Raw genomic sequence first — 227,809 nt, forward strand, 5'->3', positions numbered from 1 at the left:
TTTGCCCCTATAGCTCCGCTCGTACCAACTTCGCGGCTTCGACGAGGTTACGCAGTGACGCCTCGACCTCGACGGAACCGCGGGTCTTCAAACCGCAGTCCGGGTTGACCCACAACCGCTCGACAGGAACAGCTTTGAGTGCCTCACGCAGGGATTCGGCAATCTCGTCGACGCTCGGCACCCGCGGCGAGTGGATGTCGTAGACACCCGGGCCGACGCCGAGGTCGAACCCGACCGAACTGAGATCGTCGAGGACCTCCATGTGTGAGCGCGCCGCCTCGATGGACGTGACGTCCGCGTCGAGGCCGGCGATGGCGCCGATCACCGCTCCGAACTCGGAGTAGCACAGGTGCGTGTGGATCGCGGTGGAATCCGCGACGCCCGAGGTAGCCAACCGGAAGGCGCCGACCGACCAGTCCAGGTAGGCGCGCTGATCCTCGGCACGCAGTGGGAGTAGTTCTCGTAGAGCCGGTTCGTCAACCTGGATGATTCCGATTCCGGCGGCCTGCAGGTCGACGGTCTCGTCTCGAATGGCCAGTGCGACTTGATTTGCCGAGTCGGCGAGGGGTTGGTCGTCGCGGACGAACGACCAGGCCAGAATGGTGACGGGTCCGGTGAGCATGCCCTTGACCGGCTTGTCGGTCAGGGACTGCGCGTACGTGATCCAGTCGACGGTCATCTGTTTCGGGCGGGAGACGTCGCCGTACAGAATCGGCGGACGCACGCAGCGGGTGCCGTACGACTGGACCCAACCGTTGGCGGTGGCGAAGAATCCGTCCAACTGCTCCGCGAAGTACTGGACCATGTCGTTGCGTTCCGGCTCACCGTGAACAAGAACGTCCAGGTCCAGCTTTTCCTGGAGCGCAACAACTTCGGCAACTTCGGCGCGCATACGGTTGACGTACTCGGCTTCGTCGATCTCGCCCTTGCGCAGTGCTGCGCGAGCGATGCGGATCTTCGAGGTTTGCGGGTACGAACCGATAGTCGTCGTGGGCAGCGGCGGCAGAGAAAGCAGTTCGTCCTGGGCAGCGCGACGTTCGGCGGCGGGCGCGCGACCGGTCGCCGAGTTCAGCACGGCGGCCAGGCGTCCCCGAACACTCGCATCATTGAGTCTGCGATCGTCCTTGCGGGTCGACGCGGCCGCTCGTGCCAGAGCGAACTCGTCCTCCACCGACTCTCGGCCCTGTGTGAGAGCGGTTGCGAGAGTTACTACTTCCTTGACCTTCTCGGTGCCGAACGCGAGCCACGAGCGCAGGGCCTTGTCGACATCGGCCTCTGCGTCGAGAGTGTACGGAACATGCAGCAGGGAGCACGATGTGGAGACGGCAAGAGTATCCACGCTGCCCAACAGAGCACCCAACGTGCTCAGTGCCGAATCCAGATCCGACCGCCAGATGTTTCGTCCGTCGACCACTCCGGCGACGATTAGTTTGCGGGCGAGTTCAGGTACGGAGCCGATCGAATCCTGACCGGCCACCAGGTCGACGGCAAATCCTTCGACGCCGGTGGACGCAAGCGCGGGCAACGCGTCACGCAGCGAACCGAAGTACGACGCCAACAGGATCGACGGCCGCTCGGACAGCGCTGAAAGCTGTTCGTACGCAGCGCGTGCCGCTTCGATTTCCTCATCGGTGCGATCGCCCACGAGGGCCGGTTCGTCGAGCTGAACCCAGCTCGCACCGGCCTTCGCGAACCGACCGAGTAGATCCGCGTAGAGGGGGAGTAGTTCGTCGAGTCGCGAGAGCAGCGGCTCGTCAGTGCCGACAGCCTTCGAGAGCAGCAGGAAGGTGACCGGTCCGATGACGACCGGGCGGGCTGCAATGCCGTCGGAAAGTGCTTCTGCCAGTTCGGACAAGACCTTGGACGGGTCGAGTGCGAACGTGGTGGACGGCGAGATCTCCGGCACCAGGTAGTGGTAGTTGGTGTCGAACCACTTCGTCATTTCGAGCGGCGCGATGGTGTCCGTCCCACGGGCAGCGGCAAAGTAGCGGTCCAACGGATCGGCGACCGACGCGACGCGGTCGGGCAGCGCGCCGAGAAGAACTGCGGTGTCGAGCATCTGGTCGTAGAAGGAGAAGGTATTGACCGGGACGGAGTCGAGGCCCAGGTCACGGAGGTCGGCCAAGCCCTGCCGACGGAGGTCACGGGCGACAGCCTGCAGGGCGTCGGCGTCGATGCGCCCTGCCCAGTAGCTTTCGGTTGCCCGCTTGAGTTCTCGATGAGGACCGATGCGCGGTGAGCCCAGCACGGTCGAAGTGAATGTTGTTGTCACGGAGTTTCTCCAGATTGCCAATGCACTGATGGCCACTGCCGGCAGACGGGTACACCTCACGAGACCCCGAGTTTCAGCGGGCAGCACTGCCCGCACCGCACACGAGGTCCGATGGAGATCTACACGCCCATTCCACGAGGCGGTGGACCGTCGGGCACGGCGTGCCCGACACAGTCGGCAGGTCTTCGGACTCGCGGGCACTCGATCGAGTTGGATCGAACCTACTGGCCGTCGCTTCCCAGGCGGATGCCCAGTGCACATGAACGGCGGTCGTTCCTGCTTACCGCTGCGGGACAGTCCCGGATTTTCACCGGGTTCCCTCTCACCCCGACAGCTTGCGCTGACGGAGCTTCGACGCCGGGACCGGTCTTCGGGGCTCCTCATGACCGTGCCGGGCGAACCAGCTGCATCGACCAGCATAAGGCCAACCCTCCCTGAGCAGTCAAGGAGAGTCGGCGAAGGGCGCTATGCGCGTGACATGTAGGAATTCGAGTCCGGTGGTACACGCGGAAGATTTTCGGAGGAACGTAGATTCTCCGCCATTTCGACAAGCAGATCCTGTGAAGACGGTGAGAGGTCGACGACACGGGAGGTGAGGTTCCGCAGGCGCACGTTGTGCAGCTGTTCGAGGAGGGAGAGGTCTGCCTCGCCACCTGAGATCGCGGGCGGAGTGTGATCGGACGGGGCGTAGAAGTAGTCCGGATGGACGTTGAAGAAGTGGGCGAGGGCGGCAACCACTTCGGGTGACGGATTGGTTCGGACGCCGGTGCGCAGTTGCGACAGGTACGGCGTGGAGATACGGCAGCCGAACTCGGTCATGCCGCGAACGACCATCGCGTTGGTGACGTGAAAGTCGGCAGTCTCGAACAGCGAGTTCAAGCGATCGTTGAACTGGTTCGACATGAGACGTCCCTTCCCCCGCTACGCACAGGCTCCGTCGATTCAATTAACTGCATCATAGCCAGGTATCGAACGATTAGCTGTTTCGGATTCTCGCGAAGCGGTCGTTTGCAGGGAAAATCCCTAGGGTAGAAGGTCCCTACTTTGAGTGATCTGGACAAATCGCCATCACGAATCGAACGGCGAACTATTTGCCGGGGAAGGCTATTCCAGACGCGCGGATCAGAGCCAGCCGTTCGACTCGGCGATTCTGACGGCTTCCGCGCGCGTCGACGCACCCGTCTTACCCATCGCGGATGACAGATGATTTCGAACTGTCCCGGCAGACAGGAAGAGCGCCCCTGCGATGGCTGCCACGGGTGCGCCGTCGTGAGCGGCGCGCAGTACTTGGGTCTCACGCTCCGTCAGGGGCGACTCGCCGCTGACGAGGCTGTCGGCCGCAAGGGTGGGATCGACGACGCGCAGTCCGGCGTGGACACGCCTGACCGCGTCGGCAAGCTGCCTGGCGGGGGTGTCCTTGACGACGAACCCGCCGGCCCCGGCGTGCAGGGCTTTACGAAGAAATCCGGGACGGCCGAACGTGGTGACGATCAGAACCCGGGTGTCGGGTGCTGCCTCGCGAAGGGCCGCCGTCGCGGCGATTCCGTCCATGCCGGGCATCTCGACGTCCAGAAGCGCGACGTCCGGGCGGTGTTCGAGAACGGCGGACACCACCTCGTCGCCGCGACCGACCTCGGCCACCACGGACAGGTCGGATTCCAGATCGAGCAGCGCGGCCAAAGCTCCTCGCACGAGCGCCTGATCGTCCGCCAAGAGCAGCCGTATGGTTGCTCGATCGCCCTGGCTGTTCACTCTGTCTCCTGTTCGACTACCTGAAGTGCAAACCCCTGCGGCTGGGGATGAGTGATGATCACTCGTGCGCCCGACGCTCCGGCGCGCTCGCGCAATCCGATCAGACCGTTTCCGGAAGACGTCGACTCGGCCCCTCGTCCGTCGTCGACGACCGACGCACTATTCTCGTCGACCGTGATCCGGCAGTGGGTCGCACCGCTGTGTCGAACGACGTTGGTGACGCCCTCACGGATCGTCCATGCAAAGAGTTCCCGAAGACGCGTGGGAACCATGTCGGTGCTGCTCGGCACGTCGTCTTCGATACCTGCCGCACGCAAAGCCTCTCGCGCTCGGGCTATCTCGACGGGTAGCGAAATCCCACGAAATCCTTCGACGGCCGAGCGCACGTCTGCCAACGCGTCACGAGAAAGTCTTTCGAGGTCGTCGAGTTCGTTGCGCGCACGTTCGATATCGACATCGAGTAGGCGATTGGCCAGTTCGGCTTTGATCGTGATGACGGTCAGCGAGTGCCCGAGGATGTCGTGCAGATCGCGCGCCATCCTCGTTCGCTCCTCCATGATTGCCCGCTGCTCCTGCTCTTCGCGTTCATGGAGTATGGCGAAGTTGCGGCTGATCAGGGACATGATTCCCCAGGTCGCGAACGCGGCCGCGCAGACTCCGAGTGAGAGTCCGGAGTAGTTCCCCCATCCGGACGAGAGGCTGACTATCTCCACGGAGGCCGCGAACACCAAGGCGAGAATGCCGCCGGCGACGGTCGGCAACAGTGTCACCGCTGTCACCGCGAGGTACGGTGCTGCTGCCAAACCTGTCGGCCCGACGCTCACGATCATCACAGCGGCCAACGCGGTCAAGGCGGACAGAGCCAGTGCAGCTTCGCGAATCGTCGGCCGAGTCATCGTCATTCGACGCCGCTGCTGCGTTGTGGCGAAGGTGTGGAGGTAGAGGGCACTGAAGGCGATCGTCGCGAGAATCCCTGTCCAGCCGCGCAGTTCGTCGCGTAGATTCCATCCCTCGATCAGCGGCCCGCCGAGAAATACCATCCAGACCGCCGCGAAGAGAACGCCGAAACGACTCCGCCGCGGGAGCGCGACGGAATCTTCTCGGTCAGTCGTTTGCGACAACTACACACGCTCCGTATCTCGTTGGAACCGCCAGATCGCTCCGCCGGCGAAGATGGCGAACCACACCAGGATATTGACGATCCAGGTCCAGTGAATGCTATTGCCCGTCAACGGTGCGTGGGCGAGGGCGTTGATGCCGAACATCGGGGTGAACTGTGCGATGGTCGCCCATACGGAACCGTCGGTGAGTGGTACGAAGAGTCCGCCGCCGAATGCGAGCAGAGCCAGTCCCGGTCCGAGCAACTGCATGACGTTCTCACTGGGGAGTAGGTACCCCATGAACAGGCCGAAGGCCGCGAAGATCGACGATCCCAGCCAGGCGATCAATGCCGTTGTGAACCAGAGTGATCCGTCCATCTGCGCTGAGGTGAACGCGCCGACGACGTAGACCACGAGAATCGAGACGAGACCGAGCAGCATCGCCATGATCAGTTTGACGGCGATGTAGGCGACCGGGGTCAGGGGAGTCAGCCGAAGTTGTCGGCTCCACCCGGACGCTCGTTCGATCGAGACCATCGCGCCGCCGCTGGTGGTGGCCAGCATCGCGCCGTACAGGGCCATGCTGATCATGATGTACGCGGCGACATTGCCGTGCCCGATCCCGTGGTCGTCGTCGCCTTGACCGAGACCGAAGACGAGGAAGAAGACAACCGGCATGACGAGCGTGAAGATCATCGTGCGCCGGTTGCGAGTCAGGCGACGAAATTCCAGTCGCAGTAGCGTCGTGTTGAATCCGCCGAGAGGTACGACGGTTCGCTCGGCTCCGTAGGTATTCGCTTCGGTTGCAGTGGTCATCACTTCTGTCCTTCGGAGTTGTTCGACGTGAGTGCGATGAATGCGTCTTCGAGGCCACGCGAGACGATTTCGAGATCGCGAGCCTGGGTATTGGTCAACAGGAACCGTGCAACGGCATCGGTGTCACCCGAGTGCACGAGCAGTGACTCACCGCGCACCTCGACGGCGTCGGAGTTCGGTATGGCTCGCAGGAGTTCGTCGGTGATGCCTGGAACAGTCGCGCGCAGGGTGCGTCCGGACGCCATCGCCTTGACCTCGGCGGTGGTCCCGTCTGCGACCACGGTGCCTTGCCTGACCAGGATGATGCGGTCGGCGTAGACATCGGCCTCTTCGAGGTAGTGCGTCGCAAAAAGCACAGTGCGACCGTGATCTGCGTCGGCGCGGATGGCGGACCAAAAGTCCCGACGCCCTTCGACGTCCATGCCGGTGGTGGGCTCGTCGAGAATGAGCAATTGCGGGTTCGACAGCAACGCCATCGCAAATCGCAACCGCTGTTGTTGTCCGCCTGAGCATTTGCTGACCAGGCGATCGGAGATGTCGAGGATTCCGGCTCTCCCCAGCACTTCGTCGACCGGACGGGATTGGGAGTACAGGCTGGCGGTCAGCTGCACAGTCTCGGCAACCGTCAGCTCTTTCAGTAGTCCGCCGGTCTGCATGACTGCCGAGACGAGTCCGCGGGCAATCGCCGATCGAGGTGACATTCCGAAGACGCTCACCTCGCCTGACGTCGGCCGGGACAGGCCGAGGATCATGTCGATGGTTGTCGTCTTGCCTGCGCCGTTCGGGCCGAGGAACGCGACGATCTCGCCGGGGCGGATGCTCAGGTCGATACCTTTGACGGCGTCGACGGTTCCGAAACTCTTGCGAAGTCCGGTCAACCGGACGGCGTCGTGTGCCGATCCTTCAGTGCGTGTATGCAGTGCCTGTGGTGAATGCCGTGCCTGTGTTGAGGTCATACATAGAATCTGCTCGCTTCGAGGTCGTGATCCCTCGTCCGTCCGTCATTCTTCTGCCATGACATTTGTCATCGGGTCGGCCGGTATCTGTTTCGGTGCAACCTGACCGAGGCGCGCGAGGACCAACCCCGCGATGATTGCTGCGCCACCTACAGCTTGGAGTGCGGTGACGGATTCCCCGACCAGGATCCACGCGGCGACGACCGCGCACAGCACTTCGGTCAGCGCTACCAGAGACCCGATTGTCGGCCCCAGCAGCGTGATCGCGGCGATGCCGGTGAGATAGGCAATGACAGTGCTGACCAGGACCAGGACCACCACCGGCAGCCACACGTTCACCGAATGGTCTGCCACGACTGCGTTCGAGGCCGAGAACTGGAGGGGGAGGACGCCTACGAGTCCGAGCGCGCCGATGACCACTGCACTGACCGTGAGCCCCGATGCCGCGAGCACAACTGGATGGAGATCACCGTCCGCACGTTCGGAAATGACGAAATAGACTGCAAGGCATGCCGCGGCGGCCAGTCCCCAGGCGACTCCGACGGCACTGATCTCCGCCGATCCGAAGACGTCGATCACCACGGCGGCGCCGATCAAGGCCACCGCCGCACCGAGAAGCGTCTGCACGCTCGGACGCGCGCCCTTGGTTATCCACACCCACCCGATGACGATGATCGGTGCAAGGTACTCGAGAAGCAATGCGACGCCGACCGAAAGATGTTGCACGGCATTGAAGAAGCACAGTTGAACGCCCGAGATCGCGAACACCCCGTACAGCAGTAACGTTCGCGTGTGGGTGCTCACCTGTCGTAGGCGAGGCCATTGGGTGGCTACGGCGATCACCATCATCACCAGTGCGCCGCCGGCAACGCGCGCGAACACTGCGCCGCCGGGGGACCACCCTGATTCGATGAGAGATTTCGCGAACGGGCCCGATACGCCGAACGTTGCCGCGGACAGCAGAGCGAAGATCAAGCCGTTGCGAGAGTTCACGTCGTCACCCGTCAGGAGTAAAAGCGATTACGATGCTGACATTAGGTTGATAGAGCTCAGGAGTCAAAGTGCATTTTGCTGGTGACACGGAATCGGCGCTCGTCTTCGCCGCGTCGTTGGTCAACACGGCCCGCGGCGGGGCTGAACTGCTTCCGGATCAAGAGGAGCTGACACGGTTTCTCGACGCGGATCATTGGACCGGCAGGCGGGACGGCACACCGGAGGAATTGACGGCGGTTCGTGCGCTGCGTCCACGACTGCGAAAGTTCTGGGAAGCCGCGGGAGTGGACGACGCCGTCGAGGTGGTGAACACACTGCTACTCGAATCGGGCGCGAGGCCGCGGCTCACCAGGCACGACGACCTCGGCTGGCATCTGCACGTCACCGCTGACGATTCGCCACTGGTGGACCGGATGGCCGCAGAAGCGGCGATGGGTGTGCTCGATCTGATCCGAACCGACGAATTCTCGAGGTTGCGATGGTGCGAGGCCCCGGACTGCGAAGCGGTCTTCGTGGATTTGTCGCGCAATCGTTCGAAGCGATACTGCGACACCGGGAACTGTGGGAACAGGGCGCACGTCGCCGCCTATCGTGCCCGTAAATCCGGGGCGTGACCAAGCGGCGTTCGGAGGGATAGAACCAGGCTGAGTGAATACCTTGTCGGGAGCCAGGATCGGTCTAGCGTTGTGAATTCGGAACAGATTTCGCGAAGCCAGGAGGATGGTCGGTGGCCGATCGTAGGCGTCCACTCAAGACGGTGACCGGTGTCAGCGGGGCGGTGAGTATCTACGACGCCGCGATCGATCCGACGACTTCGACGGTCGCGTCCGCGATCGACGTCGCAAAGACGGCCGAGGCGAACAAGATCGACGGACTGTTTGCCGCCGACCTGCTGAGTTTCGGTGCGCAGGGCGCGATCGGTGCGCAGGAGCCGTTGATCTTCCTTGCCGCGCTGAGTGCGGTCACCACCCATGTGGGGCTCATCGCCACCGTCACGACGACGTTTCATCACCCATTCAACCTGGCACGGTTGTTCGGCACCCTGGACCACGTCAGCAATGGTCGAGCCGCATGGAATGCCGTCACTTCCTCACTCGGAGAAGAGAACTACAGCGACCTGGACCTGCCGAGTCCGGAGGAGCGGTACGCCCGAGCGGCCGAATCGCTCGAGGTGGTCAACGCGCTCTTCGACAGCTGGAAGCCCGGCGCCTTGATCCGGGGAGAGGGCTCTGCGGTGCTAGATCCGTCGAGGGTGGTCCCCATCGAGCACCGAGGCAAGTACTTCACCGTGCAGGGGCCGTTGAACATTCCATCCCTGCCGCAGCGTCGTCCGGTCCAATTCCAGGCAGGCCAATCTGCCGGAGGTATCGAACTGGGTGCTCGCTTCGCCGAGGTCGTATTCACTTCTCTCGCAACCTTCGAGGACGCGGTCACCTACACGAAGACGATCCGCGCCAGGGCGGCAGAGTTGGGGCGTGGGGACGAACTGCCACTGATTTTCAGCTCGTTCCACGCAACGTACGGCGCTACCGAAGCCGAAGTCGAACGATTGGTCAGAGAAGCCGAGGAATCGACGGACTTCGACGCCGGACGCACCAGGCTTGCCGACATGTTCGGCGGTGACGTGGATTTCTCGGAATTGCCGCTGGATCGGCCGATCCCGGAGTCGTTGTTGCCGGACCCGTCGTCGGTGAATCGACGACGGGGCCGGGTCGAGATCTTCGGCAAGCTCGCATCACAAGGAAAGACTCTGCGTGAGTTGATCATCGCGTCCAAGGACACCGGCCACTGGGCAGCGGCGGGCACCCCGGAACAGCTCGCGGACGCGATCGAGGAACGATACGACGCGGGCGTACTCGACGTCATCACGCTCGGTGACCTTGCCGATCCGCGTACACGCGATTTCGTCACGAACGGGCTGCTGCCGGAGCTGCGCAAGCGCGGAATCGTGGGATCCGACTACGTCGGCGATACCTTTCGCGAGAACCTCGAGTTGCCACCGCTGCCACCGGTTTCCGGTGTCTAGTTGTTGGAAGCGAGTGAGCGCATGAAGAACATGAGGTTGGCCGGTCTTTCCGCGAGGCGACGCATGAAGTAGCCGTACCACTGGCTGCCGTAGGGAACGTAGACCCGCAGGTGATTGCCTTCGGCTACCAATCTGCGTTGTTCGCCGTCGCGGATGCCGAAGAGCATCTGGAACTCGAAATCCTCGGCTGTCCGCTCGGTCAGTGTGGCGAGTCCGAGGGCGGCGTCGATCATGGTGGGATCGTGGGAGGCCACCATCGGGTATCCGTCACCCTCCATCAAGACCTTCAGGCAACGCACGTACGACGCGTCGACTTCGGCGGCCTTTTGGAACGCGACGCCGGCCGGTTCCTTGTATGCACCCTTGCACAGCCGAATTCGTGAACCTGATCCGGAGAAGTGCCGGCAGTCGGCCTCGGTGCGGTGTAGGTACGCCTGCAGGACCGTGCCGAGCGTCGGGAAGTCGCGGCGCAACTCTTCGACGATGGACAGTGTCGAGTCGGTGGTGGTGTGATCCTCCGCATCGACGGTGACCCACGCGCCCACTTCGTCTGCCGCTGTGACGATTCGGTGAGCGTTCGCCAGGGCGATCTTCTCGCCGTCACCGGGAAGCGACTGCCCCAACGCGGAGAGCTTGAGCGAAACCTCCAGGGAGTGTTGCGTCCCGGCAATCTCGGAAAGCGTTGCGTACGAGCGGAGAAGGGAGAGATAGGCATCGACGGTAGCTGTTGCCTGAGCCGGATCGGTGGTGTCCTCGCCGAGGTAGTCGACCGTCACGAACCGGCCACTGGTGAGGATGTCGCGCACCGCTGACATCGCTGCGGGTTCCGCGTCCCCGGCGACGAACCTGTCTACAAGCTTGCGGGTCAAGGTCATCCCGGAGACTGTCTTCTCCAGTCGCGACGAGCGTGCCGCCGCGAGGAGCACCGGGCGCAGTGGGTTGCTCAGCGAGACGGCACTCATCAACGGTTCTCGCTCTCGGCTGGATCGACGTCTTGGTGGGGGTAACGATGATCGGTGGGAGGAACGAAGGTTTCCTTGACGGTGCGTGTCGACGCCCAACGGAGCAGATTCTGCGGCGAACCGGCCTTGTCGTTGGTACCCGAAGCCCGCGCACCTCCGAAGGGTTGTTGTCCGACAACCGCTCCCGTCGGCTTGTCGTTGACGTAGAAGTTTCCGGCGGCGAACCGCAGGCCATGATGAGCTTGATCGACGGCCGCACGGTCGGTGGCGATCACGGCGCCGGTCAGGGCGTAAGCGGATCCGCTGTCGACGCGCGCGAGGATGTCGGCGTAGGCATTGGGTGCGGAGTCGTCGTAGACGTGAAGCGAAAGGATGGGACCGAAGTACTCGGTGCTGAAGGCTTCGTCGCTCGGGTCGTCACCGAGTAGGACCGTCGGTGAGATGAAGAATCCTTCACGGTCGTCGTAGTCGCCGCCTGCTGCGATGGTGAGGCTGCTGGTCGACTTGGCGCGGACGATCGCGGCGGCGTTTCGGTCGAACGAACGTTGGTCGATGACGGCGCCGCCGAAGTTCGTCAGGTCGGTGACGTCTCCGTACTTCAGCGACGACACAGTGTCGATGAACCTGTCGCCCATCTTGGCCCACACCGACTTCGGGATGAACGCCCGTGATGCGGCCGAACATTTCTGGCCCTGGTAGTCGAAGGCCCCGCGAATCAATGCCGTCGTGAGTACGTCCGGGTCAGCGGAACTGTGTGCGAGTACAAAATCCTTGCCGCCGGTTTCGCCGACGAGACGCGGATACGTCCGGTAGTTCGAGATGTTGGCTCCGACCTCACGCCACAAACGCTGGAACGTTGCGGTGGATCCGGTGAAGTGGATACCCGCCAGTCGGGGGTCGGCAAGCGCGACCTCGGACACCAAGGGGCCGTCGCCGAGAACAAGATTGATCACCCCGGGCGGGAGGCCGGCAGCTTCGAGTAGTTGCATCGTCAGGTACGCCGCGACGGCCTGCGTTGGTGACGGCTTCCAGATCACGGTGTTGCCCATCAGGGCCGGTGCTGTGGGGAGATTTCCGGCGATGGCGGTGAAATTGAAGGGAGTGATCGCGTAGACGAAACCTTCGAGTGGACGATATTCGACGCGATTCCACACTCCCGGAGCGGAAACGGGTTGGTCGGCGAGTATCTGACGTGCGAACGCGACGTTGAAACGCCAGAAGTCGATCAGTTCGCAGGGCGCGTCGATCTCGGCCTGGTATGCGGTCTTCGACTGGCCGAGCATTGTTGCGGCGGCGATGGTTTCGCGCCACGGGCCGGAAAGTAGATCGGCGGCGCGGAGGAAGACCGCAGCGCGGTCGTCGAACGAGAGGTCGCGCCAGGCCGGGGCGGCGAGTGTAGCGGCGTCGATGGCATCACGAACATCCGAGTGCGTTGCGCCCGCAAACGATCCGATGACCGAGCTGTGACGGTGTGGTTGAACTACGTTCTGTCGCTTACCTGCCGCAGTTCGGTGGATGCCGCCGATGACCTGCCTGATGTCGGTCGGCGATTCGGCCAGTTCGGTCAGTTTCGTACGGAGGCGCGATCGTTCCGGGCTTCCCGGCGCGTAATTGTTCACCGGTTCGTTGGCTGGGTGGGGGACATTGGTAACGGCGTCCATGACGATCCTTCGGCAGACTCAGGAGTGGGCAGTTGTTGTGTCGTGAACCAGTCAAGTCGAAAGACGTCGGCGAGTAATCCGCTGAGCGGCCAAACATCGGTGTCCGTGTTTGTCCGATCGGCTGAACCGTTTTCGCAGGAAAATGCACTATTCTCGAAGTTGAGGCGTTGCGACGGTCCGGAGAGTGGGTGGTACGTGTCTATCCGTGGGGTCAGGCTCGACGCGGTCCTTCGGGCGCTGGGCGGAGCTTTTGTCGAGCTCGTCCTCGCGCCGTCAGGTGATGACGTCTTCGTCGACTCCGTGGTGTTCGCAGAGGTCGGGGACCTCACGCGCCCCAGAACCGCGGCCGTCGAATCCTCTGAGCTCTGGCTCGCTGTCGGTATCGGCGCAGCCGAATTGGCGGCCTGGCTGAACCGCCTCGATCAGAAGGGATCAGCGCCTCGGGCCGTCATGTCGAAGGAGGCCTCGGACACGTCGGTGCGTGCGGCGGCACAGCGCGCCGGGATCGCCTTGATAGCGGTCCATCCGGATGCTCGTTGGGATCGATTGTTCACGACCATCCGGGGCGTGCTCGATCATTCGGTGTCCCGACAGGATTCGGACGACATCGTATTCGGGAGTGACACAGACTTGTTCGAGCTGGCGCAGAACGTCGCCGCAATCACGCGGGGGATGGTCAGCATCGAGGACGAGCATTCCCACGTCTTGGCCTATTCGGCATCGGGAGATGCTGCGGACGAGCTACGTCGGCAATCAATCCTCGGCCGCGAAGGACCTCGCGAATACCTCAGAAAGCTACAGGAGTGGGGCGTCTTCGAGAGCCTGCGGCGAAGCGACGACGTAGTGGAGGTGCCCGCTCACGACGACCTTGCGATCAGGCGACGGTTGGTGGTTCCGATTCGGAGAATATCCGACAATGTCAAGGGGGAGAGCGGTTTCAGCTCTGATCTTCTCGGCACGATCTGGGTGCAGGAAGGCCCGGTTCCCATTGCCGGCGATGCCGACAGCGTGCTCCGCGGTGCCGCGGCCGTTGCTGCTCGGCTGATTTCGCGCATCCGAGACGCGCCGAGTAACGAGGCGATACAGATTCAGCGGTTGCTCGGGGTTCGCGGCGGCGGTGTCGACGTTCCTTCGCTCGCGGCCTCGTTGACCATCCCGATGTCCGGACCGGCGATGGTGGTCGGAGTGGCGAGTATCGGAAACGGTGGGCTGCCGTCTTCGGGCGAACTCGTGTCGTCTTTGCGACTGCACGCCAGCGCCTTTCAGCGTGAATCGCTGGTGAGTGCCGTCGGCACCCGGATCTATGTGCTGTTTCCGCGAACCCAATCCGTGAAATCCACAGTCTTGTGGACCCGCGAAGTTGTCGCGCGTTTGGACAAGGTGTCGCCTTCGGGGCTACGGGCCGCGGTCTCGTCGCCGGTTTCGACGCTTGCGGAGGTGGCCCAGGCTCGGGCCGAAGTGGATCGGGTCTTGGACGGAACGTCGGGGGATGTTCGTGTGACCACCCTCGCGGACTCGCGCACACCGGTGCTGCTGGGCGAAATCATGGACACCATTGCGGCCGACGAGCAACTGCACGATCCGAGAGTCGACGCCCTGGACGTCTACGACAGACGCAACGGGTCGAACATGCGCGAAAGCATCTCCGTTTACCTCGCACATTCGGGCGATGTCCGACGTGCATCCGAGCAGCTTCGGATTCACCCGAACACCCTCAGGTATCGGATCAAGAGGGTCGAGGAGATCACGGATACCGACCTCTCCGAGCCGTCGGCCAGGCTGTTGATGGAGATTCAGTTGGCGGCGTCTGCTCGGGCAGTGAGTTCGCCGAACCTGTCGGACCCCAGCAGTACTCTTCGCGAATGATCGACTCAGCGAAGGTGCCAGGCGCAGCGCGCGCGTATTTCGACGGCGGCGACGTCCGCGGCGTTTTCACCGAAGACGCAGTGGTTCGTGACGACGGCCGGACGTATGTCGGGATCGAAGAAATCGTGGCGTGGAAGTCGGCCGTGTCGACGGCGTTCACCTTCACCCAGAAGATCGAGTCGGTCAACACCCCAGGCTCGGCCGTTGTCGTGTCGGTGAAGGTCGAGGGTGATTTTCCCGGAAGCCCCGTCCAGTTACATCACCATTTCACTCTCGACGGTGATCGGATTTCCGCTCTCACGGTGTGCCCCTGATGCCCACCGCTGACGAACTGCTCGGGAAATCCGTCGTCGCCGATCTGGCAGGCTGTCTAGAGCGAGCCTCCGGTCACACACGCCTCGCCCTCGTTCGGGGTAGTACATCCGAATTCGACGGTATGAGTCTCGGCGAACGTACGCGCGTTGTGCGGGACGCGATGACTGCCGAACTGCCTCAGGATCTTCCGGCCTTCGCCGAGATCATCCGCCGTGCGCTTTCAGAAGAGACCTTCACCGGTTGGATGATCTGGCCGGTGACCGAAGCCGTCGCCGTCACGGCGACACGAAGTGGCTCCGAGTCGGATTTCGACGAGGGAATGGCTCTGCTTGCCGAGTTGACGTCGCGTCTGACGGCCGAATTCGCAATTCGCTCATTTCTCGAAACGAACCTTGACCGTTCGCTGGCGATCGCACTCACCTGGACCGGCCATGAAGACGAACACGTCCGGCGCTTGGCGACCGAAGGCACTCGTACTCGTTTGCCCTGGGGAAGACGAGTGAAAGAATTGACGGCGCGTCCCGAGTCGACAATCGTCATTCTCGACGAGCTGTATCGGGATGATTCGGAATATGTACGACGTTCGGTCGCAAACCATCTCAACGATCTCAGTCGTGCTGACGCTGCGCTCGCAGTATCGACTGCGAAGCGTTGGCTGCAGACACCGGATTCCAACACACTGAAAATCGTCAAACATGCATTGCGGACGTTGATCAAGGCCGGCGATCCAGATGCTCTGTCCCTCTTGGGGTTCTCGCCGCCCACCGACGTCGTGCTCGAGGGGTTCGTCATCGACCGCGAAACAGTTCATGCGGGTGGAGAACTCACCTTCGACTTCGCCGTCACGAACAACGGCAGCGAGTCCGTCACCGTCGTGATCGATTACATCGTCCACCACGTGAAGGCCAACGGGACCACGACGCCCAAGGTCTTCAAACTGACAACACGAACGCTGGAACCCGGGGTGCCGGCCCGTATCGCGAAGAGGCATTCCTTCAAACCGATCAGCACCCGGAAGTACTACGCCGGCGAACATGCCGTCGAGGTGCAGATCAACGGCGTACGCCAGGTGCGAGGTGTATTCCGTTTGGACGTGTGAGGAGATCCGGCCTAGACGCGGAGACCGGCAAATATCGGGATCGGGGCTATGCGGACCGTCGTCCAGATCAACACGAGTGTCAAGATCACAGCCGGTGACCAGCGCAACTGATGCCAGAGCATGACGGGTCTTCCACGGGTGCGGGCGGTCGTCCACGAGACGTACGTGAACGCCAGTGCAAGCAGCATCACGAGGCCAAAGGCATTGAAACGCATCGCTGCACCGAAATCGCCGTGGATGAGGCTGTACACCATCCGAGTGCTACCGCAACCGGGACAATTGACGTTGAACAGCGCTTTGGTCGGACAAACGGGAATGACCCCACCAGGTGTGGTGGGGTCACTCCAGGAGATGAAGGCGCACAGCGCAATTGCCGTGAACGCAACTGCCGCTGGCGCCTTCAGTGCGGCGAGTCGTGATATGTCATCGTTCTCGGTGTCACCACAATTCGGTGTCATTGCAGTTCGGTGTTTGGCCGTCGATCAGTGTCGCCGGTCGGCGTCGGCGGTCACAGGGAACTCGATCCGGCAAGGACGACGACAAAAAGGAAGTACAGAACAGCGACGGCAACACCTGCGCCGACTGACCACAAGGCGAACTTCTTGGCATCGTCAGCTGATTTTCGCGCAGCGTCGAACTGACCTTGCGCCCACAAAGTGTTGACCTGGCTTGATTTGACGATCGATACGATGCCGAGCGGGAGGCAGCAGAACACTGTCACGAGAATCGCCCAGACCAGATTGTTGTCCGGCGGAGGGCCGACCGGTTGTTGCTGGCCGTAGTACGGGTTCTGCGTCATTGGTCACCTAGCGTTCGGAGAAACAGGGCGTTCGGAGAAACACCCTCTGACGTGCGAAGAGCACGGGCAGGTGACAACATAATCCGTTTCCGAGTGAGTCAGTATCGACTGTTCGTATGACAGAGAATCCGGTTGATTTCTGATTCGGAAGGCGATCCCGAAGACGTCAGCGCATGACCTGTACCTGCTCGGCGATGTCAGCGGCCAGGGCCATCGCAGTCAGAGCGAGGCCGTTGTTGAGGTCGTATCGCAGATGCCCGACATGGCCGTCCTGGACAGCGCGGACTCGTTTCCACGTGGGCGACTCGGCCTCCACAGCGTCGGGGTTCTGTAGCAAGACGAAGTCGGCCTGGTCGAAGATCGCAAGCTCCTCGAGGCTGTAGAAAGTCGAATCCTTCCGATCAGGTGCGGCATGGGCAGCGTCGGTCAAGACGTTCAAGCCGAGGTCCTGCGCAACCGAGACGGCGAACGTGTTGTTCTGCAGCCAGATCTGACCGCTGTCTGCGCCGGCGATCGCAATCGACTTGCCTTCGAGGAGACCACCGATCTTGGCCCGCGCTTGCGCAAGTTCGGCGTTGTATCGGGCGATGACGCGTTCGGCGACTTCGCGGCGATCGAGAGCCGTGAGCTGCGCGGTCATGGCCTGCTTCCACGACGAGCCCGTCGTGCCCTCGTCGACGACGAGCACCGGTGCGATGTCAGTGCCGAGCAGGCCCTTGTCCTGGTAGTAATCCCACCAGCCTTTCCCGACGACCAAAAGATCGGGGTCGTGGCTCAGTATCGATTCGGCATTCGGTTCGTTGTTCGTCCCACCGAGGCGAGCCGCGCCGGCGGGTACCTGGCGCATGAGTTGAGACTTCGGATCCCAATTGGTCGCGACGATCGGGTACTCGGCAAGTAGTGCAAAATCGAGGGCGCCTCGAGCTTCGAGTACCACGACGCGCTTGGGGTCCCGCGGGAGGCGGTAGGCCTGGTCCGCGACGACGATGTCGACCCACTCGTCGGAGGCTTCGGTGCCGCTGGATTCGCCCGAACATGCAGAGAGTGCGCCTAGTGTACCGAGCGCCGCCGCACCGGCCAGGAATCCGCGTCGTGTCAAGGAATCGATCAGACGGGTGAACTCGCCGTCCACATCTCTTGTCGACTGCAAGGGGGTATCGGTCGCAAAAGGGGACACCGTCGGGTGGAAGGTTTCGGTCGATTCGATCACAGGCATGAGAAGGCGCAGCTCCATCTGATGTTCCGGGCATTGGCAGGTGCCTGACCAACGTATTCGAATTCCGTAGCCGCAGCCTTGCTCGAAAGCGCCAATCGCTCAGCGGATTTGGCCATTCGTCACGGGCTCGTGCCACGGGACTCTCCCCTCGGATTCGGCTCGTTGTGGAGGGGCGCGCCCATCTGATCCGAACTCGAGGTATCGTGGCCGACATGCAGCGCGTCTATTTCTGGTTTAGCAGGCCGGCCCCGGGTGGGCCTGCCGGCGTAACCACGCGCTGACAACCTCCACCCAAGAGCCGGACTACAGACCGGCTCGCTGGAGTTTCTCTTCATCTCTGGGGTCGGCTTGAGAACAGGAAACCGAAAACCCCATGACTGTCACCATCGACACCACCGCAGCTTCGGACAGCCTCGACGATCAGCGCACTGTGAGTATCAGTCCGCTCGTGTCACCGGCGACTGTTCGTGCTCAGCACGCTCCGGACGAGGTCGCGGCCGCCACTGTGCGCACCGGTCGGGCCGACACCATCAACATCCTCAACGGTGACGACGATCGTTTGATCGTCGTAGTCGGTCCGTGCTCTGTGCACGATCCGGAAGCGGCGATGGACTACGCCCGCCGGTTGGCCGCCAAGGCCGAAGAACTGCGGGACGATCTGCACATCGTCATGCGCGTCTACTTCGAAAAGCCGCGCACCACACTCGGGTGGAAGGGCCTGCTCAACGACCCCCACCTCGACGGCACGTTCGACATCAACACCGGGCTCGGTATCGGCCGCAAGTTGCTTCTCGACGTGTCGAGCCTGGGCCTGCCTGTCGGCTGCGAGTTCCTTGATCCGATCATGCCTCAGTACATTGCCGACCTGGTCAGCTACGGTGCGATCGGCGCCCGGACCGCCGCCAGTCAGGTTCACCGTCAGCTGTGCAGCGCGCTGTCCATGCCCGTCGGTATCAAGAACTCCACCGAAGGTGATGTGCAGGTAGCCGTCGACGGCACCCGCGCCGCGGCAGCGAGCCACGTGTTCCCCGGAACGGACCTCGACGGCCAGGCTGCCTTGATCCGTACCGCGGGCAACCCCGACTGCCATGTCATTCTTCGTGGCGGTAGCGACGGACCGAACTACGATGCCGAGACAGTCGCGGACACCCTTGCCCGCCTGCGTAAGTCGAACCTGCCCGAGCGCGTGGTCATCGACGCGAGCCACGGTAACAGCAGCAAGGACCATGAGCGTCAGGTCATCGTGCTCGACGACATTGCCCGACGTCTGACCGAGGGCGAGCAGGGAATCGCCGGCGTCATGTTGGAGAGTTTCATCGAGGCCGGCCGTCAGGACCTGACCTTGGGCAAGGCGGACGAGCTCACCTACGGCCAGTCGATCACCGACGCGTGCATCGACTGGTCCACCACCGCAGCGCAGTTGGATCGTCTGGCGCAGGCCGTTGCGGCTCGGAGGGGCTGACGCCCCCGTGCGCCTTTTTGGTAGCGCCAACTACCAAAAAGGCGCACAGGGCCGCTAGGCCAACACTTCTCGCGTGGCCTCGACCAGGCGTTCCAGCCAGGCATCCGTGCCGACGGCCTGACGCAGTGGCTCGTTGGGCAGTTCGATGCTGACCGGCAGTCCGGCAGGCAAAGTCGACCAGATGTCGGCCAGGGCTATGCCGCCGGTGCCGGGCACCAGACGCTCCTCGCGGGCCTGACGGATCAGCTCTGCGTCCCCAGTGGGAGCGGGGGTCGAACCGTCGCACATCTGGGCGTAGTGCAACCACTCGCGCGGGATGGACGCAAGATCCTCGAGCGTTGTCGCCGAGCGGTCGGTGTGCAATGCGTCGACGAGGACACTGCGAGCCGGACCGTCTGCCGCCGAGACGATCTCGATGGCCGCACGCGCATCGGGCACCGCAGTCCACGGCATGAATTCGAGCGAGGCGACGATGCCGTAGTTCGCGCACAGTTCAGCGAGGCGGGCATAGGAGTCCGTGAGCCGAGCGCGGTCGCGGTCGTCGCCGCCCACCAGAACGGCTTTGGCTCCGAGCTGTGCTCCGGCTTCGAGCAGCGGAACGTAGTCGGTGGGGTCGAAGTCGGCTGCAAGACGGATGATTTCGAGGTCGAATACCTCGACCGGTGAATCGCCCAGTCGACGCACCAGTTCGTCCAACGACTGCTTGTCCTCGTGCAGAGGGTAGGCCGTCGTACCTGGTGCCGCGGGCATCAGACGGATACCGATGGTGTCGAAGCCGTGCTTTTCAGCCAAGGCGACGTGCTGCATCGGTGCGGTGTCGAGCACTGTGAGGGCTGCCAGTCCGAGTGAGAGTGTCATGCGTGCGCTCCAACTGTCTTGGCTCCGGCCAGTTCCCGGCCGGCCAGGTAACCGAATGTCATGGCCGGTCCGAGGTTGATGCCCCCGGACGGGTAGTGCCCGCCCATCACGCTCGCCTGATCGACGCCGACGGCGAGCAACCCCTCGATGGGGCGGTCGTTGTCATCGAGAACCTGCGACGACGAGTCCGTGACCAGTCCGGCGAAGGTGCCGAAACTCCCTGGCACGACTTTCACCGCGTAGTACGGATTCTTCTGCAAGGGCGCGAGCGACGGGTTCGGCCACGGATTGGAAGCATCTCCGGAACCTCGGTTGAACGGTGTTGTACCGCGACCGAACTCGGGGTCTTCACCGGCCACGGCCCCGATATTGAAAGCTGCGACGGTTTTCTCCAACTGCACGGGGTCGACGCCGATCTTCTCGGCCAAGTCCCGAAGAGTGCGCCCACGCGTGAGGTACCCCGAGCGCAGGTACGGCTGGATCGGGATCGGCAAGGGCTTCGCCATGCCCAGCGGGAGGTATCGCACATACTGTTGATCGGCAATCAACCACGAGCACACCTCTTCGCCCTCGGGAACCTGCTCGACCATCGCGAGTGTGTAGTCGTGATAGCCGAGTGCTTCGTTGACAAACCGCTTGCCGTTCGCGAGAACTCCGATGACACCGGGCTTTCCGCGATCGAGGATGTGCGGGAACACACCTTCCTTGCCGTTGCGGTAGCGAACGATGGAGACGGGGCAGTACGCGACGGGGGAGGCGAGGGTGCGGTCGAGTCGGCCGCCCACGGATTCGCCGAGGGTGATGCCGTCGCCGGTGGTTGTCTTCGGAGTGAGTGACCAGTGCTCGTTTCCGGTGGGGGTACGGGGGAACAGTTCACGTCGGCGGTCGATGTCCTGGGCGAAGCCGCCGGTGGCTAGTACGACGCCGCGCGTGGCAGTTACCGAGTACGCGCCATCCGGACCTTCGAGGCGGACGCCGACAACGCGGCCGTCGTCATCGGTCTGCAACGCGGTCGCGGACGTCTTCACCCGAAACTCGACGCCCAGATCGAGTGCCGAGCGCAGCATCATGCCGACAAGCGCGGTGCCGTTGACGAGTTGCTGGCCACGACGCTTGGTGGCGAGATCGAACATGTGCTTAGTCACCCGAACACCACAGTGCACAAAGGCTTTTGGTGAGCGGGTCGAGTGCAGGAAAGCCTGCAGGTCGGGCCCGGCCATGATGCCCATACCGAGGAACGACGTTTCGTACAGCTGCCGACGCAGTAGCGCCGCGACATCTGGTCCGAGCTTTCGCAGACTCACCGGTTTCGGTCCGACGGAACGGTGACCCGTGCCGGCGCCCGGTGTGTCACCGTGAATATCGGCGATCTTGGCTCCGGGCACGAACTTCAGAGCAGTCGTGCGTTCGAAGAACTCGACCATCTTCGGGGCGCCGTCGAGGAGTGCATCGACCTTGGCGGCGTCGAAGTTGTCGCCGAGTCGGTTTTCCAGATACGTCCGCGGCGCCGAACGATCCTCGACAACCCCGTCGGCGATGGCAAACATGTTGCGTGGGGTCCACATCCACCCGCCCGACCAGGCCGTTGCGCCGCCGCAGGTGTCGGCCTTCTCGACAACGAGTACCGACGCGCCGCCATGTGCTGCGGCAATTGCTGTGGAAAGCCCGCCTGCGCCGGAGCCCACGACAACCACGTCGTAGGTGAGGGGGGTACTGCTACTCATTTCTGCTCCTTGGCAGTTGTTGCGAGGGTCGGTGTCGATGTCAGCTCGACAACCTTGCCCGTTCGTGACGATTCGTAGATTGCGGCGATGATGGCAAGTGACGCGCGCGCGTCTCGACCGGTGACGGCGGGTTCGCGCCCGGTCAGGACGGCGTCGGCGAAGTCTTGCACCTGCAGGGTGTGGAAGTCGGTCAGTGCCGCATTGACCGCTCCCACATCGAGATTGGCGTCGATGTCGGCGGAGTACGGCGACCGGAACTCGACTTCGCCCGGCACGGTCCAGATTTCGTTGACACCCTCGTGCCCTTCAGGAAATTCGAGGACGCTGGCAATGGCGCCGGTGCGCCCGATCACCGTGACGCGGTTGCCCAGGTTGTGATTGGCACCCGTTGTCGCGGTGACGGTGGCGGTGCCACCCGAGGCAAAGGAAATCACAGCTGACGCGCTGTCTTCGGTCTCGATGTGCTCACCGTGGGTGTGGGTGCGGATGAAGCCGCTGACCGAGACGGCCTCGCCCATGAACCAGGCCAGCATGTCGATCTGGTGCACGGCCTGTGTCATGAGCACGCCACCGCCGTCGGTGTCCCAGCGTCCACGCCAGGCGTCGGCCGAGTAGTAACTAGACGGGCGGTGCAGGATCACCGACGCCTCACCGAGCATGGGTAGTCCGATCCGCCCGTCGTCGATGGCGTCGCGGATCCGACGTGCTGCCGGCCAGAATCGGCGTTGGAAGAGCACCCCGAACGTGATACCGGCGCGGTCGGCGGCCTCGATCATGCGGTCGGCGGCAGCAACATCGACTGCGATGGGCTTCTCGCACAAAACATGTACACCCGCTTCGGCAGCGGCCACGACTACCTCTTCATGTACCGGGTGCGGCGTGCAAACGGTGCAGGCGTCGAGTCCGAGGGCGAGAAGTTGCTCCACTGAACTCACGGCTGCGGGAATGCTGTGCGCTGCCGCGAACTCCTGGGCGCGTCCGAGATCGGGATCGCAGCAGCCGATCACCTCGACACCGGGGACTTGTTGCAGCGCGCGGGCATGGTTGCCGGCGATCTTGCCGCAGCCGACGATTCCGACTTTCAACGTCATCAGAAATGTTCCTCTGCTTCGACGTCCCGCGCCGCAGATTCGCCGCGGTCGAGACTGTTCAGTGCTTCGATGTCCTCGCCGGATAGGGTGACGTCGAGTGCTGCCAGGTTCTCGGCCTGACGCGTCGGGTTCGCTGATCGCGCGACCGGAACCACACCCTGCGCGACGTGCCATGCGAGCACCACTTGAGCTGGTGTGCAACCGATTCGACCGGCGATCTCCCCGACCACGGCGTTGTCGAGCACGTCACCCCGGCCGAGCGGACTCCACGACTGAGTGAAGATGCCAAGTTCGTCGTTTGCGCGGCGAACCGGGATCCGAGCGAGCGACGGGTCCATCTGAATCTGGTTGACTGCCGGTGCCTCGCCGGTTTCGGCGACGACGCGGCGCAGGTGGAGCTCCAGGAAGTTCGACACACCCACGTACCGAACCAGTCCGGCGTCGCGGCAGGCCAGCATCGACTCGAACGACGCGACATAGCGATCGATTCGCGGGAGTGGCCAGTGGATCAGGAACAGATCCAGCTGGTCGAGTCCCAGTAGTTCCAGACTCTGCTCGAGGGCGCCCCGAATGTCGCCGGAAACCTGGTCGTTGCCACGAAGTTTGGTGGTGACGAATAGTTCTTCTCGCGGCACACCTGATTCCGCCAGCGCCACACCGACGGCGCCCTCGTTGCCGTAGATCGCGGCGGTGTCGATGAGGCGGTACCCGGCCTCGATGCCGGAGAGAACCGAGTTCGTGGCGTCGGCACCGACCAGGGGCCAGGTTCCGAGTCCAATGGGCGGCAATGCAGTTGCCACGGGTGTGGCTGCCTGTGTGGTCATGCGTGAACCTCCTGACGTGCCGCAGCGGCGGCGGTGATCGCGACGGCAACGTCGGCTGCGGTCACGAGTGCGGCATGGATGGACCCGCCGTCACCGCTCGCGTCGCCGACGGTATGTACTCCGAGTCGTGGTGCCAGTGAACGGAGTTCGGCAAGAAGTTCCGAACGCGGCTCGACGCCTTGCGAGATCAGCAGTTCGCCGGGAGCATCGACCTCGCTCAGCACACCGGCCGTCGAAATCGTGACGCGGTCAGCGGCGACTGTGGTGACGATCGAGCTGAGGTAGGTCGTGAGGTTCTCACTTGCGGCCAGGCGCGGCAGCAGCACGATCTTTCCGCGGCGTCCGACGTCGTGCGCGATGGTTTCCTGCGGGCCGATCATCACGACCTGGGTGCCCTTCTGAAGGAGATCGTCGGCGACGGCCGCAGCCTCACGGTCGGCGCCGAAGATGGTGACAGCGGCAGGAGCTGGATCGCCGGAGACGAGGAATTCGCGGACGTCGCGAACGGTACGGGTAGCTGCTCCGGGGAGATCGACCACGGGGCCGACGCCGCCGGCGGCAAGAACTATGGCGTCGAAATCGACACCGGAGAGCAAAGCAGCATCTGCCCGGGTCGAGGTGTGGCAGTGGACCCCGAGTTCAGCCAGTTCCGCGGCGTACCAGTCCACGATCCGTCCATATTCGGGATACTCGTGCAGCTTCGATGCCAGAGCGAAGTCGCCACCGAGGCTGGGTCGCTCATCGTACAGGTCGACGCGGTGACCGGCAAGTGCGAGGTCGCGTGCAGCGGCCATTCCCGACGGCCCGGCACCGATGACGGCGACCCGCACGGTGGCATCAGCCGGCTTGGTAGGCTGATCCAATTCGCGGCCGACCCACGGGTTGACGGAGCAGGGAATGGGGCCGGCGGCCAGGCTGTCGATGCAGTAGTTGCAGGCAATGCAAGGGCGGTACCGGCCACCGTCGATGGCGCGATTCGGGAAGTCCGGATCTGCGTGCAGCGTACGAGCCATGCTGACGAAGTTCGCCTGCCCGGATTCGATGATCCGCGCAGCGATCTCCGGCGACGTGATGCGTCCGGCCACTCCCACCGGGATGTCGAAGTCGCGCTGGTACTGCTCGGAGTACGGCGCGAGGAGACCGCGCGACCATTCACCGGGCTGGATGATCCACTGTCCCGCTTCGTAGTTGCCGGCCGAGACGTCGAGGAAATCGAGTCGGTCGGTGTCGATGGCGCCGATGCGAGCGCGAGTCATCTCGGCGTCGAGTCCGCCGTCGATGCCTTCGAAGGCTGAGAATCGGAGTCCCAGAGTGATTCCCGGTGCGTGCTCGTGGACGGAGGCGATGACCTTGTTGACGAACAAGGTGGGGTCGGCCCACTCGTCGTCGCGGTGATTGTAAGCAGGGGAGAGGAACTGGTGGATCAGATACCCGTGGCCACCGTGCAGGGAGATGACGTCGACGCCGGCCTGCTGGCAGCGTGCCGCGGCTTCACCGAAACATTCGATGATGTGCTCGATGTCGTCGCCGTCGAGTTGTTCTGGCATCTCGCCGCCGACAACCAAACACGGAATCGGTGTCGGGGCAACAGGAACAAACCCGCTGACAGAACCTTGCGCCGTACGTCCACCGTGGTTGAGTTCGACTCCGACGAGGGCGCCGTGAGCGTGGATCGCGTCGGCCATCTTCTTGATGCCGGGAATCCGTTCGTCGACGTCGACGCCCATCTGCCGGATGCGACCCTTGCCGTCGGCGCGCACGTAGCTTGCTTCGGTGAAGATCAGTGCAGCACCACCTTCGGCGCGGCGAGCGAGGTACGCGATGTACTCGTCCGTCATAGTGCCGTCGACTTCGCAGTAGTTGCGTTCCATCGGGGCGGACACGAACCGGTTCCGGAGGCGGACGCTGCCCATGTCGAGAGGTTCGGCGAACGGCGCAGTCACATTCATCAGTGCTCCTGGTACTTCGCGAGAAAGTAGGTGTTCGGTTGTGCTCATGCGCATGCCGTCTCGGAGAGCAGCTCGCTCAGATGGCTGCGCATGCGATCCGTATCGGCTTCGACACCAGTCAGGAGTGTGAAGGTGTCAGAGGCTTGAGCCACCAGCATCTGCCCACCGTCGAGAACTGCGCATCCGAGAGTAGCTGCAGCGTCGAGCAATTCGGTGCGCATCGGTCGATAAACGATGTCAGCGACCCACAATCCGGAATGCAACGCCGCAGGGTCGAAGGGAGTTCCGGGGTGACCCACCATGCCGATCGGAGATGCGTTGACGACGCCGTCGCACGTCGTCAGGTTGACGGCGATCTCATCGATCGCCAAAGCCGTTGTGCGCGTGCCAGGGAAGGCCGAGGCGACGCGAGAACACACATCGGCAGCGCGAGCGGGATCAATATCTGCGATGCGAAGATCCGTGGTGCCGGCGGCGGCGAGTGCGTATGCCACAGCGGAACCCGCCCCTCCTGCCCCGGCAAGCACCACTCGGTCCAAGGCGGCGTCGGGCAAACCGCGCTGCAGTGCTGTGAGGAATCCGCTGTGGTCGGTGTTGTGGCCGATCAAACGGCCGTTGTCGACCACAACCGTGTTGACGGCACCGAGCAACCGCGCGTTGTCGGACAGCTCGTCGAGCGCGTCCACGACAACCTGCTTGCACGGGTGGGTGATGTTCAGTCCGGTGAAATCGCCCGCGACGGCGCCACGCACCACCTCACCGGTTTTCTCGACCGAGATGTTCAGGTTCTCGAGATCTACCAGTTCGTAGCTGTAATCGTCGAGTCCCAGTGCTGCTGCTTCGTGTGCGTGCAACGCGGGCGAGAGTGAGGTGGCGATACCCGACCCGACAAGGCCGATACGGTGACGTGTGTATTCGGTGGTCATGACATTCTCCTGCATAAGTGGGGACGGCCCCTCGCGGCAATTCAGCGCGAGGGGCCGGTCCGGTCAAGCGTTGTTGCTGGTGAGCTCTGAGTCCTGCTTGATCGGCAGGCTCGGCTTCGGTTGGCCCAGTTCTGCTGTGGGCGTGCGGTACGTTTCCGGTCCGGTCATTGCCGCGATGGCGGAGACGACGGCGAAGCCCAGGCACATCCAGGCAACCGGTGTCCAGTTGCTCTTGTCTCCGGCTGAAATCGCCTGAGCGATAGCCGGTGTGAAGCCGGCAACAAGGAGTCCGAGCATGAGGCTGACGGCCATTCCGGTGTATCGGACCTTCGCGGGGAACTGCTCCGGGAAGTACGCCGGGTACGTGCCGTTGGGCATGGCGTAGAAGATGCCGATCATGACGATTCCCGAAGCGAAGACCATGGGGACGCTTTGGGTTCCGATCGAATGGAAGAAGACGAAGATCATCAGGCCGGCTCCGATCGCGCCGACGACGAAGATGGGCTTGCGTCCGTAGCGATCCGAGAGGATGCCGAACAGCGGCTGAGTCAGTACGGCAACAAAATTGGCGGTCGCGATTGCCCACAGCATCGTGGAGCGCTCGAAGCCGGATTCGACGGCGTACGCCAGGGCGAAGACGTTGACGATGGTGTTGATCATCGCGAAGGTCGAGCTCATGCTGATACGGATCACGGTGCGCCAGTGCGAGCGGAACATCTCGACGACGGGAATTCCGGCCGTCTCGTCCTGTTCCTTGAGTTCCTCGAATACCTCCGGCTCATCCAGGGCGCGACGTAGCCACAGCGCGACGACGGTCACGATGATGCTGAGCCAGAAGGGAACTCGCCAACCCCACGAGTAGAGGTCTTCGTCGGGCAGGCTCGCCACTGGGATGAATACCAGGCTGGAGACGACGATGCCGAACATGATCCCGCTCATGGTGAACGAGGTGAAGAACGAACGACGGTGATCAGGTGCGTGTTCGAGCGTCAGTGCCGAAGAGCCGGGTGATTCACCGCCCGCAGAGAGCCCTTGAAGAAGGCGAAGCAAGACGAGAATGATCGGCGCGGCGATGCCGATCTGGTCGTAGGTCGGCAGGCAACCGACGATGACCGTCGCAACACCCATGAGGAGCAGGCAGGCGAGAAGCGCGTTCTTGCGTCCGTACCGATCGCCGAGGTGTCCCCAAAGCACCGCGCCGAGCGGGCGGGCGACGTAGGCGACACCTAAGGTGCTGATCGAGAGCAGGGTTGCCGTTGATCCGCCGCCGGGGAAGAAGATCTTGGGGAACACCAGCGCGGCCGCGGAGCCGTAGATGAAGAAGTCGTAGTACTCGAGGGTGCTGCCGAGGAAGCCCGAAACGGCGGCGCGGCGCGCGTTCGCATTCGGATGTTCCTCGGTCGCGTTCGTGGATCCGGTGGAGGTGGTCGGAGGTGCCATGTGAAGTCCTTTCGTCCCGATGGGCCGGCCGTGGCGGCACGTTTGGAGATGCACCACGCATCGGTGACGTCCCTCACCTTTCGGCGGCTGAGACGACAGTGCCACGAAGGACTATGGCGCGTCCAACACTAAATGAGTCTCAGATAATGACGTTTTTGGTCTCAATCTCCGGCGTCGGCAGAATTTCCTCGGATGTCTCCAATGCGACGGCGAGCGCATCGGTCATGTGCCGCGGTGACCAGGCAATTCCGTGATTCATGAACGTCGGCTCGCCGGTGAGTGGGACGAACACACTGCCAGGTGGGGTGATAGCAGCCATACCGGACGTCATCAGCGCTACACCGACGCCGGCGGCAACGAGCATCAGGATCATGTACGGATCGGTGATCTCCTGAACCACGCGAGGCCTGAAGTCTGCGTTCATGCAGGCGCGCATCGCGGTTTCCTGGAGGGCCGAGCCGGCCGAGAGCGGGGTGGTCACGAATCCGTCGTCGGCCAATTCGCGGAGGTCGATCGCGTCTCTCTCTGCGAGGGGATGGTCGATCGGAAGCACAGCGCCGAATGCCTCCCGTCGGATGAGTCGGGTAGACAGTGATGCGGATTCCACGGGTAGTCCGACGAAGGCGAGATCGAGGGCGCCGCTCTCGAGTTGGATGACCGCGTCGCGCGTCATGATCCGGCCGAGGAGTGTCAGTTCGACTTCCGGATAACGCTGACGCAACGCGCGTGTCAGTGGCGGAAGTGCTTGATAGTTGAGCACTCCGGTGAACCCGATTGTGACTCGTCCGTAGACGCCTCCCGACGACGCGCGCGTAGCGTGTCGTGCCGTCTCCATGTTCTCGATGACGCGATAGGCGTGGGGGAGAAAGGCATGTCCGCCGGATGTGAGTGCGACGCTGCGAGTGCTTCGTTCGAACAACTTGACGCCGATGTCCTTTTCGAGCTTTCGGATCATCTGGCTGAGCGGCGACTGGGCCATCTGGAGCCGTGATGCGGCCCGCCCGAAGTGAAGTTCTTCCGCAACCGCGACAAACGCGTGCAACCAGCGGGTTTCCATCGGCAAGGCCTCCAGGTATTTGACGTTGACAACAAACGCCATATATTCAGAATTTCTACACAGTGTGACGGCAATTATGCCTGTTTGCAACATAAATTGAGTGCATAGCGCACAGAAACTCAGGAGTGAATGCGATGCGGGGTTACCCAGAGGGTGTCACAGCGCTCGTTACCGGCGGTGCGAGCGGAATCGGCGCCGCCAGTGCAAAGCTGTTGACGGAGAGGGGAGTTCGGGTGGTAACGGCAGATCTTGCCGACGGCGCGGACGAACAACTCGACGTGAGTGATCCGACAGCAGTCGATGCGCTTCGAACCAGGCTCGGCAGAGTCGACATCTTGATCAACAGTGCGGGAATCGTCGGACCATCAGCGCCACTCGTCGACGTCGACCTCGCGGCTTGGCAGCGTACGTTCCGCATCAACGTCGAAGGGACATTCCTGATGTGCCGGGCGTTCGTGCCGGGGATGGTTGCGTCGGGGTGGGGGAGGGTCGTCAACCTCGCAAGTATTGCGGCCAAGGACGGAAACCCGAATCAGAGTGCATATTCCGGGTCCAAAGCGGCCGTCGTCGCGCTGACGAAATCACTCGGCAAAGAGGTCGCCACCACCGGTGTGCTGGTCAACGCGATAGCTCCGGCGGCCGTGGAAAGTCCTATGAATGCCGGCACCGATCCGGCCATCCTCGCCCGTTCGCAGTCTTTGACGCCGATGGCACGGATGGGGAAGGCGGACGAAATCGCCGAACTGATCTCCTGGCTGTCGTCGTCGGCGGTGAGTTACTCGACCGGCGCCGTGTACGACGCCAGCGGCGGCCGCGCAACATACTGAATTACTTTCTGGGAGAAATCGATCAGAAATCGAGCAGTGACTGCCACAGTTCGCGAGATGCGTCCTGGTACTCGAGCATGTGCGAGATCAGTTCGCGCAGTGGCTGTGTCGGTTCGAGTTCTTCCGGAAGGAGCGGATTGCGCACGATGACCGCGATCACCGCGCTGCCCAGAGCAAGTGATTCGCGGGCCGCCTCCTCGCGACTGATTGTCGCCAGGCGTGTTTGCGCCTGTGTGAGTGCTTCACGGGCCTCCGCGATGTCGGCCAACAGCGCTTCGGAGTTCCAGAGTGTGCGGATTGTCGAATCATCCTCGGGGGCAAGGTGAGCGATTTCCATGACGGCCGATTCGGAGGCGGCGCCGAGTCGGTGGAGAGTGCGGCGGGCGCTGCCCGTGCCGCCGAGGAGATTGTTCGGTCGGACTGCGAGTGTGGGCTTCCACTCCTCGAAACCCGCCAGTCGCAGCGCTTGATCGTGCCGGCGGGCGGCAGTGCGGTCGCTTCGTTTGAGCCCCGAGTGCTCGACGGCGATCCAGGTGCCGTCCCAGGGGCGTATGCGATCGGTACGAGTTCGCCACCCCTCCACTTCGCTGTAGGTGGGGATACCGTCCGGGTTGAGGACGTACGTTCCACGAGCGGTACGACGCAGTTTGTTCTCTCGGCACAGGCGGCCCGCTGCCACGCGAATGCTCGATGCGCTGACGCCGACGATCTCGCCGGCCCGGGTCAGCACAGCGGTGCTGAACTCGGTGTCCGGGCTCGCTGTTGCGAGGTCCAGCACAACTCGGGTTGCGGACATTCCTCGATCAGTTTGTAACAACTTTTGAACAACTCCTGACAAATTCTGTTACAAGTGGCATGGTGGGTACCGGGAAACCTTATCCGCGAGCAGTGAGGAAATATCGTGACCGACTCCGATCGACCAGGTGGCGATGTCTATGTGGAGCGTGACGGTGGCGTCACCGTCATCGTGATGAATCGCCCTGATCGCAAGAATGCGGTGGACGGGCCGATGGCGGCGCAGTTGCGTGATGCCTTCCTGGAGTTCGAATCGGACGAGAGTCAGAAGGTGGCGATTCTGTGGGGCGCGGGCGGCACATTTTGTGCCGGTGCGGATTTGACCGCAGTCTCCGACCCCGCCCGCGTGCATGAGTTGCATCCGGAAGGCGGCGGCACCGGCCCGATGGGGCCGAGTCGGTTGGTGTTGTCCAAGCCATTGATCGCCGCCATCAGCGGATACGCGGTTGCAGGAGGGCTCGAGCTTTCATTGCTCGCGGACCTGAGGATCTGCGAGGAGGATTCCGTGTTCGGAGTCTTCTGCCGGCGCTGGGGAGTTCCTCTCATCGATGGTGGGACCGTGCGACTGCCGCGAATCGTCGGGCAGGGGCGAGCGCTCGACATGATCTTGACCGGTCGCCCGGTCGACGCTTCGGAGGCGTTGGCCTTCGGACTGGCCAATCGTGTTGTTCCAGTGGGGCAGTCACTCCAGGTAGCCAAGGAGCTTGCGCACCAGTTGTCCGCTTTCCCACAACTCTGCATGCTCGCGGATCGCGCATCGGCCTACCGATCTTTTGATCTACCACTTGCCGAAGCACTGCGCGCCGAGGGTGTCGCAGGAAATCCCATTGTCATCGCCGAAGGTGTGCGCGGCGCTGCTGCGTTCGCCGCGGGCGCCGGCCGGCACGGCCGATTCGAGAACAACCCGAATTCGAACGAGGAAACTGAACCATGATGCCCATGACCCGAGATCTGATCGCCCGTGGTGCGCGACAGCACGGACCGCGAACAGCCGTCGTCTTCGGCGATCGATCGATGACGTTCACGGAAGTGGACGAACTCAGCAGCCGATTGGCGCATACATTCATCGCGCTCGGTATCGGGCGTGGCGCACGGGTTGCGTTGCTGGTCAACAACTCTCTTGCCAGCGTGCCTGTCGATTTTGCGTGTGTCAAAGCCGGCATCAACAGGGTTCCGCTCAACTCGCGACTCTCGCTCGACGAGCACGCACGAATGCTCGAGGACACCGACACTTCGCACGTCGTTTTCGGTACTGACCTTGCCGGCCGAGCTGCTGAACTGTCCGCCAGGTTCCCGGATCGGACGTTCGTCGGGCTGGAAACAGGTGCGGAGGGGCAGCTTTCGCTGTTGGATCGAGCACAGGGCATGTCTTCGGCCACTCCGGACGTCGAGGTAGATCCCGACGACGTGATCCTGACGCTGTTCACTTCCGGGACCACGGGAACGCTGAAGGCCGCGCAGCACACTCAGCGCAGCTACGCCGGAATCTGCCGCAATGTTCTGCTCAATCTGCTTCCGGCGACTCAGGACGACACGATGTTGCACGCAGCATCACTGATTCACGCCAGCGGTGTCTTCGTGCTTCCATTCTGGCTCCGTGGCGGTAAGACCGTCATCCTCCCCGGTTTCGACCCGTCGACCTTCTTGGACTCGATAACCGAGCATCGGGCTACGGCAATCAATCTGGTGCCGACGATGATTCAGATGCTCCTCGAACGCCCTGATTTTGCGAGCGCAGACATCTCGAGTCTGAAATCCGTGATCTACGGTGCGTCGCCGATGCCGCTGGCCACCATCGAACGGGCGATGCAGGCGTGGGGGCAACACCGTTTTCTCCAGTACTACGGGCAGACCGAGGCACCGCTGTGTATTGCAGTCTTACGGCCCGAAGATCACACGGAAGATCGCCTGCTGTCCTGTGGTCAGCCGGCCATCGACGTCGAGATCAGGCTGCTCGACGGCGAGGGAAACGAAGTGCCCCAGGGAGAACCGGGTGAAATCGTGATCCGCTCGCCATCGGCGATCGCCGGATACTTCAATGCACCGGAACTGAATGCGGACACCTTCACCGAAGACGGCTGGGTTCACACCCGTGACATCGGTCAGTTCGACGCCGAAGGATTCTTGTTCTTGAAGGACCGAGCTTCGGACATGATCATCAGCGGCGGATACAACGTCTACCCCCGTGAAGTCGAGGATGCACTCCTGACGCATCCGTCTGTCCGTGAGGTCGCCGTGGTGGGTACCGCCGACGCCAAGTGGGTGGAGGCGGTCACGGCTGTGGTGGTGCTCGAGGACGGGACCGTCGAAAACGACGTACTGCAAGCATCATTGGTCGCGCACGTCGGCGAGCGACTGGCGTCGTACAAGAAGCCGCGTCGGGTTGTTTTCGCAGAATCCATACCGAAGACGGCCGTCGGCAAGCTCAATCGGAAGGCGCTGCGAGACGAACTCCGCGACGCTATCTAACTCCGCGAGTGCGGAATTGAACGCTGATTCTCGGCCCGAGGGCCCGCGCACTCTTCGGGACACAGTGTTCCCACGTGCGTTGGCAGGATCCGCCCATGACGAGTAGATCTCCGTGTCCGAGATTGAAGCGGATGGATTCGCCGCCCCCACGAGGGCGCAATAGGAGCGGGCGAGCCGCACCGAGAGACAGGATGGCCACCATCGTGTCCTCGGTGCGACTTCGTCCCGTATCGTCCCCGTGCCAGGCAACGCTGTCGGAACCGTCGCGATAGAAACAGAGACCCGACGTGGCGAATGGTTCGCCGAGTTCGTCGAAGTAGTGACTGCTCAGCGCGTCTTTGGCTTCGGTGAGAAGTGCGTCCGGCAGTGGTTGATTCTCTGCGTAGAAACACACCAGACGAGGGACGTCGACAACGCGGTCGTACATCTGACGCCGTTCGGAACGCCACGGCACCGTAGCTTCCAGATTGTCGAACACGGCCTCCGATCCGGTCAGCCAGGCCGGGCGATGGTCGACCCATGCGCCGGCGGTGAGAATACGTCGCTGCACCGTGCCGTCGAGATCGGCCAAAGAAACGCCCAGGTCACCGTTGTCGAACAGAGACGGTTGCATCGTGGCGGTCATAGACTCCACCGTACACCGAAATCGAACATATGTTCCCATGAAATTTGATTGCAGTGCTGGACGGCTGTTCATCCTTGCTGGGTGATGTCCGGCGGCGTGAACCTTTGAATACTGTTCTCACGCTATTTCGCCGAAGAAGGGGATGTCATGACTGCTCCGCACCAATCTCATGCGAACCACCCTGTCCGACAAGGCTTTGCCATCGGGACCACGGTGGCGGCAGCATGCCTGCTCTTCGTCGCGGGAATCGTCGCGTTGCTGCAGGGCATCGCGGCTCTCGCGGACAACGATCTGCTGATCGTCGGAGTCAATTACACCTTCGAATTCGATGTCACGACATGGGGTTGGATCCACATCGTGCTCGGAATCATCGGCATCGCGGTGTCGCTGGGATTGTTCGTCGGCATGGCGTGGGCCCGCGGGATGGCATTCGTCATCGCGGCACTTTCGATCGTGGCGAATTTCCTGTGGATGCCGTACTACCCGCTGTGGTCGATCGTGATCATCGCCCTCGACGTCGCTGTGATCTGGGCCGTCACGACCTGGCGACCTGACGAGGTGTGATCCTCTGACCGAAGTGAGTGGTTCACCTGCGGTAGGTGAACCACTCACTTCGCTGTGTCCGGGCCTCCACGGTTGGCCTCATCCCTACGCGGCGTCAGCGCCGTTTCGGTGACTCGCGATCCTGGTTCTCGCGCGGACGCATGTCCTTCGTCGATCGGTGTGGGAAGCCATGGATCATCGAGCAAGAGATCCAGCAGATCACTACCGTTGCGATTCCGAGTCCGATCGACGCGAATGGTTCCTGCGTAGCCAGCCAGACGCTCAGTCCGATTGCCGTCCCGACGATCAGAATCAGGATGGTGTCGAGTCGTGTCGTTTGCATCGAAATCATCGCCTGGCACAGATAGTTTCTGGCGGCCCGCTGGTTTTGGCGGCCCGCCGCCCGGCGAGTGACAGCCGGGGGCAGACCTTGCGCGGCTGACCCCTCGCTCTGGAAATCGCCGCCGCAAGTGATCAATACCCGCGAAATTCGTCTGCGAAACTCCACACAGGAAGAACAGGACCTTATGCCTCAAGGCCCGACATGCCGGGCCTTGACTATGACGTAGCGTCATAGTTAATGCTGTTCGTATGCGAATCAGCGACGTGGCCAGTGCGGCAGGCACCACTCCGCGGACCGTTCGGCACTATCACCGACTGGGGTTGCTGGCCGAGCCGAGACGACTGTCCAACGGTTACAGAACTTACGAACTTCCCGATCTGGTCAGGCTGATGCGCATTCGTTGGCTCACCGCCGCCGGCGTTCCACTCGGATCCATTGCCGCGATGATCGAACCGACGCCGATCGATGCACGAGAACCGGACGACTTCGCCGAAGATCTTTCCTCCTTGATCGCGGAGATAGACCGGAAGCAGCGCGTCCTCGCAGACCAGCGAGTGCGCCTCCAGGAAATGCTCACGGCGCGAGGTGCTGGGAGGGTGGTCTCGCCGCTTCCGGTGGAGTTGCTGTCTGCGTTCGACGAGTTGATCGCGTCGTCCCCGACGGATTCGGTTCGGCGTCTGTTCGAGCGTGAACGCGACATGTGGGAATTGGTGGCGATCTCGGGAGCAGCGCCACACGAACTGTTCTCCACGGCTGCGCGATTGCTGTCCGACGAGGGCGACCGGAAGAGAATTGTCGATCTGTACCGTCGTTTCGCCGCTCTGGCTGGGCGCGAGGTAGCCGAGGTTGTAGACGAGATCGCGTACTTGTCGGACGAACTGGAGGAATCACTGGACGGGGTGCTCGGCGATGTGTACGCAGACGGAGACTCCGCAGGCGTGGGATTCTCGGTTGGGATCGCGGATCTGGTGCCTGATCCAGCGCAACGTGAAGTGGTCGCGCGCGTCGCAACACGTCTCATGTCAGGCGGTACGGCGTGATCCGATGACTGTGGTTGCTCTCGACGGGTCGGAGAGACGGAGGTTCCAGTGATACAGCGACTTTCGGCTACGCGAGGGGGACAATGTCGATACCGGTGGCATTTGTTGCGGCGAGTGTGATCGAGGCCGTGGCGATTCACTTCCTGGTGCCGTGGCAGTGGCTTCGCGTCGTGCTGCTCGTTGCAACGGTGTTGTCGCTGATTGCGATTGGCGGTTGGCTTGCCGGACGCGTCGTGCACCCACATCTCGTGTCCGCTCGAACGGTGGTGTTTCGTTCCGGCACGGGCGTTCGTATCGAGGTGGACCGATCACGGATTTCGCGGGTGAGCATGGTCCGAAGATTCGGTGAGACCGCAAACGCGATTGTCGACGACTGCCTGGTTCTACCGGGGCCCGACGGCACTGTCGTGGACGTCGGCTTCGACCGACCCGTCTCGGTCACGCTCCCGAAACGGCTGTCGAAGGGATCTAGCTCCACTCTGATCGATGGGTTGCGGTTGCATGTCGATCAACCCGGTGAATTCTGTGCAGCGTTGTCGCGGGACTGAACTCGCAAAGATCGTCTGGAGTCGGTCAGAGCGGAGACCTCGATGGAAGACCTTCAGGGAAACGGCTCGACAACCAGCCACTCCACCGTTCCACCGACATTCCATAGTGCATCGGGGTTGTCGAGCGAGGCCGCGTACGTTGCCGCAGCTTGGTCGCCGGCGATCTCACCGCTCTCGCCCGACGGCGGGTTGGGCTCGAGGAATTCGGAGGGGTGCGGCCCTGGCCATGCAGGCACGTCGAACGGGGAAATGCTGGTGTCGATGAGGCCAGGTCGATGCACGGTCACCCGGTCGGGAACTTGCTTGGTTTCCGCCGCCACGGCGATCCCTGGTCCCTCGGCAGCTTCGCCGTCGCCGCTACCGCAGCCTGCCACTGCAAGAACAAGTCCCGTGATTGCCACACCCACTACCGCATGACGTATCCGCACCGTTTTCTCCTAGCCGGGGCTGACCCCGTTCGAACTCCACTATTGCATCTCGCCAACTCCGCGGGATGCGTCTTTCGATAAATGTGAGAAACGCACTGAATGTGCTCGACAGGAGAATTGGATTGTATTGTGAGCCATGCCGACCCTGCTTCGACGTGCATTCAAGATCGGCGCGGTAGCGCTGGCAACGATTGTGGTGGCGGCCTACCTGTATCTGGCCTTCACTTATCGCAGCGCTGATGTCTTTGCGCCGCCAGGGCGCATCGAGTCTCTCGGCCGGACCTACCTGATCAGCAATTTCCCGCCGCGCACTCGTGAAGATCTCGAACAGCGATTCGCGCAGGGCCATCGTGAGCAGTACACCTTGGAACAAGTGAGTTCCGTATTTCCGTGGCGCGCTGTCTACCAGTGGCAGAACGACCAGATCCGCGGCCAGGCGACGTCGAGCGCGTACCTGAAATGGGGCGAGACGTACATCAGCTATTCGCTTTCGGGTGGCCCATGATTCTGCGTAGACCGAGTCGAACTCACATCGCTTCGTCTGCTGTCGCTCGTCGTGCTACTGCTGCACCGGACTGAGCCTGCCACCGTTCTTCGATGCGGCCGTACCGCCACACGAGTAGAGCAATCAGCCAGGTGGCGACGAAGAGTCCGACGATGATGAAGCCCATCGCGCCGAGATCCAAGTTCCCGATGGCGCCGATAAACCCGTCGTGAATGTCGAGTTTGTCGGTGAAAATCGAGATGATTTCCTGGGTCCCGATCAGCAGTGCCACTGCCACCGAGAGTCCGGTGATCACCATGTTGTAGTAGATCTTTCGGACCGGCTGAGCAAATGCCCAACCGTAGGCGAAGTTCATGAACGATCCGTCGATCGAGTCGAAAAGCGACATCCCGGCGCAGAAGAGGATCGGCAGAACGAGGATCGAATACCACGGGAGCCCTGTCGCCGCCGCGCCGCCGGCGATCACCAACAGCCCGACTTCGGTGACGGTGTCGAATCCCAATCCGAACAGTAGGCCGACCGGGTACATGTGCCAGGGCTTGCGAACCATCTTCATCACCGGGCCCAGAATCTTGTTCAAGGCGCCGCGGCTGTCGAGTTCCTTCTCGAGTTGTTCCTCGTCGAAGGTTCCGGCCTTGTACTTCGTGTACACCCGATGAATCCCGATGAGAGAGACAAGGTTCAAGATTCCGATCAAAATCAGGAACGTGCCGGAAATGGTGGTGCCGAACAAGCCGGTCCACTTCTCCAGATCGGAGTTGTCGTCGGAAAGGCTGGTGGCCAGTTGCCGCACACCCAAAGCCAAGAGGGCGACGAGTACGAAGACGATGGTCGAGTGTCCGAGCGAAAACCAGAACCCGACGGACATCGGTTTCTTGCCGTCCGCTACCAACTTCCGAGTGGTGTTGTCGATAGCGGCGATGTGATCGGCGTCGAAAGCATGGCGCATGCCGAGCGTGTACGCCGTTACGCCGAGTCCGACGCCGAAGACACTGCCTTCGATCGTGTAGTGGCCGGGGACAACCAGGCCGAGAAGAACTGCCCACCCGACGACGTTGAGCGCTACGACGGTGACGGTCATCCCGATGATGCTTCGACGCTGGCCTCGATCCAGACTGTGCCAAGCACCGGCGATTCGAGTGCCTGTCGTGGTCATTGTCGTGGACATCGAACCTCACCGATCCTTCAGTCGCGGCCGGCGGCCACGCTACTGAAATCGTATAAGTGTTCAACTGTTCAGATAAGCGCCTGGAGGTTACAAATTGCCCATTCGGGAGTAAAGATATTTTGCTCGTCGATGGGAAATGCTCAGGCGAACACGGTATTGACCAGCGCGACGTAGATCGTCGTTCCGACGACGATGCTCAGGACGGCATTCTTTCGCCAGAGGTGCGCGGCGATCGTGGCGCACACTGCAATCAGTTCGGGTAGGCCATGAGAAGGGGCGGTGATCGACACCCCTTTGAGTGAATACATGACGAGAATCAACATGACGCCTGCCGGCATGTAGATGCCGAGGTAGCCGACCAGGGCGGAGGAGCGCAGCGGCATGAGCGCGGCGAAGGGGATTGCGCGCAGCGCGAAGGTGACCACGGCCATGACTGCGACCGCCGCAAAGATGTACGAGGTGTCAGGCATCGATCTTCGCCTTTCGTGAGTCGTAGACAAAGCGCCCGATCAGGAAGAGCACGAAGGCGCCCATCGCAATTGGCAGCATGTGGTCCGGCGCTGCGAGCCGGGCGACCAGAGCGCAGGTGACCGCGGCGACCGGCACCGCGAATCCGTTTTGTGCGCGAATCGCTTCGATCGAGAGGACGACGAACAACGCCGTCAGGGCGAAGTCGAGGCCGACGATCGAGTCCGGAATCCACTGTCCTGCCGTCGCGCCCAGGATCGCGCCACCGATCCAGTAGCCGTGCAGGTACAGCTGGGAGTAGACGATGACGCGTCCGGTGAGTGCCTTGGGATCGGCAGTTACCGACATCGCATAGGCCTCGTCGGTCAGCGCGAACATGCTGTAGAAGCGGGCGAAGGGGTTGCGAATCTTTTCCAGCGGAAAACTCAAGGCGTAGAACACATGTCGAAAGTTGACCAGCAGTGCGGTCAGAGCGACGTACGGCAGCGGTGTCATGGCCGCGACCATTCCGACCGCGAGAAACTCCAGCGATCCTGCGTAGATCAGCGAGGTGAAAGCGACTGCCCACCAAGGGCTGAGCCCTTGTTGGACCACAAGAACGCCAAGTGCGATCCCGAGTGGGAGCAGGCCGAATCCAACCGGTAGCGACAGCTGGAAGGCGTGCCGCCACGCCGGGGTTCGCGGTGGGAGTTCGACGGCCGGTGCGGCCGTCGACGATGCTGGTTCGATCACGACGCAAATCTATAACAAAGATCGAGGTGATCGATTGCTCAGAATGCCCACATATTGAACAGTGCGCAATAATAGTGCGATGGATGCCATGGATGACGCAATTTTGTTTCACCTACGCCAGGACTCGAGTTTGACCAACACCGAGTTGGCGGATCTGGTGGGTCTGACACCCTCACCTTGCCTGCGTCGGGTGAAGAAGCTCGAAGCCGACGGAATCATTACCGGGTACCGGGCGATCGTCAGTCAGGAAGCGCTCGGTCGAGGATTTCAGGTGATCGTCACCGCCGAGATCGGAGTCAACGACCAGGCCACCATCGAGGACTTCGAATCCCAGGTCGCCGCCTTCGACGAAGTGATCGAATGTCGGCGGTTGTTCGGAATTCCCGACTACTTCATTCGGGTCGCGGTGAAAGATCTCGCGACGTACGAGAACTTCATGGTCACCAAGCTCAGCGGGCTTCCGGCTGTCTCGCGGGTGACATCGCTGATCACCATGAAGACCATCAAGAGTGTCGACTGATGCCCGGGCTCGGCTGAACCTTCACTAGGTGTCGGTGGTCGGCGTTAACGTCGGAACATGGGATACGAATTTCAAGTCACAGTAGATTCGGCACATCCGCACGAACAGGCGAAGTGGTGGGCCGCAGCACTCGGGTGGGCAGCGGAGCCCAGCGACGAAGACTTCATCAGGGGCCTCGTCGCCGCTGGTCACGCCAAGGAATCCGACACCACGACATTCGAGGGAGTCCTCGTCTGGCGCGAAGGTGCGGCCATCAGCGATCCGGAGCATCCCGAACGTCCCCGCGTTCTGTTCCAACTGGTTCCGGAATCGAAGACGGTGAAGAACCGGCTCCATTTCGACATACGAGTGGGCGACAAGCGCGAGGATGTCGCAGCGCACCTCGAGACGGTGGGGGCGACGATCCTGCACCGGGGAGCGCAGGGGCCGAGCGTGTGGATCACGATGACCGATCCCGAAGGAAACGAGTTCTGCGTCAGCTAGCGGTACGAACTCGGAGTGTCGCCGGTCCATCGTTTGAAGGCCCGACGGAAGGCGCTGGGCTCGGAGAACCCCAATCGCGCCGAGAGTACTTCGACGGATTCTCCGCGCCGCAAACCAGCGATGGCTACGTCGCGGAGCACTTCCTCTCGCAGTTGATTCAGTGATGTTCCGTCACGCCGCAGCAGTCGACGCAGATGGGGAACGCTGATCGAGAGCATCTCCGCGATCTCCTCGGCCGTGGAGGTTCGCCCCTTCACCCCGAGTTCCAGGACCCGTCGTACCTGCGCCGACGCAGTGCTGTCGTAATCACGTTCGGACATGAGCTGAATCGGAGATTCTCGGAGGTACTCCTCCAACGTCTCCTCGGTTTGGATGATCGGTGCACGCATGGCCGAGTTGTCGAACTCCAGTGCCGCGCGCTTCGCGCCGAAGGTGACCGGCGCTCCGAAGATGTAGTCGTAGTCCTGCGCCAACCGTGCATCCGGTGCCGAGTACGGAAACTCGACCGCCCGAAGTCGGACGCGCTTTCCGATCAACCATGCGGAAAATCGGTGCAGCAAGATCAGGACGAAATCGGTTGTGACACGTTCTGCGACATCAGGTTCGGCGACGCCTTCGCGAGCTCGGACAGCGAAACTCACCCGAGTGCTTTCCTCGCCCTTCTCGATCGACAGTGGGGCCAGAGCCGGTAGCGCACGGATCACGTCGGACATTCGAGCGAAGGCCGATCCGAGATCAGGGCAATGGATCAACGTCAGGCAGATCAATCGGAAAGTGCCACGGGGGACCGGGGCGGATCCGAGGCCGAACAATTCGTCGTCGGTGATCTGCCAGGTGGATTGGATGAACGTGGTGACCTGAGTCGGGGTCAGCCGGGCGCGCGGGTCGGACAGTGTCTCGAGGTCGATCCCGGCAGCGCGCAGTGCACCCGACAAGTCGACGTCGTTGTCCGGCGAGAACGCGAGATAGCGGTGGACGAATGCGGTCGGGATGGTCCGCGCTGTCATGGGTGCGCTGCTCCTTGGAGCAGGTGGAGACGGCGTGCAGCTTCGGACAGAATGTGGTCCTGCTTGCAGAAGGCGAAGCGCACCAGGTGCTTCCAATCGTCGCGGTTGTCCGCGAACACGTCGACCGGAACGGCCGCGACGCCGATCCGCTCGGGCAGTGCGCGGCAGAAATCTCCCGCATCGGTTTCGCCCAACGGTCTGATGTCGGCAAGGAGGAAGTACGTGCCGCCACCGGAATGCACCGTGAAACCGGCCTCGGTCAGAGCTTTACCGAGCACGTCGCGTTTGCCTTGCAAGCTCTGTCGAAGTTCGACGACCCACGGCTGTTCGTTGGTGAGCGCGTAGGCAACGGCCGGTTGGAACGGTGCACCGGCAACAAATGACATGAACTGCTTGGCGGCACGGACTCCGTCGATGAGTTCGCGCGGGCCGATCGCCCAGCCGGTTTTCCAGCCGGTGACATTGAAAGTCTTTGCGGCACTGGACACCGTGACGGTGCGCTCACGCATGCGCGGGAGCGACGCCATCGGTGTGTGGGTGAGGCCGTCGAAGACCAAGTGCTCGTAGACCTCGTCGCTCAACACGATCAGGTCGCGTTCGCACGCGAGTTCGGCGATCGCTCGAAGTTCGTGATCGGTGAATACGGTGCCGGTGGGGTTGTGAGGACTGTTGACGATCAGCATCTTCGTCTTGGCGGTGATCGCGCCGCGCAATGCATCGAGATCGACCGCAAATCCGTCTCCCGCGGTTACCAACGGAACTGTGCGACGTACAGCGCCTGCCAACGCGACGGATGCAGCGTAGGAGTCGTAGTACGGCTCGATCAGCACTACTTCTTCGCCGGGTTCGACCAGTCCGAGAATCGCAGCACTGATCGCCTCGGTGGCGCCGACGGTGACCAGAACTTCGGAGTCGGGATCACTGTCGAGTCCGTAGCGGATGCGCCGATCCTCCGCGATGGCCTGACGCAAGACGGGCATGCCCGGACCGGGCGGGTATTGATTGACGCCCTCGGCGATGGCTCGGCGCGCTACCTCGAGCATGGCCGCAGGACCGTCGGTATCCGGAAAGCCCTGACCGAGGTTGACCGCGTCGTGAAGTGTGGCCAACGCTGTCATCTCGGCGAAGATCGTGGATGCGAACGGCTGCAGACGCGAGACGGTGCGGTTGCGGGGCGTCGAAGGCATCTTTGCAGCTTAGTCGGCTGACACCGCATCCTCACATCCGCTCGGACGCGGTGCTTGTCACGTTTGAATCGCCGCCATCGTCCAACTCTGTAGAGAGCATCGAATCCGGTGCCCCAGAACATACGGAGGCTTGCCATGACTCGCATTCCCGCAGTGACACCGTCAGAAGCCAGTCCGTTGATCAAAGTGGCATACAAATTCGCCGCCAGGCAGTACGACGAAGTCCCCGAGCCCTTTGCCGTCCTGGCCAACCATCGGAAATTGTTCGTAGCGGCTGCCCGCCACGAAATGGCTGTGCAGAAGGCGTCGAAGGTGCTGCCGTCGAACATTCGTGAACTGGCCGTCTATCGCGTCGCCTGGACTGTCGGCTGCTCGTGGTGTGTCGACTTCGGGACGATGCTCTCGCGCTTGGACGGTTTGGACATCGACAAGTTGAAAGAGATCGCGAACTACCGGGATTCATCGAAGTACAGCGAAGACGAGCGGGCCGCGATCGCCTACGCCGACGCCATGACCGGTGACCCCCATGGGGAGAACGGGGTGACGGACGAACAGGTCGCGGATCTCGAGCGCAGGTTCGGGCGAGCGGGCGTCGTGGAACTGACCTATCAGATCGGGCTCGAAAACATGCGCGCCCGGATGTATTCGGCGTTGGGGATTACCGAGCAGGGGTTCAGCACCGACTCCTGCCGTGTGCCCTGGGCAGAAGAATGATGCGCTGATTCGTCTACGGCAACTATCGACAATACTCCGCAGATACGTGATCATGATTGACTAGTTCACGCATCTGCGGAGCATTTCGGCTTGTTAGGTCCGCACTTGCGACCTACGATCACCTGGTGCCCAACATTCGAATCCGCGAAGCTGCCGGCCTGCTCGGTGTCAGTGACGACACCGTCCGGCGGTGGGTCGACGGTGGGCTTCTCACCGCGACGACGGACGACTCCGGCCGCAAGGTCATCGACGGTGCCGAGTTGGCGGGCTTCGCCCGGTCCAACGCCGGACCCGCACCGGCCGATCCGCTCACGGGTGCGAGTTCGGCCCGCAACCGGTTCGCCGGCCTCGTCACCAAGGTCGTCACCGACAAGGTGATGGCTCAGGTCGAAATGCAGTGTGGGCCCTTCACTGTCGTCTCGTTGATGAGTACCGACGCGGTTCGGGAGCTCGGACTCGAGGTCGGGAGTATCGGAGTCGCAATCGTGAAGGCCACCACGGTCATCGTGGAAACGCCGTAGTTTTTGAACATACTGGAGGAAATTCGTGAAGCGTGTAGTCGGACTTGTTGCAGCAGGTGCCTTTTCGCTTGCCCTGGTGACCGGTTGTAGTTCCTCCGACAATTCTTCGTCGGAGACGTCGTCGGCCGCTCCGACCACAACCACTTCCAGTGATAGTGCCACGGGAAGCATCACCGTCTTCGCAGCGGCGTCACTCAAGAACAGCTTCACCGAACTCGGCAAGGAATTCGAGTCCGAGAACCCCGGTTCATCGGTCACATTCAGCTTTGCCGGGTCCTCGGACCTCGTCGCTCAGATCACCCAGGGCGCACCGGCTGACGTGTTCGCCTCGGCTGACGCCGCCAACATGACCAAGGCCACCGACGCCGGCGTCGTCGCGGGGTCGCCCTCGGACTTCGCGAGCAACACCTTGACGATTGTTGTGCCGCCGGGCAATCCGAAGGGCATCGCGTCGTTCGCCGATCTGGCAAAGGAGGGGACGCAACTGGTGATCTGCGCTCCGCAGGTCCCTTGTGGCGCGGCTACGAAGAAGGTCGAGACGGCCACAGGCGAGACCCTCTCGCCCGTCAGCGAAGAATCGTCGGTGACCGACGTTCTCAACAAGGTGACGTCCGGGCAGGCCGATGCCGGCATCGTTTACGTCACCGACGCGAAGTCCGCTGGTGACAAGGTTCAGACCGTCGCGTTCCCGGAAGCCACCACGGTGGTCAACCTGTACCAGATTGCGGTGCTGAAGGATTCGAAGAATTCGGAAACGGCAACGAAGTTCGTCGATCTCGTGAAGGGCCCCAAGGGCTTGGCAGTTCTGGGTGACGCGGGATTCGCTGCTCCGTGACACGCCTACGACCGTCAGCCCGAGCCCCGCTCGGGTTGCCGGTATGGATTTACCTTCCCGCGCTGATCGGCGGGGCGTTTGTCATCGCGCCCTTGGCGGCGATGCTGGCCACCGTGCAGTGGTCGCAGTTCTGGGAACTCGTGACTTCCGAATCGTCGGTTGCCGCGTTGAAACTGAGTTTGAAGACAGCGGCAATGAGCACGCTGCTGTGCATCCTGTTCGGGGTACCGATGGCCGCGGTGTTGGCGCGCAGTCATTTTCGGGGACTGTCCGTTCTTCGATCCTTGATTCTGCTCCCGCTGGTTCTGCCGCCAGTGGTGGGCGGTATCGCGTTGCTGTACACGTTCGGGCGCAAAGGGTTGATCGGTGAGCAGTTGGAAGTGCTCGGCATCCAGATAGCATTCTCGACAACCGCGGTGGTCCTGGCGCAGACGTTTGTCGCGCTACCGTTCCTCGTCGTCAGCCTCGAAGGTGCGCTACGCACTGCGAGCACACGATACGAGGCTGTAGCCTCGACGCTCGGAGCCCGCCCGACCACCGTGCTTCGCCGGGTGACTTTGCCGCTGGTGCTTCCCGGTCTGGTGTCAGGGGCAGTGCTGGCTTTCGCTCGCGCACTGGGGGAGTTCGGTGCAACGCTGACGTTCGCGGGAAGTCTGCAAGGGGTCACGCGTACCCTGCCGTTGGAAATCTATCTCCAGCGTGAGACCGATCCGGATGCAGCGGTAGCGCTTTCGCTGGTGTTGGTCGTAGTCGCGGTGGTCATCGTGGTTGCGGTGCGTGGACGCGGATCGGCGGGTTCGTTGTGAGTGGCCTCCACGTCGACATCGAGATTCCGGAGCGCGATGTCGTTGCGACGTTCGACGTCGCGGCCGGTGAGGTGACCGCTGTCCTCGGACCGAACGGCGCAGGCAAGTCGACGGTACTGGCGGCGGTTGCCGGACTACATCACCCGCGGCGTGGGTTGATCGAACTGAATTCTCGCGTTCTCACCGATACCGGTAGGGGAGTCGCGTTGGCGCCGCATCGGCGCGGCACTGCTCTACTCGCGCAAGAGGCACTTCTCTTTCCCCACCTCAGTGCGGCCGCGAACGTGGCGTTCGCGCCGCGCAGTGCAGGGCGGTCGCGTCGCGATTCCGCCGATTCCGCGCGCCACTGGCTCGACGCAGTCGACGCCGCCGAATTGGCTGACCGCAAGCCGTCACAGCTCTCCGGCGGTCAAGCGCAACGAGTCGCAGTGGCGAGGGCATTGGCTGCTGAACCCGAACTACTCCTGCTCGACGAACCGATGTCTGCGCTCGACGTCGCCTCCGCCCCGGCATTGCGGTCGTTGCTGCGTAGAGTGCTCCGAACAGGAGATCGCACGGCCGTGCTCGTCACGCACGACGCTCTGGATGCGCTGGCCCTTGCCGACACCGTTGTCGTGCTGGACGGCGGCCGGGTCGTCGAACGTGGTGACGTACGAACAGTTCTGACTCGCCCGCGTAGTGCATTTGCAGCACGCATCGCAGGGATCAACTTGCGCAGCGGCACGATGGCCGGAGACGGAATGCTCAGAAGTCCGGTCGGGGTGGATATCGCGGGCCAGACGGAGACCGACCTACCGGCCGGCAGTGCCGCCGTGGCAGTCTTCGAGCCGCGAGCAGTGTCGGTCTACCTGGATCCGCCTCACGGGAGCCCACGAAACGCGTTTGCGGTCACGATCGCGGAGATCGAAAATCGAGGCGATGTCGTCCGAGTCCGAGCCGAGGACGAAGCCGGCCAGCCGGGCTTGTCTGCCGACATCACGGCGAGCGCAGCGGCCGAGCTCGATCTGGTTCCGGGATCGGCCGCTACGTTTGTGGTCAAGGCCACCGAGACGCTGATCTATGCGCAGGGCGCAGGCTCGTAGACGTCCTCTACGACCGAATCCGCATAGAGGGCTGCAATTTCGGACGCGTACTTCTCGGCTATCGGCTTGCGCCTGAGCTTCATCGTCGGTGTCAGCTCGTCGCCGCCTGGCTCCCAGAACGTGGTGAGTACGTGAAACCGCTTGATCTGCTCGGCCCTCGACAGACGCGAGTTTCCCTCGGCGACAGCAGTTGCAACGATGTCGACGGTCCGAGCGTCCTTGGCGAGTACCGCGGCCTCGGCCGCAAGTCCCAGTGAGCGTGCCGCTCCGACCGCGGCGTCGGCGCTGAGAGTGATCAACGCTGTGTTGAACTTTCGGCCGTCTCCGATTGCCACGACCTCACCGATCAACGACGACGACGTCTTCACTGCGGTCTCGATGGCAGCGGGGGACATGTTCTTTCCTGACGCATTGATGATCAGCTCCTTCTTGCGATCGATCACCGTGAGGTATCCGTCTGCGTCGGCCGTGACGATGTCTCCGGTCGAAAGCCAACCGTCTGCACTGATCGCTTCGGCCGTTTTTGCCGGTTCGCCGCGGTACCCCTTCATGACCAACGGTCCTCGAACCAGTAGCTCACCGTCCGCCTCGATGCGCATTTCCATGCCTGGAAGCAACTTTCCGACCGTTCCCAGCTTGGTCGGCTCGGCCGGTGCGGTGCTCGCAATGCATGTCAGCTCGGACATTCCCCAGATCTCCGAGATCGGAACTCCCAGGGCTGCAAAGAATGCCAAGGTGTCCGGCGGAATCGGTGCAGCGCCAGAGATGGCCCACTTCAGTTCGGCAAAACCGAGTTTCGCACGCAGAGCGGAGAGGACCATTGCATCGGCTCGGGCGTAGTCCGCTTCCAGTTCGGCGGGGACTGTTTCACCGGCTCGCAAGTGTGCGAGCCGAGTGCGACCGACGTCGAGTGCCCACTGCAATGCCGCTCGCCGCGCGTCGTCCGGTTCGTTGGCGACGGCCGATTCGACTGCAACCTTCAGCTTTTCCCACACGCGGGGGACACTGCCCCAGATCGTGGGGCGACAGTCCGGAAGCGCAGCCGCTACCTGGCTCGGATCCGGCACGACAGTGATCTGGGTGCCGAACACCATTTGCATGTACAGGCAGGTGAGCCGATCGGCTATGTGCGCCGACGGCATGTACGAGGTGATGCGGTCACCGAACTCGACGGGGAGTACAGCACTGACGGCGGTGGTTTCGAACAACAGACAGGCATGAGTCGTCTCGACGCCCTTGGGGTTGCCGGTCGTGCCGGAGGTGTAGATCAACGTGGCGACGTCGTTCGGTTTCACCGCACGCCAGGTGCTCTCGAAATCGAAATCGGCGGCAGCAGTAGCAGAGGACTTCATCTGCTCCAGCGTCAGGGTGCCGGACTGCTGGGCAGACGGTTGCGCGTCGACGACCACGATCGTGTCGAGTGTGGCACCGGATCGGCGAACGGTATCCACGTACTGGGCCTCGCAGACGAGCACTCGCGCACCGGAATTGGCGAGGATGTACTGGATGGCTTCGGGTGCCGACGTGTTGTAGATGGAGAAGGATGTCGCGCCGAGGTGTTGGGCGCCGACGTCGATCGGGTAGAACTCGATGCGGTTACTCATCATCAATGCAACCGTATCGCCATGTCCCACGCCGATTCCGGCCAATCCCGCGGCAACATCGCGAACCTGTTCGCCGTACGCGCGCCACGTCAGTGTTCGCGCATCGCCGATGTCTCGCAGGGCCACCGCGTCGGGCGCTACCGCCGACACTCGCTGGAAGGCTGCACACAACGTAGTCATGATGTTCTCCTGGATGCCTTTGTCAGGGCTGACGCATTCGTCGGGGCCGCAGCGGTGGTTCTGTCTTCGAGTTCGCGGATCAGGTCGTGTGCCTGTTTGTCTTTTGCCAGGTAACCGTCGGCAAGGACATTGATGAATCCGCGTCCCCACGCCCAGGGTTCCCAGGCAGCGGGGGCAAGGGTCCGGGCGGCGCGGCGCGCGATCGCGTCGGCGATCACGGTGGCGGCACGGTCCGGGGAGATTCGATGACGGAGGGGACCGGGTAGTCGAGCGTCGAGTTTGCGCCCGATCTCGTCGTCGTCGAGTGTGGCGCGTGCAAGTTGTGTATCCACCATCCCGAAGTACGCGATGCCGGCAGTAGCGCCGTAGCCGGCAACCTCGAGACGCAGCGCCCGGCCGAGCGCTTCGACCCCAGCCTTGCTGATCATGTACGAAGCGCCGCCCAAACCGGGGGCGAACGACGCCGCCGATGACACGACGACGATGTGCCCACTGTTGCGGATCACCTCGTCGATGGTCGGATGCACGGTGTTGAAGACGCCGGTGAGATTGACGTCGAGCACACGATCGAAGGCGTCGGGATCGATCTGGCGCAATGTTGCCGGGGGAGGGGTGATTCCGGCGTTGGCCACTACGACGTCGATTCTGCCCAGCTGCTCGATGATCGTTTGCACGGCTGCGGTCATGCCGTCCCGATCTCGGACATCGGCCGTCACCGTCACGACTCGCTGTGACTCGAATGAGCGCTCGGCCGTTGCCAATGAACTCTCGTTGACGTCGACCAGTGCCACGGTGGCCCCACGCCGGTGGAGAGTGCGCGCCAGCGCTGCACCGATACCGTCGCCTCCACCGGTGATCAGTACGACCTTCCCGGCGACGTCGTAGTCGAGTCGGCGTCCGGGCAGTGGAATGCCCAGATCGCGGACTGTTCCCGCAATTGCGGACAAGCGTCCCGTCATTGCTTCAGTGCCTTCCGTGTAGTGCGCGGATGAGAACCTTGACCAGCCAGTCGATTCGGGCGGTCCTTCGAAACGTCGTCAGTGGTAGGGGCGAACGGAATCGTTGCCGAGTCGTCGAACGAGCGTAGGTGAACTCCTTCAGACCATCTGGGCCGTGAACGCGTCCGAAACCGGATGCTCCGACCCCACCCAGTGGCAGGTTGGGAACCGCGGCATACATCACGTAAGAGTTCACCGACGCTCCTCCGGATCGGAGCCGATCGGCAACAGCCGCTCCGTCCTTGCCGAACACGCTTGCTCCCAATGCGTATGGCGACGCATTGACCAACTCCACCGCCTCGTCCATCGAGGCGACCTTGGTGATCGTCATCGTCGGGCCGAAAGTTTCCTCCGTGACGGCGAGGCTGTCTTCGGGGACGTCGACCATGATGGTCGGTTGCACGTACTGGCCGGAGATCGAGCCGAGCCCTCCGAGAACGACACGTCCACCCCGCGACATCGCGTCGTCGATGTGGCGCCGGATGACGGAGACTTGCGAGGGCATGGTGATCGGACCGATCTTGTCTTCGGCACCCGGACCCGCATGAACTCGGGCAGCCAAAGTGATTGTCTTGTCGATAAACTCGCCGTAGACATGTTCGTGCACGTATACACGCTCGACGCCCAGACAGGTTTGACCGGAGTTGGACAATGCTCCCCACACCGCAGCATCCGCGGCGGCACCGACATTTCCGTCGGCATCAAGGATGAGCGCGTCCTTACCACCACATTCCATCAACACCGGTGTGAGGGTCTCGGCGCACGCTGCCATGACTTTCTTGCCCGTCGCGGTCGATCCGGTGAACCCGATCTTGTCGACACCGGCCAGGCACAGTGCCGCGCCGACCGAACCATCGCCCGTGACGACCTGCAGCACAGGATGTTCAGGGACGACCTCGGCGAAGGCGCGGCCCAACCATTGCCCGACTGCCGGTGCGAACTCACTCGGCTTGTAGACCACGGCGTTGCCTGCAGCCAGCGAGAACGAGAGCGAACCGAGTGGGGTGAAGACCGGATAGTTCCACGGACCGATCACACCGATCACCCCGAGAGGTCGATACTCCACCGAGGCGGCCTGATTGACCGTCAACAAACTGGAGCGGACGCTGCGCCTGCCCAATACCTTTCGGGCATTCTTCGACGCCCACGCGAGATGTTCTAGTGCCATGGCGATTTCGAGCATCGCGTCAGGGTGCGGCTTGCCCATGTCCCGGTGCACGACGTCGGCGAGTTCGGATGCGCGACGAGCGATGATTCCTCGCCACCGATCCAGTCGACGAGCGCGTTGCTCGAATGTCAGTTCTGCCCACCATTCGGAAGCAGTACGGGCGTCGCGCACTGCCTGTGTCACTGTGTCGTCGGACGCCTGTGTGGTCGTGTCGATCTCGGTCGCCGTCATCGTGGAGTTCCTTGAAGTGTGTGGTGGACGGCGCCGTCGGCCCAGCCGCGGGTGACGCGTTGGAGGATCGGTCGGGACAGAGTCAGAATGGGGGCGAACCACGGCTGCGCTTGCACAGCGAACGTCCAGGTGAGGCGGCTGCCAGTCGAAGTCGGTTCCAACACCAGATCTTCAGCGAAGCGTTTGAACCCCGGAAGTGACGCCGACTCCACGTAGAACGACATCCGGCGCCCCTCGTCCCAGCGGAAGAATCGCTCGTTCAGTGCAGCAAAAGCGCCGGCTCGCACGGTTCGCGTAGTCCCGACGCCGAATGGTCTGTCCGAGGTCCAGTCGGCTCCGGTGATCCCGTGCGCCCACGACGTGAGCGCTCCGTCCGAGGTCAACGTCTGCCACAAGCTTTCACATGTCGCTTCGGATTCGATCCGGTGAGTGATCACCAGCGGAGCGGAGCGGATGAAGGCTGCGTCGGCCGCAGAAAGAGAGAATTTTCCCTTCACAGGTCCACCACCAAAGACCCACCGGTGGAACGTGATCGACAGGTCAACATCGAACCAGTACGTTCGGATTCGGTGAGGAGGGTGTCTCGATGCTCGACGGTCCCGGAGAGCACCCGGACCTTGCATGTACCGCAGAAGCCCTGTTGGCATGAATACGCTACTCCGGGAAGTACGCGTCGTATTGCAGCCAATGCACTTTCGGACTCGCCCACATCGACGGTGAGACCGGTGCGCGCCAGATGCACCGTGAACTCCTTGCCGTCGACTACCGGGAGTGGGGAGAACCTCTCGCTGTGCACCGATCCGGTCGGGTTGGCGGCGAAAGTTGCCGCACGCACCGTGTTCATCAGCGGAACCGGTCCGCACGTGTACACCGCGGCACCTGGATCCGCAGCAGCGACGAGTGTTCCGATATCCGTCGGACCCAGCTCGTCGTCGGGTCGGATGGTTACCCGGCCGCTGGAATACTCCTCGATCTCGTTCAGGAATGGCATAGCTGCCCGAGTTCGTCCGAGATAGTCCAATCGCCACGGGACTCCGCGGCGGTGACAGCGTTGCACCATGGGAAGTATCGGAGTGATCCCGATTCCGCCCGCAACAAAGAGGTACGACGGAGCAGTGACAAAAGGAAATGCATTCCGCGGCCCTCGTACGTCGACAACCATTCCGGGTTTCAGTGACTCGTGTATCTCGCGGGAGCCACCCCCGCCCTCGTCGATCCGCCGGACGGCGATCCGATACGAGGTCAAGTCGTCGGGGTCTCCGCACAACGAATACTGTCGTTGCCTTCCCGAGGGGAGAATGACGTCTAGGTGAGCGCCGGGAATCCACGACGGCAGGGTGATTCCTTCCCTCGGGGTCAAGGTGACACTCAGGACGTCTGCGCACTCGAACCGGACGGACTTCACGTCCAGCGTCATGTCGAATCCGCTGTAGCGGACCGGGTTGGGACGCGAAAGTATCTGCGCTGCAGGACTTGACGCAAAGATTCGACGGTATGCGCTCGTCGCCTGTGCGGCAATCCTCAACGACCGGGTCGGTGTGAAGTCTTGTGCGTCGTGAGGACGGTCGGCAGTCGTCTTGTTCATCCTTCACTCTTTTCGGAAGAACGATTGGCGGCAGGTGAGCGAGCGAGGTAGCGCATGGCTACGTCCATGTCCCCGATCTGGGACGGATGGAAGCTCGGCCGCAGATACGGAGGAATCTCGGTGATCAGGAATTTCATGTTCGGGACCAGGCCGCGGCGAGTGGCGCTGATCAGTTGCAGAGGCCACAGGCGGCCCTTCGCCTTCGACGGGTCCTGCCGGAAGAGGTAGTTCATCGAGGCGATGAACAACACGAACAACGTGAAGCTGGCGAGCAGCGCCGTGCGAACGCGGCGGGCGTAGCTACCGTCCACGTACATGTAGGCGTCGAAGGCCACGTTGCGGTGCTCGACTTCCTCGGCGCCGTGCCACTTGACCATGTCGAGCATCGTCGGGTGCATGCCGGCATCTTCGAGGGCGGGATCGGTGAGCAGCCATTCCCCGACCACCGCCGTGTAGTGCTCCATCGCGGCAAACAAGCCGAGACGTTCACAGAGCCAGGCGTGCTTGGCTTTTCCGGTCAATCCTTTGTCGCCCAATATCTTGTCCACGAGCCAGTCCATCCGGCGTGACATCGGTTTCATGTCCATGCCGAGGTCCGCAAGATGCTCGCGTGCACCTTTGTGCGACGACGCGTGTGTTGCTTCCTGGCCGACGAATCCCACCACCTCTTCGTGCAGGCGGGGGTCCTCGATGAGCGGGAGCGCTTCGGCGAGCGTTGCGGACATGGCCCGCTCTCCCTCGGGCAACACGAGATGCATGAAGTTGATGACGTGGGTGACCATCGGTTCGTTCGGCACGTAATGCAGTGGTACGCCGTCCCAGTCGAATTCGACGTCACGGGCGGCGATCGCATGTGCTTCGTCGGTGTAGCGGCGCGCGCCGGACGGTGCGACGACGGGTGTGCCTCGGAAGGCGTTGATGCCGAGCATTATCGGCTCCTCACGGTTTCTCGGGCAGTGGTGAGTGATTCGGACGAGACGGGTTGTACTTGCGCGTAGTGAGCGAGGTCGGCTCGTTTGGTCCTGGTGCGGAAGGATCGGTTGAATCCGGGATAGAAGGTGTAATTGCGGCCGCCGTCGACGAGGTAGTAACTACTGCACCCGCCGGCGTTCCATACGCTGGTGGCGAGTCGGCGGTCGGTCGCGCGCACGAACTCTCTCTGCACGTCTGCCCGGACGTCGATACTGCCGATGCCGCCCTCGTCCATTTGAAGAATGCAGCTCACGATGTACTCGACCTGCGCTTCGATCGTGACGACCTGCGAGGTGTAGACCACGGAATTGGGGCCGAGGATCATGAAGAAGTTCGGAAACCCGCTGATGGTGGTGCCGAGGAAGGCCTCGGCACTGCCGTTCCACGTCTGCGCGAGGCTGCGGCCGTCCTTGCCCCGGATGATGTCGAACGACGGGTTGTCTCCCATACGAAAGCCGGTTCCCATGACTATGGTGTCGACTTCCCGGAAGGCGCCGTCCGCGGTGAGGACTCCGCGCTCCTGCACCTCGACGATTCCGTCCGTCACCACCTCCACATTGGGTGACGCCAGCGCGGGATAGTAGGTGTTCGAGAACGTCGGACGCTTGCATCCGAATGCGTAGTGGGGGAGCAGCTTTGCGCGAAGCTCCGGGTCCCGCACCTGCCGGCGAAGGTGTGCTCGGCCGAGTGCGGCCAGCCCTTTGAGCAGTGACGGCTTGTACACGAATCCGGGTACCAGGGCTTCTTGGAGCAGGTCAAGTCCCTTGCGTGCCAGTCGTTGGGTGAGCGGCACCCGCTCGAAGAGAGCGCTCGGCCAGCCGGTCATCGGCTGATCCGGGTGCGGCAGGATCCACGTCGGTGTCCGCTGGAACACGGTCAACGTGTCCGCGAGCGGTTGCAGTCTGGGGATGATCTGCACCGCAGAGGCGCCGGTGCCGACCACGGCTATCCGCTCACCGCGAAGGTCGTGGTCGTGGTTCCAGTCCGCGGTGTGGAACATCTGACCACGAAACGATTCGAGCCCGGGAAGGTCGGGTGTGGCGGGGGCACTGAACGGGCCGGTGGCCGCGACCAGGAACTGTGCCTCCCACATGGTTTCCGCAGTGTGTACCCGCCAGATCTGGGCTTGCTCGTCCCACGAAGCTTCTGTCACGTCCTGGTTGCAGTGGAAATGACCGGCCAGTCCGAAGCGATGGACGCAATCCCGGAGATAGTCGTAGATCTCGGGCTGTAGCGGATACAGCCGCGTCCAGTTCGGATTTGGCGCAAACGAGAACGAGTACAGAATCGACGGGATGTCGCACTGTGCACCGGGGTAGGTATTGACCTGCCAGGTTCCCCCGGGCTCCGCGGCACGTTCCAGAACGACGAAGTCGTCGATCCCGGACTGCTTCAAGCGGACAGCCGTTCCGATGCCGCCGAAACCGGCTCCGATGACGACGACTCGTGTTCGGCGAGTTCGAGTTTCCTCGTCACCGGCCGATGGCCCCGAGGTTGGGTCGATGTCGACCATGTGTGACGCCTCCTGATTGGTGCGTGAACAACTGAACGAAGAGTAAGTCTGACATCAAGTGATGTCAACAGCGGTTGATGTCAGAATTCAACTGATTGACATCGGGCGATGTCAGTTCGCTTGCGGAGGTCGCCGCGATAACCTGAGGTCGAGAGCGCTGCCGGTCAGTGAGAACATGGGGACATGACGGATACCGAGGCTCGGCGCACCGGCCCGCGCAGGTGGCGTGGGCAGGAACCGGAAGATCGCCGCGCCGCGCGCCGGACACAGCTGATCGAAGCCGGGTTGCAGATCATGGGTACCGAGGGAGCGGCCGCCGCGACCATGCGTGCGACCTGCCGCGAGGCCGCGCTGACCGAACGGTACTTCTACGAGAGCTTCGCCAACCGTGACGAACTGCTGGTCGCCGTGCTCGACGAGGTCGTTCTCGGTGCGCGTGACACTATTCTGGACGCTCTCGAGGCGGCGCCTTCCGAACCGTCGGCCCTGATCCGCCACGTGGTGAAGGCCTTCACCAACTACGTATTCAAAGATCCTCGACGTGGACGCATCATGTTCGTCGAATCCCAGGCGGAACCTGCGCTGTGGGATCGAGGGCGAGAATTGATGGCGGAGTTCACGAATCCGATTTCCGCGTCGCTCGAGCTGATGTACGGCGGCGAGGCAACCGACTCCGCGAACTCCGAACTCAATTCGGTGGGGCTGTTCGGTGCCCTCGCGTTCATCTATCAGGCGCACACCCCGTCCTCCAAGATCTCTCGAAAGCGTTTGGTGGAGCACATTTCGCTCATGGTCGAGGCGCAGGCGACGGTCAACAGCACGCCCGCGAGAAAAGAATGACGTCCGCGTCGGCCACAGGCGGAAGGCGTCTCGGTCCCGAAGACCGGCGTGAGCAGATCATTGTCAGCGCGGCAAAGGTTTTCGAGGAGAAGTCTTTTGCCGACGTCTCGATGACCGAGTTGGCCAAGGCGGCTGGGGTCGGACGTCCGCTGCTCAATCATTACTTCGGCTCCAAGCGGGAGTTGTATCTCGACGTCGTGCGGCGGTTCGTCTTCATTCCCGAAGTGGCGGTGGACCGCATTCCGCGATCGGCGAGCCAGGAGAAGCGGATCGGCGCCGTGATCGATCGGTGGCTCGACGTCGCCTGGCGTCATCGCGACATGTGGATCTCGACAGTCATGTCCGACGACCTCCGCCGTGATCCCGAGATGGATCGGATCCTGCAGGATGCTGACGACGTTGCTGCGCGACGCATGATGGATGCGCTCGAGATTCGACCGAGTGAAGGCAGCGAGGCTGCTGTTCATTCGATGATCGTGGCGTACGGAGGCTTGGCGAAGGCTGCCAGTAAGCAGTGGTTGGTGACGGGAGCGCTCGACCGCGAACAGGTGCACCTTCTGCTGGTACGCAGTTTGCTCGCCATCGTGCGTGACGTTCTGCCGGCGTGCGAGGCGGATTCCTGATTGCTCAGAGTGATCTCGCCACGAGGTCCTTCATGACTTCGTTCGATCCGGCGTAGATTCGCTGAATACGAGCGTCGGCATACATCTGAGCGATGGGATATTCGAGTATGTAGCCGTACCCGCCGTGTAGTTGCACGCAGCGGTCGATCACGGCGCACTGCTGATCGGTGAGCCAGTACTTGGCCATCGCGGCGGTAGTCGCATCGAGCTGCCCGGCAAGGTATTTGACGATGCAGTCGTCGATGAACGTTCGTGAGATACGAGCGATGGACGCGCACTCGGCAAGTTCGAAGCGCGTGTTCTGCAGATCGAAGAGCGTTTGCCCGAACATGTTTCGGGATTTGGTGTACTCGACGGTGAGGGCGACTGCACGCTCCATTGCCGCAGTGGCTGCAACTCCGCAGATCAATCGTTCGGGCAGTAGCTGCTGCATCAGCTGGGCAAACCCTGTGCCTTCGCGGTCCCCGAGCAGGTTTGTTGCAGGCACCCGCAAGCGGTCGAAGAACAGCTCGGTGGTGTCCTGGCCCTTCTGTCCGACCTTCTCGAGTATTCGCCCGCGCTCGAAACCCGGTGTGTTGTCATCGACCTCGGCCACGATGAGCGACACTCCACGCGCTCCGAGGCTGGGATCGGTCTTGGCGGCAATGATCACCAGATCACAATTGCGACCGTTGGAGATGAAGGTCTTTGCGCCGCTGATCAGATAGTCGTCACCGTCGCGGACGGCTCGGGTGGTGATGTTCTGCAAGTCGGATCCGGTGCCGGGCTCGGTCATGGCGATTGCGCCCACCCACTCGCCACTCACCAGTTTCGGTAGCCAGCGCAGTTTGTGCTCGTGATCGGCGTAGGCATTGAGGTAGTGCGGCACGATTCCCGAGTGCACGCCGAGTTGGAGTGAATGATCACCCGCCATGACCTGCTCGTGGAACAGCACGGCGTCGTGCGCGAAAGTTCCTCCTCCGCCGCCGTACTCGGTGGGGATCGACATGCCGGCGAGCCCGAGCGCCCCGAGTTCTCGATATGCGGATTTGTCGGGAAAACCTTGGGACGCGAAGCGTTTCTGATGCGGTGTGACGTGTTTGGCGAAGAAGTTCCTTGCCAGGTCGGCCACGGCCTCCAATTCGTCGTCCATCCACGGGGACCGTCGTTCTGCGGTCCGGGTTGCGGTAGATCCTTGCGTCATCGTGATTCTCCCGATCGATGAAGTGCGACCCGCGAGCGGATCCGACTCCACCTATCATCCACACTGTTGACATAGTGTCAATAAAGGGGTGGTCGAATCGACCTCCGGACCCGCCTCGAATTCCACGTCGGCCGCCCGCAAGAATGGGACGACACAGACACGAACAGGCCGGCGCGAAGGATGGGCAGTGGACCCCGAAGAAACATCAGCGGGTCACGAGTCCAACCTCCCGGCTCCGCGGCCGGCGCGCAGCGTCCTGTTCGGATTGCCGCCGGTGGGAAACAGGTACCCCGGAGCGGTTCGCGTCGCCCTCGCCCTGGCGATTCCGGCGGCCATCGCCACACTGCTCGGATTCGGGTCTGCTTCGCTCCTGGTCGGCCTCGGTGCATTTGCATCGATCTACGGTGAGGGTCGTCCGTACCGGAGCAGGTGGAAGGCAGTCGGTATCGCTGCGACGGCGCTGACGATCCTGTCCTTCGTCGGGGCATCGGTGGGTGAGCCCGTCCACCGAGCCATCGCTGAGGGAGCGCCGACGGTGCTGCTGGTCTTTGTCGTGCTGATCATGGCCGTCGTGGTGTCGACCTGCGCCTTCACCGTCGACGCGCTTCGATTGGGTCCACCGGGCGCGTTCTTTCTGTTGCTCACCACCGAGATCAGTTCCGTGATCGCCACTCCCGGTCAGCCGCCGGTCGAGGTCGCGATGTGGACGGCAATCGGTGGGATCAGCGCGGTGGTCGTCTCGATGACGGGAATCCTGTGGGCACCGAGAGCTGTCGAACGCAGCGCTGTACAGGCAGCCGTCTCGGCCGTTGCGGAGTACACGGACGCTCAGGCGAGGTACGCCCCACCCGAACTCACGCGAGACAAACGCCACGCTGCAGCACTTCGGCTGCACGACGCGTGGCAGTGCCTTTACCGCGGCGCAATCGTCGGGAAAGACCACCCGTTGACCCGTGAACTCGAACGAGCGCAGATCTCGATGGCCAGAGCGATCTCCGACGACCACGATCCGGAGCTCATGGCGGACCCCGCGTTCGACGTCGACGAGGTCGGGGCCCACCCGCCTCTGCCCGACCCGACGATCCGATATCGGTTCCTCCGCGCCTGCAATCCGTCCAGCCGAGCGTCGGTGACGGCACTTCGGCTGTCCATTGCCTGTATGGCGGCGGGAACCCTCACCGTCCTGCTCGGCATCGATCGCCCGGACTGGGCGGTGATCGCCGCGGCGATGGTCCTTCATCAAGGACCGGATCGAATACTGGGCACCTATCGCGGAATCCACCGCATCGGCGGAACCGTCCTCGGGTTGATTCTGTTGGGTGCCATCTACTCCTGGAGTCCGACCGGTCTGTGGTTGGTGGCGGTACTTGCAGTCCTGATGGCGGGGATCGAGCTGTTCCTGGTGCGGAATTACGGGATAGCCGTCATCTTCATCACCGCCCTCGCGATTCTCCTCGGCGCGGCCGGTGGTGCGCACGGGACCGTCCGACATCTGATCCTCAGCCGCATGCTCGAGACGGCAATCGGCGTCGTCGTGGCGTTGGTGGTCCTGTGGACGGTGGGGCGCGGTGCGCATCGACGCACTCTGATCTGGGTCGACGAACGGGCGGGTAGCGTCCTGTTCAAGCTGCTGACCGAAATTCGCGCGAGGCACTATGCACCACAGGCGAATTGGTCGGAGCTTTCGGAGCTTCGACGGGACCTGGACTTCGAACTGCGAGGTAGCGCGATGGCCGGGATCGACGCCGCCCACAACGAACCCGAGTGGGCGTCGCAGCAGTGGAGGACGCACACCGAATTGCACCATCTGGGATCGGATGTACTGCACCGACTGTGGTTCGGCACGCAGGTGTCCAGATCACACCTCGAGGAATGGGAGTCTCGCTACTTGCGTTCGGGTTCGGTGTGATCGAGCATCGGCACAGCGCTGAACTTGGCTGGATTCGCAATGTCGTAGGCCGCGCACACGACTCCGTCGCGGACAGTGAAGCCGGCAACGCGAGCGGCGAACTGCGGGTACTGGTCGTCCCCTGGTGAGCCGGCGAATACACCGCCGAGCTGTCCGTTGACGAGAACCGGTGACATCGAGAACACCGCTGCCGGTCCGTACTTGCGGGCCAATCCCAGATAGAACCGCGCGACACGATCGCTGCCGCGCACAATGTTGACAGCCGTGCGGGTAGTTCCGCCTGCGTCACCGATCAGGACGGCATCGGGATCGAGTGCACCTATCACGGCGTTCAGATCTCCACTCGCGATAGCCGTCACCAATCGCTCGACGGCAGCAGCATGCTCCTCGCTACTGACCGGGACCGGCGCCGACGCTGCGGCTTTACGGGCCCGCGAGGCCAACTGACGGGCAGTGGCTACTTCGATGTCGAGGATGCGCGCAACCTCGGCGAAGGGCACGTCGAAGCCGTCATGCAGGACGAAGGCAACGCGTTGAGCGGGAGTAAGGGTGTCCAGGACGACGAGGGCAGCAAAACGATTCTGTTCCTGCGTCACGACGTACTCCAGCGGATCGGGTGTCGCTGAGGGTGTGCCCGAGGTGGCGTCGACGGGCGTGACGATCGGCTCCGGAAGCCACTGTCCGACATAGCTTTCTCTTCTGACCGCGGCCGATTTGAGATGATCGAGGCAGATCCGACCGACAACAGTGGTGAGCCATCCGCGCAGCTCGCGGATCTCGAGGTCGCTTCCTTGTCTCGATTGTGCGACTTGCAAGCGTATCCATGCCTCCTGCACCGCATCCTGAGCGTCGCTGAAACTTCCGGTGAGACGGTAGGCCACCGACGTCAGGTGGCCACGGTGTTGCTCGAAGTCCTGCGCAGTCGTCGGCGAAAGCATGCCCTCATGATACGGACCTCACACATTAAATCCGGCATGAATGTAACCGTTGACCCAGGTAGTGGGTGCCGACGTATGGTTTCGGCACTGCCCACGGCTCGATCCTGTCTGCACATTCATTGGAGTCTCACGTGTTTCGGTCTTTCCCGCTCATGTCGCTCAACTGTTGTCGTTGAACTGACGTTCCAACACCTGCCTGTGCCGAGCGCCGCACACGGCGCTCCGGACAGGTGTAGCCGAGAACTGAACCAATCATCTTCTACAGGAAGCAACTTCATGATTCGCCCTCGTTTCGCGCGCTCGGTAGCCGCGGTCGTCGCTCTTGTCACTCTGTCCAGTTTTGCCGTTGCCTGCTCGGGCTCCTCCGACGAAGTGGTCAAGACCGCCGACGGCAAGACCGTCCTGCGGTACGAGGGCAGCACCGGACAGGTCATCTACCCCGAACTGGCCGCTGACCTCGGCTACTTCAACGACGTGGAGCTCAACTGGATCGGCGATACGACCAGCGGCCCTCAGAGCATTCAGAACGCAGCGACCGGTCAAACCGAGTTCGGCGGAGCGTTCAACGGGGCGGTGGTGAAGTTGGCTTCCGCGGGTTCACCGATCACCTCGGTCATCGGGTACTACGGCTCCGACAAGGAGAGCTTCAACGGGTACTACGTTCTCGACGACAGTCCGATCAAATCGGCGAAGGACCTGATCGGCAAGAAGGTCGGGATGAACACCCTCGGTGCGCACCACGAGTTCGTCGTGCGTGAATGGCTTGCGCGGGAGGGGCTTACACCGGACGAGATCAAGCAGGTGGAACTGATCGTGGTTCCGCCGGTCAACACGGAACAAGCTTTGCGGCAGGGACAGATCGACGTCGCCACCCTCGGCTCGGTCTTCCGTGACTCCGCGCTCGAACGTGGTGGCCTTCGCGAGCTGTTCACGGACGAATCGTTGTTCGGCTCGTTCACCTACGGCACGTTGGTGTTCCGTGACGACTACATCGCGCAGAACAAGGAGGCGGTCGCCGATTTCGTGCAGGGAACAGCGAGGGCCATCCGCTGGACGCAGACACACCCACGAGAAGAAGTGGTCGCGAAGCTGACGTCGATCATCAACAGCCGCGGACGCAACGAGGACACCAAGCTCATCAGCTACTGGAAGAGCCCAGGAGTCGCCGGCCCCGGCGGAACGATCACCGATACCGAGATCAGCACGTGGATCGACTGGCTCACCCGTAACGGCGAACTCGAAGAAGGAAAGTTGAAGCCGTCGGACATCTACACCAACGAATTCAACCCGTACGCCAACGGAACGTATTCACCCGACAGCGGCGCTGACGGACAGGCACTGGAGGCAGCAAAATGAGCACAGAACCGAAACTACGGCTCGAGCACGTCACCAAACAGTTCGACATTCGTGGGACCGACGAAGTTTTCACCGCGGTCGAGGACATCAACATCGACGTGGCGCCGGGGGAGTTCCTGGTCCTCGTCGGGCCGAGTGGTTGCGGCAAGTCGACTCTGCTGGACCTCCTCGGAGGACTCAGTTCGCCCACTTCCGGTCGAATCCTTCTGGACGGCAAGCAGATCACGGGCCCAGGCTTGGATCGGGGAATCGTCTTCCAGCAATACGCGCTACTTCCATGGCGAACTGCACGTCACAACATCGAGTTCGGACTCGAAGCGAAGGGCGTGAAGAAGAGCGAGCGACGCGAGCTCGCCGAGCATTACCTCGAACTGGTCGGTCTGCAAGGTTTCGCGGATCGCTATCCGCACGAGTTGTCCGGTGGAATGAAGCAGCGAGTCGCGATCGCCCGCAGCCTGGCATTCGACCCCGAAGTGTTGCTGATGGACGAACCATTTGCTGCGCTGGACGCACAGACGCGAGAGTCGCTGCAGGACGAGCTTCTGCGCATCTGGAAGGCCACCGGCAAGACCATCTTGTTCATCACCCACGGAATCGACGAGGCCATCTACCTCGGGCAACGTGTTGCAGTACTGACTTCGCGGCCGGGGCGCGTCAAGACGATCGTCGACATCGACATCGACCGGTCCGGCGACGACGTGCGATCAGGTGAGGAGTTCCGAGTGTTCCGGCACCGGATCTGGACGCTGCTGCACGGTGAAGTCGAGCGCGCTCGGGCCGGCGAACTCGATCCTGCCAAGGAGGTTGCACATGTCTAGCGCATTGGCGACGCCGGAGGTGGTCGCCACCCCGAAACCGTTGGCCGACATAACACCTGACATTGCGCAGCGGAGCCAGGCCGGCGGCAAGGCGGCGCGCTACATTCGTTCCACCGCCTGGCGGATTGCCAAGCCGTCGATTGCGATCGCGATCTTCCTCGGGATCTGGGAAGCGGCACCTCGGCTCGGGCTGGTGGACAAGGTCTTCCTCCCGCCCTTCACCGAAGTTGTGTCCGCATTCTTCACTCTCGCCGAGAACGGACAATTGCAAGAGCATGTTTCGGCCAGTCTGACGCGTGCGCTGACCGGATTCTTCGTGGCCATCGCGATCGCGATTCCGTTGGGAATCGCGATCGCCTGGTACCGCCCGGTCTCCGACTTCCTCAACCCGATTCTCGAATTGTTCCGCAACACAGCAGCCTTGGCTCTGCTTCCCGTCTTCGTGCTGATTCTCGGAATCGGTGAGGAATCGAAGATCGCCCTGGTGATCTACGCCTGCACCTTCCCGATTCTGCTCAACACGATCTCCGGTGTGCGAACAGTGGACCCCCTGCTGATCAAGTCCGCTGCCTCGCTGGGGTTCTCCTCGATTCGGCTGTTCCAGAAGGTGGTTCTGCCCGCCGCTGTTCCCACGATCTTCACGGGTATCCGCATGGCAGCCGCGTCGTCGATTCTCGTGCTGATCGCCGCCGAAATGGTCGGGGCCAAAGCCGGTCTCGGGTATCTGATCACCGCTTCACAACTCAACTTCCAGATCCCGAACATGTACGCGGGCATCGTCGCGATCTCGTTGTTGGGTCTGACAATCAACGCGATTCTGGTCCTGATCGAACGTCGGCTCTCGCGCTGGCGCGTCACCACCTGACCACACATTCACGGAAAGATTCTGCGAACTCATGTCCGAACGACAATTTCATCTGAACGCCTTCCTGATGGGCGTCGGCCATCATGAGGCGGCGTGGCGCCACCCACGCACAAATGCGGCCAACCTCCTGGACGTCAAGCACTTCCAGGAATTGGGGAGAATCGCCGAGCGTGGAAAGCTGGACTCGGTGTTCTTCGCCGACGGTCTAGCAGTCGGCCCGCGGGTCAAGTACAACACCCAGGCGATCTTCGAACCCGTCACCTTGCTGTCGGCGATCGCGGCGGCCACCGACAAGGTGGGGCTGATTGCAACCGCGTCGACCAGTTACAGCGATCCATACACTCTCGCAAGGAAGTTCGCTTCCCTCGATCACATCAGTGGCGGACGAGGCGGGTGGAACATCGTGACGTCGGCCGGCGCCGACGAGGCCGCGAACTTCGGCCTCGATGCGGTACCGACGCACAGCGGTCGTTACGAGCGCGCCGAGGAGTTTCTCGACGTGACGCTCGGACTCTGGGACAGCTGGGAAGAGGGGGCAGTTGTCCTGGACGAAGAGACCGGAATCTTCGCCGATCCTGATCGTGTCCATCGCATCGACCATGACGGTCAACGATTCACGGTGGCTGGCCCGCTCAATTCGCCGAGGTCTCCACAGGGACGTCCGCTGCTTGTACAGGCCGGTTCCTCCGAGAGCGGTAAGGATTTCGCGGCGAGGTATGCCGAAGCCGTGTTCACCGCTCAACGAACACTCGAGCAGGGGCAGGATTTCTACACCGACCTCAAAGCGCGGCTGATCAAGTACGGGCGTAGTCCCGACGAGATCAAGGTGCTGCCAGGCATCGTTCCCTTCATCGCGGATACGGAAGACGAAGCCAAGGCACTGGAGCAGTCGTTCACGGATCTCATCTCACCTGAGTACTCACTGCGCCAACTCTCGAACATGGTGGGCGTCGACCTCACCGAGCATTCGCTGGATGCCCCGCTGCCACCGTTGCCGGACATCGATCGCATCCAAGGAAACAAGAGTCGATACCAGCTCGTCAAAGACCTTGCAGAGAGCGAAAACCTCACCGTCCGTGAACTGATCGGCAAACTCGGCGGTGGCCGTGGGCATCGGACATTTGCCGGGACACCGGAGCAGGTCGCGGACGAGTTGACCGAATGGTTCGACAAGGGCGCCGCGGACGGCTTCAACATCATGCCGCCCTATCTGCCTGGAGGGCTCGAGGTGTTCGTCGACCGGGTCGTGCCGATTCTGCAGGCGCGTGGGATCTTCCGGACCGAATACACGGAATCCACCCTGCGGGGTCACTACGGCCTCGATCGTCCGGCGAATCGGTTTTCGCGGGCCGCTGACGCGGCAGAAGTGAGCGCGTGACGGAAACACTGCCCAAGGAACAGCCGGCGATTGCCGGTCTCAAGCCACTCGTCACAACGGTTTTCGTACCGGCGGCCATCTTCGGGATCGGTCAGGGAGCGGCTGCCCCCATCATGGCCGTCACCGCGCGCGACCTGGGTGCATCGGTTGCCGTCGCCGGCCTGATCGTTGCACTCGGTGGTTTGGGCGCCGTACTCGGTGACCTCCCCGCCGGCAGGATCGTGTCGCGTTTCGGTGAGCGCAGGTCCATCATCGGCGGGAGTTCCTTGGGTGCAACAGGAGTGGTGATTTGTCTCCTTGCGCAGACTCCGTGGATGCTCGGTATCGGCGCACTGTTGACCGGATTGGCGAATGCGGTGTGGGGCCTTGCGCGGCAGAGCTACCTCGCCGAGACCGTGCCACTCGGTCTTCGGGCCCGAGCAATGTCGTCGTTCGCCGCGATGTGGCGGTTGGGTTTCTTCCTGGGACCGCTCATCGGGGCCGGCGTGATTCTCCTGGTGGGAGCGCGCGGAGGATTCCTCGTCCAGTTGGTGGGCGTCGTGCTCGCCGGGGCGCTGATGGCCCGCGTTCCCGACCCGCCACGAAAGGTGCAGGCAGGCAACAGCGATCACGGACACGTCACGCTCCCGGAGATCCTTCGCCGTCATCGTGCCGCTCTGTCGACGCTCGGGACAGGCTCCCTTCTGATGGGCGCCGCCCGCGCTTCGCGTGAGGCCGTTCTTCCATTGTGGGCATTGCACCTCGGATTGGATGCAGCCCAGGTGAGTGTGATCTTCGGTATCGGTGCGGCCGTGGACCTGCTGTGCTCGTACCCGGCCGGACACATCATGGACCGATACGGCCGCAGGCTGGTCGCGGTGCCTTCGCTGACGGTGATCGGTGTGTCGTACCTACTGTTGCCGTTCTCGACGGGTGCAGTGGGATTGACCGTGGTCGCTGTCGTGATGGGGATCGGCAACGGACTGGGCAACGGCGTGATCATGACCCTCGGTGCCGATATCGCCCCGCCCGAAGAACGCGCCGAGTTCCTCGCTGCATGGCGATTGACTCACGACACCGGCATGTTCGGTGGGCCGCTCGCGATCGGTCTACTCGCCGCGGTGCTCCCACTCGGGTGGGCATTCGCCGCCCTGGGCGCGACGTCGTTCGCCGGCGCGGCGATGATGTTCCGCTTCATTCCGGTCTACTCTCCGCGGGTGTCACCCCGGTCGCGCGTCGGGAAACTGTAGGTAGGCTCGCTACATGCGATTCGGACTGTTCGTACCTCAAGGCTGGCGTCTGGACCTGGTCGGCATCGACCCCGCGAAGCAGTGGGAGGTGATGCGAGACTTCACGCTGCGCGCGGAGGCAGGGCCGTGGGAGTCGGTGTGGGTCTACGACCACTTCCACACCGTTCCCCAGCCGACGGAAGAAGCGACTCACGAGGCGTGGACGTTGATGGCCGCACTCGGTGCATCGACGTCGCGTATCCGACTCGGCCAGATGTGTACCGCCATGAGCTACCGAAACCCGGCGTACCTCGCCAAGGTCGCCGCGACCACCGATCTCATCACGGGTGGACGCGTCGAGATGGGCATCGGCGGCGGTTGGTACGAGCAGGAGTGGCGTGCGTACGGCTACGGTTTCCCCTCTGCCGGTGAGCGTCTGGGCCGCCTCGACGAAGGAATCCAGATCATGCAGCAGGCGTGGTCGACCGGCAGCTCGACGCTCGACGGCAAGTACTACCAGGTCGACGGAGCGCTGTGCCGTCCACTTCCGTTGCAAGAGGGCGGAATTCCCATCTGGGTTGCCGGTGGCGGCGAGAAGGTCACACTCAAGATCGCGGCCAAGTACGCGCAGTACACGAACTTCGACGGCACCCCGGCCGGCTTCGCGCACAAGTCCGAAATCCTGAAGAAGCACTGCGACACCGTCGGTAGCGATTTCGACGCCATCGTCCGTTCGGCCAACTACAACGTGGCCATCGGCGCGACGGAATCCGAGGTGGCTCAGCGGTTGGAGACACTGAAGGCCCGACTGACGCCGTTGGTCGGCGAAGCTGCCGCCGATGCGTCGCTCGATGCGTTCCGCGGAATGCCTGCCGTGGGTACGCCCGAGCAGATCATCGAGAACCTGTCGGCGCTCGCGGCGCAGGGACTCGAGTACGGAATCTTCTACTTCCCCGAGGCCGCGTACGACACGTCGGGAATCGAGATGTTCGAGAAGGAAGTGCTGCCCGCGCTCGCGTAACCGTTTGGGCTAGCGCAGCGAGTCAGGAAGATCGGCCGGGTTGATCAGAACCCGGCGATCGGGGTGGGTGCGAACTTCTTCGGAATCGGGAATCCGGCTCTGCAGGAAGTTCCACTCGCTCGCACTGACAGCAGCGATCGCGCGTGCCAGCACTGCCGAGTCCTTGGTCCCCCACTCGATCGGCATGGGACTGACCATCTGCCACGTGTCAGCCTTGCTGCGGGTGGAACGATCCGAACGCAGTGCGACCGACGGAATGCGGTCGCCGACTCGCCACTTCGGATTGAGTCGAACGTTGCGGCTGACGAGCGCGTACTGCGGTGCTCCGGCCGCCGGCTTCGCGATGTCGATCAATGCCGTCAAGGTCGCCGCTCGAGGATGAACCTCGGTGACGATCGCGGGAACCAGTGGGTTGTCCGCATACAGAGATTCGACGCTTCCCACCTTGCGAGGTGCCCACACGGCGACCCACAGGGAACTGGCCGCACCGATGGCGAGGACTGCGCCGATGATGATGGACCACACCTCGCCCATGCTGATCAACCAGGCCCCGACCGCGGCGAGGACGATCGCGAAGATCACCGCAGAAATCTGCAGGCGGCGTACATCGGCCAGTGTGTCGTTGACCGACTTGGCGTGAGCCTTGTCGACGGTGAACTGGAAGTCAGCCACGAAAAATTCCTTCGGGTGGTGCCGGACGATCTAGGACCGGCCCCCGATCGCCCGGGGACCGTCCACCAGCGTAGCTAGTTTCGCGCGCGCTCCCACATCTGCAGGTAAGCCTCGGCGCCACGGCTCATGTCCTCGATGATCGTGTCGCCGTCGGCGCCCGCAGCAATACGCATGTCCGCGATCCAGTCGGGAATCATCCCGTACTGGGCAACGCCGTCGGTGTTCACGTCGAAAACCCGGGTGCCGGCGCGCTGCTGGTCCATGACCGTGCCGTCGAAGGCGGTGTACGGATATTGCAGCGGATTTTCTGCGGCGTCGCCGCGCGGTGCGGCCTGCGGCCCGAAGCCGTTGGTGTCGGCGCCGTAGCCGAAACCGAAGTAGTAGTTCTCGCTTCGCATCGCCCGTGCGTCCCGCCACTGGTCGATGAACCCACGCTCTTCGGGCTTTTCGTCCGATGCGTCGAGTTGTCCGGCGTACAGGGCGACAAATCCGCCGAGTGCGTAGATCCGCTTGTACAGGCTCGGGTCGCTCCAGCTGTGACTGGAAACGACGCCGGAGTAATTCGCAGCTTCGAGAATATCGAGAGCCGCTTCGGCGGTCTTGACGCTCATGTGATCGATGTCCACGATCATCCCTCGGTCCATCAAACCTCGGATCGTGTACGCGCCGAGGTCGGTCAGGCCGTGCGAATTGCATTGCGGACCAGAGGGGTACACCGGAAGCGTCACTCCGGGTGGGAGTACCGCGAGAAGATTCTGTGCGCCGTCGACCTTGGTGGGCAGCACATTGTCCTCGGCAACGCCGGTGCATGGTTCCGACTGCCAGAACTCCCCGGTGCCCAGGTAGTTGCCGATGTTGACGGCCACTCCGGTGACGCCGCCGTCGAAACGGGCACCGCCGAGGGCGTTGTCGAACTTGTGCGTGACGATCATCTGCCGGACACCGAGGTCGTACAACTCGTCCAGGCCGCGGTCGATGTCGTCCTCGGTGCACTGCGGAATACCGTTGCGCACAGAGCAACCGAAGGGTTCGGACACCTCCACCCCGAGGGTGACGGCCAGCTTTCCGTCGGCGGCCACCTGCCTGGCCTGTTCCGGCGAGCTCACGATGCGGAACCAACCCCGGCCGGGACCGCCGTACTGGGCGTCGATGTAGTCCTGGAGTTCGCGTGTCTGCTGCGCCTGGATCCGGACGGTCTCCATCTCGTCACAGGGATTTCGCTTGCTCGGATACAGCTCGCACAGGACACGATTGGCGACAAAGAGATTGGTGAAGATTCGCAGCCCGCCGCGCCAGGCCCGCTCGACCCACTTGTAGTACGTCTGCTCGTGCGTCAGTGAATCGTGCGCCGGCCAGTCGGCGAAACTCGGCCAGCCGGTGGTGTCGTGAGTTTCGAAGGGATTGCCGTACGACAGAACGTTTTCGAGGAGCGCCGGTATCCCGTCAGGTTGATGGTCCGGGCAGTCGACGAGCGCTGCGGTGACGCCCTGAGGATCGAAAGGTCGGCCGCAGTGCAGGTTTCCGCCCATGAACTCGGAAGCATTCATGTGCACGTGTGTGTCGATGAATCCGGTGACTTCACCGTTCGGTCCGATTTCTCCCGGAACGCCGTTTGCGCCCACCTCCGCTTCGGGGAAATCGGCGCAGCCGTCGCGCGGGATCAGCGTGAACGCAGATTCGGGAACGTCACCGGGATCGGACATCGTGAGCATCAAGTCGCGCGAGATCAGTTGACGGCCGTTCGAGGTCGCGGTCAGAACGAACGATTCACCGGTGGACATCACGGTCCAGTCGGTGGAGGGAGTTGCTTCGGAAGTGGCGAGTACCGAGTTCGCGCCGTCGTGCGAGAGCATCGACCCGTCCGGGCCGTACAGCATGAAACGACCCAACTGGGCCGCATGTAGCCGGAACGGTTCGGCGTCTGCGGCTTTCGTTACGTCGGTGAGGTACGCCGATCCGTCACGACGGACGAAATCACCAGACTCGGTGCGCAGCGCGAAGCAACCGTTCGCAAGTGCGTACACCGAGTTCTGCGCAGTAGGAGCAGGACTCGGTGCCGCGGCGCTGACGCCGGTCGTGGCGACGACGACGGCGGCAGTCAGCAGCGAGATGGTTCCGGCGAGCCGACCCCGTAGACGTGGAACTGAGCGCATGGTGCTGGTGACCCCCGGCCGATGGACACGACTGTGACAGGGGACACTCTACAGATAACTGGACGTATGTCCATTTGATTCTGCAACGTGTTGCAGAAATGCTCAGCCGATGGCAGGTCCGAGCAGGTCATCGGCGTCGGTGATCCGATAGGCGTAGCCCTGTTCGGCGAGGAATCGCTGACGATGTGCCGCGTACTCCGCATCGAGAGTGTCGCGCGAGACCACCGAATAGAAGTGAGCCTGACCGCCGTCGTGCTTGGGTCGCAGTAGGCGTCCGAGTCGCTGCGCTTCTTCCTGTCTCGACCCGAAGGTTCCCGAAACCTGCACGGCGACAGACGCCTCCGGAAGGTCGATCGAGAAGTTCGCGACCTTACTCACCACCAGCGTCTGGATCTCACCGTTACGGAACTGATCGAAGAGGATCTCGCGTTCCTTGTTCTTGGTGGATCCCTTGATCACCGGGGCGTTCAGGGCTTCGCCGAGTTCGTCGAGCTGATCGAGATACGCACCGATCACCAAAGTCGGAGAATCGGGGTGCTTGGCCAGGATCGACTTCACGACAGCAATTTTGGTGTGCGCCGTCGAGCACAGTTTGTAGCGCTCCTCCGGTTCGGCGACGGCATAGGACATGCGCTCGGCGTCCGTCATCGTCACTCGCACCTCGACGCAGTCGGCCGGCGCGATCCAGCCCTGCGCTTCGATGTCCTTCCACGGAGCGTCGTAGCGCTTGGGGCCGATGAGCGAAAAGACGTCGCCTTCGCGGCCGTCCTCACGAACCAGCGTTGCGGTCAGGCCGAGACGGCGGCGCGACTGCAGATCTGCCGTCATCCGGAAGACAGGCGCGGGCAGCAAGTGGACCTCGTCGTAGATCACCAGTCCCCAGTCGCGGGAGTCGAAAAGTTCGAGGTGCTTGTACTCGCCCTTCGTGCGACGTGTGATCACCTGGTAGGTCGCGATCGTGACCGGCCGAATCTCCTTGCGCTCGCCGGAGTATTCGCCGATTTCTTCCTCGGTCAACGATGTACGCGCGATCAACTCACGCTTCCACTGACGACCGGCAACGGTATTGGTGACGAGGATGAGGGTGGTGGCCTTGGCCTTTGCCATCGCTGCGGCGCCCACCATCGTCTTGCCGGCGCCACACGGCAGCACGACGACGCCCGAGCCGCCGGCCCAGAACGAATCCGCTGCCATCTGCTGGTAGTCGCGCAGTTCCCAGTGGCCCTCTTCGAAAGCGAGATCGATCGGGTGCGCTTCGCCGTCCACGTAGCCGGCGAGGTCCTCGGCCGGCCAGCCCACCTTGAGCAGCATCTGCTTGAGGCGGCCGCGTTCGCTCGGGTGGACGATCACGGTGTCGTCGTCGACCTTCTCACCGAGCATCGGCGAGATCTTCTTGTGTCGCATCACCTCGGTGAGGACTGCGCGGTCGAGGCTGACCAGGATGAGGCCGTGCACCGGGCTCTTGACCAGCTGTAAGCGTCCGTACCTGGCCATCGTGTCGACGATGTCGACCAGCAGCGGTTGTGGAACCGCGAATCGTGAGTACGACACGAGCGCGTCGACAACCTGCTCGGCGTCGTGTCCGGCGGCGCGGGCATTCCACAAGGCCAGGGGAGTGATGCGATACGTGTGGACGTGTTCGGGGGCCCGTTCGAGTTCCGCGAAGGGGGCGATTGCCTGCCTGGCATCGCCGGCGCGCTCGTGGTCGACCTCCAACAGCAGCGTCTTGTCGGATTGGACGATCAACGGTCCGTCGGTCACGGAATCCTCCTAGTGAAGCAAACGCGGCAGCCACAGAGCGTTGCGCCGCGTTGTCGGCTGACGCCAACCCTGCCATTGTCCTGGTATCGGGGCGCAGACGCCAACAGGCGACGCTCGCACAGCCCGAAGTAGAGGTGCCCGAGTGCGAGCACCCCTACGTCAACAGGGCAGGATCGACCGCTATTCCGGGAGGCCCGCGGGTAGTACGAGGATCTTCACGTGTTCGTCGGGTGCGCGCAGAGCTGCGAAAGCGTCCGAGACTCCATCCAGACCGACCCTGCCGGTGATGATCGCTTCGGCGTCGATCTCGCCGTCGGCGAGCCTCTGCAGGGTGATGTCGTAGGCATTCTCGTAAGGACCGTGACCGAAGTTGATCGAGATCCTCCGGAACTGCCCGACGACGGGAATGATCGTCTCGTCGCCGAACGGCGCAGCCAGAACCTGAATCCGCGAGTTGAACGGCAGAGTGTGCATCAGTTCTCCGATGACTCCCGCCCGCCCGCTGCATTCGTAGGCGATCAGAACTCCGTTCGCGGCCTGGCCGACAAGCTGGTTGCCTTCGGCGATCATTCGATTCCACAGTTCGATCGGATCCTGCTCGGCCGGATCGACGACGATGTCCGCGCCCATCTTCGCGGCGAGCTCGCGTCGTTTGGGGGAGGGCTCCGACGCGATGACGATCTGCGCTCCGCGCGCTTTCGCGGCGACGATGGCGCCCAGTCCGATCGTTCCGCAACCGATGACGAGCGCCGAATCGGCCGAGGTGAGGCCGGACTGTTGGAGATGCATCTCGCCGACGTGGAGAGGTTCGGCAAGTGTGGCGTGCTCGAGTGACAGGTGGTCGGGAACTTTGCGGACCCAGAACGCGTCGACGACTATGTGATCGCCGAACGCGCCGTGGTACTCGTTCGAGTAGCCGATGATCGTCGGGATCCCGGTAGCGGTGTCGGTGGCCAAGCCGATGCCGGCCACCCGATCGCCGATCGCGAAATCGTCTACTGCAGAACCGGTCTCGGAGACGATACCCGCGTATTCGTGCCCCAGTACCACTGGCGCGTCCGGATCGAAGGTGGCGAGCGGGTAGCCCCCGTCGTGCGCGACCTGAACGAAGCGGCACGGGTCCTTCGACATGCTCAGGTCGCTGCCGCAGATCCCGCAGGCGACGACGTCGATGCGGATCTGATGGGGTGCCAACGGCGGCGGGTCGGCGATCTCGGTGACCGCGAATTCTCCCTGCTGGAAACGGACGGCCCTCATGCGCGCACGGCTCCCGTCTCGGCCGGCCGGCCGTAGTAGTCGGTATGGGCTTTGGTGATCGCTCCGACCAGCCCGCCGATCAGGTATTCGCGATTGTCCTCGGCGAACTGCATGCTCGCCTGACGCCCGACATTTCGCTTCCGGAAGTGCGGGACCACCTCGGAGGCGAACAATTCGTAGCTGCGTTTGGTGTCCTCCCAGCTCGCCATGTCGACGTGAAGGATCAAGAACGTGCCGAACCCTCCCGTCTTCTCGATCAGACGCTCGATCTGTGCGATCGCATCTTCGGGGGTACCGATGATCGCCTGACCGAACTCGCCGAGCGTGTCGTTTCGCCACTGATCGATGATTCCGGCAGGTGTATCTGCCCAGGCCGGGTTCTGGCCGGTCTGTCGATTCACGTAAGAAGCCATCGATCCGATCCGCCGGCTCACGGCGCGCTCGGCCTCCGCTCGGGTCTCGGCGATGAACATCGGAGTGACCACACGCCACGTCGCTCGGTCGGCGTGGTGGCCGTGCTCGGCCGAGACCTTCTCGTACACATCCCAGTTGCGATCCAGTGCGTCGAAGCCGCTGGGTGAACTCGCCGCGAGTGAGAGCAGGGAGAGCCCGTTCTTGCCGGCGAGCACCGAACCGTTGGGGGAAATCGTCGACGCTGTCACGGTCTCGATGCCGTCCGCACGGTAGGTGGGCAGTTGCGCACGTGCGTCACGCAACGTGAACCAGTCGGTTTCCATGTTGACGACCTCGCCGCGAAGCAACGCGAGAATGGCCTCGAGCGCTTCGCCCTGGCGACGACGCTGGTCCGACGGGTTAATGCCCATCATGTGCGCATCGAGGGGGATCTTGCCCGGGCCGGTGCCGAAGATGAGTCGTCCGCGCGTCTGCAGATCGAGCTGAGTGATGCGGTCGGCCGTGATCAACGGGTGGTGATAGGGCAGAGACGTCACGCCTGTGCCGAACTGGATGCGCTCGGTTCGCTCTGCGGCGGCCGCGATGAACATGTCCGGGGCAGGCACGATCTCGGCGCCGGTCGAATGATGCTCACCCATCCACGCTTCTTCGAATCCGAGGTGGTCCAGGTGTGTCATGAGGTCGATATCGCGTCTGAGTTGCAGGGCGGGATCGGCGTCGAGCGGATGGTACGGGGCGAGGAAGGCTCCGAAGCGGATGGACGATGCGGACCACACGATGACAACTCCTGTCGACAGGGGAGTGATTTGGATCACTCGCTCTGATCGAGATGTCTAACATGGATCAACTGATCCAATAAGTTGAGCCTCCCGCACAGTGGGAGATTTGTAATCACCTGTAGTTCAACGTTATCTGGTGCAATGACGTCGGATATCGTTGTTGCAAGTCGATCGCCTGAACCAAGTACTTTCCGAAGGAGTATTGAAGAGGTATGCAACTGGCCGTCACAATCACCCCCGACTCCTCGACCGTCGAACTGAACAGTGTCGACGACTTCACCAGTCTCTCGGTCGTCGTTGGCGGCGACGATCGATCCGAGACTCTGAGTCGGGTACTGGAACCGTGGGGGGAACTCGAGGGGGATCACGTCTGGCTCGACATCGGCCACTTGGAGCAAGCCGTCGCTGCCCGGATCGGAAACACCGAGTGGAGACAGAAGTTCTCCGCGATGGTGGTCTACGCACGCGCCCACGGCTGGGTGGATCGCGACAACAGGGTGCGAGCACACCGTGAATCACTCTGACTCCGCGTTCGCCACGGTTGAGACATTTGTCGAGCCCGTGCGAAGCTCGTTCGTATGACCGACTCCCGGCAGAACCGTCAAGGCGACGCGACGCGTCTGCGTTTGCTCAAAACTGCTGAACGGCTTTTCGCGACAGAGGGATTGGATGCAGTTTCGCTGCGCTCGGTCAACGCCGCGGCCGGTCTCGGGCCGTCATCGGTCCACTACCATTTCGGAACCAAGGACGATCTGGTCGCAGCGGTGCTGTTGGACATGGGAACGTCGGTGCGAGATCAGATCAGCGCGAACGTCGACGCCCTCTCCGCCGACAAGACGCCGCCGACGGTCGAGGCGCTGGTACGGGCCGTCACTGCGCCCTACAAGGCATTGCTCCTTCGCCATCGCACGCGGGGAATGCGATGGATCAGAATCGTCACGCAGATCTCGCAGCCGCAGATGTCACGACCGGGCCATCCAGCCCTCGAGGCGACCGAGCTGCACCTGCGTGAACATCTTCTCGACCAGGTCCGTCGTACTTTTCCTGCTACCGATCCCGAACGGCTCGAGACTCGCTGGGCGATTGCCTTGATGGGCTTCCTCCAGGCGTTGAGCCGGGCGGACGATTGGAGCGGAAGTGGCAAGCCGCTCGCGCCGGAGCGGCTTGCCGACTTCTACGAGGACCAGGTCGTCTTTCTGGTGGGTGGTGTGCGGCAGTTATTGGGGTGAGCGCCTAATCGATGCGTCTCCTATTTCTGCGCGACCACTGACTTCCGCATTTCCATTACATGAGTAATAGCTTCGGAAATTCCGGACCGGTAACCGATATTCTTTTCGGAATCACCCGGAGTGGAATCAAGCTCCGATTCGAGTCTCGTTTGAATGCGGTCCAGGGTATGGATTGTTCTTTTCACGATGGTTGATTCTCTTTCTGCGGTAAATCCGATAGAAGTATTCCGGATTGCCGAGCGTGTTCGTCGAGGACGCAGAGTGAAGCGAGGGTCATGCCCGCTGCGTACCCGCGCGAGCGTGCGTCAGTTCCTCGATTACGTGACTTGAACAGGTTGAACGTTTCGTGCAGGTGCACGAGGGTGTCGGTGGAGGCAGGCATTGGTCAGCTTCGCAATCAGCTCGTCTTCTCTGGACTTTGCTGTCAGCTCCGCTTCCGCTTACGGATGAACTCGGAAGACTCCGCAGTTTTCGCCCGCTTCTCCGCGCGGCGTTCCTTGATCGACTGGGCGGGTTTCTTCATGTTCTTACCCGGCGCCTTGTCAGCCATTGTCGCTCCTCATTTTTCGAAGTGGCAATCACAAACTGACCTCGACCATACTTCATTTACAGAAAAAAGCCAGTTGCTTCTTTTTTGCTACTTTTTTCCGGAGTCGACGGGGCTGACGGAAGTAATTCGGTGCAACGTGAAACGGCGAACCGCGCCGCTCGCGGGGTCGAAGGCGTCCAGCTGTCCGCCGCCCACGCTGACGGGGTCGACGATGCGATGCGTCGCGACCCCCTGGGCGTCGACGTAGCCGATGTTGACGCTCGAATTGTCTCGGGCCGCCGTGGCCAGCAAGGCGATGGTGGCGGCGTTGTTCTCCCGTGAACCGTCCGTTCGCACTCCGCCGCGGCCGGGGGCGGAAGCACGGTCTCCGGCCCGCATCGTGCGGACCAACGACGCCAGCTGATCCGCCGACGGGCTCGCCGGCATCCTCGACGCCGGTCGGCTGCGACGGTTGGGTACACGTGCCCCATGTGGGCGGAGATCGACCAACGTGCCCGAAGAGTCCTCACCTGCCGGCGCGAATCCGGCGGCTCGCAGCTCGGTCAGGACTTCGCGGAGAGGGGCCTGCGAAATCGCGACGGTGGGAGCCAAGGCGCGCAGTGCCAACGGCTCGGCCACTGCGGATGCGAGGACCTCCGCCAGCAGTGACGCGTCCTCACATCGAATGAACGACGCCGCCACTCCGGCACGCAGTCGTCCGTGTCGACGGGCGACATCGTCGATCAAATACGAAAGTGATTGGGGGACAGGAGTCTTCGATTTCGAAGCGAACATCGCATGCAGTTCGGTGGCCGTCAGACCGGCGTCGAGCGCACGACGCACGCTGTCCTCGCTGATGCGGTACATGGACGCCGATCCGGCCGACTCGATGTCTGCGACCAGGCTCACCTGCTCGAGCAGGTCCGGTACCAGCGGGCCGGGCGCAACCAGAGTCAGATCTGCCTGGACCAGGATGTAGTCGATGGGCTCGGGTAGGGCGGACTGCATTTCGGCTTCGGCGTCCCCGCCGTGCAGCAAAGCTCGTCCAGGTGACGACAACGCGCCGCGGGCCACCAGCCCGAGCGCGGCGGCCTCGTCCAGAGTCCGCTCGATCGCGAACGTCCGTAGGCGCCCGCTCCATCGCGGGCGTCGCCACGCCAGCAGCCGACTTACCTCGACGGCCGATGCAGTCTGGCCGCTGTCGAGTTCGGAGAGCAGCCCCAGAATGGCCTGACGATCTCGCGGAGCCGCCGGAGCGCGGCCCTCCTCGGACAACGCCGCGATCGGCTTGTCGGTGGAATCGCGCAGCCCGATCATCCACGGAACTCGCGGTACGTCGACCCAGGCGGACGCCAGGACCTCCCACCGTCGCGCTGTGGATGCGTTCAGCCAGCCGTCGACCGCAAGCGTGGGCGTCCAGTATTCGTCCGCGTTGTCCGAGACCGGCGCCGGATCTGGTGTTCCACTGGCGATGAGTCCGGCTGCCGAGAGCAACTCGACAAGTAGGCTCACGCGCGCTTCGTCGAGATCGGCCGTCTTGGCCACGCGTCGTAGTTCTCGAACACCGAGCCCACCGGCTCGCAGTGCGGGGGCCGGCGCTGCGCCCAGAACAGCGATCACGTTCTCGCATTGGCGTACCAACTCGAGCGCCTCGCCGGCTGCTGCGGCGTTCACGTCCGCCGGCTTGAGTTTGTCGCCCCCGATGACGGGTGCGGTCAGCGTCGTCGGATCGAAAACCGGCTCGCCGCGGATGACCTGACGAACCGTCGCCGGAAGCTCGACAGTCTGCTCGTCGAGCCACCGCAGCAGGCCGGCCGCCAGCAGTCGTTGAACCGGGCGCTCAGGCGGCGTTCCGGGGGCAGCGTCGCGGGTGCGACCGATCGGGCTGGAGTTGGCGAGTGTCTCGAGGAGATCCCGCTCGCGGGTGTCCAGAGCGTTGAGCGCAGCCGAGATCTCGGTCTCGGTAATCGCCTCGGCAGGTTCGAGGGCGCGCCCCACACGCCACGGAATCATCCCGATGACTGCCGGGACGACGCTGATGGGATCGACACCCCAGATGAGGGCGGACGCGCGCATCTTCGACAGAGACTTGTCGACGGCCTTCTTGGTGACCTTGCCCTTGCCGGTCAGCGCTCGTTCGGCGATCGCACTGTTGAGCTCCGCCCGCGTCATCGGAGTTTCCTCGGCGCCAGCCAGTGCCAACAATTCGAGAAGACCGAAATCGAGGGTGTCGAGTTCGTCCGCGGCTCGGCTGACCGACGCGCGTTGCTGTGCCCGACCGCTGAGAACCACCATCGTGCTCGGCGGCGGTACGGCCAGATCGGGGCGCAGACGCAACAACTCCGTCAACTCGGCGTCACTGCGCGCCGAGAGCCAATCGGTCAGACTTTCGGCTGCGGAACTGCCCGCCGGGGTGCCACGTGTTTCGGTCATCAGGTATCAGATTAGAGACCTGGTCTGTACGGCGTAACGGCGTCCTGTCAAAATGACTTCGTGGCCAACAATTCGAAGCAACACTATGTAGATCCAGGATGGCCGGAAACTGCAGACGGAGATCACGCAGTGACCGAATTGTCATCGACCCGCGCAGGTGGACTTTCACCCTTCGGCGAGGACACCACCTTTCCGGTTCCGGTGGAGTCACTTCCTTACGTACACCCGCACACCGTCATCAACCGATAACAACTCGACACGAAGAAGGCCCGCACCGAATCGGTGCGGGCCTTCTTGATGTTCGAGCGTCCGAGCGGACAGTCTTGCCGGTGTTACTTGAGGAACGACTTCGCGGTGTCGGCGACTGCGAGGATCTGCGGGTCGACCGGGATGCCGTTGGCCTCGGCGAATGCGATTGCCTGATCGATGGCGTCGGCGACCGGGTGTGCAACGGTCTGTGCGACCTGCTGCGCCGGAGCCGGAGCTGCCTGAGGAGCCGTCGTGGCCGGAGCGGAACGCTCGGTGGCGCCGCTGCTCAGCCCGAGGCTGGAGGAGCAGGACGGCCATGCGCCCCAACCCTGGTTTGCGAGAACACGCTCGGCAACAACGATCTGCTGCTCGCGAGTGGCCTGGTTTGCGGTGGCTGCGTACTGTCCGCCGCCGTGTGCGTTCCACGTGCTGGGGGAGAACTGCAGTCCGCCCTGGTAACCGTTGCCTGTGTTGATGGCCCAGTTTCCGCCGGCCTCACACTGGGCGAGACGATCCCAGTCGGAGTCGGGGGCAGCGTTTGCGGTTCCGGTGGCTGCAATTCCTGCTACGCCCATGATGGCGCCGGTGACGGCGACCTTGGCGACAGTGCGGCCGGTGGTGGTGGGCTTGCGATGGCGTCCGCTCATGATGGTCGAAATCCTCTCCACACGCGCCTGCGAGGTCAGCTGTCGGGTTCGGGCTGAGAGGTCGCCCGGCCTCGCCTTTCCTGGCTGGAAAGGGTCTGGCTTCACCCCAAGATTCGGTCTTGCGATCGAACCGGTGTCCACTGGAGAACTTTTCTGTTCTCACAGAGGACTTTGGGTCCCCCGTCCTCGTCCCTGGAATGCTCTGTCGGAAGTCCGGTACCCGCGGGACAAGGCTTGGCGCGGCGGGCCGGAGGTGGCCGAGTTTCCCGGCCGAAAACGACGGTAACGGCTCGAGTCGCTCGTGTCACCATTTGATAACGCGGCGTGGCGAAAGACGTACAACGCGTCACACAAAGCGCAGGAGACTCTTCCCAGGTAGGTGGGGGTGCCCGAGTGAATGTCCGGTTGTGTCCGTTCCGTTATCCATCCGTAATGTGAGCAAGGTCACACGTTATGCGGAAATAGAATTTCGGGCGATTGAGAGGTGCGTCGATCCGGACCCAAGGTTGTGGCCCGTGTCTCAACATCGACTTTGGAACTTAGGTTAGGTTTGCCTGACTTGCCTCGCTTGGGCAGGTTTCGCAGAGTCTTCCAAAGAAGTAGGGCACCCCTCATGAAACTGCAATACCGTCGGCGTGCGGTCACCGCGTCACTCGCCGTTGCCGCTGCTGCTGTCGGCCTGGCCGTCACTGCTCCCGCTGCACACGCCTCACCCGAGGATCCGACACACGGTGTTGTCGGAAGCTATTCCGCAACCCAGCCCGGCGACATCGTCGTCGACGCGGCAACCCACCGCGGATACATCACGCAGTACGGCGGACCGACCAGCTCGTTGTCCGTCGTCGACACGAACACCGGCAAGTCCGTCGGCGCCATCGACGGCGTCGTCGGTTACCCGTCGGCACTTGCCGTCGACTCAGGCCTCGGACGCGCATACGTGTCCTCCTCCTACGGCGGCGCGATCTCGATTGTCGACACGAAGACCGGGAAGGTCGAAAAGACGGTCACGCTGAGCGAGAAGAACCCCGACGGCTCGCGTCCGCAGATCAACGATGTCGTCGTCGATCCCACAACACACCGCGCGTACTTCTCGGACTACAAGTCCGGCAACATCCGAGTCGTCGACCCCAACGCCGCCGACGCCGTGTCGAGCATTCTGGTCCACAAGTCGGCAACGCCGACCAAGCTCGCCTTCGACAGTGTCCGCGGCTTCCTCTACATCGCGGACACCAACTTCTTCGACGAGAATTACGGCCGCACGCTGTGGCAGGCGGACGTACGCAAGGGCGGAGCACTCAAGTCGATCGTGCGTGCCGACAACCTCTACCCGGTCGACGTCGATGTCGACACGAACACCGGCAACATCTACATGACCGACACCCGGGCAACCAACCTGTGGGCGATCACCCCGGCCGGCGCGATTCTGTCGAAGACCACGCTGTCTCCGACCGCGATTCCCAACGGCGTGGTCGTCGACGCTGCGGCAGGCATTGCATATGTCGCGGACGTCATGAACGGACACCTGTGGTCGGTCGATCTGACGACCCGCGCCACCACCGCTCTGACCGATACCAAGGTTCCGGCACTGGAGAAGGTCAAAAACCTCGCGCTCGACACCTCGACCGGCGCCATCGCGTCGACGACCAACGGGGGCAAGGTGACAGTCGTTGCTGCGTACCCGCTACCCGCCACCGTCGAATTGCCTGCCGCTCAGGTAGGTAAGGCGTATTCGCAGAAGCTCACTGCCGCCGATGCGCGCGCAACGTTTGCACTCACCAGTGGCACTCTGCCCGGCGGACTGTCCCTCGCACAGGACGGCACCATCTCGGGTACCCCCACCGCTGTCGGCAGCGTCACCGTCGAGATCACTGCGAAGAGCGTGCTTTCGCGTGCTTCGAGCGTGACCATCGTGGTCTCCGAGGGGCCGGTCGGCCCCGTCGATCCGGGCAACCCGGGAACGGGAACCGGTTCGCTCGGTAACCTCCCCGGACTCGGTAGCCTCGGCCGCTGATACGACCTGATACCAGAGAACCCGACCACAGCAACTGCTGTGGTCGGGTTCTTCGGTCCGCGGGCCCGCTATGCGTAATCGACGCGGTCCACGACTATGCGTAATTCACCCGGTCCACGTCGACGATCTCCTTGCCGAGCGGCATCAGCGAGATCGGAATCATCTTCAGGTTCGCGACCGCGAGCGGAATTCCGATGATCGTGATCGCCATCGCGACGGCGGTGACGATGTGTCCGATCGCCAACCAGATACCGGCGATGATCACCCAGATGACATTGCCGATCATCGAACCGACACCAGCGGTCGGCTTGTCGACGACGGTCTTACCGAACGGCCACAGTGCGTAGATGCCGATGCGGAATGCCGCGATTCCGAAGGGAATCGTGATGATGAGGATGCAGCAGATGATGCCTGCGGCGAAGTAACCCAACGCCAGCCAGAAGCCGCCGAAGACCAGCCAGATCACGTTCAGGAGGATTCTCATGGTCAGTGACCTTTCGGTTCGAGGCGGGAGTGATCAGCGCACGCGTCGACCGGATCTGAGCGTGTAGACGATGGCCAGAAGGAAGCCGATCGGGCACGCGAGTGCTACCAGGTACAACGCCAGGCCGGGTGGGGTGTCGCTGAAGATATGGACTGCGAAGATGGCCACGATCGCCAGGAATCCGACGATGAACAGTGCCATCGCCGTACGGAACAGACCGTTTCCGGTGCCGGAAGTGCGCGGGTTCGGTTGAGGGTCCACACCTACGAGGATAGTGCCTGTAAACCTGGGTGCCGACCCGGGTTCGTCACAGGTAGACTGTTAACAGACTGCGCGCCCCGCTGAAGCAAGTGTGGGGCGCGTTCTTTTGCATTCTTCCACCGGAAGCGATGCGAGCAAGGCCATGAGGCTCTTCCGAGAGCCTCCCGAGCACATTGGGGCAGACGCCCCAGTCGAGTGATGAGCAGGTGAACGCGGTGCCGACCGGCAAGGTGAAGTGGTACGACGTCGAAAAGGGTTTCGGCTTTCTGTCGCAGGAAGAGGGCGAGGACGTCTACGTCCGTGCTTCCGCTCTCCCCGAGGGCGTCGAAGGCTTGAAGGCCGGCCAGCGCGTCGAGTTCGGAATGGCTGCGGGCCGCCGCGGTCCGCAGGCACTGAGCCTGAAGGTACTCGAGCCGGCGCCGTCGTTGCGCGGCGCGACGGCGACGCGTCGTGAGCCCGTCGAGCGTAAGCACACCCCTGATCAGTTGCACGGCATGGTCGAGGACATGATCACGTTGCTCGAGGCGAAGGTCCAGCCGGATCTGCGCAACGGCAAGTACCCGGACCGCAAGACCGCTCAGCGGATCTCCGAGGTCGTCCGGGCCGTCGCTCGCGAGCTCGACACCTGATCGCTCGATACGAGCTGCCGTACACGGCTTCGAAACAAAATGCCCTGCACACCAATCGGTGTGCAGGGCATTTTCGACGTTCCGGGGATCAAGCGGTCTTGATCGACCAGATCAGCAGTCCCTGTTCGCTTCCCTCACCGACGGCGAGGTGGATTTCGACGCCGACCAGTTGCTTGACGGGATCGCTCGAAGACTCGACCGTCACTGCCAGGGCCTCGCCGGGCTCGAAGACTCGGGGCTCACCGGTCTGGTTGCCGTCGGCATCCTCGTAGACGGCGAGCAGTGCCCACTGCGCATCCGAGACGTCCGTCGACAACGACAGCTGCAGCGGGTAGCCCGCTGGAACGTCGAGTGCGTAGATGTCGCCCACCTGGGCGCACTGGGACAGGTCGATGGTGCAGAAACCGGCAGGGTTCGTTTCGATCGTCTTGCCGTGTGCGTATGCAGTGATGACCGGTAGCTTTTCGGGGTCGTCGTTGATGTTCTTGATGATCACGAAAAGAACGGAGACGTAAGCAACCAGTGCCACCACCATCAGGACACTGATCGCTGCCACGATCTTCTTTGTTCTCGAGCGCATCATCACTGCGGAGTACTTCCTTGTCCTCGGTTGGATTTACCGGTGTAAATCACTTCGGTCACTTCTTGTTCGGCCAGATCGGGTCGCTTCCCGCCGAGGCCGGGCAGGAGGCTGCTTCCTCGGTAGCTCAGGAAGGTCTGCAGAAGCCCGATCGTCAGGAACACCGATACAACAGTGAACCCGATCCAGTATTCGGTCGGAAGCAGAACCCCCAATGCGCCGCCGAGTACCCAGCTCAGCTGCAGAACCGTCTCGGATCTACCGAATCCGGACGCGATCGATTCCTCGGGCAGGTCGTGCTGGAGTGACGCGTCGAGTGAGACCTTGGCGAGCGCGCTGGCGGCCGATGCGATGAGCGTGGCAAGCGCGGCCGTCATGAGGTTGTCCGTCAGCGCTGCGATCACCGCGATGATCCACACCGACGCAGTACACCGGAGCACGATCAAGGCAGGCCGGCCGAGCTTGAGGCGCGCACCCGTGGCATTTCCGGCGAAGTTACCCAGACCGGCTGCTGCGCCGACCAGGCCGAGCATCATGGCCTGCTGGAGCGGCTCGTGATCGGTGCGTGATTTGGCGACGAACGCGATGTAGAGCGTCAGGAAGCCGGTGAGCACGCGAATGGTGCCGTTGCCCCAGAGTCCGATGATCACGGCGCGTCCGAGAGGCTGACGGACCTTGGCAGGTTTGGCGTCCGGCTGCGGTGGGGCGCTGCCGGCGTGATGCGCTTCGTCCGGGTGGTAGGTGATGGTCGCGGGAACCTCACCCTCGGTGACCTCGACCCACGACGGGATTCGCATGCTCAGATATGCGCCGAACACGGTGACGGCGACCGCGAACCACAAGGCGCCGGTGGAACCGAAAGCGAGCGCGAGCGCACCTGCGACCGCGCCGGCCCCGATCGTTCCACCGATCAGCCCGAAGACCGTCAGACGCGAATTCACGCGCACCAGGTCTATTTCCGGTGGTAGGACGCGTGGTGTCACTGCGCTCTTGAGCACCGAGAACGATTTACTGAGCACCATCATGCCGAGCGCGGCCGGATAGAGGATCCAACTGTCGAAGTTGAAGACCAGGATCACCGCGAGGAGCGTCCGGATTCCGAACGACGACGCGAGTGCGATGCGGCGTCCGCGCTGCAACCGGTCGAGCATGGGGCCGATGAGCGGTGCGATGACCGCGAACGGTGCGATCGTGATCAGGAGATAGAGCGCGACCTTGGTCTTGTCCTCGCCCGTCGCCGCCGAGAAGAACAGGGTGTTGGCCAGAGCGACGGAGATCGCCGCGTCGGTCGCGTTGTTCGTCATCACCGCGTAGGTGAGAGCGGTCAGACCGGACTTGTCCGCGCCGTCGGCCTTCGCCGCGCGCTGGAAGGTCGCGATGCCCTTGTTCGTCAGTTCGCGGCTGCGCATCGCTGCGACGCGAGTGACGGTGAGCTTGCGAGGCATCGGTGGAGCCTTGGGAGCGTCCGCCCCCGGCGTCTTCGAACCGGCCGCGGATTCGGAGTCTCCCCGCGATTCGGGAATCGGATGCAGCGGTGGCAAAGGCGTGCGACGGGCAGCGGGACGGGCCGAAGGTGGGTAATTGTCCGGGCGGGCCGCGGGTGGGTAATTGTCGTAACCGGGGTGCACCTGTTGCCCCTCCGGCTCGTCGTGGATTCGCCGAGTTTCGGGGTCGTAGGGTTCGCGCGGTCCGGTCACCACTCAATTCTGTCCTAGTGTCGGCGCGGCTACCACGCACACCCCTGCGAGTCCTGTGTCATGTCGGACTCAGTTAACAAAACGGACTTCGAACATCTGCGGCCAATACTTGCCGGTGAGCAGGAATCGATCGGTACCGGGAATCTGCGCGATGCCGTTGAGAACGTCGACGGTGCTGGTCGATCCATCCGTGACGAGTTCTTCGCGTAGCGCCGATGCGTCGTACACGTTCGTCACGCTGCCGTCCGACGGGTCGATTCGGACGACGGTGTCCGTGGTCCAGACATTGGCGTAGACGGAGCCGTCTTCGGCGCATTCCAATTCGTTCAGCTTGCCGACGGACTCCGAAGATCTGGTGACGTCGACGGTCGAGATCGGCGCAAAGGTTTCGGGATCGCGAAAGGTCAACGTGGCCGAACCGTCGCTCGAGACAATCCGATCCCCGAGCGAACAGATTCCCCATCCCTCGGTGTCGAGTGGGAACCGCCCCCGTTCGGTCAAGGTGTCCTTGTCACGGGCGATGGCAACGCCGTCTTTCCAGGTGAGTTGCCACAGTGTGTCTCCGGCGACCGTGATGCCCTCACCGAACAACGGCGGGTCGAGATCGGCACGCGCAACTTCCGGTCCCGAAGCGGGGGACTGCTCGTCGGAGATCTCGCTCGAGCGCACCCAGGACTGCCCGACGCGTCCGGTGCTTTCGTACAACCGGTTTCCGTCGATCTCGAGGCCCTGCGTGAACGCGTCGGGATCGTGCGCGGACACTCGAACGATCTCGACGGAGCCGGTTTCGGACGTGAGGTTGTCGGGAGCGCCGGGGGAATCGGAGCACCCCGCCAAGGCCGAGGCGATCACCGCGACCACTGCAAAAGTGCGCACGGAATTGGCGTGTGACCTACTCATCTGCCCAGCATGGCAGCCCAGTGCGTTGCGGACTTGCGGTGGTGCGGCAAACTGGAGGAGTGAGTGTTGCTACTTCTCCAGAGCGTGCAGTGCCGCGCCCAGTACTGGCCGATGCGGTCGAGCTTGCCCGAAAGGCAGTCGTCGACCTGCATGAAGGCGGTGTGGGGGCATACCTCGGCGTGACGTCGGAGGACGAATTCGCCGCCACCCATCGATTTGCAGCAGACATTCCGGGATACCGCGGTTGGCAGTGGGCGGTTGTCGTCGCTGCCGGACCGGAGGACACCCACGCCACGATCAGTGAGTTGGCGCTGTTGCCGGGTCCCGACGCGTTGGTTGCGCCGGAATGGCTCCCATGGGATCAGCGGATTCGTCCCGGCGATCTGTCCGTCGGTGACCTACTCGCCCCGCCGGCCGAGGATCCTCGCCTCGTTCCCGGCTACGTCGCCACCGGTGACCCGGAAGTCGACGAGGTAGCTCTCGAAATCGGGCTCGGCCGCAAACAGGTCATGAGCCTCGAGGGCCGACTCGATGCGGCGCAGCGTTGGTTCGACGGTGACTTCGGCCCGGAGTCGGAGATGGCGAAGGCCGCGCCGTCGACGTGTGGACTGTGTGGATTCTTCCTTCCACTCGCCGGTTCGCTGCACGCAGCGTTCGGTGTGTGCGGAAACGAACTCTCCGCAGACGGCCGTGTGGTCAGCGTGTCCTACGGTTGTGGCGCGCACTCGGACACCAGCCTGCCGCTCGGTGCGGGCTCGCCGCAGTTCGACGCATTCGACGACGGGGCCGTCGAGCTGATTGCGGTGCCCGCTCGCCCGTCGAGCGCTGTTGCAGTTGAGGATTCGGTATCCACCGAGTAGAAGATCCGTTCGGTACGGACGCACTCCGCGAGGCGACGCTGCGCGCGTGGTCGGAATCTCCGACGCGATTGCGTGAAGACGCGGCTGCGGAATCCGACCTCGCAAAGGCCGGGTACCGCGACCGTCTGCTCACCGAACTGGCGCAGAACGCTGCCGATGCAGCTGCACGCGAGGGCGTCGAGGGCTCTTTGTGGGTGGATGTGGACGGTCGGACGCTGACGGTGGCGAACACGGGCCGTCCACTGGACGAATCCGGTGTACATGCGCTGACCGCGCTGCGCGCGTCGAACAAGGTCGACGCCGACGAAGGTGTGACGGGACGGTTCGGCGTCGGATTCTCGGCAGTTCTCTCGGTCAGTGACGAGGTGGAACTGCGCTCGTCGACGGGATCGATTCGATTCTCTGCCTCGCACACTCTGCGCGAGATCGAGTCTCGCGAACTCCCGGTACCGGAAACCAGTGTCCCCGTACTTCGTTTGGTGTGGCCGTCTGGCGAATTGCCGAGCGATGGTGCTGATTCGGAAGTGGTGCTGACGCTTCGGCCGGACGTCGATGCCGCGGCGCTGCTTTCGCAGATGACACGTGAGGCAGTCGACCTGCTGCTCGAACTCCCGGCTCTCGGGTCAATTCGTCTGGGTGAGAAAACTTTTCGGCGATCGGAACGGGTGCTGGATTCCGGCCTCGTCGAGATCGCGATCGGTGATCGCACGTGGTGGCAGTACACCGCGCCGAACGCGCGATGGTTGGTGCCGGTCCGCGACGGGGTCGTCGAGCCGGTCGCAGACGACGTCCTGCGGGCGCCGACGCGATCCGACGAGGAGCTGTCGATCCCCGCGATCATCATTGCCGACATTGCAATGCAACCCGATCGGCGACGCATCATGCCCGCTGCACCGATCGCTCCGCTTGCCGAGGGGTACGCGAAGTTCCTTGCTGCACTACCTCCTCGGCAGCGAACGGCACTCGTCCCGATCCCTGCCTTTGCCCGCAGCGAAACCGATTCGCTTCTGCGCGAAGCGCTTCTGAAGGAGCTGCAGGAAAACGAGTGGCTTCCGGTGGTCGGTGAACCCGACCGCGCGCCGCAGCGAGCATCCGTGGTGCCCGGGCTCGGTGATGACCTTGCCGAGTTGCTCACCGACATCATCGGCGGCCTGGTTGTCCCCGAGCTCTCCGGCCCCAAGCACGAGCGAGCACTCGCGGCAGTGTCGACGCACCGCATCGGGCTCGCGCGCATCGCGGAACTGCTCAGCGGTTCGGAACGTGAACCGAAGTGGTGGAATCGACTCTATTCGGCTCTCGAGCCCTTGGTGATCGACACTCTTGCGGTGGAAGAGCTTGGAACACTGCCGGTTCCGCTCTCCGACGGACGGACGGTGACCGGGCCGCGGACCGTCGTCGTCGGCGTCGAACTGGGCGAAGACGCGCCGTCGGTGCAGTGGACGAGGTTGGTTCATCCCGTCGCGGTTCACCCGTTGCTGTCTCGATTGGGAGCGCAGACCGCGAGTGCCACCGACCTGCTGTCCGATCCGGCGCTGCGCGCATTGATCGAAGATGCTGCGGACCAAGATGATTCGGTAGCGACGGAGTTGGCGCAGGTTGTACTCGGATTGGCGGCCCACGTGGCGCCAGGAGCGCTGCCGTCGTGGATCGGTGAAGTGCTGCTTCCTGATTCGGAGGGCGAATTGCGGTCCGCCGACCAACTTCTGCTTCCGGGAGCTCCCCTTGCAAGCGTCCTGGTCGAGGATTCTCCCTTCGGCATCGTCGACGCTGATTTTGTTCAGCAGGTGGGGGAGCAGGCGCTACGGGTAGTCGGTGTCGGGTGGGGTTTCACGGTGGTCCGTGAGGAATTGCCTTCCGGCCCCGATCACGATCTCGACGCCGAAGACGCATGGTGGGACACCCTCGACGAGGACCCCGAATACATCGAAGCCGTGCGCGATCTCGACCTCGTGGACGAAGACCGCTGGCCGCAGGCGTTGTCGCTGCTGGTCGAGTCGCCGGCGACGCGGGCGCTGCTCACCGACCGTCGTGGATACACGGCGTGGTGGTTGCGTTCGAATGCCGAACTCGGCGGTGAGGTGCTGGGCTTGCTGCGCGCTCCGGGCGATCGCACCTTCGAGGGATTGCTCGATGCTGCCGAACACCCCGACGCCGGATTCTTCTCCGGATTGCTGGCATCGGATACCGTCGACGATCCGGAACTGGCTCAGCTGCTGCTCGATCGGCTTGCCGACCCACTACGGATGCCGGCCTCCGCCGTCGTCGCGCGGACGCACCGGCTACTGGGGGAGGCAGCGCAGCGACGGGTTCTCGACCTGGAGGAACTGCACTTGCCGCCGTTCGTGCGAGGCCTTTCCGGCGATCTGGTCGATCCCGGCGACGCCCTTGTTCTCGACCGACCGTGGCTGGGAGCGGCACTGCCTGCACAACGAGTCGTGCTCGGCAGCTTCGAGACGGCCGACGCACTGGCAGATCTGCTCGACGTCGCGACGGCGTCTGCATCCGTTCACGGACGAGTGAGCAGCACCGGCGTCGTGACGACGTGGGCGAACGAACCGCAGGCAGTTCTCGGCTTCGCAGCCCTCGGCCGTGAGGTTCCCGGCGGCGAGGTAGTGATCCATCACGAACTGTCGGTGGAACTGACGGGGGCGGTCGAGACGACGGTGATCGTGCCGTGGTGGGTGGACTCGGACGGCGTTCATCACGTGATGCGTACGTGGACTCTGCCGCAAGGAATGTGAGGGCAGATGTCTTTTGATCAGTGGGTACTCGACAGCGCAGTGAGTCAGCGGACGGCGTGGCTCGTGGACGTCGTCGACGTCATCACCGACAGCGGCGGAACCCTCGCGTCGTGGCTGATCGCGACGCTGCTCACTATCGTGCTTCTGGTTCGGGGACTGCGTACCGAAGCTCTGCTGATCGCCGGATCGATGTTGACCGGTCTGCTCGTGATGAGCGGATTGAAGCGCATCTTCACGCGAACCCGTCCACCCCTGCCGGAGCGGTTGATCGAAATCGATTCGTATTCGTTCCCGTCGGGCCACGCGATGATGAGCGCGATCCTGGCGACTTCGGTTGCCGCCGTGATCCTTCGTCTTGCCTTGCCGAGGCTCGCGAAGACGGCAATGCTCGCGAGCCTCGGCCTGTACACGATCGCCGTCGGATTCTCCCGCGTCTACCTGGCTGCCCATTGGATGACCGATGTACTGGCAGGTTGGGCGTTCGGGATGATGTGGGCCGGGGTGTGGATCTGGGGAACCGCGCAGATCAGAAAGCGCCGGGCGCTGGTTACTTCGTGAGCTCGGCGAGTAGTTGGCTCGTGGCCCACGGCAAGCTCAGTGCCGAGCTTGCGGTCAAGGCCGCACCGACCTGCGGAGCCTGATCGTCGTTGACGTAGACGACGCGATTGTCCTTGACCACGTCGAGTTGCTGGAAGCCAGGGTTGTTTCGGACCGCCTGTGCGGCATCGGGATTGCCGATGACAACGAGACGGTCCACGTCGAGAAGATCCAGTCGTTCGGTGGAGATCGGCGCGTAGAACTCACCGTTCATCAAGGCCTCGACCGCGGGAGCAGGTTTGAATCCGAGACTGCCGAGAACCCGTCCGCGGGCGTCCTCGGAGGAGAAGGCGTAGAACTCCGGGGTCGCGTCGACGCTGATGATCACCGCGGTCTGGTCTGCAAATTCCGGGTGAGCGCTTCTGGCGTCGGCGAACTGCTTGTCGATATCGGCGACCAACTTCTCGCCGTCGGCTTCGCGACCCACTGCCTTCGCTGCGGTCTTCGTCGTGATCTGCCACGGAGTTGCGTAGTCGCCGTAGGCCGGATCCTTCGCGACGGTCGGGGCGATCGCGGAAAGTGTGCTGTACAGGTCTTTGTCGATGCTCGAGTAGAGCGCGAGGATCAGGTCGGGCTCGAGCGCAGCGATCTTTTCGACGCTGATCGTGGTTTCGGGATTGCTGCCGACGACGGTCGGTTCGGTTCCGCCCCAAGGGCCGGTGACCCATGGCCACGTGCGGTTGACGTCCGGTTCGCCCGGGTACTGGTTGACCATTCCGACGGGCTTGATGCCCAGAGCCAACAGAGCCTGCTCGTCGTTGTAACCGACGGTGACGATCCGTTGTGGTTCGGAATCGATCGTGGTGCTGCCGAAAGCGTGATCGATCGTGACGGGGAAGGCGCCACCACCGGAACTCGACGGACTACTTGCTGCGTCGTCGTTCGAACTGCAGGAGACGAGTGCTGTGCCGACCAGGGCGACCACAGCAACGGATGTCAGTCTCGTCCAACGTCCTCGGCTTTTCCAACGATTTCGGTGGGAGATCTTCACGGCTACGTGGTTCCTTTCAGCATTGACAAGCTAAGACCGACACTGGAGTGCAGGGTAGGCTTACCATACTGAAAGGGTGAATCGACCTGCTCAGTCGACCAGACCGGCGCCCTGCTGTGCGCCCTTGTCACCGCGCACAGCTGCGCGTCGTTGAATGGAGAACAGAGCGAAGCCGAGGAAGCCGACTCCGATACCCGCGTAACAGATCGGGAGTGCATCCGACCAACGATCGCCGCTCACCGCGACCACGATCGTGGCGATCACCCACAACGCGGTGCCGATGATCAGTGCCGGCGCGGGTGCGGACAATTTGCCGATCAGGCCTGTTGTGTTGCGAGTCTCCGTCACAAAATTAACGCTACCCGTACCCCGGTGGCCTACTCTCCCTAGTGCGACCGGCTTCATGTGCGCCGGCACACGGCGACCTACAGCGATGGGGAAAGAACAAACATGGCGGCACCCGGCAAGATCCTCGACACCTATTTCAAGATCAGCGAACGAGGGTCGACGATCTCGACCGAGATTCGCGGCGGTGTCGTCACCTTCGTGGCGATGGCCTACATCGTGGTCCTCAACCCCCTGATCCTCGGCAGTTTCTCGGCTGACGACGCTGCAGCGAAGACCGACGTTCTCGGCAACATCCTTCCGGTCAACCAGGTGGCTGCGGTCACCGCTCTGGTTGCCGGCCTGATGAGCATCGTCTTCGGTGTCGTTGCCAACTATCCGTTTGCCATCGCCGCGGGTCTCGGCATCAACAGCCTGCTCGCCGTCACAATCGCACCTCAGGTCACCTGGCCCGAGGCGATGGGCCTGGTGGTCATCGACGGTGTGATCATCGTTCTGTTGGCACTCACCGGCTTCCGAACTGCGGTGTTCAATGCGATTCCCTCGGCATTGAAGTCCGCGATCGCGGCCGGTATCGGCATGTTCATCGCCTTCATCGGACTGGTCGACGCCGGATTCGTCCGCCGTATCCCCGATGCCGCCGGTACGACGGTTCCCGTCGGACTCGGAATCAACGGCTCCATCGCTTCGTGGCCGACCGTGGTGTTCATCTTCGGTGTGCTGCTCATGGGTGTTCTGGTAGTGCGCAAGGTTCGTGGTGGACTGCTGATCGGCATAGTCGTCACGACGATCCTCGCCGCGATCATCGAGGCAGTTGCCGACGTCGGACCCTCGCTCGGAACCAACCCCAAGGGCTGGAACCTCAGCATCCCCGCGATCCCGGAGATGCTCGGTGGTATGCCTGATCTGAGCCTGGTCGGCGACGTCAGCATCTTCGGCGCATTCACCCGCATCGGTGTTCTGGCCGCCAGCCTGCTTGTCTTCACCCTCGTGCTCGCGAATTTCTTCGACGCCATGGGCACGATGACGGGTCTCGGTAAGGAAGCCGGCCTGACCGACAAGGACGGAAACCTCCCCAACGTCGGTCGCGCGCTTGTCGTCGAAGGCGCGGGCGCGATCGTCGGCGGTGGCGCTTCGGCGTCGTCGAACACCGTGTTCGTGGAATCCGCGTCGGGTATTGCCGAAGGCGCCCGCACGGGCCTGGCAAACGTCGTGACCGGACTGCTCTTCCTCGTCGCGATGTTCCTGACGCCGCTCTACTCCGTCGTGCCGATCGAGGCAGCTGCGCCTGCCCTCGTCGTCGTCGGTGCGCTGATGATCGGGCAGGTCCGAGACATCGATTTCACCAAGTTCTCGGTTGCTCTCCCGGCGTTCCTGACCATGATCGTCATGCCGTTCACCTACTCGATCGCCAACGGCATCGGCGTCGGCTTCATTTCATGGGTGGTCCTGCACGCTGCCAGCGGTGGTATCAAGAAGATCCACCCGTTGCTCTGGATCGTGGCGGCACTTTTTGTGGCCTACTTCACTGTCGGACCCATTACCGACGCCCTTACGTGAAATCAGGGTTGACCGGTATTCGATTACGTGAGCTACCGGCCAGCTCTTGACGTATTGTCTGACGCGTGACCACCGAAACTCGTGCGCTGGCCAGCGATCTTTCCCTGGCTGTAGTGCGTCTCACCAGGCATCTGCGCGGCCGCAGAGTCGACGCTCAGGTATCGCTGACGCAACTGTCCGCCTTGGCGAGCCTGGATCAGTACGGCCCGATGACTCCTGGCGTACTCGCAGCACGTGAGAAAGTGCAGCCGCCGTCGATGACGCGCGTTGTTGCTTCTCTCGCCGAGCTCGGTCTGGTCGAGCGCTCGCCGCATCCCACGGACGGTCGTCAGATCATCGTGAATCTGTCCGACGCCGGGCAGGCGTTGCTCGCGGACGAAACCCATGCGCGTGAGGCGTGGATGAACGAGCAGCTGGCCGGGCTGGGTGGCGAAGAACTCGCGACGCTGCGCGGTGCCGTCGAGATCATCACCGAGATGGTCAACAAGACGGAGTAGCTCCGTGAGTTAGAGGTCGCGTAGCTCCGCTACCTAGAGGTCGTTGCCCAAACGAATTACTCGAGGGGCAAGATAGTGGGGTGCCCCGAGACCCCGATTCCGGCATGTTTGCCGCGCTCCACAACCGCAACTACCGCCTTTGGGCTTCCGGACAGATCGTTTCTCTGGTCGGCACGTGGATGCAACGCATCGCCCAGGACTGGCTGGTACTGACGCTCTCGGACGGCAATGCGCTGGCGGTGGGCATCGTCATGGCCTTGCAGTTCGGCCCGACGCTGTTCTTGTCGGTGTGGGGTGGGGTGCTTGCCGATCGGTACGACAAGCGTCGGATCCTGATCTTCACGCAGTGGGCGAGTGCGGTATGCGCGCTGGTGTTGGGTCTGCTGGACGTCGGTGGGCTCGTCGCGTTGTGGCATGTCTTCCTGATTGCCTTTGCCCTCGGCTGTGTCTCGGCGCTCGACGCACCCGTGCGTCAATCGTTCACCATCGAAATGGTGGGCAAGGAACACCTGTCCAACGCCATCGCGCTCAACTCCATGACGTTCAACACGGCCCGCATCGTCGGTCCGGCCATCTCGGGTGTGCTGATCAACCTGATCGGAACAGGGTGGGTGTTCCTGCTCAACGTCGCGACATTCGGTGGGGTGCTCATCGCGCTCTACCTGATGAACAAGAAGGAGTTGATCCCGTCGGAACCGGCCCCGCGCACCAAGGGGCAGGTGCGCGACGGGTTCCGATATGTATGGGGCCGCAAGGACCTTCGCGTGATAATGGTGTCGGTCTTCATGGTCTCGACCTTCGGCCTGAACTTCGCGATCAGCCTGGCGGTGATGGCGCGCAACACGTTCGGCCTCGAGGCCGACGGTTACGGATTGCTGTCCACGACGCTCGCCGTGGGCACCCTTGCCGGCGCTGCGTACGCCGCAAGACGGAAGGAAGCGCCGCGGTTGCGGACGTTCCTCGGTGCCGCCGTGGCTTTCGGTGTGTTCGAGGTCGCGGTGGGATTGATGCCCACCTACGCGTTGGTGGCGCTGATGTTGATCCCCACGGGCGCACTGACGTTGACGTTCACGACGTCCGCGATGAACATCCTGCAGATGTCGGTGCCTTCCGAGATGCGCGGGCGGGTGATGGGTATCTACATGCTCAGTTTCCTCGGTGGCACACCGCTGGGAAGCCCGTTGCTGGGTTGGCTCGCCGACTCCGTGGACCCACGTGCGCCCTTGATCGTGGGCGGAGTGATCTCGCTCGTCTCGGGAACTGTGGCCGGGGTGTACCTGCTACGCAGCGAAGGGCTGAAACTTCGTCTTGCGCGACCGGAAGACGGTGGCAGGCTGCCGGTTTTCGTCCTGCGTCCGGTGATCGTATGCGACGCGACCGAACAGGCAGTCGAGGCTAGCCGCGCGCCGTGACCTTCTCACGCTTGGGAAACACCGTGTAGCTCAGGGCGATTGCTCCCCAGATTGCGAGTACCACTGTCAGCTTGCTGATCCATCCGTCGAGGGCTCCAGTGCGGGTGGGGTCGTCGACGAGGAAGATGGCCGCGCCGAGAAGTCCGCACGCGACGGCCCAGGCGATCGCGGCTTTGCCGAACTCGCGCCATTCGCGCAGTGCTCGCGCACTCCCGTACTTGGGTGGTGCGACGGGAGCCGGGCCGCCGGCGAATCGGTAGGCGAACCTGGCGTCGGCCCAGGAGATGAGGCTGTGTCCGAACGCGACGGAGAATCCGATGTAGGCCGCGGCAAGCCCATGGGTGAAGTTCGCCTCGCCACCGCCACGAAGATCGAGGGCTGTGGCGACGAGCAGTACGACATCCACCAGGGGCGCGCAGATGAGCAGTGCGGCGCCCAGCGTTTTGCGGCGCAGTAGATAGCGGGCCGCGAGACCTGCGGCGATGAACACCCAGAACATGATTTCGCACGCGATGATCAAGTGGACGATCATGACATCAGCTCATTTCTAGTACGACTGTGTTAGTGATTGAAAACTAGCACAGCTGTGTTAGTTTTGTGAAGTGGTGAAACGTAGCAGTCCGGATGAGCGGCGTGAAGAGATCGCCGAGGCCGTGTGGCGTGTGATCCGTCGAGACGGTGTGGCGAGCGCCAGCGTCCGGGCGGTCGCGGACGAGGCGAAGATGTCGACGGGGTCGCTACGGCACTTCTTCGCGACGCAGTCCGAACTCTTGCTGTTCGCGATGACGCTCGTGACCGTCCGGGTGGAGGAAAGGATTGCCGGCATCGACTTCGATCCCGACATCCGCCGCGCGATTCGTCAGTTCACCGATCAGTTCGTTCCCCTCGACCAAGATCGGCGTGAAGAAATGCAGGTTTGGGAGGCCTTTGCTGCTGCCGCCCAGACCGATTCGGCGTTGACGGCGGTGCGTGACGAGACAGACCGGACCTTGTTCGAGCACTTTCGTTCGTTCGTGGAAGCGGCGCATCGAGCGGGTTTTCTACGGCCGGGTGCCTCGGTCGACATCGAGGCGATGAGATTGCATGCGCTCGCCGACGGGCTCGCGTCGCACGGCGTCGACAATCCCGAGCGAACCAATCCAGAGGTGATCAGCCAGGTGCTCGACGCGCATTTTGTCACGCTGTTGCGTTAGGTCGGGAGTAGTGGTGGGGGCTCGCGGTGCGTACGGCACGATAGACCCGTGGTTCACGTCATCGACATCTCAGATCCCGCCGACCCCCGGCTGGATGACTTTCGCGATCTCAACTCTTCGGATCGGCGCCCCGACCTCCCGGAGGGCAAGGGACTGGTCATCGCCGAGGGAGTGTTCGTCACTCAGCGACTGCTGACTTCGCGGTTCGAGCCGATCAGTCTCCTCGGCGTCGAACGACGGCTCCTGGAGCTCGCTGACGATCTCGACGGTGTGGACGTGCCGTTCTACCGTACGAGCGCCGAAGTGATGGCCGAGGTCGTCGGATTTCACCTCAACCGCGGCGTCCTCGCTGCAGCAGCACGCCCGGCACCGCTCGCGGTCTCGGACGTGTTGAAGGACGCGAAGACCGTCGTGGTCCTCGAAGGCGTCAACGATCACGAGAATCTCGGCTCGATGTTCCGCAACGCGGCGGGGCTCGGTGTCGATGCAGTTCTGTTCGGGAAGGGTTGTGCCGACCCGCTGTACCGGCGGTCGGTCCGTGTGTCGATGGGGCACGTGCTGCGAGTGCCCTTCGCGCATGTGGCAAAGTGGCCACACGACTTGGATGAGCTGCGTGGCAACGGTTTTCAGCTCATTTCCTTGACTCCGAATCCGGAAGCGGTCACTTTGGCCGAAGCGATGACCGGGGAGAAGGTAGCGCTACTGCTGGGCGCCGAGGGGCCAGGTTTGACCGAACATGCGATGCGGGCCACCGATATTCGTGCCAAGATACCCATGGCGCCCGGCACCGACTCGCTCAACGTCGCGACCGCAGCGGCGATGGCCTTCTACGAACGTGTCAGGACCGGCCGGTGACTCAGGACCGCACGCCCTGGTTCACCGGAATCGCGGTGTCGGTGTTCGCAGCCATGCTCTCGACCAGTGCCGTCGCGGCGTTCTGTGTCGCGCTGGGCAACGTGAACGTGCTCCTGGCGGTTGTCGTCAATGTCATTGCGGTAGGCGGACTTGCGCCGACCGTCTGGCGCTGGCGAGCCGTCCCCGTCTGGCGATGGGTGGTCTACGGCGCGGTAGCCGGCGTACCGCTCGGGTGGATCGCAGCGATAGCCGCGTGAACCTGTGAGGCTGCTCGGCGCTACTTGAAGCCGAAGTACCGAGCGAGGCGGCCGCGCGGCTTGGCCACCGGTGCGTCGTGGATCGGCGGCATGTTTTCGGGCATGGGTACCTCTGTCGGCGCCTGCTCGGGCATCGGCGCGGGGGCTGGGGGTGCAGGTTTGGGTGCCTCGCCGGGTCGGTGAATCTTGAAGCCCCACAGGAGAATCTGCGTTGTGTCGAGTTCGTGTTCTCGCGGCGCGCCGGTGTATCGAAATCCCAGCCACTCGAGGTTGGCGGACTCCGCGAACTGTTGCGGGTGGAACGGAAGTGACTGCGGATCAGGCAGGATCCCGGGCGGGTAACGCAGGGGATGGTTGCCGGCCCAGAATTCCAGTTCCCAGGTCTGTGGGATCCCCAGATTTTCGACGATGTCGATCGGGATGGCACTGAACGAGCGTCGTAGCTCGCCGTCCTCCCACAGTGCAAACGAACCCTGCGCGGTTTCGGGGACGGAGCTGATCAACAGCGTCGAGCCACCCTCTGCCGAAAGGTTCCAGGAATCAGGCAGTTTCGAGGGGACGAAGGTGCTGAGTTCGGAGCTGCAGACGACACTCACTCGACCGTACGCGCCGACGAAGACGTAGCCGGGGCTCACCGTCGCGGCCATCGACAGCGGCTGAGGCCCGAGCGACTCGAACTCCTTGTCCGGGTACAGCGACATGGCGATTTTCAGGGCCTCGGTCTGATCCGGCTGTGGGTACCTGCTCAATTCGGTGCGAGCGTCTGCGCCGCCCAGAAACCAGATCGTCGATACCCGTGCAGCCACCGGCAGCCCTCTCTCCTCAGCCTCGCTCGAAAGAAGAATACTTTCCTTCGGGTCAGCGACCGCTGCTGCGGACCCCGAGGAGTACGTCGTCCCACGAGGGAAGAGCAGGCCGTCCGCGCTTGTCCTTGGTCTGCGTCTGCTGCGGAGCGGTTTTCGGGGTCACATCCGGTGCGGGTTCGGGAACCTCTTCGGTGACGTCGGTTTCCGGCTCGACAGCAATCGGTTCGGGCGCCACGATCCGTTCCGCCACCACCGTCCGCTCGGGGACTACTGTGCGCTCGGAAACTGCTGTCCGCTCGGAAACTGCTGCGGGCTCGGGCTCGATCTCCGCCACCGGTTCGACGTCGAATCGGGACAGTTCGAGCTGTTCCGGTTCGTTCGAGACCACCGGTACCAGGCCGCGGAGCGGGCGACCGAAGTCGGGATCGATCAAGTCGAATGCCGCGTCGTCGAGTGCGACGATCGTTCCGCCGTGCGCGTCGGGCTGGTAGCGCCAGTGCGCGGCGTTGGTGGTGCGGCCGGCCTGCCACTGCAACTGCGCGACCCACTGATTGTCCTCGTCGCGCCAGGCATCCCAGGTGGCCTCGTCGATACTGTGGCCGCGGGCGCGGAATGCGTGGGTCACGATTTCGGAGAGGGTGGGAACTGTCGGACCGTTGTCGCGCACCGGGTGTCCGCCCTGCGCCATTTCCGCGGCGCGGGAGCGCTCGAGCAGAACGGGGTACGCAAAGCGCTCGACCTTGCTGATGGGGATCTTCGCTTCTTCGGCGACCTGCTCTACGGAAGCACCGGAACGAATGCGCGCCTGAATTTCGCGGGGACGGAGTTGGCTTTCCATTTCGATCTCAATCTGGCCGAGTCGAGCCACGTCTCCGCGGGAAGCTGCACGAAGTTTGTCATCGGCGGGAAGCCGGAATTTCTGGCCGGTTTCAGCATCTGCGCACACCACATGCGATCCATCGGGTTCAAGTCCGATCACTCGAAGCTCTCGCACATTGACCTCCTTATCGCGCCGGCTCGCGACTTTGCGCCGCGCTCAACTGTAATTCATTCGTGACCATGGACTCGGCAGGACACGCAGGGCGAGATGACCTCGGATCCGCCCACCGGTGTGGTAGCTCACAAGGCCTGGCGCAAACGACGCTCGGCCCCCGACGTCATGCCGGGGGCCGAGCGGTGAAGCAAATGTGAAAATCAGCCGAGCTGAGAAACGACCCAGTCGATGCTCTTGGTGAGAGCGGTGACGTCATCGGGGTCGATGGCCGGGAACATGCCGACGCGCAGCTGGTTGCGGCCGAGCTTGCGGTACGGCTCGGTATCGACGATTCCGTTGGCGCGCAGGATCTTTGCCACCTCGGCAGCGTCGACGTCGTCGTTGAAGTCGATGGTGCCGACAACCTGCGAGCGGTGTGCCGGATCAGCGACGAACGGCGTTGCGAACTCACTGGCCTCGGCCCAGTTGTACAGGCGCGAGGACGAATCCGCGGTGCGAGCGGTAGTCCAGTCGAGGCCGCCGTTGCTGTTCATCCACTCGATCTGGTTGGCGAAGAGCAAGAGGGTGGCCAGGGCCGGGGTGTTGTACGTCTGATCCTTGGAGCTGTTGTCCACGGCGATGGGCAGCGAGAGGAAGTCAGGCGTCCAGCGTCCCGAATCCTTGATCTCCGCGACGCGTTCGAGGGCGGCCGGGCTCATCAGCGCGATCCACAGTCCGCCGTCTGCAGCGAAGCACTTCTGCGGAGCGAAGTAGTAGACGTCGGAATCGGCGACATTGACCGGAAGTCCGCCGGCGCCCGAGGTGGCGTCGATGGCGATCAGTGCGTTCTCCGAACCCGCGGGACGCGAGACGGGGATCGACACACCGGTGGAGGTCTCGTTGTGCGCCCAGCCGATGAGATCGACGGACGGGTCGGAGACCGGCACCGGTGCGCTGCCCGGATCGGCGGAAACGACGATCGGGTCACCGATGAACGGGTTGGCCTTGGCGACCGAAGCGAACTTGGAGCTGAATTCGCCGTTGGTCAGGTGCAGCGACTTCTCGCGGATGAGGCCGAATGCGGCCGCATCCCAGAACGCAGTGGTTCCGCCGTTGCCGAGGACGACCTCGTAGCCCTCGGGCAGTGAGAACAGATCGGCGAGGCCGGAACGAATGCTGGCCACAACGTTCTTGACCGGCTTCTGGCGATGGCTGGTGCCGAACACCGAAGCGCCCACCTCGACCAGGGACTGCAGCTGCTCGGGGCGAACCTTGGAAGGACCGCAGCCGAAGCGTCCGTCGGCGGGCTTGAGGTCGGCGGGGATGATCGGTGTGGAGGTCATCGCTTCTTTCTGTTCCTTCACTTGTGTTCTGTACTACCGTGATTGGCGAATTCGAGCGGGGTACTACGCGTGGCTGATCTGGTCCCAGCCCTCGACCGACTCCGGAGTACGGGGCGCCGGGCCGGTGTAGATGGCGGCCGGGCGTACCAGCTTACCGAGACGCTTCTGCTCGAGGATGTGTGCACACCAGCCGGCGGTGCGGCCACAGGTGAACATGGCAGGCATCATGTGCGCGGGAACCTCGGCGAAGTCGAGGATGACGGCGGCCCAGAACTCGACGTTGGTCTCGATCGCGCGATCGGGACGACGCTCACGCAGTTCTGCCAGTGCAGCCTGCTCGAGAGCTGCGGCAGCCTCGTAGCGGGGAGCGTTGAGGCGCTTGGCCGTGGCGCGGAGCACGCGTGCACGGGGATCTTCGGCGCGGTAGACGCGGTGTCCGAAGCCCATGAGCTTTTCCTTGCGGTCGAGGATTCCCTTGACCAGTGCGCGGGCGTCGCCGGTCTTCTCGGTCTCTTCGATCATCGGAAGAACGCGGGCCGGTGCGCCGCCGTGCAGCGGGCCGGACATCGCGCCGATGGCGCCGGAAAGCGAAGCCGCGACGTCGGCGCCCGTGGAGGCGATGACGCGGGCCGTGAAGGTGGAGGCGTTCATGCCGTGCTCGGCTGCCGAGACCCAGTACGCGTCGATTGCCTCGACGTGTGCCGGATCGGGCTCACCCTTCCAGCGAACCATGAAGCGTTCGGTGACGGTCTTGGCCTCGTCGATGCGGCTCTGCGGGACTGCCGGCTGGTAGATGCCGCGAGCGGACTGCGCGACGTACGACAGCGCCATGACGGATGCGCGGGCGAGCTGGTCGCGGGCGGTCTCGTCATCGATGTCGAGGAGCGGCTGGTAGCCCCAGATGGGAGCCAGCATCGCCAGTCCGGCCTGAACGTCGACACGGACGTCGCCGGTGTGAATGGGGAGGGGGAACGGCTCGGCCGGCGGGAGGCCGGGGCCGAAGCGGCCGTCGACGAGAAGGGCCCATACGTTGCCGAAGGTGACCCTCTGGCCGACCAGGTCTTCGATGTCGACTCCGCGGTAGCGCAGTGCGCCGCCGTCCTTGTCAGGTTCTGCGATATCGCTGGTGAAGGCGACGACGCCTTCGAGTCCGCTCACAAAATCGTCCGGTATTGCTGCGCTCGCTGCCATTCTCGTGGACTCTCCTCGTTCGAGTGCGCCAGGTCTACAGTCGCACTGCCTCAGCTTCAGTGACTGCGCCTCGGTGCTCGCAGGGATGAGCACGCACCGTGTTTTGTACTGCGCAATCGTCTCGTCCCGATTCGGCGCTGTCGCTGGTGCGGCTCGCGGTCCGGGTCGGGTCTAGCCACGGCAAACTTTAGCGCGTGCCGCGTAGCCGTTGGCCAGTGAGTACCCGGGAGTAGCGTTCTCGGCTGTGTCGAATGAACGTCAGGACCCGCAGGCGGTGGACAACGAACTCGCGGCCATGCGTGTGGGCTATCCGCAAGCAGGCAGCGAATCGGAGTCCGTCGAGGACCGCATGAGTGCGGAATTGGATACTTCGGTTGTCGAAACCGGTTGGCTGCCCCTCATGCGTCAATGGCTCGTGGACGCCGTCGAAGCTGACGCGCCGGAGCCCAACGCCATGACTCTGTCGACGGTGGACGACGGTGGCCGTCCGGCGTCGCGCACCGTGCTCTGCAAAGGGCTCAGCGAGGACGGCGTCCTCTTCTTCACCAACTACGGATCCGACAAGGCTCGTCACCTCGACGCCCACCCGTACGCGTCGGCGAACTTCACGTGGCTGACCCTTGCCAGGCAGGTGATCGTCCGCGGCACCACCGAGCGGGTGAGTGCTCAACTGACGCAGGAGTATTGGCGAACCAGGCCTCGAGGTTCACAGCTCGGCGCGTGGGCGTCGTCGCAGTCTCGTCCGATCGACTCGCGTGCCGATCTCGACGAGCAACTGCGTGAGGTCGCTGCTCGATTCGGCGTGGACGGTGAGATTCCGGTGCCACCGAACTGGGGCGGGATTCTGATTCGGCCCGAGTCTGTCGAGTTCTGGCAAGGACGCGCGAACCGCATGCACAATCGAGTTCGCACGAGCCTGGTCGACGGACAGTGGTCCGCCGTCCGTCTCCAGCCGTGAGCCGGCTACTCGCGGACACGACTCCGCTCGAGAATCGCGACTATCGACGGCTGTGGACGGCCGGCATCGTCACCGTCATCGGCGCTCAGCTCAGCGTGGTCGCCGTACCGCAACAGGTGTACGAGATCACCCGAAGCTCGGCCTACGTCGGTCTGACGGGAATCTTCGGTTTGGTCCCGCTGGTCGTTTTCGGTCTGTGGGGCGGCGCACTGGCCGACGTCATGGATCGACGACGGCTGTTGATGATCACCTCGATCGGACTCGGCGTCACGTCGGTGCTGTTCTGGATCCAGGCTGCCCTGAACGTGAACAACGTGTGGTTGGTGCTCGGATTGTTCTCGGTTCAACAGGCGTTCTTCGCGGTGAACCAGCCGACGCGAGCGGCGATCATCCCTCGGTTGATTCCGGGCAGGCAGTTACCGGCCGCGAACTCGCTGAACATGACTGTCGTGCAGTTCGGTGCGATAGCCGGCCCGCTACTGGCGGGTGTCCTCATACCGTCGGCCGGTCTGCAACTGCTGTACCTGCTCGACTCGATCTTTCTTCTCGCCACACTGTGGGCGGTATGGAAGCTCCCGGCGATTCCGCCGACCGGAACGTCTCGGCGAGCCGGATTGAGCGAGGTCCTCGGCGGTTTCACGTATCTCGCGACGCAGAAGGTTCTGCTCGCGTCGTTCGTGGTGGACATCATCGCGATGGTGTTCGGGATGTCGCGAGCACTGTTCCCGGAGATCGCTCACGAATCCTTCGGTGACCCCGCCAGCGGCGGTTTTGCGCTGGGACTGCTGTTCGCGGCGATGTCGGTGGGAGCCGTTCTGGGCGGAGTCTTCTCGGGTTGGTTGCCACGGGTTCAGTACCAGGGGCGAGCCGTTCTGGTCTGCATCGCGCTGTGGGGGCTGTCCATGGTCGGCTTCGGCGTTGCCGTGTACTTCGCGAGTCCCGGTTCCAGTGTGATTCTGCTCTGGGTGGCGGTCGCATTCCTGGCATTCGGCGGAGCCGTCGACATGGTCTCGGCGGCTTTCCGCAGCACGATGCTCCAGCAAGTGGCAACCGACGACATGCGCGGACGACTGCAGGGCGTGTTCATCGTGGTCGTGGCAGGTGGTCCGCGTATCGGTGACGTGCTGCACGGCGGTGCAGCCTTCCTGTTCGGGACCGGTGTCGCGGCAGCGGGCGGCGGCTTCCTGGTGATTGTCGGTGTTGTCCTTTCTGCCCTCGCATTTCCGGCATTCGTTCGCTACAAGGTGGGACGCGCCGTCTGACGTCCTGGTTAACCGGTCGCTCGTGGTGGAAACTGGTACGTATGACTGCGCCGCACAGCACGGGTAGGGGAGGGTTCGAGATCCGTGGTGGAGGCTATCGAGCCGAGATCGCCGCGGCCGGTGCCGGGTTGCGGCTACTCGATCACGAAGGACCGAACGGTCAGCGCGCGCTGACCGAGACCTGGGCACTCGGATCGAAGCCACCGCTGTCGGCCGGATTGGTTCTCGCGCCGTGGCCCAACCGAATTCGCGACGGGCACTTCATGTTCGACGGGATCGAGCATCAACTCGAGATCACCGAACCTGCGCTGGGGAACGCGAGCCACGGGTTCGTCCGGCGTCGCAATTGGAGCCTCGTGGACCACACGTACGAGCGCGTCGAACTGTCGGTCGACGTGGGACTTCACAAGGGTTGGCCCTATCCGTTGCAGCTGACGGTCGCCTACGAGGTCGGTGCCGACGGACTGACCGTCACGCACACGGCCACGAACAAGGGTGCGACCTCGTCGCCGTTCGGGCTCGGAATGCACACCTTCATTCGCGCCGGCGACTTTCCGCTCGACGAATGTGCTCTGCATCTGGCAGCAGGCACACGGTTGCCGATCGATCCGGCGAGGATGCTGCCGAACGCGTATTCGCAGGCAGTCGCCGGTACGGACTACGACTTCCGGACACCGAGACTGCTTGCCGGGGTGCAGTTGGACACTCCGTACAGCGCATTGGACGTCGTCGACGGCAGTGGTCGCACGCAACACGAGCTGCTGGCTCCGGATGGAACCGGCACTGCCCTGTGGACCAACCGCGAGTTCCCGTGGATTCAGGCCTTCATCGCAGATCCCGCCAACGACAAGGGGTATCCCGATCGCGGCCGCGCATTGGCTTTGGAGCCGATGACCTGCCCGCCTGACGCCTTCAACTCGGGCATCGATCTCCTGGTGCTTCATCCGGGTCAGACGTGGACGGGTAGCTGGGGCATCAAGGCGCTGTGATCCGGCTCTCATAACGTGGGATCGTGTAACACCAAGTAGGCATCAGCCGATAACAATCGGTTTTCGGTACCCCGTGTCAGTGGTCCGGAAGGTCCGACGTTGCTCCCATTTGCGAATTGCAGCCGAGATTTGCAGATCAGCGTGGGTAAATGCGCGATTCCGTAGACTGGAGTACCGGTCACGCGAGTGGGAAAGCCCAGACTGGAACATGTTTCAGTTTCGGTGGGTATGTCGGGTTCGTGAGTACCCGAAAAATAGCCGTGGAGCGACCCTCCTTCGGCACGATCTCTCCCGTGCGACTAGTTTCTAGTTGATCGCATGTAGTTACTCGTTGGTTCGAGCTTGAGAGGGATCCTTCGTGCCCGCTGACAATGACACAAAGCCCACGCTTACTTACCCCGGTGGTGAGTACACGATGTCCATTGCCAGGGCAACAGAGGGCAATGACGGCATCGAGCTGGGAAAGCTGCTGGCCACAACGGGGTACACCACCCTTGACCCCGGTTTTGTGAACACTGCATCCACCAGTTCTGCAATCACCTACATCGACGGTGAGAAGGGAATCCTGCGTTACCGCGGATATCCCATCGAGCAGTTGGCAGGTAAGTCGACGTTCATCGAGGTCAGCTACCTGCTGATCTACGGCGAACTGCCGACCGACGCCCAGCTCGAGTCCTTCACGGACCGCATCCGTCGACACACCCTGCTTCACGAGGACCTCAAGCGGTTCTTCGACGGATTCCCGCGCAACGCTCACCCGATGCCGGTTCTCTCGTCCGCAGTGAACGCATTGTCGGCGTACTACCAGGATTCGCTCGATCCCGAGGATCCGGAGCAGGTGGAACTGTCCACCATCCGTCTTCTCGCGAAGCTGCCGACCATCGCTGCGTACGCGTACAAGAAGTCCGTCGGACAGCCGTTCCTGTACCCGGACAACTCGTTGAACCTGGTCGAGAACTTCATGCGTATGACGTTCGGCTTCCCCGCCGAGCCGTACCAGGGTGATCCCGAGGTCGCCAAGGCACTCGACATGCTGCTGATCCTGCACGCCGACCACGAGCAGAACTGCTCCACGTCGACCGTGCGTATGGTCGGCTCGTCGGACGCCAACCTGTTCACCTCCGTCTCGGCCGGCATCAACGCGCTGTGGGGCCCGCTGCACGGCGGCGCCAACCAGGCAGTGCTCGAGATGCTCGACGAGATCAAGGCCAGCGGCAGCACCGCAGCCGAGTTCGTCCGCAAGGTCAAGAACAAGGAAGACGGCGTGAAGCTCATGGGCTTCGGGCACCGCGTCTACCGCAACTACGATCCGCGCGCTGCGCTGGTCCGCGAAACCGCGCACACCATCCTCGCCAAGCTCGGCGGCGACGATGAACTGCTCAACATCGCAATGCAACTCGAAGAGGCCGCCCTCACGGACGACTACTTCATCGAGCGCAAGCTCTACCCGAACGTCGACTTCTACACCGGCCTCATCTACCGCGCGATGGGCTTCCCGCCGCGCATGTTCACGGTGCTGTTCGCCATGGGCCGTCTGCCCGGCTGGATTGCGCACTGGCGTGAAATGCACGAGGATCCGGCTACGAAGATCGGCCGCCCGCGCCAGATCTACACCGGCTACACCGAGCGTGACTACAGAGACATCACGTCCCGCTGACGCGTGACCTAGCGATATCACCACCCGCTAGTCTTCTGTACCCAACATTTCGCCTCAACGAGGAGGACCCATGAGTAGCAAGCCCGTAATCGAGTTCCAGGAAGGCCCCGCGCCGACCGATCTGGTCATCAAGGATCTGGTTGTCGGAGAAGGCGCCGAAGCCGTTCCCGGTGGCACCGTCGACGTTCACTACGTCGGTGTCGAGTTCGAGTCCGGCGAAGAGTTCGACTCTTCCTGGAGCCGTGGCGAGTCCATTCAGTTCCCGCTTCGTGGCCTGATCAAGGGCTGGCAGGACGGCATCCCGGGCATGAAGGTCGGCGGACGCCGTCAGCTCACCATTCCGCCGGAGCTGGCATACGGCCCCGCCGGTGCAGGGCACCAGCTTTCCGGCAAGACCTTGGTCTTCGTGATCGATCTGCTGGACGCCAAGTAATCCACTGTGCGCCTTTATTAACCCCCCGCGGCTAATAAAGGCGCACAGCACAAGCAGCCCCGCACCGTCAGGTGTGGGGCTTTCTTGTGTGGTCAGCTCGCGGTCTTTCGTCGGTAGAGCCAGTTCGACCACACGAATCCCACGGCGGCGATGCCCAGGCACCACGCGAGGGCGATGGCCGCGCTGTTCCCGATCGGCGTGCCCATCAGGAGTCCGCGCACAGTCTCGATGATCGGAGTCACCGGTTGGTGCCGGGCAAACCCCTGCAGCCAGGACGGCATGGTCTCAGCCGGTACGAAAGCAGTGCTGACGTAGGGCAGGAACATGATGGCGAAGGTGAATCCGCTTGCAGCCTCCGGGTTCTGGGCCAAGAGTCCCAAAGCTGTCGAGAGGTACGACATGGCAAAGACGAAGGCGACGATCGCAGCGGCGACGCCGAGCCAGCGCAACGGATCGCTGGTCGGGCGAAATCCCATGATCAGCGCAACCACGACCACGATCGCCGTAGTCAGGACGTTGCGGACGACGCTGGCCAGTACATGACCGGTCAGGACCGACGACGGAGAGATCGCCAAGGTCCGGAAACGGTCGATGATCCCGTCCTTCATGTCGCTCGAGACGCTGACCGCGGTGGTCGAGGCGCCGAAACCGGCGCACAGAAGGATGATTCCGGGCACTACGTAGTCGATGTACTCGCTACCGGTGTTGATGGCGCCGCCGAAGACGTAGACGAACAGCAGCATGAGCATGACCGGAAGGGCTATCGCGGTGATCATCGAATCCGGACTGCGCAGAACGTGTTTGAGATTCCGGCGGAGCATCACCGCGGAATCGATTGCAATGGTGGAGGTCATCGAACGCTCGCAATCTCGGGCTGGCCTGATCCGGTGAGCGCGAAGAACACGTCGTCCAGATCCGGAGTGTGAACGGAGAACTTCTCGACGGTGATCGACGGATCGTCGATCGAGTCGAGGATCGCTTTGATCGACGGAACTGCCCCGTCGGAAGGGATGTGCAGGGTCAAGGTCTCGGCATTCGAATGCGCCTGCGGCAGTGATGCCGCGGCGAGTTCGAGTTGGGCCAGGTTCTCGAATTGCAGTGCGACGTGGCCGCCGGGAACAAGGCGTTTGAGTTCGTCCGGTGTTCCCTCGGCGACGATGCGGCCGCCGCTCAGCACGCCGACCGTATCGGCCAATTCGTCTGCCTCGTCGAGGTATTGGGTGGTGAGGAAGATGGTGACGCCTGACGCTGTGAGTCCTCGAACGATCGACCACATGTCGTGGCGGCTTCGCGGGTCCAGGCCGGTGGTGGGTTCGTCGAGAAAGACGACGTCCGGTCGGGCGACGAGGCTCATTGCGATGTCGAGTCGTCTGAGCATGCCGCCCGAGTAGTTGCCGGCGCGTTTGTCGCCGAAGTCCGTCAAAACGAACTGGTCGAGCAATTCCTCGGCACGGAGACGGGAGTTCTTCCGGCCCAGGTGATTCAGTTCGCCCAGTAGGGTGAGGTTCTCGAATCCGGTCAGCAAGGTGTCGACGGCTGCGTACTGCCCGGTCACGCTGATGCGCCGCCGAATGTTCTGTGGATCTCCGGGCAGTGAATGCCCCGCGACCATGACCTCGCCTCCGTCGAAGGGGATGAGGGTGGTGAGAATTCTTACGGCCGTGGTCTTTCCGGCGCCGTTTGCGCCGAGGAGGGCGTACACCGATCCGGCCGGGACCGCCAGGTCGAGTCCAGCCAGTACCTGTTGATCGCCGTAGTGCTTACGGAGTCCGCGGACCGAGATTGCGGGGATCGTTCCTGACATCGAGACCTCCAACAAAAGAACTGTGTATGTCATAAACTCGTGTTTATAGCGTACACAGTTCTAGGATGATGGCAAGAGTGAAGAGTGGGAGCTTATGGATCGCGGAGCGCTACCGAGAGCAGTTGAACTGGCCTGGGGACTGGACCAGCCGGGAACGCGGGGTCCGAAGAAGGGGCTCAGTCTCGAGCAAATTCTCGACACCGCGATCGAATTGGCCGACGCAGAAGGCGTCACCGCTCTGTCGATGGGCCGCGTGGCCAAAGCGCTCGGGTTCACGACCATGTCGCTCTACCGCTACGTGGCAAGCAAAGACGAACTGATCGAACTGATTTCGGATCGGGTGATCGGGCCGCCGCCGGTGATTCCCGACGGCGTGACCTGGCGCGTCAAGCTCGAGGCGTGGGCGAATCAGGAGTATGCCACGATGCTGAGTCGACCGTGGTGGCTCAAGCTGCCCATCACGGCTCCACCGACCGGGCCCAACAACATGGCGTGGCTCGACGCGGGTCTGAGCGCCCTCGACGGGGTCGCCCTGAGCGCCGCGTCGAAGTTCCAGGTGGTGACCAACGTGTCGTTGTTCGTCATCGGCCGCGCTCGATTCTCGGCTGACCTGGCGTCTCGTTCAGCGCAGTCGGCAGACGACGACGTCGCATACGGCGCTCTCATTGCTCGTGTCATCAATCGGGAGGGATTCCCCTACCTGAGTGCCGCAATCGAGGAAGGCGGCTTCGAGGACGGCAGCCCGGAGGGTGAGGCCGGCGGCGACGATGCCTTCGATTTCAGTTTCTCGCTCGGCTTACTTCTCGACGGAATCGAGAAGCTGGTGCAGCGGTCAGGACACCAGCGCGGTGGCGCTGACGTCGTCGATGATCAGATCGGTGATCAGCCCGCCCCGTAGTGCTCCCTCCAGGGCCGGCAGTTTTGCTGTTCCGGCGACGATGCACACGCGCCTGGCGACCTTCTCGAAAAGGTCCAGTCGCGGGCCGCTCGCGCGCTCGTTGAGTTCGATTCCGCGGTAGCTCCCGTCCGACCGGAAGAAGACGGTTGCGATATCGCCGACCACTCCGTCGCGTCGAAGTGCTTCTGCTTCATCGGGTTCGAGGTATCCGGCGGTGTAGACGTGACTCGGTACGTTGCCGCCCGGTACGCCGATGCTGAAGACTGCCAGGTCCATTCGCTTCTGCATGTCCAAGACGCGTTTGATGCTTCGTTCGCGCCACAGTTGCTCCCGGGTTTCCGGGTAGTCGAAGAAGGCAGGCACCGGAAATCCTTGTGGCAGAGCACCGTAGGCGTCGGCGATGGTTCTGATGATGTCGCTGGCGTAAGAGATCCCGGTGGTGCGAGTATTCGCGGCGCCGTTGAGTTGCACGACGTACGAGTTGTACGTGCGTTTGGGGGCAAGGTGCTTGCTGACTTCACTGAGTGTGGTTCCCCAGGCGATCCCCATCACCATGTCGCTGTCGAAGAACGACGCCAGCAGGCGTCCGGCAAAGGTTGCGACCTTTTCGAGTCGCTCGAGATCTCCCACCAGTTCCGGCACGGTCACCACGTGGGCGCGCACTCCGTACCGTTCCGAGAACTCGCGTTCGATGCGAGGAGCCTGGCCGTGCGGGGTGCTGATCTTGATCTCGACGAGACCCGAGGTGCGCGCGTAGGTGATCAATCGGGAGACGGTGGATCGGGACACCCCCATGTCGCGGCCGATGGCAGCCATGGTCTGGTCCTGGAAGTAGTAGAGGCGTGCGGCCTGAACTGCGTCGGCGATGCGCGGGTCCGCCGGATCGGAGGTAGCGGAGTCCGAAGTGGGAGTTTCCATGGGTTCGTCCTATCTGCACGTACGTGCAAGAGCATTGAACCGAATCTTATCCGAGTAGGCCCAGGCCGAGGCGCTCGATCACGCAAAGTCCCAGAAGTGTGTCTGTTACCCGCGTTACGGTGCGCAAATGGGGCATTTGCACATATGTGCATGAGCTATGCGTGAATGTGCAAACGGCCTTACGCTACGGGTGTAGCAATCCAAACTATGACATGCATCACAACGAAGTGAGGGTGGGGATGGAGAAAGCCAAGCGATTAGGGCTTCCAGGCGAGTTGGCAGCCGAGTTCGCCGGAACGATGATCTTGATCTTGTTCGGCGTCGGAGTTGTGGCGCAGGTTGTGTCCGGCGGGAGTGGTGGGGGTCTCGGCGGACACGACAGTATCGCGTGGGCCTGGGGACTCGGCGTCATGTTCGGCATCTATGTCGCAGGCCGGGTGACGGGTGCTCATCTGAACCCCGCAGTGACCTTCGCCTTTGCGATCTTCCGGGGATTCTCCTGGCGCAAGGTCCTGCCCTACACGCTGGCGCAGACCGCTGGAGCCTTTGTCGCGGCCCTGATCGTCCGGTGGAATTACAACGACATGCTCAATGCCATCGATCCCGGACACACAACGGCGACTCAGACGATCTTCTCGACGATGCCCGGAAACGGAACGCTCCCGGTCAGTCTGGGATCAGCGCTGATAGATCAGATCATCGGCACGGCGATCCTGTTGTTCCTCATCGTTGCGGTGACCGATACTCGGGGAACTCCGCCGCTCGCGAATCTTGCGCCCTTCGTCGTCGGTTTGATCGTGGTGGCAATCGGATTCGCATGGGCGACCAACGCGGGTTACGCCATCAATCCGGCCCGTGACTTCGGTCCGCGGCTGGCGTCGTATCTCACCGGTTACGGCAGCGCCTGGCGAGATCAGTACGGGAGCCTGTATTTCTGGGTGCCCATCGTGGGGCCGCTGATCGGCGCTCCGATCGGGGTGTTCCTCTACGACAAGCTGATTGGTCGATTCCTGCCTGACGAGTCGGTGGAGAAGGCAGCCGAGGAGCCGGCCACGATACCGGCCTGATGGCGAATCATCATCTCTGACAGTAAATCTTTCGCACTTTCTTCGACACCAAAGGGGTAGCACGATGGCGCAGTTCGTAGCCGCGATAGACCAGGGAACCACCTCCACGCGATGCATGATCTTCGATCACAGTGGGCACGTAGTCGCTGTCGAACAGCACGAGCACACACAGATCTTTCCGCAGGCAGGCTGGGTCGAACACGATCCGATCGAAATTTGGGACAACGTCCGCAACGTCACCGCGGGCGCCTTGGCCAACGCAGATCTGACCGCGGCCGACATCGCATCCGTCGGCATCACCAATCAGCGTGAGACGGCAGTGGTCTGGGAACGAGCAACCGGAAAGCCCGTTTACAACGCCATCGTCTGGCAGGACACACGCACCGATCGAATCTGTACTGCACTCGCCGGCGAAGACGGCCCCAGGAAGTACACCGAAGTCACCGGATTGCCGTTGGCCACGTACTTTTCGGGCCCAAAGGTCAAGTGGATTCTCGACAACGTCGAGGGCGCGCGTGAGAAGGCCGAAGCAGGCGAGTTGTGCTTCGGCACGATGGACACCTGGGTGCTGTGGAACATGACCGGCGGCGTCGACGGCGGAGTGCACGCTACCGACCCCACCAACGCGTCGCGCACTCTGTTGATGGATCTCGACACTCTCGCTTGGGATTCGGCGATCTGCGCCGACATGGGCATCCCCGAATCGATGCTCCCCGAGATTCGCAGCTCGTCCGAAACTTTCGGATTCGTGCGCGAACGCGGAACGTTGTCCGGCGTGCCGATCGCCGGAATCCTCGGCGATCAGCAAGCAGCGACTTTCGGTCAGGCCTGCCTCTCGCCCGGAGAAGCGAAGAACACCTACGGAACCGGCAACTTCGTGCTCCTCAACACCGGCACCGAAAAGGTGATGAGCAAGAACGGCTTGTTGACGACGGTCTGTTACAAGATCGGTGAGCAGCCAACGGTTTACGCACTGGAAGGATCGATCGCCGTGACCGGTTCGCTGGTCCAGTGGCTTCGGGACAACCTCGGCATGATCGACAACGCGGCCGACATCGAGGTGAACGCGCGCTCTGTGGACGACAACGGTGGCGCGTACTTCGTGCCCGCGTTCTCGGGCCTGTTTGCACCGCATTGGCGCGCGGATGCACGCGGTGCGATCGTCGGTCTGACAAGGTTCGTGAACAAGGGGCACCTTGCCCGGGCGGTGCTCGAAGCGACTGCGTACCAGAGTCGTGAGGTGATCGAGGCGATGAACCTCGACTCGGGTGTCGACTTGAAGGTTCTCAAGGTCGACGGCGGAATGGTCGCGAACGAACTCCTCATGCAATTCCAGGCCGATTTGCTCGACGTCGAGGTGATCCGCCCTGTCGTTGCGGAGACCACGGCATTGGGCGCTGCGTACGCCGCTGGTCTCGCGGTCGGGTACTGGGAGAGCGAGGACGACATTCGCAGCAACTGGGCGAAGGACAAGAGCTGGACGCCGTCGATGGATTCGGCCGAGCGTGAGCGCCTGTATGCAGGCTGGCAGAAAGCCGTCACTCGGACACTCGACTGGGTCGACGCAGACTGATCGCGGCGCCCCCATTTCTACCTATTTTCAAGTGAAGGAACAGTTTTCATGAGCACAGCACAAGCATTGAGTCCGTCCTCGCGGGCGGAGTCGCTGAAGAAGTTGGAAGAAACCGAACTCGACGTCCTCGTTATCGGCGGTGGCGTGGTCGGAGCGGGTAGCGCGCTCGACGCCGCAACTCGCGGTCTGAAGGTGGGCTTGGTGGAGGCTCGCGACTTCGCGTCCGGAACCTCGAGCAGGTCGAGCAAGCTGTTCCACGGCGGACTGCGTTACCTCGAGCAGTTCAATTTTGCGCTCGTGTTCGAGGCACTGCGTGAGCGGTCGCTGGTTCTGAATTCGCTGTGCCCGCATCTCGCGAAGCCGGTGCCGTTCATCTACCCACTCGAGAAGTTGATCGACCGGCCGTACGTCGGTCTGGGCATCGGCGTCTACGACGTGATGGGCGCAGGCCGCGGGGTTCCCTCACACCACAAGCATGTGGGCAAGAAGAAGACTCTCGAATCGTTCCCGTCCGGAAAGCGCTCTGCTATCCGGGGTTCGGTCAAGTTCTACGAGGGTCAGGTAGATGACGCCCGCCACACGATGATGCTGGCGCGCACGGCGGCCGAGTACGGCGCGCTGTGCGTCAACAGCACCCGCGTAATCGGCTTTCTCCGTGAGGAGGACCGCGTAGTCGGGGTGAAGGCCGTGGATCTGGAAACAGGTCGCGCGTTCGAGATCCGTGCTCGTCAGGTCATCAACGCCGCCGGTGTGTGGACTGACGAGATTCAGGAAATGGTAGGTGGTCGAGGACAATTCCAGGTTCGCGCTTCGAAAGGTGTGCATTTGGTCGTCCCGCGAAACCGCATCAACTCTGCGACCGGAATCATCACGCGGACCGAGAAGAGTCTGCTGTTCGTGATTCCGTGGGGAAGCCACTGGATCATCGGTACGACGGACACCGACTGGAACCTCGACCTCGCCCATCCGGCAGCGAGCCGAAGCGATATCGACTACATCCTCGGACATGTCAACAAGCTCCTTCAGGACGAGTTGACGCACGAGGACGTCGTCGGTGTGTACGCGGGGTTGCGTCCGTTGCTGTTCGGCGAATCGGATTCGACCAGCACTCTCTCGCGTGAGCATGCGGTGTCGAGTCCGGTCCGAGGTTTGACGGTGGTCGCCGGTGGCAAGTACACCACTTACCGCGTGATGGCCAAGGACGCTGTCGATTCCGCGGTGCACGGATTGGAACAGAAGGTGCCGAAGTCCTGCACCGAGCGTATCCAACTTGTGGGTGCCGACGGCTACTTTGCCGCGCACAACAATCGGCATCTCACCGCTGAGCGCACGGGACTGCACGTTTCGACCATCGAGCACCTACTGGGTCGGTACGGCACTCTGGCTGACGAGTTGTTCGAACTCGTCGAGGCGCGACCGGAACTGGGGCAGCCGTTGGACTCCGCCCCCGAGTACCTCAAGGCGGAGATCCACTACGCTGCGAGCCATGAGGGTGCACAGCATCTCGACGACATCCTTACCCGTCGTACCCGCATCTCCATCGAGGTTACCGATCGCGGCGACGCGGCAGCAGCGGAAGTAGCCGAACTGGTTGCGCCGGTGCTGGGTTGGACTCCCGAGCACATTGCCGAGGAGATCGAACACTACCGGTTGCGTGTCGCAGCCGAGCGGGAATCTCAGGAGCAGCCCGATGACCTGACCGCTGATGCGGCGCGCCTCGGTGCACCGGACGTTCGCACCGGAGTCGCTGTCGGACAGGTTTGAGTCCGAGACACCACCAATGATCGGCCGGGACCCTGTGTCCCGGCCGATCGACCGAACTGCCTCGGTGTCAATCGAACTCGTCTGCCGAACATTCGGGGAGGTCGATCGTCACCACCGCGCCCCCGTTCGGATGGTTCGCGAAGTCGATACGAGCGCCGATGACCGCCGCTTGTCCCACTACGATCGTCAAGCCGAGGCCCAGGCCCGAGTTCGGGCCGCGTTCGACGGAGTTGGTCTGAAATCTCTTCGGCCCCTGGCGAAGCCACTCTTCAGTGAACCCGACGCCCCGATCCCGGACCGTGATGCGGGAGTGGTCGACGTGGACATTGATCGGCGACTTTCCGTGATTGCGAGCATTCAAGATCAGGTTGGCGATGATCCGCTCCAGTCTGCGCGCGTCGGTGTACGACACGGGGGTGCCGTGAACACTCACTTCACACTCGACTCCTGTGGTGGAAATCGCGTGACGCACCACCGGTGCCAGTTCCACCGATTGGATGTCAGCCTGCTCGGAGGTGGTGTCGAGGCGTGCCACTTCGATGACGTCCTCGGCGAGCCTCCTGAGTTTATGGACGCCGTCGCGCACCAATTCGGTTGGCCTACCGGGTGGCAGGAGCTCTGCGGCGCCGACCAGTCCGGAGATGGGTGTTCTGAGATCGTGCGCGATATTGGCTGTCACGCGCTTCTCGGCGTCCAATTGTCCCCGTAGAGCATCGGACATCGCGTCGACCGCATCCGCCAGCTCGGTGATCTCGTCGTCGAAAAGCGACCAGGTGACCGAGCGGACGCGGATGTCCGCTCCGGTAGACACTTTGCGAGCCGCACGGGCGGCCGAGCGCAATCGATACGACATCGCGAGTCCAAGCAGAACACCCAGGACGGCACCCGCTGCGATCACTGCGATGGTGGCGTTGCGAAGTGTCCGATCGACGCTGGCGATCGATTCCCGCTGCGCGGTGTACGGGACGCGAATCGCCACCACCTGAGTGTTGACGTCGGCAGCAGCCCAGACAAATGGCTGGTCCCCGCTGTCGACAAGGTAGGTGGCACGTTTGCCGCCCGCCACGGCCTGACGCAACTCTTCCGGAACGTCGAGACCATCTGTGGTGGCGCGGAACAGTGCACGCATGCTGCCCGTTTCGTCCTGCAGCACCAGTTGGAGATTGCGATCAGCTGCCGCCCGCGCTGCATCCTCTTGGTTGTGTGAAAAGGTTTGATGCATCACGGTACTGAGCGTGATCGAGGCGACGGCAATCACGAACGTGATGGCCGCCGCGATCTTCCACTGAAACGACAACCGCCTCCCGGTGGACGGGAGCTTGGCGGCGAGATCCCGCGATCTCACCGATGGTTGTCCATCGTGTAGCCGAACCCCCGGACGGTCCGGATCTGTTCGGAGCCGATCTTCGTGCGCAATCGCTGAACGTGAACGTCGACGATGCGCGTATCGCCGCCCCAGTCGTAATCCCAGACGTCCGAGAGCAGTTCGGAGCGAGACCAGACTTTGCGCGGCACACTCACCATGACCAGGAGCAGCTTCATTTCGGTGGGTGTGAGAGCCACTTCGGCGCCCGAACGCGTGACGGTCACCAACTCGCGATCGATCTCCAGATCGCCGAGAGTCACGATGTCTTTCTCCGTACCGGAATGGGATTCGACCCGCCGGAGCACACTTCGGATACGGGCCACCAGGACACCGCTGTCGAAGGGCTTGGTGACGTAGTCGTCGGCACCGGCTTCCAATCCGAGAACAATGTCGACCGGGTCGTCGCGCGCGGACAGCATGATGACCGGCACCGACAGTTCCTCACGAATGCGTCGGCACAGGCTGATTCCGTTCAGGTCGGGAAGCATCACGTCGAGGACGGCGATATCCGGCTTGGCGTCGACCGCCATATCCATTCCGGTCAACCCACCCGATGCGGTGATCACCCGAAACCCGTTGCGTTCGAGATTCAATTGCGTTGCTTCGCGGATGACAGCGTCGTCTTCGACCAGCAAAATCAACGGATCGGTCATCGGCCTTCGCTTTCATGGGAACGGAACACTCTCAAACCCTTCACCGGTCCACTTGTATGCAGTCGACGATTGACAGAACTCCGGAATGCCGGGGTCTTTGCACAGGTCGACCATGACCGACAATCCTCCGGTTGAGCCGACGACGTAGCGTCCTGGGTCTTGCACTCCGAAGACTTTGTGAGCGCCCGATTCGTCGATCTGGTAGACGAATCCGGCGACCATGAAGCTGACCGGTGGGGCGGGTCGTCCCCAGATGCCGACAGACTCGCAGGTGAAGACATTGACGACGGCATCTTGCCAAACGGCGCCTGTCACGGGGGAGTACCGGATTTCGTAGGGGAAGTTCGCATCACCGCACAGTCGGAGACTGTCCTTGACCGCATCGGACACTTCCGGGTCTGCTCTGAGGAGGGCAACAGGATCGATGCTCAAGCCCTGTGAGAGATCCGAGGGGTCGAGTGATGCTGCGATATTCGGAGTGGGTTCTGATTCAGGCTCGGTGGAACAGGAGGCGAGAGCAAACGCGACCGGCAGGCAAACACCGGCGAGCATTGCGCGGCGACGGCGATCAATCACGGATGAACTCCATTCCATCCCAGTGGAACTCGGTCCGAAGCGGTGGACGGGGGCAACATTCGAACTCCGGTGGCCGCGGATCCGTTTCCAGGACAGACAAACTCGCGGCGCGTTGACCGCTGACGATGAACTTTCCGCGCTCTTCGACGGAGAACAGGCGCTCACCCAGTTCGGGATCGTCTTCACTCGAACCGGCCTTGCCGCTGCGGTAGACGTAGCCGGCAAGGTTGACCGAAATCGACACTCCGGTCCCGGGTTGGTGGGCCGGTTGGCACGGATACACATTCATGACGACGAGTTCGGTCTCCGGCACGATACGCGGTGCGCCTGGATCGAGAAGGATGGACCCGACCGAGATCGGATACCAGTCAGGGCACGACCGAAGTTCTGTCTTCACTCCCTCGGACACCCCAGGATCGTCGAGGAGCGCCCGGCCCAACCTCGAGTTTTCGGCAACCCGTCTGGCCAGGTCTGCAGGTTGTGTGACGGGCAACCCGGTGGAAGCGACATCGCCTTCGATCACAACGCCCTGGGTGGACGCGCAGCCGGTGATCACGGACGCTCCGAGGGTTGCTGCCGCGAGCGCTGTACCGAACAGGCTGCGAGTACGGTCTGATCGACCGCCGCAGATGTCACTCCGATACAACACGTTCCCCTCCCCGGCCGCTGCGAACCCTCTCATCGGCATGTGCGTTTTCATACGATCACAGGTGATCTCGATATCGGAGTTTTGCCACCCACCGTTACGTAATCGTATGAATGTCAGGACCGTCGAGAGTTGGTACGCGACCGACGGAATTCTGTTACGAAACCGATGGAATCAGGCTCCTAGAGTGAGTCACGTCGGTGTTCACCGCTTGGGCGGAACGACCTGATCCGCGTATCGAGGAGTGTGAGAGCAAATGCCTGAACTATTGCTGACCAACAAGACTCGGCGTCTGCGAGTGCTGCTCGCCGTACTGACGATCGGGGTGGTGTGCGCGATGACAGGGTGTTCGAGTGATGACAACAGCGCTCCAGGAGACGAACCGACGACTACATCGGTGGTTGCGGCGTCTACGACCCCACCGCCGCTGACCGCAGCGACCACCTCGGAGACAGTCGAAGGCTCGAACTCGGTGGGCGGCGGTACGGACGCATCCACCCCCGGAGTCCCGGCGGGCGGAGCAGCGCCGGCCTGGACCCCGGTCTCGACCAGCGCGGTTGCCCCTGCGGCCCCTGGTCCGGCTACCGAGTCGACCAAGTGCACCGATCAGATCAACTATGTGGGTGACCCTCGTTCGAATGCGGAGATCAACAGCATCGGAGAGCAGATGGGTTCATGCCCGGCGCCGCTCCCGCCCGATGCCGTCGAGCCCTCCGAGAAGTGCACCGACCAGATCAACTACGGCGCTGACCCTCGTTCCAACGCCGAGATCAACATCATCGGGGAACAAACCGGGATCTGCCCCGAGCCGATACGCCCCTAGCGACTTCAAAACCTGAGCAGTAGTCGGGAATTCGACCAAGAGCCGAAGCAGGGGGAGATCGGAATGACAAGCAGGGCAGGTGGACGTTCGATCGACAGTGTTGCCGACGATGCGTCCCGAGGGGATCGGGACGCGATTGCAGAACTCCTTCAACGCATCGTGCCTCTGGTGACGCGGCGCTGCCGTGCCGAACTGCGACCGCTCGACGCTGATCGTATTGCCGTCGGTATCTGCCGATCCGTCCTGTCCGACATTCGGCGACGTAGACGTGCCGGAGAAGCGTTCCTCGCGCATCTGTACGACGCGATCAGTCGCGAAATCGATTCGCTACCCGCCTCCAGTCGACTCACTCTGCCCTTCGGTGATCTGTCGGCCGCAGAACGCAACGTCTTGGTAGCTCGCATCGTTGTCGGCTTCGACGTGCGCGAGACGGCGCTGTCACTGCGAACGACAACGAGCGCCGTCGAACTCGCCCAACACCGCGCGCTGGCCAAGATCAGACGCGACAGCCTGAGCGGCGCCTGAATCAACGCTCGAAAGTCAACAGCTGCAACCCTTCGCAACTCCCGGCAACCTCACGCAACTCTTTCCCTTCGCCCGTGACCTGCACGACACTGCATGGCGACGAGTGATCGAGAACGAGGAGTGTGACTGTGGTTCAACGGACGGCGCAGAAGCCGACAACCCCAGGATCGAAAAAGACCGGCGCCAAGCCTCATTCGGGGCTGGACCGGGATGCATTGCTGAAGGCGTACGAGAAGATGTCGCGCATCCGTGCGTTCGAGGATCGACTGCACGAAGAGAATGCAACCGGTGACATCCCCGGCTTCATTCACCTCTACTCGGGCCAGGAAGCCATCGCGGTGGGAGTGTGCGAGAACCTGAGCGACGCCGATTACATCGGATCCACTCACCGCGGTCACGGGCACTGCATCGCCAAGGGCTGCGATCTGAACGGCATGATGGCCGAGATCTTCGGCAAGGACGACGGCCTGTGTCGCGGTAAGGGCGGCTCGATGCACATCGCCGACCTGTCCGTGGGAATGCTCGGCGCCAACGCGATTGTCGGCGGAGCCCCGTCGTTGGCGATCGGCGCTGCACTGAGTGGTAAGACGCTTCGAAACGGTGTCATCGCAGCGTCGTTCACGGGTGACGGTGGATCCAACCAGGGAACCGTCTTCGAGGCGATGAACATGGCTGTGGTGCTGGATCTTCCGATCGTCTTCGTGATCGAGAACAACGGATTCGGTGAGGCCACCGGAACCGACTACGCAGTTGGTGCACCCGACATCGCCGCGCGCGCCGCATCCTTCGGCATGCCTGCCGTCAAGGTGGACGGCACCGACTTCTTCGCGGTCTACGACGCGATGGCGGAAGCATCGGAGCGCGCCAGGACCGGCGGTGGCCCCACCACGATCGAGGCGGCGGCATTCCGTTGGCACGGCCACTTCGAGGGTGACGCGCAGCTGTACCGCACGGCGGAACAGGTTGCGCAACTACGGGAAACCAAGGATCCGCTCAAGAATTTCCGTAGCAGCGTGGATGTGAAGAAGGTCAGCACCGCTGATCTGGACGCGGTGGACGAGCAGTCGCGAGTGCTGGTGGACGAGGCGGTAGCGAAGGCGCGTGCCGCGGCGTATCCACCCGTCGAGAATCTGCTGACCGATGTCTACGTGTCGTACTGAGGAGCCCGAGATGACAAGCGTGGAAGCCGAGAACGTGTCGAAGAAGACCTACCGCGAGGCCGTCAAAGAGGCCATCGCCCAAGAAATGCAACGCGACCCGAGCGTCGTTCTCATCGGTGAGGACGTACGGGGTGGGCATGCCGGTACCAATCCCGATCTGGAGACGAAGAAGATCGAGGCATTTGGCGGTGTCCTGGGTGTCACCAAGGGATTGTGGACGGAGTTCGGATCGGAGCGTGTAATCGATACCCCGATCACCGAATCCGCGATCATCGGAATGGCTGCCGGAGCCGCACTGACCGGACTGAGGCCGGTCGCCGAGCTGATGTTCATGGACTTCTTCGGAGTCTCCTACGACGCGCTCTACAACCAGGCTGCCAAGTTCCGCTACATGTTCGGTGGCAAGGCCAGAACCCCGCTGGTGGTGCGAGGCATGATCGGCGCAGGGTTCTCCGCCGCTGCGCAGCACTCTCAGTCTCCGTACAACGTGTTCGCGGCGGTGCCTGGTCTGAAGGTAGTCGCTCCGTCCAATGCCTACGACGCCAAAGGCCTTCTCATCCAAGCCATCCGGGACGACGATCCCGTCGTCTTCTGTGAGCACAAGGTTCTCTACGACCTCAAGGACGAAGTGCCGGACGAGCCGTACGCGATTCCGTTCGGCGTCGCCAACTACACCAGGCAGGGCGACGACGTCACGATCATCGCGTTGTCCGCAATGGTGAACCGCGCCAACGACGTAGCAGACAAGCTGGCCGCCGAGGGTATTTCGGTCGAGGTTGTCGATCCTCGTACCGTCTCACCATTGGACGAGGACGGCATCCTCGAATCCGTCGCATCGACTGGAAGGGTCGTGATCGTCGACGAATCCGCCGCCCGCTGCGGTTTCGGGCACGACGTAGCCGCGCTGATCGCCACCAAGGGATTCAACTACCTGAAAGCGCCGATCGAACTGATCACGCCGCCGCACACGCCGGTTCCGTTCTCCCCGACCCTCGAAACTGCCTGGCTGCCTGACGCGGCGCGCATCGAAGAGTCGGTTCGCAAGCTGGTGAGAGCCTGATCATGGCTGACATCAAAGCTATCGACATCCCCAAATGGGGGCTCTCCATGGAGGAGGGGTTGGTCAACGCGTGGCTCATCGAGGAAGGTGACTCGTTCACCAAGGGCCAGTTGATCTGTGAGATCGAGACCAGCAAGATCACCAACGAGCTGGAGGCGCCGTTCGACGGTGTTCTCCGCAAGATCGTCGGCACACCGGGGCAGACTCTGCCCGTCGGCGCCGTGATCGGTGTATCCGCCGATGCGTCCGCGACGGATGCGGAGATCGAGCAGTTCCTCGCCGCCCGCGGCGCAACCGCGCCGGCGGAAGAGCCGGCACCGTCACCAGCTGCTGCGCCGGCGGCTCCCGTGACACCTGCGGCTACACCGGCTGCGAAGGTGGTTGTTGCACCGAAACCTGTACCAACCGGTTCGACCGTCGTACCGAGCGTTCTGCAAGGCACGACGCAGGACGATGTGTTTGCGAGTCCTCGCGCACTCCGACGTGCGGAATCGCTCGGAATCGATCTCGCCGCCGTAGTGGGTACCGGTCCCCTCGGGCGGATCAGTGTCCGCGACATCGACGACGCGATTCGTGACGCCGGTGGCACTGTTGCGCCGGTAGTGCCGGCCGCGAGATCCGGCCTCCCGCTGCGATCGACCGCCGACGACAGTGCCGTGCCTGCCACCCCGGTCGCACGCAGAACTGCCCGATCACTGGGCGTCAACCTGCATGACTGTCGTCCGACGGGTTCGCGGGGGCGCGTCTGCGTCGCCGATGTGCACGACGCCGCTCGTTCCGCGCAGCTCCTGCCCGAGGCGGCGGCTGAGACCGAATCTGTTGCGGCCGAACCCGAGTGCGACACAATTCCTTTCACCCCCATGCGATCGGCAATCGCCGGTAGGTTGCAGGCGTCCAAGCAGCAGGCACCCCATTTCCGGCTCACCGCAGACCTCGAGCTCGATGCGCTTCTCGCTCTGCGCAAGGAGATCAATTCGACCGTCCCGGCGGTCAAGCTGTCGGTCAACGACTTCATCGTGAAGGCTTGCGCCGCTGCACTGATGAAGGTGCCGGACGTGAACGTCCAGTTCGATGCCGCGAACGAATCGGTTCTTCGATTCGCGTCGGCGGATGTCTCGGTGGCAGTTGCACTTCCGACCGGGCTGATCACGCCCATCGTGCGTAGCGCGAATACCAAGTCGTTGGCGGACATCTCGGGTGAGGTGCTCTCGTTGGCCACCAAGGCGAAGACCGGCAAACTTCGTCCCGAAGAATTCCAGGGCGGAACCTTCACGGTGTCCAACCTCGGCATGTTCGGGATCAAGGCATTCGACGCGATCATCAATCCGCCCCAGGGAGCGATCCTTGCCGTAGGTGCGGGGGAGAAGCGCGCGGTGGTGGTCGGTGACAGTGTTTCTGCCCGGACCGTGATGACCGTGACCCTCTCGTGCGATCACCGGGTTATCGACGGAGCCCTGGGTGCGACCTTCCTTCGGGAGCTCCAGCGCTTTGTCGCTTCTCCCGCGCTGATGTTGGTGTAAGGGGCTGTGGTGGAAAACAATACGTCGCATAAGTACGACGTTCTTGTCATCGGTGGCGGCCCCGGTGGTTACGTGGCGGCGATCCGGGCTGCCCAGTTGGGGTTGAACGTCGCGCTGGTAGAACGTGATCGCCTCGGAGGTATCTGCCTCAACTGGGGTTGTATCCCCACCAAGGCGATGCTGCACGGCGCGGACGTCGCGCATACCTTGAGTGAACTCGACACATACGGATTCAGTTCGGCGTCTGTCCAGTTCGACATCTCGAAGTTGGTGTCGTTCAGCCGAGGGGTTTCGGAGAGGTTGTCCGGCGGTGTTGCCTATCTGATGAAGAAGAACAGCGTCGACGTCATCTCAGGCGCCGCGAAGTTGGTGGACAAAGGCGTCGTATCCGTGGGAGGACAGACGTATCGAGCCGACCACGTGGTCATTGCAACCGGTGCCCGGCCGCGTTCGATTCCCGGCGTTGCCCCCGACGGTGATCGGGTGTGGACCTACTTCGACGCGCTCGTCCCGAAGGAACTGCCGAAGTCGCTGCTCGTGATCGGGTCCGGCGCGATCGGAGTCGAATTCGCCAGCCTGTACCGCGATCTCGGAACCGAGGTGACCATCGTCGAGATGGCACCACACATCATGCCGGTCGAGGACGAAGAGATCTCGGCCTTCGTTCGCAAGCAGTTCGAGAAGCGTGGCATCACGATTCACACCGGAGCCTCGGTGTCGGCGGTGACCGTCGGCGACGACGCCGTCCAGGTGAATGTGCAGACGAGCGACGGTGTCGAGTCGTTGACCGTGGACCGGGTGTTGGTGGCGGCCGGAATCACCGGCAACGTCGAGGATCTGGGGTTGGAGGCTCTGGGCGTCGAGATCGAGCGCGGTGCGATCGTCACCGACCAGTGGTGCCGTACCAGCGCTTTCGGGATCTATGCGATCGGTGACGTCGCGGGCGCTCCATGTCTGGCGCACAAGGCAAGTCACGAAGCTGTCCTGTGCGTCGAAAAGTTGGCAGGCGTGCCCGACGTTCATCCGCTCGATCGCGACTACGTTCCGGGATGCACGTATGCCCGCCCACAGGTGGCGAGCCTGGGTCTGACGGAGAAGCAGTGCGCCGGTACTGGTCGCGCGCTGCGGGTCGGACACTTCGACCTGCAGGCGAACGGCAAGGCACTGGCGATCGGCGAGGCCGAAGGCTTCGTCAAGACGATCTTCGACGCCGATACCGGGGAACTTCTCGGCGCGCACATGGTCGGTCCGGATGTGACCGAGCAGATTCAGGGTTTCGGTATCGCTCGATCCCTCGAAGCCACCGGCGAGGATCTCGCCGAGGTCGTGTTTGCTCATCCGACGCTCTCGGAGGCAATGCACGAGTCTGTGCTCTCGGCGCTGGGGAGACCCCTCAACGCGTGAGTACCGTTCGCGTGCGTGAACGCCGTCCTTTCGTTCACGCACGCGAACAACTCTGCAACCGGGTGCAACGCTCGCTTTCGTTGACCCCGTCACATAGGACTGGAGTGTGATCGGCGAAACGAATCGACTCGAACCGGCCCTGGCCAGTGGTGAAGACCCGGCGCAGTACGCACGTGTTCTCGAATCCGTGTACGAAGCAACGATGTCGGGACGCAAGCCGCCTGCGCGTCCGCGCTCCGTCATCGCGAATTCGTGGTCGCGTTTGCGTGCGCTCGGACTCGATCCGGACCGGTGCTCGATCACCGAGACGGGCCGCGAATCCGAGATCGAAGAAGGCAGACGCGCAGCCGGCATGGCGGAGATCTTCGACGAGGCGGTGCACGGTCTGGCACCACTCGTCGGCCCGGACGACGCGAATCTGATCGTGGTGGCGGACCGCTACGGACGTATCCTCTGGCGACACGGGTCCAGTCGAATGTTGGATCGGGCCGAACGGCTCGGGATGATCGAGGGTGCGTCGTGGACCGAGGAAGCTGTTGGTACCAACGGGATCGGCACTTCCTTGGCATCAGGTTCGGCAGTGCAGGTGTTCTCGGCCGAGCACTACTCGCGCTCGCAGCATCCGTGGACCTGCTCCGGGGCGACGGTTCGAGATCCGCGTAGTCGCCGGGCCATCGCCGTCGTGAACGTCGCCGGCGCAGCAGACACGGTCCACCCGTCGACTCTCGCTCTGGTGGACAGTGTGGCCAGGCTGGCGGAATCCGCACTGCGGGAGAAGCATCGAATCGGATTGGATCAGCTCCGGATGATCTCGGCATCGACGCTGGCTCGTGCGAGTCAGCCGACAGTGGTCTTGGACCGCAGTGGCTGGGTCGCGGCGGTGGACTCGATGGCGCCGATCTACAGAATCGCACTGCCGAAAGTGATGAGCAGCGGCGAGCATTGGCTCCCGTCGCTCGGACTATGTATGTGCGAGCCGCTTCCGGGTGGTTGGCTCGTCCGCCCTCAGATGGATCCGGCGTCCGGAACGGTTTGTGCAGAAGTCGAATTGGATGTGCAAGATCCGAATGCGATGGAATTGCGGTACTCCTCGGCAATGGGGAGCTGGAGTATCGACCTCAGCCCGCGCCATTCGCAGATCCTCGTGGCTCTGACACAGGCGCCCGAGGGCCTCACGGCCTCGCAGCTCGCCTCACAGTTGTTCGGCGATCCGCGCAAGACGGTGACCGTCCGGGCCGAGATGTCGAGGTTGCGTAAGCGATTGGCCGGAATCCTGTTGGCTCAGCCCTATCGCTTCGACCCGGCGGTGAGGGTAAAAACCGCCCCTGCTGTGCGCCTTTATTAACCGCGGGGGGTTAATAAAGGCGCACAGCAGAGCGGCGCGAACGCCGCACCTGCGCGTACTCGTAGCCGTTCTGCCAGGACACGGTGGCCACCAGCACCCAGATGATCCACGTGGCGCTCATGTGCGTGCCGACGATGCCCATGACGATGGGGATGGCGGTGCACGGGAGCGCCCAGCCGAGCAGCCACCGTCGGTCCGATCGCGCGAACAGCCCTGCCACCAGGCTGATTCCGAAATAGACTGCGATGCTTCCGCACAACAACCACCGCAGGTTCGCGGGCGTGTGCTCCGCGCCGTGTTCGGTTGCCGCTCCGAGCCCTGCGACCAGAACCGCGATAGCGCCGGTGGTGAAACAGTGCAGCGCCATGTCGATGCGAGCGGGAAACTTCTCGGCCTGCAGGTGCGGAACACCGGCGTGGCCGTAGAGAAGCGAGAGAGCCCACATGCCCGAGAGCAGGACAAACGATCCGACTGCGAGGCTGACCACCGTCGAGTCCCAGGTGAGCTTCGAGGCCGCAGAAATCACGAGGATCACACCCTCGCCCAGCACGATGATGACGTACAGGCCCAAGCGCTCGGCAAGGTGAGCCCGATCGGAGTGCAGGGCTTCGAGTTCGGGCATCCGGTCGTCCTTGAACCCCCGAACCTTGATGATGCGGTCGAGCTTTTCCTGCGCGTCTTCCATGATCGCGCTGCCGGAGACGACGAACATGATCAGCAGGTCGATGGTCACACCGGCGGTCCAGAGCCAGAACCGAGTTTCGCCCTCGAACCAGAACGAGACGATCCACGGGATCACACCGAGAGACATCTGGGCGATCGGCCAGTCCACGACTATCTGGCCGTTGTGCCACACCCGACTCGCCAGCAGACGTACGGCCACGTAGGCGACAGCGAAGGCCAGCGCATGGTTGTCGTGGATGCCGGCCACGGCCGCCATCATGACGGCCAGTCCGAACATGGCGATCAGCATGCTCGGGATCCGGACACGGTCACCGGCAACGTTGCCGTACATCGTGAACGTCGCCCACGCGGTCCAGAACGCGAGATAGAGCAACGCGTAGAGCGCGACATCCGACCACGACGGCGAACCGTGGAGCAGGTGAGCCAGCTGACCGATACCGGCAACCACGACGAGGTCGAAGAACAATTCGATCCATGACGCGTGTCGCTCGAGCACCGCCTTCTGCTTCGAGTCTGGTTCATTTCCGAGTTCCGACATACAGCTCAGTATCGGCTATCGGCATCAACAGTGCTGGTAGGCGGCGAAGTTGTCCGTTCTCTCGAAGTAATGCATATGCTGTCCGATGAGTGATCTGGATCATAGTTCGGGTGAGGTGGTAGACGTGCACGGTAGCGGTGACGTCGCTCTGTCCGCTGCGGACTACGACCGTGTCTTCGCTGTCTTCGACTACTGCTCGGCCGCGAGAACGCTCGATCAGCTCAAGGATCTCCTCATGGTCGCGCTCCATGATCACTACCGCTGTCCCAACACCACCTTCCTTGCCGGCCCGACCTTCACGACGGCTTTCGCCGACCCGGATCCGGTGACGACCGGGCGGATCACGCCGATCCTCGACGAGTACCAAGCGCACTGGTACCTCGACGACGTTTTTGCGACGGCGCAATCGCGGGCAACGCTGTTGGCATCTCCCGCCATCACGCACACTCAGTTGGCCGACGTCCCTTCACAGTCGGCGACGTACCTGCGAGATTTCCTCTATCGTAAACGCCTTCACAGCGCGTCGGTGATGCATCTCCAGTTGGCCCACGGCGGTCACGGTCTGGTGGGGATTTTCGATTCAGAAGGCAAGGATCTGTCGGGGCGCGACATCGTGGGCTTGGGCATTCTGGGCAAGCAATTGTCGCTGTTGTGTCAGACGCTGCCCGGGCAACGCGAGCCGGGATGGCGAGAGAAGCTGACGCCCCGGCAGATCGATCTCGCGGAGTTGTTGGCGGACGGCCATACCAACGACGAGATCGCGGTGATCCTGTCGCTGAGTCCGGACACGGTGAAGAAGTATGTAAGCCGCATCCTTGCTCTTCTGCGCGTTCGCAACCGTGCCGAGTTCGTGAAGTTGGTCTACGCGCAGAAACTTGCCGATCAACGCGCTTGAGATTGTCCACTTTCGTGCACTGTGACCGCGGTCACGGCACGGATAGCGTTTTCGGTGCACGGCCAGGAGTTGGCCCACAGCACTAGGAGAACTCATGAGTAGGCTTCGTTTCGGGTATTTCATGGCACCGTTCCACGTCCCCGGACGCAATCCCACCGCCGCACTGCAGCGTGATCTCGAACTGGTCGAGTACCTCGACCGGTTGGGCTACGACGAGGCGTGGTTCGGTGAGCATCACTCTGCCGGAAGCGAGATCATCGCGTCGCCGGAAATCATGATCGCTGCAGCCTCGCAGCGCGCACCTCGGATTCGTTTCGGCACGGGTGTCACGTCGTTGTCGTATCACAACCCGCTGTGGGCAGCGGATCGAATCATGCAGTTGGATCACCTGACTCAGGGGCGCACCATCTTCGGAGTCGGGCCCGGTTCGTTGCCCACCGACTCGGCGATGATCGGTCTGAACCCGACGGACACCCGAGAGTTGTTGCAGGAGAACCTCGACATCGTCGTGCGCCTTCTTCGTGGCGAGACGGTTTCCGCGAAGACACGAACCCACGAGCTGTACGACGCCAAGCTGCAGCTCGCTCCGTACTCGGAGAACGGCATCGAAATCACCGTGGCCGCAGTGGCCTCCCCGACAGGACCTCGCCTGGCCGGTACGCACGGTCTCGGTCTGCTCTCCATCGGAGCAACCTTGTCCGCCGACGGTTTCGACGCCTTGGCGCACCACTGGAATGTGATGGAGGAACGCGCTGAGGTCAACGGGACGACGGTGGATCGTCGGCAGTGGTCTCTTGCCGGACCTTTCCACATCGCCGAAACCGAGGCGGAAGCACGCAAGCAGGTCGAGTACGGCATCGAGGAGTGGTTCGACTATTTCCAGCACGTCGCGGCCTTCCCTCAGATGGCGGTCTCCGGTGCGCGTCTGAGCGAGATGATCGACTTCATCAACGAGGCCGGGATCGGTGTCATCGGCACACCGGAGCAGGCCAGACGTCAGGTACAACGGCTGTGGGACCAGTCCGGTGGTTTCGGCTGCATGCTGCAGATGGGTCACGATTGGGCGAACCCGCAGGACACCCGACGTTCGGCAGAGTTGTTCGCGCAGGAGGTCTTTCCGCACTTCCAAGGGCAGGCGCAGGCGACGCTCGACGCGGCAGCTCACGCGCGCGCTGTCAGGGAAGGGCATGCAAAGGCGCAACTCGACGCCGTCGACCACATGACGAAGAAGTACGCACAAGAGTTGGCAGACAAGGGCTGACATCGTGAATGTCCCACAGGGCAACCGGGCGTTGCGTTTTCGAGAAGCCATGGCGCACGTGTGCTCACCGGTCGCCGTCGTCACGGCAATGGACGGCGACCGGCCGCACGGCACGACGGTCAGCGCATTCATGTCGTTGTCGATGGACCCGCCGATGACCGCGGTGGCTCTGGATCGACAGTCGGAAGTTCTCGGCCTCATCGAAGGAACGCGGAGGTTCGCGATCAATGTCCTCGGGACCGCGCAAAGCTCACTGGCGGTTGCCTTTGCGAGGAAGGGCCGTGCGAAGTTCGACGGTGTCGAGTGGGCGGAGCATCTCGGTGTTCCGAGACTGCCGGACGTATCCATCTGGATCGCGTGCACCGTTGATGCCGTCGTGGACGGTGGTGATCACAAGATCGTGACAGGATCGGTGGACGAGGTCGAGCACCGCGAGTCGAATCCACTGACCTACCACCGGCGTGTATTCGGTACGCACGCACCGACGTCAGTGCTCTAGGAAGGAGAGCCATGTATGTACTGGTGGACGACGGCCGCGTCAGCATCCACGATGTGGACAACCTGAAGGCCTTTCACGTCGAGGTGAGTGCCGACATCTCCGAAGCCGACCTGGACGAACTCTTGCGCCTTCAGGATTACGGATACGTCAGCGGTGGTAGTGCATTCATCTCGGTAGCCCGCGTTCGCGAGAGCACCACGGACGTCGAAGGTGTTGCCGCGATGGTCGACTACGCCCAGAGCAAAGGCTGGGTGGACGAGGACGGCGAAGCACTGCAGGCTCACGTCGTTCGCCAAAAGTAGCGGAACGGCTCAGACCATGTCGTTCTTCTGCAGCCACCGCAGTGTCGGCCAACCGCAGAACACCGGGAGCCAGCAGGTCAGCACTCGGTAGAGCAGGACCGACGGGACCGCGATACTTGCCGGCAGTCCGAATGCGGACAGACCACCGATGAGGGCGGCCTCGACGGCTCCGACGCCACCCGGTGTCGGAGCCGCCGAGGCGAGCGTCCCACCGATCATCGTCACGATGGTGACGGTGATGAACGTCGTTCCGCCGCCGAATGCTTCGACGCTCGCCCACAGAGCCAGGGCGGCACCGAGAGTTGTTGCGGCGCTGCCGCCCACGATGATGAGGAAGCGCGTGGGATTTCGCGCGAGTTGGCTCAGTTCACCCAACACCTCGGTGATCTGAGGACGCAGGTCGTCGCGCAGCCACCCACGGAGTTTCGGGATGAACATGAATGCACCGAGAACTCCGAGCGCGACGCCGCCTGCCAGATACAGAACAGTGGATCCCGGGATGAAGTGCGAGAGGTTCGTATCACGTCCGGCGACGATCGAGAAGAAGATCAGCAAGCCGACGTGGGTGACCACCTGGACCGTCTGTTGCAGCGCGACTGCGGCCGTTGCACGGACGGTACCGAGCCCGCCCTTCTGCAGGAACCGCACGCTCAGCGCTAGCCCGCCGACTCCGGCCGGAGTTGTCGTCGCCGCAAAGGTGTTGGCCACCTGCATGATCAAGAGGTTGCGGTAACTGACCATCGACGACGCACAGGCCCACAGGGCCGCAGCCGCGCCGACGTACGTCAGTGCGGAGACGCCGAGGCCGAGCAGTGCCCACCACCAGTTGGCCGTCTTCAGTTCGGTGATGAACGCGGGGACCTGGCTGATGAAGGGGTAGGCGACGTAGACCAGACCGATGAGCAGAACGAGCTGGATCAGCTGGTTGCGACTGAATCGGGTGACCTGTGCGGGAGCGACCTTTTCGATCCCGTTCTTGGCACCGACCTCGTCTCGGATCTCGGTCATCAGTTTCGCGGAATCCGTGACCGTCCGCCGAATTCGGTTGGGCAATGCAGCGGTGGTCAATCGGCCGGAGGCGGCGAGAATCGTGTCTGCGCCTTGCGCTCGAATCGCGGCGTCCACCGCTGCATCGACCCCGAACAATGATGCGGTGGCGAAGAGAAGTTGTGCGTTGTCGGACTGCATCTGAACTTCGGTGGCGCCGAATTCGGAGTACGCGTACCCGCCGAAGAGGATGGTTCCGCCTTCGACACGAATTTCGGAAGCGCGCAGGTCGCCGTGCGCCATCTGGTGCACGTGAGCGGTATGCAGTGTTTGCCACAGCGCGTCGATCAGTTTGGTGGATTCTTCCTCGCCCGCCTGGTTCTCGACGGCGACGGCAAGGGGGATGCCACGAGGACTCGGGCGCGCGTACATCTCCCACCCGCGATCGAGTACCGAGATTGCGACGGCCTTGGAACTGGCCAGACCGATGTCGGCGAAAGCGATACCCATGAGCGCTCGGTGTTCGACGGCGCGACGAAGTGATCCGTAGGGCGGCGGAGTTTCACGGTTCCGGAACGAGATCCAACGGAACGTCTGTCGAATTGCTCCGCTGCTTCGCTGGTTCTGTCCGTACAACTCGACGACGAGTTCGTCGAAAGGTTCGTCGTCCGGTGCTTGATCGATGGCTGCGGACATGACAAGAGGCCCGATTCCCGAGGGACTCACGACGCGGAACGCGGTGACGCGGTAACCGCGCCGCGCGAGTACGCGTACTGCCGAGTCCAACGGCACTTCGAGGGCAGGGGTGCCGACGGCGAGAACGATCACCGCGCCGATCAGGTAACCGACGGCGAGACCCAGCATCGATCGTGCGGGAACGATCGAGCTGACGATCAGATGGATGGGAGCGAAGAGCAGAAGCAGCGTCCACCAGGCTCGTCGCCACTTCTTCGGAAGCCACGGGCCCGAGACGGTGAGCACCGCCGCGAGCATCGCGATCCATCGCGGATCGTCGAGGAATTGAGACAGGAAGGTGGCGTCGAGTCGGTCCGGCACGTCGAGGTGCCATTTCGGTGCCGCCAGGCCTGTTCCGGTGAAGGACAGCGCGACACCGGCGCACAGGCCGGCGGCGGCGTATCCGGCCAGCAACTTCCACCGGCGCCCGACGATCAGGCCGATCAGGATGGCGAACGGTAGCGCCAGAATTGCGATGCCGTAGAGCAGGTACACAGTGTCGGACAGGCTCGGCGAGAGAACACCGACGATGTTGGACACCGACGTTTCGAGGGCGTCCCACTGACTTCGAGTGATCAGAGATCCCGCGATCACGCCGCCGAGCAGCACAGCAGCGATCGCAACCCGCATGATGTCGCTCGTACGGCGGTGCAGTGGTGGCAGGAGGCTTCCCGTTACCGGGATCTCCCGTCCGTCTACTCGCATCTCGCCAGAACTCTCTTCTCTCGGGGTTACCGACCGTCTCAGTTACCTCGATCAAGGTACCGCGTGAGGGTTCGGCGACTGGGAAGCCGGACCTGTCGTTACCTCCTCGATGCCAAGCAACATTCTCTTCGGACCCGCGGGAGCGGGCTTCGGCGCGTAAAATTCACTTTCCGGACGTTCGTTCATTTCGACGACAGGGAGTGCGTATTCATGAGCCCCGACGCCAGCGGTGTGGACGGTCGGGTTCCTGACCTGCCGACCCCGTCGACCAGAATTTCCGTCACCGAGGATTACGCGGCCGAGATCGACGAGCTGTCGAGTCTCAAGCACAAGCTCGGCGTGCTGGAGCCTTCGGAGTTCGCGGATGCCTGGAAGCAGGGCTATCCGTACGAGAAGAAGATGTCGCGCCGCGAGTACGAGCGGAAGAAGCGGCGTCTGCAGATCGAGTTGCTCAAGCTGCAGTTGTGGGTCAAGGAAACCGGTCAGAAGGTGCTCATCATCTTCGAAGGTCGCGATGCTGCCGGTAAGGGCGGGTCGATCAAGAGATTCACCGAGCATCTCAATCCCCGTGGAGCCCGCGTGGTCGCGCTCGAGAAGCCCACCGACATCGAGCGGACGCAGTGGTATTTCCAACGCTATGTCGCACACCTACCCAGCGGCGGCGAGATAGTGATGATGGACCGGTCCTGGTACAATCGCGCCGGCGTCGAACGAGTGATGGGTTACTGCACGCCGACGCAGTATCTCGAGTTCATGAGAGAGACCCCGGACTTCGAGCGGATGCTCGTCAACTCCGGGATTCATCTGCACAAGCTGTGGTTCTCGGTCAGCCGCGAAGAGCAGTTGGCGCGGTTCGCGGCCCGCCGAACGGACCCGGTGCGTCAGTGGAAGCTCTCACCGACCGATCTGGCTTCGCTCGACAAGTGGGACGACTACACCCAGGCCAAGGAAGCCATGTTCTTCTACACCGATACCGGGGATGCGCCCTGGACGGTGATCAAGAGCAACGACAAGAAGCGCGCTCGCCTCGAGGCGATGCGTCACGTGCTCGCCAGCTTCGACTATCCCAACAAGGATCACCGGGCTGTCGGTACTCCGGATCCCTTGATCGTCGGGCCGGCGTCGGCCGTATTCGAAGAGGGCGAGCACGTGAACGTGGAGTTGCCTCAGCTCTAGCGCAGGTGATCGCTCAGATCGAACTGGCCTCTGCCCACAGATTGATGCCGCTGTCCTTGGCGTGCTGATCTATGGAGGCCAGTTCGGCTGCGCTGAATTCGAGATTGTCGAGCGCGCCGACGTTGGCTTCGAGTTGGGCGACACTGGACGCACCGATCAGTACCGAGGTGACCCGCGAATCGCGGAGTGCCCAGCTCAGTGCCAGCTGAGCCAGCGACTGGCCGCGGTCTGCCGCGATGTCGTTGAGCGCGCGGATGTGGGTGAGAGCGTCGTCGGTCAACCACGACGGATCCAGTGACTTACCTTGAGCTGCACGGGAATCCTCGGGGACGCCGTTCAGATAGCGATCGGTGAGCATGCCTTGAGCGAGTGGTGAGAACGCGATGACGCCGACGCCGAGATCGTCGACAGCCGACAGCAGGTCCTGCTCTATCCAGCGGTTCAGCATCGAATAGCTCGGCTGGTGGATCAAGAGCGGAACCCCCGCAGCGGCGAGCAGTGCGGCGATTTCACGGGTGCGCTCCGGCGAGTACGAACTGATACCCGCGTACAGGGCCTTGCCCTGCTGGACAGCGCTGATCAGGGCGCCTGCGGTCTCGTCGATCGGAGTTTCGGCGTCAGGGCGATGGCTGTAGAAGATGTCGACATAGTCGACGCCGAGTCGTCCGAGCGACTGATCGAGGGAAGACAGCAAATACTTGCGGGAACCACCGAATCCGTAGGGGCCGGGCCACATGTCCCAGCCGGCTTTGGACGAGATGACCAATTCCTCGCGGTACGAAGAGAAATCCTCACGCAGGATCCTGCCGAAGTTCGTCTCGGCGCTTCCGTACGGGGGACCGTAGTTGTTCGCAAGATCGAAGTGGGTGATTCCGAGATCGAATGCCCGCCGCAGAACTGCGCGCTGGTTCTCGATCGGTACGTCGTCGCCGAAGTTGTGCCAGAGGCCCAGCGAGATGGCCGGGAGTTTGAGACCGCTCCGACCGGTTCGGCGGTACGGCATGGCTTCGTAGCGGTCCTGCGTGGCGACGTACTGATCGGACATGGTGCCTGCCTTCACATCGTTGTGTCTGCGGTTGAGCGTTCACTCCCGACCATTATCGCCGACGGCGCTCAGGTGTGCCGGCCGCTGGAGGTGTGTCAGTCAAAATGCTTGCGGTTTAAAGCAATTCGATCGATCTTTTGGACCGATGTTCAGGTTCGAGTCACAGTGCGGGGCGGCGGTGACGTCGACCACGTCTGGGCTCGCATCTAAGGGAACGGTAAGGAATCGCGGTTACCATGGTCACAGTCGATCGGCGATACCGATCGCCGATTCGCTTCGAACATGTTGCCCAGCAGCCGGATCCGGGGTCCGGCGAGGAGATCTATGTCGACGCAGTCCGTAGTGCACGCACAATCATCCGCTGACGAGAGCGTCGTGGGGGATTCGTCTCCGCCGGGTGGTGGAAGCCGGCGATATCTCGAGCAACTGATCAGATACGACGTGCCGGCGTCGCTGGTCGTATTCCTGGTGGCGCTTCCCCTGTCATTGGGAATTGCGATCGCCTCCGGGGCGCCGATCATGGCAGGTCTGATCGCCGCAATCGTCGGCGGAGTGGTGGCCGGAGCTGTGGGAGGTTCACCGCTGCAAGTCAGTGGTCCCGCAGCCGGCCTGACCGTGGTGGTCGCCGAACTGATCGGCAAGTTCGGGTGGAAAGTCACCTGCCTGATCACCGTCGGCGCCGGAATTCTGCAGATCGTGTTCGGGCTCAGCCGAATTGCCCGTGCGGCGCTGGCTATTGCTCCAGTGGTGGTGCATGCGATGCTCGCCGGTATCGGCATCACCATTGCGCTACAACAGGTTCACGTGTTGTTGGGTGGAAGCTCGGCCAGCTCGGCGCTGGACAATCTACGGCAGTTGCCCGCACAGATCGGTGCCTTGCATGTCGAGGACCTGATGATCGGACTCGTCGTCATCGCCACCCTTCTCGGGTGGCGCTATCTCCCTGCCGGTGTCCGCAAGGTTCCGGCGGCGTTGGTGGGCATCGTATTGGCAACTCTCGCTTCGCTGGCGCTGCCGATCGACGTCGAGCGTATTGCTCTCGACGGATCTTTGCTGGACTCGATCGGACTCCCCGCTCTGCCCGACGGCCAGTGGCTCGGCGTCGCAACCGGCATCCTGACCATCGCCCTGATCGCCAGTGTGGAGAGTCTGCTCTCGGCCGTGGCCGTGGACAAGATGCACTCGGGCCCGCGGTCGAACTTCGATCGCGAGATGCTCGGCCAGGGCACCGCGAACATGGTGTCCGGGGCCATCGGCGGCCTTCCGGTCACCGGGGTGATCGTGCGCAGTGCGACCAATGTCGAGGCCGGGGCGAAGTCCCGCGCGTCGTCGATCATGCACGGCCTGTGGATTCTGCTGTTCTCGGCTGCGCTCGCCGGGTTGGTCCAGCAGATTCCGAAGTCTGCACTGGCCGGACTGTTGATTGTCATCGGTATTCAACTGGTCAAGCTGGCGCACATTCGGTTGGCGCGACGGACCGGTGATCTGTGGGTGTACGGCATCACGGTGGTCGGCGTCGTGTTCTTGAATCTGCTCGAGGGCGTCCTGATCGGGTTGGCGCTGGCCATCGCCCTCCTGGTGTGGCGTGTCATCCGCGCAACTGTCACCGCAGAAGAGTTGGGCGACAACGATTCCGGGAAGTGGCGCGTCCTGGTCGAAGGCTCGTGCACCTTCCTGGTGCTGCCCAAGCTGACGTCGGTGCTCGCCGGACTCCCACCGCGGTCGGACGTCACCGTCGAGCTGTCTGTCGACTTCCTCGACCATGCCGTCTTCGACGTCATCGAAGAGTGGGCGAGGCAGTACGAGTTGGCAGGTGGTTCGGTGATCATCGACGAAGTCGGCTCGGTGAGTATGGAGAGCGCGACCACCGGTCCGCCGAAGCGCGGCGCCGCAGTCACCGACCTGCGCGGCTTGCTCGCGCCGTGGGGCAGTTGGCAACCACAGGCTTCGGGGAGGAATCTGAGCAGCCCGCCGGCCTTGCGGCCCATTCTCGACGGGGTGTCCAACTATCATCGCCATCGCGCCGAAGCGATACGGCCGCACATGGATCAGTTGCGCGACGGGCAGAACCCCGACTCTCTTTTCCTTACCTGCGCAGATTCGCGAGTGGTGCCGAACATCATCACGAGCAGTGGCCCCGGTGACCTGTTCACCGTGCGCAATGTCGGAAACCTGGTTCCTGCCGGCGGCCGCGATACGTCGGTGGAAGCGGCACTGGCCTTCGGGATCGACGAGTTGGGTGTCAGCTCGGTGGTCGTGTGCGGACATTCGGGCTGCGGCGCGATGCAAGCACTCCTGACGAACGGTTCGTCGGAATCGGGAGTCGTCGGGGAATGGCTGCGGCATGCGGAGACGAGCTTGCAGGCCTATACGAGTGGCCATCCGGTCGCGCGTGCTGCGGCCGAGGCAGGTTTCTCGGAGGTCGATCAGCTCGGAATGGTCAATGTCGCAGTCCAATTGCAGACTCTCGAACGCCATCCTCTCGTCGGTCAGGCCCGTGTGGATGGTCGCCTGCGTATCGCCGGACTGTTCTTCGACATCGGCTCGGCTCGGGTCATCGAAGTGACAGCGTCAGGGATCGGCCAGTTGATCGAGACCTGAAGGGGCTATTCGGGTCCGGGCTGATCCCTGAGTTCGACCAGCAGGCGAGCCCCGCCGAGTGGACTGTCGTGAAATGTCGTCCGTCCGCCGTGCAGGGCCGCCTGCTGCGCCACCAGCGCCAGGCCCAAACCGGAGCCTGTCTTGCCTGCCGTCGATCCGCGAGTGAAGCGCTCGAACACGCTCGAGCGTTCCTCGGCCGGTATTCCGCAACCGTTGTCGTCGATCGTGATCGTGACGGTGTCCGGTGAATCTGCCGGGCGAGCGAGGGTGATGCGCACCGCGCTCGCGCCGCCGTGGCGGACTGCATTGGTGATCGCGTTGTCGAGGATCAACCGGATTCCGCCGGGAAGGGCCCGGATGCAATAGGGGAGTGGGGAATCCACCGTGACGACGCCGACGTCGAGCCCAGGATGATGTCGGCGTGCGTCGTCGGCAGCGATGTCGCAGACCTCGGTCAAATCGGTGTCCTTGAAATCCTCGGCCGTCGAGAGTTCACCCTTCGCCAGGCGCTCGAGGTCTCTCAGAGTTGACTCGACGCGGCCCTGCGCGCGGGCCAGATCTGTGAGGATCTCGCGTCTTTGTTCGTGATCGAGGTCGTGAATGGACAACACTTCGATGTCGGTTCGCATTGCTGTCAACGGAGTTCGGAGTTCGTGAGCCGAGGCGGACGCAAAATCTCGGGCGGCGGCAAGGGCGGAGTTGGTTGCGGCTTGCGCTCGAGCGACGTCGCTGAGCATCGATTCTGCTGCTGCGGCAAGCTCGTCCGCTTCACGGATTCCGGAAACCTCGGTGGCGAGATCGGGATCGCGCCTGGCGATCCGGCGGGTCAACTCCACGAGGGGGCGCACCGCCGGGCCACCGAACAACCATCCCAACGCAGCTGCGGCCGCTACGGCCCCGACGCCGAAGAACGCAACCTGTCGCTGTTGGTCGACTGTGATGTCTCGCGCTTCGGCATAGGGAACCGCCAGCGAGACAAGGGCATTGATCCCGTCGGCCTCGGCGGTATATGCCCGGTACTTCGTACCGTCCACGTCGACGGTCGCCGAGCCGACCGGTAGTTCGGGCAGTCGCGTCGGGGTACTGGATTTGACGGTTCCGTCGGTGTCGGAGCGGATGGTCACGGAAAAGGCGCCGCCGTCTCCGAACGCGCCGAGAAAAGGTCCCGCTGTAGCCGCATTGGCCACGATGACCGTCGATGCCGTCTCCAATCGACGGTCCAACTGCGCCAAATTGTTTCGTGCGATAGCCAGTGCAACGACCACACCGAGTGCGATGACGATGAACGTCGCCCCCAGTGCCGCGGCCGCGGCAACGCGAGTTCGTAGTGAGAAGCGGCGACGCTTCACGGGTTCTCCCGAAGCACGAACCCGACGCCGCGAACGGTATGCAGCAGACGAGGTGAACCGCCGGATTCGAACTTTCGACGCAGATAGCCGATGAAGACGTCCACGACGTTCGTGTCGGCGACGAAGTCGTAGCCCCACACCAGTTCGAGGAGACGTTCGCGAGTGAGCACGATGCCGGAATTGTGTGCGAGCACTTCGAGTAGCTCGAATTCGCGTTTGGTGAGCGGTACTTCCTTGCCGTCGACACGAACCCGGCGACCGGAGAGATCGATGTCGAGGTTTCCGACCCGCAGGGTATTCGTACCCTCGGAGTGATCGCCGGCCGGAGTGTTGCTGCGACGGAGCATTGCGCGGATCCGGGCAACCAGTTCGGCAAGAACAAACGGTTTGACCATGTAGTCGTCTGCACCGGATTCGAGCCCGGCGATGCGATCGTCGACCGAGTTGCGCGCACTGAGCACGCAGATCGGGATTTCGTTGCCGGCGGCACGAAGCGCCGTCACCACACCGGTGCCGTCGAGCACCGGCATGTTGATGTCGAGGACTACCGCGTCCGGTCGCTTGTCGGAGATCACTCGGAGCGCGTCGGCGCCGTCCACCGCCGTCAGTACGGTGAATCCCGAGAGCCGCAATCCGCGTTCGAGTGAGGTCAGGACGTCTGCGTCGTCGTCGACTACGAGGATTTTCGGTATCTCGGTCACAGCCCCATTGTGCCTTGCCTGGTACGTCGGGTTTCGCCGATCAGACCGGCAAGTCGGTACCGTCCGGACGCAGACCGGCCATGAACACCGCGACCAACCGCGGGACCAGGTTCGGCATGGCCTCGTCGGACAACTCGATTTGCGGGCGCGTCAGTTTGGCCAGAGCCATGACGAATTCGAGCGGTTGCAGATCGGCGCGAACCAGTCCGGCGCTCTGAGCGGCGCCGATCGTCGCGGTCATCTTCGTTTTCGTCACCTCACGCACCGCCAGAACTTCGGGCGCCAGCTCGGTGAAACTGCGTTCCACCAGTGCAGGAATGAGCGCACCCAGGCGCAGTTCCACGAGGCGGTCCACCAGCGTGTGCCACGCGTTTATCGGATCGGTGGACATTGCCGTGAGTGCGATGTCGGCAGCCTCGCGGACATCGGTCAGTGTTGCGACGGCGACGGCGGTCACGAGGTCCTCGCGCGTCGGAAAGTTTCGATACAGCGTGGCGATGCCCACTTTCGCGAGTTCTGCGACTGCATCGAGCGGCGCGTCGTGCCCGCGTTCGGTGAACACCGCTCGTGCGGCGTCGACTATTGCGTTTCTGCGTTCACGTGCATCGGCTCGCACATCCACCTCCGGTATTGACAGTTCATCATAACCGGAGGAATATCTTCCACAAATAGTGGAGGAAAAACTTCCACTTAGGGAGGGTAGTTATGAACGCCGAAGTCGAAGCACGGGACCGCAAGAAGTTGGTGGCTGTGGTGTTGGGCTTGTCCGCCGTGATCGGGCTGATGCTGCTTGCCTTCGTGCTGCCCTCGGTCAACAGTGGCCCGCACGAACTGAAGTTGGGCATCACCGGTCCAGCTGCGGCAACCGAACAGATCAGCACCTCGCTCGAGGCGAGTAAGCAAGGCGCCTTCGATACTCGAGAATTCGCCGACGCCGACGCCCTGCGTGACGCGATTCGGAATCGCGACGTGGTCGGCGGAATCGCCGTTGATGCCAACGGTCCTCACGTGTTGATCGCGACTGCAGGCGGAACCCCGATCGCCCAGACCCTGACCGGGGTGGCCAACGGCCTCTCGGAGGCCTCGGGGGCAAAGGTTCCCGTCGAAGACGTTGTGCCGTTGACGGCGGACGACCCGACTTGTGCTGGGCTCACGGCATTGGCCTTGCCTCTGGTGTTCGGTGGAATCATGCCTGCTGTTGTTCTCGTGCAGCTGTTTCCGCGCAGCATTGTCAAGCGAGTGTTGGGCGCTGCCGGCGTCGCGGTGGTCGCGGGTTTTGCACTGACTGCCATTCTGCAGTTCGGCACCAACAGTCTTGACGGAAACTACCTGCTCACCGCGCTCACACTCGCCGTTGGTATTTCGGCCATCTCGCTTCCCATTTTGGGGCTCGAATCCCTGCTCGGGATGAAGGGGTTCGCTTTGGGCGCCGTCACGATGATGTTCATCGGAAACCCACTCTCGGGGATGGCGACAACTGCCGCGTGGTTGCCCGCGGGTTGGGGCGCTTTGGGGCAGCTGCTCCCACCCGGCGCCGCAGGAGCATCCGTCCGTTCGATGGCGTTCTTCGACGGCCATGGCGCCACCACGCCACTTCTGGTGCTGGTGTGCTGGATTGCCGTCGGGATCGCGCTGTGCGTGGCTGCCGGTCGGAAGAAGGCGTCGACCCCCGTGGTCGAACCCGAGGCTGCGCTGGTCTAGTCGGTGCGGCTTGCGTACGGGGTCAGGTCGGGAATCGGCCAGACCCCGTCAACGCGTTCCATGGCCAGTTCGGCGACCACGGTGTCCTCGTCCATCGGTAGAGGTCGGAGGATTCGGGGCTTTCCCGCCTCCCATTCGACGTCGATGCCTGCGGAGGTCAGGGCGTCCTGATCGATGACGGCGACGACCAGTGGCAATGTGAGGTCGCCGAACACCAGATCGAGCACCGAAGCGAGTGCGTCCGGGTTCGTTGCGCGAATGAATCCTGCCTCGTCGTAACTGATTCCGCGCGTCGAGACCTCGTACTCACCGAAACGCTTGCATGCTTCCCAGTCGTCGGCGATAGCGACGTGGACGAGTCGTTGTCCGGTCATGCAGTGCTCCTGTAGTATTCGAATTAATGAAACGTCAACGTAGCATTAATTTACCGGCACGGTAACAGGGGACTTGATGGAGCAACCGCGCAGACGTGGGAGAACCAGTGACGCCGAGCGCGCCGAACGACGCAACGAGATTCTCGACGTCGCTGTCGACTCGTTTCGAGATGTCGGGTTCGCCCGAACTACCATCGAGGGCATTGCCACGGTGGCCGGCGTCGCCAAGCGCACCGTGTACAGCTACTTCGGCGACAAGTCTGCGGTCTTTGCAGCTGCGGTTGCGCGTCAGCACGCGTACGTCGACGATGCCGGCGAGGGCCAGTCCGACCTGCTCGCCGCTGCAGTGGACATCGTCATCGCCCTGCACAGCGACAACTCGATTGCGCTGCACCGCATGATGATCGGCGAGGCCGTGCAGTTCCCTGAATTGGCCGCAGCGTTCTACGAATCCGGCCCGGCCAAGTCGATTGCCTTTCTGGAGAAGATTTTGATCGATCAGCACGGCCAGAAGGCTGCGCTGTGCGCGGATCAGTTGTACACCTTGCTGCTCGGGGAGGAGCACCGGCGGCGACTGCTCGGGCTCACCTCCGAACCGACAGCCGAAAGAGCGGCGCAACTGGCGGCCCGCGCGGTGGGATGCGTTCTGAGATCTGATCGGTAGGCTCGACTGGGTGAGTAACTCTGTGATCTGGTTTCGACGCGATCTGAGGGTCGGTGATCTTCCGACTCTGACTGCAGCGGCGGATGCCGGCGGACAGACGTTGGGTTTGTTCGTCCTCGACGAGAAGTTGCTCGGACCGGCAGGCTCACCCCGCCAGAATCAACTGTTCGCCAACTTGTCGGCACTCGACAACCAGCTCGACGGACGATTGATGGTTGTTCGAGGTGATCCGGCAGACGTGGTGCCCCGCGTGGCGGAATCCGTTGGCGCCGAAGAAGTTCACATCAGTGGCGACTACGGGCCCTACGGCCGACGGCGCGACGCGGCCGTGGCCGAGAAGGTGGAGTTGATCGCCACCGGGTCACCATATGCCGTGGCGCCCGGACGCGTCACCAAGGCGGACGGTGATCCGTACAAGGTGTTCACGCCGTACTTCCGTCAGTGGATGGAACATGGTTGGCGGGGCCCCGCGTCGACCGATGCGGGGACGGTCCGTTGGTTCGATCCGAGCGAGAAGGACGGTGGCCCGCGCCGGGTGAGTATCCCCGCGCAGTCCGGCACCGTCAGCGATGTCGTCGGTGAGGCCGGTGCGCTCGAACAGTGGAAAGAATACTGCGAGAACGATCTTGACCGGTACGACGACGAACGAAATCGACCCGACCTCGACACCACGAGTCGGATGTCGATCCCGCTCAAGTACGGCACGATTCATCCGAGAACCATGTTGGCAGATCTCTCCAAGCGACTCGGAGACGGCGCTCAGGCGTACCGTCGCCAGCTTGCTTGGCGAGACTTCTACGCAGACATCCTGTTTCAGCGCCCCGACAGCGCGCGGAAGAACTACGACGACAAGTTCGACCGTTTACGTCACGACGGGGGAGTCGACGCAGACGCCGCCTTCACGGCCTGGTGTGAAGGCAAGACCGGCTTCCCGATCGTGGATGCCGGTATGCGGCAACTCGCCGCCGAGAACTGGATGCACAATCGGGTCCGAATGATCGTCGCGTCATTCCTGGTGAAGGACCTGCACATTCCGTGGTGGCGCGGCGCACGGTACTTCATGTCGCAACTGGTGGACGGTGACTTGGCCTCCAATCAGCACGGGTGGCAGTGGACTGCCGGGTCGGGTACGGATGCTTCGCCCTTCTTCCGCGTCTTCAACCCGATCACGCAAGGGGAGAAGTTCGATCCCGACGGCACATACGTCCGTCGGTGGGTCCCCGAACTTCGCGATGTTCCCGGGAAGGCCGTCCACTCGTTGAAGGCGATGCGCCCAGTCGACTACCCGGACCCGATAGTCGATCACGCGCACGAGCGTGAGGAGGCCTTGCGCCGGTACGGCGAGATCAAAGGCTGAGTGCTCAGTGATCTGCGGGCGCTACGCGGACGCGGTTTCCGTCCAGATCTGAAATGACAAACGTCAGACCGAAGACATCTTCGTTGGGTTCTTCGACGACCTCGACTCCCTTGGCCACCCACTCGTCGTGGATCGCCCGAATTTCGTTGCTCCCGCCGTCGACCAAGATGCCGACTTCGAAATTGCGCGGTGTCGCGGGATCGAGGTCGCGGGACTTACCGCTCCACAGTGCAAGGACCACACCGCCGCCGAGGTCGAAGGTCATGTACCGAGGGCTGAGGACCTCAGGCTTCGCGTCGAACAATTCGCCGTAGAACGCTGCTGCGGAGGCGGCATCGCTGACGTAGATCAGAAACTGGTTGGGTAGTCGCACTGTGGTTTTCCCTCTCCCGTTGATGTTCGGGCCACCGGCAGCGGGGCGTGTGCCTGGTCGTGCGGGGCTGCGTTCAACAATCCCCGCGCGCCGGACGAATGTCCAAGAACAAGTGCGTCTGAGAGGCAGATGGATTACTTATGACGACTGCTGCAGTCACACCGCACTGAGGTGGTACCCGACGCTCAGGTTCGGGTAGTAGCCGTCGATGTAGCTCGAGATGATGTAGTGATCAGGGTCGGTGGTGCGAGTTCCGTCGGTGTCGAACTGCGGATAGTCGTTGGCCATGAAGACTGCTTGTCCGCCGTCGGGAGTGGAATAGACGACGTCGACCGTCAGGCCGCGCGGGTCCTGGTTGTATGCCGTGACGATCTCGGTCTCGTGAGGCGCGAGCGACTGGCGTGGGCTCTGCATCCACTGTCCGTAGGGGTTGTCGGCGCCTTCGAGATGAATTGTCTGTTCGGTGTCGTTGCTGATCGTCATCGTGATGCTGTTGCCGGTTGTGGGAAGGGTTCCGGCACTGGCGATTCCGCTCAATCCCAACGTGAGGGCGCCGGCGGCCAGAGCTGTGATTGCGGCAACTACGTAGCGTGGGTTCGTCATCGTCGGTGTCCTTTGTCCGGGTGAGCGTTCGGTTGGCTCTCTCGAAGACAACTATGTCGGAGCAGATCGATGTCGTATGTCCACTCCCCGGACCCTGTGCAGGCGGAACGGTGTGTCCACCGATCGGGGGACACCTACTCCGACACCGAGACGGCTTCGACCTTTCGCTCGCCGGTGACCAGCAGTCCGATCAGTGCGGCCGCCGCGAGCACCATGACGAGTGCTCCGTAACCACGCGTCGTATCCACCAATCCGACCTTGCCGACCAGGTAGCCGGCCAGCAAGGCGGGAAGACTGTTGGCCAGATATGCGATGACGTAGACGGTGGACAACAAACCCGCGCGTTCGTGGTTCTCGGCCAGCGGCATGACGGTGAGGATAGTTCCTTGGAATCCTGCTCCGAAGCCGATACCTGCAACAGCCGTACCGACCAGAATCAATACGGCAGAGGATGTTTCAGCACCGATGAGTGTGACGGCCACCCCGAGCACCAAGGCGGTGGTTCCGATCAGCATCACGGTCCGGCCGCCGAGTTTGCGGAAGGTGAGCACTGCTGCCGCTCCGAATCCTGTCAGTGTTGCGACCATGATGGCACCGATGAGGGAGCTGTGAACGTCAAGTGCTTTGCGCGCCAATGCAGGTCCGAGTGAGAGGTAGAAACCTCCCAGTGCCCAGACCGCGATCAGGCACGGTGCGGTCAGGGCAATCATCGTGCGCGCCTGACGAGGAACGGCCAGTGTGGGGCGCAGGGACTGCCAGGCTCCCGGGCGTCCGCCCGAAGTCTCGGGAGCGGCCCATACTCCGAAGATCTCGAGAATGACAAGCACGAGAAGGACCAGGTAGACAGTGCTGGTGGGACGGGGCAGGTGCTCGCTGATGAGGCTCGAACCCACTGCTCCGACTGCAAGCCCCATCGTCGGAGCGACGCTGTTGATGATCGATCCTCGGCCCGGAGTGCGTTCGAGGTCGATCAATGCCGAACCCAGAGCACTGATTGCAGCGCCGGTGGCAACACCCTGTACGACCCGGGCGATGAGCAGGATGGTCAAACCGTCGGCCGAGGCGAACAGCGCGAGCGAGACTGCCTCGAGCGCGAGTGCTCCGAGCAGGACCGGGCGCCTGCCGATGTGATCGGACAGGGATCCGGCGGTCAGGAGCGTGGCGAGCAATGCGAGAGCGTAGATGCCGAACACAAGCGTCGACGCGAGCGAGGAGAATCCCCACAACTGTTGATAATGCTCGTACAACGGTGTCGGGGTCGCGGATGCGCCCAGGAACGTGGCGATGATGACGGCGATGAGTGTGAAAGCGACGCCTCGCCCAAGGCGTGGGCGTGAAGTGCTCTCGGTCTGTGGTGAAACGGTCGTTGTCATTGTCGTAGCGCTTCCCGTGCGGGTGGTGAAGACTTCAAACGCAAATACTTTGCGTTTGGGACGCTACGCCTGGCCGTAGCCTAATGCAACATCTTTGCGTTAGTATTGGATTTATGAGTCCGTCCGCAGGTCCGCGCCCCGGTGGCCGTAGTGCGCGCATCCAACAGGCCGTGCATGCGTCGGCGCGCAAGTTGTTGGAACAGCGTGATCGAGCCGAGATCACGGTGCCGATGATCGCGACCGATGCGGGAGTGACCCCGTCGACCATCTATCGGCGGTGGGGTGACATCAACGAAGTCTTTGCCGACGTCTCGATCGAGAGATTGCGCCCGGACGCCGACCCGCGTGAAACGGGCTCGCTCCGAGGGGATCTGACGATTTGGGCGCAGGAGTACCTCGAGGAGATGTCTGCGCCTGTCGGTCGTGCTTCGTTGCGTGACGTGTTGATGAGCGACGATCAGACGCATGCACCGGACGGTACGAAGAAGTTCAAGTGTGCCTTCTTCTGTCGGACGCAGATCGACGTGATCCTCGCGCGTTGGCCGGAAGCTGCCGGCGTGGATGGTGATTCGGTGGTCGACCATGTAGTGGCGCCGATCATCTACCGAATTCTGTTCGACCTCGAACCGGTCGTGCCGCAGCGAGTTGCGGAATTGGTGGATCAGACGCTTGCCCTCGCGGCGCGAGTCGTTGCCGAAGGCTGATCGCTACGTAGTCGGGCGTGGACGTGCATGTCGTGCCAGCCGTCGGCGTGCCTGGCGGAGCTTCGTCGAACACCTTCTTCGCTGAACCCTGCTTTGGTGGCGACTCGGCACGATCGTGGGTTGTGGATCGAGTGCTCGAGTTCCAGTCGATGAAACCCCGCTTCGCGGAATGCCCACTCGGACAGTGCGGTTACAGCCTGGGTGCACAGTCCGCGGCCGCGCGCCGCTGGGGTCACCCAATACGCGAGCTCGGCAGTGCCGTCCCACAAATTCACCCCCTTTGCTGCGATTCGACCGAGGAGTTCATTTGTCTCGGGAGCGGCGATCGCCCAATGGCATTCGGATTCGCTTGCCCACCCGTCTCTCCACTGGGTGAGCCAACCCCGTGCTTCGTCGATCGAGTCGGCGCGGCGGATGTGCCAACGCTGAATCGACGGATCGCGAAAGGCTTCCATGACGGCCGGTGCGTCGTCGCGGGTCCAGGGTCGGAGAATCGCGAAAGTCCCGACGTGGATCGAGGGTTGGTCCATTCCCCGGAGATATCCAGCGGCGATAGCGGGCGTGGTCAACTTGGGCACGTGAAGCATCATCGCCTACCCGCCTGATGGCGGGCAATGGCGTGAGCTTTCCGGTCATTATCCCTGCCACTCTGCGTTCAGTCGGCGCGCAGATTCCAGAGTTGCGATGGCCTCTTCGGTGTCAACTCGTGCGAGTACCAATGCACTTACCGTGCAGGAGAGAAGGATTCGAGTGCGATCTGAGAGCGTGGCGTCTGTCTCGGTTGGAAACGCGGCGTGTAATCCACTGTTGATCGCGTCGGCGAGTTCTCGGCGGTACGCGCGGATCACTGCGGCCGCCGCATCGTCGTGCGCGCCGAGTCCGGCAGCCGTATTGAGAAGTAGGCAACCGCGCCGAGGCGAGTCGGCGGTCATGGTGCCGATTGCTTGCGCAAGCGAGGAAAGGTAGTCGTCGACTGCGTCTGCCCCGGGATTTGTCGTGAGGCTGCGCAGACGTGGCCGGATGACATGGTCGAGGTACATCTGCACGGCGGCGTCGAACAATCCGCGCTTGTTGGTGAACGAGTTGTAGAGACTTGACCGACTCAGCCCCGTCGCGGATTCGAGGTCGCCGAGTGAGGCACCTTCGTATCCGCGTGCCCAGAAAACGTCCAAAGCGGCAGCGACCACGGCTGTTGTGTCGAATTCTTGTGATCTGCCCATCAAAGCCTCGCTCTTTCTGTATCGTTCGGTCCAGTATATATTGGACCGAACGATACAGAATTCACTCGAAGCAACAGGAGTTCACCGATGAACGTCGCCGGCTACATCTTTGCGGGACTGGCCGCAGCAGTGCACGTGTACATTTTTGTCCTCGAATCGATTCTCTGGACGGCCCCGAAGACCCGCGCCACGTTCGGCGTGAAGTCCGAGGAAGAGGCGATCGCCACGCAGCCGCTCGCCTTCAACCAGGGCTTTTACAATCTTTTCTTGGCGATCGTGTCGGCGGTCGGCATCGTGATTGCGGCGACCGGCTCCGCGTCGGTCGGAATTGCCCTCGTACTGGCAGGCACAGGATCGATGGTTGCCGCGGGATTGGTGCTGATTCTCTCGTCTCCCGACAAAGCCCGCGCAGCCGTCGTACAGATGCTTTTCCCAGCTATTGCCGTTGTTCTGCTGGTAATCCACCTGCTTTGAGTGGTCTCTATCCGCCGCCGAGCACCAGTGATTCGATCAACGCAAAAGCCCCGTTGAGTGCTCCGCAATCGAAGGCTTCGGCCAGGGCGTAACCGATGACAAGTTCGTCGGTGCTCGGCGTGCTCGACCAGACTGCGTCGGTCTGTCTGGGATCGGATTCCTCGTTCTTGGAGAAGTGCCCGATCCGCAATCCGTCGCGGGTGAATGCACTGTTCGCGTAGTTGACTGGGGCGAAGTTCAAACTCACGCCGTCGACGAGTGCCGAGACAGAGTACGAGCGACGGGACAGAAACCCTTTGCCGACAGTGAGTTCGACTTCGTCGCCACCGACAGTGAAGAACAAGTCGGCGGCGGCGCGCGTTCCGATGGGTGTGCCTTCACGGCGCGGGGCATCGACTCGACGCGTCAACAGAGCGTGTGAGTTGCCGTTTCGGACGTCGACGACCCCCGTGTCGACATCGAACGAGATCTCGACTTTTCCGTGAATCGGGTCCATTACGGCGTATTTGACCGTCACTGTGCCTACCCCCTGTAAGTGTGAACTCGGGTCAATAATACGTGGTGGGAGCGTTGCCCAGTATGCCCGAATCCAAAAAAATAGTGCCGAATGACGCGCGTTTGCGGCCAAATGCTTCTACGCTGGGTCTTGGGTTTGTTGCGCATCCCACAACGGTTTTTCCCACACCAGACGAGGAGCGCCTATGAGGTTGTCGACTACTTGTTCTGTTGCTACGAAGGCTTGATCAAGCCGGAATTGCCTCTGCCGGATGGTGCTCGAGACCCATCCGGCAGAGGCAATTCTGCATCAGTTCGGGCCTTCAGCCGCCGGCGAATTTTTCCGAGGTGCCGAGATCGATCGGCAACGCGATGCCGGTGATCCCGCGCCCGGCCGGCCCCACCAGATAGAACACCGCATCCGCAATCACTTCGGGGTCGACCCACGGGTGGGGCAGCAGATTCAGCTTCGACATGATCGGAGCGGTATCGGCGAGGACAGGATTCTCCAAGTCTGGACGGAACGCACGAACCATCGGTTCGTTGTCGATCATCGTCGTTCGCACATTGCCCGGGTGTACGGAGTTGACTCGGATGTCTGCCCAGCCGAGTTCGTTGGCCAGAGACTTCGCCAACCCCCGAACGGCGTGCTTGGACGCGGAGTAATGTGCAATCCCCGGCACGCCTCGAAGCCCGGCCATCGAGCTGATCAACACAATGGATCCACCTCGATTGCCGTTCATGATGTGCGGAATCGACACCTTGGTCGTCAACCAGACGCCGGTGACGTTGATGTCCATCAGCTCGCGGAACTCTTCGGCGCTCAGGTCCCAGGACAATTTCGCCGACGCCGCGATTCCCGCGTTGGCGATCACGATGTCCAGTCGGCCGAGTTTCTCGACTCCGGCGTCGACCGCTGATTTCAGGGCATCGAGGTCGCGAGTGTCCGCGACGGATGCGACGATACGCCGGCCCTGAGCTTCGACCAGGGCGACGGTCTGGGCGAGGTCGGCTTCGGTGGCCATGTCGTACCCCGCCGTTGCGACCGGCGCGCAGAGATCCACCGCGATGATGTCCGCGCCCTCGGACGCGAGCTTGACGGCATGCGCGCGCCCTTGACCACGCGCCGCTCCGGTGATGAATGCGACCTGACCGTCCAAATTGCCCATCGAACTTCCCCTGTCCGTGTGAATCGCCGAAACTGGAACGTGTTCATACTGCTACGTCCGGAGGCAGAGGGACAGGGGAATTCGCTGAATCCTTATCCGCGAAGGAGTTTGGACAACTCGTCCAATACGCTCGCGTCCTCGATGGTCGACGGGACCGTGTACTCCTCGTTGTCGGCGATCTGCCGCATGGTCTTGCGGAGGATCTTGCCGGAACGAGTCTTCGGTAGTGCGGCGACGACGGTGACGTCCCGGAACGTGGCGACGGCACCGATCTGGTCTCGCACCCGCGCGACCAGTTCTTGTCGGAGTGTTTCGGGATCGATGTCGACGCCGGACTTGAGCACGACATAACCGCTCGGCCGTTGCCCCTTGAGTTCGTCGTGAATGCCGATGACCGCACATTCGGCGACAGCCGGGTGGCCGGCGACGACGGCCTCCATGCTTCCGGTCGAAAGGCGATGTCCGGCAACATTGATCACGTCGTCACTTCGTCCGAGCACGAAGACGTAGTTGTCCTCGTCGATGTACCCGGAGTCGCCGGTGAGGTAATAGCCTTCGAAAGTCGACAGGTAGGACTTCACGTACCGGTCCTCGTCACGCCACAGTCCGGCGAGTGTTCCGGGAGGAAGCGGCAGGCCGATCACGATGTTGCCCTCGGTGCCCGGACCCACGAGTTCGCCCTTGCCGTCGACGATTTCGACGCGGTATCCGGGGCAGGCGACGGTGGGTGAGCCTGCTTTGATCTCCATCGGTTCGAGGCCGCGCAGGTTCGCGCAGATGGCCCAACCGGTTTCGGTCTGCCACCAGTGATCGACCACCGGGCGATCGAGAATCCGAGTAGCCCACTCGTAGGTGTCGGGATCCAAGCGCTCGCCGGCCGCGAACAGTGTGTCGAGCGACGAGATGTCGTACTTGGCAAGCTCTTTTGCGTCCGGGTCGGCCTTGCGGACCGCGCGGATCGCTGTCGGAGCGGTGAAGAGTGCCGACACGTTGTATTCGGAAATGATGCGCCAGAACGCACCGGCGTCGGGGGTGCCGACGGGCTTGCCTTCGTACATGACCGTCGTGGCTCCGGCGAGCAACGGTCCGTAGACGATGTAGGAGTGGCCGACCACCCAGCCGACGTCGGAGGCGGTCCACCACACCTGTCCTGGGCTGATGTCGTACAGATTCTTCATGGTCCACGTCAGCGCAACGGCATGGCCACCGTTGTCCCGGACGACGCCCTTGGGCTTACCGGTCGTTCCCGAGGTGTAGAGAATGTAGAGCGGATCCGTCGCGGCGACCGACACCGGGTCGGCCGGGGTGGCGTCGGCGATCAGCTCGTCCCAGTCGAACCAGGCTGCGGCACTTGACTTGTAGTCGGAAGCTGCACCGGGAATCTGCTCGCGATTCTTCACGATCACGGTGTGCGCGGGAGTGGCGGACAGTTGCAGAGCCTTCTCGACCATCGGCAGGTACTCGATTGTTCGTCCGGGTTCGAGGCCGCCGGACGCCGTCACGAGCACCACTGGACCGGCGTCGTCGATACGGGTTGCGAGCTCCTTGGCCGCAAAGCCGCCGAACACCACCGAATGCACCGCGCCGATTCGCGAACACGCGAGCATCGCGATCGCAGCCTCGGGGATCATCGGCATGTAGATGATCACGCGGTCGCCCGCCACCACACCCTGATCTTTCAAGACGCCGGCGAAGAGTGAGACCTGCTCGAGCAATTCGGCGTAGGTGTACGTGGCCTTGGTGGGGACCATCGCGGAGTCGAAGATCAACGCGGTCTGATCGCCGCGGCCGTCGCGGACGTGCCGATCGAGGGCATTGAAGCTGGTGTTGAGCGAAGCATCCGGGAACCAGCGATAGATCGGCGCGGCAGAGTCGTCGAGAGCCTTGGTGGGCGCGACATCCCAGTCGACGGCCCGCGCAGCGTCGAGCCAGAACTTCTCCGGCTGATCCATGCTCTCGCGATATGCGTCGGCATACGTGGTGTGGGACGCCTGCTCGGAAGAGCTCATCGACGTGTGTCCTCTCGTGAACTTCGCTTACCGGTGACCTGAAACACCTTAGGTCACCGTCAGTGCGGTGCGCCTCAGTAGCGGTGGGGGTACCGTCCCTTTGCGCCGGGCGGGCCTGTCCCGTCGGCCAGTGGCGCGCAGGGGTGGGATAGGGCAGGGACTGAAAGGGGGGATCGATGTGACAGGTGCAGCGCAACGCGCAGGCTTCTGGGGAGTCCTCGCTCTGCGTGACTTCCGACTTCTGTGGACCGGCGACGCAGTCAGCGGTATCGGAAACGGTGTCACGACCGTCGTACTGCCGCTGATCGCGCTTCGCGAACTGGACGCGAGTAGCTTCCAGATCGGTGTGCTGGCATCAGCAGTGTGGTTGCCGTGGTTGATCGTCGGACTACCAGCCGGTGCCTGGATCGACCGGCTGCCTCGGCGCCCGATCATGATGATCGCGAACGCTGCGTGCGCGCTGTTCTTCGCGAGCCTCGCGATCGCCGGCTTCCTGGAGGCGATGACATACGGCCACCTGCTCCTGGTCGCGCTGCTCACCGGTACAGCCACCGTCTTCTTCCAGGCGGCCTATCACTCGTATCTCCCCACGGTGCTCGCCGAAGCGGATCTTGTCGAAGGGAACTCGAAGATTCAGGGCGCCGAGGCCGCAACTCGGGTGATCGGCCCAAGCGTCGGTGGGCTGGTGGTTGCAACTGTCGGGCTCGCGGCCGGTCTGGTTGTCGACGCGTTCACGTTCGCCTTCTGCTTCGTATGCATCTGGCTGATTCGTGTGCAGGAGACCGTCCATCGCGGACAGAATCAGCGAGAACCGTTGCGACGGCAGATTGCGCTCGGACTGCGATTCGTCGCCGGTGATCCGTATCTGCGGTCGATCGTCGTCTACGGCACTCTGCTCAATTTCGGTCTCACCGGGTACTCCACGATCCAGATCGTGTTCCTGGAAAAGACGGTTGGCGTGGGGGAGTTCGGACTCGGGCTTCTCCTGGCGATTGCCGGGGTGGGCGGAATTGTCGGATCGATGATCGCGCGCCCGCTCGGCCGCAGATTCGGCACTGCCCGAAGCGTTCTCATCTGTCAGTTGGTGACGGGACCGTTCATCCTGTTAGCACCTCTGACGACGTACGGTGCCGGCCTGTTCTGGTTCTGCATCGGCGGCATGGTGATGGTTGCGGGCGTCGTGTCGTGCAACGTGGTGCTCGGCAGTTTCCGTCAAAGTTACTGTCCGCCGGACCGCCTCGGACGAGTGGTGGCAACGAGTATGTTCCTGCTGCACAGCAGCATTCCGCTCGGTGCTCTGACGGCAGGCTACCTCGGCGACGCAGTGGGACCGCGCGGGACGATGTGGATCATGGCCTGCCTGATCGCGCCGTGCGGATTGGTCTTGCTCTTCAGCCCCCTCCGCGGAATCCGCGATCTACCGAGTCGGCCGGCGATCTCAGTGCGGTAGAGAATCGCTGCGGTAGGGGATTACTGCGGTAGAGCCGCGGCGGCCTCTTCGCTTCGAATCGCGATGCGAAGTGTCGCGAGCATGAACAGTGACACTGCGAAACCGAAAAGCGCGCCGAACTGGTCCTGCGTGAACAGATAAACCTGCGTCACCAGGAGGCTCACGATGAGGGATGCACGCAGGAGCCTTAATGCTCGCAGGTACGGACCTCGGAAGAGGAACCACACTCCCAGAACCACAAGAACTCCGGTTGTGACGGTGGAGATCTGGACCACCAGGTCGGAGACGTCGTCGGCCTCGACGACGTTCTCGGAAACCAACGCGTAGATCACCTGGACAATCGCCAGAAGAGCCTGCAGTACGAACAGGGTCAGAACCAGTCGGCGGACGACCCGGTGCCGGAGCAGTTCCTCAGCACGGTGGAAGAACGCGTTGCGGCCACGAGTGATCTTCGATTCGATACCGCCGGTCGGCGGAGTCTGTGAATGCAGGCCGGCCTTGATCGAATCGACGAGGTCGGTGAGGCTGCGGTCTTCGACGCCGTCGAGTACGCGGAGGGCGTGGTTGTACTGGATCTCGTCGAGCTGACCGAGAGCGAGGTCCGAGAGCGCTCGCGCCCCGATGGCGAGCCGATGACGATCATTCATTCCGCGCCGAATCACCACCTCGCGCGCGGCAAGATAGAAGAGAACGAAGACGACGTACATGATCGCGATGGCAGGCTGGTAGAAGTAATCGACGTCGGCGGTGACGAATTTTCCGACCTCGTCAATGAAGAGACCGAACCCGATTCCGCCGACGAGCGTGGCCAGGTCACGCGTGCGAGAACCTTCGGTGATGGCGGTCGCCACGATGGCGACGGCCATCAGCAATCCGCCCCAGAGAACGTGTGCGATGTGGAGGGCGCCGCCCCCGATCTGGGGATAGCCCGTTGCCGCCAGATAAGCGCGGGTGATCAGCACGGTGGCGATGCCCGCGAACAGGAACAATTCGAAACGAGCGAGTGCCGCGCGGTCGTAACTGTGCGGCAGCGTCAGCGCATTCCGGTCCTTCGTCGTCATTGCGGAACTCCCAGGTTTCGATAGCGCGCGATACGGGAGGACTGGCGATCGGTGTCCGACTCTTCGGCGAGCACGAAGAGTTCGTGCGCTATCGCAGCCCCTACCCTCTTGGAGAATTCCACGGGTTCATCGGCCGCGTCAGGCGTTTCGGGAATGATCGCGTCGACCACGCCGTCTCGAAGCAGATCCAACGAACGAATGCCCTGCGCTGCCGCCATCTCCGGTGCGTGACTGATGTCGCGATGGACGATCGCGCTTGCGCCTTCCGGTGGCAGGGGAGCGAGCCACCCGTTCTGTGCCGCGAGTACCCGATCGGCGGGCAGCAGCGCGAGAGCCCCACCGCCTGTTCCCTGGCCGAGCAACACCGACACTGTCGGGGTCTTCAGCGTCACGAGGTCGGCGATGCAACGGGCGATCTCAGGGGCCAGTCCACGTTCTTCAGCTTCTTTGGACAGCGACGCGCCCAATGTGTCGATCACTAGGACAAGCGGGAGTTGTAGTTCTTCGGCAAGTTTCATGCCCCGTCGCGCTTCCCTGAGCGCGGCCGGTCCCATCGTGGTGAGCGCGGATTGGCCACTGCGGTCCTGGCCGAGCAGGATGCACGGAAAGCCCCGGAAGCGGGCGAGCGAGAGCAAGATCGTCTTGTCGGTTTCACCCTGCCCGGTGCCGCTGAGCGGTACCTGTTCAGTTGCGGCATGGCGGAGCAACTGCCGGATGCCGGGTCGATCGGCCCGGCGCGAGAGCATCACCGACTGCCAGGCGGGAACATCGGGAATCTCGGGTGAGGGAATCGGGTCCGTGGCCGCCGGGGACGGGGGATCGGTGAGCACGCACAACGCTCGGTTGACCAGCAGACGGAGGCGGTCGACGGGGACGACGCCGTCGATAACGCCGTTGCGATACAAGTTTTCGGACGTCTGGATACCGTCGGGAAACTTTTCGCCGTACAGGGATTCGTAGACACGGGGTCCGAGGAATCCCACCAGAGCACCGGGTTCCGCGACGGTGATGTGGCCGAGGGATCCCCACGAGGCAAAGACCCCGCCGGTGGTGGGATTGCGCAGGTAAACCAGGTAGGGCAGGTGTGCCGCTTTGTGAACAGCCACTGCCGCAGCGATCTTCACCATCTGAACGAACGCCACGGTGCCCTCCTGCATCCGCGTTCCGCCGGAGGTTGGCGAGGCCAGCAGCGGGAGTTGTTCTGCCGTAGCACGTTCGACGGCGGTCACGATCCGCTCGGCCGCAGCGACTCCGATGGAACCGGCGAGAAAGCTGAATTCACAGGCAATTACCGCGACCCGACGTCCCCGAACGGTACCGACACCGGTGACGACGGACTCGTCAACTCCGCTCTTCTCGCGGGCCTTCGCCAGGTCTTCCGCGTATTTCGCGCCAGGTCCGACGTCGACGGGCGGGGAGTCCCAGGAGACGAAGCTCTCGGGATCGAGTACCGCAGTGAGTAGTTCTTCGGCCGAGATTCGCACAACGTCCTCCAAGTAAGCAGCACCCCGTCCAGGATGAACCTACCTGGGCGGGGTGCTGCCGTGATCGTGTGGCGTCAGTTGTGCGCCGGATAAATCAGCGTCCGAACGCCTCTTTCCACGAAACGACCTTGCCGATGCGAAGGATGGAGCGCTGGTAGATCTTTGCCGCGATCATCGACAGCGCAGCAGTCACGACCAGCATCAGCAGAATCGTTCCCACGATCTGGAACGGAGAAGCAACACCGGCGGAAATGCGCAGGGGCATGAGGATTGCCGAGAACGGCGGAATCCAACTCAACACGTTGCTCAGGGTTCCTTCTGGATTGCTCACCGAAACGAAAGCCACGCTGACCATTGCCATGACGAGCAGCGCGAGAGGCATCGCGGTGGCGTTGACGTCCTCCTGTCGCGAGACCATGGACCCGGCCGCGGCGTACAGCACGGCGAAGAAGAGGAAGCCCAGAATGAACCACCCCAGTGTGCCGAACAGAACGCCGATTGCGGTGCCCGTCACGGTCAGGACGCCCGTCGCCAGTCCGGTGGCGACGCCCGCGACAGCGTAAGCGGCCATCTGCATCAAGCCGACAGCACCGATTCCGAGAACCTTGCCCCACAACAACTGCAGTGGACGGAGAGTGGAGAGCAGCAACTCGACGACACGGCTGGACTTCTCCTCGACGACGCCCATCGCCACGTACGTTCCGAACAGCAGGATCTGCATGTACAGGAGCACCACAGCAGCGATCGACATCGCTATACGTTGGCCCTGTTCGGGATCCGGGGGATCGATGGCATCGATGGTGACCACTGCGGTGGACGTGGCTTCGGCGAGCTGAGCCGGGTCGATCCCCGCAGCGGAAAGCGCATTCGATTGTGCCTGCTGTGCAACGGAACTCTCGATGACGGCCCGCAGATTCGTGGCTACTTCCTTCTTGGTCACGACAGTGACGCCGCCGCCCGATCCAGCGATCACGGCCACGTCGAGGTCGCCGTCCTTGACTTGATCACGCGCGGTGCCGTCGTCGGAAACCTCCGTTACCGTCACCGGATTTCCGAGGGTGTCGCCGATGGACACCATCGTGGCACTGAGTGATTGGTTGCCGACCAAGCCGATCTTCGACTTGTCCTCGTCGCCGCCGGAGAAGAGCGAGAAGGCGATGATGCCACCGATGATCGCGACCAGAATGATGACGTTGCTGATCACAAAACTCTTCTTCGAGATCTGCGTCATGAATTCGCGTCGGGCGACCAACCCGATGGCTCGACCTCCGCTCAACTGGTTGCTCATGCGGCTACTACCTCTCGGAACAGATCGGTCAGTGACGGACGTCGTAGCGTGAACTCGTGCACCGGTCCGGTTTTCAATGCTGCGTGCAGGATCTGCTGATCGTCGGCCGTGCCGTCGACGCTCAGGAGCGTTCGGCCGTCGAGGTGGCTCAGTGTGGTGACACCGATCAGATGGTGTGCCCAACCGACCGGCGCGTCAGGGGCGAAGACTTCGATTCGGCCGTCACCCTTGCCTCGTAGCTCGTCGACGGTTCCGATCTCTCGCATGCTGCCGCGGCTGATGATGCCCACGCGATCGCACAAGCGCTCCACCAGATCCAGCTGATGGCTGGAGAAGATTACGGGAACACCGGTGCGAGCCTTCTCGACCAACACGTCACTCATGACATCGACCGCTACGGGGTCAAGGCCCGAAAACGGTTCGTCCAGAACAAGTACCGATGGGTCGTGAACCAGCGCCGCCGCGAGCTGCACACGTTGCTGATTACCGAGGGACAGGGAATCGACGGTGTCCTTGACGCGTTCGGCGATGCCCAGACGTTCGGTCCACCGCTCAGTGGCCGCGTGCGCGTCGGCCTTCGAGAGTCCGTGTAGCTCGGCCAGATAGGAAAGTTGCGCTCCCACCTTCATCTTGGGGTAGAGGCCGCGTTCCTCCGGCATGTATCCGATAGTGCGACGCACGTCGAGGTCGACGGGTTTGCCGCCGAGGCGAACTTCTCCCGAATCTGCTCCGAGCACACCCAGCGCAATGCGCATCGTGGTCGTCTTGCCGGCGCCGTTGCTGCCGACGAATCCGAAGATCTCGCCTGGACGCACTTCGAAACTCAGGTTGTCGAGTGCGACGACGTCGCCGTAGCGTTTCGAGATGCCGTCGATCGTGAGGGTGGCTGACATGGGTCCTTCCCATCGGTCGAGTGGTGCGCTTCGGTAATACGGGTCAGAGATCGAACTCTTCCGAATCAATCGGATCCGGGTCTGGATTGGTCCACGAGAGAATCATCGCGGGCGTGCACGCGCCGATCAGCATTGCAGTCAGTGCCAATAAACCTCCCGTGTAAGGCAGCCTCTCTACATTCCACTGCACCGACGAGGTGAAAATGAGGAAAATGGCGACAATGAAGACCAACGTTTGGGTCACGCTGAGCCCGACGGAGCGAGCGTCGTTGCGTTGCTGGATCTCCCATTCGTCCAACGCCTGCCGCGGAGCATCCCCTTGCCGGCCCGACACGATTTGAAGTGAGGACCACGTCGGCAGGAACAGCAGGGTGAGGACCGGCCATGCCACGGCGAAGAGCGGATTGAACAGGCATGCTGTGCTGACGGCAACCATCGTGGTGAACAGGACCGCCAGGGCGACGACGAGTACGCGCCGACGTCGACGGGTTCGCCAATTCGGGAGCCAATGTCGGAACGTCTCCTCGTTCTGCAGGAACCGCCGAGTGCGGTGGGCCTGGTAGCGGTCGATCAGATTTGATTCAGGCACTTGGCTTTTCACTCCCCTCGGTAGTGCGGTCAGATCGGTAGACCTCCGTCGACGGTGCATTCCGGTAGACCTCCGTCGACAGCGGCCCGAACTCCGTCCGGGAGAACACCGCCTCCACCGGGAGGTCGAACACCCAGCAGATTCGGAATGCAAGATCCAGGCTGGGGTAGTGGTCACCGCGTTCGAGTGCCCCCACCGTCTGCGGATTCACGTCGACGAGTTGCGCAAGCTGTGCCCGGCTCATCTTCCGCTCGGCGCGAAGCACTCCGATGCGATTGAAGATGGGGAGCGCGTCTCCCCGCCGGACTGGGCTCATGCATCAAAGTGTTGTAAAAACCCAACAGTTTGTCAACACGAACCGCGATTGTTCGGCTTCTGGGGCGTGCCGGCGGATAAGGTTCGGGCAACGGAAGGGGCTTGGCATAGTGGTCGAACAGTTGGTGCTCGAAAAGTCCGGCCTGGTCGTGCAGGTGCGCGAGGATGGTAGCTACTGCGTGGGACCGCAAGGGCGCGACGCGGTCTGGCGCGATCCGATGGAGAAGGGTGCAGTCATCGGTATCGGGCAGCACACTCCGGGGGATGTGGAAGGCGAATCGTGGTGGGTCGTGTACGGCCAGTCGGACATCGGGGCGGACGTCACCGTTCGACTCGAGGACGGGTCGCACGTGCCGGTTTCGCGCCTCGGTGAGATCTTCGCCAGTGAATGGTTGAGTACCCCGCAGCAGGCGTTGCTGTACCGGTCCGATCGCCCGGTGGAGTCGCAGCCCACTAAACTGTCTGTGCTGTTCGCCAGGCCGAAGTTCATGCCCAAGGCGGCGTTTCCGGAGAATGATCGCTTGTAGTTGCAGCGAGCTGCCGTCGGGAGGCTGGCAGCCATCTTCTCGAAACATTACGGTACGTACTGTACTGTTTTGGAATGATAGCTTGGCCGAACGACCTCGCAGTAGTGCAAGTGCGCGTAGCGCGACCCACCGACAGGCTCGACGACGTGATTACGTTCTATCGCGACTGTCTGGGATTGCCAGAGCTCTACCGGTTCTCCGGTCATGCCGGGTACGACGGAATCATGCTGGGTCTGCCGGATTCGAACTATCACCTCGAATTCACGACCCACGAAGACGGAAGCCCGTGCCCGGCGCCGACGCAGGACAACCTGTTGGTGCTCTACTTCGCCGGCGAGTCGGCGATGTACGAGGTAGTTCAGAGGTTGGGGGAAGCAGGGCACGAACCCGTTGGCGCCGAGAATCCGTACTGGGAGGAGAATGCGGGGATGACTTTCGAAGATCCCGACGGCTGGCGTCTGGTGCTCATGCCGCGGCCGGTGCTGTAGATGGTGCGCGCCCGCGACGAGCGGATCGACGACGCCGTTCTGGCGGCAACCCTGGAGTTGTTGGGGGAGAACGGATATGCGGAGCTGTCGATCGGTTCGGTGGCGACGAGAGCGGGCGTGCATCGACCCGCCATCTACCGGAGATGGCCGTCGAAGCGGCATCTGGTGGTCGACGTTGTCGTGGCGCACATCGGCACTGATCCAACGCCGGACACCGGCGATCTCAGGGCAGACCTGGTCGCCGGCATCACGACATTGGTTGTGGGGCTGAGCGAAACGGTAGTCGGTCGGATCCTGCCCGCGTTGGTCGCGGATCTGGCGGCGGACCCGGAATTGGCGCGGGATTTCCAGTCGGCATTCTTTCAGCCTCGACGCGATTCCACTGCGGCAGTGCTGGAATCGGCGCGCCTACGCGGCGACATACGGAGCGACTTCGACCTGGACTTCGTCCTGGACGCGCTGGCGTCGCCGATCTATTACCGAGCGTTGTTCCGTCACTTACCGCTGGACGCGCTCCTGGCCGAGCAGTCCGTCGATTCTGTGCTGCTGACGTTGACTCCCCACGAAAATTCTTGAAGCCGTTTCGATTCAGTTCAATTCGACTGGATCGGGTCCGACACGGCTGTCGGTGTTCAGCGCTGCGATTGCAGCTGACTCGTCGGCATCGAGTGCGAAGTCGAAGATTGCGGCGTTGTCGCGCATGCGGGCAGGCGTGACCGACTTCGACAGAACGGTGTGGCCCTGTTCGAGATGCCAACGCAGAATGATCTGTGCCGGGCTCTTGCCGTGTGCTGCAGCAATTTTCCCGATGGCCGGGTCGTCCAGGATGGTTCCCTGTCCCAATGGGCTCCAAGCCTCGATTTCGATGCCGCGACTTCGCGCGTACTCCCGTGACGCGTGCTGTTGCAGTCTGGGGTGCAATTCGATCTGGTTGACGGCCGGGGTGATCGAGCTGTGCTCGGCCAGCAGTTCGAGATGCTCGGGCAGGAAGTTGGACACACCGATCGCCCGGGTGCGGCCGGAGGCGAGAATTTGCTCGAATGCCGCCCAGGTCTCGACGAACAGGCCCTTTGCCGGCGCGGGCCAGTGAATCAGATAGAGGTCGACGTAGTCGAGTCCGAGCTTGTCGAGGCTGGTGTCGAAAGCGGCGAGTGTTCGGTCGTGGCCCTGATCGTCATTCCACAGCTTGGTGGTGACGAACAGCTCTGACCTAGGGATATCCGAACCTGCGATGGCGCGGCCGACCCCGGCTTCATTTCCGTAGATCGCGGCCGTGTCGATGTGGCGGTAGCCGATCTCGAGAGCTGCGGCAGTGACCTCTTCGGTCTGTGCGTCCGGTACCTGGAAAACGCCGTACCCGAGTTGCGGGATGGTGATCGGCTCGCCGGTGGTTCCGTGAGTCAGTGTGCGGTCGGGGATCGACAACATTGAAGAGTGCCTTTCGGGACTGGGATGTGGCAGCTCGACGGGGGACCATGTCATCCGCGGGCCACCTATGCCGCGCATGCAACTATTGCGTGCGCCTGATAAATAGTTGCACACGCGGGTTGTCTGCGCAAGCAGAGTCGATCGGCTACTCCTCGAAGAGCTGTCCGTTCTCCATTCGCCACCGGCGCGTGCTTCGGGTGGACTGCAGCATGCGTCGATCGTGAGTGACCAGAAGGAGGGTTCCCTCGAACGACTCCATTGCCTGCTCGAGCTGTTCGATCGCCGGAAGGTCGAGATGGTTCGTCGGCTCGTCCAGTACCAGTAGGTTCACGCCGCGAGCCTGGAGCAAAGCAAGTGCAGCCCTTGTTCTCTCGCCGGGGGACAGGGAAGCGGCAGATCTGAGTACGTGGTGTCCGCGCAGGCCGAACTTGGCGAGGAGAGTGCGGACATCGGCATCGGGCCAGTCCGGAACCTGCGCACCGAAGGCCTCCACGACTGGTTGATCACCTTCGAACAATCCACGCGCCTGATCGATCTCACCGATCGCGACACCGGAACCCAGCGACGCGATGCCCTCGTCCGGGACGAGTTTGCCGAGCAGGACGTTCAGGAGGGTGGTCTTGCCTGCCCCGTTCGCGCCCGTGACGAGAATCCGATCGCCCCAGTCGATCTGCGTCGTGACCGGACCGAACGTGAACTGACCGCGAGTTACCTTGGCGCCGTTCGTGGTTGCGACAACGGAACCGGACCGCGGCGCCGCCGCGATCTCCATGCGAAGTTCCCACTCCTTGCGCGGTTCCTCGACGACTTCGAGTCGCTCGATGCGGCGTTGAGTCTGGCGGGCCTTCGCGGCTTGCTTCTCCGTCGACTCGGTCCGCAAGCCGCGTCCGATCTTGTCGTTGTCCTTGGCTTTACGACGCGCGTTGCGGACGCCGTGTTCCATCCAGTTGCGCTGCATCTGTGCGCGATCTTCGAGATCGGAGCGGGTGCCTGCGTATTCCTCGAACGCCTCGCGTGCGTGCTGGCGGGCGATCTCGCGTTCGGCGAGGTACGACTCGTAGCCGCCGTCGTACACGGCGATGTCCTGTTGTGCCAGATCGAGTTCCACGATTCCGGTGACGGTGCGCGAGAGGAACTCGCGATCGTGGCTCACGACAACCAGTGCTGCGCGCGTCTCGGCGACAAATCGCTCCAACTGCTCGAGACCGCGTAGGTCGAGATCGTTGGTGGGCTCGTCCAACAAGAGAATGTCGTAGCGCGAAAGCAACAGTGACGCGAGGCCGGCGCGCGCGGCCTGACCGCCGGACAATGCCGTCATATGTGCATCGAGTGGAACTCCGAGACCGAGTTCTTCGACCACCTTCTCGGCGCGCTCGAGCAGGTCGGCGCCGCCGAGAGCGAGCCAGCGTTCCAGTGCCGGGGAGTACAGATCCTCTTCGGCTTCGGCCAGGGTTTCGGCTGCGGCGTTCATGACTTCCTCGGCGTGGGCGACGCCGGTGCGGCGGCCGAGGAACTCGAGGACGGTCTCACCCTCGATGCGATCGGGTTCCTGCGCGAGGTAACCGACCGCAGCATCCGGCGGGCTGAGGATGATCGAACCTTCGACGTCGGCAGTTCCGATTCCGGCCAGTGCGGTGAGAAGCGTCGACTTGCCGGCGCCGTTCGCGCCGACGAGGCCGATGACGTCGCCGGGGGCAACGGTGAGGTCGAGGTCGGAGAACAGGGTGCGTTCTCCCCGGGAAGCAGAGAGGCCGCTGATGCGCAGTGTTGCAGTCACCTGAGAAGTATCCCCGGTGCTGTGCGCCTTTATTAACCGCGGGCGGTTAATAAAGGCGCACAGCAGTCAGCCACGGACCAGGTGATACCAGCACGGATGTGCCGCACGGACCGGAAGTGGCGATTCACTCACGTCCGCGGCCATGCTCGAGGCCATCGACCAACCGTCGAATGCACGCATGACGTCCTCCTCCGAGACGCCGTGTGGCATCGGCCAACGGTGCCCCGGTCCGAATGCGAACATCACCATGGACGCTCCCGGTGCGGTGATCGCATTTACGGATCTCCCGTAGTCCCGCCGTTGATGATCGGTGAGCCCGTGAAAACAGCCGATGTCGAGCACCAGCAGGTGCCCGCCGTCGACAGCGATGTGCAGGTCTGCCGCGTCCTCGTGGAGGAACCGGACGTCGACGTGTGCTTCACGCGCGTGTATGCGCGCTTTGTCCAGCGGTTCCTGTTCGGCGTCGACGCCGGTGACGTGCCACCCGCGTTGCGCCAGCTCGATGGAATGGCGTCCGGTGCCGCAACCGATATCGAGTGCACGGCCACCTTCCGGGACGGGAATCGCATCCAGAAGGCCGGACAGTTGAGCGTCGAACCCGTGCCCGGTGTGCTCCCACGGAGTGACGCCGACCTTGTAGGCGAGACGATATGAAAGATTCATCGCTCTCTCTTTTCTCGAGGCGATTCCAATACTTGTCTTCCAAGGTAGACCGGCATTTCGGGCGGTACAAGGGCACTGCCCGGAGGTTCGGCGGGGAATGCCTCCCGGCCCTCGCGCGTTGGATCCATATATGACCGAGACCAACGATGTGACCTCTGTACCGACCATTGTTCTGAACGACGGTAAGACGATCCCCGCACTCGGATTCGGTGTGTTCCAGGTTCCGGACGACGAGACGCAGGAGGCCGTCTCCACAGCCCTGAAGACCGGCTACCGCAGTATCGACACCGCCAAGATCTACGGCAACGAGGTGGGCGTCGGCCGCGCGATCGCCGAATCCGGCATCGCCCGCGAAGACCTTTACATCACGACAAAACTGTGGAACGACGATCAGGGCTACGACTCGACGCTTGCGGCATTCGACGCCAGCCTCGACAAGTTGGGTCTCGAGTACCTCGACCTGTACCTGATCCACTGGCCGGTTCCGTCCAAGGACCTGTACGTCGAGACGTTCAAGGCATTCCAGAAGCTCAAGGCCGACGGACGGGTTCGATCCATCGGCGTCTCCAACTTCACCATCGAGAACCTCGAGCGCGTCATCGGCGAAACCGGTGAGGTGCCGGTCCTCAATCAGATCGAGCTTCACCCCAAGTTCAACCAGGCAGAACTGCGCGCCTTTCACACCGGCAAGGGAATCGCGACGGAAGCGTGGAGCCCGCTCGGACAGGGAACCGTTCTCGGCGACCCCGTCATCACCGCTATCGCCGACGCTCATGGCGTCACCGCGGCTCAGGTGATCATTCGCTGGCACCTGCAGATCGGAAACGTGGTGATTCCGAAGTCGGTGACCCCCGAACGTATCGCCGCCAACTTCGATGTCTTCGGATTCGAACTGACACCGGAACAGATCAACGCGATCGGTGCTCTCGACGACCCGGCCGGCCGCATCGGCCCCGACCCGGTCACGCTCGGCAGCTAGTACTTCCGGCAGACCCACAAACGGCACTCCCGCAATTGCGGGAGTGCCGTTTTGTCGTGCGAGGTCAGTTCAGGTGCGTGCGATGTTCTGCGGTGAATGCGATGTGCTCGTCCGCGCGTCCGGTGCGGAGCTTCTCGACCCACTCGGGATCGGCGAGCAGCGCGCGCCCGATGGCAACCATGTCGAATTCACCCCTCTCGTACTGAGCTTCGAGACGCTCCAGCCCGGTGACGGCAGATGCAGCGTCGCCGGTGAATGCCGTCGTGAACACGGAATCGAGTCCGACCGAACCGACGGTGATGGTCGGCAACCCGGTCAGCTTCTTCGTCCAACCGGCGAGGCCGAGTGTGCCGTCTTCACCGTCGAGTTCAGTGAATGCCGGTTCCCAATGACGCCTCGTGGACGGATGCAGAACGTCGACGCCGGCGTCGACCAGGGGAGTGAGGATGCGGCCGAGTTCTGCCGGGCTCTGGGCGATACGAGCGTCGTAATGGCCGGACTTCCACTGCGAGAATCGGTAGACGATCGCGAACTCGTCCCCGACGGCCTCTCGGATTGCGGCGACGACCTCGGCCGGGAAACGGGTGCGGGCCTCGAGTGATCCGCCGTATCCGTCGGTTCGGACATTGGTTCCCGCCCAGAGAAATTCGTCGAGCAGGTAGCCATGTGCTCCGTGCAACTCGAGACCGTCGAAGCCGGTGTTCTTCGCGTTGAGTGCGGCGTCGACCCACGACTGCTTCAAGTCGTCGAGGTCAGAGGTGGTGAATTCTCGTCCCAGGCGGGTGCCGTCCAGTGCCAGGCCGGAGGGGCTGACGGTTTCGACCTCGGGGTTCAGGCGCGAGTTCTCGCCGCGTTCGACTCCGAGGTGCCACAGCTGAGGAATGATCGATCCGCCTTCGGCGTGGACGGCGTCGACAACCGACTTCCAGCCACCCAGGCTCGAATCGCCGTAGATGCGCGGTACGCGGGTGTGCGGGCCGGCTGCCGGGTCCGGGATGTACGTGCCTTCGGTGATGATCAAGCCGACACCACCTGCTGCGCGACGACGGTAGTACTCGGCTACGTCGGCGCCGGGGATTCCGTCCGGCGAGAAGGCGCGCGTCATCGGGGCCATGGCGAAACGGTTACGCAACGAGAGTGATTTGACCTCGAAAGGCTCGAAGAGGCCGCGCAACGCGGAGGCCTCGGGTGCTGTCGATGTGTCGGGAAGAGTCACGGGTTTGTTCAACGCGGCGGACCCTCGACCTATTCCGCCGCCTGACTTTATCTCACCGAAATCTGCAAAAGGTTGCGTACGTTCGGTTTTCGATAGATGCTCACGTCGACCACACTTAGTTTGTGCATTAACTATTAACATGCGATATGGTCGTGCGGAAAGTTCTTGAGGCGGTATCGAGCACGAAAGAGGACGCGCGAGCATGACGACAACGGTGCCGGACGAGCGGACCGGAGAGTTGGAGCCGATTCCGGAGCGGCCGTACCCGAAGCGCCGTGATCCCAAGGGGTCGTGGATGTTCGACATGATCAAGACCACCGATCACAAGAAGATCGGGATCATGTACATGATCACGGCTTTCGTGTTCTTCCTGATCGGCGGCCTGATGGCCCTGTTCATGCGTGCGGAACTGGCTGTCCCCGGGATGCAGTTCCTCTCGAACGAGCAGTTCAACCAGTTGTTCACCATGCACGGCACGATCATGTTGCTGCTGTACGCGACGCCCGTCGTTTTCGGCTTCGCGAACTACATACTTCCGCTGCAGATCGGTGCCCCGGACGTGGCGTTCCCGCGTCTGAACGCATTCGGGTTCTGGCTCTTCACTTTTGGTGGTCTCATCGTTCTCGGCGGATTCCTTACGCCGGGCGGCGCTGCCGACTTCGGTTGGACCGCGTATACCCCGTTGTCGGGTGCGGTGCACAGTCCCGGCGTCGGCGCCGACCTGTGGGTCTTCGGTCTGACGGTCGGTGGCCTCGGCACCATTCTCGGTGCGGTCAACATGATCACCACCGTGATCTGCCTGCGCGCACCAGGTATGACGATGTTTCGGATGTCCATCTTCACGTGGAACATCTTCATCACCAGCATTCTGATCTTGATGGCGTTCCCGTTGCTGACCGCTGCGTTCATGGGTCTGTTCGTCGACCGTCACCTCGGTGGACACATCTTCGACCCTGCGTCGGGTGGAGTTCTGTTGTGGCAGCACCTGTTCTGGTTCTTCGGTCACCCCGAGGTGTACATCATCGCGCTGCCGTTCTTCGGCATCGTCTCGGAGATCTTCCCGGTCTTCAGCCGTAAGCCGATCTTCGGGTACACCGGATTGGTCTATGCGACACTGGCGATTTCAGCTCTGTCGATCGCGGTGTGGGCTCACCACATGTACGCGACGGGTGCTGTTCTCCTGCCGTACTTCTCGTTCATGACGTTCCTGATCGCCGTGCCGACAGGTGTGAAGATCTTCAACTGGATCGGCACGATGTGGAAGGGGCAGTTGACCTTCGAGTCGCCGATGCTGTTCTCGGTCGGCTTCTTGATCACCTTCCTATTCGGTGGTCTGTCGGGTGTCATTCTCGCGAGCCCGCCGATCGACTTCCATGTCACCGACACGTATTTTGTCGTCGCCCACTTCCATTACGTGGTCTTCGGTACGGTCGTGTTCGCCACGTACGCCGGTATCTACTTCTGGTTCCCGAAGATGACCGGTCGCATGATGGACGAGCGTCTCGGCAAGTGGCACTTCTGGACCACGTTCGTCGGTTTCCACGGCACGTTCCTCGTTCAGCACTGGCTCGGCGGCGAGGGGATGCCGCGTCGCTATGCCGACTACCTGCCCTCGGACGGGTTCACGGTGCTGAACTCGGTGTCCACGATCTTTGCCTTCGTGCTCGGTGCCTCGACGCTTCCGTTCATCTGGAACGTTTTCAAGAGCTACCGCTACGGCGAAGTTGTCACCGTCGACGATCCGTGGGGTTACGGAAACTCGCTGGAGTGGGCAACCACCTGCCCGCCGCCGCGTCACAACTTCACCGAGTTACCGCGCATCCGCAGTGAGCGTCCGGCGTTCGAGCTGCACTACCCGCACATGGTGGAGCGAATGAGGGCGGAAGCGCACGTGGGTCTCACCGGGCAACCCACGTCGACGTTGGAGAAGAGTGACGATCGTCGCCAGATTGATTAGTGCAATAATAGTTGCTGCACTAATTAATCTGATAACATCGGATTCATGACGACGAAGGCTCCGCAGACGCAGATGGATGATCCGCTGGCTCTCGACCGGCAGGTGTGCTTTGCACTTGCGGTCGCGAACCGGGCGGTGCTGTCCGTCTACCGGCCACTGCTCGAGCCGATGGGCCTCACGCATCCCCAGTACCTGGTGATGCTGGCACTGTGGGGAAAGTCGCCGATGGCGGTCAAGGAAATCGGGCAGGCACTGCAACTCGATTCGCCGACGCTGTCGCCGCTCCTCAAGCGACTCGAGGCGTCCGGGCTGATCACGCGAACCCGTAGCCGCGCCGACGAACGGCAACTGGACGTGGACCTCACCGAAGCCGGTGTGGCACTGCGCGCGGAGGCGGAGAAGATCCCGCCGGCGGTTGTCGCGAAGCTCGGCGTCAGCCTCGCCGAACTCGAAGAACTCCACAATGTTCTGACGCGGGTCAACGAGGCCGCGCTCCGCGCCGGAGCCTTGGACCAATGAGAGAAATGTGATGACTGCATCCGAAAGAAACGTGATGACTGCGTCAGTACCGTCGATGCGTACCGAACAGGTGACTTCCGTGACTTCCAAAAAGCAACGTACGAGCCCGAATCCTCTTCAGTGGTTGGGTTATTCAGTGGGGCGCAAGCTGCCCGATTCGATGCAGGACTGGGTACGAAACGACCTGATCGGTGACTGGGCCGTGCCGCGTCACCTGATCCGAAGCATGGTGCCGTTCATTCCAGTGTTCGCGGCCTTCATGCTCTTCCCCGGACCGTGGGCCCTGCGGGCATCGATGGTGCTGCTCGGAGTGCTTCTGGCACTGTTCTATTCGGTCTCCTACATGGCTCAGAACAGGTCGCGTCGCCTCGAGCGTCACGGTTTGCCTTCCGACCTCGAGAACCCGAAGAAGATCTCGCGCCACGACGCCGAGAAGGCCGCCTACGAGAAGTTGCACGGCGGCCCCGCGACGTAGACACCTCGGTCACATGCCGTGGAGGGCGCTGCCGCCGTTCAACTCGCAGACGCGTTGCTCCACGGTCGCCGAGAAGCCCCCTTCCGGCTCGGTCGAACGAAGAGCCGATTCGACGTCTTGCTCGACCAGATATCCGTTGATCGCGATTGCCGCGGTCGAACCTGCCGCCGCAGCATTGATTACCTGGGCGCGAGGGTCGACGACGTTGCCGGCGCCCCAGACGCCCGGAACGCTGGTGGCGCCGGAAGGGTCGACAACCGCGAATCCCGTAGGGCCGGTTTTGCACCCGAGTCGCGTCAGATGTGTGTCGTTCGGATTGAAACGTGGCGCAACGAACAATGCTGAGCGAGGGACCAACTGGCCGTTGTCGAGTTCGACGGCCCTCAGTTCGCCTCTCTCACCGATCAATCCAGATACCGATCCGTCGGCAACCGTCACTCCTCGGGCAGCCAGTCGCGCGCGTTCGTCGGGGGTGAGCGAGATCTTGTCGGGGAATAACGTCACATCCGACGACCACTGTCGGAGTAGAAACGCCTGGTGAAGTGACATCTCGCGAGCGTCGCCGCCGAGAACGCCGATCGGTTGGTCGCTGATCTCGTACGCATGGCAGTACGGGCAATGGAGCACGCTTTGTCCCCAAAGCTCCTGGATGCCTTGTATTTCCGGGAGTGAATCCCGTAGACCGGTGGCAACCAGCACAGTACGAGTTTCGAGCGTCGTGCCTCCTGAAAGTTCGACGACAAAGCCGGGTTCGATACCGCGCCAGGAGATGTCGACTACGTCATCTTGTGTCAATTCCACTCCGTACGTCTGCAATTCGCTGCGTCCGACGGCGAGCAACTCACGTGGCGCCATGCCGTCGCGCGAGAGGAAGCCGTGCATGTGTGCTGCCGGTGCGTTGCGCGGTTTGCCGGAATCGATGACGGCGACCGAGCGCCGAGCACGACCCAACACCAGGGCTGCGCTGAGTCCGGCGGCGCCACCGCCGACGATCACGGCGTCGAGGATCTCAGTTTCAGTGTGTGTTCGCATGAGCACAGATTGCTCGCGGAGGAGGTTCATCAGCAACTAATGTTGCCATTTCTGGGAATCGTCGTCAGACTCGGCACCATGAATGTCAACGGTCCGCACATCGATGCCGCCATCTCGCAGATCGGCGCGCGCCTCAAACGCATTCGTACACAGAGGAACGTCACGCTCACAGCGCTGTCCGAGTCCACCGGTATTTCGAAGAGCACCCTGTCGCGGCTCGAAGCGGGGGAGCGTCGCCCGAGCTTGGAGTTGCTGCTTCCGATCGCGCTTGCCCACCAAGTGCCGTTGGACCAACTGGTGGCGGCACCGCAGGTCGCCGATCCACGCATCCAGAGTGCGCCTCGAAGCGTCAGTGGGCGAACGGTATTGCCGCTGACTCGGCAACCGGGTGGGTTGCAGGCATTCAAGATGACCATCCCGGCAAGCCAGACGGAACCGGATCCCCAAGTGCACGACGGCTACGAATGGCTGTACGTGCTGTCGGGGAGGTTGCGGTTGGTGTTGGCCGATCACGACATCGTGATGGGTACGGGTGAAGCTGCTGAATTCGACACCCGAAACCCGCATTGGTTCGGCAGTGACGGGCGCGGCCCGGTCGAGGTACTGAGTCTGTTCGGCCCCCAAGGAGAACGCATCCACGTTCGGGCCAAGCCTTCGGCGAAGTGAAGGACAGTCATACTTTCATTCGGTACTGCCGGAAGCGAAGAGGACAGTGAGGATCTGTGCGAATCGAAATTGACGACCTGAGTCGGGATGCGGTCCGTGCTCTACTCACCGAACATCTCGCCGACATGCACGCGACCTCGCCCGCGGACAGCGTTCACGCGCTGGACGTCACGGGGCTGATGGATAGCTCTGTGACCATGTGGACGCTGTGGAGCGAAGGTGACGAGTTACTCGGTTGCGTCGCACTCAAGGAACGGTCGTCGGCGGGCGGCGAGATCAAGTCGATGCGAACGGCATCGGCAGCAAGGGGGCGTGGCGTGGGAACGCGACTTCTTCAACACGTCGTGGACGAGTCGAGACAACGAGGTTACCGGCAACTCGAATTGGAGACCGGTACGCAAGAGTTCTTCGATCCAGCTCGCCGGTTGTACGCGAAATTCGGGTTCGTGCCTTGTCCACCGTTCGGGAACTACCGCGAAGACCCGAACAGCGCATTCTTCGTTCTCACCTTGTGAGCAGCTCGCACGCTACAGCATCTTGGCTGTGATGCGTCGTACTGCACTGTCGGAGTCCATGATTGCGGTGTCGAGCACCAGCCGTTCCGTAGTCCACGGCTCGTAGTCTCGATCCAGAATTTCCTGCCACGTCGGTAGTACGAGATCCGGGATGTCGACGACTCGCCGTTCAGCGCGTCTGCGATGCTCGTCGGGATCCGAACAGATGACCTCGACACCGAGCAGGCGCGCCGAATTATGTTGTGCGGTAGCGGACCAGGCGTTTCGTGTCGCCTCGACGGGGTTGACGCATTCGACCACGACCGAAAGTCCCAGTCGCAATTGTTCGGCGGCGAGCGCGTACCCGGTGATGTATCCAGCGGTCCCGGACGCGTCAGCGATACCGCTGCGGATCAGCGTCTGTTCGATGGTATCGATCCGCACGAAGGGGATTTGGTGACGCTGCGCAAGCGCCCGCGCGATCGTCGACTTGCCGGTGGCCGGCAAACCACCGATCACGACGAGCGTTGCGCGGGTCGATGGCTGGGGGTTGTGTCCGGCATCCACCATCCCCGAAATGTACGGGGCGTTGTCGATTTACGTGAACTCGCCCCGTACTCTGCTCAGTTCGAGATCGCGAACTCTCGTGCTTCGAACGCCAGATCGTCGGCGGCGGATTCCATTCGTGCCGTCGCGCGGTTGGGTGCTGTCAGCACTGCGACAATCGGAACTGCCAACGCCAGCAGGCCGAGAACGAAGACAGGGAAGAGGAACGAGAACACTTCGAGTCCCTGTGGCGCCGGGGCTGCCGCGTCGTGAACAACCTCGACAGCGGCCATTCCGGTGTAGTGCATACCGACGACGGCGATGCCCATGATGATTCCGGCGACAAAACGCAGAATCGTGGACTCGAGCACCATGGTGAACCACAGTGCAGCGGTTCCGGCGACGACTGCGATGAGAACCGACAGTGCAACGAAGAGCAGGTCGTAGTGGATCTCGCCCTGAAAGCGCAAGGCGCGCATACCCGTGTAATGCATGATGTTCACGGCGAGACCGGTTACCACGCCCCCGATCAGAAGCCGCGTCCAGCGAAATTCGGTCCCGATGATCAGCAGGCCGACAAACACGGCCCCTACTGAGATGATCGCGGAGATCACGGTCCATCCGAGGTTGTATCGAATGGGACTGCCGGGGACTGCGAATCCGAGCATGGCGATGAAATGCATGAGCCAGATGGCGACGCCACCGATCGACAAGGCAGCCATGGCGAGCCATCGCATGCGTGTGGCGGTTGTCGTCGCCGACGCTGAATGCCTGGTGCACGCCAGGCCGACTACCGACCCGACCACGGACACGACGTAGGCGAGTCCGAGCAGCCAGATTCCCATCGAGAAATGGTGCATTTCATCCGACATGCCAGTTCCTTTCGGCGACGATTCGCATCTGGTGATTCATCTAGACGACTGCTTCAGCTGCAAGTCGTTCGAGGGAGTATTCGGTGACGGCGATCAGCGCGCGTTTGGCTGATTCGCGGTTTCGGGCGTCGATCTCGATCATGGGAACCCGGTTGGGTAGAGCCAACGCCTGGCGGAGATCGCTCGCCGAATGGATTGGCGCGCCGTCGAAACGGTTGACCGCCACGATGAACGGGAGGCCTCGCGCCTCGAAGAAGTCGACTGCGGCGAAGCTGTCTTCCAGGCGACGCGTGTCGACCAGAATGACCGCACCGATCGCACCGGTGATCAGGTCGTCCCACATGAACCAGAAGCGGCGCTGTCCCGGGGTTCCGAACAGATAGAGGACCAGGTCGTCGGCGAGAGTGATGCGCCCGAAGTCCATCGCGACCGTCGTGGTGCTCTTGTCGGGAGTGGATCCGAGATTGTCGATACCGTCGCTGGCGTCGGTGACCATGGCCTCCGTGCGAAGGGGGACGATTTCGGAGACGGTCCCCACAAGTGTTGTCTTGCCAACACCGAAACCCCCGGCGATCACGATTTTTGTCGATTTCACGCGAGACGATGAGTCAGAGTGCCCGAAGTCCACTGAGGGTCCTTTCGATCAGTTCGCGTCGCTCGACTCGAGATGCGTCGCTTCGCAGAGTGGCATGTATTTCCAGTGATCCGGCTACTACGAGGTCGGCGACCAGTACCCGCACGACTCCGATCGGAACACCCAGGTGGGCAGCGATCTCGGCAACCGAGATCCGCTGCTCGCAGAGTGCGACGATCGATGCACGAATATCCTGCGGTGCAAGATTGTTCGAGACCGCGTCTTCGATCGTCGCGATGATCGCTTCGAGTGGGAGGTCGATGGACGGCAGGGTCCGACCTTCGGTGAGCGCGTACGGCCGGACCAAGCTCGGTTCGGCGTCGTCGTACTCGGATTGATGGTGAGGCATCGAACTCAAATACCCTGCGATGTTCTCGGGGCAATGTCCATGGTGGTGCCGACGCGATCGACGAGAGTCGCCATTTCGTAACCGATCTGGCCGATGTCGCATCCGGCGACAGCGAGAGCAGCAAGGTAAGCGCCACTACCGACGCCCATGAGAAGCAGGTAGCCGTTCTCCATCTCGACGACGGACTGCATGACGGCTCCACCGTCGAAGAGGCGTGACGCCCCCGCGGACAGGCTGGCGAGTCCGGAAGTGACAGCGGCTAATTGATCGGCCCGATCGAGCGGAAGATGCGTGCTCGAGGCCGTCAACAACCCGTCGGCTGAGACGATGATCGCGTGACTCACACCCGGCACGTCTCGGGCAAAAGCCGATACCAGCCAGTCGAGTGCGCGGGGAGTCTCTTGGGCTCCGACAGTGTTCACTGTTCTCCTTCATCGTTGTGCAACATCGTGGACGATTCGAAAGACTGTCCGCCATCGGGCTGATGGTCGGCAGCGCGCCGACGCCCTCGTTGTACTCCGGATTGGTAACTGCTCCAACCACGTTGGACGTCCGCCGGATTGGATGCATGGCGCTGTGTCGTTCCACCTCTCCCGACTGCGCCGGGAACCAGGCGGGCTCCGCGGTCTCGAATGGGAAGTCCGGAATCGGCGATCTTGGTGACCGGCATCTCGAACGAGGTCCGAGCGGCCAGCCAGCCTTGATCCGCGTCGGTGGTCCACGCACTGCCGGTGGAAGCAGCTGACGTCTCCGCCGTCGGGTCCACGAGCCACTCGGACACCATCCGGGCGAAAATCGGCATCGTGGTCGGGGCAGCGAGTACGCCGTTCGAGTTGCCGTCTCCCGCGCCGTCAGCGCGCGCCGATGCGCGAGCAGAGAGCCCGTCACGGGTGCGCGAGGAGAAGAACGCCGCAGTGTTTGTCGGCGTCGGGGCTGAGAGCCGGTGCCGTGGCGGCGGGGTTGTCGACGGGTGTGGACCCACCGGGATCTCGGGACCCTGTGCCGGCGAGGTGAATTCCGGCGAAGGAGTACGCACGGGAAGGGACGTCGATGCGCTTGTGCCTTCGGGATCGGGCAGAGGAGCGAAGGACGACACGGAGGTGGCGGGTGCAGCAGTGGTCGGAGTCGAGGTACTGACCGCCGGTACTCCACTTGTGCCCGGAGTGCGACGTGGCAACCCCGAAGGCGCTGTTGTCGTGGGAATGGATTGCGGTGTGATCGGGGCGAACGTCTCAGTCCGGTCGGTGCTGTTGCTGGGCGTTCGACGCGGGAGATCTGCGAAACTTCTGGTCGCAGGCTGCGGGGGTGCCAATTCGGTCGGGACGGGCTGTGACCAGGACGGTTCAGACGGTGCGGGCGGCGGAGTCCGATCGAGCGTGGGCACGGGTCCGGTTCGCGGCGTGCGGATCTCGGGTCCCCGAGAAGAATCGAGTATCGACGTCGGTAGGAGCACCGTTGCGGTGATGCCGCTGTGCGTCGACGACGTTGCCGTCGGGCGCAGGCGCACAGAGATGTTGTAGCGACGACTGATTCGGCTCACGACGAACAAACCCATGCGACGCGCTGTATCCGCGCTCATCTCGCCGCCGGCGGCGAGGCGCTCGTTGGCATCGAGGATATCGGCAGGCGACATGCCGATACCGAGATCTGCGATCTCGACGATCATGGAGCCGTCGATGGTGCGGGCAGCGTTGATGGAGACGGTGGTCTCCGGCGGGGAGTACCGCAGAGAATTGTCGAGCAGTTCAGCGATGAGGTGAACGACGTCCGGGGCAGCATGACCGGTGACGACTCCGGGCGGTATCTGCCCGAGTTCGACGCGTCGATATTCCTCGACGCCTGATACCGCCGCACGAAGGATATCGCCGAGAGCGACGGGGGCGGTTCTGGCGCGGCGTACATCGGTTCCGGCGAGAACCAACAAGTTGTCGCCGTTTCTACGCATTCTCGCGGCGATGTGGTCGAGCCGGAACAGATTCTCGAGGCGACGAGGGTCGTCTTCGTCCTGCTCCAACTGTTCGATCAAACCGAGTTGCTGGTCGACGAGGGACTTGTTACGCCTCGACAGCGTTTCGAACATGTCGTTGACCTGGCGCCGCAGGGTGGCCTGCTCGCCGGCCAGCGTGATGGCCTGACCGTGCATGTCGTCCACCGCGCGTGCAAGCTCGCCGATTTCCTCGTGGGTGCGGATCGGTACACGGGCGAAGTCGACGTCGTCGATACTGGCACCTGCGCGAATTCGTTCGATCGCGTCGGGGAGTCCGCGTCGTGCTGCTTGCAATGCGGCAAATCGCAGCCGACGGATCGGATCGATGAGCGATCGGCTGATGACGAGGGCGATGGCCAGTGCCAGCAGGACCGCGCCGAGCACGATTGCAGTGTCACGAAGTGCTGCGGTTCGTGCTGCATTGGATTCAGCGGTGACGGTATCGCCGAACTCGGTGACGGTGGTGTCGGTCAGGCTGTTGTACTGGTCGTTTCCGGATTTCAGATCGGTACCGACGCGGCTCCCCAGAGGAGAGGTCGACGGGGTTGATCCGAGTGCGTTGATCCGGTTCTGAGCGGAGTTGCTGAGGGTCCGGACGGTGTCGTTGCTCCCGTCGATGGCGAGAATGTTGTTCAGAGCGACCAGTTCGGCACCGGCGGCACTGACCATCGAGGTACGAGCCTGCTGGTCCGGATCACCTGAGCCGAAGAGGATTCGTTGTTCGGCCAGTGCTCGTCGCGCATCCCAGAGTGCTGAGAGTCGGCCACCCTCTTCGCGCAGCGCCGGACGCTGAGAATGCTCGACGACGCTGGTGAAGGTGCTCGAGAGTGCGCGAGAGACTTCGCCGACCCGCGAAACCAAGCGTGCGGGAGCCACCGCGCCGGCGGCGACCTCTTCCATGATGGAACGGCTCTCTGCGAGCGCCGAAGTCACTTGGTCGTTGAGGTCGTCGTCGGACTGGAACGCGCGCGCGGCGTCGACCAGTTGATCCATTGCGTCCGAAACCGCTTGTGTGGCGGGGCCGGTGTCAGTGCGTGCCGATGCGGCTTCGGCGAGCTCGTACAGCGCGGATTCGAGATTGATCGCGGCGGGCACAGCGAGGGCGCGCTCGGACGAGGAACTCAGCTGTGCGGCTTCTTCGAGTTCCGTCTGAACGCGAAGGGCTCCGAGGACGACGGCGACGATCATCGGCAATGCGAGAACGGCGATGACCTTCCATCCCAGGCGCCATTCGCCGATCGACCACCAAGAGGTTGTCGTGTGTGAATCGTGTTTCATGCGGAACATGGCCCCTTCACGTCAACCCCCCGTGGGTCATTGCCCGAACCCCTTCGATCCGGTTTGACCAGAAGGGGTAGTTAGCTGAACGGTAACAGACTGTTCGCTGGCTCGCTACATCCCAGTTGGCTTCTTGGATCGCCGATGACTATATCCGGATTGTAAGGCCAGGTGAAAGGGTAAACGGACAAGTGCGGCGAATGGGATAGCCGGAAAGTCCAATTTGGTAGCTCGGCGAGCGGTGTTGCCCGGGAATTCGTGGAACTCACGGCAAGCATCTGGCTCGTGTCCCGACATCGAGGACACGTCCGAACGAGGCGCACACGCATGTCAGAATGTGGAAACCGCACCGATGACCGAATTGAACTTGGAGCCATAGTGAGTGGAACTGCTCGCGACGCGTTGCGCGCGATCGCCGAACTGCTCGCCCCTGACAGCGCTGTTGTCATCGATCGTGTGACTCTCGCGATCGACCAGCCGGAACGGTACGTCGAAGTACAGAACGAGTTGTACTCACAGACGCTCGAGAAGCCGCACCCGGAAATGGCGTGGTTTGCTCTCGTCGACGCATTGCACGAACAAGAACGCCTGGTCTGGGTGGATTGGAACGAGGGCGCTGCCGAGGTTCTGGGTCAGCTGCGAGTGCTCACGTCGGCGCCGGCAGGATCGTGGGAGTGGGCGGACAGTCTTGCCATGGGCTTCGATCGAGCTGCCGGACTCGAATCGCTTCTCGCCCGTATCGTCGACAACATCACCGATACGGGCGTTTCACTTGCCTGGCTCGACAGCGACAGCGATACGTTTCTCCTCGCGCTCGTCCCGAGTGTTCACGGTGCAACGCTCGTCGAACTCGCGCTGGCAACCGGGCACTGCGTGCGCGTGTTCTAGAGTCTCAGCGTTTGCCGAGCAGGCGGCGCAATCCTTCGATTCGATCGCTCAGTCTGGGTGGCGTGCGCTCGGGATCCATCAGTGCATTTTCAGCGAGCACGTGGTCTTCGCCGTCGACTGTGTTCCGGTCGAATTCGCGCAGACTGCGAGCGTCGGAGGTCGCGAGAGCGCGAACCGTCGACAACAGTGACTGCTCGCCCAACGCGTCGTCGACTTCTTCCTCGGTGACGTCGAGGTGCTCGCTGAGTAGCCGGCGCCTCAATCCGATGATCGAGGCGCGCAACTCGACATCTGCGTCGTCGTCGGATTCGACGGCGATGTCGCACTCGGTGTCGAAGCCCATCGAACGGTTGTTGAGATTCGACGACCCGATTCGCAGGAGGCGATCGTCCATCACGAGAACCTTGGCGTGTACGTAAATTGGTGCGCCAGAAGAGGTCACGGGATGAAATGCACCGAAACGGTCGTGGATGTCAGCGGACCACAGCAGATGTAGCAGGTCGTGGCGCGCCCCGTCCATCGCCTTTTGTTCCAGCCAACCGTCGGCGTTGCGCGGAATGACCAGAACGATTTCCGGTCCGTCGTCCTCACGCAGGCGCGCGGCAATCGCCTCGGCCAGCGTGCGTGAGGCGAGGTACTGGCTTTCGATGTACAGCGTGTGTTCGGCGCCGGCGATGGCGGCGAGATACAGCGCCTCGATCTCACGAACCTCCGCGCGCTCGCCGAGTTCCGGCAATGTTCTGGCGACGGCTACGTCGACCACCCGCAAGGTGGGAGCCAAATTGACGGGCCACGGAGTCGCAGTGCTCTTGACCGGTGTCAGATCCTCGCCGGTTGCGGATTTCCAGCGTGCCCGCGCCAATTCGCCGATGGCCGCAGCCGCATTGCCGTCGACCGCCGTGGTTGCGTCATGCCAAGGGCCGTAACGCCTTCCGCTCGGCGTGATTCGATAATCGTTTCGGTCGACGTGATCCGAGGTGTCCCAGCGGTCCACAGTCATGTCGATGCCGCCGCAGAACGCCAGAGCGTCGTCGATGACGATGATTTTCTGATGGTGCGCCGCACCAACCGGGTGGGCGCCGTCGATCTCGAACCGTAGGCGCTCGTCGGTCAGCCAGTTGGACACGAAGACGGGAGTCATGCCGCGGCCGATTGCGGTGAACGCGCCGATGTTCCATTTGAGTACGAGGATTTCGAGGTCGGGTTTCTCGCGGACGAGCCAGCGGAGGAACATTCCCAACCGGTTGGGGCCGTCGAGAGTCTGCTCGCCTGGTTCGAGTTTGATGCGCGTGTCGAAGTCCCAGCCGATCAACATGATTCGCTTTTCAGCTTGCAGCATTGCGGACTTCGCATGATGAAAGTAGTCAGCGGCGTCGACGATGCAGGCAAGATTGTCCGCCGGTTCGATGCGCCAGCAGGTTTCGCCCGGAACAAGGATTCTGTTCATTCGCCGATTCCCAGGTACGCGGTCAGTTCGCGCGCTGCCGCTTGGCCGGCGCGGTTGGCTCCGATCGTCGACGACGACGGTCCGTATCCCACCAGGTGCACGCGAGGGTCGGCTTCGACCTGCGTGGCGAGGCGCCCGGTCATCGGAATTCCGCCACCCGGTCCGCGCAGGTGCAACGGCGCCAGGTGATCGAGTGAGCTACGAAAACCGGTGCACCACAAGATGACATCGGCGTCGACGACGGTACCGTCGGCCCACTTCACGCCGTTCGGAAGAATTTCGGAGAACATCGGCAGTCGATTCATCACACCACGCTCTCGCGCTGCCTGGATGGCAGGCGTTACCGGGAGGCCGGTCACCGAGACAACGGATCCCGGTGGCAGGCCGCGTCGTACACGATCTTCGACCATGGCAACCGCAGCGCGGCCGATGTCCGGCGTGAACGGCTCGTCGCGGAACTCGGGTTCGCGCCGCGTCACCCAGGTAGTGGTCGTGACGCGTGAGATCTCGTCGAGCAGTTGGACGGCCGAGATCCCGCCGCCGACCACGACGACATGTTTGCCTTCGAACTCGGCAGCGGTTCGATAGTCCTTCGTGTGCAGTTGTCGGCCACGGAACGACTCGGCCCCGCGATAGTGGGGGATGAAGGGCCGCTCCCAGGTCCCCGTCGCGTTGATCAAGCCTCGCGCCGCGAATACTCCCTGGTCGGTCTCGATCCGCAGGCGCTCTTCCCTCGGACACACCACTCGCGTGTGTACCGGGCGGTGGACGGGAAGTTCGAATTGCTTTTCGTACAGTTCGAAGTAGTGGGGGACCGCCACCGATGCAGGCACCTGTTCGGCGTCTGTACCGGTGGTTTCCGCGAAGGACATTCCCGGGAGGTCATGGACGCCGTTGACGGTGCTCAGTGTCAGGCTCGGCCAACGGAACTGCCACGCCCCGCCCGGCCCCGACGCATGATCGAGCACCACGAACCCCGATTCGGGCTCGATTCCGAACTTGCGCAGGTAGTACGCGGCGGAGAGTCCGGCCTGTCCGGCGCCGATCACCACCACGTCAACCGGGTGTGGTTGCTGTGCGGCAAGGTCGTCTGTACTCATCGGTAATCTAACCTCCTGATGTACAGAACTTAGCTGCAGAGAAGTATGCGGACGGTATCGGCGCCTCGGAACATCCCTGTGTCGAGCCTTCCAGAAACGAAAGTGAGCGGACATGATCGGGTTCTCCCGTGACGGCAACGTCGTGACCATCGAGTTGCAGCGTCACGAGCGTCGTAATGCGCTCAGCGCGGAACTCTGCATCGCAATACGGGACGCGATGAACGCGGCGGTAGCCGAGCACGCGCATGTCGTCGTCATCACCGGTGAGGGATCGGCGTTCTGTGCAGGCGCGGACCTTTCCGGCGACGTCTACATGGAGGGCTTCACCGATCGCCTGTTCGAGATGCTTCGCTCTATCGACACGGCGCCCATCCCCGTCATCGCTGCCGTCAACGGTCCGGCCATCGGCGCGGGCACGCAACTGGCCATCGCGTCGGATCTTCGCGTCGTAGCGCCGAGCGCTCGCTTCGGAATCCCGGCCGCCACCCTCGGTGTCTCGGTGGACAAGTGGACGATGCGTCGGCTCGCGTCGCTGGTCGGCGGCGGTCCCGCGCGCACCATTTTGCTCGGCATCGAACAGATCGGCGCCGAAGAAGCCTTCACTCGCGGCCTCGCCAACAAAATCGGAACCCTCGACGACGCTCAGGAATGGGCACACCGCATCGCGAATCTCGCACCGCTGTCGTTGCGGCACATGAAGATGGTTCTCAACGACGACGGCACCATGGAGGAGCAGTCTCCCGAGCAGCTCGACGCGCTTCACGCCGCCTGGCTCAGCGAGGACGTCCAGGAAGCCCGCGCTGCCCGCATCGAGAACCGCCCTCCCGTATTCAAGGGTAAGTAAAGCTGGTTGCAGGGAAAACAGGCGCCGGGCACGCAGGGCAGATAGTGGCTACGCTCGTCTGAATGAAGAAGACGACGGTTCTCGGAGTTGCTGCTGTTGCCGCGGCGACGGGGTGGGTGGCGCGAGCCGCATGGGGCATCCCGACGCAGATCGGGGCCTCGCGAAACACGGTGCAACCGTATGCGGCGATGTCCCCGCGATACCGGGACCGCCAGTTCCACAACTCGGAGCCCAGCAGCACACTGGTTCCGGGCACCGATGTCGGAATGTTCAAGTCGATGGCCACGCGAGGGTCGACGGGTCGGCCGCGTCGGCCGATTCCGTTGGCCACTCCGCTGGCACCGGCGGCAGCCGGCGACGCGGCGGTGACGTGGTACGGCCATTCGAGCGTTCTCGTCGAGGTCGACGGCTACCGCGTTCTCGCCGATCCGGTGTGGAGTGAACGCGTATCACCCTCGGCCACAGTAGGTCCCGCGCGCATGCACCCCACTCCGGTGGCTTTGACCGAACTGCCTGCAGTGGATGCGATAGTCATCTCTCACGATCACTACGACCATCTCGACATGGCTACGGTCAAGACCCTGACTCGTACACAGACCGCTCCGTTCGTCGTGCCGATCGGTATCGGGGCTCACCTGCGGCACTGGAAGGTGCCCGAGAACCGGATCGTGGAATTGGACTGGGACGAGTCGACAAAAATCGACGACCTGGTCCTCACGTGCACGGAGGCTCGTCACTTCTCCGGTCGTGGCCTCGTCCGGAACACGACGCAGTGGGCGTCGTGGGTATTCGCCGGGCCGAAGCACCGGGTCTTCTTCGGTGGTGACAGCGGATACACATCGCGTTTCGAACAGCTGGGTGAAACCTATGGGCCTTTCGATCTGACGCTTCTCCCCGTCGGTGCGTACGACGTGCGCTGGCCGGACATCCACATGAATCCGGAAGAGGCAGTGCAGACGCACATCGACCTTAACAAGGGCGACGGGTCGCGCGGTGTCTTCGTCCCGATTCACTGGGCGACGTTCAACCTCGCGTTTCACTCGTGGTCGGAGCCGATCATTCGCCTCGACGAGTCGGCTGCAGATGCGGGCACAACAGTGTCGGTCCCGATGCCGGGCGGCAGGATCGACGCGTTGTCACCGACACCGCCGTCGAAGTGGTGGATACCGCTGGGCTGACTGCGGCCCGTGCTCGAAAGTCACCCGGGATCTTCCTCAATCCAGTCGGATTCCGAACCAACCCCCACGTTGGTACTGCAGTTGATGTGTCACTTGTTCACTGGTGAGGTCGGGATCGGGTTGTCGTTTCGGTTCCCATAGTTGTGTGACACTTGCGGATGCGGATGCGATGCCTTCTCCGTCGAGGGTGACAACCTTCTCGTCCATTCCCAGCTGAGGCCATGCAGTTGCGACATCGATCGGCCCGGCAGGCGGTATCGGAGCCAGCAAATACTCACCGCGCACTGAGCCCGAGCGGCTTTCAGCCGTGCGTAACTCCAGCAGCGAGCCTCGCGTTCTTTGCGCGGTTGTCACCGATGATCCGTCCGCGAAACCGAGGCCGAGGAGTAGCGGCGCGCTGAAATGTGTGAACGTGGGACGCCCGTCGTAAGTGCCGAGACTCAGCGAGAGTGCCGGATCCTCGTAGCGGGCATCAATCGCGAACATCATCCCGAACGAGTAAACCCGAATCGCCGACAACCAGACAACCACGTTGTCGGTCCGGTTGAGGTCGAGAGAAATCGGCAGGTCGACGGGCCGTTCGCACCGAAGCGCCTCGTCTAGACCGTTGTAGACGTATTTCATACCGTTCCTCGATGGCCTTCTCTGCTCGTTCCGACCAGCATCGCAGAACCGCGGCGCACGGGTGTGATCTTCGTGTAGCCGTCATTGCCACACGAGTCCGACCCTGATTAGTTGCTCCGGGTGCGTAATCTTTGACCATGGCTCACGAGCACACCAGTTCAGAAGAGACAGCAGTGGCGGTAGCGCCTGAGCGATTGCCGGACGACGTCGACGTCGCCCGCGGTCTGACCGCCGATCAGGTTGCAGCAAGGATCGCGTCGGGACAAACCAACGATGTACCGGACCGGGCGTCCCGCTCGGTCAAGGACATCATTCGCGGCAACGTCTTCACTCGCATCAACGCGATCCTGACCGTGTTGTTGGTGATCGTGCTCGCGACGGGTTCGATCATCGACGGCATGTTCGGACTGCTGATCATCGCGAACAGCGGTATCGGCATCATCCAGGAGATCCGCGCCAAGCGCACGCTCGACGCTCTGGCCATCGTGAGTCAGGCCAAGCCCATGGTCAGGCGTGACGGCGTCGCCGTGGCGATGGCGCCCAAAGATGTTGTGCTCGACGATATTATCGAACTCGGATCCGGTGACCAGATAGTCGTCGACGGTGAGGTGGTCAGTTCGGCCGCACTCGAGGTCGACGAATCGCTGCTCACCGGTGAGGCCGATCCGGTTCACAAGGCGAGTGGCCAGCAAGTGTTGTCGGGCAGTTTTGTTGCCGCGGGCAGCGGTGCATACCGCGCCACCAAGGTCGGCGGCGATGCATACGCGGCCAAGCTGGCCGAAGAGGCGAGCAAGTTCACCCTCGTGCATTCCGAACTGCGTAGCGGCATCGACAAGATCCTGAAGTTCATCACCTACCTGATGATTCCGGCGGGTGCGCTGATCATCTTCAATCAGCTCTTCACGATCGGCCTGCCGATCCGACCGGCACTCAACGGCATGGTGGCAGCTCTGGTTCCGATGGTTCCCGAAGGCCTTGTGCTCATGACGTCCATTGCATTTGCGGTCGGTGTGATCCGGTTGGGCAAGCGCCAGTGCCTCGTTCAGGAGTTGCCGGCGATCGAGGGTCTGGCCCGTGTCGACGTGGTGTGCGCGGACAAGACCGGAACGCTGACCGAGAACGGTATGCGGCTGTCCGAGGTCGACGTCGCACCGGGTGGATCGGGGGAGACTGCGGTCAAGTCCGCGTTGAGCGCGATGGCCGCGTCCGATCCTCGCCCCAACGCGAGTGTCCTGGCGATTCGCGAGTCTCTCTCCGACGACTCCGGGTGGGGCGAAGCGACAGCGGTGGCGCCGTTCTCCTCGGCGAAGAAGTGGAGCGGCCAGTCGTACGGCAGTCACGGCAACTGGGTACTCGGTGCCCCGGACGTGCTGCTCGATCCCGACTCGGAAATGGCCCGCAAGGCCGAGGAAGTGGGTTCGAGCGGACTTCGTGTCCTCATGCTCGGCAGCAGCGACCTCCCCGTCGACGACGCCGACGCCCCTGGCACCGTCACCCCCGAAGCTCTGGTCGTGCTCGAGCAGAAAGTGCGCCCGGACGCCCAGGAGACGTTGGAGTACTTCGCCAGCCAGAAGGTCGCGGTCAAGGTCATTTCCGGCGACAACGCGGTTTCCGTCGGCGCCGTTGCCGGATCCCTCGGACTCGAAGGCGGCGACCGCCCCATCGACGCGCGAGAGCTGCCCAGCGATCAGGAAAAGCTGGCGGACACTCTCGACGGAGCAACGACGTTCGGTCGAGTGCGACCGGATCAGAAGCGGGAAATGGTCGCGGCCTTGCAGTCTCGCGGACATACCGTCGCGATGACCGGTGACGGCGTCAACGACGTGCTCGCACTCAAGGACGCCGACATCGGAGTCTCGATGGGGTCGGGCAGCCCGGCTACCCGAGCCGTGGCCCAGATCGTGCTGCTGGACAACAAGTTCGCGACGCTCCCGTACGTCGTCGCGGAAGGCCGCCGAGTGATCGGCAACATCGAGCGTGTGTCGAATCTGTTCCTGACCAAGACCGTCTACTCGGTGGTGCTTGCGTTCCTGATCGGCATCACCGGCGTCCTGTCCCAGGTCTTCGACTTCGAACCGCTGCCGTACCCGTTCCTGCCCCGCCACGTCACGATCGCAGCGTGGTTCACGATCGGTATCCCGGCCTTCATCTTGTCTCTGGCACCCAACAACGAGCGTGCGCGAACCGGTTTCGTCTCGCGCGTGATGCGTCTGGCGTTGCCGTCGGGCCTGATCATCGGCATCACCACGTTCATCTCCTACGTATTGGCTTACCAAGGCCCGGACCAGACGGAAACCCAGAAGATCCAGGCCGGAACCAGTGCGCTCATCACGTTGATCATGATCGCCGTGTGGGTTCTGGCCGTCGTGGCTCGGCCGTACGTCTGGTGGAAGCTCGTTCTGATCGGCGGGTCGGTGGCCGGATACCTCATCCTGTTCGCGCTGCCGTTCACCCGCGAGTTCTTCAAACTGGATCCGAGCAACGTCGCTGCGACGACGCTCGCGATCACCCTCGGCGCGATCGGCGTTGTACTCGTGGAACTCTCGTGGTGGATCAGCGCACGCCTGCACGGGGAGAAACGAAAGATGTTCGCGACGCCCGACGACCTGCCCGGCGAGCATCACCATGCCCACAGTGAGTGAGTAGTTTCAGCGCCTGAACATCTGCACCCAGGCAATGCGATCGCCGCCGCGCTTCTTGGCTCGGTACATCGCATTGTCTGCGTGCTCGATCAGTTCGTTGACAGCTCGATCCGGTAAGTCCGTCTCGGGACTCAGATAGACGCTGACGCCGGTACTGGCGGACACAGGATAGGGATCGGAGTCGGACGAGACCGCCGAATGTATCTCGGTGGCGACCTGCTCGATGTCTCCTCGATCGACTCCGCGCAGGACGACGAACTCGTCTCCACCGATTCGAGCCACCACCGCATCGGGGCCGGCGGCAGCGATGAGGCGGTCGGCGACAGCGGTCAACGCGTCGTCGCCCGCGACGTGGCCGTGTGTGTCGTTGAGGTTTTTGAACGAGTCGACGTCGATGAGTAGTGCGATCAGAGCCTGCGTTCGATCACTGCGCAGCAGATGCTGTGCCTCGTCCTGGAGTCCGCGGCGATTGAGTGTCGCGGTGAGGTAGTCCCGGTGGGCGTTGCGTGCGTCGTCGGTCAGGCGCAGCCAGACGATCTGCAGAATCCACGCGGTGGAGAAAACCACACCGGCAACCATCAGATAGAGATTCACGACCACCCAGTCGTCGTTGACCGGCTCGGACATCGCCATGGCAGCGAGCGTCGTGCAGACAGCAAGAGCCCAACCGATGTGGCTGATGGCAACGCGAGGGCTGTGAACTATCGCCGCATAGAAGCCGATCATGATGAACAAGATGCAGCCGATGGTTCCGACGAAAGCGGTGCGTACGGCGAAGAAGAGAGTGACGGCGAGCCACAGGTCGGCCCAGACGACAAAGGCCACGGATTGTCGCCAAGTTGGCCACGATTCGTTACGCGCCCAGCGGTAGCCCGCATAGGCGCCACTGATAGTTCCGAGGGCAAAGATCGACCGCGCCAGGGCGGTGTCGGAACCGAAGCGGCTCAACTGCATGGTCGCCGCGATCAGGGCGAAGAGAAAACACCACACCGCGACTAATTTGCGTCCGGGAACGGTCAGCCCGCGAGTGTCGAGGAATCGGGGGAGCCAGGTGTAATCGGTGCGATCCGACCACCACCGGGACAGCAGTTCACGCGTGGGGTAGGGGTCGCTCCCCGTCCCGCGCAGTCCTGCATTCAAACCGGGCACCTGTCGATGTCGATGGGTGGTCAATCAGCTATTGGCGGGTTAACGCTACCTCGAGTTGCGCACGGCTCGAACGCACGGACCTGCTTTCTGGCGCAGAGGCCGTCGACCTGTGAGAATCGAAGGGCGCGGAGGAACGATTCCGCCGAAGGATGTGCGTCAGCACCGGGAGAGGACACGGACATGGGTTTCTTGGACAACGTCAAGGGATTGGTCGAAAAGGGCCAGGAGCTCGCAGCGGAGAACTCCGACAAGGTTCACGACGCTATCGACAAGGTCGCCGACATCGCCGACGACAAGACCGGCAACAAGTACGGCGATCAGATCGACAAGGCAGCTGAGGCCGCCAAGAAGGCTGTTCCCGAAAAGCAGTAATACCGGATTCGGCATACCGTTTTTCGGTAGCACCGTTGCTCAGGGGCCCGTCACCGAAAAGGTTGCGGGCTTCTGTGCGTCCGCTAGGTGAACTCCCAGGGTCGGCGGGCAGAATGAACGCGTGAACTTCACCTGGATTCTGCTGGTCGTCATTGCCGCCATCGCAGTCACCGGGCTGTCCAATCGACGAAACCTGCAGGCTCCGCTGGTTTTGGTGACGGTAGGTTCGGTCGCATCCTTCATACCCGGTATGCCGCGGCCGGAACTCGATCCCCACGTCATTCTCGGTGTGGTCCTGCCGCCGCTTCTCTACTCGGCCGCTCTGAAATTCTCGGTGGCGACCTTCAAACGCAACTTGGCCCCGATCTTGCGCCTCGGCGTCGGAATGGTGTTGGTGACGGCGTTCGTGGTTGCCTTCTTCGCCGAATGGATGGTGCCCGAGTTCACGATCGGCGCCGCCCTGGTGCTCGGGGCCGTGATCGCGCCGACCGACGCCGTCAGCGCGGTGGCGGTCGGTCAGAAGCTCGGGCTCCCGAAACGGGTGATCGCCATCCTGACGGGCGAGGGGCTCGTCAACGACGCCACCGCGCTCACGCTCTTCACCGTCGCCGTCGCAGCAGTGACCGGAACGCGAATTGCCACCGATTCGCCCCTGTTGTTCTTCGCGTACGAAGTGATCGGCGGCGTTGTCGTCGGCTTGGTGCTCGCGTTTGTCGTCAAGTTCGTTCGTGCCCGCATGTACGACTCTCCACTGGAAACCGGCTTGGGGTTGGTGCTTCCGTTCGCTGCCTACCTGGCCGCTGAAGAACTACACGCGTCCGGTGTTCTGGCCGTCGTGGTCGCTGGTCTGGTGATCGGGCACTATTCGACGGACGCGTCGATCATGACCAGGCTGCAGGAGCGCTCGGTGTGGTCGAGCCTGGACACGCTCCTCGAGATGTTCGTCTTCGCGTACATGGGGCTGCAACTGAGCTTCGTGATCGACGATGTTGTCGCCGACGGACTTCCGGTGCTTCACGTGTTCGCGTACGGTCTGGCAGTCCTGGCCGTTGTCATCGTGATTCGGCCGGTGTGGCTGTTCCTGAGCTACTCGCGTGTGCGATTCGGTGTAACCCTGCGCCGTGATCGCGAGAATCAACTGACGTGGAAACAGAATCTGGTGGTCTCGTGGGCGGGAATGCGCGGCGTCGTCACTCTTGCTGCGGCCGGCGGTATCCCGTTTGCACTCTCGTCCGGCGAGCCGTTCCCCGGACGCGGCGTCATCCAGGCGATCGCATTCATCGTCGCGGTCGGGACATTGCTCATCCAGGGATCGACCTTGCCGTTCATGATCCGTCGCCTCGACGTCGCGGATCCTTACGAGCAGTTGCGCACGCAGGAACAGATGGAGTTGGCCCGCAACATTTCTCGCAAGGCGGGAGAGAAGGCGTTGGCAGACGCGGCCGCGCACCCTCCGCCGGGGATCGACGGGAAGGAACTGCAGGCGATCGTCGAACGCGTACGACGCTCGATGCAGGCGAGGCTTCAACTCCAGGAGGTCGACGAGGACGCCGATCGCGAGGCCGCCTTGTGGAATGCGGGAGCTCTGTTCGACAAGTTCAGGCATCAGTCACTGCGCTCGCAACGAGTTGCGCTGATCGCCGCACGTGACGACGGAGATCTCGACGACGAGGTATTGCGTACCGTATTGGAAGGGCTCGACATCGAAGAGGCCGCAGCAGAGGAACGTGTCAGGCGTCGCCGAGCAGGTAGCGGTGCAGGCAAATAGAGGGGAACACTGCGTATGACGGTTCGGAGTTCGCGGGTTCGCGCAGTCTGGGGAGTCGTGGTGGCGAGCGCACTTCTCGTGAGCGTCGGCTGCGGATCGGATGCCTCGCCGGATGTCTCCGTCACCGACACCTCGACCACGACAACCCCGTCGGTCGAGAGCAGTGCGCAACGTGGCGTCGTGTTCGACAGTGAACCCTTCACCAGCACAGCCGAAGTGGCGGCGTCCGGAGCAAGCGCGGTGAAAATCCTGTACGGCTCCACCTCCGGTATCGACGGCCGAGAGACTCAGGTGTCGGGAACGGTGTTCACGCCGCCTGGAACTCCGCCGGAGGGCGGTTGGCCGATCGTCTCCATCGGCCATGGCACGACGGGTATTTCGGACGACTGCGCGCCGTCGGCCTCGCCGACCCTGTTCGGCACGATCGGCCTGGTCGCGCCGTTCCTCGACTCGGGATACGTGGTCGCTGTCTCCGACTTCGAGGGCCTCGGCACTCCGGACCCGCATCCTTACCTGCAACCGGACACCGCGGCGTTCAACGTCATCGACGCGGTTCGAGCGGCGCGCAACGTCGTTCCGGACACCTCGACTCGTTGGGCAACTCTGGGGCTGTCCCAAGGCGGGCAGGCATCCTGGGCGGCAGCCGAGGAGGCCGACACCTACGGCGACGGACTCGAATTCGTCGGTGCAGCAAACCTGTCCCCGGCAGCGGACATCTCGCCGATCATCTCGAGTGATTCCGAGGTGAATCTGTCACTGCCTCAGCAACTGCTGCTGCCCTATGTACTCGAAGGGCTGTCCCTCACCCATCCGGACCTCGAACGAACCGACTACGTGCGCGGCGCATTCGAGCAGAACTACGACCTGCTCACCTCGTGCCTGACCTCTCGGGCGACGGAGAAGTTGGGTCTGGTCGGAAAGGTGACGCCCGCCGACACGCGGCCGGCTACCGCCGAGGATGCGGACCGAATTCACGCGTGGCTCAGCGATGTTGCTCTTCCCCGTCAACGCGCGAGCGGTCCGATGTACGTAGTCGTCGGTACCAACGACAACCTGATCCGTCCGGAATGGACCGAGGCGGCAGTCGAACGCGCCTGCGCCGACGGTGACGTCATCGAATTCCAGGCGCGACCGGGTGAAGGTCATGCGGACGGCGCCGCTGTGCCGGGAGCTGTCGCGTGGGTGAAGGATCGATTTGCAGGTGTTCCGGCACCGAACACCTGCGGGTCGTGAATCGATGACGGCCTCGGCACGAATCCGCGCTCTTGCACTGGCATTGCCGGAGGCGACCGAGCGGGTCAGCCATGGTGAAGCGTCGTGGTTCGTGCGCAAGGCGCCGCAGTTCGTCACCATGGCAGATCACCACCACGACGATCGCGTCGCGATCTGGGCCGCGGCCCCACCTGGGGCGCAGGCAGATTGGGTCAGTCGTGATCCGTCGAGGTTCTTCGTCCCTCCGTACGTGGGTGGCCGGGGATGGATCGGCGTGTACCTCGACGTTCCGAGTGCCGACGAGAAGGACGAGAAATTCTGGAACGACGTAGCCGACGTCGTCGAAGATGCGTACCGCACGGTGGCTCCGAAAACACTGATACGGAAACTGGACGAGGACTCGCGTTGAGTCCGGCCGTGGTCGCGCTTCTCAGCGTGCTGATTCTCGCAGTGGCCGGGGCGCTGACGGCTGTGTGGATGCGCACCAGACGTGAGGTGACCACCCCCACCGAACGTGCAGTCCATGCCGCTCTCCACACGGCTTCGCTTGCCGCGCGGCCACTTCGGCGTGGACTCGACGAGAATTCGGCCGCCGAGGCGGCGCCTCACCTACGCGAGCTGACCGGCGGCTCCGGTCTGGGCCTGGCAGACGCGTCGGGAAACCTGTTGGCGTGGGACGGCCGTCACGAAGCGTTGTCCGAACAATTCCATGACGCCGCCATTCGTGCGATCGAAGGCGAACGCCGGGTACTCGTCACGCACTCGGACCTGGTGCGCGGACCGAGCGATCACCATGTGCGAGCGCTGATCGCTCAGCCCCTGCTGATCGAGGACATCGGCGTGGTCGGCGTACTGGGAATCGTCACCAGCGAGGACCCGTGGCCGGGAATGCTCGGAGCGGTCACCGAGGTGGCACGATATGCCTGCAGTCAGATCGAACTCGCCGACCTCGACGCGTCCAGAGCCCTGTTGGATCGAGCCGAAGTGCGTGCCCTGCGCGCACAGATCAGTCCCCATTTCATCTACAACGCGCTCAACACGGTCGCATCGTTTGTTCGAACCGATCCGGCGCGGGCCAGAGAACTGATCCTCGAGTTCGCGGACTTCACGCGGTACTCGTTCCGATCTGCGGGTGAGTTCACCCTGCTTGCCGACGAGCTGCGCAACATCGATCGTTACCTGACCCTCGAACGCGCGCGATTCGGGGAGGCTCTGAACGTCCGCCTTCAGATAGCACCCGAAGTGCTCAACGTGGTTCTTCCTTTCCTTGCCCTCCAGCCGCTGGTCGAGAACGCGGTTCGTCACGGCATTTCGAGTAAGCCGGAGGGCGGGACCGTGAGCATCGTGGCTGCGGACGAGGGACCGGACTGCATCATCAGCGTCGAGGACGACGGTGTGGGGATGGACCCCGAACTACTGCGCTCCGGTTCGCTCGACGCCATCGAGTCGGGATCGGGGCGACCCAGCGCACGAGAAGCTGCTCACGTCGGTTTGGCCAACGTCGACGACAGACTTCGTGCCGCGTTCGGCAACGACTACGGACTCGTGGTGGAGACAGCGCCGGGTGCCGGTACGAAGGTCAGCATGCGTGTTCCCAAGTTCAAGCAGGGTATTCACGTCTGATTCTCGCCTTCGATGATCAGGCTGAAACCGTCGTGGGAACATGGACCTGTTGTGAACGAGACTGACACTGATGCCCAGCTGACCGTCCTTGCCGTCGACGACGAGAAACCAGCCCTCGACGAGCTGGCCTTCTTGCTGCGCGCCGAGGACTCGGTGGCGCACGTTCACACGGCATCGGATGCGACGACAGCGTTGCGGATACTGCGCGGTGGAAGCATCGACGCGGTATTTCTCGACATCAACATGCCCGGACTCGACGGTCTCGAACTGGCCGGCATCCTCTCCAATTTCGCGACGCCACCGCCCGTGGTGTTCGTGACAGCGCACGACGATCGAGCGGTTGACGCATTCGATCTCGGCGCCGTCGACTACCTACTCAAACCGCTCCGGGAGGAGCGTCTCGCTCAGGCCGTTCAGCGGATCGTGGGGCTGGCCGGGCGCACCAAGAGTGAGAGCAAACCCGAAGCTGCGCCCACGGACGAGGTGATCCCGGTGGAACTGGGCGGTGTCACGACGCTCGTTCAGCGTTCCTCGGTGGAGTGGGTGGAAGCCGACGGGGACTACGCGCGTTTGCACACCGCTGGAAAGTCGCACCTGGTGCGCATCCCGATCTCGACGCTCGAATCACGCTGGGCCGACGCGGGCTTCTTGCGTGTGCACCGCTCCTACCTGGTGTCGCTGGCGCTGGTCACCGGCATCCGAACAGTAGGCAGTGGATTGGTGGTCTGTCTGCGCCCGCACGGCGACAAGCCTCCCGTCGAGCTTCCGGTCAGTCGCAGACACACCCGTGAACTCAAGGATCGACTGGTTCGTGCGCCCAAGCAGAGTTGGTTGTCGCGGTGACGTCGCAGTCCGATCCTCCGCAGCGTGAGCGCGTTGTGTTGGCGCAACGTAGTGGCGCACGGATCGTGCGAACACGGGTGGAGGTGCAGGAACAGACCGAAGTCGGTGACGCCATGATCCGCGGTCTCGTTCGCGCGCAGTTGGGACTGGCGATTCGCCTTGCCGTCGTCGCAGCCGGGCTCCTGTGTGCGGTGCCGCTGCTGACGCATCTCTTCCCGACGCTGTCGGAGGTCGCGGTCCTTGGCATCCGGTTGCCCTGGCTCGTGATGGGCGGCGCCGTGTATCCCTTGCTGTTGACGACCGGTTGGGTGTTCGTGCGTCGCGCGGAGCGAAACGAGCAGGACTTCAACGACATCGTGGACGACTGAGCGCGGCACTGTGGGAGGACAACCTATCCCGGTGTTGACGGTGCTCGGCATCGTGGCAGCAGCTGTCGCGACGGTGGCTATCGGAATCTACGGCGTTCGGCTCGCTCGTACCACCTCGGACTTTCTCGTCGCGTCCAGAACCGTCAGTGCGCGGTGGAATGCGACGGCCATCTCCGGCGAGTACCTCTCTGCTGCTTCGTTTCTCGGTGTTGCGGGGCTGGTTGCCAAGTACGGCGCCGACGCACTCTGGTATCCCATCGGCTTCACCGCCGGATACCTCGCCCTGCTGCTGTTCGTCGCAGCGCCGCTTCGGCGTTCCGGTGCGTATACCGTCCCCGATTTCGCCGAGTTCCGTCTCGGCTCACCGCGATTGCGCAAGCTCGCGATGCTCGTGGTCGCGATGGTGTGCATCCTGTATTTGATTCCACAGTTCCAAGGCGCGGGACTGACGCTCAATATCTTGCTCGGGGTTCCCAGTTGGATCGGCGGCGTAGCGGTCGGGGTCATCGTCATCGCCAACGTCGTCGGCGGCGGGATGCGCTCGATCACCTTCGTTCAGGCCTTCCAGTACTGGCTGAAACTGACTGCCGTCGCGATTCCCGCTGTGGCACTGACCTTCTACTTCTTCGGCGATCACCACGACGTCGGCGCGTCGATGCCGCCGACGGTCACCACTGCGACGACCGTCGACATCACCACCGACGTCGTCGTCCAGGTGTCCGAGCCGGTGACGGTCAGCGGCGGCACAGTCGACGGGCGAGCGGTCGAAGGCACGATGACCCTGGGGCCGGGGGAGCACACTCTCGGTGAAGGCATGTCCATGGTCCTCGACGCGGGAGCCGCTGTCCCTGTCGTCGCCGGAGCGCCCGCGCAGAACTCTGACTGGATCACCCCGGGTTGGGGTTTCGGTGGGCCGCACCCGATGTACCAGGTGTACTCGCTGATGCTCGCGACCTTCCTCGGAACGCTCGGCCTTCCTCATGTTCTCGTCCGGTTCTACACCAACCCCGACGGCCGGGCAGCCCGTCTGACGTCGCTCGCCGTTGTCGGTCTGGTCAGCGTGTTCTACCTGTTTCCGACACTCCTCGGCGTCTTCGCTCGTCTGTACGTCCCGCAACTTCTGATCACCGGCACCTCTGACGCGGCGGTGCTGCTGTTGCCGGGCTCGGTGTTCTCGGGGTGGGGCGGACAACTGCTGGCAGCCCTCGTGGCGTCCGGTGCCATCGCCGCTTTCCTGTCGACGTCGTCCGGATTGCTCGTCAGCATCGCCGGCGTCGTCAGTACCGATGTTCTCCGTGGTCGAGTTCGAGACTTCCGTATTGCAGCGCTACTGGCCGGGGTCGTTCCTCTCGTGCTGTCGCTGGCGGTGGTGTCGGTCGACCTCTCGAGAACCGTCGGTTTGGTGTTCGCAGTCGCTGCGTCGACGCTCTGCCCACTGCTCGTGTTGGGTATCTGGTGGCGCGGTCTGACCGCCGTCGGCGCCGGGGCGGGGATGGTTGTCGGTGGATGTGTTGCGGGCACTGCCGCTACTGTCGCCGTCCTGGGTGGTTTGTCGGAGGACGTCCTCGGTGGCTGGCCGGCAGCCATTTTCGCGTTCCCGGCCGCGGTGAGCGTGCCGCTGGCGTTCCTCACGATGATCGTCGTGAGCAAGGTGTCGTCGAAGCAGATACCGGCAGATATTGCGCGAATCTTCACGCGGATGCACGCCCCGGAACGGCTCGGAATGGGCTCCGATCGCGAAGACGATCTCCGCCAACCCTGACTTTCACCGCCCGAACCCTCTGCCGTTGGTCGCGCCTGCCTGACCGTTCGGCGCAGCGCGCGACTGCTCACCGTGTGACTGGCGCCACAGCGTCTTCATGTGACTCCGATCTCACTAACGTCTGTGCGTAGTTCACTTCACACGCGAGGCGAGGAGCCGGCAGTGTCCACAGCAGAAATCAGTGAGGGGTCGCCGCAAGAGCGACGCACCCCGGATGCCCAGGCATTCATAGACATGCAAGCGAGTCCCGAATTCCAGGAACTCCGAACGCGTCTGCGCAAGTTCGTTTTCCCCATCACTGCATTCTTCCTGCTCTGGTATGCGGTGTACGTCGTCCTGGCTACCTATGCCCACGACTTCATGGCCACCAAGGTCCTCGGCAACATCAATCTCGGCATCATCCTCGGCCTCGGGCAATTCGTCACGACCTTCGCCATCACCGCGTGGTACGTGAAGTTCGCCGGTCGTGAGCTCGATCCCCGCTCCGCCGCCATCCGTGAAGAACTGGAAGGTCCCGCACAGTGATCACCACACTCGCCGCGTCCGGAACGGACGTAGGAAACCCAGCCTTCAACATCGCGATCTTCCTCGCGTTTGTCGTCGTGACCATGACGCTGGTGATCCGCGCCAGCCGGACCACCAAGAAGGCGTCCGACTTCTACACCGGTGGTGGGCAGTTCACCGGCCCGCAGAACGGGTTCGCCATCGCCGGTGACTACCTCTCGGCGGCATCGTTCCTCGGTATCGCAGGTGCGATCGCCGTGTACGGCTACGACGGCTTCCTGTACTCCATCGGCTTCCTTGTCGCCTGGTTGGTTGCACTGCTCCTGGTCGCCGAATTGCTCAGGAACACGGGCAGATTCACGATGGCCGACGTGCTGAGCTTCCGACTCAAGCAGCGTCCGGTGCGCATGGCGGCAGCCCTGTCCACTCTGGCCGTTTCCCTCTTCTATCTTCTTGCCCAGATGGCCGGCGCCGGTGGACTTGTCGCGCTGCTGCTCAACATCGACGGCAAGGTGGGACAGTCGATCGTCGTCGCGATCGTGGGTGTGCTGATGATCGTGTACGTCTTGGTCGGCGGCATGAAGGGCACCACCTACGTACAGATGGTCAAGGCAGTTCTGCTGGTTGCCGGAGCCGGAATCATGTTCGTACTCGTTCTGTGGGCAGTGCGCGGCAACTTCTCTCAGTTGCTCGCCAATGCGCAGGACATGGTCAACAGTTCCACCACCAAGGGTGTGCAGGGACGCGACATCCTCGGGCCCGGTGCCAAGTACGGTCTTTCCGGAATGACGAAGCTCGACTTCATCTCTCTCGGAATCGCTTTGGTGCTCGGCACCGCGGGCCTGCCGCACGTGCTGATGCGCTTCTACACGGTGCCCACTGCCAAGGAAGCTCGCCGCTCGGTGACCTGGGCGATCGCGCTCATCGGTGCCTTCTACCTGTTCACACTGGTTCTCGGCTACGGCGCGGCCAGCATGGTCGGACCGGACAAGATCTTGGCAGCGCCTGGTAAGGAGAACGCGGCCGCTCCGCTACTCGCCTTCGAGCTCGGTGGCACCATCTTCCTCGGCATCATCTCCGCGGTGGCGTTCGCGACCATCCTCGCCGTCGTTGCCGGTCTCGCGATCACTGCTTCGGCGTCGTTCGCTCACGACATCTACGCCAGTGTCATCAAGCGCGGCAACGCAACCGAGGAGCAGCAGGTTCGAGTTTCTCGAATCACCGTCGTGGTCATCGGACTCGTCTCCATCGTTCTCGGCATCATGGCGATGGGGCAGAACATCGCCTTCCTGGTGGCTCTCGCCTTCGCAGTGGCGGCCTCGGCGAACCTGCCCACCCTGCTCTACTCGTTGTTCTGGAAGAAGTTCAACACCACCGGTGCGCTCTTCAGCATCTACGGCGGTTTGATCAGCTGCTTGACGCTGATCGTGTTCTCCCCGGCGGTGTCGGGTAAGCCGTCGTCGATGTTCCCGAACTCCGACTTCGCCTGGTTCCCGCTCTCGAACCCCGGCATCGTCTCGATTCCGCTGGCATTCGTCCTCGGCATCGTCGGTACGTACATCGGACGTAACAAGATCGAAGATCCGGCAAAGCAGGCGGAGATGGAAGTTCGCTCCCTCACCGGCGTCGGCGTCGAAAAGGCTGTCAGCCACTAAGAGGGGCAAAGCCCCCGTGCGTCTTTCTGGTACCTCTGGTTACGGAAAAGGCGCACGGGGCTTATTGTTCTGCCATGGCAAAGCTCACAGTGAAAATCGACGTTCCGCTTCCTCCTCAGGAAGTGTGGGACAAGGCGTCCGATCTCAGTGGATACGAAAACTGGCTCGTGGTTCACGACGGATGGCGCAGTGAACTTCCCGAACAACTGGGTGTCGGCACCGAGATCAGCTCGGTCGTGACTGTGAAGGGCCTGCGCAACCGCGTTCGGTGGACCATCAAGAAGTACGACGTCCCGAAGGCGATCTCGCTCAAGGGAGACGGCAAGGGCGGGGTCAAGCTCGGTCTCGAACTCGACGTCAAGGCAAAGGGCGACGGGTCGGAACTCGCGCTGACAGTCGAGTTGGGCGGCGCGCCGTTGTTCGGCCCGATCGGTTCGAGTGTGGCGCGGGCGCTCAAAGGCGATGTGGAGAAGTCGCTGGCCCAGTTTGTCCAGATCTACACCTAAGTTGTGGAGATTTCCACATCGAGCTACTTTACCGCTAACATGAGTTAGGATTCTTTTCGGCGGGATAAACCGGGCATCGGTTGGTTATTGATGCGGGTCCCGCCGGAAAGGATTCGATCAATGTCGTCTCGTCATGGGTACGGCGCACCACCTGCGTCCATGCCTCGATCCGTGCAGGTTCTGATCGGACTCTTGGCAGTAGTCGCAGTCGGTGGAACCGCAGCATTCGCCGTGACGTTCAAAAGCGTCAGCGACAAGGGAGAACTCGGTGCGAGTGCTGTCACAGCTGCGACGGCAACCAGCTGTGAGAACCCGGAAACCGTGACCGTGGCCGCCGATCCGTCGATCGCCTCGGGACTCGAAGCTGTCGCCGCTGCCATCCCCGCTACGGAACTCGGGTGCAGCTCGCTCAGTGTGACGCCGCAAGATCCCGTGCTCACCGTCGCGGCGATCGCCGACGGTTCGGCACCCGCACTGTGGGTCCCTGATTCGAGCGAATGGTTGGACAAGGTTTCGGCTAGCGGGCAGGAGATTCGCCGGATCAGCAACTCGGTCGCGTCCACCCCTGTTGTCACTGTCTCGGCGCCGGGTAGCGAGGCACCCGCCGCTTGGACGGATGTCCTCGGCGCTCCAGCACTGCACATCGGCGATCCCCTCACCAGTGCCGTCTCCAGCGCACCGATCGTGGCAGCCTTTGCCGAGGCCCAGTCGCGGGGCGGGGACCTCACGTCCATTTCGGCAGCCCTGGTCCCGGTGGCGCAAGCGCAGTACGGAAATCTGAAGGAAACCGGTTCGACCGGACGCATCCAAACCGTGGACGCGGACGGCGGGACCGCGGTGACGACCGAGCAGACCTTCGAGGCTTATCTCGCCGCACATGCGGACAGTCGACTCACCGCGTCGGTACCGTCTTCCGGTTCGGTCTTCATGGACTACCCGATGGCAGGTGTGGGTGCAGACTCGGCGGCGGCGGTCGACGCCGGCAAACTGCTGGCGGCAGCGCTGACATCGGACACCGGGCGCTCCGTACTTGCCGGCCTCGGGTTCCGCGGCGCGGATCAGGCCCCACCGGTAGCCGGTGGAGTGGGAAAGGTTGGCTCGCTGGTGCCGTCCGATCCGACTGTGGTCACCAAAGCGCTTGCGCGGTACGAGATTCTGTCCAGGCCTTCCCGTGCACTGGCAGTTGTCGACGTCTCGGGGTCCATGGACTACATGCAGGACGGGGTCACTCGAATGGCCGCGACTGCACAGGCCGGTGACATTGCGATCCGAATGTTTCCCGCCAACGCACAATTGGGTCTCTGGGCATTCTCCGTAGACCTCGGCGAGGGCACGGACTACCGCGAACTCGAACCTGTCGCCCGTATGGATGCAACTGAAGGCGACACGGATCATCGGAGCAAACTGCTGTCTCGGATCGACAGCCTCTCTTCGATCGTCGGCGGCGGAACAGGTTTGTACGACAGCGTTCTCGCCGCGTATCGGTCCATGCAACAGACCTACGATCCGGCCTCGATCAATTCGGTGATTCTACTGACCGACGGTGCGAACGATGATCCGTCGAGTATCTCGCTGCAGGAACTTCTCGACACCCTGACTCGCGAGCAGGACCCGACGCGGCCGGTACCGATCATCACCATCGGTGTCACCGATGACGCCGATACCGATGTGCTCGAGCAGATTTCGGCTCTCACCGGCGGCAACAGCCACTTCGCTCCGACACCGGCAGACATCCCGAAGGTCTTCGTCGGCGCGATCAGTGGGCGCGCCGGCTGAACTACTCGAGGACTGGCGCGTCGGCGCTGTCCGTGATCCATTCGGTTGCGAGTCTCTCGAGGGTGCCGTCGGCGTAGAGCGCATCCACGGCGGCAGAGACGCACGCCGTCAGAGGACTGTTCTTCTCGAGCACGAACCCGAAGAATTCGGTGACCGCGTTGGGCCGCGGAAACTGACCCACGATGACCGACCCGGGCAGTTCGTTCTCGGTGATGTGGAATCCGGTCGGGATGTCGACGACCAATGCGTCGATCTCGCCCGCGGCCAGCGCAGCTTTCGCGTCGTCCGTGGTCGCGAACTCGCGTGGCGCAGTGGTCGGAACAATCGTGTCGGTGATCGCCGCGAGGCTGGTGGAACCGGTCTGAGCGCCCAAACGGTAGCCGGCAAGATCCGCAAGATTCTTTGCCTCAGCGGCTTTGCTCCCGCGCGAGGCGATCACCGACTGCGCCACTGCGTAATACGGCGAGCTGAAGTCGACGTTCTCGCGGCGATCCCCGGAAACCGTGAACTGATTGACGTCGAAGTCGAAATCCTTGGGGCCTGGTTTCAGTGCGTCGTTGAAGGCGACCGTGGTGAAGCGAACCTGACCGGCGTTGTACCCGAGCTTGTCGACGACGGCCCGGGCCACCGCCCCCTCGAAGCCCTTGCCGTTGGACGGAGTGTAGTCGACGAACCACGGCGCGTACGCCGGCGAATCGGTGGCGATGGTCAAGACACCGTCTTCGAGGGTGGTCCCGCTCTGGGGTCCGCACTTGTCCACGGCGGTAGTCGAGGGCAGTTTGGTGAATGCCTCGGGAACCGTGGTCGTGGTGTCCGCTGCCGCAGGTGCCTCCGGCTGCGACGAACACGAGCCCAACAAGATCGAGGAAGCGAAGATCGCGGTCACGGCAACAGCGCGTCGTGTCATAGGCACAAGGCCATCTTGCCTGTTTGTCCGGTACGAACGTGACGGGGGTCTCGTGTGAGCGGAGTTCACGCAGCTGAGCGTCGTAGTGCAAGGCGCTCCGACGGTGTCGTCCCACCCCATACTCCGTGTGGTTCAGCGGTGTCGAGTGCAAACGTCAGGCAGTCCCGAATGACCGGGCAGCGGAAGCACACCTGCTTTGCGGAATTTTCCCGTGCAGCCCGATTGCGTCCGCGTTCTTCACCCGGCGAATAGAACACCGCGGGGTCCACCGTCTTACAGGTGGCGAACATCCGCCAGTTGTTGTCCACCAACGGCTCCACGGAACTGCGAACTGTCATCGTGGTCTCCTCTCCCATCGAGAATCCAGTCTTGCCCGTGGACTGGCGCAGCGGCAGGTTTCCGATCCACCAGATTTCTACTGCCAGATGCAGCACTATCCAGCACAATGAGGAAATGGCAACGACGGATCGGGGTCAGATCACGCTCGACGGCACAACGGTGTCCGTGACCAATCTGGGCAAGATCCTCTACCCCGAGAGCGGGACCACGAAGGCCGAAGTCATCGACTACTACACCCGTATCGCCGCAGTCATGCTTCCACATGTCGTCGGTAGACCGGGCACTCGTAAGCGTTGGCCCAACGGTGTGGACGGTCAGTCCTTCTTCGAGAAGAACCTGGCGTCGTCTGCCCCGCAGTGGCTCACGCGTGCGTCGCTGCAACATTCTGATCGCGTCGTCACTTACCCGATCTTCGATTCCGTTGCATCCCTGGCGTGGCTGGGGCAACAGGCGGCACTCGAATTACACGTTCCCCAATGGCGATTCGACGGTTCCGAGCGTGGTCCGGCGACACGACTGGTATTCGATCTCGACCCGGGCGAAGGCGTCGGATTGACCGAGTGCGCCGAGGTGGCGAGGTCGATTCGAGATCTGGTCGCAACTCTGGGGTGGACTGCCTATCCGGTAACCAGTGGTAGCAAGGGAATTCACCTCTACGTTCCACTGGATCGAGCCTTGGACGGCAGCGGTGCGTCGACTGTCGCCAAGCAGATCGCCACCGGACTCGAGAAGCTTCACCCGGATCTCGTCACCGCGACGATGGCTCGAAATGTGCGGGCAGGCAAGATTTTCGTGGACTGGAGTCAGAACAACGCAGCCAAGACAACCATTGCGCCGTACTCGATGCGCGGTCGCGATCAACCCTATGTTGCCGCGCCGCGCAGTTGGGACGAACTCGACGATCCGAAACTACGGCATCTGTTGTTCGACGAGGTTCTGGAGCGCGTCGAATCCGATGGTGATCTGTTGGGCGATCTGGATCCGCCGGTCTCGGCGGCTGTAGCCGACACGTTGACGCACTATCGCAACAAGCGGTCGGCCGACCGGACGCCGGAGCCGATCCCTGCTGCGGTGACCAAGGAGACAGCGGGCAATACCTTTGTGATTCAGGAACATCACGCCAGACGATTGCATTACGACGTTCGCCTGGAGCGGGATGGTGTGCTCGTGTCCTGGGCTGTTCCGAAGGGCGTGCCGACCAGTGCCGGAGAGAATCGGTTGGCCGTGCACACCGAGGATCACCCGCTCGAGTACGCCACGTTCTCGGGCACGATTCCGAAGGGGGAGTACGGCGGCGGTTCGATGACGATTTGGGATTCCGGGACGTACGAGACCGAGAAGTGGCGTGAAGACGAGGTGATCGTGCGCCTCAGTGGGAAACGGGTGCAGGGACGCTTCGCGCTGATCCGGACGAAGGGTGACCAGTGGTTGATGCATCTGATGAAGGATCAGAACGCGAGTTTCGGAACGGAGTTTCCCAAGAATCTCGAGCCGATGCTTGCCACCGCTGGAACGCTCGAAGGTCTCGACTCGCAGGAGTGGGCTTTCGAAGGTAAGTGGGACGGGATCCGAGTGATTCTCGAATATCATTCGGGCACAATGTCACTTCGCAGTCGCGCGGGTAACGACAAGACCGGGGACTATCCCGCCCTTGCCGGGTTGGCCGAGGTGCTGGACGGTCATGACGTGGTTCTCGACGGGGAAGTGGTGGCGTACAACGACGCGGGGGTCACCGATTTCGGTCTTCTCCAGCGAGGTGGGGAGCCGGTGTTCCTGGCCTTCGATCTTCTGTACCTCGACGGAGTGTCTTTGCTGCGGAAATCCTACTCGGACCGGCGCACCGTGTTGAATGCGTTGGCGGGCAAGGTCGGTGAGCTCGAGGTACCTCCACAGATCGAGGGCACGGCGGAGAACGCGTTGGAGGTGAGTACCGATGCCGGATGGGAAGGGATTGTCGCCAAACGTCGTGCATCGGTCTACCTTCCGGGGCGGCGTGGGTCGAGTTGGATCAAGGTGAAGAACTGGCGCACTCAAGAGGTGGTGATCGGAGGGTGGCGCACCGGGCAGGGCAATCGAGCACAGGGGATCGGGGCGCTGCTCATGGGAATTCCGGGTGAGGATGGATTGACCTACGTTGGGCGCGTCGGTACCGGCTTCAGTGATCGCGACTTGGAGTCTTTACTTGCGACACTGGAACCGCTGCGTCAGAAGGAAAGTCCGTTCGGGGAGGAACTTCCAGCAGATGACCGCAAGGGTGCGGTGTGGGTGAGGCCGGAACTCGTCGGTGAGGTGCGGTTCATGGATTGGACGAAGACCGAGCGTCTGCGTCATCCGAGTTGGCGAGGTCTGCGGGAGGACAAGAAACCGGGCGACGTGGTGCGGGAAACAGTGCAATGACGGCCAACGCACCGACGAACGCGACTGCGGCGCAGATTTGGATTCCGGTACTCATCGCCGAGGTGTAAGCCTGGTTCGCTGCGTCGGTCAAGGCACTCGCGGGGGGAGCGCCGGCATGGATCTGCGCCGGATCGGCTGTGGAAGTGTCGACTCCGGGTTCGAAGCGGGACCGGAAAACGGTGGCTACGACCGTCCCGATGACGGCGACGCCCAGAACTCCACCCAACTCTCGCACGACGCTGTTGATCGAACTGGCCATCGAAGCCTGCTGGGGCGCAACCGAAGACATCGACGTGGTTGTGGCCGGAGCCATGACCAACCCCATCCCCGCGCCGACCAGTGCCATGATCGCAGCCAGGATTCCGAACGGTGCGTACCTATCTGCTGCGATCGACAGGACCAACAGTCCCGCGGACATGACTGCGAGACCGGTCGCGATCGAACTGCGCACGCCGAATCGGCCGACCATACGATCGCTGCTGGAGGCGACAGTCGCCATCACTATCGCAAACGGAACTGCACCGACGCCGGCGACCAATGGACCGTGACCACGAACTAATTGGAGGTATTGCGTGTACGTGAAGAGAACTCCGAAAAGGGCGAAGAATGTTACGGCCAAGATGGCATTGGAGGTGCTGAACACTCGACTGGTGAAGATGCGCACGTCGGTCATCGGCGCCGAGGCCCGCAGCTCCCACCAGACGAATCCGGCGAGAAGTGCTGTTGCGCTGACGATCTCCAGCACCGTGACGGGCGACGACCATCCGCGAAGGCTTGCCTGGGTGAGGGCATCCACGATCAAAGCCAGTCCGCCGGCGGACAGCAGGAGTCCGGGGATGTCGAACGAACCCTTCGTGATCCCTCTTGCCGGGGGCACAAGAAAAACCGTCGCGGCGATCACACCGGCGACCAGTGGGACGTTTATCCAGAAGACGCTTCCCCAACTGAAATGTTCGAGAAGTACGCCACCGGCCACGGGGCCGATCGCGATTCCCAGTCCGGCGGTTGCAGACCAGATTCCTATCGCCCGGCCTCTCTCGTGCGGGGCGAACATCGAGACGACAAGTGACAGCGTCGCCGGCATGACCAGTGCGGCGGCTGCCCCCATCACTGTTCTCCAGCCGATCAGCTGCAACGACGTGTGAGAGAGGGCAGCGAAGGCTGACCCGAGAGCGAACAAGGTGAGGCCGGTCAGAAGTATCCGACGGTGACCGAATCTCGCGCCGAGTCCACCTGCCGTGATGAGCAAGGCGGCGAACGCCAATGTGTATGCGTTGGTGATCCATTGCAGGTCGACGGTGGTCGCCCGCAGTTCGCGGGCAAGGGTCGGGATAGCGGTGTTGAGGATGGTGTTGTCGATCGTGACTACGACGAGGGATGTGCAGAGGGCGCCCAGTGCTGCCCATCGTCGCCGGTCAGTGGGTTCGAGGGAATTCATCATGTCCTTACGAATGTAACCTTACGAATGTTTAGTGATGAGAACGTACCCCTTCGCCTTACATGTGTAAAGTTTGTCGGGTGAGTGATGTTTCCGAAGATGCCGATGAAACTGGGACGAGTGGTTCTCGGAGTACTCGCGCCCGAAATCCGAGAGGAAGCGGCGCACGACTCCGCGGAGAGATCGTCGCCGCAGCGGCGACGCTCATCGCCCGCACCGGATCGGATCAGGCGGTGACGCTCCGATCGGTCGCTCGCGAAGTCGGGATATCCGCACCATCTATCTACGGACACTTTTCCGATCGCGATGCCATTGTCGAAGCGGTGGTCTCCGAATCGCTGGAGCAGTTGCATCTCGCCGTGGCCGACGCCGTTTCCGCACACCCCGACCCGGTCGAGGGTCTGTATGCCGGGTGCTCGGCATACGTCGAGTTCGGCATTTCCGAGCCCGCTCGGTATCGGGTCTTGTTCGGGTGGTCCAGGCCGAAAGGTCAGTCACCACAATCGGATACGCGAGGACTGGCCGCCTTCAACACACTGGTGAACAACCTCGACGCGTGCGTCGCCGCTGGGAGGTCGGCCAGCACAGACACTTTTGTCGATGCGGTATCGATCTGGACTTCGCTGCACGGACAGGTGATGTTGCGGGCCGATCTCCCGGAATTCCCGTGGCCGTCGACCGACACCGTCGGTGAGATGGTGAGGAGCCTTGCGCGGCTTGTGAACTGACGCCTCAACCGTTTGCTGATCGGCAACCAGGCGAGGTCTGATCCAGCATCGTGAGATAGGCATCGAGCTGAGCTGCGCCGGCGAGAAGGTTGCGACTGCGTGTGGTCAGCCGGTCTTGCCAGGATTCGAGGAACGCTGACAATGCGTCTGCTCCGCCGGCCTCGCGCAGCGAATCGAGAAACTGAGCGACTTGCGACAGCCGATAGCCACCGCGCCGCAGCTGCCGTGCGATCTCGGCGTCGCGCACACACTCCGGACCGTATTCGCGATAACCCGTTGCTCGTTCGCGCTCGGGGCGCAGGATGCCGTGCTCTTCCCATGTGCGCAGTGTCGCCGGGTGAACGCCGAGACGGCGCGCCAGCTCACCCACCGTCAGCGCTGGACCGTGCACCAGTGCCGGTGCCATGGTGGACAGAGTCCCCAGCGCTGTGGCTACCTCGGTGCGAGTTTTTCCCTCGGCGAGCAGCGTCATGTGCGCACTGTCGATCAGGCGGTAGGCGGACTCGGTGTCGCCCTGGTTGGTCGCCCGCATGATTTCCGTGGCCCGCTGGTGCCCGTGACCGCCGCGCAATGCGAGGAAAGTGCGCAGGGCTTGCGCGTGCACTGGGGTGTATCGCCGGTAGCCGTAAGTGCTGCGCTCGGTCGGAGGGAGGATGCCGGCATCGTCGTAGTTGCGGATCGCCTGTGCGGACAACCCGTGTTCACGGGCAAGGTCTATGGGCCGCACTGATCACCTCCGATTGAGGCTTTTCACGGTATACCCCAGGTAATTGCCAGTGAAAGTTTCACTGGAATCTTCAACGATACTGTCGAAGGCAGTCCACCTTCGAAAGGGATGATCATGTCCACTGCCCCATCGCTTAGTGAGTTCGGCCACCAACTCGAAGACGCGGCAAGTCTTGGTCGTGCGGTCGACGAACTGCTCGCCACGCTAACCGAGGTGCCGACTCTGCTCGCCCTCGGCGAGCCGACCCACGGAGTCAAGGTATTTCCGTTGCTGCGCAACGAACTTCTCGGCCAACTGGTCGAACGAGGATATCGGTCGATCGTGCTCGAAACAGATGTCTTTGCGGCTTTGCTCGTGAACGACTACGTGAACGGGGGAGAGGCGGACATCGAGAAGGTGCTCGCCACAGGCTTCAGCCACGGATTCGGTGCGGTACCGGGCAACCGCGAACTCGTCGAATGGCTACGCGAGTACAACCACGGCCGCGCTCCGGCCGACCGAGTTCGCTTCTACGGCTTCGACGCTCCGGTGGAGTATTCCGGTGCACCGAGCCCACGTGGCGCGCTGTCTGCAGCAGGTGACTTCCTGCCCGCTGCGATGCGGCCGCACTCGTTCGACGGCATCGACCTTCTGCTCGGGCAGGACACCGACTGGACCAACCCGGCGGCGATGTTCGAACCGGCTGCGTCCGTCGGCAACTCCGATCAGGCTCGTGCCCTGCGCATCATTGCGGACGACCTCGCCAGCGTCCTGCGGCGCGCCGCACCTGTGCTGCGGCCCGCCGACCCGGCCGGGTACGACCTGGCCCTTGCACATTCACGCACCGCTCTGGGGCTCTTGCGCTATCACTCCGCGATGGCGAGTTCCGCTCCTGATCGCATCGGCACTCTGCTCAGTCTGCGTGCCGAGATGATGGCCGAGAACCTGTTGGCGGTCGTCGCCCAGGAGCAGCGACGCGGGCCGATCCTGCTCTTCGCACACAATGCCCATCTCCTGCGAGTGCCGTCCGACATGCCCGTCAACGGCGACGTGGTCAGCTGGGGGAGCGCCGGCTCACTTGTCGGACTTGTCCTCGGGGAGCGCTACGTATTCGTGGCAACCGACGCCAACCCCGACAGTGATCCGGGCACTCTGCAGGGAGCGTTGGCCGATGCGACCGGTCGGCGTGCCCTGTTCTCGACTCCGGCCCTGCGAGCCGCGCTCGGCCCGTCGATCACCGCGGGAGAAGCGATCCTGCCAGGGCATCTGCCGCTGAAACCTTCGGAGTTGGACGGCGCCGACGCGGTCATCTTCGTCGCGGATACCGACGGGCAGCGTCATCAGTACTGGTAACAGCGTCAGGGGCAGAGCGCGTGCGAGAGTATCGCGACGGTGTCCGGCTGGTCCTTCGGCGTCGACGTCAGCGTCACAGTGAACGCGCGGTCCGGCGTCGCACCGGACAGTGTGTAGTACCCGTAGATCCCGCCACTGTGGCCGGTATAGGTGACGCCGCAGGGAAGTTCGGTGGCGCCGACGCCCATCCCGTACCCGAGTCCCTCGGCTTCGGTGGCGGCGACCTGAGGGGTGGTCATCTCGGCAAGCTGCTCGGCCGGCACCACCTGCCCGTCGAGTAGTGCACGCCAGAAGGTGTTCAGGTCTGTGCCCGTCGAGACCATCGCTCCGGCAGACCAGGGGATCGACGGTTCCGTGCGGGAAACGTCGGTCAGGCCACCGTCGAGATCCTGATAGCCCGTCAGGTGATCGCCCCTGATATCGCGCTCACCGGCCGCCGGGAGGTACGTGTCTTCCAGGTCCAGCGGGTCGAGTATCCGAGACTGAAGTTCGTCGGCGTAGCTGCGGCCGGTCACCGATTCGACGAGCATTCCGAGAACGATGTAGTTGGTGTTGGTGTAGACGAACGACGTTCCGGGGACGAATTGCGCCGGTTTGCCGAGGGCGATGGCGACCGCGGCGGACGGCGTCAGCGTTCGGTCCTCGTTTGCGGCAATCCATTCGTCGGCGCCGGGTTCTCCGGCGAACTCGGGTAGGCCGCTGCGATGTTGCAACAGTTGCCGCACGGTGATTGCGCTACCGTCTGTGCCACTGCCGTCCATGTCACTGCCGTGCAGTAGGTCCGGGAGGTACTGCTCGATGGGTGCGTCGAGGTCGACCTTGCCTTCGGCCACCAACTGCAGGACGAGTGAAGCGGTGAATGTCTTTGTCACACTTCCGATCCGGACCCGATCATTCTTGCCGATCGAATCGCCGTTGGTCCGATTGGGTACGCCGCTGGTCATGACAGCCGTCGTGGTGCCGTCGTCGAGTGTTGCGATCGACCCGACGACACCCGACCTGGTGAGTCCGTCGAGATCCGATTGAATCTCCACTGCGCGCTGGAGCGTCGAGCAACCGATCAGCGCCGTGGTGGCTCCGATGATGACCGCGGCGACAAGGAGGTATGAGCGCATGATTTCGAATCTAGGGATCCGCCGGCTCCGACGGATCCAGGAAATCCCCGATCATTCCCTGATCTTTGCCAGGCCGGGACGTAAGGCCTGTTTGTCGAAAACCGACAAATGGGATCAATGATTCCTGTCCGAACACCACGTCTACGCCGTTAACATCCGAACGAAGTGTTTGTTTTCACGTGTCTTACCAGTTCACGGCTATCGAGGTGCGCTGCCGCGCGCCGAAACGACTCCCACGAAGGACGGATGCATGAAGAAGTCGACACTCCGCACGGGAACGGTCGCGGCTTTGCTGACCGGAAGTGTCCTGTTGCTTTCCGCTGCCCCTGCCTCAGCCGACCCGGGAAGCCTCGGTAGCGGTGGCAGTAGCGGGAGTTCCGGAAGCGTGGGAAGCACGGGCAGCATCAGCAGCGGATCAGCCGCCCTTCCGATTCCGAGTCCGGCAGGGCTGATCGCGCTGGCAGCGGCGAGCACTCAGACCGGAAAGCCCTACCAGTGGGGCGGCGTCGGGCCGAACTCGTGGGACTGCTCCGGGCTGGTGCAATGGGCGTTTCGGCAGGCCGGCGTGAATCTGCCACGGACCAGCCAACAGCAGGCCAACGTCGGACAGCCGGTTCCCCGGTGGGCCCTCGCCCCCGGCGACGTCATCACCTTCTACCCCGGTGCGACGCACGTCGGCATCTACGCTGGGTTCGGAATGGTGTTCAACGCCTACGGAGTTGGTGTTCCGACCGGACTGACGCCCCTGGCGGATCTGCCGATCAACAACATCCGCAGGTTCTAGAACCTGCACAGAACCTTCACAAGTCCTCCCAGGTTCATCCACGAGGGCCGAATACAGTCAGTTCCATGAGTCAGCGAAGAGTGCTCGTGGTCGACGACGAGGTCAGCATCTGCGAGTCCATCGCGGCGAGGCTGCGTGCCGAGGGCTACGACGTCGAGCTGGCGTTCGACGGTCCCAGCGCGGTGGCCCGCTGCGAGCAGATGGACGCAGACCTGGTGGTACTCGACGTGATGATGCCGGGATTCGACGGACTCGAAGTCTGCCGCCGCATCCAGGCCGTGCGCCCGGTGCCTGTGCTGATGCTGACCGCTCGCGCCGATGAAACGGACATGCTGATCGGTCTCGGCGTCGGGGCCGACGACTATCTGAGCAAGCCGTTCAGCATGCGTGTGCTCGTCGCCCGGGTGCAGGCTCTGCTTCGGCGTGCGGATCGCGCGGAGCACGCTGCTCGCCCGGTGGCCGACCTCCTCGAGTTCGGTGACGTCGTGATCGACCTGACCGAACGTCGAGTGCGCCGTGATGCGCAAGAAGTTCACCTGACTCGCACCGAATTCGATCTCATCGCCTATCTGGCGGAGCGGCCGCGAGCCGCGATCCCGCGGGAGTCGCTGCTCGAGGAGATCTGGGGCTGGGGTGAGGGAGCGGGCAGTCGGACCGTCGACAGCCACGTCAAGGCGCTGCGACGCAAGCTCGGACCTTCCGTGATCCGGACCGTTCACGGGGTCGGGTACGCCTGGGACGTGCCGCGATGAGCGTCGTCGACCGTCTTTTTGCACGGTGGCCGCGGCCGCTGGACCCGATGCGGTCCTTCAAGGTGAAGGTCGGCCTCCTGGTTGTCGCAGCACTGGTGTTCGCCGCGGGTGGTTTCTGGCTGACGTCGCAACAACCGTTTCGTTTTGCTCTACTGACGGCGTTGGTTGTCGCTCTAGGCGTTACTCAGGTGCTCGCACACGGGATGACGTCACCGCTTCGCGAGATGACGGCCGCGGCGAAGGCGATGGCGCGCGGCGACTATTCGCGGCGAGTACGAGCGACTTCCAGAGACGAAGTAGGCGAACTCGCCCATGCGTTCAATCGGATGGCCGAGGACCTCGGGGCCGACGACCGGTACCGCCGCGAGTTGATCGGCAACGTCTCCCACGAACTGCGCACGCCCATCACCGCTTTGCAAGCCATGCTCGAGAACGTCGTCGACGGTGTCGAAGAACCGGATCCGGCGATGATGAAATCGGCGCTGCGGCAAACGGAACGACTGGGCGCGCTGGTAGCCGACCTTCTCGATCTCTCGAAACTCGAGGGTGGCGCAATGCCGTTGAAACGCCGCCGTTTCGAGGTCGAGCCGTTCTTACGCGAGCTGTCGAGTGTGAGTGCGGGCGACATCGAGATAGACGTCAAGCCTCCACAATTGTCCGTGGTCGCCGATCCGGATCGCCTCCACCAGGTGGTGACCAACCTGGTGGACAATGCGGTTCAGCACGGGAACGTCGACACCAAAGTTGTCATCCGAGTACGTACCGGCAGCGCGGGGGAGTTGGTGCTCGACGTCCACGACGACGGCCCCGGCATCGAACCACAGGCCCGTGAGCGAGTGTTCGACCGCTTCATCCGCGGCGGCTCGACCGACGGAGGCACCGGACTCGGCCTCGCGATCGCGAAGTGGGCGGTCGAATTACATGACGGCAGGATTGCCGTCGTCGATGCCCCGTCGGGTTGTTGCATTCGAGTAGTGCTGCCGCAGAACTGAATCAAAGTCCCTGACGAGATCGAGAGATCTCGCGATGGCGCATGTCTTCATCGGCATTCGTCTGTACTTCCGACCCTGAAAAATTGAACCAGACACATAGGAGATCACATGAGCGCTCCGATAGTAATTCCACCGAAACCGCCGATGCCGGCCGTAAAACCCAAGCGTTCCAGCCGGTTCTGGCGTCCCGATCGCACTTCGATGGCCACCCGCTCGATGCTCCTCGGCGCGGCCGCAGTAGGGGTGCTTGCGGCCCTGATCCTCGACCCAGGGTTCGCGAGTATCGCGTACTTGATCGTGGGTGCCGGTGTGGTGATCGTCTTCGGGATTCTGACGCCGCCGCGGATGACCGTGACGCAGTGGGTCGCCGCCATCGGGATGCTCGCACTGCTGGGTGTTGCCGCCGTTCGCGGTGCGGAGTGGTTGGTGTTCCTCTGCGTCGTGGTTGCATGGGTTCTGTTCACGTGGACTCTGATCGGCGGGCGGACGTGGACCGGGATACTTCTGGGAACGCTTGCTCCCTGGCGGGCACCGCACCGGACGGTCAACTTCGTTCGTCGTCGAAAGCTCGCTACCCGCTCTGCTCCGCGGGTGCCGGCGGCGCGAGTTGTCGTCGTGGGCGCAGTGTCGATTCTTCTCCTGTTGATTTTCGGATCTTTGTTCGTGAGTGCGGATCCGGAGTTCGCGAAGATCTTCGGCGGCTTCGCTCCGGCCATCTCGGTGTCGAACCCGGGGGCACGGATCTTTGCCGGCGTCGTGATGGCGTTCGGCACGCTGGTTGCGGTGTATCTGCGCCGCAGAACGCCGACGGTGGACGCGTTTGCACCTGCGCCGGCGACGCCGTTGCCGATGTGGGAGTGGGCGGTCCCGCTCGGAGTACTCAACGTGCTGTTCCTCGGTTTTGTCGCAGTACAGACGAAGACGCTGTTCGGGGGAGACGAGCACGTACAGGTGACCGATGGACTGACCTATGCGGACTATGCGCGTGAGGGTTTCTGGCAGCTCATGGCGGTTACCGTGCTGACGCTGCTCGTCATCGCCGTCGCAGTGCGGTACATCGACCGCCGCGACGCTGGATCGAGGCGTCTTGCCCGCGGACTGCTGGGTGCCCTGTGTGTCTTCAGCCTGGTGATCGTGGCGTCCGCTGTGCACCGGATGTGGTTGTACGAGAATCAGTACGGTTTCACGGTGCTCCGGGTCAGCGTCTTCGCGACAGAGCTGCTTCTTGGCTTCGTGTTCGTGTTGTTGCTCGTCGCAGGTATTCGGATGTCCGGGAAGTGGCTGCCCACAGCTGTTCTCGCCACTTCGGCCGTCGCGCTGCTGGCCTTCGCGGTGTTCAACCCCGACGCGTACATCGCGCAAAAGAACGTGGAACGGTTCGAGGGCGGCAAGAGCATCGATGTTTCCTACTTACACGGACTCTCCGTCGACGCGGTACCTGCCTTGGATCGTCTACCGGAACCGCAGCGTTCATGTGCCTTGAGCAGATATCGATTCGGAGTGCCGGGCACCACTGCGCCCTGGGAGTTCAACGCAGCGCGTGAGAAGGCCCGCGACATCCTGGAAGGTCGCCCGGTGGGGCCGTGCCTGCAGATGTACACGGTCGGATAGACGCAGGGCGATTGTGCAGCCGCGCGGCAGATGGCCTGCGCGGCTGCACAATCGGCGAGCGTCGCCTGGTCGATCAGTGCACGGCGAGTGAGATTTTCTCCCGTTCCTCTGCGGACACCACCTCTCGGGTGGATCGTAAGTCGACGGTCACGCTGTGGAGTTTGCCGCCGTAGCGGAACGTGCCCTTGTCCGCGAACTCTTCCGCGACCGGGCTTCCCCGGTTGATGCCGACGTCGAGCTGTTCGTTCATGCTGAAGATCGCCCGAGTGGTCTTCTCGATCCGGCCTTCGGAGACCACCTCGTCGTCGACGCTCAGGGTTGCGGTTCCACCCTTGCCGATTCCGCCGCCGTCGTACTCGAAGTGGACGGACACCTCGCGTGCATTGGGTGCCAGCGGGTTGCGCCCACGCACGAAGGTCCGACCACCGCCGCTGAAGTTGTAGCAGTAGACGGGGACGGAATCGAGTATGTACAAAGCGAATCCGCCGAACCGGCCACCGAGGCTGACCAGCATGCCGTCGGCGACGCTACCCAGACTCGCGGTCAGCGTGTATGAGCGGTTGAAGAACGTCGGCGCGGCTTTCTCGACCAGACCGTTCATGTGTGGGTACAGAGTGAGGGTCTTGCGGCCCATCATCGGATGCGGGGGTCGTGATTCCGCGGTGGCGTGGCGACCGACCGTTCTGTCGTCCAGCGGCAGCACCTGATATTTGGCCGCCTCGACGAGGAACTTTTCCTTGAGCCGGGCCAGGATCTCGGGATGCTCGTCTGCGAGATCGCGGGCCTGCGACCAGTCGACCGAGGTGTCGTACAGCTCCCAACGGTCCTCGCTCATCGGTGTGAGCTCGAGGCCGTGAGTGGCCATCAGCCAGGGTGCGCGGTGGGCCGTGACTGCGGTCCAACCGTAATCGTAGATTCCGCGGTTGCCGAAGATCTCGAAATACTGTGTGGTGTGGCGCTCTTCGGCGTCGGGCTCGGCGAAGGTGTAGTTCATCGCCACGCCTTCCATCGGTTTCTGGGTCACCCCGTCGACGCTGGACGGTGCCGGAATACCGGCAGCTTCCAGGATCGTCGGCGTGATGTCGACGCAGTGATGCCATTGCTCCCTGATGCCTGGCTTGTCGATCCCCTTGGGCCAGTGGGCGATCAGGCCGTTCCGGGTACCGCCGTAATGGGACGCAACCTGCTTGGCCCACTGGTACGGGGTGTCGAGAGCCAGAGCCCACGACGCCGGATAGTGCGGGTAGCTGGTTTCGGTCCCCAATTCGTCGTAGCGCGCCAGTACGTCGGATGTCGCACTCTTGTAACCGTTGAGGCCGGCGAGGTAGTTGAACGAGCCCTCCATTCCGCCTTCCGCGGAAGCGCCGTTGTCACCCATCATGTAGAGCACCAGAGTGTTGTCGAGTACACCCATGTCCTGCAACCGGTCGACGAGCCTGCCTACCTCGTCGTCGGTGTGCTCGAGAAATGCCGCATACAACTCCATCAGACGGGCCGAGACCTTCTTCTGGTCGTCGTCGAGTTCGTCCCAGTGTGGGAGCCCCGGAGCCCACGGGGCCAATTCGGTGTCAGGAGCGACGACGCCCAGTTCCTTCTGCTTTTGGAGGGTGATCTGGCGTTGGCGATCCCACCCGTGATCGAATTCGCCGACGTACTTGTCCAGGTAGCGGTCCGGGACCTGGAGTGGAGCGTGGCACGCGCCGAAGGGGAGGTAGCAGAACCACGGCTTGTCGGGGTCCATCGTGTTGACGCCCTCGACCCATTCGATCGCGTGGTCGACGAGATCCTCTGACAGGTGGTAACCCTCCTGTGGTGTCTTGGGTAAGTCGACCATCGTGAAGTCCTCGTAGAGAACCGGGGTGAACTGGTCGGACTCGGCACCGAGGAAACCGTAGAACTTGTCGAAACCCTCACGGACCGGCCAACGATCGAACGGCCCGGCAGCGGTGGTCTCCCACGTCGGGGTCTGGTGCATCTTGCCGAAAGCACCTGTCGCATAGCCGTTTCCCTGTAGGACGCGTGCGACCGTGGCGGCAGAGGCGGGGCGGGTCCCGTTGTATCCCGGTGCCGCGTTGGCCATTTCGGAGATGACACCCATACCGACACTGTGGTGGTTGCGCCCGGTCAGTGTGGCGGCACGCGTCGGCGAGCACAGAGCCGTGGTGTGGAATCGGCTGTATTTCACGCCGGTTTCGGCCAAACGCTCGGCGGTGGGGGTGCGGCACGGGCCACCGAACGCGGAGGGTGCGCCGAATCCGACGTCGTCGATCATGATCAGCAGCACGTTCGGGGCCCCGGCCGGCGGGCGAAGCGGTTCCGGGCGGGTGTACGGGGGATTCTGATCGGGGTAGTACACGGCGGCCGCGACGTTCGGTGTCTCGGGAATGATCGGAATGGAATGGCGATTCACCAGCAGGCTCCTTGGCGTGTGCAAAACCGGGCGGATTAAGCTGTCGTCTTAATCTGGAGCGTATCGATCGGAATTCAGTTGGCGGCGTATGTCTCGTTGACTGGGACAACTACCCCCGTGAGTGGTTAAGGAGTCCCTGCACTCCCTAACCGCGCACAGGGGATGGGGCTTGCGGAATTAAGACAGTGACTTATATGGTCGGTGTATGCCCGCCTCGTTGGATGCCAAGAACGCCATGATCGCCGTCGCCGAGCGGATGTTCGCCGAGCAAGGTATTCACGAAGTGTCCATGCGGGACGTGGCGACTGCGGCCGGGCAGCGCAACAACTCTGCAGTTCAGTATCACTTCGGTGGGCGAGACGGTCTGGTGCTGGCCGTATTCCGGCATCGGATGGATCAGATCAACGCAGCGCGACTGACGTATCTCGACGACATCGACGCCAGTGGGCGGACCGACTTGGTCCGTGCTTTGGTCGAAGCCTTTCTGTACCCGCTGGCAGATTTTCTGGCGACGGTCGACGGTTCCAACTATGCGAGGTTCATTGCCCGAATCTCACCGTCGGTGGATACGCAGAGTGCTGAGTTCCGCGAGGTCAGCGAGGGGATCAACGAAGTTGTCGTCAGGTTGACGCGGGCGTTGCCGCATCTATCTCGCCGCGTCGCGGTCGAACGGATCGATCTGACGTTCAACATGAGCGTCTCCGCTCTGGCAATCTTCGAGCAGCGCCGCGAAGACGAAAACCCGGTTGTGCAGGCAGATTTCGATACGACAGTGGATCATCTGGTCGATCTCGCGGTAGGAGCACTGACCGCGCCCCAAAGCGCACACAAACGCACACGAGCAAAGCGGGTGCACGCGTCGACTGACGTGTGACCCCGCGACACGACACGACAGGACGGAGTCATTCGATGGCTACCCTTACATCCTCACGAACAGTCCAAATCGGCAATCACACAATCGAATTCGGACCACGCGGAATGAGGCGAAACCCGGAAGGCGTTGAATCGAGGCCGTACGAGCGGTTCACTCTGACACCCGTCACACCATTCATCGGTGCCGAGATCAGCGATATCGACTTGCGTGACCCGTCGGAGGAGCAGATCGAGGACGTGCGTCGGGCCCTCCTCGAATGGAAGGTCGTGTTCTTTCGGGACCAGCCGATTTCGAGCGTGAATCATCGTGACTTCGCGGCCCATTGGGGTGAACTCGAGGTTCATCCACTTCTCCCGCAGGGAGAGGTCCCGGCAGTCGTCAGATTCGAACGCGGAGAGGACAGTCCAGGAACCGAGAACATCTGGCACGTCGACGTCACCTGGACGAAGACGCCGCCGCTCGGTTCAGTACTTCGGGCGATCGACGTACCGCCTGCCGGTGGTGACACGCTCTGGGCTGATATGGGTAACGCCTTCGACTGCCTCCCCGACGAGATCAAGGACTTGATCGACGGCAAGGACGCCATCCACGATTTCGTGCCGTCCTTCGGACGCGGCATGAGCCCGGAGAAGTTGGAACAGATGAAGGAGCAGTACCCGCCGGTCCTGCACCCGATGGTGCGTAAGCATCCGGAGACCGGGCGTAAGACTCTGTTCGTCAACAGCCTTTTCACCACCCACATTCCGGACATGGATCCTGTCGAAGGCAACGATCTGCTCAACCTGCTGTTCGCGCAGGTCAAGGTCCCGGACTTTCAGTGCCGCTTCAAGTGGGCGCCGAATTCCATTGCCTTCTGGGACAACCGGGCTACCCAGCACTACGCAGCGAGTGATTACTTCCCTCATCGCCGCGTCATGGAGCGGGTGGCCATCCTGGGGGACGTGCCCTTCTGATCTACTCCTGCGGAATGCGGATGATGCACCGGAAGCCGACGTGGCAGGTTGAGGACTCCTCGGATTCGCCCTGCCGCGCGGCGGGGCGGTAGCGCAAGCAGTAGTTCGGTGCACACAGATGTGAGCCGCCTTTGATCACCCGTCGTGCGTAGGGTTCGCCCACCAACGCCTCCGTGGCGAACTCCGCTCGGGGATTACGAGGAATGCAGCACGACGAGGCCGGCGCGACGTTCTTGGAACTGCGGGCGTGGTCCGATGTGTAGTGATCGGCCGTCCATTCCCACACGTTCCCGGCCATGTCGAACAGTCCGTAGCCGTTGGGCCGGAACTTTCCGACCGGAGCGGTGCGCTCGTAACCGTCCTCGAGCAGATTCTCCCAGGGGAACTGGCCCTGCCACACGTTGCCACCGGGCCGCCCGCCCGGAGAGTCGTGATCGCCCCACACGTACGCCTGGCGATCGAGTCCACCGCGGGCGGCAAACTCCCACTCGGCCTCGGTCGGGAGTTCCTTGCCGGCCCACGCGGCGTAGGCCTGGGCGTCGAAGTACGACACGTGGGTGACGGGGTGCCGTTCACGTCCCCCGATGTTGCTGTGGGCGCCCTCGGGATGGCGCCAATCGGCGCCGGGAGTGAACGACCACCACTGGGTGTAGTCGTCAAGTGAAACCGGGCCGGGTGGCGAAGTGAAGACCAACGATCCCGGGACGAGGAGGGCTGGATCGGCGTCGGGATAGTCGGCGGCATCCGGGGCGATTTCAGCAGTGGTGACGTGGCCGGTTGCCTTCACGAAGCGTCGGAACTCGGCGACCGTCACCGCCGTCGTGTCCATCCAGAATCCGTCGACGGTGACCTGGTGAACTGGGCGTTCTTCCGGATAGAAATCTTCGGAGCCCATCCAGTACGTCCCACCCGGGATCAAAGACATGTTCTTCGGGGGAGTAGCCGTGGAGTGAGGCGTCGTCATGAATTCAAGAATGGCACGTTGGTCGCGCCGATGTGGGGAGAGTCCCACCTGGTGCCCTCGGCAGGATTCGAACCTGCGACCCTTCCTTTAGGAGAGGAATGCTCTATCCCCTGAGCTACGAGGGCGGGGAGCGTACCGACAAGCGCTGAAAACCCTGTGCTGCCGGGGTTTTCGCTTCCCGATACTGCTGTTGCGTCCGCTCGACCTGTCGGCACGAAGCCTCGGGCGTCACAGCTGCGCTAGTCAGTGTAGCGGCCCGCCGACGAGGTCGCGAAGTCGACGGTATCGCCGGGTGCAAGCAGGAGCCGAACCGATCGCACTGATCGCAATGGTGTTCACCGCGGAGCAGGCACGGCATCGTGCGGGAATGACCCGCAGAATCCGCTTCAACGCCTTTGCCATGAACTGCGTCGCCCACCAATCGCCAGGTCTGTGGCGCCACCCGGAGGACCAGTCGTCCAGGTACACGGATCTGACGTACTGGACGGAGTTGGCGAAGCTCCTCGAGCGTGGAAGATTCGACGGGCTGTTCCTGGCCGACGTGTTGGGAACGTATGACGTGTACGGCGGCAATCACGACGCAGCGCTGCGGCAGGGCGCGCAGGTACCGGTCTCGGACCCGCTACTGCTGGCGTCGGCGATGGCTGCCGTGACCGAGCACTTGGGCTTCGGGATCACCGCAGGTACAGCTTTCGAGCATCCCTACCCGTTCGCTCGGCGCTTGAGCACCCTCGACCACCTGACGAACGGGCGAATCGGGTGGAACGTGGTCACCGGATACCTCCCCTCGGCCGCGCGGAACATGGGCGAGGACGACCAACTCCAGCACGACGATCGCTACGACCACGCGGACGAGTACCTCGAAGTTCTCTACAAGTTGTGGGAAACGTCGTGGGAAGACGACGCGGTGGTGCGTGACAGAACCACCGGGGTCTACACGGACCCCGCCAAGGTTCATCCGATCGAGCACGAAGGCAAGCACTTCACGGTTCCGGGCATCCACATCTCCGAACCTTCTCCACAGCGGACGCCGGTCATCTTCCAGGCCGGCGCGTCGCCTCGTGGGGTGCGGTTCGCCGCTGAGAATGCCGAGGCGATCTTTGTGGGTGCACCGACAAAGGCGATTCTCAAAGACACCGTTGCTCGAATCCGAAACGAACTGACGAAGGTCGGGCGAGATCCGTACTCGGCCCGCATCTACACACTGTTGACGATCATCACCGACCGAACCCCTGAGTTGGCCCAGGCGAAGCTCGAGGACTACCGCAGCTACGCGAGTAGTGAAGGCGCGCTCGTTTTCACCTCGGGGTGGATGGGAATCGACCTCTCCGGATACCGAGCGGACGAGCCGATCGGGAACGTCGAGAGCAATGCCATTCAATCCGCGGTCGCATCGTTTCGTCAGGCCGACGAGAAAGGCGGCGAATGGACGGTGGGGGACATCGCGGAGTGGGCGGGCATCGGCGGGCTCGGCCCGATCGTTGTCGGTTCCGGCGCGGAGGTCGCCGACGAGTTGCAGGAGTGGGTGTCCGAGACCGACGTCGACGGTTTCAATCTCGCGTACGCGGTGACTCCTGGAACCTTCGAAGACATTGTGGAGCATGTGATTCCGGAGCTGACCAAACGAGGTGCCTACCAGGGCGACTACGACGAGGGAACGCTGCGCAACAAACTGTTCGGGCGAGGGGACAGGCTGCCGCTCGAACACCGAGGCCGGAGCTTCGACCGGATCCGCACTGCCGGCTGAGCGGGGACCTCAGGACCAACCGGACCCGGGTACGTGAACCGAGGTGGTGAGGTCGACGGCCTCGATGTCCGAAGACCTCAACTCTTCACCACACACACTGCAACCCAAGCGCGCTTCGAACCGTTTACCGCAGGCCTTGTGATGGAGAACGATGTCCGGGCCGTCCGCGGATCTGAACCAACGCTGACCCCAGGAGATCATGCACATCACCACGGGGAAATACGCCGTGCCCTTGGCGGTGAGTCGATACTCCGACCACTGTGGGCGACCGGGAAGCGGACGCGTTTCCATTACACCGATCTCGGTGAGGTGCTTCAAGCGATCCGCGACTATCGCCGGTGGTGCACCGGTGATCTCGGCGAACTCTCCGTAGCGGCGAGCGCCTCGGAAAGCTGCACCGATGATCGCCGCTGACCAGCGATTGCCGACAAGTTCCATCGTGTGAGCCAGAATCTCCGGACGGCGTTCGGACTTGGTGGAGCGTCGCCGCGATGTTGCTTCCGGGACACTGCGTGAGAAGTCCCCACTCGGACCCATTTGGGAGTCCAGGGATCGTACGTCCACGTCCTCGCCGCACTCCTTGCAGCGCAGGATCGGGGTGAAGTCGTTTCCGCAGGTGCTGTGCCGCAGTGGTGGAAGCGGCTGGGTTTCATTGGGCGCCCACTGCTTCTCCCACGACCACATGGTGATGAGGACGGGCCAGATCGACTGCCCTTTGCGGGTGACCGAGTATTCGTGCCTGGGCGGGTTCTGCTGATACTCACGACGCTCGAGCATTCCGCCGGCCGTCAGGACCGCCAACCGTGAGGACAATACGGAGTTGGAGATTCCCCCGAGGGCGAGCCAGTCGTTGTATCGCCGCGACCCCAACAGGGCGAATCGCAGAATCCAGAGGTTCCACTCGTCCCCCAACAACCCGAGCGTGACGGCCAGTGCGTTCGGACCGCCGGCAGGCAACTCGGTGACGCCCGCCGACGCGGTGGGTGTCGAAGATCCGGCTGCATTCACTCGTACCACCCCGAAATCATAGGCCGCGCACCCTGCGGCACCGCGAGACCGTACCGAATGGTCTGCAGAAAGAGTCGGGAATCACTCGGTGCGGGCAATGAGTAACGCTTCCTGAGTGATCTGGCAGATCTGGAGTCCGGATCGATCGAAGACCGCCGCATTCACTACTGCTCTGCCGGTGTGAGCTGTGGGGGTCGAGTGCTCGAAGAGCAGCCACTCGTCCGCCCGCACAGGGCGTTGAAACCACATCGTGTGATCGAGGGACACACCAGTCCAGTCCGTGTCGAGCGAGTGCTCCTGCCCGATGTCGTAGCCGTGCGGAGTCAGCGCGGTTGCCATCAGCATCAGATCACTGGCATAGGCGAGAGCAGCCACGTGAATCAGTGGATCGTCGCTCAGCCGCTGAGCCGAACGCATCCAGATGTTGCGCGGAGGCGCCGCCGAATGCGTCGTGGGGGACTGCGAATCGATGGGGGACACACGAATCTCGATGGCGGAGAACTCCTCCCACACCTCTCCCAACCCACCGTCTGCCTCGGCCAACTCCTGCAACGTCACGCACTCAGCGGGCGGGAGTGCGGCGGGTACTGCGCGACTGTGAGTGATGCCCTCGTCGATCGAGGAGGCAGAGACCGTCGAACGGCAGACGAGTCGTCCGTCCTGGTGGACGTCGACGCCTCTGGTGGACAGGCGTTTTCCGTCCCGAAGGCGATCTACCGAGAACTCGGTCGCGCGATTCGTCGACCCCGGGCGAAGGAAGTGGGTGTGGACGGAACTGATCGCTTTGCCGTCGGTAACCGTGTGCCCGGCTGCGAGAATCGACTGGGCTACCAGTTGGCCGCCGAACAGCTGAGGCAGCCGAACACCGTCGTTCGACCCTTGCCACCGGTCCGGGCCGGTCGATTCCAGATCGAAGACGTCGGCGAGACCACTCGTGGGGGCGCTCACGACGCGTGGTTTCGTGCCGGACGGGGTGGACGAGGTAAGAATCCGCTGGTCCGGGCTACGTAGTCGTCGTAGGCCTGCCCCTTGCTCTTGCGCATGCCGCGTTCGAGAAGGGCCTTACCGCTGTAGCTCACCAGCAGTTTGATCATGACGATCGGAGAGACGATCGTGATCAGCGCCAATGGATCACCAAGCGCGAGGATGAACAGTCCGACCCAGACGCATGCATCACCGAAGTAGTTGGGATGGCGGGTCCAGGCCCAGAGCCCACGGTCCATCACCTTCCCGGCATTGGCCGGATCAGCTTTGAAGCGGGAAAGTTGGTAGTCTCCAACCGATTCGAAGACGAAGCCGACGGTCCAGACCGCGATGCCGATCGCGCCGAGGACTCCGAGGGCGCGAAACTCGTACATCGCGAACTGGACGGGCAGCGACACCACGAGAATGAGAACGCCCTGGAGGCCGTAGATTTTGCGAATCAGGAACGGAACCAGCGGTCCCTGTTGATGTTTGAGCAGGGCAGTGTAGCGCTTGTCCTGCCCGTGCCCACGGTTTCGGAAGCCGATGTAGAGGCCGAGTCGCATTCCCCACACCACGGTCAGAGCCAGCACGACGAGGCGACGCAGATCGTTGCCGTCCGACCCGATGGACGTCAGGTACGAGACGACGGCGACGACGGCGAAGCCAGGCCCCCAGCAGATGTCGATGATCGAGTGATTGTTCATCCGGATGGCGACGGCCATCACGACTGCGATGAAGACGAGGACGGCGAGTGCGCTCACACCGAAGTTCAGTGCAAGATCGCCCAGTGGGATGTCGGTCATGCGCGCGCTTTCCGATTGTGGTGGTCGAGCAGTTCGGAAGCGAAGTCCGCGAAGGCTTCCTGTGCGCTCGGATAGGTGTGAGGAGCGCCGAGTCGGCTGGTCACGAGTAGCGCGTCGAGCGCTTTGGCATCGAGTTCTGTGGTGGTGGGCAAGAATTCGGTCGAGCCCTCGACGGCGTCTGCCGAACGCACCCCGTTGCCTGCCGTGACGATCACCTGCCCGTTGGTCGTGGACTCGGGATCGACGAGGGCGGTGACCACCGGGGCTACCAGGTCGGCACCCATGATGTCGATGAATCGTGGATCCATTCCGGATTCGGTCATCTGCGTAGTGGCATAGGGCAGTACGACATTGGTGAACACATTGCGACTCGCTCCTTCGCCGGCTGCGGTGCGTCCCAATGCGATGACGGCACCCTTGCTGGCGGCGTAGGCGGACACGGTGGGTTCTCCGTGCAGTCCTGCGGTCGAGGCAATCATCACGATGCGCCCGAATCCGGCTTCGCGCATCACTCGGGAGGCTTCGGCGGCGACCAGTGCGGTTCCGACGACGTTTGTCGTGATGACGGTGCTGAGGTTCTCGGCGGTGGTGCGATGAAGCATCTGTGGACCGCTGACCGCGGCGCTGGTGATGCAGAAGTCGAGTCGTCCGAACCGAGTGAGAGCGTCGTCCACCAACTTTCGGCCGACCTCGGGGTCGGTGACGTCGTCGTGGTTGGCGACGGCCTGTCCACCGGCTTCGAGGATTTCGTCGACAACCTGATCTGCAGGGCCTCGGCCGCTCGAATCGAGTGTGCGATTTCGATTGTTGACGATCACCGTGACCCCTCGGCTCGCGAGATGCAGTGCGACGGCACGGCCGAGGCCCTTACCCCCTCCCGTGACGACGGCAACGCGGCCAGAGAGTGAACTGACGGTCATGAGGCGATCCGTTCGACGAGCACCGCGACTCCGACACCGGCGGCGCCGCTGACCGCGGCCACACCGTAGCGTCCGTCGCTCCGTACCAGTTCGTCGACACATGCGCCGACGAGAATTGCTCCGGTGGCGCCGAATGCATGGCCCATCGCCATCGTGCCTCCGTTGGGGTTCATGCGGTCCGGCCCGGCGTCAAGATCGCGGCGGAACCGTAGGCAGAGTGCGGAGAACGCCTCTGCGAACTCGAACACGTCGATGTCCTGTGGACGAAGCCCGGCTCGCGCGATGACTGCCTCCACGGCGCTCTGGCCCGCAGTGAGCATGAGGACCGGATTCACCGAAGTCGAGGCGGATCCGATGATCCGTGCGCGAGGGGTCAAGCCGGCTCTCGCCGCGGCTTTCTCGGATCCGAGGAGTAGGAGCGCTGCGCCGTCGGCCATGGCGGGAGAGGATCCGACGGTGTGCAGGTGTTCGATCTTGCCGACCTCAGGGTAGGCGGCGAGCGCGAGTGCATCCTGACCGGCGGCGCCGAGCCCTTCGAAGGCGGCAGGCAGCGCTGCGAGTCCCTCTGCCGTCGTCTCTGCCCTGACCAGTTCGTCGTGGGCTGTTCCCGCTTCTCCGTTTCTGCCGGGGACAGGCACAACGGACCGCTCGAATGCGCCGTTGCGCCAGGCCTCGGCAGCCTTGTGTTGGGTTTCGACGCCGTACGCATCCAACTCGTCGCGGGAGTACCCCTCGATCGTGGCATTCAAGTCGGCGGCAACACCCATATGGATGGAACCGATCTGCGCGATAGTTGCCGGATCGGTCCACAGCGGTCCGCGATCACTGAACATCGGAGTCCGGGAGACGCTTTCGACGCCACCGGCCACGACGAGGGACACGTCGTCGCCGCGAATGCGGGCCGCGCTCTGGCCGACTGCGTCGACGCCGGATGCGCAGAATCGATTGAGGGTTGCGCCGGGGACGGAGTCGCCCCAACCGGCAAGGAGTGCGGCAGTTCTCGCGATGTTCGCGCCCTGCTCGTCCACCTGCGATGCGCAACCGAGAACGACGTCGTCGATCTGTTCTGCGGCGAGGTTCGTTCTACCCTGCAGAGCCTTGGCCAGATGGACGACAAGGTCCACGGGGCTGTGTTCGTGGAGGGCGCCTCGCGCCGATGCTCGACCGCGCGGCGTGCGCACGTAGTCGAGGACAAAAGCATCAGTCATTTTCAACCCTTCAATTAGTAGAGTTACTCTGCTAGTTGTAGTACGGTTGCGGTGAAATTACAACCGCCGTTGCGCGGGTATCTCGGTGACGTCACCGAGGCCGGATCGGCAAGGGGAGAGGTCATGACTGTTTCGAACATTTGGATTCTCGGCGGGTACCAATCCGACTTCGCACGGAACTTCACCCGTGAGGAACTCGATTTCGCGAACCTTGCCGAAGAGGTGGTGAACCACACCCTGGACGCGGCGAAGGTTCCTGCCACCGACATAGAGGTGATCCACGTCGGTAATGCCTTCGGGCAATTGTTTGCCGGCCAAGGTCAGCTGGGCGCGATGCCCGCCACCGTGCATCCAGACCTGTGGGGTGTGCCCTCGTCTCGGCACGAGGCGGCGTGCGCATCGGGCAGTATCGCTGTACTTGCAGCGATGGCAGACCTGCGCGCCGGCAACTACGACGCGGCTCTGGTGATGGGTATCGAACTGGAGAAGACGGTTCCGGGTGATGACGCGGCCGGCCATCTGGGCGCTGCAGCCTGGGTCGGACACGAAGGTCAGGAAGCAAAATTCATGTGGCCGTACATGTTCGACCGTGTGTCGAAGGAGTACGGGCGGCGTTACGGGATCGACGAATCTCACCTTCGCACGATCTCGCAGATCAACTTCGCAAACGCGAAGAACAACCCCAACGCGCAGACACGCGGTTGGGCGGTACCCGATCTGCTCGGGAATGCAGGCGGCGACGACGCCACCAATCCTGTTGTGGAAGGCGGTGTTCGACGATTCGATTGCAGCCAGGTGACCGACGGTGGCGCCGGGGTGGTGCTGGTGACGGACAAGTACCTGCGTGAACACCCTGGTGCTGCGGCGACTCCGCTGGCCCACATCGCGGGCTGGGGTCATCGGACTGTTGGTTTAGGTCTCGAGCAGAAGCTGGCCCGCGACGCCGATAATCCCTACGTGATGCCACACGTTCGGGATGCGGTGATGGGTGCCTTCTCCCGGGCCGGAGTCGACCTGGCCGGGATAGACGGGATCGAAACACATGATTGTTTCACGGCGAGTGAGTATCTCGCGATCGACCACATCGGTCTGACCGCACCCGGCGAGTCGTGGAAAGCCATCGAGAGTGGTGACATCGCCATGGGCGGCAAGCTACCGATCAACCCCAGCGGCGGTCTGATCGGCGGTGGTCATCCGGTGGGTGCCAGTGGTGTCCGAATGCTTCTCGACGCGGCCCATCAGGTGACGGGAACGGCCGGCGGTTTCCAAGTCGAGGGTGCGAGCCGCTTTGCGACGCTCAACTTCGGTGGAAGTACGGCCACCACCGTCAGTTTTGTCGTCGACGCAGTTTCCTGAAAGTGCAGTCCAGCCTTTCCCCATCAGTCGAAAAGAGAATTCCATGGACGTCGAAATCGTAGGCAAGTTGTTGTCCACCCTTCCCGCCGATGACGATCACCCGTATCGCACCGGCCCGTGGCAACCCCAGACCACCGAGTTCAAAGCGGACAACCTCGAAGTCGTATTCGGTGAGGTTCCGAAAGACCTCGACGGTGTCTACCTGCGTAACACCGAGAATCCGCTCCATCCCTCGATGAAGGCGTATCACCCCTTCGACGGTGACGGCATGATTCACATCGTGGGCTTTCGCGACGGAGAGTCGTTCTACCGCAACCGATTCGTACGTACCGACGGCTTGGCGGCCGAGCAGGACGCCGGCGCTGCGTTGTGGGCCGGGCTTGCCGAGTCTCCCAAACTCAGTCGCCCCGAGGGCGGCAAGGGTGCGCGCACCCGGATGAAGGACGCGTCCAGCACCGACGTCGTCGTTCACAGGGGGACTGCTCTCACCAGCTTCTACCAGTGCGGAGATCTGTATCGTCTCGATCCGATGTCGGCGGAGACACTCGGCAAGGAAAGCTGGAACGGCAAGTTCCCCTTCGAATGGGGTGTGTCCGCGCATCCGAAGGTGGACGACAAGACCGGAGAAATGCTGTTCTTCAACTACAGCAAGGAAGCGCCGTACATGCACTACGGCGTCGTGGACTCGGCCAACGAGTTGGTCCACTACGTCGACGTCCCGCTTCCAGGTCCACGCTTGCCGCACGACATGGCCTTCACGGAGAACTACGCGATCCTCAACGACTGCCCCTTGTTCTGGGATCCGGTTCTGCTGGAGAAGGGCGCGCACGTCGCGAATTTCCATCCCGATATCCCGCTCCGTCTCGGAGTCATCCCACGCCGCGGAAACACCGCTGACATCAAGTGGTTCGAGGCCGATCCGACCTATGTCCTGCACTTCGTGAACGCCTACGAAGAGGGGGACGAGATTGTTCTGGACGGTTTCTACCAGGGTGATCCGGAACCGTCGGACAACGGTATGGGCAATCAGTGGGAGCGCGCCTTCCGTTTCCTCGCTCTCGATCGCATGCAGACCCGGCTTCACCGCTGGCGTTTGAACCTGGTCACCGGAGCCACGCGTGAAGAGCAACTCAGTGACTCGATCACTGAATTCGGCATGATGAACAGCAATTTCGCGGGTGAGAAGTACCGATACGCTTATGCGGCTTCGGGTAAGCCGTCGTGGTTCCTGTTCGACGGCTTGGTCAAACACGACCTGCTGACGGGGAACGAGGAACGATTCTCCTTCGGTGACGGCGTGTATGGAAGCGAGACCTCGATGGCACCACGCGTGGGTGGTACCGCCGAAGACGACGGCTATCTCATCACGTTGACCACTGACATGAACGAGGACGCGTCCTTCTGCTTGATCTTCGACGCTGCCCGCGTCGGAGACGGACCATTGTGCAAACTTCGCCTTCCCGAACGGATTTCGAGTGGCACCCACTCGACGTGGGCGCCGGGTGCCGAGCTCCGACGCTGGCAGAGTGCCGACACCGCAGCCGAAGCGGTCGGACTGTGACGGGCATGCACGACGCGGGCACGTGGGAGACCCTGCGGCAGGTGGTGATCGGTGCACGAGACCTGGACAAGACCGGTCAACAACTACGTGAAGCGTTGAATCTGGCACCAGGATTCACAGATCCACTGCTCGAAGACATCGGTTTGGCCGACGAGACCTTGGCCGTCGGGCCGCAGGCATTTCTCGAGATCGTCGCACCGCTCGACGAGACGGTCTCGCTGGCGAGATGGATCCGCAAGGGCGGAGGGGAGGGCGGCTATGCACTCTCGATCCAGGTTTCGAACATCGAGCCCTATCTGGAACGTGCAGCTGCGGCCGATGTTCGGACGGTGGCAGATCTCGAGGCCTACGGTCACCGGATCGTCCAACTTCATCCCGGTGATCTCGGACTGCTCGTAGAACTCGACGAGATTCCCGACGCCGACGAGTGGTTCTGGGATGAGACGGAGAATGAGGTTTCCCTCGATCCCTGGGTCGACGACATCCTCGGCGTCGACGTGTCCTCGCCCGATCCGGCGAGGACGGCGACGCTGTGGGCCGAAGTGTTCGGAAAGAAACCGGTCTCGGCGCAACCACTCTCGATCAGGCTGGGATCACGCGTCGTGTCGTTCGTTCCGGGGGAGCGGTCGATGCTCACTGCAATCGATCTGGCGGCGTCGAGCGGCGCGTCTGCCGTCGAGCCCGGGCTGAGTGTCGGCGGCGTGGAATTCCGGATTCACCCACGCTGAGCGTGCTTCACATCGAATGACAGAAATCGGGGCCGATCGCTCGAAGCGACCGGCCCCGAA

Annotated in this window: 222 protein-coding genes, 1 tRNA gene and 2 riboswitches; of the genes, 109 read left to right on the plus strand and 114 right to left on the minus strand. The window is 62.7% G+C overall.

The features are described 5' to 3' along the window. Positions 1–7: 7 nt before the first annotated feature. The 7 genes from metE to ACN50D_RS16635 all read right to left on the minus strand — a co-directional run bounded on the left by metE (position 8) and on the right by ACN50D_RS16635 (position 7,889). Positions 8–2,272, minus strand: a complete 2,265-nt coding sequence (gene metE, locus ACN50D_RS16605; protein ID WP_211920801.1) for a 5-methyltetrahydropteroyltriglutamate--homocysteine S-methyltransferase — start codon at positions 2,270–2,272, stop codon at positions 8–10. Positions 2,273–2,430: 158 nt separating this feature from the next. Beyond that, a riboswitch (cobalamin riboswitch) is annotated at positions 2,431–2,632 on the minus strand. Positions 2,633–2,737: 105 nt separating this feature from the next. Further along, positions 2,738–3,175, minus strand: coding sequence for a helix-turn-helix domain-containing protein (locus tag ACN50D_RS16610; RefSeq protein WP_030535308.1), 438 nt, complete (start codon positions 3,173–3,175; stop codon positions 2,738–2,740). Between the two features lie 219 nt (positions 3,176–3,394). After that, positions 3,395–4,024 carry a response regulator transcription factor gene (locus ACN50D_RS16615; protein ID WP_003940330.1) on the minus strand — a complete coding sequence of 210 codons (630 nt, stop codon included), beginning with the start codon at positions 4,022–4,024 and terminating at the stop codon, positions 3,395–3,397. Further along, positions 4,021–5,145 (minus strand): sensor histidine kinase, encoded by a 1,125-nt coding sequence (locus ACN50D_RS16620; RefSeq protein WP_211920799.1) that lies wholly within the window; start codon positions 5,143–5,145, stop codon positions 4,021–4,023. Before ACN50D_RS16620 ends, ACN50D_RS16615 begins: the two co-directional genes overlap by 4 nt. Beyond that, positions 5,146–5,940 carry an ABC transporter permease gene (locus ACN50D_RS16625; protein WP_019745005.1) on the minus strand — a complete coding sequence of 265 codons (795 nt, stop codon included), beginning with the start codon at positions 5,938–5,940 and terminating at the stop codon, positions 5,146–5,148. Continuing rightward, the gene (locus ACN50D_RS16630; protein WP_042921758.1) at positions 5,940–6,896 is read right to left on the minus strand and encodes an ABC transporter ATP-binding protein; all 957 of its coding nucleotides are present in this window, start codon (positions 6,894–6,896) and stop codon (positions 5,940–5,942) included. Before ACN50D_RS16630 ends, ACN50D_RS16625 begins: the two co-directional genes overlap by 1 nt. A gap of 45 nt (positions 6,897–6,941) precedes the next feature. Beyond that, the gene (locus ACN50D_RS16635; protein ID WP_058226147.1) at positions 6,942–7,889 is read right to left on the minus strand and encodes an EamA family transporter; all 948 of its coding nucleotides are present in this window, start codon (positions 7,887–7,889) and stop codon (positions 6,942–6,944) included. 68 nt (positions 7,890–7,957) lie between these two features. Here ACN50D_RS16635 and ACN50D_RS16640 point away from each other — a divergent pair, with 68 nt between their 5' ends. Further along, complete coding sequence (locus tag ACN50D_RS16640; protein ID WP_047271005.1) at positions 7,958–8,503, plus strand: CGNR zinc finger domain-containing protein; 546 nt, start codon at positions 7,958–7,960, stop codon at positions 8,501–8,503. Between the two features lie 113 nt (positions 8,504–8,616). After that, positions 8,617–9,915, plus strand: a complete 1,299-nt coding sequence (locus ACN50D_RS16645) for an NtaA/DmoA family FMN-dependent monooxygenase (RefSeq protein WP_047271004.1) — start codon at positions 8,617–8,619, stop codon at positions 9,913–9,915. On the opposite strand, the gene ACN50D_RS16650 is transcribed toward ACN50D_RS16645, so the two are convergent. Next, complete coding sequence (locus tag ACN50D_RS16650; protein ID WP_047271002.1) at positions 9,912–10,877, minus strand: proline dehydrogenase family protein; 966 nt, start codon at positions 10,875–10,877, stop codon at positions 9,912–9,914. The two genes, ACN50D_RS16645 and ACN50D_RS16650, sit on opposite strands and share 4 nt — an antisense overlap. After that, positions 10,877–12,538 (minus strand): L-glutamate gamma-semialdehyde dehydrogenase, encoded by a 1,662-nt coding sequence (gene pruA, locus ACN50D_RS16655; protein WP_211920797.1) that lies wholly within the window; start codon positions 12,536–12,538, stop codon positions 10,877–10,879. Before pruA ends, ACN50D_RS16650 begins: the two co-directional genes overlap by 1 nt. 195 nt (positions 12,539–12,733) lie before the next feature. On the opposite strand from pruA, the gene ACN50D_RS16660 reads away from it, so the two are divergent. The 3 genes from ACN50D_RS16660 to ACN50D_RS16670 are packed head-to-tail and all read left to right on the plus strand — an operon-like array spanning position 12,734 to position 15,818. Next, positions 12,734–14,404 (plus strand): PucR family transcriptional regulator, encoded by a 1,671-nt coding sequence (locus ACN50D_RS16660; protein WP_211920796.1) that lies wholly within the window; start codon positions 12,734–12,736, stop codon positions 14,402–14,404. Continuing rightward, positions 14,401–14,718, plus strand: a complete 318-nt coding sequence (locus ACN50D_RS16665) for a nuclear transport factor 2 family protein (RefSeq protein ID WP_007733586.1) — start codon at positions 14,401–14,403, stop codon at positions 14,716–14,718. Before ACN50D_RS16660 ends, ACN50D_RS16665 begins: the two co-directional genes overlap by 4 nt. After that, positions 14,718–15,818 carry a DNA alkylation repair protein gene (locus tag ACN50D_RS16670; RefSeq protein WP_065351308.1) on the plus strand — a complete coding sequence of 367 codons (1,101 nt, stop codon included), beginning with the start codon at positions 14,718–14,720 and terminating at the stop codon, positions 15,816–15,818. Before ACN50D_RS16665 ends, ACN50D_RS16670 begins: the two co-directional genes overlap by 1 nt. 11 nt (positions 15,819–15,829) lie before the next feature. Here ACN50D_RS16670 and ACN50D_RS16675 read toward each other — a convergent pair whose 3' ends face one another. From ACN50D_RS16675 to ACN50D_RS16685, 3 genes are all read right to left on the minus strand, one after another. After that, on the minus strand, positions 15,830–16,276 hold the full coding sequence (locus ACN50D_RS16675) for a DUF2752 domain-containing protein (RefSeq protein ID WP_047270995.1): 447 nt from the start codon (positions 16,274–16,276) through the stop codon (positions 15,830–15,832). 50 nt (positions 16,277–16,326) lie between these two features. Continuing rightward, positions 16,327–16,617 (minus strand): CD225/dispanin family protein, encoded by a 291-nt coding sequence (locus ACN50D_RS16680; RefSeq protein ID WP_003940575.1) that lies wholly within the window; start codon positions 16,615–16,617, stop codon positions 16,327–16,329. Positions 16,618–16,783: 166 nt separating this feature from the next. Next, positions 16,784–17,833 (minus strand): ABC transporter substrate-binding protein, encoded by a 1,050-nt coding sequence (locus ACN50D_RS16685; protein ID WP_047271198.1) that lies wholly within the window; start codon positions 17,831–17,833, stop codon positions 16,784–16,786. 373 nt (positions 17,834–18,206) lie between these two features. Between ACN50D_RS16685 and ACN50D_RS16690 the strand changes: the two genes are divergently transcribed. Then, positions 18,207–19,295 (plus strand): 3-deoxy-7-phosphoheptulonate synthase, encoded by a 1,089-nt coding sequence (locus ACN50D_RS16690; protein ID WP_003940571.1) that lies wholly within the window; start codon positions 18,207–18,209, stop codon positions 19,293–19,295. 54 nt (positions 19,296–19,349) lie between these two features. Here ACN50D_RS16690 and ACN50D_RS16695 read toward each other — a convergent pair whose 3' ends face one another. The 8 genes from ACN50D_RS16695 to ACN50D_RS16730 form a co-directional block, all read right to left on the minus strand. After that, positions 19,350–20,153, minus strand: coding sequence for a sugar phosphate isomerase/epimerase family protein (locus tag ACN50D_RS16695; protein WP_042921750.1), 804 nt, complete (start codon positions 20,151–20,153; stop codon positions 19,350–19,352). Further along, entirely contained in the window at positions 20,150–21,877 is a 1,728-nt protein-coding gene (locus tag ACN50D_RS16700; protein ID WP_211920794.1) for an FAD-dependent oxidoreductase, read from the minus strand. Before ACN50D_RS16700 ends, ACN50D_RS16695 begins: the two co-directional genes overlap by 4 nt. Next, a complete protein-coding gene (locus ACN50D_RS16705) occupies positions 21,874–22,968 on the minus strand; it encodes a Gfo/Idh/MocA family protein (protein ID WP_211920792.1) in 1,095 nt (364 codons plus the stop codon). Before ACN50D_RS16705 ends, ACN50D_RS16700 begins: the two co-directional genes overlap by 4 nt. Then, positions 22,968–23,792 (minus strand): aldo/keto reductase, encoded by an 825-nt coding sequence (locus tag ACN50D_RS16710; protein WP_063315886.1) that lies wholly within the window; start codon positions 23,790–23,792, stop codon positions 22,968–22,970. The genes ACN50D_RS16705 and ACN50D_RS16710 overlap by 1 nt, the downstream gene beginning before the upstream one ends. Further along, complete coding sequence (locus tag ACN50D_RS16715; protein ID WP_050654838.1) at positions 23,789–25,741, minus strand: FAD-dependent oxidoreductase; 1,953 nt, start codon at positions 25,739–25,741, stop codon at positions 23,789–23,791. Before ACN50D_RS16715 ends, ACN50D_RS16710 begins: the two co-directional genes overlap by 4 nt. 44 nt (positions 25,742–25,785) lie before the next feature. Continuing rightward, positions 25,786–26,667, minus strand: a complete 882-nt coding sequence (locus tag ACN50D_RS16720) for a shikimate dehydrogenase (RefSeq protein ID WP_211920790.1) — start codon at positions 26,665–26,667, stop codon at positions 25,786–25,788. Positions 26,668–26,730: 63 nt separating this feature from the next. Next, entirely contained in the window at positions 26,731–28,107 is a 1,377-nt protein-coding gene (locus ACN50D_RS16725; RefSeq protein ID WP_211920788.1) for an MFS transporter, read from the minus strand. A gap of 139 nt (positions 28,108–28,246) precedes the next feature. Further along, positions 28,247–29,164, minus strand: a complete 918-nt coding sequence (locus ACN50D_RS16730; RefSeq protein WP_020970528.1) for a LysR family transcriptional regulator — start codon at positions 29,162–29,164, stop codon at positions 28,247–28,249. Positions 29,165–29,298: 134 nt separating this feature from the next. Here ACN50D_RS16730 and ACN50D_RS16735 point away from each other — a divergent pair, with 134 nt between their 5' ends. Further along, positions 29,299–29,991 (plus strand): SDR family NAD(P)-dependent oxidoreductase, encoded by a 693-nt coding sequence (locus tag ACN50D_RS16735; RefSeq protein WP_125051856.1) that lies wholly within the window; start codon positions 29,299–29,301, stop codon positions 29,989–29,991. A gap of 22 nt (positions 29,992–30,013) precedes the next feature. Here the strand turns inward: ACN50D_RS16735 and ACN50D_RS16740 are convergent, their stop codons facing one another. Next, complete coding sequence (locus tag ACN50D_RS16740; RefSeq protein ID WP_211920786.1) at positions 30,014–30,787, minus strand: hypothetical protein; 774 nt, start codon at positions 30,785–30,787, stop codon at positions 30,014–30,016. A 105-nt stretch (positions 30,788–30,892) separates the two neighbouring features. Between ACN50D_RS16740 and ACN50D_RS16745 the strand changes: the two genes are divergently transcribed. Both ACN50D_RS16745 and ACN50D_RS16750 read left to right on the plus strand, forming a co-directional pair. After that, positions 30,893–31,720, plus strand: coding sequence for a crotonase/enoyl-CoA hydratase family protein (locus ACN50D_RS16745; protein WP_211920784.1), 828 nt, complete (start codon positions 30,893–30,895; stop codon positions 31,718–31,720). Then, on the plus strand, positions 31,717–33,255 hold the full coding sequence (locus ACN50D_RS16750) for a class I adenylate-forming enzyme family protein (protein WP_211920782.1): 1,539 nt from the start codon (positions 31,717–31,719) through the stop codon (positions 33,253–33,255). The genes ACN50D_RS16745 and ACN50D_RS16750 overlap by 4 nt, the downstream gene beginning before the upstream one ends. Here ACN50D_RS16750 and ACN50D_RS16755 read toward each other — a convergent pair. Beyond that, positions 33,248–33,880 (minus strand): alpha-ketoglutarate-dependent dioxygenase AlkB, encoded by a 633-nt coding sequence (locus ACN50D_RS16755; protein ID WP_029256052.1) that lies wholly within the window; start codon positions 33,878–33,880, stop codon positions 33,248–33,250. The genes ACN50D_RS16750 and ACN50D_RS16755 overlap by 8 nt on opposite strands. A 147-nt stretch (positions 33,881–34,027) precedes the next feature. Between ACN50D_RS16755 and ACN50D_RS16760 the strand changes: the two genes are divergently transcribed. After that, complete coding sequence (locus ACN50D_RS16760) at positions 34,028–34,444, plus strand: DUF7144 family membrane protein (RefSeq protein WP_151098136.1); 417 nt, start codon at positions 34,028–34,030, stop codon at positions 34,442–34,444. A gap of 94 nt (positions 34,445–34,538) precedes the next feature. Here the strand turns inward: ACN50D_RS16760 and ACN50D_RS16765 are convergent, their stop codons facing one another. Continuing rightward, complete coding sequence (locus tag ACN50D_RS16765; RefSeq protein ID WP_020970523.1) at positions 34,539–34,766, minus strand: hypothetical protein; 228 nt, start codon at positions 34,764–34,766, stop codon at positions 34,539–34,541. Positions 34,767–35,014: 248 nt separating this feature from the next. On the opposite strand from ACN50D_RS16765, the gene ACN50D_RS16770 reads away from it, so the two are divergent. After that, the gene (locus ACN50D_RS16770; RefSeq protein WP_211920780.1) at positions 35,015–35,806 is read left to right on the plus strand and encodes a MerR family transcriptional regulator; all 792 of its coding nucleotides are present in this window, start codon (positions 35,015–35,017) and stop codon (positions 35,804–35,806) included. 83 nt (positions 35,807–35,889) lie between these two features. Next, positions 35,890–36,354 (plus strand): hypothetical protein, encoded by a 465-nt coding sequence (locus ACN50D_RS16775; protein ID WP_047270971.1) that lies wholly within the window; start codon positions 35,890–35,892, stop codon positions 36,352–36,354. Between the two features lie 53 nt (positions 36,355–36,407). Here ACN50D_RS16775 and ACN50D_RS16780 read toward each other — a convergent pair whose 3' ends face one another. Continuing rightward, entirely contained in the window at positions 36,408–36,782 is a 375-nt protein-coding gene (locus ACN50D_RS16780; protein WP_118603315.1) for a hypothetical protein, read from the minus strand. A gap of 136 nt (positions 36,783–36,918) precedes the next feature. Here ACN50D_RS16780 and ACN50D_RS16785 point away from each other — a divergent pair, with 136 nt between their 5' ends. Then, entirely contained in the window at positions 36,919–37,287 is a 369-nt protein-coding gene (locus ACN50D_RS16785) for a hypothetical protein (RefSeq protein WP_030535333.1), read from the plus strand. Positions 37,288–37,309: 22 nt separating this feature from the next. Here the strand turns inward: ACN50D_RS16785 and ACN50D_RS16790 are convergent, their stop codons facing one another. From ACN50D_RS16790 to ACN50D_RS16800, 3 genes are all read right to left on the minus strand, one after another. After that, positions 37,310–38,455, minus strand: coding sequence for a HoxN/HupN/NixA family nickel/cobalt transporter (locus tag ACN50D_RS16790; RefSeq protein WP_211920778.1), 1,146 nt, complete (start codon positions 38,453–38,455; stop codon positions 37,310–37,312). A 140-nt stretch (positions 38,456–38,595) separates the two neighbouring features. Continuing rightward, positions 38,596–38,925 (minus strand): branched-chain amino acid transporter permease, encoded by a 330-nt coding sequence (locus ACN50D_RS16795; RefSeq protein ID WP_003940007.1) that lies wholly within the window; start codon positions 38,923–38,925, stop codon positions 38,596–38,598. After that, on the minus strand, positions 38,918–39,655 hold the full coding sequence (locus ACN50D_RS16800; protein ID WP_003940360.1) for an AzlC family ABC transporter permease: 738 nt from the start codon (positions 39,653–39,655) through the stop codon (positions 38,918–38,920). Before ACN50D_RS16800 ends, ACN50D_RS16795 begins: the two co-directional genes overlap by 8 nt. Positions 39,656–39,734: 79 nt before the next feature. Here ACN50D_RS16800 and ACN50D_RS16805 point away from each other — a divergent pair, with 79 nt between their 5' ends. Next, positions 39,735–40,175, plus strand: coding sequence for an Lrp/AsnC family transcriptional regulator (locus tag ACN50D_RS16805; RefSeq protein WP_020970517.1), 441 nt, complete (start codon positions 39,735–39,737; stop codon positions 40,173–40,175). Positions 40,176–40,232: 57 nt separating this feature from the next. Next, positions 40,233–40,658, plus strand: a complete 426-nt coding sequence (locus ACN50D_RS16810; RefSeq protein WP_003940409.1) for a VOC family protein — start codon at positions 40,233–40,235, stop codon at positions 40,656–40,658. On the opposite strand, the gene ACN50D_RS16815 is transcribed toward ACN50D_RS16810, so the two are convergent. Together ACN50D_RS16815 and ACN50D_RS16820 are read right to left on the minus strand one after the other, a co-directional pair. Continuing rightward, positions 40,655–41,665 carry an AraC family transcriptional regulator gene (locus ACN50D_RS16815; protein WP_003940556.1) on the minus strand — a complete coding sequence of 337 codons (1,011 nt, stop codon included), beginning with the start codon at positions 41,663–41,665 and terminating at the stop codon, positions 40,655–40,657. The two genes, ACN50D_RS16810 and ACN50D_RS16815, sit on opposite strands and share 4 nt — an antisense overlap. Next, on the minus strand, positions 41,662–42,852 hold the full coding sequence (locus ACN50D_RS16820; protein WP_211920776.1) for a pyridoxal phosphate-dependent aminotransferase: 1,191 nt from the start codon (positions 42,850–42,852) through the stop codon (positions 41,662–41,664). The genes ACN50D_RS16815 and ACN50D_RS16820 overlap by 4 nt, the downstream gene beginning before the upstream one ends. 135 nt (positions 42,853–42,987) lie before the next feature. On the opposite strand from ACN50D_RS16820, the gene ACN50D_RS16825 reads away from it, so the two are divergent. From ACN50D_RS16825 to ACN50D_RS16845, 5 genes are all read left to right on the plus strand, one after another. Continuing rightward, the gene (locus ACN50D_RS16825; RefSeq protein ID WP_007733549.1) at positions 42,988–43,566 is read left to right on the plus strand and encodes a carboxymuconolactone decarboxylase family protein; all 579 of its coding nucleotides are present in this window, start codon (positions 42,988–42,990) and stop codon (positions 43,564–43,566) included. 125 nt (positions 43,567–43,691) lie between these two features. After that, positions 43,692–44,087: a TOBE domain-containing protein gene (locus tag ACN50D_RS16830; protein ID WP_003940157.1), complete on the plus strand. Its 396-nt coding sequence runs from the start codon at positions 43,692–43,694 to the stop codon at positions 44,085–44,087. 25 nt (positions 44,088–44,112) lie between these two features. Further along, complete coding sequence (modA, locus tag ACN50D_RS16835) at positions 44,113–44,922, plus strand: molybdate ABC transporter substrate-binding protein (RefSeq protein ID WP_042451258.1); 810 nt, start codon at positions 44,113–44,115, stop codon at positions 44,920–44,922. Then, complete coding sequence (locus tag ACN50D_RS16840; protein WP_211920774.1) at positions 44,919–45,728, plus strand: ABC transporter permease; 810 nt, start codon at positions 44,919–44,921, stop codon at positions 45,726–45,728. Before modA ends, ACN50D_RS16840 begins: the two co-directional genes overlap by 4 nt. Continuing rightward, positions 45,725–46,810 carry a sulfate/molybdate ABC transporter ATP-binding protein gene (locus tag ACN50D_RS16845; RefSeq protein ID WP_007733546.1) on the plus strand — a complete coding sequence of 362 codons (1,086 nt, stop codon included), beginning with the start codon at positions 45,725–45,727 and terminating at the stop codon, positions 46,808–46,810. The genes ACN50D_RS16840 and ACN50D_RS16845 overlap by 4 nt, the downstream gene beginning before the upstream one ends. Here ACN50D_RS16845 and fadD11 read toward each other — a convergent pair. The 7 genes from fadD11 to ACN50D_RS16880 are packed head-to-tail and all read right to left on the minus strand — an operon-like array spanning position 46,786 to position 55,061. Further along, positions 46,786–48,594 (minus strand): fatty acid--CoA ligase FadD11, encoded by a 1,809-nt coding sequence (gene fadD11 / locus ACN50D_RS16850; RefSeq protein WP_211920772.1) that lies wholly within the window; start codon positions 48,592–48,594, stop codon positions 46,786–46,788. The two genes, ACN50D_RS16845 and fadD11, sit on opposite strands and share 25 nt — an antisense overlap. Continuing rightward, entirely contained in the window at positions 48,591–49,553 is a 963-nt protein-coding gene (locus ACN50D_RS16855) for an SDR family oxidoreductase (RefSeq protein WP_003939733.1), read from the minus strand. Before ACN50D_RS16855 ends, fadD11 begins: the two co-directional genes overlap by 4 nt. Positions 49,554–49,557: 4 nt before the next feature. Continuing rightward, on the minus strand, positions 49,558–50,991 hold the full coding sequence (locus ACN50D_RS16860; RefSeq protein ID WP_007733541.1) for an aldehyde dehydrogenase family protein: 1,434 nt from the start codon (positions 50,989–50,991) through the stop codon (positions 49,558–49,560). Continuing rightward, positions 50,988–51,488 (minus strand): SRPBCC family protein, encoded by a 501-nt coding sequence (locus ACN50D_RS16865; RefSeq protein WP_007733538.1) that lies wholly within the window; start codon positions 51,486–51,488, stop codon positions 50,988–50,990. Before ACN50D_RS16865 ends, ACN50D_RS16860 begins: the two co-directional genes overlap by 4 nt. Beyond that, positions 51,485–52,576: a PDR/VanB family oxidoreductase gene (locus ACN50D_RS16870; protein ID WP_007733536.1), complete on the minus strand. Its 1,092-nt coding sequence runs from the start codon at positions 52,574–52,576 to the stop codon at positions 51,485–51,487. Before ACN50D_RS16870 ends, ACN50D_RS16865 begins: the two co-directional genes overlap by 4 nt. Then, positions 52,573–53,505 carry a metal-dependent hydrolase gene (locus ACN50D_RS16875; protein ID WP_003940129.1) on the minus strand — a complete coding sequence of 311 codons (933 nt, stop codon included), beginning with the start codon at positions 53,503–53,505 and terminating at the stop codon, positions 52,573–52,575. Before ACN50D_RS16875 ends, ACN50D_RS16870 begins: the two co-directional genes overlap by 4 nt. Next, entirely contained in the window at positions 53,505–55,061 is a 1,557-nt protein-coding gene (locus ACN50D_RS16880; protein ID WP_064073971.1) for a flavin-containing monooxygenase, read from the minus strand. Before ACN50D_RS16880 ends, ACN50D_RS16875 begins: the two co-directional genes overlap by 1 nt. 183 nt (positions 55,062–55,244) lie before the next feature. Between ACN50D_RS16880 and ACN50D_RS16885 the strand changes: the two genes are divergently transcribed. After that, positions 55,245–55,901, plus strand: a complete 657-nt coding sequence (locus ACN50D_RS16885; RefSeq protein WP_007733534.1) for a TetR/AcrR family transcriptional regulator — start codon at positions 55,245–55,247, stop codon at positions 55,899–55,901. Then, complete coding sequence (locus tag ACN50D_RS16890) at positions 55,898–56,524, plus strand: TetR/AcrR family transcriptional regulator (RefSeq protein ID WP_030535343.1); 627 nt, start codon at positions 55,898–55,900, stop codon at positions 56,522–56,524. Before ACN50D_RS16885 ends, ACN50D_RS16890 begins: the two co-directional genes overlap by 4 nt. 4 nt (positions 56,525–56,528) lie before the next feature. Here ACN50D_RS16890 and ACN50D_RS16895 read toward each other — a convergent pair whose 3' ends face one another. Next, positions 56,529–57,707 carry an acyl-CoA dehydrogenase family protein gene (locus tag ACN50D_RS16895; protein WP_054781686.1) on the minus strand — a complete coding sequence of 393 codons (1,179 nt, stop codon included), beginning with the start codon at positions 57,705–57,707 and terminating at the stop codon, positions 56,529–56,531. A gap of 187 nt (positions 57,708–57,894) precedes the next feature. Between ACN50D_RS16895 and ACN50D_RS16900 the strand changes: the two genes are divergently transcribed. Then, positions 57,895–59,616, plus strand: coding sequence for an FUSC family protein (locus ACN50D_RS16900; RefSeq protein ID WP_064074069.1), 1,722 nt, complete (start codon positions 57,895–57,897; stop codon positions 59,614–59,616). Here ACN50D_RS16900 and ACN50D_RS16905 read toward each other — a convergent pair. After that, complete coding sequence (locus ACN50D_RS16905; RefSeq protein WP_030535346.1) at positions 59,592–60,554, minus strand: sigma-70 family RNA polymerase sigma factor; 963 nt, start codon at positions 60,552–60,554, stop codon at positions 59,592–59,594. The two genes, ACN50D_RS16900 and ACN50D_RS16905, sit on opposite strands and share 25 nt — an antisense overlap. Before the next feature lie 276 nt (positions 60,555–60,830). Between ACN50D_RS16905 and ACN50D_RS16910 the strand changes: the two genes are divergently transcribed. The 6 genes from ACN50D_RS16910 to ACN50D_RS16935 are packed head-to-tail and all read left to right on the plus strand — an operon-like array spanning position 60,831 to position 67,200. After that, entirely contained in the window at positions 60,831–61,910 is a 1,080-nt protein-coding gene (locus ACN50D_RS16910; protein WP_007733528.1) for an ABC transporter substrate-binding protein, read from the plus strand. Then, a complete protein-coding gene (locus ACN50D_RS16915; RefSeq protein WP_003940477.1) occupies positions 61,907–62,728 on the plus strand; it encodes an ABC transporter ATP-binding protein in 822 nt (273 codons plus the stop codon). The genes ACN50D_RS16910 and ACN50D_RS16915 overlap by 4 nt, the downstream gene beginning before the upstream one ends. Further along, complete coding sequence (locus ACN50D_RS16920) at positions 62,721–63,593, plus strand: ABC transporter permease (protein WP_083056879.1); 873 nt, start codon at positions 62,721–62,723, stop codon at positions 63,591–63,593. The genes ACN50D_RS16915 and ACN50D_RS16920 overlap by 8 nt, the downstream gene beginning before the upstream one ends. Before the next feature lie 31 nt (positions 63,594–63,624). Continuing rightward, positions 63,625–64,971 (plus strand): LLM class flavin-dependent oxidoreductase, encoded by a 1,347-nt coding sequence (locus tag ACN50D_RS16925; RefSeq protein WP_083056881.1) that lies wholly within the window; start codon positions 63,625–63,627, stop codon positions 64,969–64,971. Continuing rightward, positions 64,968–66,200, plus strand: a complete 1,233-nt coding sequence (locus ACN50D_RS16930; RefSeq protein WP_042451237.1) for an MFS transporter — start codon at positions 64,968–64,970, stop codon at positions 66,198–66,200. Before ACN50D_RS16925 ends, ACN50D_RS16930 begins: the two co-directional genes overlap by 4 nt. A gap of 13 nt (positions 66,201–66,213) precedes the next feature. Continuing rightward, positions 66,214–67,200 carry an LLM class F420-dependent oxidoreductase gene (locus tag ACN50D_RS16935; RefSeq protein WP_063315901.1) on the plus strand — a complete coding sequence of 329 codons (987 nt, stop codon included), beginning with the start codon at positions 66,214–66,216 and terminating at the stop codon, positions 67,198–67,200. Between the two features lie 9 nt (positions 67,201–67,209). Here ACN50D_RS16935 and ACN50D_RS16940 read toward each other — a convergent pair whose 3' ends face one another. The 5 genes from ACN50D_RS16940 to ACN50D_RS16960 all read right to left on the minus strand — a co-directional run bounded on the left by ACN50D_RS16940 (position 67,210) and on the right by ACN50D_RS16960 (position 74,233). Next, positions 67,210–67,872, minus strand: coding sequence for a DUF3239 domain-containing protein (locus ACN50D_RS16940; RefSeq protein ID WP_007733514.1), 663 nt, complete (start codon positions 67,870–67,872; stop codon positions 67,210–67,212). A 74-nt stretch (positions 67,873–67,946) separates the two neighbouring features. Then, positions 67,947–70,025 (minus strand): dipeptidase, encoded by a 2,079-nt coding sequence (locus ACN50D_RS16945; RefSeq protein ID WP_249342794.1) that lies wholly within the window; start codon positions 70,023–70,025, stop codon positions 67,947–67,949. 102 nt (positions 70,026–70,127) lie between these two features. Beyond that, positions 70,128–71,786, minus strand: coding sequence for a DNA repair helicase XPB (locus tag ACN50D_RS16950; RefSeq protein ID WP_003940219.1), 1,659 nt, complete (start codon positions 71,784–71,786; stop codon positions 70,128–70,130). 180 nt (positions 71,787–71,966) lie between these two features. Next, the gene (locus ACN50D_RS16955) at positions 71,967–73,043 is read right to left on the minus strand and encodes an alcohol dehydrogenase catalytic domain-containing protein (RefSeq protein WP_007733511.1); all 1,077 of its coding nucleotides are present in this window, start codon (positions 73,041–73,043) and stop codon (positions 71,967–71,969) included. Beyond that, positions 73,040–74,233: an LLM class flavin-dependent oxidoreductase gene (locus tag ACN50D_RS16960; protein WP_063316055.1), complete on the minus strand. Its 1,194-nt coding sequence runs from the start codon at positions 74,231–74,233 to the stop codon at positions 73,040–73,042. Before ACN50D_RS16960 ends, ACN50D_RS16955 begins: the two co-directional genes overlap by 4 nt. Positions 74,234–74,448: 215 nt before the next feature. Here ACN50D_RS16960 and ACN50D_RS16965 point away from each other — a divergent pair, with 215 nt between their 5' ends. Together ACN50D_RS16965 and ACN50D_RS16970 are read left to right on the plus strand one after the other, a co-directional pair. Further along, the gene (locus ACN50D_RS16965; RefSeq protein WP_042451234.1) at positions 74,449–74,760 is read left to right on the plus strand and encodes a hypothetical protein; all 312 of its coding nucleotides are present in this window, start codon (positions 74,449–74,451) and stop codon (positions 74,758–74,760) included. A 54-nt stretch (positions 74,761–74,814) separates the two neighbouring features. Further along, the gene (locus ACN50D_RS16970; protein ID WP_003940633.1) at positions 74,815–75,465 is read left to right on the plus strand and encodes a TetR/AcrR family transcriptional regulator; all 651 of its coding nucleotides are present in this window, start codon (positions 74,815–74,817) and stop codon (positions 75,463–75,465) included. 424 nt (positions 75,466–75,889) lie between these two features. Here ACN50D_RS16970 and ACN50D_RS16975 read toward each other — a convergent pair whose 3' ends face one another. Continuing rightward, on the minus strand, positions 75,890–76,015 hold the full coding sequence (locus ACN50D_RS16975) for a hypothetical protein (RefSeq protein ID WP_007733507.1): 126 nt from the start codon (positions 76,013–76,015) through the stop codon (positions 75,890–75,892). A gap of 87 nt (positions 76,016–76,102) precedes the next feature. Further along, a complete protein-coding gene (locus ACN50D_RS16980; RefSeq protein WP_211920761.1) occupies positions 76,103–78,427 on the minus strand; it encodes a helicase-associated domain-containing protein in 2,325 nt (774 codons plus the stop codon). Between the two features lie 60 nt (positions 78,428–78,487). On the opposite strand from ACN50D_RS16980, the gene ACN50D_RS16985 reads away from it, so the two are divergent. After that, positions 78,488–78,676: a hypothetical protein gene (locus ACN50D_RS16985; protein WP_019744939.1), complete on the plus strand. Its 189-nt coding sequence runs from the start codon at positions 78,488–78,490 to the stop codon at positions 78,674–78,676. Positions 78,677–78,759: 83 nt separating this feature from the next. Here ACN50D_RS16985 and ACN50D_RS16990 read toward each other — a convergent pair whose 3' ends face one another. Beyond that, positions 78,760–79,323 (minus strand): transglycosylase family protein, encoded by a 564-nt coding sequence (locus ACN50D_RS16990; RefSeq protein ID WP_003939675.1) that lies wholly within the window; start codon positions 79,321–79,323, stop codon positions 78,760–78,762. An 8-nt stretch (positions 79,324–79,331) separates the two neighbouring features. Further along, a riboswitch (cyclic di-AMP (ydaO/yuaA leader) is annotated at positions 79,332–79,552 on the minus strand. 384 nt (positions 79,553–79,936) lie between these two features. On the opposite strand from ACN50D_RS16990, the gene ACN50D_RS16995 reads away from it, so the two are divergent. Then, on the plus strand, positions 79,937–81,334 hold the full coding sequence (locus ACN50D_RS16995) for a YncE family protein (RefSeq protein WP_209909654.1): 1,398 nt from the start codon (positions 79,937–79,939) through the stop codon (positions 81,332–81,334). Positions 81,335–81,428: 94 nt separating this feature from the next. On the opposite strand, the gene ACN50D_RS17000 is transcribed toward ACN50D_RS16995, so the two are convergent. Together ACN50D_RS17000 and ACN50D_RS17005 are read right to left on the minus strand one after the other, a co-directional pair. Next, positions 81,429–81,818: a YccF domain-containing protein gene (locus tag ACN50D_RS17000; RefSeq protein ID WP_003939919.1), complete on the minus strand. Its 390-nt coding sequence runs from the start codon at positions 81,816–81,818 to the stop codon at positions 81,429–81,431. Between the two features lie 33 nt (positions 81,819–81,851). After that, positions 81,852–82,079: a hypothetical protein gene (locus ACN50D_RS17005; protein WP_003940194.1), complete on the minus strand. Its 228-nt coding sequence runs from the start codon at positions 82,077–82,079 to the stop codon at positions 81,852–81,854. Between the two features lie 215 nt (positions 82,080–82,294). On the opposite strand from ACN50D_RS17005, the gene ACN50D_RS17010 reads away from it, so the two are divergent. Next, positions 82,295–82,708, plus strand: a complete 414-nt coding sequence (locus tag ACN50D_RS17010; protein WP_007733502.1) for a cold-shock protein — start codon at positions 82,295–82,297, stop codon at positions 82,706–82,708. Positions 82,709–82,796: 88 nt separating this feature from the next. Here the strand turns inward: ACN50D_RS17010 and ACN50D_RS17015 are convergent, their stop codons facing one another. The 3 genes from ACN50D_RS17015 to ACN50D_RS17025 form a co-directional block, all read right to left on the minus strand. Further along, positions 82,797–83,264 carry a DUF2771 domain-containing protein gene (locus tag ACN50D_RS17015; RefSeq protein ID WP_225989529.1) on the minus strand — a complete coding sequence of 156 codons (468 nt, stop codon included), beginning with the start codon at positions 83,262–83,264 and terminating at the stop codon, positions 82,797–82,799. Positions 83,265–83,290: 26 nt separating this feature from the next. Further along, on the minus strand, positions 83,291–84,985 hold the full coding sequence (locus ACN50D_RS17020) for an MFS transporter (protein WP_223304424.1): 1,695 nt from the start codon (positions 84,983–84,985) through the stop codon (positions 83,291–83,293). Positions 84,986–85,054: 69 nt separating this feature from the next. Further along, positions 85,055–85,885: a glutaminyl-peptide cyclotransferase gene (locus ACN50D_RS17025; RefSeq protein WP_249342793.1), complete on the minus strand. Its 831-nt coding sequence runs from the start codon at positions 85,883–85,885 to the stop codon at positions 85,055–85,057. Between the two features lie 38 nt (positions 85,886–85,923). Between ACN50D_RS17025 and ACN50D_RS17030 the strand changes: the two genes are divergently transcribed. From ACN50D_RS17030 to ACN50D_RS17040, 3 genes are all read left to right on the plus strand, one after another. Then, positions 85,924–86,745, plus strand: a complete 822-nt coding sequence (locus tag ACN50D_RS17030; RefSeq protein WP_042451227.1) for a DUF3027 domain-containing protein — start codon at positions 85,924–85,926, stop codon at positions 86,743–86,745. Positions 86,746–86,813: 68 nt separating this feature from the next. Then, the gene (locus ACN50D_RS17035) at positions 86,814–89,486 is read left to right on the plus strand and encodes a sacsin N-terminal ATP-binding-like domain-containing protein (protein ID WP_192712269.1); all 2,673 of its coding nucleotides are present in this window, start codon (positions 86,814–86,816) and stop codon (positions 89,484–89,486) included. 6 nt (positions 89,487–89,492) lie between these two features. Then, on the plus strand, positions 89,493–90,044 hold the full coding sequence (locus ACN50D_RS17040; RefSeq protein ID WP_042921691.1) for a phosphatase PAP2 family protein: 552 nt from the start codon (positions 89,493–89,495) through the stop codon (positions 90,042–90,044). Here the strand turns inward: ACN50D_RS17040 and ACN50D_RS17045 are convergent. Both ACN50D_RS17045 and ACN50D_RS17050 read right to left on the minus strand, forming a co-directional pair. Next, positions 90,034–91,074, minus strand: coding sequence for an iron-siderophore ABC transporter substrate-binding protein (locus ACN50D_RS17045; RefSeq protein ID WP_058037819.1), 1,041 nt, complete (start codon positions 91,072–91,074; stop codon positions 90,034–90,036). The genes ACN50D_RS17040 and ACN50D_RS17045 overlap by 11 nt on opposite strands. A gap of 90 nt (positions 91,075–91,164) precedes the next feature. After that, positions 91,165–91,422: a DUF2530 domain-containing protein gene (locus tag ACN50D_RS17050; RefSeq protein WP_007733492.1), complete on the minus strand. Its 258-nt coding sequence runs from the start codon at positions 91,420–91,422 to the stop codon at positions 91,165–91,167. A gap of 102 nt (positions 91,423–91,524) precedes the next feature. Between ACN50D_RS17050 and ACN50D_RS17055 the strand changes: the two genes are divergently transcribed. The 3 genes from ACN50D_RS17055 to ACN50D_RS17065 all read left to right on the plus strand — a co-directional run bounded on the left by ACN50D_RS17055 (position 91,525) and on the right by ACN50D_RS17065 (position 94,888). Next, positions 91,525–92,979: an NCS2 family permease gene (locus ACN50D_RS17055; protein ID WP_003940242.1), complete on the plus strand. Its 1,455-nt coding sequence runs from the start codon at positions 91,525–91,527 to the stop codon at positions 92,977–92,979. A 65-nt stretch (positions 92,980–93,044) separates the two neighbouring features. Beyond that, positions 93,045–93,476, plus strand: coding sequence for a MarR family winged helix-turn-helix transcriptional regulator (locus ACN50D_RS17060; RefSeq protein WP_003939901.1), 432 nt, complete (start codon positions 93,045–93,047; stop codon positions 93,474–93,476). 104 nt (positions 93,477–93,580) lie between these two features. Further along, entirely contained in the window at positions 93,581–94,888 is a 1,308-nt protein-coding gene (locus tag ACN50D_RS17065) for an MFS transporter (protein ID WP_007733487.1), read from the plus strand. On the opposite strand, the gene ACN50D_RS17070 is transcribed toward ACN50D_RS17065, so the two are convergent. Continuing rightward, on the minus strand, positions 94,872–95,420 hold the full coding sequence (locus tag ACN50D_RS17070) for a hypothetical protein (protein ID WP_003940103.1): 549 nt from the start codon (positions 95,418–95,420) through the stop codon (positions 94,872–94,874). The genes ACN50D_RS17065 and ACN50D_RS17070 overlap by 17 nt on opposite strands. Positions 95,421–95,490: 70 nt before the next feature. Here ACN50D_RS17070 and ACN50D_RS17075 point away from each other — a divergent pair, with 70 nt between their 5' ends. Genes ACN50D_RS17075 through ACN50D_RS17085 form a run of 3 tightly spaced genes read left to right on the plus strand, consistent with a single transcriptional unit; the run spans position 95,491 to position 97,193 of the window. After that, the gene (locus ACN50D_RS17075; protein ID WP_037128521.1) at positions 95,491–96,081 is read left to right on the plus strand and encodes a TetR/AcrR family transcriptional regulator; all 591 of its coding nucleotides are present in this window, start codon (positions 95,491–95,493) and stop codon (positions 96,079–96,081) included. A 48-nt stretch (positions 96,082–96,129) separates the two neighbouring features. After that, the gene (locus tag ACN50D_RS17080) at positions 96,130–96,936 is read left to right on the plus strand and encodes a TrmH family RNA methyltransferase (RefSeq protein WP_003939731.1); all 807 of its coding nucleotides are present in this window, start codon (positions 96,130–96,132) and stop codon (positions 96,934–96,936) included. Beyond that, positions 96,933–97,193, plus strand: a complete 261-nt coding sequence (locus ACN50D_RS17085; protein WP_030535366.1) for a DUF2537 domain-containing protein — start codon at positions 96,933–96,935, stop codon at positions 97,191–97,193. Before ACN50D_RS17080 ends, ACN50D_RS17085 begins: the two co-directional genes overlap by 4 nt. Positions 97,194–97,213: 20 nt before the next feature. Here ACN50D_RS17085 and ACN50D_RS17090 read toward each other — a convergent pair whose 3' ends face one another. The 4 genes from ACN50D_RS17090 to ACN50D_RS17105 form a co-directional block, all read right to left on the minus strand. Then, the gene (locus ACN50D_RS17090; protein WP_042921685.1) at positions 97,214–97,999 is read right to left on the minus strand and encodes a DUF6928 family protein; all 786 of its coding nucleotides are present in this window, start codon (positions 97,997–97,999) and stop codon (positions 97,214–97,216) included. 52 nt (positions 98,000–98,051) lie between these two features. Then, positions 98,052–98,993: a septation protein SepH gene (gene sepH, locus ACN50D_RS17095; RefSeq protein WP_211920759.1), complete on the minus strand. Its 942-nt coding sequence runs from the start codon at positions 98,991–98,993 to the stop codon at positions 98,052–98,054. A gap of 200 nt (positions 98,994–99,193) precedes the next feature. Beyond that, positions 99,194–100,315, minus strand: coding sequence for a phosphoserine transaminase (gene serC / locus ACN50D_RS17100; RefSeq protein ID WP_007733484.1), 1,122 nt, complete (start codon positions 100,313–100,315; stop codon positions 99,194–99,196). A 63-nt stretch (positions 100,316–100,378) separates the two neighbouring features. After that, on the minus strand, positions 100,379–101,506 hold the full coding sequence (locus ACN50D_RS17105) for a citrate synthase 2 (protein WP_003940025.1): 1,128 nt from the start codon (positions 101,504–101,506) through the stop codon (positions 100,379–100,381). Between the two features lie 244 nt (positions 101,507–101,750). Between ACN50D_RS17105 and pdxH the strand changes: the two genes are divergently transcribed. The 5 genes from pdxH (at position 101,751) to ACN50D_RS17130 (ending at position 106,805) form a co-directional block, all read left to right on the plus strand. Further along, positions 101,751–102,464 (plus strand): pyridoxamine 5'-phosphate oxidase, encoded by a 714-nt coding sequence (pdxH, locus tag ACN50D_RS17110; protein WP_007733483.1) that lies wholly within the window; start codon positions 101,751–101,753, stop codon positions 102,462–102,464. Continuing rightward, on the plus strand, positions 102,461–103,726 hold the full coding sequence (locus ACN50D_RS17115) for an MFS transporter (protein WP_021332219.1): 1,266 nt from the start codon (positions 102,461–102,463) through the stop codon (positions 103,724–103,726). Before pdxH ends, ACN50D_RS17115 begins: the two co-directional genes overlap by 4 nt. 41 nt (positions 103,727–103,767) lie before the next feature. Then, the gene (locus ACN50D_RS17120) at positions 103,768–104,715 is read left to right on the plus strand and encodes an aldose 1-epimerase family protein (RefSeq protein ID WP_003939677.1); all 948 of its coding nucleotides are present in this window, start codon (positions 103,768–103,770) and stop codon (positions 104,713–104,715) included. A 358-nt stretch (positions 104,716–105,073) separates the two neighbouring features. After that, a complete protein-coding gene (locus ACN50D_RS17125; protein WP_003940509.1) occupies positions 105,074–106,372 on the plus strand; it encodes a citrate synthase in 1,299 nt (432 codons plus the stop codon). 70 nt (positions 106,373–106,442) lie between these two features. After that, positions 106,443–106,805, plus strand: coding sequence for an FKBP-type peptidyl-prolyl cis-trans isomerase (locus tag ACN50D_RS17130; RefSeq protein WP_003940440.1), 363 nt, complete (start codon positions 106,443–106,445; stop codon positions 106,803–106,805). Between the two features lie 92 nt (positions 106,806–106,897). Here the strand turns inward: ACN50D_RS17130 and ACN50D_RS17135 are convergent, their stop codons facing one another. Both ACN50D_RS17135 and ACN50D_RS17140 read right to left on the minus strand, forming a co-directional pair. After that, a complete protein-coding gene (locus ACN50D_RS17135; protein WP_211920757.1) occupies positions 106,898–107,659 on the minus strand; it encodes an ABC transporter permease in 762 nt (253 codons plus the stop codon). Next, complete coding sequence (locus ACN50D_RS17140; protein WP_211920755.1) at positions 107,656–108,609, minus strand: ATP-binding cassette domain-containing protein; 954 nt, start codon at positions 108,607–108,609, stop codon at positions 107,656–107,658. The genes ACN50D_RS17135 and ACN50D_RS17140 overlap by 4 nt, the downstream gene beginning before the upstream one ends. Before the next feature lie 94 nt (positions 108,610–108,703). On the opposite strand from ACN50D_RS17140, the gene ACN50D_RS17145 reads away from it, so the two are divergent. After that, the gene (locus tag ACN50D_RS17145) at positions 108,704–109,507 is read left to right on the plus strand and encodes a TetR/AcrR family transcriptional regulator (protein ID WP_211920753.1); all 804 of its coding nucleotides are present in this window, start codon (positions 108,704–108,706) and stop codon (positions 109,505–109,507) included. On the opposite strand, the gene ACN50D_RS17150 is transcribed toward ACN50D_RS17145, so the two are convergent. After that, positions 109,442–110,425, minus strand: coding sequence for a sugar-binding transcriptional regulator (locus ACN50D_RS17150; RefSeq protein ID WP_007733475.1), 984 nt, complete (start codon positions 110,423–110,425; stop codon positions 109,442–109,444). The genes ACN50D_RS17145 and ACN50D_RS17150 overlap by 66 nt on opposite strands. 239 nt (positions 110,426–110,664) lie before the next feature. Between ACN50D_RS17150 and ACN50D_RS17155 the strand changes: the two genes are divergently transcribed. The 3 genes from ACN50D_RS17155 (at position 110,665) to ACN50D_RS17165 (ending at position 114,829) form a co-directional block, all read left to right on the plus strand. Next, on the plus strand, positions 110,665–111,492 hold the full coding sequence (locus ACN50D_RS17155; RefSeq protein WP_003940085.1) for an MIP/aquaporin family protein: 828 nt from the start codon (positions 110,665–110,667) through the stop codon (positions 111,490–111,492). Between the two features lie 64 nt (positions 111,493–111,556). Beyond that, entirely contained in the window at positions 111,557–113,065 is a 1,509-nt protein-coding gene (glpK, locus tag ACN50D_RS17160) for a glycerol kinase GlpK (RefSeq protein ID WP_003939742.1), read from the plus strand. Between the two features lie 48 nt (positions 113,066–113,113). Further along, positions 113,114–114,829, plus strand: coding sequence for a glycerol-3-phosphate dehydrogenase/oxidase (locus ACN50D_RS17165; RefSeq protein ID WP_058037824.1), 1,716 nt, complete (start codon positions 113,114–113,116; stop codon positions 114,827–114,829). Between the two features lie 67 nt (positions 114,830–114,896). Here ACN50D_RS17165 and ACN50D_RS17170 read toward each other — a convergent pair whose 3' ends face one another. From ACN50D_RS17170 to ACN50D_RS17185, 4 genes are read right to left on the minus strand one after another with little or no spacing between them, the layout of a single operon-like run. Then, positions 114,897–116,174 carry a sensor histidine kinase gene (locus tag ACN50D_RS17170; RefSeq protein WP_050654708.1) on the minus strand — a complete coding sequence of 426 codons (1,278 nt, stop codon included), beginning with the start codon at positions 116,172–116,174 and terminating at the stop codon, positions 114,897–114,899. Further along, positions 116,171–116,848 carry a response regulator transcription factor gene (locus tag ACN50D_RS17175; RefSeq protein WP_003939990.1) on the minus strand — a complete coding sequence of 226 codons (678 nt, stop codon included), beginning with the start codon at positions 116,846–116,848 and terminating at the stop codon, positions 116,171–116,173. The genes ACN50D_RS17170 and ACN50D_RS17175 overlap by 4 nt, the downstream gene beginning before the upstream one ends. Before the next feature lie 12 nt (positions 116,849–116,860). Next, on the minus strand, positions 116,861–117,424 hold the full coding sequence (locus ACN50D_RS17180; RefSeq protein WP_054781865.1) for a hypothetical protein: 564 nt from the start codon (positions 117,422–117,424) through the stop codon (positions 116,861–116,863). Continuing rightward, positions 117,417–118,073, minus strand: a complete 657-nt coding sequence (locus ACN50D_RS17185) for a hypothetical protein (protein ID WP_003939689.1) — start codon at positions 118,071–118,073, stop codon at positions 117,417–117,419. The genes ACN50D_RS17180 and ACN50D_RS17185 overlap by 8 nt, the downstream gene beginning before the upstream one ends. A 253-nt stretch (positions 118,074–118,326) precedes the next feature. On the opposite strand from ACN50D_RS17185, the gene ACN50D_RS17190 reads away from it, so the two are divergent. From ACN50D_RS17190 to ACN50D_RS17220, 7 genes are all read left to right on the plus strand, one after another. Next, entirely contained in the window at positions 118,327–118,893 is a 567-nt protein-coding gene (locus tag ACN50D_RS17190) for a hypothetical protein (protein ID WP_042451198.1), read from the plus strand. Positions 118,894–118,956: 63 nt separating this feature from the next. Next, positions 118,957–119,418, plus strand: a complete 462-nt coding sequence (locus tag ACN50D_RS17195) for an RNA polymerase sigma factor SigD (RefSeq protein WP_007733468.1) — start codon at positions 118,957–118,959, stop codon at positions 119,416–119,418. A gap of 236 nt (positions 119,419–119,654) precedes the next feature. Continuing rightward, positions 119,655–120,578: a thiamine pyrophosphate-dependent dehydrogenase E1 component subunit alpha gene (locus tag ACN50D_RS17200; protein WP_051649553.1), complete on the plus strand. Its 924-nt coding sequence runs from the start codon at positions 119,655–119,657 to the stop codon at positions 120,576–120,578. A gap of 10 nt (positions 120,579–120,588) precedes the next feature. Beyond that, entirely contained in the window at positions 120,589–121,638 is a 1,050-nt protein-coding gene (locus ACN50D_RS17205; RefSeq protein ID WP_007733466.1) for an alpha-ketoacid dehydrogenase subunit beta, read from the plus strand. Between the two features lie 2 nt (positions 121,639–121,640). Continuing rightward, entirely contained in the window at positions 121,641–123,158 is a 1,518-nt protein-coding gene (locus ACN50D_RS17210) for a 2-oxo acid dehydrogenase subunit E2 (RefSeq protein WP_211920751.1), read from the plus strand. Positions 123,159–123,164: 6 nt separating this feature from the next. After that, positions 123,165–124,562, plus strand: a complete 1,398-nt coding sequence (lpdA, locus tag ACN50D_RS17215; protein WP_209920460.1) for a dihydrolipoyl dehydrogenase — start codon at positions 123,165–123,167, stop codon at positions 124,560–124,562. Positions 124,563–124,668: 106 nt separating this feature from the next. After that, positions 124,669–125,907: a helix-turn-helix domain-containing protein gene (locus ACN50D_RS17220; protein WP_211920749.1), complete on the plus strand. Its 1,239-nt coding sequence runs from the start codon at positions 124,669–124,671 to the stop codon at positions 125,905–125,907. Positions 125,908–125,917: 10 nt separating this feature from the next. Here the strand turns inward: ACN50D_RS17220 and ACN50D_RS17225 are convergent, their stop codons facing one another. Then, positions 125,918–127,129: a low temperature requirement protein A gene (locus ACN50D_RS17225; RefSeq protein ID WP_054188866.1), complete on the minus strand. Its 1,212-nt coding sequence runs from the start codon at positions 127,127–127,129 to the stop codon at positions 125,918–125,920. Between the two features lie 85 nt (positions 127,130–127,214). Here ACN50D_RS17225 and ACN50D_RS17230 point away from each other — a divergent pair, with 85 nt between their 5' ends. The 4 genes from ACN50D_RS17230 to ACN50D_RS17245 all read left to right on the plus strand — a co-directional run bounded on the left by ACN50D_RS17230 (position 127,215) and on the right by ACN50D_RS17245 (position 130,086). Continuing rightward, the gene (locus tag ACN50D_RS17230; protein ID WP_007733461.1) at positions 127,215–128,024 is read left to right on the plus strand and encodes a helix-turn-helix transcriptional regulator; all 810 of its coding nucleotides are present in this window, start codon (positions 127,215–127,217) and stop codon (positions 128,022–128,024) included. Between the two features lie 94 nt (positions 128,025–128,118). Further along, positions 128,119–129,285 (plus strand): LLM class flavin-dependent oxidoreductase, encoded by a 1,167-nt coding sequence (locus ACN50D_RS17235; RefSeq protein ID WP_007733459.1) that lies wholly within the window; start codon positions 128,119–128,121, stop codon positions 129,283–129,285. A 49-nt stretch (positions 129,286–129,334) separates the two neighbouring features. Beyond that, positions 129,335–129,784 (plus strand): flavin reductase family protein, encoded by a 450-nt coding sequence (locus ACN50D_RS17240; RefSeq protein WP_007733458.1) that lies wholly within the window; start codon positions 129,335–129,337, stop codon positions 129,782–129,784. Between the two features lie 11 nt (positions 129,785–129,795). Next, positions 129,796–130,086, plus strand: coding sequence for a hypothetical protein (locus ACN50D_RS17245; RefSeq protein WP_211920747.1), 291 nt, complete (start codon positions 129,796–129,798; stop codon positions 130,084–130,086). A 9-nt stretch (positions 130,087–130,095) separates the two neighbouring features. Here ACN50D_RS17245 and ACN50D_RS17250 read toward each other — a convergent pair whose 3' ends face one another. Then, positions 130,096–132,513, minus strand: coding sequence for a lysylphosphatidylglycerol synthase transmembrane domain-containing protein (locus tag ACN50D_RS17250; RefSeq protein WP_007733454.1), 2,418 nt, complete (start codon positions 132,511–132,513; stop codon positions 130,096–130,098). Between the two features lie 210 nt (positions 132,514–132,723). Between ACN50D_RS17250 and ppk2 the strand changes: the two genes are divergently transcribed. After that, a complete protein-coding gene (ppk2, locus tag ACN50D_RS17255; RefSeq protein WP_003940295.1) occupies positions 132,724–133,689 on the plus strand; it encodes a polyphosphate kinase 2 in 966 nt (321 codons plus the stop codon). A 13-nt stretch (positions 133,690–133,702) separates the two neighbouring features. Here ppk2 and mgrA read toward each other — a convergent pair whose 3' ends face one another. Further along, positions 133,703–134,734, minus strand: a complete 1,032-nt coding sequence (gene mgrA / locus ACN50D_RS17260) for an L-glyceraldehyde 3-phosphate reductase (RefSeq protein WP_042451484.1) — start codon at positions 134,732–134,734, stop codon at positions 133,703–133,705. Positions 134,735–135,058: 324 nt separating this feature from the next. On the opposite strand from mgrA, the gene ACN50D_RS17265 reads away from it, so the two are divergent. After that, entirely contained in the window at positions 135,059–137,335 is a 2,277-nt protein-coding gene (locus ACN50D_RS17265) for a SulP family inorganic anion transporter (RefSeq protein WP_210377599.1), read from the plus strand. Between the two features lie 5 nt (positions 137,336–137,340). Here the strand turns inward: ACN50D_RS17265 and ACN50D_RS17270 are convergent, their stop codons facing one another. The 3 genes from ACN50D_RS17270 to ACN50D_RS17280 are packed head-to-tail and all read right to left on the minus strand — an operon-like array spanning position 137,341 to position 140,001. After that, positions 137,341–138,684: a sensor histidine kinase gene (locus ACN50D_RS17270; protein ID WP_003939972.1), complete on the minus strand. Its 1,344-nt coding sequence runs from the start codon at positions 138,682–138,684 to the stop codon at positions 137,341–137,343. Beyond that, positions 138,681–139,385 carry a response regulator transcription factor gene (locus ACN50D_RS17275; protein ID WP_003939853.1) on the minus strand — a complete coding sequence of 235 codons (705 nt, stop codon included), beginning with the start codon at positions 139,383–139,385 and terminating at the stop codon, positions 138,681–138,683. Before ACN50D_RS17275 ends, ACN50D_RS17270 begins: the two co-directional genes overlap by 4 nt. A gap of 40 nt (positions 139,386–139,425) precedes the next feature. Further along, positions 139,426–140,001 (minus strand): TetR/AcrR family transcriptional regulator, encoded by a 576-nt coding sequence (locus tag ACN50D_RS17280; RefSeq protein ID WP_007733449.1) that lies wholly within the window; start codon positions 139,999–140,001, stop codon positions 139,426–139,428. Between the two features lie 89 nt (positions 140,002–140,090). Here ACN50D_RS17280 and ACN50D_RS17285 point away from each other — a divergent pair, with 89 nt between their 5' ends. After that, on the plus strand, positions 140,091–141,086 hold the full coding sequence (locus tag ACN50D_RS17285; RefSeq protein ID WP_192712276.1) for an ABC transporter permease: 996 nt from the start codon (positions 140,091–140,093) through the stop codon (positions 141,084–141,086). Here ACN50D_RS17285 and ACN50D_RS17290 read toward each other — a convergent pair. Then, entirely contained in the window at positions 141,083–141,460 is a 378-nt protein-coding gene (locus tag ACN50D_RS17290) for a DUF952 domain-containing protein (RefSeq protein ID WP_073512668.1), read from the minus strand. The two genes, ACN50D_RS17285 and ACN50D_RS17290, sit on opposite strands and share 4 nt — an antisense overlap. Before the next feature lie 76 nt (positions 141,461–141,536). On the opposite strand from ACN50D_RS17290, the gene ACN50D_RS17295 reads away from it, so the two are divergent. Both ACN50D_RS17295 and ACN50D_RS17300 read left to right on the plus strand, forming a co-directional pair. After that, positions 141,537–142,124, plus strand: coding sequence for a TetR/AcrR family transcriptional regulator (locus tag ACN50D_RS17295; protein WP_042921655.1), 588 nt, complete (start codon positions 141,537–141,539; stop codon positions 142,122–142,124). 10 nt (positions 142,125–142,134) lie between these two features. Beyond that, a complete protein-coding gene (locus tag ACN50D_RS17300) occupies positions 142,135–143,481 on the plus strand; it encodes a cryptochrome/photolyase family protein (protein WP_073512669.1) in 1,347 nt (448 codons plus the stop codon). A 4-nt stretch (positions 143,482–143,485) separates the two neighbouring features. Here ACN50D_RS17300 and ACN50D_RS17305 read toward each other — a convergent pair whose 3' ends face one another. The 3 genes from ACN50D_RS17305 to ACN50D_RS17315 all read right to left on the minus strand — a co-directional run bounded on the left by ACN50D_RS17305 (position 143,486) and on the right by ACN50D_RS17315 (position 145,830). Beyond that, positions 143,486–143,854 (minus strand): VOC family protein, encoded by a 369-nt coding sequence (locus ACN50D_RS17305; protein WP_003939994.1) that lies wholly within the window; start codon positions 143,852–143,854, stop codon positions 143,486–143,488. Positions 143,855–144,010: 156 nt separating this feature from the next. Continuing rightward, complete coding sequence (locus ACN50D_RS17310) at positions 144,011–144,457, minus strand: hypothetical protein (RefSeq protein ID WP_211920745.1); 447 nt, start codon at positions 144,455–144,457, stop codon at positions 144,011–144,013. Positions 144,458–144,591: 134 nt separating this feature from the next. Next, positions 144,592–145,830: an MFS transporter gene (locus ACN50D_RS17315; protein ID WP_211920743.1), complete on the minus strand. Its 1,239-nt coding sequence runs from the start codon at positions 145,828–145,830 to the stop codon at positions 144,592–144,594. Positions 145,831–145,943: 113 nt separating this feature from the next. Between ACN50D_RS17315 and ACN50D_RS17320 the strand changes: the two genes are divergently transcribed. Further along, entirely contained in the window at positions 145,944–146,534 is a 591-nt protein-coding gene (locus ACN50D_RS17320) for a TetR/AcrR family transcriptional regulator (protein WP_007733425.1), read from the plus strand. Here the strand turns inward: ACN50D_RS17320 and ACN50D_RS17325 are convergent. Together ACN50D_RS17325 and ACN50D_RS17330 are read right to left on the minus strand one after the other, a co-directional pair. Next, positions 146,492–147,112, minus strand: coding sequence for a GNAT family N-acetyltransferase (locus ACN50D_RS17325; RefSeq protein WP_042451481.1), 621 nt, complete (start codon positions 147,110–147,112; stop codon positions 146,492–146,494). The two genes, ACN50D_RS17320 and ACN50D_RS17325, sit on opposite strands and share 43 nt — an antisense overlap. Before the next feature lie 57 nt (positions 147,113–147,169). Continuing rightward, positions 147,170–147,754, minus strand: a complete 585-nt coding sequence (locus ACN50D_RS17330) for a TetR/AcrR family transcriptional regulator (RefSeq protein WP_030535389.1) — start codon at positions 147,752–147,754, stop codon at positions 147,170–147,172. Between the two features lie 87 nt (positions 147,755–147,841). On the opposite strand from ACN50D_RS17330, the gene ACN50D_RS17335 reads away from it, so the two are divergent. Then, positions 147,842–148,228, plus strand: a complete 387-nt coding sequence (locus tag ACN50D_RS17335; protein WP_099698663.1) for a DUF1304 domain-containing protein — start codon at positions 147,842–147,844, stop codon at positions 148,226–148,228. A 7-nt stretch (positions 148,229–148,235) separates the two neighbouring features. Here the strand turns inward: ACN50D_RS17335 and ACN50D_RS17340 are convergent, their stop codons facing one another. The 3 genes from ACN50D_RS17340 to ACN50D_RS17350 all read right to left on the minus strand — a co-directional run bounded on the left by ACN50D_RS17340 (position 148,236) and on the right by ACN50D_RS17350 (position 151,901). Beyond that, the gene (locus tag ACN50D_RS17340) at positions 148,236–148,745 is read right to left on the minus strand and encodes a hypothetical protein (RefSeq protein WP_256519732.1); all 510 of its coding nucleotides are present in this window, start codon (positions 148,743–148,745) and stop codon (positions 148,236–148,238) included. 301 nt (positions 148,746–149,046) lie between these two features. Further along, positions 149,047–149,892 carry a mycofactocin-coupled SDR family oxidoreductase gene (locus tag ACN50D_RS17345; protein WP_020970454.1) on the minus strand — a complete coding sequence of 282 codons (846 nt, stop codon included), beginning with the start codon at positions 149,890–149,892 and terminating at the stop codon, positions 149,047–149,049. Positions 149,893–149,984: 92 nt separating this feature from the next. Beyond that, a complete protein-coding gene (locus tag ACN50D_RS17350; protein WP_064443859.1) occupies positions 149,985–151,901 on the minus strand; it encodes a propionyl-CoA synthetase in 1,917 nt (638 codons plus the stop codon). Positions 151,902–152,079: 178 nt separating this feature from the next. On the opposite strand from ACN50D_RS17350, the gene ACN50D_RS17355 reads away from it, so the two are divergent. After that, positions 152,080–153,351: an MFS transporter gene (locus ACN50D_RS17355; RefSeq protein WP_064443860.1), complete on the plus strand. Its 1,272-nt coding sequence runs from the start codon at positions 152,080–152,082 to the stop codon at positions 153,349–153,351. 20 nt (positions 153,352–153,371) lie between these two features. Here ACN50D_RS17355 and ACN50D_RS17360 read toward each other — a convergent pair whose 3' ends face one another. The 6 genes from ACN50D_RS17360 to ACN50D_RS17385 all read right to left on the minus strand — a co-directional run bounded on the left by ACN50D_RS17360 (position 153,372) and on the right by ACN50D_RS17385 (position 158,982). Continuing rightward, positions 153,372–154,412 carry a hypothetical protein gene (locus tag ACN50D_RS17360; RefSeq protein WP_047270909.1) on the minus strand — a complete coding sequence of 347 codons (1,041 nt, stop codon included), beginning with the start codon at positions 154,410–154,412 and terminating at the stop codon, positions 153,372–153,374. Continuing rightward, positions 154,409–155,896 carry an acetyl-coenzyme A carboxylase carboxyl transferase subunits beta/alpha gene (locus ACN50D_RS17365; protein WP_064443861.1) on the minus strand — a complete coding sequence of 496 codons (1,488 nt, stop codon included), beginning with the start codon at positions 155,894–155,896 and terminating at the stop codon, positions 154,409–154,411. Before ACN50D_RS17365 ends, ACN50D_RS17360 begins: the two co-directional genes overlap by 4 nt. Before the next feature lie 94 nt (positions 155,897–155,990). Then, positions 155,991–157,184: an ABC transporter permease gene (locus ACN50D_RS17370; RefSeq protein WP_007733417.1), complete on the minus strand. Its 1,194-nt coding sequence runs from the start codon at positions 157,182–157,184 to the stop codon at positions 155,991–155,993. After that, a complete protein-coding gene (locus tag ACN50D_RS17375) occupies positions 157,181–158,077 on the minus strand; it encodes an ABC transporter ATP-binding protein (RefSeq protein WP_003939757.1) in 897 nt (298 codons plus the stop codon). Before ACN50D_RS17375 ends, ACN50D_RS17370 begins: the two co-directional genes overlap by 4 nt. A 43-nt stretch (positions 158,078–158,120) precedes the next feature. Then, a complete protein-coding gene (locus tag ACN50D_RS17380) occupies positions 158,121–158,666 on the minus strand; it encodes a hypothetical protein (protein WP_003939943.1) in 546 nt (181 codons plus the stop codon). Continuing rightward, complete coding sequence (locus ACN50D_RS17385; RefSeq protein WP_003940147.1) at positions 158,659–158,982, minus strand: helix-turn-helix transcriptional regulator; 324 nt, start codon at positions 158,980–158,982, stop codon at positions 158,659–158,661. The genes ACN50D_RS17380 and ACN50D_RS17385 overlap by 8 nt, the downstream gene beginning before the upstream one ends. Positions 158,983–159,091: 109 nt before the next feature. On the opposite strand from ACN50D_RS17385, the gene ACN50D_RS17390 reads away from it, so the two are divergent. From ACN50D_RS17390 to ACN50D_RS17400, 3 genes are all read left to right on the plus strand, one after another. Continuing rightward, positions 159,092–159,508 carry a hypothetical protein gene (locus ACN50D_RS17390; RefSeq protein ID WP_230691721.1) on the plus strand — a complete coding sequence of 139 codons (417 nt, stop codon included), beginning with the start codon at positions 159,092–159,094 and terminating at the stop codon, positions 159,506–159,508. A 74-nt stretch (positions 159,509–159,582) separates the two neighbouring features. After that, positions 159,583–159,996, plus strand: a complete 414-nt coding sequence (locus tag ACN50D_RS17395) for a VOC family protein (RefSeq protein ID WP_064443862.1) — start codon at positions 159,583–159,585, stop codon at positions 159,994–159,996. Then, positions 159,997–160,572 (plus strand): TetR/AcrR family transcriptional regulator, encoded by a 576-nt coding sequence (locus tag ACN50D_RS17400; RefSeq protein WP_007733408.1) that lies wholly within the window; start codon positions 159,997–159,999, stop codon positions 160,570–160,572. A gap of 12 nt (positions 160,573–160,584) precedes the next feature. Here the strand turns inward: ACN50D_RS17400 and ACN50D_RS17405 are convergent, their stop codons facing one another. The 3 genes from ACN50D_RS17405 to ACN50D_RS17415 form a co-directional block, all read right to left on the minus strand. Continuing rightward, positions 160,585–161,424 carry an aldo/keto reductase gene (locus ACN50D_RS17405; RefSeq protein ID WP_058037842.1) on the minus strand — a complete coding sequence of 280 codons (840 nt, stop codon included), beginning with the start codon at positions 161,422–161,424 and terminating at the stop codon, positions 160,585–160,587. Positions 161,425–161,569: 145 nt separating this feature from the next. Continuing rightward, positions 161,570–163,201 (minus strand): ABC-F family ATP-binding cassette domain-containing protein, encoded by a 1,632-nt coding sequence (locus ACN50D_RS17410; RefSeq protein WP_030535395.1) that lies wholly within the window; start codon positions 163,199–163,201, stop codon positions 161,570–161,572. 66 nt (positions 163,202–163,267) lie between these two features. After that, positions 163,268–163,864, minus strand: coding sequence for a class I SAM-dependent methyltransferase (locus ACN50D_RS17415; RefSeq protein ID WP_054188857.1), 597 nt, complete (start codon positions 163,862–163,864; stop codon positions 163,268–163,270). A gap of 130 nt (positions 163,865–163,994) precedes the next feature. On the opposite strand from ACN50D_RS17415, the gene ACN50D_RS17420 reads away from it, so the two are divergent. Beyond that, on the plus strand, positions 163,995–164,843 hold the full coding sequence (locus ACN50D_RS17420) for an aldo/keto reductase (protein WP_037128502.1): 849 nt from the start codon (positions 163,995–163,997) through the stop codon (positions 164,841–164,843). Between the two features lie 64 nt (positions 164,844–164,907). On the opposite strand, the gene ACN50D_RS17425 is transcribed toward ACN50D_RS17420, so the two are convergent. Then, entirely contained in the window at positions 164,908–166,059 is a 1,152-nt protein-coding gene (locus ACN50D_RS17425; protein WP_064443863.1) for an NADH:flavin oxidoreductase, read from the minus strand. Between the two features lie 202 nt (positions 166,060–166,261). On the opposite strand from ACN50D_RS17425, the gene ctaD reads away from it, so the two are divergent. The 3 genes from ctaD to ACN50D_RS17440 are packed head-to-tail and all read left to right on the plus strand — an operon-like array spanning position 166,262 to position 169,010. After that, positions 166,262–168,016: a cytochrome c oxidase subunit I gene (gene ctaD, locus ACN50D_RS17430; RefSeq protein WP_046379038.1), complete on the plus strand. Its 1,755-nt coding sequence runs from the start codon at positions 166,262–166,264 to the stop codon at positions 168,014–168,016. A gap of 45 nt (positions 168,017–168,061) precedes the next feature. Further along, positions 168,062–168,535 (plus strand): MarR family winged helix-turn-helix transcriptional regulator, encoded by a 474-nt coding sequence (locus ACN50D_RS17435; protein WP_003939892.1) that lies wholly within the window; start codon positions 168,062–168,064, stop codon positions 168,533–168,535. Positions 168,536–168,590: 55 nt separating this feature from the next. Then, the gene (locus ACN50D_RS17440) at positions 168,591–169,010 is read left to right on the plus strand and encodes a DUF5313 family protein (protein ID WP_042451127.1); all 420 of its coding nucleotides are present in this window, start codon (positions 168,591–168,593) and stop codon (positions 169,008–169,010) included. A gap of 9 nt (positions 169,011–169,019) precedes the next feature. On the opposite strand, the gene ACN50D_RS17445 is transcribed toward ACN50D_RS17440, so the two are convergent. Further along, entirely contained in the window at positions 169,020–170,048 is a 1,029-nt protein-coding gene (locus ACN50D_RS17445; RefSeq protein WP_064444227.1) for an NAD(P)/FAD-dependent oxidoreductase, read from the minus strand. 33 nt (positions 170,049–170,081) lie between these two features. Here ACN50D_RS17445 and ACN50D_RS17450 point away from each other — a divergent pair, with 33 nt between their 5' ends. Both ACN50D_RS17450 and ACN50D_RS17455 read left to right on the plus strand, forming a co-directional pair. Beyond that, on the plus strand, positions 170,082–170,708 hold the full coding sequence (locus ACN50D_RS17450) for a helix-turn-helix domain-containing protein (RefSeq protein WP_003940282.1): 627 nt from the start codon (positions 170,082–170,084) through the stop codon (positions 170,706–170,708). A 56-nt stretch (positions 170,709–170,764) separates the two neighbouring features. Next, complete coding sequence (locus ACN50D_RS17455; protein WP_064443864.1) at positions 170,765–171,223, plus strand: GNAT family N-acetyltransferase; 459 nt, start codon at positions 170,765–170,767, stop codon at positions 171,221–171,223. Positions 171,224–171,235: 12 nt separating this feature from the next. Here the strand turns inward: ACN50D_RS17455 and ACN50D_RS17460 are convergent, their stop codons facing one another. Genes ACN50D_RS17460 through ACN50D_RS17485 form a run of 6 tightly spaced genes read right to left on the minus strand, consistent with a single transcriptional unit; the run spans position 171,236 to position 176,868 of the window. Beyond that, positions 171,236–171,772, minus strand: a complete 537-nt coding sequence (locus tag ACN50D_RS17460; protein WP_064443865.1) for an AAA family ATPase — start codon at positions 171,770–171,772, stop codon at positions 171,236–171,238. A 53-nt stretch (positions 171,773–171,825) separates the two neighbouring features. After that, on the minus strand, positions 171,826–172,620 hold the full coding sequence (locus tag ACN50D_RS17465; protein WP_003939865.1) for an MHYT domain-containing protein: 795 nt from the start codon (positions 172,618–172,620) through the stop codon (positions 171,826–171,828). A gap of 40 nt (positions 172,621–172,660) precedes the next feature. Further along, positions 172,661–173,248 carry a GTP-binding protein gene (locus ACN50D_RS17470; protein WP_003940118.1) on the minus strand — a complete coding sequence of 196 codons (588 nt, stop codon included), beginning with the start codon at positions 173,246–173,248 and terminating at the stop codon, positions 172,661–172,663. Further along, on the minus strand, positions 173,229–173,603 hold the full coding sequence (locus ACN50D_RS17475) for a DUF742 domain-containing protein (RefSeq protein ID WP_007727785.1): 375 nt from the start codon (positions 173,601–173,603) through the stop codon (positions 173,229–173,231). Before ACN50D_RS17475 ends, ACN50D_RS17470 begins: the two co-directional genes overlap by 20 nt. Before the next feature lie 5 nt (positions 173,604–173,608). Then, positions 173,609–174,025, minus strand: coding sequence for a roadblock/LC7 domain-containing protein (locus ACN50D_RS17480; RefSeq protein ID WP_003940329.1), 417 nt, complete (start codon positions 174,023–174,025; stop codon positions 173,609–173,611). After that, on the minus strand, positions 174,022–176,868 hold the full coding sequence (locus ACN50D_RS17485) for an ATP-binding protein (RefSeq protein WP_235867902.1): 2,847 nt from the start codon (positions 176,866–176,868) through the stop codon (positions 174,022–174,024). The genes ACN50D_RS17480 and ACN50D_RS17485 overlap by 4 nt, the downstream gene beginning before the upstream one ends. Positions 176,869–177,246: 378 nt before the next feature. Between ACN50D_RS17485 and ACN50D_RS17490 the strand changes: the two genes are divergently transcribed. Beyond that, positions 177,247–177,756, plus strand: a complete 510-nt coding sequence (locus tag ACN50D_RS17490) for a DUF6630 family protein (RefSeq protein WP_042451123.1) — start codon at positions 177,247–177,249, stop codon at positions 177,754–177,756. 4 nt (positions 177,757–177,760) lie between these two features. Here ACN50D_RS17490 and ACN50D_RS17495 read toward each other — a convergent pair whose 3' ends face one another. Together ACN50D_RS17495 and ACN50D_RS17500 are read right to left on the minus strand one after the other, a co-directional pair. Next, positions 177,761–179,203: a phospholipase D-like domain-containing protein gene (locus ACN50D_RS17495; RefSeq protein ID WP_211920741.1), complete on the minus strand. Its 1,443-nt coding sequence runs from the start codon at positions 179,201–179,203 to the stop codon at positions 177,761–177,763. Next, positions 179,200–180,303: an NAD(P)-binding domain-containing protein gene (locus ACN50D_RS17500; protein ID WP_046379033.1), complete on the minus strand. Its 1,104-nt coding sequence runs from the start codon at positions 180,301–180,303 to the stop codon at positions 179,200–179,202. Before ACN50D_RS17500 ends, ACN50D_RS17495 begins: the two co-directional genes overlap by 4 nt. Positions 180,304–180,415: 112 nt before the next feature. Here ACN50D_RS17500 and ACN50D_RS17505 point away from each other — a divergent pair, with 112 nt between their 5' ends. Next, entirely contained in the window at positions 180,416–181,147 is a 732-nt protein-coding gene (locus tag ACN50D_RS17505; protein ID WP_003940192.1) for an enoyl-CoA hydratase, read from the plus strand. 62 nt (positions 181,148–181,209) lie between these two features. Next, the gene (locus ACN50D_RS17510; RefSeq protein WP_007727770.1) at positions 181,210–182,325 is read left to right on the plus strand and encodes an MBL fold metallo-hydrolase; all 1,116 of its coding nucleotides are present in this window, start codon (positions 181,210–181,212) and stop codon (positions 182,323–182,325) included. 36 nt (positions 182,326–182,361) lie between these two features. On the opposite strand, the gene ACN50D_RS17515 is transcribed toward ACN50D_RS17510, so the two are convergent. Beyond that, complete coding sequence (locus tag ACN50D_RS17515) at positions 182,362–182,949, minus strand: hypothetical protein (RefSeq protein ID WP_211920739.1); 588 nt, start codon at positions 182,947–182,949, stop codon at positions 182,362–182,364. A 137-nt stretch (positions 182,950–183,086) separates the two neighbouring features. On the opposite strand from ACN50D_RS17515, the gene ACN50D_RS17520 reads away from it, so the two are divergent. Further along, positions 183,087–185,591, plus strand: coding sequence for a cation-translocating P-type ATPase (locus ACN50D_RS17520; RefSeq protein WP_003940410.1), 2,505 nt, complete (start codon positions 183,087–183,089; stop codon positions 185,589–185,591). A gap of 6 nt (positions 185,592–185,597) precedes the next feature. On the opposite strand, the gene ACN50D_RS17525 is transcribed toward ACN50D_RS17520, so the two are convergent. Beyond that, complete coding sequence (locus ACN50D_RS17525) at positions 185,598–186,740, minus strand: sensor domain-containing diguanylate cyclase (RefSeq protein WP_003940053.1); 1,143 nt, start codon at positions 186,738–186,740, stop codon at positions 185,598–185,600. 180 nt (positions 186,741–186,920) lie between these two features. On the opposite strand from ACN50D_RS17525, the gene ACN50D_RS17530 reads away from it, so the two are divergent. The 12 genes from ACN50D_RS17530 (at position 186,921) to ACN50D_RS17585 (ending at position 199,129) form a co-directional block, all read left to right on the plus strand. Next, on the plus strand, positions 186,921–187,112 hold the full coding sequence (locus ACN50D_RS17530; RefSeq protein ID WP_003940164.1) for an antitoxin: 192 nt from the start codon (positions 186,921–186,923) through the stop codon (positions 187,110–187,112). A gap of 121 nt (positions 187,113–187,233) precedes the next feature. Then, complete coding sequence (locus ACN50D_RS17535) at positions 187,234–188,880, plus strand: Na+/H+ antiporter (RefSeq protein ID WP_003939739.1); 1,647 nt, start codon at positions 187,234–187,236, stop codon at positions 188,878–188,880. A 15-nt stretch (positions 188,881–188,895) separates the two neighbouring features. Beyond that, positions 188,896–190,113, plus strand: coding sequence for a lipase family protein (locus ACN50D_RS17540; protein ID WP_030534944.1), 1,218 nt, complete (start codon positions 188,896–188,898; stop codon positions 190,111–190,113). Between the two features lie 4 nt (positions 190,114–190,117). After that, complete coding sequence (locus tag ACN50D_RS17545) at positions 190,118–190,501, plus strand: MmcQ/YjbR family DNA-binding protein (protein WP_063315931.1); 384 nt, start codon at positions 190,118–190,120, stop codon at positions 190,499–190,501. Continuing rightward, on the plus strand, positions 190,498–191,715 hold the full coding sequence (locus ACN50D_RS17550) for a sensor histidine kinase (protein ID WP_030534943.1): 1,218 nt from the start codon (positions 190,498–190,500) through the stop codon (positions 191,713–191,715). The genes ACN50D_RS17545 and ACN50D_RS17550 overlap by 4 nt, the downstream gene beginning before the upstream one ends. A 51-nt stretch (positions 191,716–191,766) precedes the next feature. Then, positions 191,767–192,558 carry a LytR/AlgR family response regulator transcription factor gene (locus ACN50D_RS17555; protein WP_003939723.1) on the plus strand — a complete coding sequence of 264 codons (792 nt, stop codon included), beginning with the start codon at positions 191,767–191,769 and terminating at the stop codon, positions 192,556–192,558. Further along, the gene (locus tag ACN50D_RS17560; RefSeq protein ID WP_003939880.1) at positions 192,555–192,926 is read left to right on the plus strand and encodes a membrane protein; all 372 of its coding nucleotides are present in this window, start codon (positions 192,555–192,557) and stop codon (positions 192,924–192,926) included. The genes ACN50D_RS17555 and ACN50D_RS17560 overlap by 4 nt, the downstream gene beginning before the upstream one ends. A 10-nt stretch (positions 192,927–192,936) precedes the next feature. Then, a complete protein-coding gene (locus ACN50D_RS17565) occupies positions 192,937–194,688 on the plus strand; it encodes a cation acetate symporter (RefSeq protein ID WP_030534942.1) in 1,752 nt (583 codons plus the stop codon). 162 nt (positions 194,689–194,850) lie between these two features. Further along, positions 194,851–195,213 carry a DUF485 domain-containing protein gene (locus ACN50D_RS17570; protein ID WP_003939976.1) on the plus strand — a complete coding sequence of 121 codons (363 nt, stop codon included), beginning with the start codon at positions 194,851–194,853 and terminating at the stop codon, positions 195,211–195,213. After that, positions 195,210–196,847 (plus strand): cation acetate symporter, encoded by a 1,638-nt coding sequence (locus tag ACN50D_RS17575; protein WP_007727752.1) that lies wholly within the window; start codon positions 195,210–195,212, stop codon positions 196,845–196,847. Before ACN50D_RS17570 ends, ACN50D_RS17575 begins: the two co-directional genes overlap by 4 nt. Before the next feature lie 74 nt (positions 196,848–196,921). Continuing rightward, positions 196,922–197,353, plus strand: coding sequence for an SRPBCC family protein (locus ACN50D_RS17580; RefSeq protein WP_003939735.1), 432 nt, complete (start codon positions 196,922–196,924; stop codon positions 197,351–197,353). 120 nt (positions 197,354–197,473) lie between these two features. Next, a complete protein-coding gene (locus ACN50D_RS17585; RefSeq protein ID WP_058226095.1) occupies positions 197,474–199,129 on the plus strand; it encodes a substrate-binding domain-containing protein in 1,656 nt (551 codons plus the stop codon). Between the two features lies 1 nt (position 199,130). Here ACN50D_RS17585 and ACN50D_RS17590 read toward each other — a convergent pair whose 3' ends face one another. Together ACN50D_RS17590 and ACN50D_RS17595 are read right to left on the minus strand one after the other, a co-directional pair. Then, complete coding sequence (locus ACN50D_RS17590) at positions 199,131–200,036, minus strand: transporter substrate-binding domain-containing protein (protein ID WP_211920737.1); 906 nt, start codon at positions 200,034–200,036, stop codon at positions 199,131–199,133. A gap of 65 nt (positions 200,037–200,101) precedes the next feature. After that, positions 200,102–200,374, minus strand: coding sequence for a WhiB family transcriptional regulator (locus tag ACN50D_RS17595; protein WP_037128762.1), 273 nt, complete (start codon positions 200,372–200,374; stop codon positions 200,102–200,104). 115 nt (positions 200,375–200,489) lie between these two features. On the opposite strand from ACN50D_RS17595, the gene ACN50D_RS17600 reads away from it, so the two are divergent. Beyond that, a complete protein-coding gene (locus tag ACN50D_RS17600) occupies positions 200,490–202,772 on the plus strand; it encodes an ATP-dependent DNA ligase (RefSeq protein WP_136470746.1) in 2,283 nt (760 codons plus the stop codon). Here ACN50D_RS17600 and ACN50D_RS17605 read toward each other — a convergent pair. After that, on the minus strand, positions 202,672–204,213 hold the full coding sequence (locus tag ACN50D_RS17605) for an MFS transporter (RefSeq protein ID WP_211920735.1): 1,542 nt from the start codon (positions 204,211–204,213) through the stop codon (positions 202,672–202,674). The genes ACN50D_RS17600 and ACN50D_RS17605 overlap by 101 nt on opposite strands. A 77-nt stretch (positions 204,214–204,290) precedes the next feature. Between ACN50D_RS17605 and ACN50D_RS17610 the strand changes: the two genes are divergently transcribed. Then, entirely contained in the window at positions 204,291–204,938 is a 648-nt protein-coding gene (locus tag ACN50D_RS17610) for a TetR/AcrR family transcriptional regulator (protein ID WP_193595046.1), read from the plus strand. A 4-nt stretch (positions 204,939–204,942) separates the two neighbouring features. Here the strand turns inward: ACN50D_RS17610 and ACN50D_RS17615 are convergent, their stop codons facing one another. Beyond that, complete coding sequence (locus ACN50D_RS17615; protein ID WP_211920733.1) at positions 204,943–205,665, minus strand: TioE family transcriptional regulator; 723 nt, start codon at positions 205,663–205,665, stop codon at positions 204,943–204,945. Between the two features lie 108 nt (positions 205,666–205,773). Here ACN50D_RS17615 and ACN50D_RS17620 point away from each other — a divergent pair, with 108 nt between their 5' ends. Further along, positions 205,774–206,997 (plus strand): erythromycin esterase family protein, encoded by a 1,224-nt coding sequence (locus tag ACN50D_RS17620; protein WP_211920731.1) that lies wholly within the window; start codon positions 205,774–205,776, stop codon positions 206,995–206,997. A 5-nt stretch (positions 206,998–207,002) separates the two neighbouring features. Here the strand turns inward: ACN50D_RS17620 and ACN50D_RS17625 are convergent, their stop codons facing one another. Then, positions 207,003–208,112 carry a serine hydrolase domain-containing protein gene (locus ACN50D_RS17625; RefSeq protein WP_192712283.1) on the minus strand — a complete coding sequence of 370 codons (1,110 nt, stop codon included), beginning with the start codon at positions 208,110–208,112 and terminating at the stop codon, positions 207,003–207,005. Positions 208,113–208,362: 250 nt separating this feature from the next. Here ACN50D_RS17625 and ACN50D_RS17630 point away from each other — a divergent pair, with 250 nt between their 5' ends. From ACN50D_RS17630 to ACN50D_RS17645, 4 genes are all read left to right on the plus strand, one after another. Further along, complete coding sequence (locus ACN50D_RS17630; RefSeq protein WP_003940435.1) at positions 208,363–208,896, plus strand: NlpC/P60 family protein; 534 nt, start codon at positions 208,363–208,365, stop codon at positions 208,894–208,896. Between the two features lie 65 nt (positions 208,897–208,961). After that, positions 208,962–209,648 carry a response regulator transcription factor gene (locus ACN50D_RS17635; protein WP_003940586.1) on the plus strand — a complete coding sequence of 229 codons (687 nt, stop codon included), beginning with the start codon at positions 208,962–208,964 and terminating at the stop codon, positions 209,646–209,648. Continuing rightward, positions 209,645–210,640 carry a HAMP domain-containing sensor histidine kinase gene (locus ACN50D_RS17640; RefSeq protein ID WP_007727705.1) on the plus strand — a complete coding sequence of 332 codons (996 nt, stop codon included), beginning with the start codon at positions 209,645–209,647 and terminating at the stop codon, positions 210,638–210,640. Before ACN50D_RS17635 ends, ACN50D_RS17640 begins: the two co-directional genes overlap by 4 nt. Positions 210,641–210,748: 108 nt before the next feature. Continuing rightward, positions 210,749–212,251 carry a DUF4153 domain-containing protein gene (locus ACN50D_RS17645; RefSeq protein WP_306665674.1) on the plus strand — a complete coding sequence of 501 codons (1,503 nt, stop codon included), beginning with the start codon at positions 210,749–210,751 and terminating at the stop codon, positions 212,249–212,251. Between the two features lie 73 nt (positions 212,252–212,324). On the opposite strand, the gene ACN50D_RS17650 is transcribed toward ACN50D_RS17645, so the two are convergent. Next, the gene (locus tag ACN50D_RS17650; protein ID WP_192712284.1) at positions 212,325–214,661 is read right to left on the minus strand and encodes an arylsulfatase; all 2,337 of its coding nucleotides are present in this window, start codon (positions 214,659–214,661) and stop codon (positions 212,325–212,327) included. A gap of 205 nt (positions 214,662–214,866) precedes the next feature. Here ACN50D_RS17650 and ACN50D_RS17655 point away from each other — a divergent pair, with 205 nt between their 5' ends. Further along, entirely contained in the window at positions 214,867–215,535 is a 669-nt protein-coding gene (locus ACN50D_RS17655; RefSeq protein ID WP_030534932.1) for a TetR family transcriptional regulator, read from the plus strand. Between the two features lie 35 nt (positions 215,536–215,570). Then, positions 215,571–216,488, plus strand: coding sequence for a TauD/TfdA dioxygenase family protein (locus ACN50D_RS17660; protein WP_050654720.1), 918 nt, complete (start codon positions 215,571–215,573; stop codon positions 216,486–216,488). A 1-nt stretch (position 216,489) separates the two neighbouring features. Here ACN50D_RS17660 and ACN50D_RS17665 read toward each other — a convergent pair whose 3' ends face one another. Beyond that, positions 216,490–217,452: a formylglycine-generating enzyme family protein gene (locus ACN50D_RS17665; protein WP_162113700.1), complete on the minus strand. Its 963-nt coding sequence runs from the start codon at positions 217,450–217,452 to the stop codon at positions 216,490–216,492. Positions 217,453–217,501: 49 nt separating this feature from the next. Then, positions 217,502–217,577: transfer RNA gene (locus ACN50D_RS17670), tRNA-Arg, on the minus strand. 242 nt (positions 217,578–217,819) lie between these two features. On the opposite strand from ACN50D_RS17670, the gene ACN50D_RS17675 reads away from it, so the two are divergent. Then, positions 217,820–219,199, plus strand: a complete 1,380-nt coding sequence (locus ACN50D_RS17675) for an LLM class flavin-dependent oxidoreductase (protein WP_168798795.1) — start codon at positions 217,820–217,822, stop codon at positions 219,197–219,199. Positions 219,200–219,208: 9 nt separating this feature from the next. On the opposite strand, the gene ACN50D_RS17680 is transcribed toward ACN50D_RS17675, so the two are convergent. The 5 genes from ACN50D_RS17680 to ACN50D_RS17700 form a co-directional block, all read right to left on the minus strand. Further along, complete coding sequence (locus tag ACN50D_RS17680) at positions 219,209–220,207, minus strand: winged helix-turn-helix transcriptional regulator (protein ID WP_030534921.1); 999 nt, start codon at positions 220,205–220,207, stop codon at positions 219,209–219,211. Positions 220,208–220,288: 81 nt separating this feature from the next. After that, positions 220,289–221,155, minus strand: coding sequence for an acyl-CoA thioesterase (locus tag ACN50D_RS17685; RefSeq protein WP_058037859.1), 867 nt, complete (start codon positions 221,153–221,155; stop codon positions 220,289–220,291). Continuing rightward, positions 221,152–221,976 (minus strand): DUF1295 domain-containing protein, encoded by an 825-nt coding sequence (locus ACN50D_RS17690; RefSeq protein ID WP_042451087.1) that lies wholly within the window; start codon positions 221,974–221,976, stop codon positions 221,152–221,154. Before ACN50D_RS17690 ends, ACN50D_RS17685 begins: the two co-directional genes overlap by 4 nt. Further along, the gene (locus ACN50D_RS17695; RefSeq protein ID WP_073512707.1) at positions 221,973–222,896 is read right to left on the minus strand and encodes an SDR family NAD(P)-dependent oxidoreductase; all 924 of its coding nucleotides are present in this window, start codon (positions 222,894–222,896) and stop codon (positions 221,973–221,975) included. Before ACN50D_RS17695 ends, ACN50D_RS17690 begins: the two co-directional genes overlap by 4 nt. Then, positions 222,893–224,104, minus strand: a complete 1,212-nt coding sequence (locus ACN50D_RS17700) for an acetyl-CoA C-acyltransferase (RefSeq protein WP_211920729.1) — start codon at positions 224,102–224,104, stop codon at positions 222,893–222,895. The genes ACN50D_RS17695 and ACN50D_RS17700 overlap by 4 nt, the downstream gene beginning before the upstream one ends. Positions 224,105–224,227: 123 nt before the next feature. Here ACN50D_RS17700 and ACN50D_RS17705 point away from each other — a divergent pair, with 123 nt between their 5' ends. The 3 genes from ACN50D_RS17705 to ACN50D_RS17715 are packed head-to-tail and all read left to right on the plus strand — an operon-like array spanning position 224,228 to position 227,749. Further along, positions 224,228–225,460 (plus strand): acetyl-CoA acetyltransferase, encoded by a 1,233-nt coding sequence (locus tag ACN50D_RS17705; RefSeq protein ID WP_073512708.1) that lies wholly within the window; start codon positions 224,228–224,230, stop codon positions 225,458–225,460. A 43-nt stretch (positions 225,461–225,503) separates the two neighbouring features. Beyond that, positions 225,504–227,021, plus strand: coding sequence for a carotenoid oxygenase family protein (locus ACN50D_RS17710; RefSeq protein ID WP_211920727.1), 1,518 nt, complete (start codon positions 225,504–225,506; stop codon positions 227,019–227,021). Positions 227,022–227,026: 5 nt separating this feature from the next. Beyond that, complete coding sequence (locus ACN50D_RS17715; protein ID WP_249342790.1) at positions 227,027–227,749, plus strand: hypothetical protein; 723 nt, start codon at positions 227,027–227,029, stop codon at positions 227,747–227,749. Positions 227,750–227,809: the final 60 nt, after the last annotated feature.

This window comes from Rhodococcus sp. SB1D (genome assembly GCF_048573875.1).
Classification (GTDB): domain Bacteria; phylum Actinomycetota; class Actinomycetes; order Mycobacteriales; family Mycobacteriaceae; genus Rhodococcus_F; species Rhodococcus_F qingshengii.

Coding starts and splice junctions, on each gene's coding strand:
- ACN50D_RS16610 (WP_030535308.1), bottom strand. CDS start 3,175: ATGTCGAACCAGTTCAACGATCGCTTGAACTCGCTGTTCGAGACTGCC.
- ACN50D_RS16625 (WP_019745005.1), bottom strand. CDS start 5,940: ATGACCACTGCAACCGAAGCGAATACCTACGGAGCCGAGCGAACCGTC.
- ACN50D_RS16630 (WP_042921758.1), bottom strand. CDS start 6,896: ATGACCTCAACACAGGCACGGCATTCACCACAGGCACTGCATACACGC.
- ACN50D_RS16650 (WP_047271002.1), bottom strand. CDS start 10,877: ATGAGTGCCGTCTCGCTGAGCAACCCACTGCGCCCGGTGCTCCTCGCG.
- pruA (WP_211920797.1), bottom strand. CDS start 12,538: ATGGACGCCGTTACCAATGTCCCCCACCCAGCCAACGAACCGGTGAAC.
- ACN50D_RS16665 (WP_007733586.1), top strand. CDS start 14,401: ATGATCGACTCAGCGAAGGTGCCAGGCGCAGCGCGCGCGTATTTCGAC.
- ACN50D_RS16670 (WP_065351308.1), top strand. CDS start 14,718: ATGCCCACCGCTGACGAACTGCTCGGGAAATCCGTCGTCGCCGATCTG.
- ACN50D_RS16675 (WP_047270995.1), bottom strand. CDS start 16,276: ATGACACCGAATTGTGGTGACACCGAGAACGATGACATATCACGACTC.
- ACN50D_RS16680 (WP_003940575.1), bottom strand. CDS start 16,617: ATGACGCAGAACCCGTACTACGGCCAGCAACAACCGGTCGGCCCTCCG.
- ACN50D_RS16685 (WP_047271198.1), bottom strand. CDS start 17,833: ATGCCTGTGATCGAATCGACCGAAACCTTCCACCCGACGGTGTCCCCT.
- ACN50D_RS16690 (WP_003940571.1), top strand. CDS start 18,207: ATGACTGTCACCATCGACACCACCGCAGCTTCGGACAGCCTCGACGAT.
- ACN50D_RS16695 (WP_042921750.1), bottom strand. CDS start 20,153: ATGACACTCTCACTCGGACTGGCAGCCCTCACAGTGCTCGACACCGCA.
- ACN50D_RS16700 (WP_211920794.1), bottom strand. CDS start 21,877: ATGAGTAGCAGTACCCCCCTCACCTACGACGTGGTTGTCGTGGGCTCC.
- ACN50D_RS16705 (WP_211920792.1), bottom strand. CDS start 22,968: ATGACGTTGAAAGTCGGAATCGTCGGCTGCGGCAAGATCGCCGGCAAC.
- ACN50D_RS16710 (WP_063315886.1), bottom strand. CDS start 23,792: ATGACCACACAGGCAGCCACACCCGTGGCAACTGCATTGCCGCCCATT.
- ACN50D_RS16715 (WP_050654838.1), bottom strand. CDS start 25,741: ATGAATGTGACTGCGCCGTTCGCCGAACCTCTCGACATGGGCAGCGTC.
- ACN50D_RS16720 (WP_211920790.1), bottom strand. CDS start 26,667: ATGACCACCGAATACACACGTCACCGTATCGGCCTTGTCGGGTCGGGT.
- ACN50D_RS16725 (WP_211920788.1), bottom strand. CDS start 28,107: ATGGCACCTCCGACCACCTCCACCGGATCCACGAACGCGACCGAGGAA.
- ACN50D_RS16730 (WP_020970528.1), bottom strand. CDS start 29,164: ATGGAAACCCGCTGGTTGCACGCGTTTGTCGCGGTTGCGGAAGAACTT.
- ACN50D_RS16735 (WP_125051856.1), top strand. CDS start 29,299: ATGCGGGGTTACCCAGAGGGTGTCACAGCGCTCGTTACCGGCGGTGCG.
- ACN50D_RS16740 (WP_211920786.1), bottom strand. CDS start 30,787: ATGTCCGCAACCCGAGTTGTGCTGGACCTCGCAACAGCGAGCCCGGAC.
- ACN50D_RS16750 (WP_211920782.1), top strand. CDS start 31,717: ATGATGCCCATGACCCGAGATCTGATCGCCCGTGGTGCGCGACAGCAC.
- ACN50D_RS16755 (WP_029256052.1), bottom strand. CDS start 33,880: ATGACCGCCACGATGCAACCGTCTCTGTTCGACAACGGTGACCTGGGC.
- ACN50D_RS16760 (WP_151098136.1), top strand. CDS start 34,028: ATGACTGCTCCGCACCAATCTCATGCGAACCACCCTGTCCGACAAGGC.
- ACN50D_RS16765 (WP_020970523.1), bottom strand. CDS start 34,766: ATGCAAACGACACGACTCGACACCATCCTGATTCTGATCGTCGGGACG.
- ACN50D_RS16770 (WP_211920780.1), top strand. CDS start 35,015: ATGCGAATCAGCGACGTGGCCAGTGCGGCAGGCACCACTCCGCGGACC.
- ACN50D_RS16775 (WP_047270971.1), top strand. CDS start 35,890: ATGTCGATACCGGTGGCATTTGTTGCGGCGAGTGTGATCGAGGCCGTG.
- ACN50D_RS16785 (WP_030535333.1), top strand. CDS start 36,919: ATGCCGACCCTGCTTCGACGTGCATTCAAGATCGGCGCGGTAGCGCTG.
- ACN50D_RS16790 (WP_211920778.1), bottom strand. CDS start 38,455: ATGTCCACGACAATGACCACGACAGGCACTCGAATCGCCGGTGCTTGG.
- ACN50D_RS16795 (WP_003940007.1), bottom strand. CDS start 38,925: ATGCCTGACACCTCGTACATCTTTGCGGCGGTCGCAGTCATGGCCGTG.
- ACN50D_RS16805 (WP_020970517.1), top strand. CDS start 39,735: ATGGATGCCATGGATGACGCAATTTTGTTTCACCTACGCCAGGACTCG.
- ACN50D_RS16810 (WP_003940409.1), top strand. CDS start 40,233: ATGGGATACGAATTTCAAGTCACAGTAGATTCGGCACATCCGCACGAA.
- ACN50D_RS16815 (WP_003940556.1), bottom strand. CDS start 41,665: ATGACAGCGCGGACCATCCCGACCGCATTCGTCCACCGCTATCTCGCG.
- ACN50D_RS16820 (WP_211920776.1), bottom strand. CDS start 42,852: ATGCCTTCGACGCCCCGCAACCGCACCGTCTCGCGTCTGCAGCCGTTC.
- ACN50D_RS16825 (WP_007733549.1), top strand. CDS start 42,988: ATGACTCGCATTCCCGCAGTGACACCGTCAGAAGCCAGTCCGTTGATC.
- fadD11 (WP_211920772.1), bottom strand. CDS start 48,594: ATGACTACGTTGTGTGCAGCCTTCCAGCGAGTGTCGGCGGTAGCGCCC.
- ACN50D_RS16855 (WP_003939733.1), bottom strand. CDS start 49,553: ATGACGGGACGCTTGTCCGCAATTGCGGGAACAGTCCGCGATCTGGGC.
- ACN50D_RS16860 (WP_007733541.1), bottom strand. CDS start 50,991: ATGACGGCGACCGAGATCGACACGACCACACAGGCGTCCGACGACACA.
- ACN50D_RS16870 (WP_007733536.1), bottom strand. CDS start 52,576: ATGAACAAGACGACTGCCGACCGTCCTCACGACGCACAAGACTTCACA.
- ACN50D_RS16875 (WP_003940129.1), bottom strand. CDS start 53,505: ATGCTCGGCATCAACGCCTTCCGAGGCACACCCGTCGTCGCACCGTCC.
- ACN50D_RS16880 (WP_064073971.1), bottom strand. CDS start 55,061: ATGGTCGACATCGACCCAACCTCGGGGCCATCGGCCGGTGACGAGGAA.
- ACN50D_RS16885 (WP_007733534.1), top strand. CDS start 55,245: ATGACGGATACCGAGGCTCGGCGCACCGGCCCGCGCAGGTGGCGTGGG.
- ACN50D_RS16890 (WP_030535343.1), top strand. CDS start 55,898: ATGACGTCCGCGTCGGCCACAGGCGGAAGGCGTCTCGGTCCCGAAGAC.
- ACN50D_RS16895 (WP_054781686.1), bottom strand. CDS start 57,707: ATGACGCAAGGATCTACCGCAACCCGGACCGCAGAACGACGGTCCCCG.
- ACN50D_RS16905 (WP_030535346.1), bottom strand. CDS start 60,554: ATGCTTTCGCCGACGACTGCGCAGGACTTCGAGCAACACCGTGGCCAC.
- ACN50D_RS16910 (WP_007733528.1), top strand. CDS start 60,831: ATGATTCGCCCTCGTTTCGCGCGCTCGGTAGCCGCGGTCGTCGCTCTT.
- ACN50D_RS16915 (WP_003940477.1), top strand. CDS start 61,907: ATGAGCACAGAACCGAAACTACGGCTCGAGCACGTCACCAAACAGTTC.
- ACN50D_RS16920 (WP_083056879.1), top strand. CDS start 62,721: ATGTCTAGCGCATTGGCGACGCCGGAGGTGGTCGCCACCCCGAAACCG.
- ACN50D_RS16925 (WP_083056881.1), top strand. CDS start 63,625: ATGTCCGAACGACAATTTCATCTGAACGCCTTCCTGATGGGCGTCGGC.
- ACN50D_RS16935 (WP_063315901.1), top strand. CDS start 66,214: ATGCGATTCGGACTGTTCGTACCTCAAGGCTGGCGTCTGGACCTGGTC.
- ACN50D_RS16945 (WP_249342794.1), bottom strand. CDS start 70,025: ATGCGCTCAGTTCCACGTCTACGGGGTCGGCTCGCCGGAACCATCTCG.
- ACN50D_RS16955 (WP_007733511.1), bottom strand. CDS start 73,043: ATGAGGGCCGTCCGTTTCCAGCAGGGAGAATTCGCGGTCACCGAGATC.
- ACN50D_RS16965 (WP_042451234.1), top strand. CDS start 74,449: ATGCAACTGGCCGTCACAATCACCCCCGACTCCTCGACCGTCGAACTG.
- ACN50D_RS16970 (WP_003940633.1), top strand. CDS start 74,815: ATGACCGACTCCCGGCAGAACCGTCAAGGCGACGCGACGCGTCTGCGT.
- ACN50D_RS16975 (WP_007733507.1), bottom strand. CDS start 76,015: ATGGCTGACAAGGCGCCGGGTAAGAACATGAAGAAACCCGCCCAGTCG.
- ACN50D_RS16980 (WP_211920761.1), bottom strand. CDS start 78,427: ATGACCGAAACACGTGGCACCCCGGCGGGCAGTTCCGCAGCCGAAAGT.
- ACN50D_RS16990 (WP_003939675.1), bottom strand. CDS start 79,323: ATGAGCGGACGCCATCGCAAGCCCACCACCACCGGCCGCACTGTCGCC.
- ACN50D_RS16995 (WP_209909654.1), top strand. CDS start 79,937: ATGAAACTGCAATACCGTCGGCGTGCGGTCACCGCGTCACTCGCCGTT.
- ACN50D_RS17000 (WP_003939919.1), bottom strand. CDS start 81,818: ATGAGAATCCTCCTGAACGTGATCTGGCTGGTCTTCGGCGGCTTCTGG.
- ACN50D_RS17025 (WP_249342793.1), bottom strand. CDS start 85,885: ATGAGTAGGTCACACGCCAATTCCGTGCGCACTTTTGCAGTGGTCGCG.
- ACN50D_RS17040 (WP_042921691.1), top strand. CDS start 89,493: ATGTCTTTTGATCAGTGGGTACTCGACAGCGCAGTGAGTCAGCGGACG.
- ACN50D_RS17055 (WP_003940242.1), top strand. CDS start 91,525: ATGGCGGCACCCGGCAAGATCCTCGACACCTATTTCAAGATCAGCGAA.
- ACN50D_RS17065 (WP_007733487.1), top strand. CDS start 93,581: ATGTTTGCCGCGCTCCACAACCGCAACTACCGCCTTTGGGCTTCCGGA.
- ACN50D_RS17070 (WP_003940103.1), bottom strand. CDS start 95,420: ATGATCGTCCACTTGATCATCGCGTGCGAAATCATGTTCTGGGTGTTC.
- serC (WP_007733484.1), bottom strand. CDS start 100,315: ATGACCTCCACACCGATCATCCCCGCCGACCTCAAGCCCGCCGACGGA.
- ACN50D_RS17105 (WP_003940025.1), bottom strand. CDS start 101,506: ATGGCAGCGAGCGCAGCAATACCGGACGATTTTGTGAGCGGACTCGAA.
- ACN50D_RS17120 (WP_003939677.1), top strand. CDS start 103,768: ATGACTGCGCCGCACAGCACGGGTAGGGGAGGGTTCGAGATCCGTGGT.
- ACN50D_RS17130 (WP_003940440.1), top strand. CDS start 106,443: ATGAGTAGCAAGCCCGTAATCGAGTTCCAGGAAGGCCCCGCGCCGACC.
- ACN50D_RS17135 (WP_211920757.1), bottom strand. CDS start 107,659: ATGACCTCCACCATTGCAATCGATTCCGCGGTGATGCTCCGCCGGAAT.
- ACN50D_RS17140 (WP_211920755.1), bottom strand. CDS start 108,609: ATGTCAGGAACGATCCCCGCAATCTCGGTCCGCGGACTCCGTAAGCAC.
- ACN50D_RS17145 (WP_211920753.1), top strand. CDS start 108,704: ATGGATCGCGGAGCGCTACCGAGAGCAGTTGAACTGGCCTGGGGACTG.
- ACN50D_RS17150 (WP_007733475.1), bottom strand. CDS start 110,425: ATGGAAACTCCCACTTCGGACTCCGCTACCTCCGATCCGGCGGACCCG.
- ACN50D_RS17155 (WP_003940085.1), top strand. CDS start 110,665: ATGGAGAAAGCCAAGCGATTAGGGCTTCCAGGCGAGTTGGCAGCCGAG.
- glpK (WP_003939742.1), top strand. CDS start 111,557: ATGGCGCAGTTCGTAGCCGCGATAGACCAGGGAACCACCTCCACGCGA.
- ACN50D_RS17165 (WP_058037824.1), top strand. CDS start 113,114: ATGAGCACAGCACAAGCATTGAGTCCGTCCTCGCGGGCGGAGTCGCTG.
- ACN50D_RS17175 (WP_003939990.1), bottom strand. CDS start 116,848: ATGACCGATCCGTTGATTTTGCTGGTCGAAGACGACGCTGTCATCCGC.
- ACN50D_RS17190 (WP_042451198.1), top strand. CDS start 118,327: ATGCCTGAACTATTGCTGACCAACAAGACTCGGCGTCTGCGAGTGCTG.
- ACN50D_RS17195 (WP_007733468.1), top strand. CDS start 118,957: ATGACAAGCAGGGCAGGTGGACGTTCGATCGACAGTGTTGCCGACGAT.
- ACN50D_RS17200 (WP_051649553.1), top strand. CDS start 119,655: ATGTCGCGCATCCGTGCGTTCGAGGATCGACTGCACGAAGAGAATGCA.
- ACN50D_RS17205 (WP_007733466.1), top strand. CDS start 120,589: ATGACAAGCGTGGAAGCCGAGAACGTGTCGAAGAAGACCTACCGCGAG.
- ACN50D_RS17210 (WP_211920751.1), top strand. CDS start 121,641: ATGGCTGACATCAAAGCTATCGACATCCCCAAATGGGGGCTCTCCATG.
- ACN50D_RS17225 (WP_054188866.1), bottom strand. CDS start 127,129: ATGTCGGAACTCGGAAATGAACCAGACTCGAAGCAGAAGGCGGTGCTC.
- ACN50D_RS17230 (WP_007733461.1), top strand. CDS start 127,215: ATGAGTGATCTGGATCATAGTTCGGGTGAGGTGGTAGACGTGCACGGT.
- ACN50D_RS17235 (WP_007733459.1), top strand. CDS start 128,119: ATGAGTAGGCTTCGTTTCGGGTATTTCATGGCACCGTTCCACGTCCCC.
- ACN50D_RS17240 (WP_007733458.1), top strand. CDS start 129,335: ATGGCGCACGTGTGCTCACCGGTCGCCGTCGTCACGGCAATGGACGGC.
- ACN50D_RS17245 (WP_211920747.1), top strand. CDS start 129,796: ATGTATGTACTGGTGGACGACGGCCGCGTCAGCATCCACGATGTGGAC.
- ACN50D_RS17250 (WP_007733454.1), bottom strand. CDS start 132,513: ATGCGAGTAGACGGACGGGAGATCCCGGTAACGGGAAGCCTCCTGCCA.
- ppk2 (WP_003940295.1), top strand. CDS start 132,724: ATGAGCCCCGACGCCAGCGGTGTGGACGGTCGGGTTCCTGACCTGCCG.
- mgrA (WP_042451484.1), bottom strand. CDS start 134,734: ATGTCCGATCAGTACGTCGCCACGCAGGACCGCTACGAAGCCATGCCG.
- ACN50D_RS17265 (WP_210377599.1), top strand. CDS start 135,059: ATGTCGACGCAGTCCGTAGTGCACGCACAATCATCCGCTGACGAGAGC.
- ACN50D_RS17285 (WP_192712276.1), top strand. CDS start 140,091: ATGAACGCCGAAGTCGAAGCACGGGACCGCAAGAAGTTGGTGGCTGTG.
- ACN50D_RS17290 (WP_073512668.1), bottom strand. CDS start 141,460: ATGACCGGACAACGACTCGTCCACGTCGCTATCGCCGACGACTGGGAA.
- ACN50D_RS17295 (WP_042921655.1), top strand. CDS start 141,537: ATGGAGCAACCGCGCAGACGTGGGAGAACCAGTGACGCCGAGCGCGCC.
- ACN50D_RS17310 (WP_211920745.1), bottom strand. CDS start 144,457: ATGACGAACCCACGCTACGTAGTTGCCGCAATCACAGCTCTGGCCGCC.
- ACN50D_RS17315 (WP_211920743.1), bottom strand. CDS start 145,830: ATGACAACGACCGTTTCACCACAGACCGAGAGCACTTCACGCCCACGC.
- ACN50D_RS17320 (WP_007733425.1), top strand. CDS start 145,944: ATGAGTCCGTCCGCAGGTCCGCGCCCCGGTGGCCGTAGTGCGCGCATC.
- ACN50D_RS17330 (WP_030535389.1), bottom strand. CDS start 147,754: ATGGGCAGATCACAAGAATTCGACACAACAGCCGTGGTCGCTGCCGCT.
- ACN50D_RS17335 (WP_099698663.1), top strand. CDS start 147,842: ATGAACGTCGCCGGCTACATCTTTGCGGGACTGGCCGCAGCAGTGCAC.
- ACN50D_RS17345 (WP_020970454.1), bottom strand. CDS start 149,892: ATGGGCAATTTGGACGGTCAGGTCGCATTCATCACCGGAGCGGCGCGT.
- ACN50D_RS17350 (WP_064443859.1), bottom strand. CDS start 151,901: ATGAGCTCTTCCGAGCAGGCGTCCCACACCACGTATGCCGACGCATAT.
- ACN50D_RS17360 (WP_047270909.1), bottom strand. CDS start 154,412: ATGACGACGAAGGACCGGAATGCGCTGACGCTGCCGCACAGTTACGAC.
- ACN50D_RS17370 (WP_007733417.1), bottom strand. CDS start 157,184: ATGAGCAACCAGTTGAGCGGAGGTCGAGCCATCGGGTTGGTCGCCCGA.
- ACN50D_RS17375 (WP_003939757.1), bottom strand. CDS start 158,077: ATGTCAGCCACCCTCACGATCGACGGCATCTCGAAACGCTACGGCGAC.
- ACN50D_RS17385 (WP_003940147.1), bottom strand. CDS start 158,982: ATGAGCCCAGTCCGGCGGGGAGACGCGCTCCCCATCTTCAATCGCATC.
- ACN50D_RS17395 (WP_064443862.1), top strand. CDS start 159,583: ATGATAGCTTGGCCGAACGACCTCGCAGTAGTGCAAGTGCGCGTAGCG.
- ACN50D_RS17400 (WP_007733408.1), top strand. CDS start 159,997: ATGGTGCGCGCCCGCGACGAGCGGATCGACGACGCCGTTCTGGCGGCA.
- ACN50D_RS17405 (WP_058037842.1), bottom strand. CDS start 161,424: ATGTTGTCGATCCCCGACCGCACACTGACTCACGGAACCACCGGCGAG.
- ACN50D_RS17415 (WP_054188857.1), bottom strand. CDS start 163,864: ATGAATCTTTCATATCGTCTCGCCTACAAGGTCGGCGTCACTCCGTGG.
- ACN50D_RS17420 (WP_037128502.1), top strand. CDS start 163,995: ATGACCGAGACCAACGATGTGACCTCTGTACCGACCATTGTTCTGAAC.
- ctaD (WP_046379038.1), top strand. CDS start 166,262: ATGACGACAACGGTGCCGGACGAGCGGACCGGAGAGTTGGAGCCGATT.
- ACN50D_RS17435 (WP_003939892.1), top strand. CDS start 168,062: ATGACGACGAAGGCTCCGCAGACGCAGATGGATGATCCGCTGGCTCTC.
- ACN50D_RS17440 (WP_042451127.1), top strand. CDS start 168,591: ATGCGTACCGAACAGGTGACTTCCGTGACTTCCAAAAAGCAACGTACG.
- ACN50D_RS17450 (WP_003940282.1), top strand. CDS start 170,082: ATGTTGCCATTTCTGGGAATCGTCGTCAGACTCGGCACCATGAATGTC.
- ACN50D_RS17460 (WP_064443865.1), bottom strand. CDS start 171,772: ATGGTGGATGCCGGACACAACCCCCAGCCATCGACCCGCGCAACGCTC.
- ACN50D_RS17465 (WP_003939865.1), bottom strand. CDS start 172,620: ATGTCGGATGAAATGCACCATTTCTCGATGGGAATCTGGCTGCTCGGA.
- ACN50D_RS17475 (WP_007727785.1), bottom strand. CDS start 173,603: ATGCCTCACCATCAATCCGAGTACGACGACGCCGAACCGAGCTTGGTC.
- ACN50D_RS17485 (WP_235867902.1), bottom strand. CDS start 176,868: ATGAAACACGATTCACACACGACAACCTCTTGGTGGTCGATCGGCGAA.
- ACN50D_RS17495 (WP_211920741.1), bottom strand. CDS start 179,203: ATGAACAGAATCCTTGTTCCGGGCGAAACCTGCTGGCGCATCGAACCG.
- ACN50D_RS17500 (WP_046379033.1), bottom strand. CDS start 180,303: ATGAGTACAGACGACCTTGCCGCACAGCAACCACACCCGGTTGACGTG.
- ACN50D_RS17505 (WP_003940192.1), top strand. CDS start 180,416: ATGATCGGGTTCTCCCGTGACGGCAACGTCGTGACCATCGAGTTGCAG.
- ACN50D_RS17510 (WP_007727770.1), top strand. CDS start 181,210: ATGAAGAAGACGACGGTTCTCGGAGTTGCTGCTGTTGCCGCGGCGACG.
- ACN50D_RS17515 (WP_211920739.1), bottom strand. CDS start 182,949: ATGAAATACGTCTACAACGGTCTAGACGAGGCGCTTCGGTGCGAACGG.
- ACN50D_RS17520 (WP_003940410.1), top strand. CDS start 183,087: ATGGCTCACGAGCACACCAGTTCAGAAGAGACAGCAGTGGCGGTAGCG.
- ACN50D_RS17530 (WP_003940164.1), top strand. CDS start 186,921: ATGGGTTTCTTGGACAACGTCAAGGGATTGGTCGAAAAGGGCCAGGAG.
- ACN50D_RS17540 (WP_030534944.1), top strand. CDS start 188,896: ATGACGGTTCGGAGTTCGCGGGTTCGCGCAGTCTGGGGAGTCGTGGTG.
- ACN50D_RS17545 (WP_063315931.1), top strand. CDS start 190,118: ATGACGGCCTCGGCACGAATCCGCGCTCTTGCACTGGCATTGCCGGAG.
- ACN50D_RS17580 (WP_003939735.1), top strand. CDS start 196,922: ATGGCAAAGCTCACAGTGAAAATCGACGTTCCGCTTCCTCCTCAGGAA.
- ACN50D_RS17585 (WP_058226095.1), top strand. CDS start 197,474: ATGTCGTCTCGTCATGGGTACGGCGCACCACCTGCGTCCATGCCTCGA.
- ACN50D_RS17590 (WP_211920737.1), bottom strand. CDS start 200,036: ATGACACGACGCGCTGTTGCCGTGACCGCGATCTTCGCTTCCTCGATC.
- ACN50D_RS17595 (WP_037128762.1), bottom strand. CDS start 200,374: ATGACAGTTCGCAGTTCCGTGGAGCCGTTGGTGGACAACAACTGGCGG.
- ACN50D_RS17600 (WP_136470746.1), top strand. CDS start 200,490: ATGGCAACGACGGATCGGGGTCAGATCACGCTCGACGGCACAACGGTG.
- ACN50D_RS17605 (WP_211920735.1), bottom strand. CDS start 204,213: ATGATGAATTCCCTCGAACCCACTGACCGGCGACGATGGGCAGCACTG.
- ACN50D_RS17620 (WP_211920731.1), top strand. CDS start 205,774: ATGATCATGTCCACTGCCCCATCGCTTAGTGAGTTCGGCCACCAACTC.
- ACN50D_RS17625 (WP_192712283.1), bottom strand. CDS start 208,112: ATGCGCTCATACCTCCTTGTCGCCGCGGTCATCATCGGAGCCACCACG.
- ACN50D_RS17630 (WP_003940435.1), top strand. CDS start 208,363: ATGAAGAAGTCGACACTCCGCACGGGAACGGTCGCGGCTTTGCTGACC.
- ACN50D_RS17635 (WP_003940586.1), top strand. CDS start 208,962: ATGAGTCAGCGAAGAGTGCTCGTGGTCGACGACGAGGTCAGCATCTGC.
- ACN50D_RS17640 (WP_007727705.1), top strand. CDS start 209,645: ATGAGCGTCGTCGACCGTCTTTTTGCACGGTGGCCGCGGCCGCTGGAC.
- ACN50D_RS17645 (WP_306665674.1), top strand. CDS start 210,749: ATGAGCGCTCCGATAGTAATTCCACCGAAACCGCCGATGCCGGCCGTA.
- ACN50D_RS17655 (WP_030534932.1), top strand. CDS start 214,867: ATGCCCGCCTCGTTGGATGCCAAGAACGCCATGATCGCCGTCGCCGAG.
- ACN50D_RS17660 (WP_050654720.1), top strand. CDS start 215,571: ATGGCTACCCTTACATCCTCACGAACAGTCCAAATCGGCAATCACACA.
- ACN50D_RS17665 (WP_162113700.1), bottom strand. CDS start 217,452: ATGACGACGCCTCACTCCACGGCTACTCCCCCGAAGAACATGTCTTTG.
- ACN50D_RS17675 (WP_168798795.1), top strand. CDS start 217,820: ATGACCCGCAGAATCCGCTTCAACGCCTTTGCCATGAACTGCGTCGCC.
- ACN50D_RS17690 (WP_042451087.1), bottom strand. CDS start 221,976: ATGACCGACATCCCACTGGGCGATCTTGCACTGAACTTCGGTGTGAGC.
- ACN50D_RS17695 (WP_073512707.1), bottom strand. CDS start 222,896: ATGACCGTCAGTTCACTCTCTGGCCGCGTTGCCGTCGTCACGGGAGGG.
- ACN50D_RS17700 (WP_211920729.1), bottom strand. CDS start 224,104: ATGACTGATGCTTTTGTCCTCGACTACGTGCGCACGCCGCGCGGTCGA.
- ACN50D_RS17705 (WP_073512708.1), top strand. CDS start 224,228: ATGACTGTTTCGAACATTTGGATTCTCGGCGGGTACCAATCCGACTTC.
- ACN50D_RS17710 (WP_211920727.1), top strand. CDS start 225,504: ATGGACGTCGAAATCGTAGGCAAGTTGTTGTCCACCCTTCCCGCCGAT.
- ACN50D_RS17715 (WP_249342790.1), top strand. CDS start 227,027: ATGCACGACGCGGGCACGTGGGAGACCCTGCGGCAGGTGGTGATCGGT.